The 218,085-nt window shown below is 68.6% G+C and carries 228 protein-coding genes, 1 tRNA gene and 6 pseudogenes; 94 read left to right on the forward strand and 141 right to left on the reverse strand.

The window, feature by feature from the left end; genetic code table 11:
- Positions 1-407: 407 nt before the first annotated feature.
- The gene (locus A37W_RS0112920) at positions 408-677 is read right to left on the reverse strand and encodes an FAD assembly factor SdhE (protein WP_018303452.1); all 270 of its coding nucleotides are present in this window, start codon (positions 675-677) and stop codon (positions 408-410) included.
- Positions 677-1,072 (reverse strand): helix-turn-helix domain-containing protein, encoded by a 396-nt coding sequence (locus A37W_RS0112925; protein ID WP_018303453.1) that lies wholly within the window; start codon positions 1,070-1,072, stop codon positions 677-679. Before A37W_RS0112925 ends, A37W_RS0112920 begins: the two co-directional genes overlap by 1 nt.
- Before the next feature lie 111 nt (positions 1,073-1,183).
- Here A37W_RS0112925 and A37W_RS0112930 point away from each other — a divergent pair, with 111 nt between their 5' ends.
- The 3 genes from A37W_RS0112930 to A37W_RS0112940 all read left to right on the forward strand — a co-directional run bounded on the left by A37W_RS0112930 (position 1,184) and on the right by A37W_RS0112940 (position 3,238).
- Positions 1,184-2,386 carry a pyridoxal phosphate-dependent aminotransferase gene (locus A37W_RS0112930; RefSeq protein ID WP_018303454.1) on the forward strand — a complete coding sequence of 401 codons (1,203 nt, stop codon included), beginning with the start codon at positions 1,184-1,186 and terminating at the stop codon, positions 2,384-2,386.
- Complete coding sequence (locus A37W_RS0112935; RefSeq protein WP_026198480.1) at positions 2,383-2,745, forward strand: bleomycin resistance protein; 363 nt, start codon at positions 2,383-2,385, stop codon at positions 2,743-2,745. Before A37W_RS0112930 ends, A37W_RS0112935 begins: the two co-directional genes overlap by 4 nt.
- Positions 2,746-2,821: 76 nt before the next feature.
- On the forward strand, positions 2,822-3,238 hold the full coding sequence (locus A37W_RS0112940; RefSeq protein WP_018303456.1) for a hypothetical protein: 417 nt from the start codon (positions 2,822-2,824) through the stop codon (positions 3,236-3,238).
- 377 nt (positions 3,239-3,615) lie between these two features.
- Here A37W_RS0112940 and A37W_RS0112945 read toward each other — a convergent pair whose 3' ends face one another.
- The 5 genes and pseudogenes from A37W_RS0112945 to A37W_RS0112965 form a co-directional block, all read right to left on the reverse strand.
- Positions 3,616-5,013 carry a carnitine 3-dehydrogenase gene (locus tag A37W_RS0112945; protein WP_018303457.1) on the reverse strand — a complete coding sequence of 466 codons (1,398 nt, stop codon included), beginning with the start codon at positions 5,011-5,013 and terminating at the stop codon, positions 3,616-3,618.
- A gap of 194 nt (positions 5,014-5,207) precedes the next feature.
- Positions 5,208-6,113, reverse strand: a pseudogene (locus tag A37W_RS0112950) (beta-keto acid cleavage family enzyme); the annotation flags it as partial.
- A 52-nt stretch (positions 6,114-6,165) separates the two neighbouring features.
- Positions 6,166-6,948 carry a carnitinyl-CoA dehydratase gene (locus A37W_RS0112955; protein WP_018303459.1) on the reverse strand — a complete coding sequence of 261 codons (783 nt, stop codon included), beginning with the start codon at positions 6,946-6,948 and terminating at the stop codon, positions 6,166-6,168.
- Positions 6,945-8,978 (reverse strand): acetate--CoA ligase family protein, encoded by a 2,034-nt coding sequence (locus tag A37W_RS0112960; protein ID WP_026198481.1) that lies wholly within the window; start codon positions 8,976-8,978, stop codon positions 6,945-6,947. Before A37W_RS0112960 ends, A37W_RS0112955 begins: the two co-directional genes overlap by 4 nt.
- 83 nt (positions 8,979-9,061) lie before the next feature.
- Positions 9,062-10,222, reverse strand: a complete 1,161-nt coding sequence (locus tag A37W_RS0112965) for an acyl-CoA dehydrogenase family protein (RefSeq protein ID WP_018303461.1) — start codon at positions 10,220-10,222, stop codon at positions 9,062-9,064.
- A gap of 45 nt (positions 10,223-10,267) precedes the next feature.
- Between A37W_RS0112965 and A37W_RS0112970 the strand changes: the two genes are divergently transcribed.
- Positions 10,268-11,227: a GlxA family transcriptional regulator gene (locus tag A37W_RS0112970; RefSeq protein ID WP_018303462.1), complete on the forward strand. Its 960-nt coding sequence runs from the start codon at positions 10,268-10,270 to the stop codon at positions 11,225-11,227.
- Positions 11,228-11,231: 4 nt separating this feature from the next.
- Here the strand turns inward: A37W_RS0112970 and acuI are convergent, their stop codons facing one another.
- Positions 11,232-12,227 (reverse strand): acrylyl-CoA reductase (NADPH), encoded by a 996-nt coding sequence (gene acuI / locus A37W_RS0112975; RefSeq protein WP_018303463.1) that lies wholly within the window; start codon positions 12,225-12,227, stop codon positions 11,232-11,234.
- Positions 12,228-12,365: 138 nt separating this feature from the next.
- Here acuI and A37W_RS0112980 point away from each other — a divergent pair, with 138 nt between their 5' ends.
- On the forward strand, positions 12,366-12,875 hold the full coding sequence (locus A37W_RS0112980) for a flavin reductase family protein (RefSeq protein WP_018303464.1): 510 nt from the start codon (positions 12,366-12,368) through the stop codon (positions 12,873-12,875).
- A gap of 100 nt (positions 12,876-12,975) precedes the next feature.
- Here the strand turns inward: A37W_RS0112980 and A37W_RS0112985 are convergent, their stop codons facing one another.
- The 4 genes from A37W_RS0112985 to purC all read right to left on the reverse strand — a co-directional run bounded on the left by A37W_RS0112985 (position 12,976) and on the right by purC (position 15,627).
- Positions 12,976-14,013, reverse strand: a complete 1,038-nt coding sequence (locus tag A37W_RS0112985) for a zinc-binding dehydrogenase (RefSeq protein WP_018303465.1) — start codon at positions 14,011-14,013, stop codon at positions 12,976-12,978.
- 240 nt (positions 14,014-14,253) lie between these two features.
- On the reverse strand, positions 14,254-14,490 hold the full coding sequence (purS, locus tag A37W_RS0112990) for a phosphoribosylformylglycinamidine synthase subunit PurS (RefSeq protein WP_026198483.1): 237 nt from the start codon (positions 14,488-14,490) through the stop codon (positions 14,254-14,256).
- A gap of 11 nt (positions 14,491-14,501) precedes the next feature.
- Positions 14,502-14,855 carry a cupin domain-containing protein gene (locus tag A37W_RS0112995; RefSeq protein ID WP_018303467.1) on the reverse strand — a complete coding sequence of 118 codons (354 nt, stop codon included), beginning with the start codon at positions 14,853-14,855 and terminating at the stop codon, positions 14,502-14,504.
- A 10-nt stretch (positions 14,856-14,865) separates the two neighbouring features.
- Positions 14,866-15,627, reverse strand: a complete 762-nt coding sequence (purC, locus tag A37W_RS0113000) for a phosphoribosylaminoimidazolesuccinocarboxamide synthase (protein WP_018303468.1) — start codon at positions 15,625-15,627, stop codon at positions 14,866-14,868.
- Between the two features lie 125 nt (positions 15,628-15,752).
- Between purC and A37W_RS0113005 the strand changes: the two genes are divergently transcribed.
- The 4 genes from A37W_RS0113005 to A37W_RS21900 all read left to right on the forward strand — a co-directional run bounded on the left by A37W_RS0113005 (position 15,753) and on the right by A37W_RS21900 (position 19,924).
- On the forward strand, positions 15,753-16,067 hold the full coding sequence (locus A37W_RS0113005; RefSeq protein ID WP_018303469.1) for a DUF1476 domain-containing protein: 315 nt from the start codon (positions 15,753-15,755) through the stop codon (positions 16,065-16,067).
- 74 nt (positions 16,068-16,141) lie between these two features.
- Complete coding sequence (locus A37W_RS0113010) at positions 16,142-18,019, forward strand: DUF2156 domain-containing protein (RefSeq protein WP_156169278.1); 1,878 nt, start codon at positions 16,142-16,144, stop codon at positions 18,017-18,019.
- 7 nt (positions 18,020-18,026) lie between these two features.
- A complete protein-coding gene (gene bmt, locus A37W_RS0113015) occupies positions 18,027-19,046 on the forward strand; it encodes a betaine--homocysteine S-methyltransferase (RefSeq protein WP_018303471.1) in 1,020 nt (339 codons plus the stop codon).
- A 182-nt stretch (positions 19,047-19,228) separates the two neighbouring features.
- Complete coding sequence (locus tag A37W_RS21900) at positions 19,229-19,924, forward strand: TspO-related membrane protein (protein ID WP_018303472.1); 696 nt, start codon at positions 19,229-19,231, stop codon at positions 19,922-19,924.
- Positions 19,925-20,157: 233 nt separating this feature from the next.
- Here A37W_RS21900 and der read toward each other — a convergent pair whose 3' ends face one another.
- From der to A37W_RS0113035, 3 genes are all read right to left on the reverse strand, one after another.
- Positions 20,158-21,600 carry a ribosome biogenesis GTPase Der gene (gene der, locus A37W_RS0113025; RefSeq protein WP_018303473.1) on the reverse strand — a complete coding sequence of 481 codons (1,443 nt, stop codon included), beginning with the start codon at positions 21,598-21,600 and terminating at the stop codon, positions 20,158-20,160.
- A 64-nt stretch (positions 21,601-21,664) separates the two neighbouring features.
- On the reverse strand, positions 21,665-22,957 hold the full coding sequence (locus tag A37W_RS0113030) for a PQQ-like beta-propeller repeat protein (protein ID WP_018303474.1): 1,293 nt from the start codon (positions 22,955-22,957) through the stop codon (positions 21,665-21,667).
- A gap of 51 nt (positions 22,958-23,008) precedes the next feature.
- Positions 23,009-23,716 carry a hypothetical protein gene (locus A37W_RS0113035; protein WP_040754032.1) on the reverse strand — a complete coding sequence of 236 codons (708 nt, stop codon included), beginning with the start codon at positions 23,714-23,716 and terminating at the stop codon, positions 23,009-23,011.
- A gap of 224 nt (positions 23,717-23,940) precedes the next feature.
- Here A37W_RS0113035 and A37W_RS0113040 point away from each other — a divergent pair, with 224 nt between their 5' ends.
- On the forward strand, positions 23,941-25,332 hold the full coding sequence (locus A37W_RS0113040) for an efflux RND transporter periplasmic adaptor subunit (RefSeq protein ID WP_018303476.1): 1,392 nt from the start codon (positions 23,941-23,943) through the stop codon (positions 25,330-25,332).
- Positions 25,329-28,991 (forward strand): efflux RND transporter permease subunit, encoded by a 3,663-nt coding sequence (locus A37W_RS0113045; RefSeq protein WP_018303477.1) that lies wholly within the window; start codon positions 25,329-25,331, stop codon positions 28,989-28,991. The genes A37W_RS0113040 and A37W_RS0113045 overlap by 4 nt, the downstream gene beginning before the upstream one ends.
- 321 nt (positions 28,992-29,312) lie before the next feature.
- On the opposite strand, the gene A37W_RS0113050 is transcribed toward A37W_RS0113045, so the two are convergent.
- The 4 genes from A37W_RS0113050 to A37W_RS24565 form a co-directional block, all read right to left on the reverse strand.
- Positions 29,313-30,500, reverse strand: coding sequence for a multidrug effflux MFS transporter (locus A37W_RS0113050; RefSeq protein ID WP_018303478.1), 1,188 nt, complete (start codon positions 30,498-30,500; stop codon positions 29,313-29,315).
- 61 nt (positions 30,501-30,561) lie between these two features.
- The gene (locus tag A37W_RS0113055) at positions 30,562-30,912 is read right to left on the reverse strand and encodes a hypothetical protein (RefSeq protein ID WP_018303479.1); all 351 of its coding nucleotides are present in this window, start codon (positions 30,910-30,912) and stop codon (positions 30,562-30,564) included.
- 235 nt (positions 30,913-31,147) lie between these two features.
- A complete protein-coding gene (locus A37W_RS0113060) occupies positions 31,148-32,995 on the reverse strand; it encodes an ABCB family ABC transporter ATP-binding protein/permease (RefSeq protein WP_018303480.1) in 1,848 nt (615 codons plus the stop codon).
- 194 nt (positions 32,996-33,189) lie between these two features.
- Positions 33,190-36,093 (reverse strand): LysM peptidoglycan-binding domain-containing protein, encoded by a 2,904-nt coding sequence (locus A37W_RS24565; protein WP_018303481.1) that lies wholly within the window; start codon positions 36,091-36,093, stop codon positions 33,190-33,192.
- Positions 36,094-36,247: 154 nt separating this feature from the next.
- Here A37W_RS24565 and A37W_RS0113070 point away from each other — a divergent pair, with 154 nt between their 5' ends.
- Complete coding sequence (locus A37W_RS0113070) at positions 36,248-36,802, forward strand: LOG family protein (RefSeq protein WP_018303482.1); 555 nt, start codon at positions 36,248-36,250, stop codon at positions 36,800-36,802.
- Between the two features lie 29 nt (positions 36,803-36,831).
- On the opposite strand, the gene A37W_RS0113075 is transcribed toward A37W_RS0113070, so the two are convergent.
- From A37W_RS0113075 to A37W_RS0113095, 5 genes are all read right to left on the reverse strand, one after another.
- Positions 36,832-37,083: a hypothetical protein gene (locus A37W_RS0113075; RefSeq protein ID WP_018303483.1), complete on the reverse strand. Its 252-nt coding sequence runs from the start codon at positions 37,081-37,083 to the stop codon at positions 36,832-36,834.
- Positions 37,084-37,247: 164 nt separating this feature from the next.
- Positions 37,248-37,706: a host attachment family protein gene (locus A37W_RS0113080; RefSeq protein ID WP_018303484.1), complete on the reverse strand. Its 459-nt coding sequence runs from the start codon at positions 37,704-37,706 to the stop codon at positions 37,248-37,250.
- A gap of 1 nt (position 37,707) precedes the next feature.
- A complete protein-coding gene (locus A37W_RS0113085; protein ID WP_018303485.1) occupies positions 37,708-37,944 on the reverse strand; it encodes a hypothetical protein in 237 nt (78 codons plus the stop codon).
- Positions 37,945-38,096: 152 nt separating this feature from the next.
- Positions 38,097-38,699 carry a superoxide dismutase gene (locus A37W_RS0113090; RefSeq protein ID WP_018303486.1) on the reverse strand — a complete coding sequence of 201 codons (603 nt, stop codon included), beginning with the start codon at positions 38,697-38,699 and terminating at the stop codon, positions 38,097-38,099.
- 332 nt (positions 38,700-39,031) lie between these two features.
- The gene (locus A37W_RS0113095) at positions 39,032-40,378 is read right to left on the reverse strand and encodes a GSCFA domain-containing protein (RefSeq protein WP_018303487.1); all 1,347 of its coding nucleotides are present in this window, start codon (positions 40,376-40,378) and stop codon (positions 39,032-39,034) included.
- A 209-nt stretch (positions 40,379-40,587) separates the two neighbouring features.
- Between A37W_RS0113095 and A37W_RS21910 the strand changes: the two genes are divergently transcribed.
- A complete protein-coding gene (locus A37W_RS21910; protein WP_018303488.1) occupies positions 40,588-41,742 on the forward strand; it encodes a glycosyltransferase family 61 protein in 1,155 nt (384 codons plus the stop codon).
- A gap of 339 nt (positions 41,743-42,081) precedes the next feature.
- On the opposite strand, the gene A37W_RS0113105 is transcribed toward A37W_RS21910, so the two are convergent.
- From A37W_RS0113105 to A37W_RS0113130, 6 genes are all read right to left on the reverse strand, one after another.
- The gene (locus A37W_RS0113105) at positions 42,082-42,648 is read right to left on the reverse strand and encodes a sarcosine oxidase subunit gamma (protein WP_018303489.1); all 567 of its coding nucleotides are present in this window, start codon (positions 42,646-42,648) and stop codon (positions 42,082-42,084) included.
- Positions 42,641-45,637: a sarcosine oxidase subunit alpha family protein gene (locus tag A37W_RS0113110; RefSeq protein ID WP_018303490.1), complete on the reverse strand. Its 2,997-nt coding sequence runs from the start codon at positions 45,635-45,637 to the stop codon at positions 42,641-42,643. The genes A37W_RS0113105 and A37W_RS0113110 overlap by 8 nt, the downstream gene beginning before the upstream one ends.
- The gene (locus A37W_RS0113115) at positions 45,634-45,963 is read right to left on the reverse strand and encodes a sarcosine oxidase subunit delta (protein WP_018303491.1); all 330 of its coding nucleotides are present in this window, start codon (positions 45,961-45,963) and stop codon (positions 45,634-45,636) included. Before A37W_RS0113115 ends, A37W_RS0113110 begins: the two co-directional genes overlap by 4 nt.
- Positions 45,964-46,095: 132 nt before the next feature.
- Positions 46,096-46,518, reverse strand: a complete 423-nt coding sequence (locus A37W_RS22900; protein WP_018303492.1) for a hypothetical protein — start codon at positions 46,516-46,518, stop codon at positions 46,096-46,098.
- A gap of 96 nt (positions 46,519-46,614) precedes the next feature.
- Entirely contained in the window at positions 46,615-46,800 is a 186-nt protein-coding gene (locus tag A37W_RS0113125) for a hypothetical protein (RefSeq protein ID WP_018303493.1), read from the reverse strand.
- A 193-nt stretch (positions 46,801-46,993) separates the two neighbouring features.
- The gene (locus tag A37W_RS0113130) at positions 46,994-48,256 is read right to left on the reverse strand and encodes a sarcosine oxidase subunit beta family protein (RefSeq protein WP_373286036.1); all 1,263 of its coding nucleotides are present in this window, start codon (positions 48,254-48,256) and stop codon (positions 46,994-46,996) included.
- Between the two features lie 482 nt (positions 48,257-48,738).
- Here A37W_RS0113130 and ccmI point away from each other — a divergent pair, with 482 nt between their 5' ends.
- The 3 genes from ccmI to A37W_RS0113145 are packed head-to-tail and all read left to right on the forward strand — an operon-like array spanning position 48,739 to position 50,686.
- Positions 48,739-49,959 (forward strand): c-type cytochrome biogenesis protein CcmI, encoded by a 1,221-nt coding sequence (ccmI, locus tag A37W_RS0113135; RefSeq protein ID WP_018303495.1) that lies wholly within the window; start codon positions 48,739-48,741, stop codon positions 49,957-49,959.
- Positions 49,956-50,432 (forward strand): Holliday junction resolvase RuvX, encoded by a 477-nt coding sequence (ruvX, locus tag A37W_RS0113140; protein WP_018303496.1) that lies wholly within the window; start codon positions 49,956-49,958, stop codon positions 50,430-50,432. Before ccmI ends, ruvX begins: the two co-directional genes overlap by 4 nt.
- A 29-nt stretch (positions 50,433-50,461) precedes the next feature.
- The gene (locus A37W_RS0113145) at positions 50,462-50,686 is read left to right on the forward strand and encodes a DUF1289 domain-containing protein (protein WP_018303497.1); all 225 of its coding nucleotides are present in this window, start codon (positions 50,462-50,464) and stop codon (positions 50,684-50,686) included.
- Positions 50,687-50,877: 191 nt separating this feature from the next.
- On the opposite strand, the gene A37W_RS0113150 is transcribed toward A37W_RS0113145, so the two are convergent.
- The 4 genes from A37W_RS0113150 to dusA all read right to left on the reverse strand — a co-directional run bounded on the left by A37W_RS0113150 (position 50,878) and on the right by dusA (position 53,884).
- Positions 50,878-51,636: a hypothetical protein gene (locus A37W_RS0113150; protein ID WP_018303498.1), complete on the reverse strand. Its 759-nt coding sequence runs from the start codon at positions 51,634-51,636 to the stop codon at positions 50,878-50,880.
- Positions 51,630-52,454 carry a sulfite exporter TauE/SafE family protein gene (locus tag A37W_RS0113155; RefSeq protein ID WP_018303499.1) on the reverse strand — a complete coding sequence of 275 codons (825 nt, stop codon included), beginning with the start codon at positions 52,452-52,454 and terminating at the stop codon, positions 51,630-51,632. Before A37W_RS0113155 ends, A37W_RS0113150 begins: the two co-directional genes overlap by 7 nt.
- A gap of 241 nt (positions 52,455-52,695) precedes the next feature.
- Positions 52,696-52,875 carry a glycine zipper domain-containing protein gene (locus A37W_RS0113160; protein WP_018303500.1) on the reverse strand — a complete coding sequence of 60 codons (180 nt, stop codon included), beginning with the start codon at positions 52,873-52,875 and terminating at the stop codon, positions 52,696-52,698.
- A 13-nt stretch (positions 52,876-52,888) separates the two neighbouring features.
- A complete protein-coding gene (dusA, locus tag A37W_RS0113165) occupies positions 52,889-53,884 on the reverse strand; it encodes a tRNA dihydrouridine(20/20a) synthase DusA (protein ID WP_026198486.1) in 996 nt (331 codons plus the stop codon).
- Positions 53,885-54,057: 173 nt separating this feature from the next.
- On the opposite strand from dusA, the gene A37W_RS0113170 reads away from it, so the two are divergent.
- Genes A37W_RS0113170 through A37W_RS0113180 form a run of 3 tightly spaced genes read left to right on the forward strand, consistent with a single transcriptional unit; the run spans position 54,058 to position 57,247 of the window.
- Entirely contained in the window at positions 54,058-55,035 is a 978-nt protein-coding gene (locus A37W_RS0113170) for a Bug family tripartite tricarboxylate transporter substrate binding protein (RefSeq protein ID WP_018303502.1), read from the forward strand.
- 20 nt (positions 55,036-55,055) lie between these two features.
- Positions 55,056-56,618 (forward strand): class I adenylate-forming enzyme family protein, encoded by a 1,563-nt coding sequence (locus tag A37W_RS0113175; protein WP_018303503.1) that lies wholly within the window; start codon positions 55,056-55,058, stop codon positions 56,616-56,618.
- A complete protein-coding gene (locus tag A37W_RS0113180; RefSeq protein WP_018303504.1) occupies positions 56,615-57,247 on the forward strand; it encodes a 2-hydroxychromene-2-carboxylate isomerase in 633 nt (210 codons plus the stop codon). The genes A37W_RS0113175 and A37W_RS0113180 overlap by 4 nt, the downstream gene beginning before the upstream one ends.
- A 192-nt stretch (positions 57,248-57,439) precedes the next feature.
- Here A37W_RS0113180 and A37W_RS0113185 read toward each other — a convergent pair whose 3' ends face one another.
- The 8 genes from A37W_RS0113185 to A37W_RS0113220 all read right to left on the reverse strand — a co-directional run bounded on the left by A37W_RS0113185 (position 57,440) and on the right by A37W_RS0113220 (position 64,032).
- On the reverse strand, positions 57,440-57,862 hold the full coding sequence (locus A37W_RS0113185; protein ID WP_018303505.1) for a VOC family protein: 423 nt from the start codon (positions 57,860-57,862) through the stop codon (positions 57,440-57,442).
- Between the two features lie 39 nt (positions 57,863-57,901).
- A complete protein-coding gene (locus A37W_RS0113190) occupies positions 57,902-58,450 on the reverse strand; it encodes a cupin domain-containing protein (RefSeq protein ID WP_018303506.1) in 549 nt (182 codons plus the stop codon).
- 13 nt (positions 58,451-58,463) lie between these two features.
- Positions 58,464-59,234: a sugar phosphate isomerase/epimerase family protein gene (locus A37W_RS0113195; protein WP_018303507.1), complete on the reverse strand. Its 771-nt coding sequence runs from the start codon at positions 59,232-59,234 to the stop codon at positions 58,464-58,466.
- A complete protein-coding gene (locus A37W_RS0113200; protein ID WP_026198487.1) occupies positions 59,231-59,722 on the reverse strand; it encodes a VOC family protein in 492 nt (163 codons plus the stop codon). The genes A37W_RS0113195 and A37W_RS0113200 overlap by 4 nt, the downstream gene beginning before the upstream one ends.
- Before the next feature lie 117 nt (positions 59,723-59,839).
- Positions 59,840-61,087, reverse strand: a complete 1,248-nt coding sequence (locus A37W_RS0113205) for an ABC transporter substrate-binding protein (protein ID WP_018303509.1) — start codon at positions 61,085-61,087, stop codon at positions 59,840-59,842.
- A 26-nt stretch (positions 61,088-61,113) separates the two neighbouring features.
- Positions 61,114-62,214 (reverse strand): ABC transporter ATP-binding protein, encoded by a 1,101-nt coding sequence (locus tag A37W_RS0113210; protein WP_018303510.1) that lies wholly within the window; start codon positions 62,212-62,214, stop codon positions 61,114-61,116.
- A gap of 4 nt (positions 62,215-62,218) precedes the next feature.
- A complete protein-coding gene (locus A37W_RS0113215; RefSeq protein ID WP_018303511.1) occupies positions 62,219-63,145 on the reverse strand; it encodes a carbohydrate ABC transporter permease in 927 nt (308 codons plus the stop codon).
- Positions 63,142-64,032 carry a carbohydrate ABC transporter permease gene (locus tag A37W_RS0113220; protein ID WP_018303512.1) on the reverse strand — a complete coding sequence of 297 codons (891 nt, stop codon included), beginning with the start codon at positions 64,030-64,032 and terminating at the stop codon, positions 63,142-63,144. Before A37W_RS0113220 ends, A37W_RS0113215 begins: the two co-directional genes overlap by 4 nt.
- A gap of 167 nt (positions 64,033-64,199) precedes the next feature.
- Here A37W_RS0113220 and A37W_RS0113225 point away from each other — a divergent pair, with 167 nt between their 5' ends.
- Positions 64,200-65,009, forward strand: coding sequence for an aldo/keto reductase (locus A37W_RS0113225; RefSeq protein ID WP_018303513.1), 810 nt, complete (start codon positions 64,200-64,202; stop codon positions 65,007-65,009).
- 30 nt (positions 65,010-65,039) lie between these two features.
- Entirely contained in the window at positions 65,040-66,053 is a 1,014-nt protein-coding gene (locus A37W_RS0113230) for a LacI family DNA-binding transcriptional regulator (protein ID WP_018303514.1), read from the forward strand.
- A 4-nt stretch (positions 66,054-66,057) separates the two neighbouring features.
- Here the strand turns inward: A37W_RS0113230 and uxuA are convergent, their stop codons facing one another.
- Both uxuA and kduD read right to left on the reverse strand, forming a co-directional pair.
- Complete coding sequence (gene uxuA / locus A37W_RS0113235) at positions 66,058-67,236, reverse strand: mannonate dehydratase (RefSeq protein ID WP_018303515.1); 1,179 nt, start codon at positions 67,234-67,236, stop codon at positions 66,058-66,060.
- Between the two features lie 75 nt (positions 67,237-67,311).
- Complete coding sequence (gene kduD, locus A37W_RS0113240) at positions 67,312-68,064, reverse strand: 2-dehydro-3-deoxy-D-gluconate 5-dehydrogenase KduD (protein ID WP_018303516.1); 753 nt, start codon at positions 68,062-68,064, stop codon at positions 67,312-67,314.
- A gap of 284 nt (positions 68,065-68,348) precedes the next feature.
- Here kduD and mntR point away from each other — a divergent pair, with 284 nt between their 5' ends.
- From mntR to A37W_RS0113265, 5 genes are all read left to right on the forward strand, one after another.
- Positions 68,349-68,783 carry a manganese-binding transcriptional regulator MntR gene (mntR, locus tag A37W_RS0113245; protein WP_018303517.1) on the forward strand — a complete coding sequence of 145 codons (435 nt, stop codon included), beginning with the start codon at positions 68,349-68,351 and terminating at the stop codon, positions 68,781-68,783.
- A 74-nt stretch (positions 68,784-68,857) separates the two neighbouring features.
- The gene (locus tag A37W_RS0113250) at positions 68,858-69,757 is read left to right on the forward strand and encodes a metal ABC transporter substrate-binding protein (protein ID WP_018303518.1); all 900 of its coding nucleotides are present in this window, start codon (positions 68,858-68,860) and stop codon (positions 69,755-69,757) included.
- Positions 69,754-70,662: a manganese/iron ABC transporter ATP-binding protein gene (locus tag A37W_RS0113255; protein WP_018303519.1), complete on the forward strand. Its 909-nt coding sequence runs from the start codon at positions 69,754-69,756 to the stop codon at positions 70,660-70,662. Before A37W_RS0113250 ends, A37W_RS0113255 begins: the two co-directional genes overlap by 4 nt.
- Positions 70,659-71,516, forward strand: coding sequence for a metal ABC transporter permease (locus A37W_RS0113260; protein ID WP_018303520.1), 858 nt, complete (start codon positions 70,659-70,661; stop codon positions 71,514-71,516). Before A37W_RS0113255 ends, A37W_RS0113260 begins: the two co-directional genes overlap by 4 nt.
- Complete coding sequence (locus A37W_RS0113265) at positions 71,513-72,355, forward strand: metal ABC transporter permease (RefSeq protein WP_018303521.1); 843 nt, start codon at positions 71,513-71,515, stop codon at positions 72,353-72,355. The genes A37W_RS0113260 and A37W_RS0113265 overlap by 4 nt, the downstream gene beginning before the upstream one ends.
- A gap of 1 nt (position 72,356) precedes the next feature.
- Here the strand turns inward: A37W_RS0113265 and A37W_RS0113270 are convergent, their stop codons facing one another.
- A complete protein-coding gene (locus tag A37W_RS0113270) occupies positions 72,357-72,662 on the reverse strand; it encodes an ArsR/SmtB family transcription factor (protein ID WP_018303522.1) in 306 nt (101 codons plus the stop codon).
- Between the two features lie 99 nt (positions 72,663-72,761).
- Between A37W_RS0113270 and A37W_RS0113275 the strand changes: the two genes are divergently transcribed.
- The 4 genes from A37W_RS0113275 to A37W_RS0113290 all read left to right on the forward strand — a co-directional run bounded on the left by A37W_RS0113275 (position 72,762) and on the right by A37W_RS0113290 (position 76,432).
- Positions 72,762-73,217, forward strand: coding sequence for a YeeE/YedE family protein (locus A37W_RS0113275; protein ID WP_018303523.1), 456 nt, complete (start codon positions 72,762-72,764; stop codon positions 73,215-73,217).
- A gap of 3 nt (positions 73,218-73,220) precedes the next feature.
- Complete coding sequence (locus tag A37W_RS0113280) at positions 73,221-73,661, forward strand: DUF6691 family protein (RefSeq protein ID WP_018303524.1); 441 nt, start codon at positions 73,221-73,223, stop codon at positions 73,659-73,661.
- A complete protein-coding gene (locus A37W_RS0113285) occupies positions 73,658-74,569 on the forward strand; it encodes an MBL fold metallo-hydrolase (RefSeq protein WP_018303525.1) in 912 nt (303 codons plus the stop codon). Before A37W_RS0113280 ends, A37W_RS0113285 begins: the two co-directional genes overlap by 4 nt.
- A 69-nt stretch (positions 74,570-74,638) precedes the next feature.
- Positions 74,639-76,432 carry a SulP family inorganic anion transporter gene (locus A37W_RS0113290; protein WP_018303526.1) on the forward strand — a complete coding sequence of 598 codons (1,794 nt, stop codon included), beginning with the start codon at positions 74,639-74,641 and terminating at the stop codon, positions 76,430-76,432.
- A gap of 52 nt (positions 76,433-76,484) precedes the next feature.
- Here A37W_RS0113290 and A37W_RS0113295 read toward each other — a convergent pair whose 3' ends face one another.
- Genes A37W_RS0113295 through A37W_RS0113340 form a run of 10 tightly spaced genes read right to left on the reverse strand, consistent with a single transcriptional unit; the run spans position 76,485 to position 86,524 of the window.
- Positions 76,485-77,366 (reverse strand): intradiol ring-cleavage dioxygenase, encoded by an 882-nt coding sequence (locus A37W_RS0113295; RefSeq protein ID WP_018303527.1) that lies wholly within the window; start codon positions 77,364-77,366, stop codon positions 76,485-76,487.
- Positions 77,367-77,377: 11 nt separating this feature from the next.
- Positions 77,378-79,138: an FAD-dependent oxidoreductase gene (locus tag A37W_RS0113300; protein WP_018303528.1), complete on the reverse strand. Its 1,761-nt coding sequence runs from the start codon at positions 79,136-79,138 to the stop codon at positions 77,378-77,380.
- A 24-nt stretch (positions 79,139-79,162) separates the two neighbouring features.
- Positions 79,163-80,206 carry a branched-chain amino acid ABC transporter permease gene (locus A37W_RS0113305; RefSeq protein WP_018303529.1) on the reverse strand — a complete coding sequence of 348 codons (1,044 nt, stop codon included), beginning with the start codon at positions 80,204-80,206 and terminating at the stop codon, positions 79,163-79,165.
- Positions 80,206-81,069 carry a branched-chain amino acid ABC transporter permease gene (locus A37W_RS0113310; RefSeq protein ID WP_018303530.1) on the reverse strand — a complete coding sequence of 288 codons (864 nt, stop codon included), beginning with the start codon at positions 81,067-81,069 and terminating at the stop codon, positions 80,206-80,208. Before A37W_RS0113310 ends, A37W_RS0113305 begins: the two co-directional genes overlap by 1 nt.
- A complete protein-coding gene (locus tag A37W_RS0113315; RefSeq protein WP_018303531.1) occupies positions 81,066-81,773 on the reverse strand; it encodes an ABC transporter ATP-binding protein in 708 nt (235 codons plus the stop codon). Before A37W_RS0113315 ends, A37W_RS0113310 begins: the two co-directional genes overlap by 4 nt.
- The gene (locus A37W_RS0113320) at positions 81,773-82,495 is read right to left on the reverse strand and encodes an ABC transporter ATP-binding protein (RefSeq protein ID WP_018303532.1); all 723 of its coding nucleotides are present in this window, start codon (positions 82,493-82,495) and stop codon (positions 81,773-81,775) included. The genes A37W_RS0113315 and A37W_RS0113320 overlap by 1 nt, the downstream gene beginning before the upstream one ends.
- 56 nt (positions 82,496-82,551) lie before the next feature.
- Positions 82,552-83,832 (reverse strand): ABC transporter substrate-binding protein, encoded by a 1,281-nt coding sequence (locus tag A37W_RS0113325; protein ID WP_018303533.1) that lies wholly within the window; start codon positions 83,830-83,832, stop codon positions 82,552-82,554.
- Positions 83,833-83,863: 31 nt separating this feature from the next.
- Positions 83,864-84,919: a maleylacetate reductase gene (locus A37W_RS0113330; protein WP_018303534.1), complete on the reverse strand. Its 1,056-nt coding sequence runs from the start codon at positions 84,917-84,919 to the stop codon at positions 83,864-83,866.
- Complete coding sequence (locus tag A37W_RS21920) at positions 84,916-85,566, reverse strand: alpha/beta hydrolase (RefSeq protein ID WP_018303535.1); 651 nt, start codon at positions 85,564-85,566, stop codon at positions 84,916-84,918. The genes A37W_RS0113330 and A37W_RS21920 overlap by 4 nt, the downstream gene beginning before the upstream one ends.
- On the reverse strand, positions 85,559-86,524 hold the full coding sequence (locus A37W_RS0113340; protein ID WP_018303536.1) for a VOC family protein: 966 nt from the start codon (positions 86,522-86,524) through the stop codon (positions 85,559-85,561). Before A37W_RS0113340 ends, A37W_RS21920 begins: the two co-directional genes overlap by 8 nt.
- Before the next feature lie 138 nt (positions 86,525-86,662).
- Here A37W_RS0113340 and A37W_RS0113345 point away from each other — a divergent pair, with 138 nt between their 5' ends.
- Together A37W_RS0113345 and A37W_RS0113350 are read left to right on the forward strand one after the other, a co-directional pair.
- Positions 86,663-87,610: a LysR family transcriptional regulator gene (locus A37W_RS0113345; RefSeq protein ID WP_018303537.1), complete on the forward strand. Its 948-nt coding sequence runs from the start codon at positions 86,663-86,665 to the stop codon at positions 87,608-87,610.
- Between the two features lie 285 nt (positions 87,611-87,895).
- Complete coding sequence (locus A37W_RS0113350; protein WP_018303538.1) at positions 87,896-89,101, forward strand: mandelate racemase/muconate lactonizing enzyme family protein; 1,206 nt, start codon at positions 87,896-87,898, stop codon at positions 89,099-89,101.
- Between the two features lie 59 nt (positions 89,102-89,160).
- Here A37W_RS0113350 and A37W_RS0113355 read toward each other — a convergent pair whose 3' ends face one another.
- Positions 89,161-89,451, reverse strand: a complete 291-nt coding sequence (locus A37W_RS0113355) for a DUF2218 domain-containing protein (protein WP_018303539.1) — start codon at positions 89,449-89,451, stop codon at positions 89,161-89,163.
- A gap of 84 nt (positions 89,452-89,535) precedes the next feature.
- Between A37W_RS0113355 and A37W_RS0113360 the strand changes: the two genes are divergently transcribed.
- The 4 genes from A37W_RS0113360 to A37W_RS0113375 are packed head-to-tail and all read left to right on the forward strand — an operon-like array spanning position 89,536 to position 93,086.
- Positions 89,536-90,444 (forward strand): siderophore ABC transporter substrate-binding protein, encoded by a 909-nt coding sequence (locus A37W_RS0113360; RefSeq protein WP_018303540.1) that lies wholly within the window; start codon positions 89,536-89,538, stop codon positions 90,442-90,444.
- Between the two features lie 2 nt (positions 90,445-90,446).
- The gene (locus A37W_RS0113365; RefSeq protein WP_018303541.1) at positions 90,447-91,388 is read left to right on the forward strand and encodes an iron chelate uptake ABC transporter family permease subunit; all 942 of its coding nucleotides are present in this window, start codon (positions 90,447-90,449) and stop codon (positions 91,386-91,388) included.
- Entirely contained in the window at positions 91,381-92,325 is a 945-nt protein-coding gene (locus A37W_RS0113370) for an iron chelate uptake ABC transporter family permease subunit (protein WP_018303542.1), read from the forward strand. Before A37W_RS0113365 ends, A37W_RS0113370 begins: the two co-directional genes overlap by 8 nt.
- Positions 92,322-93,086 carry an ATP-binding cassette domain-containing protein gene (locus tag A37W_RS0113375; protein ID WP_018303543.1) on the forward strand — a complete coding sequence of 255 codons (765 nt, stop codon included), beginning with the start codon at positions 92,322-92,324 and terminating at the stop codon, positions 93,084-93,086. Before A37W_RS0113370 ends, A37W_RS0113375 begins: the two co-directional genes overlap by 4 nt.
- A 321-nt stretch (positions 93,087-93,407) precedes the next feature.
- Here A37W_RS0113375 and A37W_RS0113380 read toward each other — a convergent pair whose 3' ends face one another.
- Positions 93,408-94,301, reverse strand: coding sequence for an SDR family oxidoreductase (locus A37W_RS0113380; protein ID WP_026198490.1), 894 nt, complete (start codon positions 94,299-94,301; stop codon positions 93,408-93,410).
- A 512-nt stretch (positions 94,302-94,813) separates the two neighbouring features.
- On the opposite strand from A37W_RS0113380, the gene A37W_RS0113385 reads away from it, so the two are divergent.
- Positions 94,814-95,374 carry a glutathione S-transferase family protein gene (locus tag A37W_RS0113385; protein ID WP_018303546.1) on the forward strand — a complete coding sequence of 187 codons (561 nt, stop codon included), beginning with the start codon at positions 94,814-94,816 and terminating at the stop codon, positions 95,372-95,374.
- A gap of 419 nt (positions 95,375-95,793) precedes the next feature.
- On the opposite strand, the pseudogene A37W_RS24570 reads toward A37W_RS0113385, so the two are convergent.
- Positions 95,794-95,919: pseudogene (locus A37W_RS24570) on the reverse strand (helix-turn-helix domain-containing protein); the annotation flags it as partial.
- A gap of 132 nt (positions 95,920-96,051) precedes the next feature.
- On the opposite strand from A37W_RS24570, the gene A37W_RS21925 reads away from it, so the two are divergent.
- The 19 genes and pseudogenes from A37W_RS21925 to A37W_RS21935 all read left to right on the forward strand — a co-directional run bounded on the left by A37W_RS21925 (position 96,052) and on the right by A37W_RS21935 (position 109,599).
- Positions 96,052-96,525 (forward strand): site-specific recombinase, encoded by a 474-nt coding sequence (locus tag A37W_RS21925; RefSeq protein WP_169337583.1) that lies wholly within the window; start codon positions 96,052-96,054, stop codon positions 96,523-96,525.
- A 140-nt stretch (positions 96,526-96,665) separates the two neighbouring features.
- On the forward strand, positions 96,666-97,094 hold the full coding sequence (locus tag A37W_RS0113400; RefSeq protein ID WP_018303549.1) for a hypothetical protein: 429 nt from the start codon (positions 96,666-96,668) through the stop codon (positions 97,092-97,094).
- A 277-nt stretch (positions 97,095-97,371) separates the two neighbouring features.
- Positions 97,372-97,542 carry a Flp family type IVb pilin gene (locus tag A37W_RS23575; RefSeq protein ID WP_018303550.1) on the forward strand — a complete coding sequence of 57 codons (171 nt, stop codon included), beginning with the start codon at positions 97,372-97,374 and terminating at the stop codon, positions 97,540-97,542.
- A gap of 66 nt (positions 97,543-97,608) precedes the next feature.
- Complete coding sequence (locus tag A37W_RS24575) at positions 97,609-97,743, forward strand: hypothetical protein (protein WP_018303551.1); 135 nt, start codon at positions 97,609-97,611, stop codon at positions 97,741-97,743.
- Between the two features lie 51 nt (positions 97,744-97,794).
- The gene (gene cpaB, locus A37W_RS0113415) at positions 97,795-98,598 is read left to right on the forward strand and encodes a Flp pilus assembly protein CpaB (protein ID WP_018303552.1); all 804 of its coding nucleotides are present in this window, start codon (positions 97,795-97,797) and stop codon (positions 98,596-98,598) included.
- A 27-nt stretch (positions 98,599-98,625) separates the two neighbouring features.
- Positions 98,626-100,125 carry a TadE/TadG family type IV pilus assembly protein gene (locus A37W_RS0113420; RefSeq protein WP_018303553.1) on the forward strand — a complete coding sequence of 500 codons (1,500 nt, stop codon included), beginning with the start codon at positions 98,626-98,628 and terminating at the stop codon, positions 100,123-100,125.
- A 4-nt stretch (positions 100,126-100,129) separates the two neighbouring features.
- The gene (locus A37W_RS0113425; protein ID WP_018303554.1) at positions 100,130-100,636 is read left to right on the forward strand and encodes a TadE/TadG family type IV pilus assembly protein; all 507 of its coding nucleotides are present in this window, start codon (positions 100,130-100,132) and stop codon (positions 100,634-100,636) included.
- The gene (locus A37W_RS0113430) at positions 100,633-101,283 is read left to right on the forward strand and encodes a TadE/TadG family type IV pilus assembly protein (protein WP_018303555.1); all 651 of its coding nucleotides are present in this window, start codon (positions 100,633-100,635) and stop codon (positions 101,281-101,283) included. The genes A37W_RS0113425 and A37W_RS0113430 overlap by 4 nt, the downstream gene beginning before the upstream one ends.
- Positions 101,284-101,298: 15 nt before the next feature.
- Positions 101,299-102,507 (forward strand): CpaE/TadZ family protein, encoded by a 1,209-nt coding sequence (locus tag A37W_RS0113435; protein ID WP_018303556.1) that lies wholly within the window; start codon positions 101,299-101,301, stop codon positions 102,505-102,507.
- A gap of 3 nt (positions 102,508-102,510) precedes the next feature.
- Complete coding sequence (locus A37W_RS0113440) at positions 102,511-103,902, forward strand: TadA family conjugal transfer-associated ATPase (protein ID WP_018303557.1); 1,392 nt, start codon at positions 102,511-102,513, stop codon at positions 103,900-103,902.
- Between the two features lies 1 nt (position 103,903).
- Positions 103,904-104,881 carry a type II secretion system F family protein gene (locus tag A37W_RS0113445; RefSeq protein WP_018303558.1) on the forward strand — a complete coding sequence of 326 codons (978 nt, stop codon included), beginning with the start codon at positions 103,904-103,906 and terminating at the stop codon, positions 104,879-104,881.
- A gap of 15 nt (positions 104,882-104,896) precedes the next feature.
- Positions 104,897-105,898 carry a type II secretion system F family protein gene (locus tag A37W_RS0113450; protein WP_018303559.1) on the forward strand — a complete coding sequence of 334 codons (1,002 nt, stop codon included), beginning with the start codon at positions 104,897-104,899 and terminating at the stop codon, positions 105,896-105,898.
- A 299-nt stretch (positions 105,899-106,197) separates the two neighbouring features.
- On the forward strand, positions 106,198-106,971 hold the full coding sequence (locus tag A37W_RS23780) for a helix-turn-helix transcriptional regulator (protein ID WP_018303560.1): 774 nt from the start codon (positions 106,198-106,200) through the stop codon (positions 106,969-106,971).
- On the forward strand, positions 106,968-107,444 hold the full coding sequence (locus A37W_RS22905) for a prepilin peptidase (protein WP_018303561.1): 477 nt from the start codon (positions 106,968-106,970) through the stop codon (positions 107,442-107,444). Before A37W_RS23780 ends, A37W_RS22905 begins: the two co-directional genes overlap by 4 nt.
- A 70-nt stretch (positions 107,445-107,514) precedes the next feature.
- A complete protein-coding gene (locus A37W_RS24365; protein ID WP_229665992.1) occupies positions 107,515-107,736 on the forward strand; it encodes a calcium-binding protein in 222 nt (73 codons plus the stop codon).
- A pseudogene (locus tag A37W_RS24370) lies at positions 107,733-107,885 on the forward strand (calcium-binding protein); the annotation flags it as partial. The gene A37W_RS24365 and the pseudogene A37W_RS24370, both read left to right, overlap by 4 nt.
- Before the next feature lie 16 nt (positions 107,886-107,901).
- Positions 107,902-108,120, forward strand: a pseudogene (locus tag A37W_RS24700) (transposase); the annotation flags it as partial.
- Complete coding sequence (locus tag A37W_RS23790; RefSeq protein ID WP_229666007.1) at positions 108,050-108,628, forward strand: hypothetical protein; 579 nt, start codon at positions 108,050-108,052, stop codon at positions 108,626-108,628. The pseudogene A37W_RS24700 and the gene A37W_RS23790, both read left to right, overlap by 71 nt.
- A gap of 185 nt (positions 108,629-108,813) precedes the next feature.
- Positions 108,814-109,599, forward strand: coding sequence for a recombinase family protein (locus tag A37W_RS21935; protein WP_018303564.1), 786 nt, complete (start codon positions 108,814-108,816; stop codon positions 109,597-109,599).
- 444 nt (positions 109,600-110,043) lie between these two features.
- Here the strand turns inward: A37W_RS21935 and A37W_RS23315 are convergent, their stop codons facing one another.
- The 6 genes from A37W_RS23315 to A37W_RS23795 form a co-directional block, all read right to left on the reverse strand.
- Positions 110,044-110,751: a DUF1353 domain-containing protein gene (locus tag A37W_RS23315; protein ID WP_081617127.1), complete on the reverse strand. Its 708-nt coding sequence runs from the start codon at positions 110,749-110,751 to the stop codon at positions 110,044-110,046.
- On the reverse strand, positions 110,748-111,371 hold the full coding sequence (locus tag A37W_RS0113485) for a GNAT family N-acetyltransferase (protein ID WP_018303566.1): 624 nt from the start codon (positions 111,369-111,371) through the stop codon (positions 110,748-110,750). Before A37W_RS0113485 ends, A37W_RS23315 begins: the two co-directional genes overlap by 4 nt.
- On the reverse strand, positions 111,368-112,534 hold the full coding sequence (locus A37W_RS22915) for a PhzF family phenazine biosynthesis isomerase (RefSeq protein WP_051081062.1): 1,167 nt from the start codon (positions 112,532-112,534) through the stop codon (positions 111,368-111,370). The genes A37W_RS0113485 and A37W_RS22915 overlap by 4 nt, the downstream gene beginning before the upstream one ends.
- A 63-nt stretch (positions 112,535-112,597) precedes the next feature.
- The gene (locus A37W_RS0113495; RefSeq protein ID WP_018303568.1) at positions 112,598-114,310 is read right to left on the reverse strand and encodes a tetratricopeptide repeat protein; all 1,713 of its coding nucleotides are present in this window, start codon (positions 114,308-114,310) and stop codon (positions 112,598-112,600) included.
- An 80-nt stretch (positions 114,311-114,390) separates the two neighbouring features.
- A complete protein-coding gene (locus A37W_RS0113500) occupies positions 114,391-115,344 on the reverse strand; it encodes a homocysteine S-methyltransferase family protein (RefSeq protein WP_018303569.1) in 954 nt (317 codons plus the stop codon).
- Entirely contained in the window at positions 115,344-115,496 is a 153-nt protein-coding gene (locus tag A37W_RS23795) for a hypothetical protein (RefSeq protein ID WP_156169287.1), read from the reverse strand. The genes A37W_RS0113500 and A37W_RS23795 overlap by 1 nt, the downstream gene beginning before the upstream one ends.
- A gap of 182 nt (positions 115,497-115,678) precedes the next feature.
- Here A37W_RS23795 and A37W_RS0113505 point away from each other — a divergent pair, with 182 nt between their 5' ends.
- The 3 genes from A37W_RS0113505 to A37W_RS21950 all read left to right on the forward strand — a co-directional run bounded on the left by A37W_RS0113505 (position 115,679) and on the right by A37W_RS21950 (position 120,604).
- Positions 115,679-119,278 (forward strand): ATP-binding protein, encoded by a 3,600-nt coding sequence (locus A37W_RS0113505; protein ID WP_018303570.1) that lies wholly within the window; start codon positions 115,679-115,681, stop codon positions 119,276-119,278.
- A gap of 130 nt (positions 119,279-119,408) precedes the next feature.
- On the forward strand, positions 119,409-119,834 hold the full coding sequence (locus tag A37W_RS23320) for a VOC family protein (protein ID WP_157236492.1): 426 nt from the start codon (positions 119,409-119,411) through the stop codon (positions 119,832-119,834).
- 326 nt (positions 119,835-120,160) lie between these two features.
- Positions 120,161-120,604 carry an alpha/beta fold hydrolase gene (locus tag A37W_RS21950; RefSeq protein ID WP_018303571.1) on the forward strand — a complete coding sequence of 148 codons (444 nt, stop codon included), beginning with the start codon at positions 120,161-120,163 and terminating at the stop codon, positions 120,602-120,604.
- Between the two features lie 359 nt (positions 120,605-120,963).
- Here A37W_RS21950 and A37W_RS21955 read toward each other — a convergent pair whose 3' ends face one another.
- Positions 120,964-121,713 carry a prephenate dehydrogenase gene (locus A37W_RS21955; RefSeq protein ID WP_229665994.1) on the reverse strand — a complete coding sequence of 250 codons (750 nt, stop codon included), beginning with the start codon at positions 121,711-121,713 and terminating at the stop codon, positions 120,964-120,966.
- Positions 121,714-122,003: 290 nt separating this feature from the next.
- On the opposite strand from A37W_RS21955, the gene A37W_RS0113530 reads away from it, so the two are divergent.
- The 3 genes from A37W_RS0113530 (at position 122,004) to A37W_RS23325 (ending at position 123,646) form a co-directional block, all read left to right on the forward strand.
- Positions 122,004-122,405: a hypothetical protein gene (locus A37W_RS0113530; protein ID WP_018303575.1), complete on the forward strand. Its 402-nt coding sequence runs from the start codon at positions 122,004-122,006 to the stop codon at positions 122,403-122,405.
- Between the two features lie 134 nt (positions 122,406-122,539).
- The gene (locus tag A37W_RS0113535) at positions 122,540-123,043 is read left to right on the forward strand and encodes an ASCH domain-containing protein (RefSeq protein WP_018303576.1); all 504 of its coding nucleotides are present in this window, start codon (positions 122,540-122,542) and stop codon (positions 123,041-123,043) included.
- 45 nt (positions 123,044-123,088) lie between these two features.
- Positions 123,089-123,646 (forward strand): sugar O-acetyltransferase, encoded by a 558-nt coding sequence (locus A37W_RS23325; RefSeq protein ID WP_081617131.1) that lies wholly within the window; start codon positions 123,089-123,091, stop codon positions 123,644-123,646.
- 172 nt (positions 123,647-123,818) lie between these two features.
- Here A37W_RS23325 and A37W_RS23330 read toward each other — a convergent pair whose 3' ends face one another.
- From A37W_RS23330 to A37W_RS23810, 18 genes and pseudogenes are all read right to left on the reverse strand, one after another.
- The gene (locus A37W_RS23330) at positions 123,819-124,034 is read right to left on the reverse strand and encodes a hypothetical protein (RefSeq protein ID WP_081617144.1); all 216 of its coding nucleotides are present in this window, start codon (positions 124,032-124,034) and stop codon (positions 123,819-123,821) included.
- A 38-nt stretch (positions 124,035-124,072) separates the two neighbouring features.
- Entirely contained in the window at positions 124,073-124,216 is a 144-nt protein-coding gene (locus A37W_RS24380) for a hypothetical protein (protein WP_229666008.1), read from the reverse strand.
- 199 nt (positions 124,217-124,415) lie between these two features.
- Positions 124,416-124,475, reverse strand: a pseudogene (locus A37W_RS24385) (hypothetical protein); the annotation flags it as partial.
- A 246-nt stretch (positions 124,476-124,721) separates the two neighbouring features.
- A complete protein-coding gene (locus tag A37W_RS21970) occupies positions 124,722-124,934 on the reverse strand; it encodes a DUF6127 family protein (RefSeq protein WP_229665995.1) in 213 nt (70 codons plus the stop codon).
- A 19-nt stretch (positions 124,935-124,953) separates the two neighbouring features.
- A complete protein-coding gene (locus tag A37W_RS21975) occupies positions 124,954-125,970 on the reverse strand; it encodes a DUF2793 domain-containing protein (protein ID WP_047772233.1) in 1,017 nt (338 codons plus the stop codon).
- The gene (locus tag A37W_RS0113560) at positions 125,963-126,637 is read right to left on the reverse strand and encodes a recombinase family protein (protein ID WP_018303580.1); all 675 of its coding nucleotides are present in this window, start codon (positions 126,635-126,637) and stop codon (positions 125,963-125,965) included. Before A37W_RS0113560 ends, A37W_RS21975 begins: the two co-directional genes overlap by 8 nt.
- Positions 126,638-126,765: 128 nt before the next feature.
- The gene (locus tag A37W_RS0113565) at positions 126,766-127,332 is read right to left on the reverse strand and encodes a phage terminase small subunit P27 family (protein WP_018303581.1); all 567 of its coding nucleotides are present in this window, start codon (positions 127,330-127,332) and stop codon (positions 126,766-126,768) included.
- The gene (locus tag A37W_RS0113570; protein WP_018303582.1) at positions 127,329-127,541 is read right to left on the reverse strand and encodes a DUF7220 family protein; all 213 of its coding nucleotides are present in this window, start codon (positions 127,539-127,541) and stop codon (positions 127,329-127,331) included. Before A37W_RS0113570 ends, A37W_RS0113565 begins: the two co-directional genes overlap by 4 nt.
- A 16-nt stretch (positions 127,542-127,557) precedes the next feature.
- A complete protein-coding gene (locus A37W_RS0113575; RefSeq protein ID WP_018303583.1) occupies positions 127,558-128,820 on the reverse strand; it encodes a site-specific DNA-methyltransferase in 1,263 nt (420 codons plus the stop codon).
- A gap of 122 nt (positions 128,821-128,942) precedes the next feature.
- Positions 128,943-129,176, reverse strand: coding sequence for a helix-turn-helix transcriptional regulator (locus A37W_RS21980; protein WP_040754035.1), 234 nt, complete (start codon positions 129,174-129,176; stop codon positions 128,943-128,945).
- 129 nt (positions 129,177-129,305) lie between these two features.
- Positions 129,306-129,767, reverse strand: coding sequence for a hypothetical protein (locus A37W_RS23335; RefSeq protein WP_229665996.1), 462 nt, complete (start codon positions 129,765-129,767; stop codon positions 129,306-129,308).
- 77 nt (positions 129,768-129,844) lie between these two features.
- Positions 129,845-130,717, reverse strand: a complete 873-nt coding sequence (locus tag A37W_RS0113580; RefSeq protein ID WP_040754036.1) for a hypothetical protein — start codon at positions 130,715-130,717, stop codon at positions 129,845-129,847.
- Positions 130,717-131,055 (reverse strand): hypothetical protein, encoded by a 339-nt coding sequence (locus A37W_RS0113585; RefSeq protein WP_018303585.1) that lies wholly within the window; start codon positions 131,053-131,055, stop codon positions 130,717-130,719. The genes A37W_RS0113580 and A37W_RS0113585 overlap by 1 nt, the downstream gene beginning before the upstream one ends.
- An 11-nt stretch (positions 131,056-131,066) precedes the next feature.
- On the reverse strand, positions 131,067-131,615 hold the full coding sequence (locus tag A37W_RS0113590) for a sigma factor (protein WP_018303586.1): 549 nt from the start codon (positions 131,613-131,615) through the stop codon (positions 131,067-131,069).
- A gap of 103 nt (positions 131,616-131,718) precedes the next feature.
- Positions 131,719-132,648 (reverse strand): winged helix-turn-helix domain-containing protein, encoded by a 930-nt coding sequence (locus A37W_RS23800; protein WP_156169290.1) that lies wholly within the window; start codon positions 132,646-132,648, stop codon positions 131,719-131,721.
- A complete protein-coding gene (locus A37W_RS23805; protein ID WP_156169293.1) occupies positions 132,608-132,841 on the reverse strand; it encodes a hypothetical protein in 234 nt (77 codons plus the stop codon). The genes A37W_RS23800 and A37W_RS23805 overlap by 41 nt, the downstream gene beginning before the upstream one ends.
- Positions 132,838-133,416: a hypothetical protein gene (locus A37W_RS0113605; RefSeq protein WP_156169296.1), complete on the reverse strand. Its 579-nt coding sequence runs from the start codon at positions 133,414-133,416 to the stop codon at positions 132,838-132,840. The genes A37W_RS23805 and A37W_RS0113605 overlap by 4 nt, the downstream gene beginning before the upstream one ends.
- Positions 133,417-133,430: 14 nt before the next feature.
- Positions 133,431-133,811, reverse strand: coding sequence for a hypothetical protein (locus A37W_RS23810; RefSeq protein ID WP_156169299.1), 381 nt, complete (start codon positions 133,809-133,811; stop codon positions 133,431-133,433).
- A gap of 453 nt (positions 133,812-134,264) precedes the next feature.
- Here A37W_RS23810 and A37W_RS0113610 point away from each other — a divergent pair, with 453 nt between their 5' ends.
- From A37W_RS0113610 to A37W_RS23345, 7 genes are all read left to right on the forward strand, one after another.
- Entirely contained in the window at positions 134,265-134,717 is a 453-nt protein-coding gene (locus A37W_RS0113610) for a DUF2924 domain-containing protein (protein WP_018303590.1), read from the forward strand.
- Complete coding sequence (locus A37W_RS0113615) at positions 134,714-136,024, forward strand: recombinase family protein (protein ID WP_018303591.1); 1,311 nt, start codon at positions 134,714-134,716, stop codon at positions 136,022-136,024. Before A37W_RS0113610 ends, A37W_RS0113615 begins: the two co-directional genes overlap by 4 nt.
- Positions 136,021-136,422, forward strand: coding sequence for a hypothetical protein (locus A37W_RS0113620; RefSeq protein WP_018303592.1), 402 nt, complete (start codon positions 136,021-136,023; stop codon positions 136,420-136,422). Before A37W_RS0113615 ends, A37W_RS0113620 begins: the two co-directional genes overlap by 4 nt.
- Positions 136,423-136,577: 155 nt before the next feature.
- Entirely contained in the window at positions 136,578-138,254 is a 1,677-nt protein-coding gene (locus A37W_RS24140; RefSeq protein WP_211206640.1) for a type I restriction-modification system subunit M, read from the forward strand.
- Between the two features lie 80 nt (positions 138,255-138,334).
- Positions 138,335-139,816, forward strand: coding sequence for a restriction endonuclease subunit S domain-containing protein (locus A37W_RS24145; protein WP_211206641.1), 1,482 nt, complete (start codon positions 138,335-138,337; stop codon positions 139,814-139,816).
- Positions 139,809-142,904 (forward strand): type I restriction endonuclease subunit R, encoded by a 3,096-nt coding sequence (locus A37W_RS0113635; RefSeq protein ID WP_018303593.1) that lies wholly within the window; start codon positions 139,809-139,811, stop codon positions 142,902-142,904. The genes A37W_RS24145 and A37W_RS0113635 overlap by 8 nt, the downstream gene beginning before the upstream one ends.
- Positions 142,904-143,617 (forward strand): M48 family metallopeptidase, encoded by a 714-nt coding sequence (locus A37W_RS23345; protein ID WP_081617134.1) that lies wholly within the window; start codon positions 142,904-142,906, stop codon positions 143,615-143,617. Before A37W_RS0113635 ends, A37W_RS23345 begins: the two co-directional genes overlap by 1 nt.
- Before the next feature lie 388 nt (positions 143,618-144,005).
- Here A37W_RS23345 and A37W_RS0113640 read toward each other — a convergent pair whose 3' ends face one another.
- The 6 genes and pseudogenes from A37W_RS0113640 to A37W_RS0113665 form a co-directional block, all read right to left on the reverse strand.
- Positions 144,006-144,368: a SpoIIAA family protein gene (locus A37W_RS0113640; protein ID WP_018303594.1), complete on the reverse strand. Its 363-nt coding sequence runs from the start codon at positions 144,366-144,368 to the stop codon at positions 144,006-144,008.
- Positions 144,340-145,305 (reverse strand): cation diffusion facilitator family transporter, encoded by a 966-nt coding sequence (locus A37W_RS0113645; protein ID WP_018303595.1) that lies wholly within the window; start codon positions 145,303-145,305, stop codon positions 144,340-144,342. Before A37W_RS0113645 ends, A37W_RS0113640 begins: the two co-directional genes overlap by 29 nt.
- Positions 145,295-146,098, reverse strand: coding sequence for a ZIP family metal transporter (locus A37W_RS0113650; protein WP_018303596.1), 804 nt, complete (start codon positions 146,096-146,098; stop codon positions 145,295-145,297). The genes A37W_RS0113645 and A37W_RS0113650 overlap by 11 nt, the downstream gene beginning before the upstream one ends.
- Positions 146,099-146,103: 5 nt before the next feature.
- Positions 146,104-146,905, reverse strand: a pseudogene (locus tag A37W_RS22000) (transglutaminase-like domain-containing protein).
- 78 nt (positions 146,906-146,983) lie between these two features.
- Complete coding sequence (locus A37W_RS0113660; protein ID WP_018303598.1) at positions 146,984-147,310, reverse strand: YnfA family protein; 327 nt, start codon at positions 147,308-147,310, stop codon at positions 146,984-146,986.
- Position 147,311: 1 nt separating this feature from the next.
- Complete coding sequence (locus tag A37W_RS0113665) at positions 147,312-147,740, reverse strand: MerR family transcriptional regulator (protein WP_018303599.1); 429 nt, start codon at positions 147,738-147,740, stop codon at positions 147,312-147,314.
- Between the two features lie 207 nt (positions 147,741-147,947).
- Between A37W_RS0113665 and A37W_RS0113670 the strand changes: the two genes are divergently transcribed.
- The 14 genes from A37W_RS0113670 to A37W_RS23820 all read left to right on the forward strand — a co-directional run bounded on the left by A37W_RS0113670 (position 147,948) and on the right by A37W_RS23820 (position 158,926).
- Complete coding sequence (locus A37W_RS0113670) at positions 147,948-148,514, forward strand: SCO family protein (RefSeq protein WP_040754068.1); 567 nt, start codon at positions 147,948-147,950, stop codon at positions 148,512-148,514.
- A 4-nt stretch (positions 148,515-148,518) separates the two neighbouring features.
- On the forward strand, positions 148,519-148,941 hold the full coding sequence (locus A37W_RS0113675) for a disulfide bond formation protein B (protein WP_018303601.1): 423 nt from the start codon (positions 148,519-148,521) through the stop codon (positions 148,939-148,941).
- Positions 148,938-149,597 (forward strand): DsbA family protein, encoded by a 660-nt coding sequence (locus tag A37W_RS0113680; protein WP_018303602.1) that lies wholly within the window; start codon positions 148,938-148,940, stop codon positions 149,595-149,597. Before A37W_RS0113675 ends, A37W_RS0113680 begins: the two co-directional genes overlap by 4 nt.
- Before the next feature lie 25 nt (positions 149,598-149,622).
- Positions 149,623-150,090, forward strand: a complete 468-nt coding sequence (locus tag A37W_RS0113685; RefSeq protein WP_026198494.1) for a copper chaperone PCu(A)C — start codon at positions 149,623-149,625, stop codon at positions 150,088-150,090.
- Complete coding sequence (locus tag A37W_RS0113690) at positions 150,090-150,716, forward strand: SCO family protein (RefSeq protein ID WP_026198495.1); 627 nt, start codon at positions 150,090-150,092, stop codon at positions 150,714-150,716. The genes A37W_RS0113685 and A37W_RS0113690 overlap by 1 nt, the downstream gene beginning before the upstream one ends.
- Positions 150,713-152,086 carry a M23 family metallopeptidase gene (locus A37W_RS0113695; RefSeq protein WP_026198496.1) on the forward strand — a complete coding sequence of 458 codons (1,374 nt, stop codon included), beginning with the start codon at positions 150,713-150,715 and terminating at the stop codon, positions 152,084-152,086. The genes A37W_RS0113690 and A37W_RS0113695 overlap by 4 nt, the downstream gene beginning before the upstream one ends.
- Positions 152,087-152,089: 3 nt before the next feature.
- Entirely contained in the window at positions 152,090-152,545 is a 456-nt protein-coding gene (locus A37W_RS0113700) for a DUF411 domain-containing protein (RefSeq protein WP_026198497.1), read from the forward strand.
- A 12-nt stretch (positions 152,546-152,557) separates the two neighbouring features.
- The gene (locus A37W_RS0113705; protein WP_018303607.1) at positions 152,558-153,340 is read left to right on the forward strand and encodes a ZIP family metal transporter; all 783 of its coding nucleotides are present in this window, start codon (positions 152,558-152,560) and stop codon (positions 153,338-153,340) included.
- A gap of 27 nt (positions 153,341-153,367) precedes the next feature.
- Complete coding sequence (lspA, locus tag A37W_RS0113710; protein WP_018303608.1) at positions 153,368-153,826, forward strand: signal peptidase II; 459 nt, start codon at positions 153,368-153,370, stop codon at positions 153,824-153,826.
- Positions 153,823-155,406: an apolipoprotein N-acyltransferase gene (lnt, locus tag A37W_RS0113715; RefSeq protein ID WP_018303609.1), complete on the forward strand. Its 1,584-nt coding sequence runs from the start codon at positions 153,823-153,825 to the stop codon at positions 155,404-155,406. The genes lspA and lnt overlap by 4 nt, the downstream gene beginning before the upstream one ends.
- Positions 155,397-155,564: a hypothetical protein gene (locus A37W_RS24035; protein ID WP_086017002.1), complete on the forward strand. Its 168-nt coding sequence runs from the start codon at positions 155,397-155,399 to the stop codon at positions 155,562-155,564. The genes lnt and A37W_RS24035 overlap by 10 nt, the downstream gene beginning before the upstream one ends.
- Positions 155,565-155,588: 24 nt before the next feature.
- Entirely contained in the window at positions 155,589-157,526 is a 1,938-nt protein-coding gene (locus A37W_RS23350) for a penicillin acylase family protein (protein ID WP_081617136.1), read from the forward strand.
- On the forward strand, positions 157,523-158,518 hold the full coding sequence (locus tag A37W_RS0113720) for a cytochrome c oxidase assembly protein (RefSeq protein ID WP_026198499.1): 996 nt from the start codon (positions 157,523-157,525) through the stop codon (positions 158,516-158,518). Before A37W_RS23350 ends, A37W_RS0113720 begins: the two co-directional genes overlap by 4 nt.
- A gap of 231 nt (positions 158,519-158,749) precedes the next feature.
- Positions 158,750-158,926 carry a hypothetical protein gene (locus A37W_RS23820; RefSeq protein WP_018303611.1) on the forward strand — a complete coding sequence of 59 codons (177 nt, stop codon included), beginning with the start codon at positions 158,750-158,752 and terminating at the stop codon, positions 158,924-158,926.
- A 35-nt stretch (positions 158,927-158,961) separates the two neighbouring features.
- Here A37W_RS23820 and A37W_RS0113730 read toward each other — a convergent pair whose 3' ends face one another.
- A complete protein-coding gene (locus tag A37W_RS0113730; RefSeq protein ID WP_040754070.1) occupies positions 158,962-159,465 on the reverse strand; it encodes a L,D-transpeptidase family protein in 504 nt (167 codons plus the stop codon).
- A gap of 72 nt (positions 159,466-159,537) precedes the next feature.
- Positions 159,538-161,934, reverse strand: coding sequence for a heavy metal translocating P-type ATPase (locus A37W_RS0113735; protein ID WP_437437305.1), 2,397 nt, complete (start codon positions 161,932-161,934; stop codon positions 159,538-159,540).
- 347 nt (positions 161,935-162,281) lie between these two features.
- Between A37W_RS0113735 and A37W_RS23585 the strand changes: the two genes are divergently transcribed.
- Positions 162,282-162,464, forward strand: a complete 183-nt coding sequence (locus A37W_RS23585; RefSeq protein ID WP_229665998.1) for a hypothetical protein — start codon at positions 162,282-162,284, stop codon at positions 162,462-162,464.
- A 25-nt stretch (positions 162,465-162,489) separates the two neighbouring features.
- Here the strand turns inward: A37W_RS23585 and A37W_RS0113750 are convergent, their stop codons facing one another.
- The 16 genes from A37W_RS0113750 to A37W_RS0113820 all read right to left on the reverse strand — a co-directional run bounded on the left by A37W_RS0113750 (position 162,490) and on the right by A37W_RS0113820 (position 176,677).
- Entirely contained in the window at positions 162,490-163,155 is a 666-nt protein-coding gene (locus A37W_RS0113750) for a L,D-transpeptidase (protein ID WP_026198501.1), read from the reverse strand.
- A gap of 171 nt (positions 163,156-163,326) precedes the next feature.
- The gene (locus A37W_RS24390; protein ID WP_229665999.1) at positions 163,327-163,482 is read right to left on the reverse strand and encodes a hypothetical protein; all 156 of its coding nucleotides are present in this window, start codon (positions 163,480-163,482) and stop codon (positions 163,327-163,329) included.
- A 31-nt stretch (positions 163,483-163,513) separates the two neighbouring features.
- Entirely contained in the window at positions 163,514-163,771 is a 258-nt protein-coding gene (locus A37W_RS23355; RefSeq protein ID WP_081617137.1) for a hypothetical protein, read from the reverse strand.
- Entirely contained in the window at positions 163,768-164,442 is a 675-nt protein-coding gene (locus tag A37W_RS0113760) for a YcbK family protein (RefSeq protein ID WP_018303618.1), read from the reverse strand. The genes A37W_RS23355 and A37W_RS0113760 overlap by 4 nt, the downstream gene beginning before the upstream one ends.
- 73 nt (positions 164,443-164,515) lie before the next feature.
- Positions 164,516-164,770, reverse strand: a complete 255-nt coding sequence (locus tag A37W_RS0113765) for a DUF6127 family protein (RefSeq protein WP_018303619.1) — start codon at positions 164,768-164,770, stop codon at positions 164,516-164,518.
- Between the two features lie 29 nt (positions 164,771-164,799).
- The gene (locus A37W_RS0113770) at positions 164,800-165,795 is read right to left on the reverse strand and encodes a hypothetical protein (protein WP_018303620.1); all 996 of its coding nucleotides are present in this window, start codon (positions 165,793-165,795) and stop codon (positions 164,800-164,802) included.
- Entirely contained in the window at positions 165,792-169,133 is a 3,342-nt protein-coding gene (locus tag A37W_RS0113775) for a VWA domain-containing protein (protein WP_018303621.1), read from the reverse strand. Before A37W_RS0113775 ends, A37W_RS0113770 begins: the two co-directional genes overlap by 4 nt.
- Position 169,134: 1 nt before the next feature.
- Positions 169,135-169,353 carry a hypothetical protein gene (locus A37W_RS0113780; protein ID WP_018303622.1) on the reverse strand — a complete coding sequence of 73 codons (219 nt, stop codon included), beginning with the start codon at positions 169,351-169,353 and terminating at the stop codon, positions 169,135-169,137.
- Positions 169,350-169,598: a membrane protein gene (locus tag A37W_RS0113785; protein WP_018303623.1), complete on the reverse strand. Its 249-nt coding sequence runs from the start codon at positions 169,596-169,598 to the stop codon at positions 169,350-169,352. Before A37W_RS0113785 ends, A37W_RS0113780 begins: the two co-directional genes overlap by 4 nt.
- 27 nt (positions 169,599-169,625) lie before the next feature.
- Positions 169,626-170,474: a phage BR0599 family protein gene (locus A37W_RS0113790; RefSeq protein WP_018303624.1), complete on the reverse strand. Its 849-nt coding sequence runs from the start codon at positions 170,472-170,474 to the stop codon at positions 169,626-169,628.
- On the reverse strand, positions 170,471-172,141 hold the full coding sequence (locus tag A37W_RS0113795; protein WP_018303625.1) for a vWA domain-containing protein: 1,671 nt from the start codon (positions 172,139-172,141) through the stop codon (positions 170,471-170,473). Before A37W_RS0113795 ends, A37W_RS0113790 begins: the two co-directional genes overlap by 4 nt.
- Positions 172,134-174,620 carry a phage tail tape measure protein gene (locus A37W_RS0113800; RefSeq protein ID WP_018303626.1) on the reverse strand — a complete coding sequence of 829 codons (2,487 nt, stop codon included), beginning with the start codon at positions 174,618-174,620 and terminating at the stop codon, positions 172,134-172,136. Before A37W_RS0113800 ends, A37W_RS0113795 begins: the two co-directional genes overlap by 8 nt.
- Positions 174,613-174,741 carry a DUF7697 family protein gene (locus tag A37W_RS24580; RefSeq protein WP_018303627.1) on the reverse strand — a complete coding sequence of 43 codons (129 nt, stop codon included), beginning with the start codon at positions 174,739-174,741 and terminating at the stop codon, positions 174,613-174,615. Before A37W_RS24580 ends, A37W_RS0113800 begins: the two co-directional genes overlap by 8 nt.
- 98 nt (positions 174,742-174,839) lie before the next feature.
- Positions 174,840-175,277 carry a phage-derived protein YdaY family protein gene (locus tag A37W_RS0113810; RefSeq protein WP_018303628.1) on the reverse strand — a complete coding sequence of 146 codons (438 nt, stop codon included), beginning with the start codon at positions 175,275-175,277 and terminating at the stop codon, positions 174,840-174,842.
- Between the two features lie 2 nt (positions 175,278-175,279).
- Positions 175,280-176,236 (reverse strand): phage tail tube protein, encoded by a 957-nt coding sequence (locus A37W_RS0113815; protein WP_026198503.1) that lies wholly within the window; start codon positions 176,234-176,236, stop codon positions 175,280-175,282.
- Between the two features lie 24 nt (positions 176,237-176,260).
- On the reverse strand, positions 176,261-176,677 hold the full coding sequence (locus A37W_RS0113820; RefSeq protein WP_018303630.1) for a hypothetical protein: 417 nt from the start codon (positions 176,675-176,677) through the stop codon (positions 176,261-176,263).
- A 327-nt stretch (positions 176,678-177,004) separates the two neighbouring features.
- Here A37W_RS0113820 and A37W_RS23830 point away from each other — a divergent pair, with 327 nt between their 5' ends.
- Entirely contained in the window at positions 177,005-177,328 is a 324-nt protein-coding gene (locus tag A37W_RS23830) for a hypothetical protein (protein WP_156169308.1), read from the forward strand.
- A gap of 2 nt (positions 177,329-177,330) precedes the next feature.
- Here A37W_RS23830 and A37W_RS0113825 read toward each other — a convergent pair whose 3' ends face one another.
- The 8 genes from A37W_RS0113825 to A37W_RS0113860 all read right to left on the reverse strand — a co-directional run bounded on the left by A37W_RS0113825 (position 177,331) and on the right by A37W_RS0113860 (position 185,139).
- Complete coding sequence (locus A37W_RS0113825) at positions 177,331-177,963, reverse strand: DUF6441 family protein (protein ID WP_018303631.1); 633 nt, start codon at positions 177,961-177,963, stop codon at positions 177,331-177,333.
- Entirely contained in the window at positions 177,960-178,271 is a 312-nt protein-coding gene (locus tag A37W_RS0113830; RefSeq protein ID WP_018303632.1) for a head-tail joining protein, read from the reverse strand. The genes A37W_RS0113825 and A37W_RS0113830 overlap by 4 nt, the downstream gene beginning before the upstream one ends.
- Positions 178,271-178,606 carry a DUF2190 family protein gene (locus A37W_RS0113835; RefSeq protein WP_018303633.1) on the reverse strand — a complete coding sequence of 112 codons (336 nt, stop codon included), beginning with the start codon at positions 178,604-178,606 and terminating at the stop codon, positions 178,271-178,273. Before A37W_RS0113835 ends, A37W_RS0113830 begins: the two co-directional genes overlap by 1 nt.
- A 77-nt stretch (positions 178,607-178,683) precedes the next feature.
- Positions 178,684-180,741, reverse strand: a complete 2,058-nt coding sequence (locus tag A37W_RS0113840; RefSeq protein WP_018303634.1) for a prohead protease/major capsid protein fusion protein — start codon at positions 180,739-180,741, stop codon at positions 178,684-178,686.
- Between the two features lie 5 nt (positions 180,742-180,746).
- Positions 180,747-182,303 carry a phage portal protein gene (locus A37W_RS0113845; RefSeq protein ID WP_018303635.1) on the reverse strand — a complete coding sequence of 519 codons (1,557 nt, stop codon included), beginning with the start codon at positions 182,301-182,303 and terminating at the stop codon, positions 180,747-180,749.
- Positions 182,303-182,509: a phage head-tail joining protein gene (locus A37W_RS0113850; protein ID WP_018303636.1), complete on the reverse strand. Its 207-nt coding sequence runs from the start codon at positions 182,507-182,509 to the stop codon at positions 182,303-182,305. Before A37W_RS0113850 ends, A37W_RS0113845 begins: the two co-directional genes overlap by 1 nt.
- 82 nt (positions 182,510-182,591) lie before the next feature.
- Complete coding sequence (locus A37W_RS0113855; RefSeq protein ID WP_018303637.1) at positions 182,592-184,595, reverse strand: phage terminase large subunit family protein; 2,004 nt, start codon at positions 184,593-184,595, stop codon at positions 182,592-182,594.
- The gene (locus tag A37W_RS0113860; RefSeq protein ID WP_018303638.1) at positions 184,543-185,139 is read right to left on the reverse strand and encodes a hypothetical protein; all 597 of its coding nucleotides are present in this window, start codon (positions 185,137-185,139) and stop codon (positions 184,543-184,545) included. The genes A37W_RS0113855 and A37W_RS0113860 overlap by 53 nt, the downstream gene beginning before the upstream one ends.
- 111 nt (positions 185,140-185,250) lie before the next feature.
- Between A37W_RS0113860 and A37W_RS0113865 the strand changes: the two genes are divergently transcribed.
- Together A37W_RS0113865 and A37W_RS0113870 are read left to right on the forward strand one after the other, a co-directional pair.
- Positions 185,251-185,523, forward strand: coding sequence for a hypothetical protein (locus A37W_RS0113865; protein WP_018303639.1), 273 nt, complete (start codon positions 185,251-185,253; stop codon positions 185,521-185,523).
- Positions 185,524-185,618: 95 nt separating this feature from the next.
- Complete coding sequence (locus A37W_RS0113870) at positions 185,619-186,206, forward strand: DUF3489 domain-containing protein (RefSeq protein WP_018303640.1); 588 nt, start codon at positions 185,619-185,621, stop codon at positions 186,204-186,206.
- Between the two features lie 60 nt (positions 186,207-186,266).
- Here A37W_RS0113870 and A37W_RS0113875 read toward each other — a convergent pair whose 3' ends face one another.
- The 17 genes from A37W_RS0113875 to A37W_RS0113960 form a co-directional block, all read right to left on the reverse strand.
- On the reverse strand, positions 186,267-187,052 hold the full coding sequence (locus tag A37W_RS0113875) for a hypothetical protein (protein ID WP_018303641.1): 786 nt from the start codon (positions 187,050-187,052) through the stop codon (positions 186,267-186,269).
- 98 nt (positions 187,053-187,150) lie between these two features.
- Entirely contained in the window at positions 187,151-187,387 is a 237-nt protein-coding gene (locus tag A37W_RS0113880) for a DUF7220 family protein (RefSeq protein ID WP_018303642.1), read from the reverse strand.
- Positions 187,384-188,760, reverse strand: coding sequence for a site-specific DNA-methyltransferase (locus tag A37W_RS0113885; protein ID WP_018303643.1), 1,377 nt, complete (start codon positions 188,758-188,760; stop codon positions 187,384-187,386). Before A37W_RS0113885 ends, A37W_RS0113880 begins: the two co-directional genes overlap by 4 nt.
- Before the next feature lie 415 nt (positions 188,761-189,175).
- Entirely contained in the window at positions 189,176-189,556 is a 381-nt protein-coding gene (locus tag A37W_RS0113890) for a DUF6362 family protein (protein WP_018303644.1), read from the reverse strand.
- Complete coding sequence (locus tag A37W_RS0113895) at positions 189,549-189,749, reverse strand: hypothetical protein (RefSeq protein ID WP_018303645.1); 201 nt, start codon at positions 189,747-189,749, stop codon at positions 189,549-189,551. Before A37W_RS0113895 ends, A37W_RS0113890 begins: the two co-directional genes overlap by 8 nt.
- On the reverse strand, positions 189,746-190,285 hold the full coding sequence (locus A37W_RS0113900; protein ID WP_018303646.1) for a crossover junction endodeoxyribonuclease RuvC: 540 nt from the start codon (positions 190,283-190,285) through the stop codon (positions 189,746-189,748). Before A37W_RS0113900 ends, A37W_RS0113895 begins: the two co-directional genes overlap by 4 nt.
- Positions 190,286-190,625: 340 nt before the next feature.
- Positions 190,626-192,947 carry an AAA family ATPase gene (locus A37W_RS0113905; RefSeq protein WP_156169311.1) on the reverse strand — a complete coding sequence of 774 codons (2,322 nt, stop codon included), beginning with the start codon at positions 192,945-192,947 and terminating at the stop codon, positions 190,626-190,628.
- Complete coding sequence (locus A37W_RS0113910) at positions 192,944-193,714, reverse strand: PD-(D/E)XK nuclease family protein (protein ID WP_018303648.1); 771 nt, start codon at positions 193,712-193,714, stop codon at positions 192,944-192,946. Before A37W_RS0113910 ends, A37W_RS0113905 begins: the two co-directional genes overlap by 4 nt.
- On the reverse strand, positions 193,711-193,917 hold the full coding sequence (locus A37W_RS0113915; RefSeq protein ID WP_018303649.1) for a DUF6511 domain-containing protein: 207 nt from the start codon (positions 193,915-193,917) through the stop codon (positions 193,711-193,713). The genes A37W_RS0113910 and A37W_RS0113915 overlap by 4 nt, the downstream gene beginning before the upstream one ends.
- A gap of 207 nt (positions 193,918-194,124) precedes the next feature.
- On the reverse strand, positions 194,125-195,813 hold the full coding sequence (locus A37W_RS0113925; protein WP_018303651.1) for a DEAD/DEAH box helicase: 1,689 nt from the start codon (positions 195,811-195,813) through the stop codon (positions 194,125-194,127).
- A gap of 13 nt (positions 195,814-195,826) precedes the next feature.
- Entirely contained in the window at positions 195,827-196,450 is a 624-nt protein-coding gene (locus A37W_RS0113930) for a hypothetical protein (protein ID WP_018303652.1), read from the reverse strand.
- Between the two features lie 101 nt (positions 196,451-196,551).
- Entirely contained in the window at positions 196,552-197,427 is an 876-nt protein-coding gene (locus tag A37W_RS0113935; RefSeq protein WP_018303653.1) for an ATP-binding protein, read from the reverse strand.
- Complete coding sequence (locus A37W_RS22005) at positions 197,427-197,723, reverse strand: hypothetical protein (protein WP_018303654.1); 297 nt, start codon at positions 197,721-197,723, stop codon at positions 197,427-197,429. The genes A37W_RS0113935 and A37W_RS22005 overlap by 1 nt, the downstream gene beginning before the upstream one ends.
- A gap of 38 nt (positions 197,724-197,761) precedes the next feature.
- Positions 197,762-197,956, reverse strand: coding sequence for a hypothetical protein (locus A37W_RS22010; protein ID WP_018303655.1), 195 nt, complete (start codon positions 197,954-197,956; stop codon positions 197,762-197,764).
- An 84-nt stretch (positions 197,957-198,040) separates the two neighbouring features.
- On the reverse strand, positions 198,041-198,763 hold the full coding sequence (locus A37W_RS0113950) for an RNA polymerase sigma factor (protein WP_018303656.1): 723 nt from the start codon (positions 198,761-198,763) through the stop codon (positions 198,041-198,043).
- A 99-nt stretch (positions 198,764-198,862) separates the two neighbouring features.
- Positions 198,863-199,108: a hypothetical protein gene (locus tag A37W_RS23835; protein WP_040754038.1), complete on the reverse strand. Its 246-nt coding sequence runs from the start codon at positions 199,106-199,108 to the stop codon at positions 198,863-198,865.
- Between the two features lie 83 nt (positions 199,109-199,191).
- Positions 199,192-201,387, reverse strand: coding sequence for a hypothetical protein (locus A37W_RS0113960; RefSeq protein ID WP_018303659.1), 2,196 nt, complete (start codon positions 201,385-201,387; stop codon positions 199,192-199,194).
- 391 nt (positions 201,388-201,778) lie between these two features.
- On the opposite strand from A37W_RS0113960, the gene A37W_RS0113965 reads away from it, so the two are divergent.
- From A37W_RS0113965 to A37W_RS23375, 6 genes are all read left to right on the forward strand, one after another.
- Entirely contained in the window at positions 201,779-202,234 is a 456-nt protein-coding gene (locus A37W_RS0113965) for a DUF2924 domain-containing protein (protein ID WP_018303660.1), read from the forward strand.
- Positions 202,231-203,556 carry a recombinase family protein gene (locus A37W_RS0113970; protein WP_026198504.1) on the forward strand — a complete coding sequence of 442 codons (1,326 nt, stop codon included), beginning with the start codon at positions 202,231-202,233 and terminating at the stop codon, positions 203,554-203,556. The genes A37W_RS0113965 and A37W_RS0113970 overlap by 4 nt, the downstream gene beginning before the upstream one ends.
- Positions 203,553-204,104, forward strand: coding sequence for a hypothetical protein (locus A37W_RS24705; RefSeq protein ID WP_018303662.1), 552 nt, complete (start codon positions 203,553-203,555; stop codon positions 204,102-204,104). Before A37W_RS0113970 ends, A37W_RS24705 begins: the two co-directional genes overlap by 4 nt.
- Before the next feature lie 98 nt (positions 204,105-204,202).
- Complete coding sequence (locus A37W_RS23365) at positions 204,203-205,498, forward strand: DNA cytosine methyltransferase (protein ID WP_026198505.1); 1,296 nt, start codon at positions 204,203-204,205, stop codon at positions 205,496-205,498.
- A 3-nt stretch (positions 205,499-205,501) separates the two neighbouring features.
- On the forward strand, positions 205,502-206,614 hold the full coding sequence (locus A37W_RS23370) for a hypothetical protein (RefSeq protein WP_081617140.1): 1,113 nt from the start codon (positions 205,502-205,504) through the stop codon (positions 206,612-206,614).
- An 18-nt stretch (positions 206,615-206,632) separates the two neighbouring features.
- A complete protein-coding gene (locus A37W_RS23375; RefSeq protein WP_018303664.1) occupies positions 206,633-207,073 on the forward strand; it encodes a very short patch repair endonuclease in 441 nt (146 codons plus the stop codon).
- Between the two features lie 275 nt (positions 207,074-207,348).
- Here A37W_RS23375 and A37W_RS0113990 read toward each other — a convergent pair.
- Positions 207,349-207,438 (reverse strand) — tRNA-Ser (locus A37W_RS0113990).
- A 154-nt stretch (positions 207,439-207,592) separates the two neighbouring features.
- Between A37W_RS0113990 and A37W_RS0113995 the strand changes: the two genes are divergently transcribed.
- Positions 207,593-208,750: an AI-2E family transporter gene (locus A37W_RS0113995; RefSeq protein ID WP_018303665.1), complete on the forward strand. Its 1,158-nt coding sequence runs from the start codon at positions 207,593-207,595 to the stop codon at positions 208,748-208,750.
- A gap of 4 nt (positions 208,751-208,754) precedes the next feature.
- Here the strand turns inward: A37W_RS0113995 and A37W_RS0114000 are convergent, their stop codons facing one another.
- The 8 genes from A37W_RS0114000 to A37W_RS0114035 form a co-directional block, all read right to left on the reverse strand.
- Complete coding sequence (locus A37W_RS0114000) at positions 208,755-209,408, reverse strand: M35 family metallo-endopeptidase (protein WP_018303666.1); 654 nt, start codon at positions 209,406-209,408, stop codon at positions 208,755-208,757.
- Between the two features lie 54 nt (positions 209,409-209,462).
- Complete coding sequence (locus A37W_RS0114005) at positions 209,463-210,179, reverse strand: alanyl-tRNA editing protein (protein WP_018303667.1); 717 nt, start codon at positions 210,177-210,179, stop codon at positions 209,463-209,465.
- Positions 210,176-212,524, reverse strand: a complete 2,349-nt coding sequence (locus A37W_RS0114010) for a mechanosensitive ion channel family protein (protein ID WP_018303668.1) — start codon at positions 212,522-212,524, stop codon at positions 210,176-210,178. The genes A37W_RS0114005 and A37W_RS0114010 overlap by 4 nt, the downstream gene beginning before the upstream one ends.
- Positions 212,521-213,555: a cysteine synthase A gene (locus A37W_RS0114015; RefSeq protein ID WP_018303669.1), complete on the reverse strand. Its 1,035-nt coding sequence runs from the start codon at positions 213,553-213,555 to the stop codon at positions 212,521-212,523. Before A37W_RS0114015 ends, A37W_RS0114010 begins: the two co-directional genes overlap by 4 nt.
- A 50-nt stretch (positions 213,556-213,605) precedes the next feature.
- The gene (locus A37W_RS0114020) at positions 213,606-214,724 is read right to left on the reverse strand and encodes an NUDIX domain-containing protein (RefSeq protein ID WP_018303670.1); all 1,119 of its coding nucleotides are present in this window, start codon (positions 214,722-214,724) and stop codon (positions 213,606-213,608) included.
- A 5-nt stretch (positions 214,725-214,729) separates the two neighbouring features.
- Positions 214,730-215,170, reverse strand: coding sequence for a TrgA family protein (locus A37W_RS0114025; RefSeq protein ID WP_018303671.1), 441 nt, complete (start codon positions 215,168-215,170; stop codon positions 214,730-214,732).
- 73 nt (positions 215,171-215,243) lie between these two features.
- Positions 215,244-216,458 carry an SAM-dependent methyltransferase gene (locus A37W_RS0114030; RefSeq protein WP_018303672.1) on the reverse strand — a complete coding sequence of 405 codons (1,215 nt, stop codon included), beginning with the start codon at positions 216,456-216,458 and terminating at the stop codon, positions 215,244-215,246.
- 95 nt (positions 216,459-216,553) lie between these two features.
- A complete protein-coding gene (locus A37W_RS0114035) occupies positions 216,554-217,975 on the reverse strand; it encodes a cryptochrome/photolyase family protein (protein WP_018303673.1) in 1,422 nt (473 codons plus the stop codon).
- Between the last annotated feature and the right edge of the window lie 110 nt (positions 217,976-218,085).

Below are 218,085 nucleotides of genomic sequence, written 5' to 3' on the forward strand. Positions count from 1 at the left end.
GCCAGACGGGCCGGTCCGGTCTGCGGATGATGCACGTCGATCCACCGCTTCGAAACGTCGACGCCGATGCACTCTTCTGTCATGATCTTCTCCTGTCCCTGTCGGTGCGGGGTCTGGTCACGCAGCCCCAAGCAACTGTTCAGGTTGACGATCCAAAGGCGGACGGCTCCCGCGCCGGCTCGCGGGCTCCAAGCCCTGGGACCTCACGGGATGCCGTCCGCCACCAGCACATTGACATGATTTCGTTAGACAGGGGCCTCGGTCGGTCGCGCACCAACTGCGCGGGCCCCCGGGTCAGGCCCGGGGCGGGGGAACCTGTGGGCGTGGCGGGGAAGCGCAGGATGGGGTTCCGACCATCCTGTGAGGCGCTCGCCGCGCCTGCGGGGCGCTCTTCGCCCCTGAGGGGCTTATCGCGGCCGCGACACCCCCTCGGCTCCCGCGGCGACGCGGGCGATGAGCCCGGCATAGTCCGCCGGCGGTGCCTCCGCGCCGGAGACCCAGCGGTAGAGGTCGTGGTCGCTCTCCTCGAGCAACCTTTCGTAGACATCCAGCTCCTCCGGCGCGAGACGCGCGAGGCCGGCGCCGGCGAAGGCGCCGAGGATCAGGTCCATCTCCTTGATCCCGCGCCTCCGCGAGCGCATGGACAGCCGCCGCAGCCGGATCTCGGCCGGCTCCATCAGGCGCTCTCGCGCAGGCGGCGGCGCAGCGCCTTCTCGGCCTGGCCGAGCCTGGCGGCGGCGCGGGTGATCTGCGTCTGCAGCTGGCGCACCTCGTCCAGCAGCTCGGCGATGCCCTCGTCCAGCGGCGCATCCGCAGGACCGTCCGGCCCCTCGCCGCGGCCGGTCAGCAGCCACGACAGCGACACGCCCAGCACGCCCGCCAGCATCTGGATCCGGTTCGCCCGCGGCTCGGAGCGGTCCTCCTCCCACTTTGCCAGCGTCTCGTTGTTGACGCCGAGGCGCCGGGCCAGCTCCTTCTGGCCGAGGCCCGCCGCCTCGCGCGCGCCGGCGATGCGGTCGCCCAGCGTCGCCGCCTCCTCGCTGTACCAGTCGCTCTCCTGCACGTCGCTCATCGCCGTCTCCTCGCCCGTCCTGAAAGCCGCACCCGGCGGAACGCGTGTTGAACGTCCCGGGGGCCGGTCTTATCACATGCCCTGCCCCGCTTTTCCACCCATGAGGCTCCCATGGCCGTCCTGTCCGCGACCCTCGGCCGCGTGAAGCCGTCACCCACCATCGCGATGACCACCCGCGCGCAGGAGCTTCGGGCCGAGGGGCGCGACGTGATCTCGCTGTCGGCGGGCGAGCCCGACTTCGACACGCCGGAGAACATCAAGGAGGCGGCGATCGCGGCGATCCGGGCGGGGCGGACGAAATACACCGCCGTCGACGGCATTCCCGAGCTGAAGAAGGCGATTGCGGCGAAGTTCGCGCGGGAGAACGGCCTGGACTACAGCCCGGCCGAGATCACGGTCGGCACGGGCGGCAAGCAGGTCCTCTACAACGCGCTGATGGCGACGCTGGACCCCGGCGACGAGGTGGTGATCCCGGCGCCCTACTGGGTGAGCTACCCGGACATGGTGCTGCTGGCCGGTGGCACGCCCGTTGTCGTGGAGGCGGGGCTGGACCAGGCGTTCAAGATGACGCCCGAGCAGCTTGACGCCGCGATCACGCCCAGGACCAAGTGGCTGATCTTCAATTCGCCGTCGAACCCGACCGGCGCGGGCTATTCGGCGGCGGAGCTCAAGGGCCTGACCGATGTGCTGATGCGGCACCCCCACGTCTGGGTTCTGACAGACGACATGTACGAGCACCTCGCCTTCGACGGCTTCACCTTCGCCACCCCGGTGCAGGTGGAGCCACGCCTCAAGGACCGCACGCTCACCGTCAACGGCGTGTCCAAGGCCTACGCGATGACCGGCTGGCGGATCGGCTATGCCGGCGGGCCGGAAGAGCTGATCCGCGGGATGCGCAAGGTGCAGTCGCAGTCGACGTCGAACCCCTCGTCGATCAGCCAGTGGGCGGCGGTGGAGGCGCTGACGGGGCCGCAGGATTTCCTGGAGCCGAACCGGCGGCTGTTCCAGTCGCGCCGCGACCTCGTGGTCTCGATGCTGAACCAGGCGCCGGGGGTGTCCTGCCCGGTGCCCGAGGGGGCGTTCTACGTCTTTCCCGACATCTCCGGCTGCCTCGGCAAGACCTCGGCCGGCGGGCGGCGGATCGACAGCGACACCGACTTCGCCGAGGCGCTGCTGGACGAGGAGAACGTCGCCGTCGTCATGGGCACGGCCTTCGGCCTCAGCCCCAACTTCCGCATCAGCTATGCCACCTCCGAGGCGGAGCTGGAGGAGGCGTGCGGCCGCATCCAGCGCTTCTGCGCGGGGCTGCGGTGAGCCTGCGGGCGACGCCGAACCTGCCGTCGCGGGACTTCGCGGCGACGGCGGACTTCTACGCGCGGCTGGGGTTCGAGACGCGCTTCCGCAGCGACGGCTGGATGATCCTCGGCCGCGGCGACGTGGAGGTGGAGTTCTTCCATCACCCGGGGCTCGATCCGAGGAGCAGCTGGTTCAGCGCGTGTCTGCGGACCCTCGACCTCGACGCGCTGTACGCCGAGTTCCGCACCGCGGGCCTGACCGACGATTCCCGCGCGATCCCGCGCCTGACCCCGCCGGTGGAGCAACCGCGCGTCCCGCGGTACTTCGCGCTGGTGGACCGGGACGGGAGCCTCTGGCGCTGCCTGCAGACGGCTTGAGGCTTGGCGCCCCGGCGGGGCGCGTGCTAGCGTCCGCCCGCATCCGGCCCCGCGCGGCCGCAGCCATGGCGGAGCGATGAGCGGCGAGCTTCCCCCCTTCTACTTCCGGATCAAGGAGAACGGCGCGGCCGTCTTCCGCGTCGATACCGAGAACCGGCAGCGGCGGATCGAGATGGAGCAGATCGCCACCGTCAACGTGAACAACGGCAACGTGCGCCCCCAGGGCGACCGGCCGCTGGCCGCGGACGAGCAGGCGGTGATCGACGACTGGCTCGCCCGCCGCCGCGAGATGCTGGCCCGGCGCGAGGTGGACGACATCCACCGCGCCATCGACCACCTGAACCTGACCGCCCAGTGGGTGCAGGCCCGCGCCAACGACGCGGATCTCGAGGAGGTGACCGACGCCCTCCTCCTCGCGATGCACGACCTGCGGACGGTGCTGGTCCGCAAGAAGGCCGAGCGGCTGACGAAGGGCCAGGACGCCGCGGAGTAGGTTATCGCGGCCGCGCCCCGGTGCCGGCGGCTGTCGAGGCCTGACGGCCCGGGTGTCGGTCCGGGGATGACCCCGCCACCACGGTACCTCAGATCCGAAGGGGGACCGGCGCTTCGTTTCCCGCTCCCCTCTCTCAGCCCGACCGACGACCGGTCCGGCCAACCCTCACGCACATCATCGGCACAGTCCGGACCTCGCGACCGATCCGTCCGACCCGTGCCGCATCTCTGGCGGCCGACAGCCTTCCGGTCCGGACGCGTCTGGAGGCGGCAAGGACCGGACGGCGCGATCCTGACCCCGTCGGGTCCGGGACCGGCCTTCCCGCGTCAGGGCCGAGAGGCCACCCCCCGGGGTGTACCCGACGATCCGATTACCCGTCAGATCGACGCGCCCTCCGGCCGTCCCAGCCCCGAATGACGAGTCACCCACGCCTCCGTCTCCGCCGCCACCGCCTCGGACGGCAGCGACGTGCGACGCGTCCCGAGGTCGACGTGCAGCAGCAGCGTCTCGACCGTCGCCACCTCGCCTCCGCCGCGGCGGAGCGTGTGGAACAGGTGCAGCTTCTTGCCCGCCCCGCCCAGGACCTGCGTCGTCACCTGCAGCCGCTCGCCCGCATTCACCTCGGCGAGGTAGCGGACGCGGTTCTCGACGGTGAAATAGCTCTGCCCTGCCGCGACGTAGGCCGCGTCGGCGCCGATCAGCGCCATGAAGCGGTCGGTCGCGCGGCTGGCGAGTTCCAAGTAGTGGGTCTCGTTCATGTGGCCGTTGTAGTCGGTCCAGCTCTGCGGGACCTGCTGCTCGGCCGTCACCGGCAGGTCCGCCGCCTGGGGCCGCGGCAGGCGCGCCTCGTGGTCGCGGATCACGCCGCCCGCGCCGCTGCCGGTGCGCTTGAGCGAGCGCAGGATGCCGACGAGGTTGTCGTCGCGCAGCCGCTCCAGCTCGCGGATGGAGCGGTGGCCGGACTGGGCGTCGGACTGCCCGGCGATCAGCTCCACCAGCTCGGGCGTGAAGGGCGGCACGTCGGTCAGCTTCGTCCAGGGCCATTCGAGGCACGGCCCGAACTGCGCCATGAAGTGCGCCATCCCCGCCTCGCCGCCGGCGATCCGGTAGGTCTCGAACAGGCCCATCTGCGCCCACCGCAGGCCGAAGCCCATCCGGATCGCCTCGTCGATCTCCTCGGTGGTGGCGATGCCGTCGGTGACGAGCCACAGGCTCTCGCGCCAGACCGCCTCCAGCAGGCGGTCGGCGATGTGGGCGTCGATTTCCTTGCGGATGTGCAGGGGGAACATGCCGATGGCGCGCAGGGTCTCGCCGGCCCGGACGCAGGTGTCCGCGTCGCCGACCAGCTCGATCAGCGGCAGCAGGTAGACCGGGTTGAACGGGTGCGCGACGATGGCGCGGGCGCCTTGTGCGTTCAGCTCCGAGGGCTTGAAGCCCGACGTGGAGGAGCCGATGATCGCGTCGACCGGGGCGGCCGCCTCGATCTGCGCCAGCACCCTGTGCTTGAGGTCCAGCCGCTCCGGCACGCTCTCCTGCACCCAGTCGGCCCCTGTCACCACCTCGGCGAGGTCGGCATGGAACGTGAGCCGTCCCTCGTCCGGCAGTGCCCCGTCGTAGAGCGCCGGCAGCGCCCGCCGGGCGCCCGCCAGCACCTCGCCGATCTTCCGCTGCGCCTCCGGGTCGGGGTCGAAGACCGCAACGTCCCAGCCGTTGAGCAGGAAGCGCGCGGCCCAGCCGCCGCCGATGACGCCGCCGCCGACGATGGCTGCCTTCATTTGTTTCGGTCTCATTCGTCCTTCCCCGCCGCGTACCGTCCACTTCTGAGCAGCGGCCAAGCGTCATCGTACGACATGATTCCCTCGTGTTTGCTTCGCCAATGCGCGTCGATCCCGTCCCAGCCGCTCCCTTGGAACACGTGCCCGCACTCGGGGCAGACCTTCCTTTCGGCGTCTGCAGCCCGCCGGTCGGCTGGCGCCCTCTTCACCAGTCCCAGCTTCTCGCGCACCTCGGCCGGCCCGATCACCCGCGCCCCCATCCGCTCCACGATGCCGACCGCCCGCTCCACCAGCTGCGCGTTGGTGGCCAGCTGACCCTTGCCAAGCCAGAGGTTGTCCTCGAGCCCGACCCGCACGTTGCCGCCCGCAAGCACCGCGGCGGCGACGAACGGCATCTGGTTGCGCCCCAGCGAGAAGGCGGACCAGTGCCAGTCCGCCGGCACGTTGTTGACCATCGCCATGTACGTATTCAGGTCGTCCGGCGCCCCCCACGGCACGCCCATGCACAGCTGCACCAGGGCGGGGGCGTGCAGCACCCCCTCCTCCACCAGCTGCTTCGCGAACCACAGGTGCCCAGTGTCGAACGCCTCGATCTCGGGCTTCACCCCCAGTTCGGTCATCATCGCGCCCATCGCCCGCAGCATGCCGGGCGTGTTGGTCATCACGTAATCGGCCTCGGCGAAGTTCATCGTACCGCAATCGAGCGTGCAGATCTCCGGCAGGCATTCGGCGACATGCTTCACCCGCTCCGCCGCGCCGGCCATGTCGGTGCCGGCCTCGTTCAGCGGCAGCGGCCGTTCCGTCGGGCCGAACACCATGTCCCCGCCCATCCCGGCGGTGAGGTTCAGCACCACGTCCACCTCCGCCTCGCGGATGCGCTCCGCCACCTCGCGGTAGAGTTCCACCCGGCGCGAGGGCTTGCCGCTCTCGGGATCGCGGACGTGGCAATGGACGATCGCCGCGCCGGCGCGGGCGGCGTCGATGGCGCTCGCCGCGATCTCGGCCGGCGAGCGGGGGACGTGGGGGCTGCGGTCCTGCGTCGCGCCCGAGCCGGTCACGGCGCAGGTGATGAAGACCTCGCGGTTCATGGTCAGCGGCATGTCGTCTCCTTTCGGGCGGTGATGTAGGGTGGGTGCAACCCCCCGCCGGCGTTCATCGCCCCTTCCACACGGGGTCGCGTTTCTCGGCGAATGCCCGCGCCCCCTCCTTCTGGTCCTCCGAGCGGTAGAGCCGCTCGACGGTCGGCAGCTGGCTCCGCGTGACGCGGTTCAGCGCGTCCTGGAACTTCATGTCCTCGGCCTCGCGCACGACCTCCTTGATCGCGGCCATGACGAGGGGCGGCCCCGCCGCGATGGCGTCCGCCATCTCGCGCGCCGCGTCCATCAGGGCGTCCGCCGGCAGGACCCGGTTCACCAGCCCCCATCGCGCCGCCTCCGCCGCATCGACCCACCGCCCGGTCAGCAGCATCTCCATCGCGACGTGATAGGGGATGCGCTTCGGCAGCTTGATCGAGGCGGCGTCGGCCACCGTGCCCGACCGGATCTCCGGCAGCGCGAAGGTCGCGTGCTCCGCCGCCAGCAGGATGTCGCAGCTCAGCGCCAGCTCCAGCCCGCCGCCGCAGCAGATGCCGTTGATGGCGCAGATCACCGGCTTGTTCATCTGCGGCAGCTCCTGCAGCCCGCCGAAGCCGCCGCGGCCGTAATCGCCGTCCACCGCGTCGCCTGCGGCGGCGGCCTTGAGATCCCAGCCGGGGCAGAAGAACTTCTCGCCCGTCCCCGTCAGGATCGCGACCCGCAGGTCGGGATCGTCGCGGAAGTCGGCGAAGAGGTCGCCCATCAGCCGCGAGGTGGCGAGGTCGATGGCGTTCGCCGGCGGCCGGTCGAGCCGCACCTCCAGGACATGGCCGCGGCGGGTGGTGTGCAGGGGTCCGGTCATGGCATGACCTTTCGGATCAGCGCGTCGGCGGCGACGGCGCGGGTGGGGGTGCAGATCAGCGGGTTGATCTCCACCTCTTCGATCGTCGCCGCGTTGGCGGCGACGTACGACTGGAGGGAGAGGAGCGCCGCGTGGATCGCGTCGCGGCGGGCGGCGGGCCGGCCGCGGTAGCCGCGCAGGAGCGGGCCGGTGCACAGGGAATCCAGCGCGGCGTCCATCTCCGCGACCGTGGCGGGCAGGAGGAGGGACGCGGTGTCCTGCAACAGCTCCGCCAGCGTCCCGCCCGCGCCGACCGTGAGGACGAAGCCGTGGGCGGGATCGCGCAGGACCCCGACCAGCAGTTCGGCGACGCCGCCGGAGATCATCTCCTCAACCAGATACCCGGGCGCGGCCATCTGGGTCGCAGCGTCCTCCACCCCGGCGGCGGAGGTGAGGCCGAGGGCGACGAGCCCCGCCTCGGTCTTGTGCGCGGCGCCCTCCCCCTTGAGGACCACGGGGAAGCCCAGCGCTGCGGCTGCCTCCGCCGCCTCGGCGGGGCTGACCGCGCGGCGGTATCTGGGCACGTCGAGACCGTGGGCGGCGAGCGCCGTCTTGGCGTCCGTCTCGGACAGCAGTTCCGCCTCGCCCTCCAGCGGCCCTGACGACAGGACCGGTTCGCCCGGCGCCCGAACCAACGCCGCCACCGCGATCGCCTCCAGCGCCTCCGGAATCCCCGCGAACGGCACGATCGCCCGCGCCATCGCGTCCTCCGCCAGCGCCTCGGTCAGGCACTCGGGCACCGAGGCGACCAGCCCCATCGGCACGCCCGAGGCGCGGCCCGCGGCCTCGACCGCGTCCACCACCATCGGCCACTCGGCCGGGCGGCAGCGGTCGTCACGGGGAAAGTCCAGCACCACGCACCCCATCGCCAGATGGGGCGCCATCGCGGCGGTGAAGGTGCGCCTCAGCGCGTCCGCGTCGCCCCAGATGTAGGTGTGGTAGTCGAGCGGGTTGGCGAGCGCCACCTTCGGCCCCAAAGCCCCCCGCAGGCCGGAGCGCTGGCCCTCCGTCAGGGGCGGGAACGTCACGCCCGTCCCTTCGGCGCTGTCCGCCATCAGGCTCGCCTCGCCGCCCGAGCAGGACAGCGAGACGATGCCGGCGTGCGGCAGGGGCCCGTGGACGTGCAAGAGCTTCAACGTCTCCATCAGCGCGGTCAGGCTGCCCACCTGCCCGAAGCCCAGCCGCCGCAGCAGCGCCCGCCCCCCGGCGTCCGACCCGGCGAGCGAGGCGGTGTGCGAGACGGTCGCCGCCCGCGCCTGCTCCGACGCGCCGATCTTCAGCGCGACGACAGGCTTGCCGACCTCGTGGGCGTACCGCGCCAGCGCCTCTAAGCCCGCCACGTCGCCGACCCCCTCGATGTGCAGGCCCAGCGCCGTAACCCTGTCGTCCGCCAGCAGCGCCCGCCCGACCTCGGGCAGCCCTGCCAGCGCCTGGTTGCCGACCGTCACCACGTAGGCCAGCGGCAGGCCGCGGCGCTGCATCGTCAGGTTCAGCGCGATGTTGGAGGATTGGGTGACGATGGCGACGCCCCGCTCTACCCGCACCAGCCCGTGCTGGTCGGGCCACAGCGCCGCCCCGTCGAGCGCGTTGAGATAGCCGTAGCAGTTGGGCCCCAGGATCGCCATCTCGCCCGCCGCCGCGACCAGCGCCGCCTGCAGGTCCGCGCCGTCCCCCGTCTCCGCCACCGACTCGGCGAAGCCCGAGGCGAAGCAGACCGCGCCGCCGGCCCCCCTCACGGCGAGGTCACGGACCACGCCCACCGTCGCCTCGCGGTTCACGCCCACGAACGCCGCGTCCGGCGCGCCGGGCAGCTCGGCGACCGAGGGCACCGCCGGCAGGCCGCCGACCTCGGCCTTCGACGGATGGACCGGCCATAGCTCTCCCGCGAAGCCGATCTTCCGGCATTCGCGGATCACGTTCAGCGCCCACGTCCCGCCGCCGATCACGGCGACGGAGCGGGGGCGGAGGAGGCGGGAAAGAGCGTCCGTCATGGCGCGGGCCGAAGCGCGAGGGTCGGCCGACATCGCGTTCCGTCGTGGCGGTGGGTTTCACCCACCCTACGGAGTCTCGTCATTCAGGCCCCTCGCGGCCGGAACAGCTCGCGCGCGATGATGTGGCGCTGGATCTCGGAGGTGCCGTCCCAGATCCGCTCCACCCGCGCGTCGCGCCAGAACCGCTCGACCGGCAGGTCGTCCATCAGGCCCATGCCGCCGTGGATCTGCAGCGTCGTGTCGGTGACGCGGGCGAGCATCTCGGTGGCGTAGAGCTTTGCGCTGCTGATCTCCCGGTTCGCCGGCAGCCCCTCGTCCAGCCGCCACGCCGCCGCCAGCGTCAGCCAGTCGGCGGCGTCGATCTCGGTCACCATGTCAGCGACCTGGAACGCCACCCCCTGGAACCTGGCGATCGGCTGGCCGAACTGCCGCCGCTGCGCCGCGTAGTCGACCGCGAGGTCGAAGCACCGCCGCGCCCGCCCCACGGCGAAGGCCGCGACGGTCAGGCGCGTCGCGTAGAGCCACGTGTTCATCACGTCGAACCCGCCGTCGACCTCGCCCAGCACTTGCGCATCTGGCAGACGGCACTCGTCGAACGTCAGGATGCAGTTGGCGTAGCCCCGGTGGCTGACCGAGCGGTAGCCGGGCCGCACCTCGAAGCCGGGCGTGCCGCGGTCGACGAGGAAGCAGGTGATCCGCTTCTTCGGCCCGTGGGACGTGTCGTCCACGCCGGTCGCGACGAAGACGATGAAGAAGTCCGCATGCTCGGCGCCCGAAATGAAGTGCTTGGTCCCGTTCAGCACCCAGTCGCCGCCGTCCCGCACGGCCGTCGCCTTCATCCCCCGGACATCCGACCCCGCGTCCGGCTCGGTCATCGCCAGCGCGTCCATCCGCTCGCCCCGGACGGCGGGGAGGAGGTAGCGCTCCCGCTGCTCCCCTTCGCAGGCCATGAGAATGTTCTGCGGCCGGCCGAAGAAGTGCGTCAGCGCCATCGAGCCGCGGCCGAGCTCTCGCTCCACCAGCGTGAAGTCGAGGTGACTGAGGCCGGCGCCGCCGACTTCCTCGGGGAAGTTGCAGGCGTAGAAGCCCAGGGCGATGACCTTGCACTTGATGTCCTCCGCCAGCTCCGCCGGCACGGCGCCCGTCCGCTCCACCTCCGCCTCGTGGGGATAGATCTCCGTCTCCACGAAACGGCGGACGGTGGAGACGATCATCTCCTGCTCGTCGGTCAGTCCGAACTGCATCGTGCCCCTCCTTGCCGCCTGCGCCTTGGCTAGCGTAAGCCCGGCGTGGCCATCGTGCAGAACTGGCGCCGGATCATGCCGAACGCGAAAAGTGTCGTCGTCCTCCTCTTCCCCGACTTCTCGAACCACTGCCTCGCCAACGCGATCGAGCCGCTGCGAGGGGCGAACACGCTCGCGCGGCGCACGGCGTGGATCTGGCAGTTCGTGTCGGTGGACGGCGCGCCGGTGCGGTCGTCCAGCGGCCTGCCGGTGCAACCGGAGGGGCGGCTCGCCGATCATCCCGGAGGCGACCTGCTGCTGGTCATGCCCTCCTACGGCTTCGAGGGACATGCGACGCCGGCCTGCCTCGCCGCCCTGCGGGGCGCCGCGCGGCGGTTCGACGCGCTCGCCGGGCTCGACACCGGCAGCTGGCTGCTGGCGGCGGCGGGCCTGCTGACCGGGCGGCGGGCGACGATCCACTGGGACGAGCTCGACCGCTTCGCCGAGGCGTTTCCGGAGGTGAGCGTGGTGGACGACCGCTTCGTCGTGGACGGCGACCGGCTGTCCTGCGGCGGCACCACGACGACGCTGGAGCTGATGCTGACGCTGGTGGAGCGCGAGGGCGGGCCGATGCTGGCGCTCGACGTCGCCGCCCTGTTCATGCACGGCGAGCGGGATCCGCGGCTGGACCCCTCGCTCCGGGTGCCGCCCGACCGTCTGGTGCGGGCTGCTGTGGCGCTGATGCGGCGCAACGTCGAAGCGCCGCTGCCGGTGGCGGAGCTGGCGCGGCGGCTGGGCCTGTCGCAGCGGGCGCTGGAGGCGCAGTTCGCGGCCGCGATGGGGCGCGGGCCGCGCAGCGTCTACGCCTCGGTCCGCCTCGGCACGGCGCGGCGGCTGGCGGAGCAGACGACGCTGTCGGTGGCCGAGATCGCGGCGCGGGTGGGCTACGCGAACGCCTCGGCGATGACGCGGGCGTTCCGGGCGGAGTTCGGCGCCCCGCCGCGGACGATGCGGCGGGGCGCCTGAGAGGTCAGTCGACGGCGATCAGCAGGCGGCCGCGGACCTTGCCGGCGAGGAGGTCGGGGGCGAGGTCCACGGCCTCGTCCAGCGACGCCTCGCGGGTGATCTCGGTCAGCTTCGCGCGGTCCATCCTGTCGGACAGCAGGCGCCAGGCGGCCTCGCGCTTCGGGATCGGCGCCATCACCGAGTCGACGCCGGCGAGGGTGACGCCCCGCAGGATGAACGGCGCGACCGAGGACGGCAGGTCCATCCCCCCGGCGAGGCCGCAGGCCGCCACCGCCCCGCCGTAGCGGGTCTGCGCCAGCGCGTTCGCCAGCGTGGTGGAGCCGACGGAATCGACGGCCCCCGCGAAGCGTTCCTTCATCAGCGGCTTGCCGGGCGCCGACAGCTCGGCCCGGTCGATGATCTCGGTGGCGCCGAGGCCGCGCAGGTACTCCGCCTCCTCGGCCTTGCCGGTGGAGGCCGCGACCTCGTGCCCGAGCGCCGAGAGCAGCGACACCGCGACCGACCCGACGCCGCCCGACGCGCCGGTGACGAGGACCGGGCCGGCCCCCGGCTCGAGCCCCAGCTCCTGCAGGCGCAGGACGCAGAGCGCGGCGGTGTAGCCGGCGGTGCCGAGGGCCATGCACTCCGCCCCGGTCAGGCCGTCCGGCCTTTTCAGCAGCCATTCCGCCCTAACCCGCGCGAGGCCGGCATAGCCGCCCATATGCACCTCGCCCACGCCCCAGCCGTTCAGGATCACCTCGTCGCCGGGGGCGAAGCCGGGATCGTCCGACTCCACGACCTCGCCGGCGAAGTCGATGCCCGGGATCATCGGGAAACGGCGCACGACCGGGCTCTTCCCGGTGATGGCGAGGGCGTCCTTGTAGTTCATCGTCGTGTGGCGGACGCGGACGGTGACGGCGCCCGGCATCAGGTCGTCCGCGCCCATGTCGCGCCATTCCACGGTCTGGGCCTTCTCGCCCTCCGCCCTGTCGATCACCAGCGCCCGGAACGTGTCGGCCATGTCCGCCTCCCTGTGTATGTCCTCGCTGCCCGTTCTAGCCGATTCCGCGCCGGGTTCGACCCGTTCCGGGGTGTGCAGGCCGGGCGGCGGTCCTATGTGGGGCCTGCGACCGCCGACCGACCGAAGGAGCCTGCCGCGATGGACGTCCTCGACCCCGCCAGCGATCCGCGCGGCTACCGCCGGGCGCTGGGCGCCTTCGCGACCGGCGTGACCGTGGTCACGACCGTGACGGACGAGGGGCCGGTCGGGATCACGGCGAACAGCTTCTCGTCCGTCTCGCTCGACCCGCCGCTGATCCTGTGGGCGCCGGACAAGGGCTCCCGCCGGTACGACGCGTTCGCGCGGGCCGGGCGGTTCGCGATCAACGTGCTGGCGGTGGATCAGCACGGCGTGTGCGACGCGTTCCGCAAGTCCAAGGACGCGTTCGACGCGGGGGAGTGGGAGACGGGCGCGGACGGCATCCCGGTGCTGGCCCGGGCGCTCGCGGTCTACGAGTGCGCGCAGGAGGCGCTGCACGACGCGGGCGACCACGCGCTGGTGATCGGCCGCGTGCTGAGCGTCCGGCTTCGGGGCGGGCTGCCGCTGGTGTTCCACGGGGGCGCCTACGGCGCGTTCGCGGGGCTGGAGGGCGGCGCGCCGCCGGAATGAACCCGCAGCGCCGGCACGAAGAAATTTCGAGAAATTTCTTCTGGCCCAGACGGAAATGAATTTCCTTCGCGCCTGGCTCCAGCTCTACCCCAACCCCGGCTCAGCGCGTGAAATCGGTGACCACCGCCACACCCGGCGGCGCCGGCCCGTCGAACGCCGCCAGCTCCGCCGACACGTCCGACAGCGCGATCCGGCGCCCGATCATCGGCGCGAAATCCACCGACCCGCTCTCGATCAGCGAGAACAGCTGCGGGTAGCGGTGCGGCGGCATCCCCTTGGAGCCGTAGAGGGCAAGGTTCTTCATGAACACGCCGTTGAGGTCGATCTGCATCCGTGCGGTGTGTCCGATCGGCATGCCGCACTGGACGTGCCGCCCCAGCGGCCGCAGCGTCGCGATGGACGCGTTGAGCGTCGGCTCGATCCCCGCCGCCTCGACGCTGACATGGGCACCGCCGCCGGTGATCTCGCGCACCTGCGCGACCGCGTCCGCATCGCGCGCGTCCACCACCGCCTCGGCGCCGTGGGCGCGGGCGAAGTCCAGCTTCTCCGGCACCACGTCCACCGCGACCACCCGCGCCCCCATCGCCCGCCCGACGATCACGGCGGCGAGGCCGACGCCCCCGGCCCCGTGGACCACCAGCCACTCGCCCGGCACCAGCGCCGCGCGGTCGGTCAGGCCGTGCCACGCGGTCATCACCCGGCAGCCGAGGCCGGCGGCGGTGACGGGGTCCAGGCTCTCCGGCAGTCGGTGCAGGTTGTGGCCGCGGGGGACCGCGACGTACTCGGCGAAGGCGCCGTCGGTGCCGAGGCCGGGATAGATCATGTCAGGACAGGTATGTTCGACGCCCGAGCGGCAGGCCGGACAATGTCCGCAGCCGAGGAGGAACGGCGCGACGAGGACGTCGCCGGTCGTCCAGCCGCTCTGCGGCCCCGCCTCCACCACCTCGCCGCAGAATTCGTGGCCGCCGACGCTGCCCGGCTTCACCCGCGGATGCTCTCCGGTCCAGCCGTGCCAGTCGCTGCGGCAGACGCCGCAGGCGAGGACGCGCAGGACGACGCCGTCCGGGGGACAGGCCGGCTCGGGGCGGTCCTCCAGGCTGAGCGGGGCGCGGTACTCGCGCAGGACGGCGGCTTTCATGGATGAGGTCCTCTCGGTCGGTCGGGGGCACGCTGCGAGGGGCGGGGCGGGTTGTCCAGAGGGAAGCGACGGCCGATGGCTGAGGGACCCGTTCGAGAGGCGGAGCGCCAGGTCCATCGAGACCCCGGATCAAGCCCGGGACGGGAAGCGCACGCGTAGCCCCGGGAAGACCCGCCCCGGGCCTGACCCGGGGCCTCGCGAACAGGGCGCTCCGACGCGGCGGGACGGGCGCCCCTGCCCTCAGCCGATCTCCACCCGGTAGCTCTCGATCACCGTGTTCGCGAGCAGCTTCTCGCACATGGCGCGCACCTCGGCCTCGGGGTCGGAGGTCCCATCCGCGAGGTCGAGCTCGATCACCTTGCCCTGCCGGACGCCGGTGACGCCCTCGAACCCGAGCGCGCCGAGGGCGTGGCGTACCGCTTCGCCCTGGGGGTCGAGGACGCCGTCCTTCAGCATCACAGTCACTCTGGCTTTCATGCTCGGCTCCGTCAGATGCTTGGTTTCGCCGCGGCGGTCGCGGGATCGCCCGTGTTCGGCACTCCGGTCGGCTCGATCAAGAGGATGTGCGCCTCCTGCGTCGCGCGGGGCCGGTGGGTCACGCCTTTCGGCACGACGCAGAGGTCCCCTGCGCGCAGGGTCTCGGACGGACGGTCGTGGTAGTCCATGACGACCTCGCCCGACAGGATCAGGAAGAAGTCGTCGGTCGTCTCGTGCAGGTGGAAGGGGAACTCTCCCCTCACCTTCACGACCATCACGTCGTTGTCGTTGTAGCGGGCGACGACGTGCGGGTCCCAGTGGGTGTCGAACCGCGTCAGCTTCTCCGCCAGGGTGATCTTGCCCACGCCGCGCCCGTCAGTTGATGAGCGTCGGCTTCGGCCGGTGCGTGACGTTGGACGGCAGCACGCCGAGGCGGCGGGCGACCTCGGTATAGGCGTCCGCGAGCGAGCCCAGGTCGCGGCGGAACACGTCCTTGTCCAGCTTCGCCCCGGTCTCGATGTCCCACAGGCGGCAGCTGTCGGGACTGATCTCGTCGGCCACGACGAGGCGGGCGTAGTCGCCGTCCCAGATCCGGCCGACCTCGATCTTGAAGTCCACCAGCTTGATCCCGACGCCGTGCATCACGCCCGAGAGGAAGTCGTTCACCCGCAGCGCCAGCGCGACGATGTCGTCGAGGTCCTGCTGCGTCGCCCAGCCGAAGGCGATGACGTATTCCTCGGGCACCAGCGGGTCGCCCAGCTTGTCGTCCTTGTAGCAGAACTCCACGATCGGCCGCGGCAGCGCGGTCCCTTCCTCGAGCCCCAGCCGCTTGGCCATGCTGCCCGCGGCGAAGTTGCGGCAGATCACCTCCAGCGGGATGATCTCGACCTGGCGGATCAGCTGCTCGCGCATGTTCAGGCGCTTGATGAAGTGGGTGGGCACGCCGATGTTGTTGAGGCCCGTCATGAAGAACTCGCTGAGGCGGTTGTTCAGCACGCCCTTGCCGTCGATCACGTCCTTCTTGGCCCCGTTGCCGGCGGTGGCGTCGTCCTTGAAGTACTGCACGAAGGTGCCCGGCTCGGGCCCTTCGTAGAGGATCTTCGCCTTGCCTTCGTAGACCTTCTTGCGGCGTGCCATGCGATGAACTCCCCGCCGCGCGGATATGGCGGCGTTTGGGCTGGTGCATACGGCAACGCCCCCTTGCGGGCAAGCGCCCCGGGGGGCATATCGAGGGCTGGCGACCGACCAGGAGGACGACGAGGATGGCCCAGTTCGACGATCGCGAGCGCGCTTTCGAGGCGAAGTATGCCCATGACGCCGAGATGGTGTTCCGGGCCGAGGCCCGCCGCAACAAGCTGCTCGCCAACTGGGCGGGCGAGATCCTCGGCAAGACGGGCGCCGAGCTCGACGCCTACGTGGTCGAGGTGATGAAGTCCGACTTCGAGGAGGCGGGCCACGAGGACGTGGTGCGCAAGGTCTCGGGCGATCTCGGCGACAAGGCGACCGACGACGAGGTGCGCCGAAAGATGGACGAGCTGCTGATCGAGGCCAAGGGCCAGATCGCCTCGGAATCCTGAGCCGGACGGCTTAACCCGGCCTTCACGCCTGCCCCCTATCTCCACCCCCGGTGGGGTCGGAAGCGGGGGGCGGAATGATCCGTTTCATGGGTCGTGGGCCGCGCGCATGGGCGCGCGGGATGCTGCCGGTCGGCGGACTGGCGGCGGGCCTATGGCTGCTTGCTCAGGCGGCGGCCGGGGTCGACCTGGCCGCTCTGCGGGCCGCGCTGGCGCAGGTCGGCGCCGGACAATGGGCCGTCGCCGCCGCGGCCACGGCGGTCAGCCTGTGGTCCATGGGCCATCTCGACCGCGTCGTGCACCGCTGGCTGGGCACCGGGGTCGCCGGCCCGCGGGCGCGGCGCGCCGGCATGGTCGGGGTCGCGATCGGCCAGACCGTGGGCTTCGGCCTCGTCTCGGGTACCCTCGCCCGGTGGCGGGCGCTGCCGGGCACCGACCTGGCGACCGCCGGTCTCGTCGCGCTCGGCGCCAGCCTCGCCTTCTTCGGCGCGACCGCTCTCCTGTTCGGCCTGTCCCGGGCGCTGACCGGCGGCGGCGCCCTCGCGCTGTCCGGCGCGCTCCTGCTGATCGCGGCGGCGATCCGGTCGGGCGCGGCGGCGGCGACCCTGTCGGCGCTCTGGACCTCGGGCCTCGACACCGCGATGGCGGCGCTGGCCCTGTGGGCGGTCTGGCACGGCAGCCCGGGGATGAGCTTCCCCGCCTTCTGGGGCGCCTACCTCGTCGCCCTCTGGGCCGGCCTCGTGAGCCAGAGCCCCGGCGGCGTCGGCGTGTTCGAGGCGACGCTCCTCGCCCTCGTCCCCGGCGGCGCCACGCCCGAGGCGCTGGCCGCCCTCGTCGCCTACCGCGCCGTCTATCACCTCGTCCCGGCCGCGCTCGCCCTCCTCGCCCTGATCCGGCCGGAGCCCGCCCCGGCGGAGGACGCGCTGCGACCGGCCGAGGCGACGGCCGAACCCGCGCTCCTCGCCGTTGCGCCGGACACCGACTGGGGCCTCGTCCGGCAAGGGGGCCGCCTCCTTGCCGGCGGCGGCTGCCGCTGGCACCGGCGCGAGATGGCGGGACAGTTCCTGACCCTCGGCCGGCCCCTCGGGCCGCCAGACCTGCCCGCCCTGAAGGACGCCGCGCGGCGCGAGGGACTGCCGCTGGCGCTGTACCGCCTCGACGCGCGGACGGCACACCGTGCGCGAGGGACCGGGTGGGCGGTGGTGCGGGTGGGCGCGGAGGCGCGGATCGACCCTACCGGATGGAGCGCTGACGGCCCCGCCCGCCGCCAGCTGCGCCGCAAGCTGTCCGCCGCCTCCCGCGCCGGCCTGGCCGTCACCGTCCGCGCGCCGGCCGACGGCCCCCTGCCCGCCCGCGAGATGGCCGAGGTCCACGCCGCCTGGCGCACCGTCCACGGAAGCGAGCGCGGCCTCGTCATGGGCCGCTTCGACCCCGCGTTGCTGGCCGGGCAGGCGGTGATCCTCGGCCATCTGGACGGACGGCTCGTCGCCTTCGCCAGCTTCCACGTGACCGGCGCCGGCTGGGGCCTCGACCTGATGCGCCAGCGCCCCGACGTACCGCAGGGCACGATGCAGGCGCTGATCGTCGCCGCCATCGCCGCGGCGGCGGCGGACGGCGCCCCCGTGCTGACGCTCGCCACCGTGCCGGACCCGCACCATCCGCTCGCCCGCCGCCTGACCGCACGGACGCGCGCCGGCCTGCACCAGTTCAAGGCGAGCTTCGCGCCGGACTGGCGCCCGGTCTACGCCGCCGCGCCAAACCGGGCCGAGCTGGCGCTCGGCCTCGCCCGGATCGCGCTCGCCACGCGCTTCCCGCGCCCGGTGCGGCCCCGCCGGCCGGACCAGGGGTCCCTCACCCTCCGCCTCGGCGAGTTTCGATTTGAATTCACTCCGCGTCCGTGCGATCCGGTGCCGCGCGCGGCGGCCGTCGCCGCCGGCCCCCGGACCGGAGGATGACCTGCGAATGACCGACGCCCTGAGCCGCCTCCTCCAGGATCGCGACTGGCTCCTCGCCGACGGCGCGACCGGCACCACCCTATTCAACATGGGTCTGGAATCCGGCGACGCGCCGGAGCTGTGGACGACAGAGCATCCCGACCGGATCCGCGCGCTCTACCAGGGCGCCGTCGACGCCGGCAGCGACCTGTTCCTCACCAACACCTTCGGCGGCAACGCCTCGCGGCTGAAGCTGCACCAGGCGCAGGATCGCGTGGGCGAGCTGAACCGCGCCGCCGCCGAGATCGGCCGCGAGGTCGCGGACAGGGCCGGCCACCCGATCGTCGTCGCCGGCTCGGTCGGCCCGACCGGCGAGATCATGGCGCCGATGGGCAGCCTCACCCACGAGAGCGCGGTCGAGATGTTCCACGAACAGGCCGAGGCGCTGAAGGCCGGCGGCGCCGACGTCCTGTGGCTCGAGACGATCAGCGCGCCCGAGGAGTACCGGGCCGCGGCCGAGGCGTTCGCGCTGGCGGACATGCCCTGGTGCGGCACGATGAGCTTCGACACCGCGGGCCGCACGATGATGGGCCTGACCTCGGCCGACATGGTCAAGATGGTCGGCAAGCTGCCGAACCCGCCCGTCGCATTCGGCGCCAACTGCGGCACCGGCGCGTCGGATCTGCTGCGCACCGTCCTCGGCTTCGCCGCCGCGGGGCCGGAGCAGCCGCTGATCGCCAAGGGCAACGCCGGCATCCCGAAATACAAGGACGGCCACATCCACTACGACGGCACGCCAGAACTGATGGCCGACTACGCCGTGATGGCCCGCGACTCCGGCGCCACGATCATCGGCGGCTGCTGCGGCACCACGCCCGAGCACCTGCGCCACATGCGCGAGGCGCTGGAGACGCGCCCCCGCGGCGACCGCCCGACGCTGGACGAGATCGTGGCACGGCTCGGCGCCTTCTCCTCCGCCTCGGACGGCACCGGCGACGAGGACGGCGCGCCGGCCCGGCGCACGAGCCGCCGCCGCGGCCGCGGCTGACGCAGCGGGCGCCGGCGCGGAGCCGGTCCGCCCCCTCCGGCGGACGACCCGCCGTCCGCAGGATCCTCCGCCCGCGGCGGCGCCCTGCGTCGCCGCCCCCTGCACCGCCGCGAAGGCGGGTTTTTCCCGCCCCGCCCGCCGCGCGGCCTGAACCGCCGCCGGCCCTCGCGCGTAGGACGAACATGCAGGCCGTTCTCACACTCCTCCTCGCCATCCTCTTCGCCGCCGCGCCGCTGGTGACGGACCCATTCTCCGGCTTCCGCGCCGACCAGCTGCCGGTGCCGCAGGTCGACCCGCCGGTGCAGCCCGCCGGCTGGGCGTTCTCGATCTGGGGCGTGATCTACGCCTGGCTGATCGTGTCCGCCGCCTTCGGCCTGTGGGCGCGGCGCGCCGACGCCGACTGGCAGGCAGCCCGGACGCCGCTGGTCCTCTCGCTGGCGATCGGAGTCCCCTGGCTCGCCATCGCGAACGCGAGCGCGATCTGGGCGACGGTCACGATCTTCCTCATGGCTGCCGCCGCGATCGCGGCACTGCTCCGGGCGCCGGTCCGAGACCGCTGGCTGCTGCGCGCGCCGGTCGGCCTCTACGCCGGCTGGCTGACGGCGGCGAGCTTCGTCTCGCTCGCCTCCACCGCTGCCGGCTACGGGTTCGGCGACCAGCTGCTCTGGGCCTACTTCTCGATCGCGCTCGCCGCCCTCGTGGCCTGGGCGGTGCAGAGCCGGACCGCGGAATGGACCTACGGCCTCGCCGTCGGCTGGGCGCTGCTCGGGATCGTTGTCGCGAACCTGCCCGCCCTGCCGCTCGTCGCCGCCGTCGCCGGCGCCGCGCTCCTCCTCATCGCCGCCCGCGCGACGACGCGATCCCGCGCCCTGCCGTGAGTCGGCGAAGGGTCAAGGACGCCGAAGGCGCCGGCGCAGCCGGGAATCCTTGAGGCTTCGCCGACTCACACCACACTGGACGAGGCGCGTTCAGGGGCACACCTGCCCCTGAACCGCTTCCCAAGCAGTGTCGCCGCCGTCCCCTCCCCGATCGACGCAAGCGGCAAGCGCCCCTCCAACGGGACGGCGGGCGGGGCGATGGCCGAAGGCCGAGCGCCGTCCGGCGTCCCCCGTCAGAGGTGCTTGCGCAACCGCGAGGGCGTGTGGCGCTTGGCCGCCTTCTCGCGCCAGGGGTTCTTGTCGCCCTGCCCGCGCAGGTGCAGGCGGATCGGCGTGCCCGGCATGTCGAAATCGGCGCGCAGGCCGTTCACGAGGTAGCGGACGTAGCTTTCCGGCACCGACTCCGGATGCGAGGTCATGACGACGAAGCCCGGCGGCCGGGTCTTCACCTGGGTCATGTAGCGCATGCGGATCCGCCGCCCGCCCGGGGCCGGCGGCGGGTGCGCCTCGAGCATGCCGCCCAGCCAGCGGTTCAGCTGCCCGGTGGAGATGCGGCGGTTCCAGACGTCGTAGGCCGACAGGATCGCGGCGTGCAGCCGGTCGAGGCCGCGGCCGGTCTTCGCCGACACCGTCACCAGCGGCGCGCCTCGCAGCTGCGGCAGCAGGCGCTCGAACCCGTCCTTCAGCGCCTTCAGCTTGTCCTGCTTCTCGTCCTCGAGGTCCCACTTGTTCACCGCGACGACCACCGCCCGCCCCTCGCGCTCGGCGAAGTCGGCGATGCGCAGATCCTGCTGCTCGAACGGGATCGCGGCGTCCAGCAGCACCACGACCACCTCGGCGAAGCGCACGGCGCGCAGGCCGTCCGAGACCGACAGCTTCTCCAGCTTGTCGTCGATCTTGGCCTTCTTGCGCATGCCGGCGGTGTCCCAGATGCGCACCGGCGTGCCGGCCCAGTCGAGCGACAGCGAGATCGCGTCGCGGGTGATGCCGGCCTCGGGGCCGGTCAGCAGCCGCTCCTCGCCGAGGATCTTGTTGATCAGGGTGGACTTGCCGGCGTTCGGCCGGCCGATGACGGCGATCTGCAGCGGCCGGTCGACGGTGGGGACGCGCGGGCCGTCCTCGTCCTCCTCGGCCACGTCGACGTCGGTCTCGGGCGCGTCGGCGGCCGCCCTGGCCTCGGCTGCCTCGACCAGCGGCGTCAGGACATCCAGCAGCTCGTCCAGCCCCTCGCCGTGCTCGGCCGACAGGGCGACCGGCTCGCCGAGGCCGAGGGCGTAGGCGTCGAGCAGGCCGCTCTCGCCCGCGCGGCCTTCGGCCTTGTTGGCGCCGAGGATGACGTGGGCGTTCCGGCGCCGCAGGATGTCGGCGCAGACCTCGTCGGCGGGCAGGACGCCGGCGCGGGCGTCGATCAGGAACAGGCAGGCGTCGGCCATGCCGACCGCGCGCTCGGTCAGGCGGCGCATGCGGCCTTGCAGGCTCTCGTCCGTCGCCTCCTCAAGCCCAGCGGTGTCGATGACGGTGAACCGCAGCGGCCCCAGGCGCGCGTCGCCCTCGCGCAGGTCGCGGGTCACGCCCGGCTGGTCGTCGACCAGCGCCAGCCGCTTGCCGACGAGGCGGTTGAACAACGTCGACTTGCCGACGTTGGGCCGGCCGACGATGGCGAGGGTGAACGACATGGGACCGGCCTTCCGGGATACGGGAAGCGCGCCCGATACACCAACTCGGCGCGGTCCGAAAGCCTCAGCGGTAGGCGAGGAGCTGGCCGGCCGAGCTGACGACGTACAGGACGCCGCCTGCGACCACCGGGTGCGACGCCGCGCCGCCGGGCAGCGGCACCGCGCCGACGAGGTTGCCGTTCACCGGGTCGAACTGGCGCAGCGTGCCGTCGGACGAGGCGACGATCAGGCGCCCGCCGGCGAGGATTGGGCCGAGATGGACCCAGCGGGTGTGCTGGCGGCGCGGGCGGTCCTCCTCGAACAGGGGCAAGGGCACGCGCCAGACCGACTCGCCCGTCGCGGCGTCGAGGCGCACCAGCTCGCCGATGTCGTTGACGAAGAACAGCGCCCCGCCCGCGACGACGGGAGTCGAGGTCGCGCCGTCCGTCGCGGTCCAGCGCCGCTCGCCATCCGACAGGCCGAGGGCGACGACGCGGCCCGAGACGTTGCCGAGATAGACGGTGTCGCCGACGATGACCGGATCCGTCGCGATGTCGCTGGCCGCGAGCGCGGCGGCGAAGCCGGGCCGGTCGCCGCCGATGTTGGTGGTCCAGCGGCGGGTGCCGCCCTCGGGGTAGAGGCCGACGATTTCGCCGCTGGAAAACGGCACGACCGCCGTGTCCCCCTCGACCGCGACGCCGGCGCCGCCGGCGAAGCTGGGGCCGGTGGTGGCCGAGCGCAGGATGTAGCGGACGCGGCCGGTTGACGTCTCGATCGCCCAGGCGCGGGCGTCGCGGGCGACGACGAAGACGAGGTCGCCCGCCACGGTGGGCGAGGCGCCGCCGGGCGCGTTCAGGTCCTGCACCCACGCCTCGCCGCCGGTCGCGGCGTCGAGCGCGCTCAGCCGGCCGAAGCCGGTGGTGACGTAGAGCCGCCCGCCGGCGAGGGCGAGGCCGCCGCCCGACCCCTCGCCCGGGCGGTCGCTGTAGGGCGAGACGTCCCGCTGCCACAGCAGCTGCCCGGTGGTGGCCGAGACCGCCGAGACGATGGCCGAGGCGTCGAGCGTGTAGACGACGCCGTTCGCGACGACCGGGTCGGCGGTGATCCGCGCGCCGCGGGTGTCGCCCTGGCCGATTCCGGTCGCGAAGGCGAGCGTCGGGGCCGGCGACAGGGCGAGGTTGCCGATCCGGTGCGCGGGCGAGCCGCCGCGTTGCGGCCAGGAGGCGTTCACCTGGGCCGCCGGCAGGGCGATGGGGCGCGCGACGTTGGACGTCGCCGCCTCGGGCCGGATGTCCTGCCGCGGGCCGGGCAGGACCACGTCGGGCGGGCCGAACCAGCCGCAGCCGCCCAGCAGGACCAGGGCCGCGAGGGCGCTCAAAGCTCTCGATGTCACGTCAGCCCCGTCCCTCGTTCATCCGTCCGCCGCGTCTCACTCCGCCGGCGCCGCCGCCTCGCCCTCCGGGGACGCCGCGTCCGCCGCGTCCTCGGGCGCGATCTCCCCGCCGAGCGCCACAATCAGGCCTTGGACCCGCTCGCGCAAGCCTTGGCCGGCCGCCGCGTCCTCGGCGATGGCTTGCAGCCGGGCCAGCGCGGCGTCCGTGTCGCCCTCGGCCAGGTCGAGAAGGGCCAACTGCTCGGCCGCGAGAAGGGCGAAGGCCGACCCGGGGGCCGCCAGCGCCTCGAGCCCGGCGCGGCGCTCCTCCGCGGGGATGATGTCGGCGCCGGCCATCAGCGCCTTGAGCGCCGCGAGGTCGCGGTACAGCGCCGGCACGTCGCCGTCGCTCGCCACCGACTGCAGGGCGGCGACGGCCGCCTCGGTCTCGCCCGCCTGCTGCGCTTCGGCGGCCTGCAGCATCACCGCGACCGCCCGCGCGCCGCCGTCCGCCTGCACGCCGTCCAGCGCGAGCGCCCGGTCGGCCGACTCGTTCGCCTGCAGGGCGGCCAGTATCTCGTCGCCCAGCGCCTCGGCCGCCGCCCGCTCGCGCGAGGCCTGCCATTCGGTCCAGGCGGCGCCGCCCACGAGCACCAGCACGACGAGGACGGCGATCCAGCCGTAGCGGCGCAGGTAGAAGTACAGCCGGTCGCGGCGGACCTCCTCGGTCACCTCGTCGATGAAGCTGTCGTTCTGGTTCGTCATGTCGTCCCCGCCGCCGGTCCGGCCCTCCTTATAGCGCGCGTCATTGGCTGCCAAGACCGCCACCGGCGCCGGAAATCCGTGCAGATGCTGCAACAGCGAAACGGATTTTCCGGCGCCGCCCCGGAATCGCCTTCCTGAACTGGAGAGTTCAGGACAGCCCCACTATATAGCGGCCAATCCCGCGCTGCCCCGGGGAAAGCCGCGGCCCGACGACGAGAGACGCCATGCGTATCCTGCCGATCCTCATCGCGATCCTCGTGAGCGGCTTTCTCTACCTTCTCGTGATCGAGCGCGACCGCCTGTGGGAGCTGGTGGGCCGACCGGGCGCAGCGGGCGGGGCCGAGACAGGCCCCGAGGCGCCCGCCGCGATGGCCGCCGCGGCGTCGGAGGCGCCGGAGGAGGACGGCGCCGAGGCCGGGGCGATCCGCGTCGTCGCGATCACCTCGCAGGCGCAACCGGTGGACAGCGCCGTCGTGCTGCGCGGCCGGACCGAGGCGGCGCGGCAGGTCGAGGTCCGCTCCGAGACGTCGGGACAGGTCGTGTCCGACCCGCTGCGCAAGGGCGCGTTCGTGGAGGCCGGCGAGACGCTGTGCGTTCTCGACCCCGGCACACGGGACAGCGCGCTGCTGGAGGCGCAGGCCCGACTGACCGAGGCGCAGGCCCGCCTGCCCGAGGCCGAGGCGCGCATCCCCGCCGCCCGCGCCGCACTGGCCGAGGCGACGGCCCGCCGCAGCGAGGGCGCGGCCCGCGTCGCCGAGGCGCAGGCGCGGCTGCGCGAGGCCGAGATCAACCTCAACGCCCAGCGGCGCCTGTCCGAGGGCGGCTATGCCGCCGACACCCAGGTCGCCAACGCCGAGGCCGCGTTCGAGAGCGCGCAGGCCGGCGTCACCGCCGCCGAGGCCGCGATCGACGGGATCGAGAGCCAGATCAGCTCGGCAGAGGCCGGGATCGAGGGCGCCATCGCCGCCGTCGAGGGCGTGCGCGCCGGCATCCAGTCCGCCGAGGCCGCACTCGCCTCGGCCGAGGCCGAGATCGACCGCCTGACGATCACCGCCCCCTTCTCGGGCCTGCTGGAGAGCGATACCGCGGAGCTGGGCGCCCTGCTGCAGCCCGGCGGCGCCTGCGCGACGATCATCCAGCTCGACCCGATCAAGCTCGTCGGCTTCGTCCCCGAGCTGGAGGTCGCGCGCATCGAGACCGGCGCCCGCGCCGGCGCGCGGCTCGCCTCGGGCCGCGAGGTGGCGGGCGAGGTCACGTTCCTGTCCCGATCGTCCGACGAGACGACGCGCACCTTCCGCCTCGAAGTGACCGTGCCGAACGCGGACATGTCCATCCGCGACGGCGAGACGGCGGAGATCCTGGTGGAAGCGGAGGGGCGCGAGGCGCACCTGCTGCCGCAGTCGGCGCTGACGCTGGACGACGAGGGCCAGCTCGGCATCCGGGCGGTGGGCGCGGACAGCCGGGTGCAGTTCCTGCCGGTGACGCTGATCCGTGATACGGTGGACGGCGTATGGGTCGGTGACCTGCCGGAGCAAGTGGACGTGATCGTCGTCGGTCAGGAATACGTCGTCGAAGGCGTGGCGGTCGACCCGACCTGGCGGGAGGCGGCCGAGTGACCGGCGTCGTCGACTGGGCCGCGTCCCGGGCGCGGATGATCCTCGCCTTCATCGCGCTGTCCCTGCTCGCCGGCGGCTACGCCTACGTCTCGCTCCCCAAGGAGGGGGAGCCGGACATCGAGATCCCCGCCCTCTTCGTCTCGGTCCCCTTCCCCGGCATCTCGGCCGAGGACGCCGAGCAGCTGCTGGTCCGCCCGATGGAGACCGAGCTCGCCGACCTGGACAACCTCAAGACGATGACCGCCACCGCGGCCGAGGGCTATGCCGGCGTCGCGCTGGAGTTCGAGTTCGGCTGGGACGAGGCGCAGGTCATGGCCGACGTCCGCGACGCGATGAACGCGGCCGAGGCGCAGTTCCCGTCGGGCGCCGACCAGTACACGATCAACGAGATCAACTTCAGCGAATTCCCGATCATCATCGTCAACCTGACCGGCCAGCTGCCCGAGCGGACGCTGATCCAGGTGGCGCAGGACCTGCAGGACCGGCTGGAGGGCATCGATTCCGTCCTCAAGGCGCAGCTGACCGGCCAGCGGGACGAGATGCTCGAGGTGGTGATCGACCCCCTGAAGCTGGAATCCTACAACGTCACCGCGGGCGAGCTGATCAACGTCGTCACCCAGAACAACCTGCTGATCGCCGCCGGCACGGTCGAGACAGAACAGGGCGCCTTCGCGATCAAGATCCCCTCGTCCTTCGACGATCCGCGCGACGTGTACGGCCTGCCGGTCAAGACCGACGGCGACCGGGTGATCACGCTGGGCGACCTCTCCACCATCAACCTCACCTTCCAGGACCGCGACTCCACCGCCCGCTACAACGGCGAGACGACGGTCGCGCTGCAGGTGGTGAAGCGGCGCGGCTTCAACGTGATCGACACCGCCGCCGAGATCCGCGCGGCGGTGGACGAGGAGGTGGCGGGCTGGCCGCCCGAGTTGCGCGACGCGATCACCGTCGGCACCTCGAACGACCAGAGCCGCAACGTCGCCTCGATGGTCAGCCAGCTGGAGGGCGCGGTGCTGACCGCCATCGCGCTGGTGATGATCGTGGTCCTCGCCGCGCTCGGCATCCGGCCGGCGCTGCTGGTCGGGTTCGCGATCCCGACCTCATTCCTGCTGTGCTTCGCGCTGCTGGCGGTGATGGACATCACGATCAGCAACATCGTGATGTTCGGCCTGATCCTCGCCGTGGGGATGCTGGTCGACGGGGCCATCGTGGTCGTGGAATACGCCGACACCCGCATCGCCGAGGGCGTGGGGCCGATGTCCGCCTATACCGAGGCGGCCAAGCGGATGTTCTGGCCCGTGGTGTCGTCCACCGCGACGACGCTGTGCGCGTTCCTGCCGATGCTGTTCTGGCCCGGCGTCGCGGGCGAGTTCATGGGGATGCTGCCGGTCACGCTGATCTTCGTGCTGTGCGCCTCGCTCATCGTGGCGCTGATCTACCTGCCTGTCATGGGCGGCGTCACCGGCCGGATGAGCCGCTCTCTCGGGCGGATGTCCGAGGCGCTGAAGCGGGCGCTGCCGTGGTGGGTGCGGGCGCTGCTGGTGCTGCCGGCCGGTGCGGTCACGTGGATCGGCGCCATGCTGGCGCTGAACCCGGGCTACCTGTCGGGGGTGGCGGTGCAGACGACGGGTTTGTCGGACTCGCTGCCCGGGATCGCGCTGTTCCTGCTCGGCTGTGCGCTCCTCTCCGTCACCGTCGGCGCGGCGAAGATCGAGCGGCGGGCCCGGCGGATCCGCGCCGGCTATCGCCGGACGCTCTTCGGGCGCTTCATCCACCTGATCGCCGGCAACCCGGTCATGCCGCTGGTCACCATCGGCGCCGTGGGCTTCTTCGTCGTGTCGGTGTTCGGCTATTACGGCCAGCACAATAACGGGGTGGAGTTCTTCGCCCCGACCGAGCCCGAGCAGGCGATCGTCTACGTGCAGGCGCGCGGCAACCTCAGCCTCGCCGAGAAGGACGCGCTGGTGGCGCAGGCCGAGGCGATCGTCCTCGCGACGCCCGGCGTGCAGTCGGTCTTCGCCTTCGCTGGCGAGGGCGGGCTGAACGCCAACACCGCCGGCGCCTCGTCCCCCCGCGATTCCGTCGGCCAGCTGCAGATCGAGCTGGTGCCGTGGGACGACCGGCCGGAGTTCGCGGCGGCGAACGACATCGACCCCGCGCTGATGGACGGCGACCTGATCCTCGCCGACATCCAGGCGCGTCTGGACGAGCTGCCGGGCATCCGGACCGAGATCCTGAACCTCGCGATGGGTCCCGGCGCGGCCAAGCCGATCCACCTGCGCCTCAGCGGCGACGACTGGGACACGCTGGTCGCGGCGACCGCCGCCGCGCGGGCCGAGTTCGAGGCGACGCCCGGCCTGACGCTGGTCGAGGACAGCCGCCCCCTGCCCGGCATCGACTGGCAGATCGACGTCGACGTCGAAGCCGCCGGCCGCTACGGCGCCGACGTGGCGACGGTGGGCGCGATGGTGCAGCTCGTCACCCGCGGCATCCTGCTCGACACCATGCGCGTCCCCTCCTCGGACGAGGAGATCGAGATCCGCGTCCGCCTGCCGGAAGAGGACCGGGTCCTGTCGACGCTAGACACGCTGAAGGTGCGCACGGCGCAGGGCCTGATCCCGCTGTCCAACTTCATCACCCGCCAACCGGTGCCGCGCCTCGCCCAGATCGACCGGATCGGGCAGGAGCGGTACTTCGACGTGAAGGCGGACGTCTTTCCCGACCTGCTGCGCTTCGACGATCCGGCGACGGGCGAGAGCAGGATCCTGACCGCCGCCGAGGCCGACGCCGATCCCGCCATCGCCGAGGCGGTCGCGGCCGGCGATCTCGTCCGCGTCCCCGTCACCGCGAACGAGCGGATCGAGGTGCTGACCGAATGGCTGGAGTCCGGCGCCCTGCCCGATGGGGTCAGCTACCAGTGGACCGGCGATTTCGCCGACCAGGCCGAGAGCCAGGCCTTCCTCGTCTCGGCCTTCGCGGGCGCGCTGGGGCTGATGTTCATCATCCTGCTGGCGCAGTTCAACTCGTTCTACAACGCGGTGCTGGTGCTGCTCGCCGTGATCCTCTCCACGGCCGGCGTGCTCATCGGGATGCTGGTGATGGACCAGTCGTTCGGCATCATCATGACCGGGACCGGGATCGTCGCGCTCGCCGGGATCGTGGTGAACAACAACATCGTGCTGATCGACACCTATCAGGAATACGCCCAGTACATGCCGCGGACCGAGGCGGTGACCCGCACCGCCGAGGCGCGCATCCGTCCGGTGATCCTGACCACGATCACGACCATCGCGGGCCTTACCCCGATGATGCTGGGCCTCAGCCTCGACTTCTTCGCCGGCGGCTACTCCATCGACAGCCCCACGGCGGCGTTCTGGAAGCAGCTGGCGACGGCCGTTGTCTTCGGCCTCGGCGTGGCGACGGTGCTGACGCTGGTCTTCACGCCGGCGATGCTGGCGCTGCGCATCTGGGTGACGACATACGTCCGCTGGATCGGCCGCCTGCTGGCGCGCCTGTCGTTCGGCCGCGGCAGCACGGCCGCCCGCGACTGGGCGCTGAACCGCGAGGCGCGGCGGGCGAAGATCGGCGACGTGGTGTGGACGGAAGAGGCGCCGCCGGCGCCCGTGCGCCCGGCGCGGCCGCTGGCGGCGGAGTAGCCGGGGGCGGCCGAGGCGGCGCGTTTACATGGACGAAAGCCTGGCATGACGGAAGGGCGGCGTCGGGCCGCGGTCAGACGCTCCGACGCCTCCGGACCTGCGCTTTATCCCGCCGCCCCGGACGCCCCCCGAAACGACGACCAGGTGGCGAGGAAGCGTCTGGCCGGGGGGCGGCCAGACGCTGCCCGGGCCGCTTGCGCGGCTGAGTCCGGGCGGGGTCTTGGGTCCTGAAGTTCACCCGTCCCGGGCTTGACCCGGGACCCCGCGCTATCTTGCCGGAGGCCCCGGGTCAGGCCCGGGGCGGGCATCCGAAGGAAGCTTTCACACCGCCGGGGCCGTCTCCACCACCCGCGGCAGCGTCAGCAGCGACAGCGCCAGCGCCCCCAGCCCGCAGACCGCGATCGCGGCGACCATCGGCAGCGCGGTGCCGTCGAAGAACGGCCCCGTCGCCACGATCATCGCGCCGCCCGCCACCATCTGCAGCGTACCACCGAGGGACGAGGCGAGGCCCGCGATCTGCCCGTGTGGGTCCAGCGCCATCACCATCGTCGTCGGGATCACGAGGCCGAGGCAGGCGTTGCCGAGGAACAGCATCGCGATGATCACCGGCAGCGTGCCGAAGCCCGCCAGCACCAGCAGGAACAGCGCCGAGGTGAAGAAGGCGAAGCCGACCACCGCCAGCCGCATCACCGGCACCATGCCGAACCGCGCCCCCAGCGGCCCCGCCGCCTGGCTCGCCCCGAAGAAACCGACGGCGTTCACCGCGAAGGCCAGCGAGAAGCCGGTCGGCGACAGGCCGAACTGCTCGACATAGACGAAACTGGCCGAGGCGAGGAAGACGAAGAAGCTCGCCATGCCGAAGCCGCCGATCAGGGTCAGCCCCATGAACGTCCGGTCGGTCAGCAGCACCCGGAAGCCCCGCCCCATGGAGCGCAGGTTCACCCGCACCCGCCGCTCGGGCGGCAGCGTTTCGGGCTGCGCCACCTTGGCGATGACCAGGCAGACCAGCGCCGCCGCCAGCAGCACCCAGAAGATCAGCCGCCAGTCGCCGAGCGTCAGCAGCCCCGCCCCCGCCAGCGGCGCCAGCATCGGCGAGACCGAGATGACGAGCATCACCATCGCCATCATCTTCGTCGCCTGCGCGCCGGTGTGCATGTCGCGGATGATCGCCCGCGGCACCACCATGATCGCGGCGCCGCCCAGCCCCTGCACGAACCGCGCCGCCGACAGCCAGCCCGCCGTCGGCGCCATCGCGGCCGCGAACGAGCCGACGGCAAAGATCGCGAGGCCGATATAGATCGGCGGCTTGCGTCCCAGCTGGTCGGCCAGCGGCCCGTAGACCAGCTGCGCCACCCCGAAGGCCAGGAAATAGGCCGTCAGCGTGCCCTGGATCGCCGCGACGTCGGCGCCCAACCCCTCGGCGATGGCCGGCAGGGCGGGCAGGTAGAGGTCGATCGCGAACGGGCCGACGGCGGACAGGAGGGCGAGGACGAGCGCGGTGCGAAGCATGAAGATACCGTCTGGCTGGCGGGGGTGGAGGGCGCGGCCCGACGGGTCGCCGGCCCGGCACCTAGTCCCGCGGGCGCCCCTTGTCCATGCCGGGCGCGCGGCCCGCCTCTCCCAGCGTGTCCCACCAGTCGGCGTAGGATGAATTCTTCGGCGCCCTGCCGCCTTCGTCGGCGGCGCCGTCGCTCCACCAGACCGGCCCCCGCTCGCCCAGCCGCCGCTTCGCCGCGTCGACCCGGGCGCGGGCGGCTTTCGTCTCGGCCTCGCTCTTCGCGTCCCGCACCGCCCGCCGCGCGCTCATCAGCTCGCGCACCGCCGCCTGCCGCTCATCCTCCGGCAGGGACGGATCGGTGCACCGCCAGAGCCGCCCGCGGGCGACGAAGTAGCGGCCGTCGGGGGTGACGGGGTAGTCCATCGGGATCCTTCTGTTTCGGAGAGCCGCGGACGCGAGCTTTTGCCGCGCGGGGCCCCGGATCAGGTCCGGGGCGGGCATTGCACAACCCTGCGGGCCATGGTCGATCGAGCGGAGTTCCGTGGCGGGCCAGCTTCCAAACTAGTTGTGAGCCGCTGGTGCGAGGACCACCCGCCCCGGACCTGATCCGGGGCCTCGCGCGATCGAGCGCCGAAGCCTCATCCCCGCTGCAAAAGCCCTACTCCGCCGCCACCGCCGCGTCGTCGCCGTCCTCCTCCGCCTCCTGCCGGTGCCACAGCTGCGCATACCGCCCCGCATGCGCCAGCAGCTCGTCGTGCGTCCCGCTCTCGACGATCTCGCCCTTCTCCAGCACCACGATCCGGTCGGCGTCCGCGATTGTCGACAGCCGGTGCGCGATGGTGATGACCGTGCGGCCGCGCCCCATCGCCTTCAGCTCGGCCTGGATCTCGCGCTCGGTGTCGGTGTCGAGCGCGCTCGTCGCCTCGTCCAGCAGCAGGATCGGCGGGTCCTTCACCAGCGTGCGGGCGATGCCGACGCGCTGCTTCTCTCCCCCCGACAGCTTCAGCCCGCGCTCGCCGACCTGGGTGTCGTAGCCCTGCGGCAGCTGGCTGACGAAGTCGTGGATCGACGCCGCCTTCGCCGCCGCCACAATCTCGTCCTCGCTCGCGCCCTCGCGGCCGTAGCCGATGTTGTAGCGGATCGTGTCGTTGAACAGGACGGTGTCCTGCGGCACCACGCCGATCGCCTCGTGCAGCGAATCCTGCGTCACGTCCCGCACGTCCTGCCCGTCGATCCGGAGGGCTCCGCCGGTCACGTCGTAGAACCGGAACAACAACCGGCCGATGGTCGACTTGCCGGACCCCGAGGAGCCGACGATGGCCACCGTCTTCCCCGCCGGCACGGTCAGCGACACGCCCGCCAGGATCGGCCGCTCGGGGTCGTAGCCGAACTCCACCCGGTCGAGCACGATCTCGCCCCCCGACACGACCAGCGGCTTCGCCCCCGGCCGGTCCTGAACCTCCGCCGGCTGCTCCAGCAGGTCGAACATGTCGCCCATGTCGATCAGCGCCTGCCGGATCTCGCGGTAGACGGTGCCGAGGAAGTTCAGCGGCATGGTGATCTGGATCATGTAGGCGTTGACCATGACGAAGTCGCCGACGGTCAGCGCGCCGGACTGCACGCCCATCGCGGCCATCACCATGACGACGACGAGGCCGGCGGTGATGATCAGGGACTGCCCGAAGTTCAGGAAGGCGAGCGAGTAGGACGTGCGCACCGCCGCCTCCTCGTAGTTCGCCATCGCCCGGTCGTAGCGACCCGCCTCCCGCGCCTCGGCGCCGAAGTACTTCACCGTCTCGAAGTTCAGCAGGCTGTCGATCGCCTTCTGGTTCGCGTCGGTGTCCTGGTCGTTCATCACCTTGCGGATCTTCACCCGCCACTCGGTGACCTTGAACGTGAAGCCGACATAAAGCGCGATCGTCGCCATCACGACAACGAGGTACCAGACGTCGAACAGGAAGAAGAGCACCGCCATGATGAGCAGCAGCTCGAGGGCCAGCGGCCCGATGGAGAACAGCAGGAACCGCAGCAGGAAGTCGACGCCCTTCACACCCCGTTCGATGATGCGGCTGAGGCCCCCGGTCTTGCGGGTGATGTGGTAGCGCAGGGACAGGCGGTGGATGTGCTCGAACGTCTGGCGCGCGATGGTCCGCAGCGCCCGCTGCCCGACGCGCGTGAAGACCGCGTCGCGCAGCTGCTGGAAGCCGACGTTCATCAGCCGCGCCATGCCGTAGGCGACGGTCAGCCCGATCGCGCCGATGGCCAGCGCCATCGCCTCGGTCTCGTCCGTCGGCGCCAGCGTGTCGACCGCCCACTTGTAGAGGAGCGGGGTCGCCACCGCGATCAGCTTGGCGAGGAGCAGCATGGCGAGGGCGATCACCACCCGCCGCTTCACCCACCCCTCGCCCGGCGGCCACAGGTAGGGCGCGACCTTGCGGATCACCCGCGCCCCTTGCGTGGGCTGGCCGGAGAGGTTGGCCTCGGTCTTGGTCAGGCGGCGCGGCATCGCATCCGAGATAGGCGCATCGGGACCGCCTGACCAGAGCCGGGCGCGCCGAAGCCGGCGGCGCGCCCCGCCCTCCCTCTCACCGAGCCGCAAATATCCTCAGGGGGAGTCCGGCCCCGCGGGGCCGGACGGGGGCGGAACGCCCCCTCAAGAAAAGGAATGCGCCGCAAGGCGCTCCGCCGGATCCCGGCCGCCTACTCGCCCGCCGGTTCGGGAATGCGGAATACCTGGCCGGGATAGATCAGGTTCGGGTTCCGGATCCGGTCGCGGTTCGCCTCGAACACGGCGACGTACATGAAGCCGTCGCCGTAGCGCTCCTCGGCGATGCCCCAGAGCGTGTTGCCTGGCTGGATCGTCCGCACCGCGACGCCGCCGGCGGCGACCTGGAGGGCGGCGGCGATGGTCTGCCGCTCTTCCCGCAGGAACGGGCTCTCGATCCGGCTGACGACCTCGCCGTCGGCGCCGATCTGGTCCACACGCATCGTGTAGGTGCCGGCGGGCAGTTCGGGGTCGACCCGGCCGGCCCAGTCCCCGCCCGCGCCGACCGGCGCCTCGAGGACGAGCGCGTTGTCCACGTAGACCCGCACCGCGCCGCCGCCGACCGCCCGGCCCGAGACGAGGACCTCGCCGCCGTCGTCGTAGGTGATCGTGTCGAGGGCGACCGTGTCGAGGACATCCGGCCCGGCCCCCGGCGCGAGCGCCGGCTGCAGCAGGCGGACCCCTTCCTCGCCGGCCATCAGCAGCGGCGCCTGGGCGGGCGCGCCGCCGTCCTCCGGGACCGCCGGCGGAGCGGGCGCGTCGGCGAGGGCGGCGGGAGGCGTTCCGGACGCCGCCGGGTCCGGCCGATCGGCCACGGCCGGTGCGGGCGTATCCAGGTCGCCGGGCGGGGCGGTCGCCGCCGCGGCTTCTGCGGTCGTGGCGACGGTCGGTGCGCTGCCACCCTCCGGCGGCGGCGCGGCCGAGGCGATCTCGACCGAGACCGCGGGAGGCTCGGGATCCGGCGGCGCCGCCGGCTCGGTCCCCGCCTCCGCCAGATCGGGCTCGGGCACGGAGGCGGGTTCGGTCAGGGCCTGCGGCACCGGCCCGGGATCCGCCGTCTCCGCCGGCTCGGCGAGAGCGAGCGCTGGCGCGTCCGCCGGCTGCGGCTCCGTCGCGTCCGCCAGCTCGGGCGCGACCGGCTCCGCGCCGCCGTCCCCGGCAGCGTCCTCTCCCGGTTCGGGCAGCACCGCGACGTCATCCCCGGACAGCATGCCGCCGGACGGGGCTTCGGACGTCGTTGGCGCGACCTCCTGCCCCAGCCGTACCAGCGCATCGCCGGGCGCCTCGCCCTCCGCCTCCGCCTCCGCAGAAGCGTTGTCCGCATCGGCCGGAACGGTTTCCGGCGCCGACGCGGTCTCCGGGTCCGCGCCGTTTCCGCCCTCGCCCGCGGCCGGCTCGCCGTCCGCGGCGGCGCCATCGTCCGCGCGGGCGGCAATATCGCCGGTGGCCGCAAGCTGGTCCGGCGCCTGCGCGGCCCCGCCCTCCTCGCCTGCAGCGGGTCCACCCTCCACCGCAGCCACGGCCGATGCCGGCGGGTCTTCCTCCGGTCCATCGAGGCCGAGGGCGCCGGTTCCCGCGTCGTCGGGCCCGGCTCCGGCGGTCGCGACGTCGGCGCCGTCCGCCACCTCCGGCGGCTCCACGCCCGTCTCGGCAACATCGGGCGCGGGTCCGGCCGTCGCGGCCATCTCCGTATCGCCCGCTTCCACATCGGGATCCGCGCCGGTCCCTGCATCCTCGGGTCCGGTTGCCCCCGCCGTGGCCACCTCCGGATCGTCGCCCGCCGCGGCCGGTTCCACGCCCGTCCCGGCATCGACCGCGACCGCGCTGGCGATCTCGTCCCCGTCCGGCTGCGCCGGCTCCGCCGGGCCGCTATCAGCCGTGGCCGTCTCCAGCTCGTCCGTCGCCGGGTCCGGCGCGCCCTCCGCGGTCTCGACCGCCACCTCCGCAGTCTCTCCCGCGGCGTCCGGCAAGGTCCCGGTCTCCGCCGGACCGCTCGCCACGACATCATCGGTCGGATTGCCCCCGCCGTCGGTATCGGTCCCGGCACCGGCACCGGCGTTGGCCTCCTCGTCAATGCCGGGCCCGGCCGCGGTTCCTGTACCGGCCGGGTCGGCGAGGGCGAGTTCGGAGGGAGCATCGGTGCCGTCGCCCGGGCCGGTCGGTTCCACCTGCGCGGCGTCCGTCTGCTCCCCGGCGCTCTCGGTCGGCAATTCCGTCGGGTCGGACTCCAATGCCGCGACCGCATCCGGCGCCGCATCGTCGATCGGCAGGGCATCGGCCGCGGGTTCTTCCGGTCCGGCGCCTGCCTCCGCGGTCGCGGCCGGAGGCGTGTCGTCGGGAGCCGGTCCGACGGGTGCCGTCTCCTCGGGGGCAGTGCCCGCGTCGGCGAGATCCGTCACCGCCACCTCTTCCCCGGCCGGGTCGTCTCCCTCGTCCCCGGCATGTTCGGCGATCCCGTCTTCGGATGGCCCGGCCGGTGAGCCTGGCGCGTCCGCCAGGGCGATGCTGTCGGCTCCCGTCACCGGACCGAGCGCGTCCGCGGAATTGTCGTCCGCGAGCGCGAGGTCGAGGGGGGGCGGGGCGACGGTGGGGGCGACGAGGATCGAGTCGGGCGAGGCGACGGCCGCGCCGTCGGGGTCGGCGACGAGGCTCAGCCGGCGGGCGATCTCGGACGGCGCGATGTCCACGTATTCGATGAACATTCCGGTCTCGCCCACGTCGACCTCGGCCAGCGCGATATCGTCGAGCAGCACGCGGACCTGCGTCCCCGGCGCCGCGAGGCCCGAGACCAGGGACACGCCGCCCGGCTCGATCCGCACGTCCGAGAAGCGCGGCGCGGGCACGACGGCGGCAGCGTCGGCGTCGGTCGCCGCCACTTCGTCCGCATCAGCCGCCCGGGCGTCCGCCGCGGGATCCCCCGCCGACGCGTCGCCCGCCGGTACGGCGGCCAGCGTCTCCGCGTCCGCGTCGACGGGCTCCGGCTCCGGCGCCGGGATCAATGTCAGTACCGCGACCATCAGCGCGATGGCCGCGCCTCCGCCCAGGAGCAGGCGCGGCACGCTCGTCGAAGCCAAGTTCCATCCCCCTGGGATCAGTCAGCAGACCCCGCGGACCGTCCCCCGATGGACCGCGGTTGAGCGACCATATCAACAGGGCTATGGACGGTCAAAAGGCCCGTGAAACGGGGCGGTTGCCGGACGGAGGAAACGTGCAGTGACGACACGGTCGGTCTGCGTCTATTGCGGCTCGCGCGACGGCGGGCGGCCGGCCTATGCCGCGGCGGCCGAGGCGACGGGCCGGATGCTGGCCCGCAACGGCTGGCGCCTCGTCTACGGCGCCGGCGACGTCGGCCTGATGGGCCGCGTCGCGCGGGCGGCGCAGGAGGGCGGCGGCGCGACCTTCGGCGTGATCCCGACGCACCTTCTGTCGCTGGAGGTCGGCAAGCGCGACCTCGACACGTTCGTGGTCACCGAAACGATGCACGAGCGCAAGAAGGTGATGTTCATGAACGCCGACGCGGTCGTGGTCCTGCCCGGCGGCGCCGGCAGCCTGGACGAGTTCTTCGAGGTCCTGACCTGGGCGCAGCTGGGGCTGCACGCCAAGCCGATCCTGCTGCTGGATACCGAAGGATACTGGGCGCCGCTCGTGACGCTGCTGGAGCATGTCGTGGCGGAAGGGTTCGCGGCGGAGAGCCTGAAGGACCTGGTGCGGTCGGTGCCGGACGTGGAGGCGCTGGAGCGCGCGCTGGCGGAGGCGTTCGCGCGCTGAGCGCGGCCGCCCTGTCCGTGGACGCGGTGTCAAGTGATACCCGCCCCGGCCTTGAGCCGGGGCCTCTCCCCGGTCAGGGCGCCGAGCCCATCGGGGCCCCGGCTCGAGGCCGGGGCGGTCATCTGCGGGGGCGCCAGAAGAAAGGCCGCCACCGGTTCGCCCGGCGGCGGCCTTCCATGCCACGCCGCGTCGGCGCGCGTGTCCTTCACGATCTTCTCGATCTCGCGCACCGGGTAGTTCGTCAACACCTTGTACACCTCGCCCACGATCGGGTCGGACATCCCCTGTCCGTGTACGCGGTATTCGATCCGCCCCGGCCTTGAGCCGGGGCCTCTCGCCGGTCAGGGCGCCGAGCCCGTCGAGGCTCCGGCTCGAGGCCGGAGCGGTCATCTGCGGGGGCGCCAGAAAAGGCCGCCGCCGGTTCGCCCGGCGGCAGCCTTCCATGTCACGCCGCGTCGGCGAGCGTGTCCTTCACGATCTTCTCGATCTCGCGCACCGGGTGGTTGGTCAGCACCTTGTGCACCTCGCCCACGATCCGGTCCGACACCTCCTTGTGAAGCGCGGGGCGGATGTTGCCGAGGACCTGCGGTCCCGCCACCAGCACCATCCGGTCGAACCGCCCGCGGTGGGCGTAGCGGTAGAGGATGTCGGCCAGATCGTCGGCGAACCTCTCCTTCTGCAGTTCGTGGAAGTCCGCCTCGTCCATCCCCGAACGCTGGTTCGGCCCGGTGTCGTGGCCGCGGCCCGGGCGGTCGGTCTTCTGCTCGCGGTCGGGCGGGTTCTCCTCGTGCTCCTTGCGGATCACCTCGAGGAACGGGTCCTCGCCGTCGGTGCGGTTCTCCAGGATCAGGGCCTTCTCGCCGTCGGCGACGACGACCCAGTCGCCATTGCGGATGTTCGTCATCTCAGCTGCTCCCCTCGCCGGTGCCGTGGTGACCGCCGAGGTTGCCCTCGCCTTCCTCGTCCTCCTTGGTGACGCGGGTGGCGCCGCCGCCCTTCTGCGACTGCTTCTGCTCGTCGCGGGTGCCGACGTCGGTCTCGAGGTTGCCCTGCCCGCGGCCCTGGTGGTGGGGCTGGTCGAGGTCGGTGGTGAACTCGTCCGTCTCCTTCACCCCGTCCTTGGATTTCACGCGTTCGGCCATGAGTGCCTCCTTCGCTGCGTTCAGGGAGGAAACCCGCCGGAAATGACGCCGGTTCCGCTGGCTGACCGGGCGGCAGCGCATCCTCGCCCGGAATCGGAAAGGGGCTCCCGGGCGATCTGCCCGGGAGCCCCCCGATCCGTCGGGCGAGGCGCTTACATGCGGCTGGCGACGTTCTCCCAGTTCACCAAGTTGTCGAGGAAGTTCGACAGGTAGGCCGGGCGCTTGTTGCGGAAGTCGATGTAGTAGGAATGCTCCCACACGTCGCAGCCCAGCAGAGCGGTCTGGCCGAAGCACACCGGGTTCACGCCGTTCTCGGTCTTGGTGACCTTCAGCGAGCCGTCCGTGTCCTTGACCAGCCAGGCCCAGCCCGAGCCGAACTGCCCGGCGCCGGCGGCGGAGAAGTCGTCCTTGAACTTCTGCACCGAGCCGAAGCTGTCGGTGATCGCGCTCTCCAGCTCGGACGGCATGGCGCCGCCGCCGTTCGGACCCATCATCTCCCAGAACTGGTTGTGGTTCCACAGCTGGCTGATGTTGTTGAAGATCCCGTTCTGCGCGACCGCGTTCGGGTCGTAGGTGCCCTTGATGATCTCCTCGAGCGACTTGTTCTCCCACTCGGTCCCGGCAATCGCCTTGTTGCCGTTGTCGACATAGGCCTTGTGGTGGAGGTCGTGGTGATACTCGAGCGTCTCCTTCGACATGCCCTTCGAGGCGAGCGCGTCGTGGGCGTACGGAAGGTCGGGAAGTTCGAAAGCCATGGGGTCCTCGCTTGACTTGAATGAGGTTGGGGCCGCGCACACCAAACGGGGCGCGGGCGGAAAGGTCAATGGCGCGACGGGGCAACGGGCGCGGGGGGACGGCGGTTCCGCAGGTGGGGGGGCAAGTGGGGAGCCGTCGGGCGCCCGCGCACAGTTGACGGCTCAGCCCACCGGATACCCGTCCCGGCCTCGAGCCGGGACCCCGAGAGGATGAAGAGCTCCGGCCCGCGAGGCCCCGGGTCAAGCCCGGGGCGGGACGCCCATGTCACGGTCGCCGATGCCGTAGGGTGGACGAAACCCACCTCTCCCGGGCCGTGGTGGGGATCACCCACCTACACCCAGGTCACCTTGTCGCGGAACTCCGACCGGCCCGGGAACGCCGTCTCGTGCCGCTGCAGCAGCGACCGCGCCTCCTGCCGCATCCGCATCGGGCGGCACAGCATGATCATCCGTTCCAGCGCGTCGTGGCGGCCCGGCGCGATCTCCGCCGCCTTGGTCAGGGCGTCGAAGCTCTGCTGCAGCTGCTCCAGCCGGCGCGCGGCCGTCGCCTCGACCATCAGCACCTCCACGTCGGCGTCCGCCAGCTCGCGGTTGGCGGCGCACAGATCCACGATTTCCTGAAAATGGTTGAGCTTCATCAGCATCTTCAGCGACGCCCGCAGCCCCTCGGAGGTGAGCAGGCCCGGCGCCTCGGCCGCCTCGGCCCCGTCGACGTAGGAGACCAGCACGTTCGACATGATCCGGTTCACCACGTCGGGCGAGACATGGCGGTAGTCGTTCCGCGCCCAGGCGACGGTGGGGTTCGACAGGGTCACGAACTCGTAGCTGGGGAAGTAGTCGACGCCCTCCTTGCCGAGCACGAACTCGTCCAGCGCGGCGCGCTGCACCGACTTGGAGTAGGCGTTGGCGACCAGCACGTCCATGTCGCGGAAGGTCGCCAGCAGCGGCACCGGCGACACCGTCACCAGCATCTTGAGCGGCTTCGTGCGGTGCTTCACCAGCAGGGCGTACAGCTCCTCCAGCCCGCCGAGGACGTCGCTGTAGCTGAGGACCCGGAACTCGAACCGGTCCGGCTCGGCCTTGATGAGCTGAACGGGCGGCACGACGTTGAGGTAGAGGCCGAGCCTGCGGTCGTACCACGTCTCGACGTAGCCGAGCGTCAGGATGATGACGTCCGCGTCCTTCACCGCCGCCATCGCGTCGAGGTAGCGGTGACGGAAGGCGAGGATCGTCTCGAGGTCGAAGTCGAGCCGCGCCATGCCGAGCTGCGGGTCGCAGTAGCGGCCCTTGCCGATCTCGTAGATCACGTCGGCGCCGGGGAAGGTCTCGCGCTCCAGCGCCCAGCGGATCTCGTTGGTGACCGAGTGGATCGAGTACTTGTTGAAGAAGTTCGCGGCGTCGCCGAGGCTCTCGCCGACGTCGCCCAGTTCGAACTCGCGGCTGAGGACGCGCTTTCCGGCCCCTTCCAGCGCCTTCTCGACGTTGCGGGCGAAGCAGCTGCCGATGGCGAAGACCGTGTCGCCCTCGGCGATCCGGAACGATGGCGTCACCGTCGGCGAGGCCAGCGGATACAGACGCTCGCCGTCGCGCTCGGGCGCGGGAAAGCGGCGCAGCGCGTTGCCCTTGGCCCGGACGAACGCCTCTTCGGCGGTGATCCTCTCGATGTTCTCTACGCCCATGGCGGACACGCCCTCTGCTCCGGCCCGGCCGGTCCCTCGTGCGTGGAGACCGTTCTGTCCCGCGGGCGAGCCTACGCCGCGGCGGACAGGGCATTCAATAGCAGCAATTCTGGCGTTTTTCGGGGCGGGATCGCCACATCTATGGACAAGGTGCGACCCGTCCACCTAGTGCTGGCGCGGGCATCCAGCGAACCGACGAGGGCCGAAAGATGGGCACCGGCACCGCATCCGCACCGACCGTCCCCGACCTCTCGGGCTCCATCGCGGACCGGATCGACCTGATCGAGGGCGCGTTCGTCGTGCCGCCGGCAAAGGGCCTCGGCAACCGGTCGGTGCAGCGCTCGGGCGTGCTGACGCCGGACGGCGCGCTGGTGGAGAACTCGGTGACGTGGCGCGGAATGGCCCAGGTGACGATGGCGCCCGCGATGCCGGAAGGCGACATCGCGGACCTGCCAGGCACCTGGATGTTCCTCGGGCCGCTCTTCGGCCATTTCGGCCATTTCCTGGTGGAGAGCATCAGCCGGATCTGGGCCTACGGCGCCCTGAAGGACCGGATCGACGGCGTCCTCTACGTGCCGAAGTTCCAGAACCGGCCCGGGCACGTGATGAACGTCTATCGCCCGTTCCTGCAGGCCCTCGGCGTCGACTGCGAGATGCGCAACATCGAGGATCCGACGCGGGTGGAGCGGCTCTACGTGCCCGGCCAGGGCTTCGGCATGTTCCAGATGATCGAAGGGGCGCCCGAGTTCCGCGACTTCGTCCGCGCCCATGCCGGCAAGGGCATCGCGCCCCAAGGCGCGGAGAAGATCTACGTCTCGCGCTCCGCTCTGCCCCCGGTCCGCGGCTCGATCCTCGGCGAGGCGCTGCTGGAAGAGCGGCTGAAGGCCGAGGGCTACGAGGTCTTCCATCCGCAGAAGCACTCCCATGCCGAGCAGATCGCGGCCTATCGCGCCGCCCGGCAGGTCATCGCGGTGGATTGCTCGCCGCTGCATCTGCTCGCGCTCGTGGGCCACGCCGACCAGAAGGTGGCCGTGATCGCGCGCCGGGATGGACATCTCGACGACATCTTCGCGCGGCAGATCCGGGCGTTCCAGGGCGCGGAGGCGACGGCGATCGACCTTCTGCGCCGGAACTGGATCGAGGAGCACGCAAGCGGTCCCTCGCGCACCAGCTGGGGCGAGATCGACTTCGCCGAGCTGGGGCGGCGGCTGAATGCGGCGGGGCTGATCGCGGGCGGACTGGACTGGCCGGACCTGACCGACGCGCAGATCGCGGCGGAGGTCGCGCGGATCTCCGACGGCGTCGGCGTGCCGTTCAGGCCCTGGGCCGGACCGCCGGGGACGGCGCCGGTGGAGGAGGAGTGAGGGGGTCTGGGGGGCCCGTGCGCGCCGCTCGGGGTGCGCGCGAGCTCGGGCGGTTCCGGATCACGGAAAACCCGCCCCGGCCTTGAGCCGGGGCCTCGCCGGACCTGGCGGGTCACCTGAATTGCGCGAGGTCCCGGGTCGGGCCCGGGACGGGCCATTCTCGACCGGACGGACCCGCCCCGGCCCCGAGCCGGGGCCTCGCCGGACCTGGCGGGTCACCCGAATTGCGCGAGGTCCCGGGTCGGGCCCGGGACGGGGCTCTTTGCTGTACGGCCCGCCCCGGCCCCGAGCCGGGGCCTGATCGACAGAGCGCAGCGGCCGTCCCATTCCCCGGCCGCCTCAGCCGTAGAACCCCACCTCGCCATCCTTCGCCGATGCGGCCAGCAGGCCGAACACGTACTCCGCCACCGAGCGGAAGCAGATCACCTGGGCGCGCTCGTCCGTCTCCAGCCAGAAGGCGGCGGCGACCTGCCCGAGGCGGGTCCGGCGGAAGGCGCCGACCGGGAAGGCGCCCCGCGACAGGTCCACCGGCGCCAGCTTGGCGAGGACGTCGCGCACGCCCGGGCCCTCGACCTCGATCACCGCGCGGGCGTCCGAGACGTCGGCGGCGAGGTGATGCACGCCTTCCAGCTTCTCGCCCAGCGCCGACACCAGCCCGCCCCCCGCGCCGTAGGGCGCGACCAGCAGCAGCTCGTCCGGCGACATCCACAGGAGCGCGCGCTCGCCCTTCATCGACGCCCTGCCCCGCTCCGGCAGGTGGACGCCCGCGACCTCGCCGACCGTGCGCTGCACCGCCTCGTCCGAGAGGTCGGCGCGGATCGTGACCATGCCGCGCAGGCCGCCGTCGCGGACCTGCACCCGCGCGCCGTCCTCGCGGCCCCAAAGGGCGCTCACCGCCTCAGCCATGCAGCTTCTCCCCGTCCTTGTCGTAGAGCACCGGATCGACGATGCGCGCCTTCACCGGCGCGCCGTCCACGCGGTTGAACTCGATCACCTCGCCCATCCGCTCGGGCCCCCGCCGGACGAGGCCCATCGCGATGCCGCGCCCGAAGGTCGGCGAATGGTAGGTCGAGGTGACCCGCCCCTGCACGTTCCGCTGGCCGTTCGCGTTGGTGCCGTCCGCGACCGCGTAGGCCCCTTCCGGCAGGACCGAGCCGTCCAGCGTCTCGAGCCCCACCAGCTTCCACCGCTCGGGGTCCGCCATGTGGGTCCGCTGCTGGCCGCGCTTGCCGATGAAGTCGTCCTTCTTCTTCGAGATCGCCCAGTCGAGGTTCAGGTCCTGCGGGATCACCGTGCCGTCGGTCTCGTCGCCGATCATGATGAAGCCCTTCTCGGCGCGCAGGATGTGGAGCGCCTCGGTCCCGTAGGGCATGGCGCCGAACTCGGCGCCTTCAGCGACCAGCCGCTCCCAGAACTCCAGCCCGCGGCTGGCGGGGACGGCGATCTCGTAGGAGAGCTCGCCGGAAAAGGAGATGCGGAAGACGCGCGCGGGAAAGCCGCCGATCTCGCCCTCGGCCCAGGCCATGAAGGGCAGCGCCTCCTTGCTGACGTCCATGCCGCCGAGCTTTTCCAGCACCTTGCGGGCGTTCGGGCCGACGACGGCAACCTGGGCGTACTGCTCGGTGACGTTCGCGACGTAGACGCGCCAGTCCCACCATTCGGTCTGGAGCCATTCCTCCATGTGGGTATGGATGCGGTCGGCCCCGCCGGTGGTGGTGTGGCAGAGCCAGGTATCGTCCGACAGGCGGGCGACGACGCCGTCGTCGATGAGGAACCCGTTTTCGGAGCACATGAGGCCGTAGCGGCACTTGCCGACAGGCAGCGAAGACATGACGTTGGTATAGAGCATGTCGAGGAAGCGGCCGGCGTCCGGCCCCTTGACGACGATCTTGCCCAAGGTCGAAGCATCAAGCAGGCCAAGGGCTTGCCGGGCGTTCTTCACCTCGCGGTTCACCGCCTCGTGCCGGTCTTCGGTACCCCTGCGGTAGCAGAAGGGCCGCCGCCACTGGCCGACCGGCTCCCAGTCGGCGCCGTGCGCCTCGTGCCAGCCGTACATCGGCGTGCGGCGGACCGGCTGGAACAGCTCGCCCCGCGCGACGCCGGCGATCGAGCCCATCGAGATCGGCGTGTAGGGCGGGCGGAAGGTCGTCGTGCCGACCTGCGGGATCGGCGCGTTCAGCGATTGAGACAGGATCGCCAGGCCGTTGATGTTGCTCAGCTTCCCCTGGTCGGTCGCCATGCCGAGCGTGGTGTAGCGCTTGGCGTGCTCGACGCTCTCGTAGCCCTCGCGCGCGGCAAGGGCGACGTCCGAGACCTTCACGTCGTTCTGGTAGTCGAGGAACATCTTGGACCGCAGCGCCTGGCCGGCGCCCTGCGGCATGGTCCAGACCTGCATCAGCGGCTCTTCCGCCGGTTCGGAGACGGCCGGCGTCTCGTCCGCCTCGCCGCCGCTGGAGGCTGCGCCGGCCCGGGCAGCGTCGGCGAGGACCGCGGAGGTGGCGAACTCGCCGTTGGCGGCGCCGGCGGGGATGACGAAGCCCGAGCCGTCCTGGTCGGTCGGCGGGCGGGACGTGTCGGGGCGGAACATCGCCGCGGCGTCGTCCCAGGTCAGCTTGCCGCCGCAGTGCGACCACAGGTGCACGACCGGCGACCAGCCGCCGGACATGGCGACCGCGTCGCAGGCGATCTCCTCCAGCACCGAGCCCTCGCCCGCCTGCAGGCAGACCGCGACGCCGGTGACGCGACCGCGGCCCTTCACCTTGGCGATGCCGCGGCCGGTCTCGACCCGAAGCCCCATCGCGCGGGCGCGCTTCGGCAGCTCGCCGTCCGCGGAGGGCCGGGCGTCGAGGATCGCGGGCACCATCAGCCCCGCCTCGGCGAGCGCGATGGCGGTGCGGTAGGCGTCGTCGTTGTTGGTGACGATCACGGTCCGGTCGCCGGGGCTGACGCCCCAGTTCACGACATAGTCGCGCACGGCAGAGGCGAGCATCACGCCGGGGATGTCGTTGCCGGCGAAGGAGAGCGGACGCTCGATCGCGCCGGTGGCGGTGATCGTGCGGGCGGCGCGGATGCGCCACAGGCGGTGCCGCGCGCCCGCGGGGTCGGCGAGGTGATCGCCCAGCCGCTCGTATGCGAGGACGTAGCCGTGGTCGTAGACGCCCGCGCCCATCGTCCGCAGGCGCAGGTCGACGTTCTCCATCCCTTCAAGCGCCTGTACGGCGTTCCTCACCCAGATCGCGGCCGGCAGGCCGTCGATTTCGGCCCCGTCCACCGGCGCGCGGCCGCCCCAGTGGGCGGTCTGCTCGACCAGCAGCACCCGCTTGCCGGACCGGCCGGCGGTCAGCGCGGCCTGCAGGCCGGCGATGCCGCCGCCGACGACAAGCACGTCGACGTAGGCGTGGAAATGCTCGTAGGTCGATCCGTCCCGCCCCCGCGGCGCCTTGCCGAGGCCGGCGGAGCGGCGGATGAAGGGCTCGTAGACGTGCTTCCAGAAGGCGCGCGGCTGCTTGAACATCTTGTAGTAGAAGCCGGCCGGCAGGAACCGCGACAGGCGGACGTTGATCGCGCCGACGTCGTAGTCGAGCGACGGCCAGTGGTTCTGGCTCTCCGATTCCAGCCCGGCGAACAGCTCCTGCGTCGTCACCCGCTGGTTCGGCTCGAACGTCGCGCCCTGCCCCAGCCCGACGAGGGCGTTCGGCTCTTCCGCGCCGGAAGCCACGATGCCGCGGGGGCGGTGGTACTTGAACGAGCGGCCGACGAGCATCTGGTCGTTCGCCAGCAGCGCCGAGGCGAGCGTGTCGCCGACATAGCCGGTCATCCGGCGGCCGTTGAAGCTGAAGGGAACGGCGCGGCTGCGGTCGATCAGCCGGCCGCCGCGGGCGAGGCGCGTGCTCATGCGAACTCCCTCCAGGACCAGCCGGGACGCCTTTCGAAGATCACCGCCCGAATATCGTCCGGCGGCGCGGAAACCTGCGCGGAATAGGTGCCGAACACCTCCAGCGTGGCGGTGTCGCGGGCGACGTGGAACCACTTGCCGCAGCCATAGGCGTGGCGCCATCGCTCGAAATGCACGCCCTTGGGGTTCTCGCGCAGGAACAGGTATTGCTCGAACGCCCTGTCGTCCGACCCCGGCCCCTGCCGCTTCAGGTGGGCCTCGCCGCCGCCGACGAGTTCGGTCTCCTCGGCGGCGACGCCGCAACAGGGACAGGTGAGGGTCAGCATGGGCGGCCTCCAGCGCACGCGGAAAGGGCGGACGCCGCGCGGCGCCCGCCCTCGATGACAGGACATGGCGTAGCGGACGCCGTCGGGCGCCCGCTCGCGATCAGGACGGCGCGGGAGTGTCCCGCGGCCGGATCAGTTGCCGGTGGTCTCTTCTTCCACCTCGGCCTCGACCTCGTCGGCCGCGCCTTCGACGGCGTCGCCAGTGTCCTCCACGGCGTCGGCCGTGTCGTTGGCAGCGTCCTCGGCAGCTTCTTCGGTCGCAGCGGCGGCGTCGTCGACGGTCTCCTCGGTCGCGGCGGCGGCGTCGTCGACCTCGACCGCGACGTCGTCGGCAGCCTCCTCGACGTCGGTGCCGACGTCTGCGGCCGCATCCTCGGCCGCGGCCTCGGTCGGCGTGTCGGCGTCACCGGTGAACAGCCAGAACAGCACGATGACCACGATGACCACAGCCGCGAGGATGAAGGCGATCGAGCCGCCCCCGGACTTCTTCGTGGTGGTCGTGGTGGTGCTGCTGGACGACGTGGTCCGCGGATCGTTCGGGCGCGGATCGGCCATGATGTCTTCTCCTTTGAGCGGTCGATTGGCCGCTCAACGGATCGTGAAGCCGAACGGTTCCCGAGGCCCGGAACCGGTCGGCGGGAGCCCGCCGGGTCAGCCCCCCGCGGCTGCCAGCGCAGGCGGCTCCGGCAGGTGATCGGGCGACGGAACGGACCCTGCCCCGCGACTGTCGAAGAAGGCGAGCACGAGGATGACGATGGCGATGAAGCTGACGACGAAGAGGGCGACGCCGCCGCCGGACGCGGGACGGCCGCCGGGGCGCGAAGTGTAGTCGACCATGGGCGAATCTCCGATTTGCGCCCCTTCTGTCGCGCCGCATTGCGGCACGGAAAAGATGGGCCGGAGATATCCACAGGACATGGGCGGCGGCCGGCCGATCGACCCCCCAAGGGTGCGCCGCAGGACGCCGATGCGTGGCTTGGGCGCAACAGGCCGGCAGCCCGCGGCGGGGGATCGGCGGCGATCCGCATGGTCAGTGCGCCACCCCGGCGGCCACGCTCTCATCGATGAAGCGACCTTCGCGGAAGCGATCCATCGAGAACGGCGCCGCCAGCGCCCCCGGCTCTCCCTTGGCGACCAGCTCGGCCATCGCCCAGCCGGAGCCGGGGATCGCCTTGAAGCCCCCCGTCCCCCAGCCGCAATTGACGAAGATGTTCCGCACCGGCGTCTTCGACAGGATCGGCGAGCGGTCGCCGGTCATGTCGACGATCCCGCCCCATTGCCGCAGCATCTTGAGCCGGCTGATGATCGGAAAGGTCTCGATCAGCGCGCGCACCGTTTCCTCGATGTGGTGGAAGCTGCCGCGCTGGGTGAAGGCGTTGTAGCCGTCGGTGCCGCCGCCGATCACCATCTCGCCCTTGTCGGACTGGCTCATGTAGCCGTGGACGGTGTTGGCCATGACGACCACGTCCATGCACGGCTTGATCGGCTCGGAGACGAGGGCCTGCAGCGGCATCGCCTCTATCGGCATGCGGAAGCCGGCGAGGCCGCAGACCTGCCCGGTGTGGCCGGCGACGACGATGGAGAGCTTGTCGCAGGCGATCTCGCCCTTGGTGGTGCTGACGCCGGACACCGCACCGTCCGCGCCGCTGCGGTGGATCGCCGTCACCTCGCATTGCTGGATGATGTCCATGCCCATCTCGCTGCAGGCGCGGGCATAGCCCCAGGCGACCGCGTCGTGCCGGGCGGTGCCGCCGCGCGGCTGCCACAGGGCGCCGAGGACCGGGTAGCGGGGGCCCTCGATATGGATGATCGGGCACAGCTCCTTCACCCGCTCGGGGCCGATGAACTGGGTCTCGACGCCCTGCAGCGCGTTCGCGTGGGCGGTGCGCCTGTAGCCGCGGACCTCGTGCTCGGTCTGGGCGAGCATCATGACGCCCCGGGGGGAGAACATGACGTTGTAGTTCAGGTCCTGGCTCATCGTCTCGTAGAGCGAGCGCGACTTCTCGTAGATCGCGGCCGAGGGGTCCTGCAGGTAGTTGGAGCGGATGATCGTGGTGTTGCGGCCGGTATTGCCGCCGCCGAGCCAGCCCTTCTCGAGGATGGCGACGTTGGTGATGCCGAAGTTCTTCCCGAGGTAGTAGGCGGTGGCGAGGCCGTGGCCGCCCGCGCCGACGATGACGACGTCGTATTTCGCCTTCGGCGCTGGCGAACGCCACGCCCGCTCCCACCCCTGGTGGTGGCGCATCGCCTCGCGGGCGATGGCGAAGACGGAATAGCGTTTCGTCACGGCGATTCCCCTGCCCCGTGGACCCCTGGCGTTCCTCGCGACTGATAGGGCGGATGGCAAGGTTCGGCGCGGCCCGGAGGCGTCACGATATCGGGTGAAACCGACATTGCGGCGGGGTGTCGCGGGCGGAGCGACGGGTCGGGCCGTGCGCCGGATCGGGGCGGCGTTCCATCGCGCCCGGAACACCCGCCCCGGGTCTGACCCGGGGGGCCCCGCGGGGTGGAGCGCATGGGCGCGTCGAGGTCCCGGGGCGGGCCCGGGACGGGGGCCTCCGTGGGGCAATCGTCGAACTCAAGGCCCCGACCCGGACTCAGCTGCGAAGAAACCCGGACAGCGTCTGGCCTCCGCTGACGCTGCCCTCCCTCGCGCTTTGACTCGTCCAGCGACCGCCGCATCGCCGTCGCGCCCATCCGGCGCACCCCGGCCCCCTTCCCGCGGCGGCGGGGCGCCGCTAGACAGGGCGGACCCGACAGGAGCCGCCCGCCCGCATGCTGTTCTGGATCGTCATCGTCCTTCTCGCGTTCGCCGTGTCCGGCTTCGCGGTCTGGCCGCTGCTGCGCCGCCCCGCCGGCCCCGCGGAGGAAAGCGACGTCGCGCTCTACCGCGAGCAGCTGGCCGAGGTGGACCGCGACCTCGCCCGCGGCACGATCGGCACGGAGGAGGCCGAACGGGCGCGGACCGAGATCGCCCGCCGCCTGCTCGCCGCCGACCGGGCCGGCCCCGCCCCGCTGGCCGAGGCGCCGCGCGGCGCGACCCGCGCGCTCGCCGTCGCCGCCCTCGTCGTCGTCGGCGGCGGCAGCCTCGCGCTCTACGCGACGCTGGGCCGGCCCGACCTGCCCGACTGGCCGCTGCAGGACCGCCTCGCCCGGGCCGAGGAGCTGCGGGCGACCCGCATCCCGCAGGAGGAAGCCGAGGCGATCGTCGCGGCCCGCGCCGCCGAGGCGCCGGACCCGGCGGAGGAGTTCCCCGAGGACTACATGGCGATGGTCGAGCAGCTGCGCGAGATCGTCCCGACCCGCCCTGACGACCTCGGCGGTTGGGAGCTGCTGGCGCGGCACGAGGCGCTGACCGGGCGGTTTCCGCAAGCCGCGCGGGCGCAGGCGCACGTGCTGGAGCTGAAGGGCGACGCGGCGACGGCCGAGGACCACGCCCGGCTCGCCGATCTTCTCGTCGCGGCGGCGGGGGGCTTCGTCTCCGCCGAGGCCGAGGCGCAGGCGCGGATCGCTCTGGAGACGGACCCGACCAATTCCAGCGCCCGCTACACGCTGGGGCTTCTCTACGTGCAGACCGACCGGCCCGACCTCGCCTTCCGTCTGTGGCGGCCGGTGGCCGAGGGCGGCGCGCCGAACGCGGTGCAGACCCGCCTGGCCCGCAGCCAGATCGAGTCGGTCGCGGCGGCGGCCGGCATCGACTACCGGCTCGAGACGCCCCGCGGCCCGTCCGCAGCGGACATGGCAGCGGCGGAGGAGATGGACCCGGAGGCCCGCGCGGCGATGGTCGAGGGGATGGTGCAGCAGCTATCGGACCGGCTCGCCTCCGAGGGCGGACCGGCCTCGGACTGGGCCCGCCTCATCGCCTCTCTCGCCGTCCTCGGCGACATGGAACGGGCGCAGGCGATCCTCGCCGAGGCGCGCGAGGTATTCGCGGACTCGCCCGACGCGATCGCTGAGATCGAGGCGGCGGCGGACGCGGCGGGGCTGACGCCATGATCTGCGACGACGCGACACGCTTCGCCGCCGCCCTGCCCCGCACCGGCGCGCTGGCCGGGCTCGACCTCGGCACCAAGACGATCGGCGTCGCGGTGTCGGACGGCCTGCGCTCGATGGCGAGTCCGCTGGAGACGATCCGGCGGACGAAGTTCGGCGCCGACGCGGCGGCGATCCTGAAGATCGCGCAGGGCCGCGGGCTGGCCGGGATCGTCCTCGGCCTGCCACTCAACATGGATGGGTCGGAGGGGCCGCGGGTGCAATCGACCCGCGCCTTCGCCCTGAACCTTTCGCGCCTGACCGACCTGCCCATCGCCTTCTGGGACGAGCGGCTGTCGACCGTCGCGGCCGAACGGGCGCTGCTGGAGGCGGATACGTCCCGAAAACGTCGCGCCGAGGTGATCGACCATGTCGCGGCCTCTGTCATCCTGCAGGGGATGCTGGACCGCCTGCGGCACCTCGGGGGGCTTTCGTGACGAAACCTGAATCCACGGATCGCATCTGGATGCGCGCCGAGATCGAGAGCCCCTGCGTCAGGACCTGCGTCGTGCATCCCGAGGCGCGGATCTGCGTCGGCTGCCACCGCACGATCGACGAGATCGGCCGCTGGACCCGGATGACGCCGGAAGAGCGGCGGGCGGTGATGGAGGAGTTGCCGGAGCGGGCCGGCCTCCTGAGGCGCCGCCGGGGCGGGCGTGCCGGGCGGATGGAGCGGAGCGGCGAGGAGTAGCGAGTGGGGGGTGAATCCCCGGCCGCGCGCGTGGTCAGCGGCTGTCCGCAGCCATGCTGCCCGCGATACCCGCCCCGGCCTCGAGCCGGGGCCTCGCGCGGACTTGGGCGACTGCCGCTCTGAAGCGGCGCGGGGTCCCGGGTCAGGCCCGGGACGGGGTCACGGATGGATCAATGGCCGCCTATCGCCGCTCAGGGCTCCCGCAGCCAGGCGCGGACATCCCCCAGGACCGGGCGGAAGTAAGCCACCAGCCGCCCCTCCGGCGGCGTGACAACGGCGTCCTTCCACGGCGCGACCCCGTGGATCAGCAGCCGGTGCATCAGGACCGACTCCCCCGGCTGCATCGGCAGCTCCACCCGCTCGCAGGTGTCGAACACCTCGGCCCGCGCCTCGCGGTAGATCTGCGTCACGTCCGTCTCCGGCCACAGCGCGGGCGGCAGGCCGGCGAAGGCGGCGAGGAAGGCCTCGCGGATGACCTCGTGGCTGCCGGGCCAGACGACGAGGGGGCTGGCGGCGGTCGCGGTCAGCGGAAGGCCGAGGACGAAGGCGTGGGGCTCGCGCAGGTGGCGCCGCCCGTCCTCGGCCAGAAGGCCGTCGAGATGGGCGGAGTCCCGGCGCAGGCGGAAGCGGTGGGCGGCGTCGGTGTCGTTCGGGTCGCGGCCGGGATAGCCCGGGAACACCGCGGACAGCTGCGCCCGGTGCAACGGCCGGGGCAGCGTCACCGCGTCCTCCCAGGGACCGGCGAGGGGCACGTCGCCGATCGACCCGTCCTCGCCCGTCGGCAGGGAATCGACGCCCACGAACCAGGTCCCGTCGTGGCGCAGCCACCGCGCCCGCTCGTCGGGGTCCGCCAGCACCCCCGCCGCCGCCGCCTTCGCCGCCGCGGCCCAGGCGGCGACGCGCCGGTCCGGGCGGTAGTGGATCAGGCCGTCGTCCGCGAGGCTCACCATCCCAGCGCCTTGCGCAGCATGTTGAGCGCGACGAGCGTGAGGAACACGCCGAAGATCCGCTTCAGCCGGGCGGCGTCGGTGCGGTGCGCCAGCTCCGCCCCCCAGGGCGCGGTGATCAGCGTCATCGCGATGACGAGGCCGAAGGCGACGAGGTTCACGGCGCCGATCGTCAGCGGCGGCCGCCCGCCGGGCGGCATCTCCACCAGCAGGAACCCGGCCACCGACGGCACGGCGATCAGGAGGCCGAAGCCCGCCGCGGTCGCCACCGCGCGGTGGATGGGCATCCCGTAGAGCGTCATCGTCGGCACCCCGAACGAGCCGCCGCCGATGCCCATGAGGACCGACAGGAAGCCGATCGACGGCGACAGAGCCCAGCGGGCGGGGCCGGTCGGCATCCGCTCTCCCAGGCGCCAGTGCGACCGGCCGAAGATCATGTACAGCGCGACGACCAGCGCCAGGATGCCGAAGATCGCCTGCAGTTCGCGCGAGCGGAGCGACGCGGCGACCCAGACGCCGAACAGGGCGCCGACCGCGATCCCCGCCGCCCAGCCCCGCAGCACCGACCAGTCCACCGCGCCCTTGCGGTTGTGCGACAGGACGGAGCGGATCGAGGTCACGATGATCGTCGCCAGCGAGGTGGCGAGGCACATCTGCATCAGCTGCGGGCTGTCGTAGCCCAGCGCCGAGAAGGCGTAGAAGAACGCCGGCACCAGGATGATCCCGCCCCCGACGCCCAGAAGCCCGGCCAGCACGCCGGCGAACGCGCCGATGGCGAGGAGCATCAGCCCCATCTGGATCAGGAGGGAGGTGTCGGGCATCGAAAGGCTCCTGCGCGGCGCCCGCCCTTGGTGGCGGGAAACCGCGCCGGCCTCAAGGCGCGTCGTACGCCTCCCGACGGCCCCGGTCGGCCGGCCAGGGTTGGATCAGGGTCAGTTCGGCCGCTATGCCCGGGTCGAGCCGATCAGAGCAAGCTCCCGCCAGCGAGATGACCGTCGCGCGCGAAGCAGAGCCGATGAAACGAAGCTCCAGTCGGCATCGCGCCCGCCGGGCGGGCCGGCATCAGGATGCGTCGTCATCGCCTTTCGACTTGCGCAGATCCTCGCCGGCCTCGCGGAAGGCGAGGCCGAAGGCGACCCCGATCCCGATGCCGATGGCGATGCCCGCGCCGATACTGTCCATCGCGACGCCCAGCGCCACGCCGATCCCGATGCCGATCGCTATTCCCGCGCCCATCGTCATGCCGGCCCTCCGGTCACGCCGCCTCGGCGGCCTCCGTCACGAAGGACAGCGCGCGCTCCACCACGTCGGTTCCCGCGCCGTCGCGCGTGCCCTCCTCGGACAGGGTCCGCCGCCAGCCGCGGGCGCCCGGGCGGCCGAGGAACAGGCCCAGCATGTGCCGCGTCACCTGGTGCAGCCGGCCCCCGGCGGCGAGGTGCGCCTCGATGTAGGGCAGCATCGCGGCGACCGCCTCCTCGGCGGACGTCGCGGCGCTTTCGCCCCAGATTGCGGCATCGGCCGCAGCGAGAATACCTGCCGGATCATGGTACGCCGCCCGCCCGACCATCACGCCGTCCATCCCCGCGGCGAGATGGGCCTTCGCCTCGTCCAGCGAGCCGACGCCGCCGTTCACCGACAGGTGCAGGTCGGGGAACTCCGCCTTCATCCGGTGGACCAGCGGGTAGTCGAGGGGCGGGACGTCGCGGTTCTCCTTCGGCGACAGTCCCTGCAGCCACGCCTTGCGGGCGTGGATCGCCACACGCCGCACGCCTGCATCGCGGATCGTCGACAGGAAGGCCGGCAGCACCTCCTCCGGCTCCTGGTCGTCGACTCCGATGCGGCACTTGACCGTGACCTCGACCGGAGAGGCCGCGATCATCGCCGCGACGCACTCCGCGACGAGGTCGGGCGACTTCATCAGGACCGCGCCGAACGCGCCCGACTGCACCCGGTCGGACGGGCAGCCGCAATTGAGGTTGATCTCGTCGTAACCCCAGTCCGCGCCGATCCGCGTCGCCTGCGCCAGTTCGCCGGGGTTCGACCCGCCCAGCTGCAGGGCGACGGGATGCTCGACCGGGTCGAACCCCAGCAGCCGTGCGCGGTCGCCGTGGAGCACCGCGGGCGCGGTGACCATCTCGGTATAGAGCAGCGCGTGCCGGCTGAGCTGCCGGTGCAGGACGCGGCAGTGACGGTCGGTCCAGTCCATCATCGGCGCGACGGAAAGGCGGGCGGAGGTCGGGTCGGGGCGCATGGGGCGGAGGTAGGCAAAGCGAAGGTGCGGGGCAAGTGTGGAGCGCCGGTGCCGGGGGGCGCCGGGGGTCGAAGTTCGAGGGGGGGGGGCCGACGGAGCGCAGACGATGCGCGTTGCGCGATATAAGTACTCCTGATACCCTTGCGGCAGGCATCTGCTTTGGGAGGAGCATCATGGGCTTTCTGCATGGGTTTTCGCGCCGCGCGCTCGGTGCCGGCATTGCGCTGGGACTGGCGGCCTCGGCCGCCGCCGCGCAGGATTATCCGAGCGAGGACATCACGCTGCTGACCGGCTTTCCGCCCGGGTCGGGCGCCGACGTGCTGGTCCGCTACTTCGCCGACAAGCTGGACGACCTCGCCGGCGTCAACGTGGTGGTCGAGAACAAGGCCGGGGCGGCCGGGAACATCGGCGCCGAGGCGCTCGTGAATTCCGACCCCGACGGCTACACGATGTACATCCACGCCGCGAGCTCGATCGCCGCGAACATGCACCTGTTCAAGGATCCGCCGGTCGACGTCGCCAACGAGATCCAGATCGCGGCGACGCTCAACAATCAGGCCTTCATGCTGATCGTGCCCGCCTCCAGCCCCTTCCAGACGGTCGAGGAGCTGATCGCCGGGATGCAGGAGGCCGGGGACGCCGGCACCTACGGGCGGTCGAACACGACCGGGCAGGTCATGTCGCGCATCTTCGCCGAGGCGGCCGATCTGCAGACGGTCGAGGTCGCCTACGGCACCGACACCGACATGATCGTCGACCTGGAATCGGGCATCGTCGACTTCGCGATGATGAACCCGGTCTTCTCGCTGGCGCAGGCGGCCGAGGGGCGGGTGCGGATCCTCGCCGTCTCCACCCCCGAGCGGCTGCAGGCGGCGCCCGAGTACCCGACCTTCGCCGAGGCGGGCGTGCCCGAGCTGGTGATGCTCAGCTGGTTCGCGGTGATGGTGCCGAAGGAGACGCCGGAGGACGTGGTCGACACGATCAACGGCTGGTTCAACGAGATCCTCGCGATGGACGAGACGGTGGAGTTCCTGAACCGCAACGGCGGCGATCCCTTCATCTCGACCCCCGAAGAGGGGCAGGCCCTGCTGGAGCAGCAGATCGAGGACTGGGAAGGCTTCGTCGCCGTCGCCGGCATCGACCCGGTCTGACCCGGACGGACGGCCCCGCGATGAGACCAGACGACCTCGCCGGGCTGTCGCCCTTTGCCGGAACGGACGCCGCGCGCTGGATCGACCAGCGCGCGGCGGTGCATCCGGACCGGCCGATGCTGGTCTGGGCCCCGCCCGAGGGGCCGGGGCGGATCTGGAGCTACGCCGAGGCCGCGGACGCGGTCGCGCGGCTGGCGGGGGGCATGGCGGCGCGCGGCATCCGGCCGGGCGACCGGGTGCTGCTGCATCTGGAGAACGGGCCCGAGACCCTGCTCGCCCGCTTCGCCTGCGCCCGCCTCGGCGCGGTCGCGGTGCTGTCCAACGCGATGGCGACCGGGCCGGAGCTGGCGGCGAAGATGGAGATCACGGGACCACGCGCCGCCGTCACGAGTTCCACGATGGCGCCGGTGATCGCCGCCCACGCGCCGCGCCCGCTCGACTGGATCGCCGCGACCGGCGACGCGCCGGAGGGCGCCCTGCCCGTCGACGCGCTTTACGGCGATCCCCAGCCGGCCCGCGACCCCGATCCGGCGGCGCCGGCGCTCATCCTCTTCACCACCGGCACCACCTCGCGCCCCAAGGCGGTGCTGTGGACGCACGAGAACCTCCTCTGGGCGGCCAGCCTCGGCGCCCGGCAGCAGGGGTTCCTGCCCGCCGACGTGGCGCTGGCCTTCCTGCCGCTGTTCCACGTCGTCGGCTTCTCGTGGCTGGTGCTGCCGACGCTGTGGGTCGGCGGGACCGTGGTCCTGCAGCCCCGCTTCTCGGCCTCGCGCTTCTGGCCGCTGGCGGTGGAGCACAAGGCGACGGTCGCCGCGCAGGTGCCGTTCACCCTGAACGCGCTGGCGGCACAGCCGGCGCCCGAAACCCACGACTTCCGCCTGTGGATCGTCAACCGGCAGGTGCCGGAGGCGCAGGCCCGCTACGGCATCCCACGCGTCTCGTCGGCCTGGGGCATGACCGAGATGGTGTCGCAGCCGATCCTCGGCGACAGCGACGGCACGACGGGCGACGGCGCGATCGGCCGCCCCTCGCAGGGCTACCGGGTGCGGATCGTGGACGAGGACGGCGGGGACGTGGCCCCTGGAGAGATCGGCGAGCTGGCGGTGGGCGGCGTGCCCGGCCGCTCGATCTTCGCCGAGTATGTCGGTCGGCCGGAGACGACGGCGGAGGCGTTCGACGGCAGCGGCTTCTTCCGCACCGGCGACCGGGTGCGGCAGGATCCGGATGGCGCGATCCGCTTTGTCGACCGCATCAAGGACGTCATCAAGGTCGGCGGCGAGGGCGTCTCCGCCGCCGAGATCGAGGCGGTCATCGCCGCCGTGCCGGGCGTGGCCGAGGTCGCCGTCGTCCCCCGCCCCGATCCGATGCGGGGCGAGGTGCCGGTCGCCTTCGTCGTGGCGACGGACGGATCCGATCCGGACGCGGTCTGCGCCACGATCCGCGCGGCCTGCGCCGAGCGGCTGGCGCGCTTCAAGCAGCCAGCCGAGCTGCGCCTGCTGGACGCGATCCCCCGCGTCGGCTTCGGCAAGATAGCCAAGGGGGAGCTGGGGCGGCTGGCAGCGGAAGGGGCCGAGGTACCGTGACCGAGGTCGAGTTCTGGTTCGATCCGATCTCTCCCTATTCCTACCTCGCGACGACGCAGATCGACGCGCTGGCCGCGCGCCACGGGGCGACCGTGCGCTGGCGGCCGGTGCTGACCGGGATCACCGTGACCAGGGTGATGGGGCTGAAGCCGATCCCGCAGGTGCCGCTGAAGTCCGACTACTCCCGCTTCGACCTCGCGCGGCTGGCGGCGATGTTCGGCGTGCCGCTGAACCGGCATGGCCTGGCGCAGGTCAGCCCGCTGCCGGCCGCCCGGGCCTTCCTGTGGCTGGACGCGCGCGACGAGGCGCAGGCGCGGGCGCTGATCCGAACGCTGTCCGCCCGCCTGTGGGTCGACGGCGTGGACATCGGCGCGCCGCAGGCCGTGGTGGCCGAAGCCGCTGCGCTGGGGGCCGATGGCGATGCCCTCGCCGCGGCGCTGCAGGGGCCGGAGCTGAAGCGGCGCCTCTCGGAGGCGGTCGACGCCGCCATCGCCCGCGGCGTCTTCGGCGTGCCCTTCTTCATCGTCGGGAGCGAGCCGCTCTGGGGTGCCGATCGTCTCGGCATGCTGGAGTTCCGCCTGCGCGAGGGCCGCTGGCCCGGCCCGGGCGAGTGGGGGCTGGGCGGCTGAGGCGGCGCCACGGGCGGCCCTGCAGGTCGCCCGCCCTCGGCCGCCCGGCCGGCGCGTCGCCCGGTCCCGGCGGCCCGCCCGGAGCGTCGCCCGGCGCGGCGCGACGCGCGATCCGGCGGAGGCGCCGGGTTAGGCCCGGCAGGGTCCGGCGATGCCGCGCACGGATGGCCGGGCACCGGGTCGCCGGCGCTCCTACCAGTCGGCCTCGCGGGTGCCGCCGGTGAACTGGGCGCTCGCGTCCGTATACTGGAAGATCTCGATCTTCACTCCATTGGGGTCGTCGACCCAGGCCTGCCAGGTCTCGTCCACGCCCTTCTTGGGCTCGGTCGGCTCGATCCCCTGCCCGCGCAGATGCTCGACCGCGGCGGCAAGATCCTCGACCTCGAGGCACATGTGGTTGATCTGGTTCCTGCCGCTGTACTCGGCCGAGGCGTTCTCGAACACCTCGACGAAGGTCCGGTTGCCGGCGTCGAGGTAGAAGCCGAAGATCCGCCCCTCGCGGGTGAAGTCGAAGACAGTCTTCATGCCGAGCGCGTCCTCGTAGAAGCGGCGCGTCTCCTCCACGTCGCGGGCGAAGATGCAGACGTGGGCGAGCTGTTTCAGTCCGATGGTCATGGGGTGTCCCTGAAGCATGAGAGGGCGCGGGCCGGGCGGTCAGCCCAGCCCGTCGCGGAAGTCGTTGAGGCCGGCGTCGACGCTGGACGGCGCGTCGATCCAGTCCTGCATGGCGGCGCCGGTGACCGGGTCCGTCGCCGGGATCGGCAGCATCATGATCCGCTTGGCCGCCTCGCGCGCGGCGACGTCGTCCAGCCGGTCGCCGCGCATGTTGTCCCAGTCGCGACCCTCGGGATAGCCGCCGACGACGAGCACGTCCTCGGACCCGCCCGTCATCTCGTGCGACACGCCCGCGGGCATCACCACGGCGTCGCCCGCCTCCAGCCGGACCTTCACGCCGCCGGAGACGGAGAGGTGCAGCTCCATCCAGCCGCGCGCGACGCCGAGGACCTCGTGGGTGGTCGAGTGGTAGTGCGCGTAGTCGTAGATGCCCGGATACTCCCAGTTGTTCGTCCATCCGTTGCCGCGGAAGACGTCGCGGACCGTCTCGGCCCCGCCGCCGGGGATGGCGCCGCGGTGGATCAGCAGGGGAAAGCGGCTGTTGGGGACGTGTCTTTCGGGGCGCGAGGTGTGGCGTTCTGTCTGCATGTCTGTCCTCTCCTCAGGCGCCGCCGGCGAGGCCGAGGCGGCGCATCTCCGTGGCCGAGCGGGCGGCGAAGTCGCGCCAGTCGGCGGGGTTGTCGTGTTCCGCGACCACGTGGGTCGCGGCGGTGGCGCGCATCAGCGGCACCAGCCCGTCCCAATCTATGATCCCGTCGCCGGTGGCGCGCCAGCCGTCCTCGGTCCCCCTGCCCTCCGGGCCGGCGGTGTCCTTCAGCTGGATCGCGACGATGCGGTCCGCGTAGCGGCGCAGCTCCTCGGCCGGGTCGGCGCCGCCGCGGACGATCCAGCCGATGTCGATCTCGAACTTCACCGCGTCGCTGACGCCGAGGATGTGGTCGATGGGCCGCGTGCCGTCGGGCAGCGCCGCGTATTCGAAATCGTGGTTGTGCCAGGCAACCGTCAGGCCCCGCTTCGCCGCCTCGTCGGCGCCGCGGGCCAGCGTCTCGCCGACGCCGCGCCAGAAGTCCGGCGTGTCCTGCCGCTGCTCGGCCGGGACGAAGGGCGGGATCAGCACCTCGGCGCCTATCTCCTCGGCGATGTCGCACCAGCGGGCCGGGTCGGCGGCGAGGCCGTCCAGCGGCATGTGAAAGCCGATGATCCGCATCCCTGCCGCCTCGACCGCGCGGCGGAAGGCGGCGGGGCCCGACTCGTAGGCGGGCAGCCACGGCTCGATCGCGTCGTAGCCCATCGCCGCCAGCTCGGGCAGCTGCGCCTCCAGCGGGGGGAAGTTGCGGGACGAGTAGATTTGATAGGCGAGGGGATAGGTCATTCGGCCGCCTGCCCCTGCGGTTCCTTGTCCTTGTCGAACTCCAGGAGCTCGATCATCACGCCGAGGTCGGGAACGGTGTCGTAGTAGGCGTAGCGGCCGTGGCCGCCGTCGAACTCGCCCCGCTGCAGCAGGCGGTGGCCCTTGCCCTCGAGATACTCGTTCCGCTTCGTCAGGTTGCGGGTGCGGAAGGCGATGTGGTGGCAGCCGGGGCCCTTCTCCTCCAGCAGGTCCCGCCAGGCGCTCTTCTCGGGGCCGGGTTGCAGGAACTCCACGTCGATGTTGCCGAAGGCGAACATGCGGATGGTGCAGCCGACGCGGGCGGGCTGGCCGTCGTAGATCGCCTGCGCCTCGTCGGGATCGGCCGCCCTGCCCTCGGGGGGCATCTCCTTGCCGGTGAGGTCGGCGAACCAGCGGGCGGATTTCTCGGCGTCGTGGGTGACGAAGCAGATCTGCATCACCTCGTCCCGGTCGAGCAGTCGTGAGTCCATGTCGGTGTCCATCATCGGGGCGCACGCCGCCCGGGCGTCCGGGGGCGCGGCGGGTGTCGGTGATCTGGTGGCCGGGCGGCCGAGGGAGAAAGCGGCCGCCCGGTCCGTGGCCGATCCTCAGCCGAGGATCAGGTCGTAGTTGCTCTTCATCTGCTCGATGGCCTCGTCGGCGGTCATCGAGGGGTCGGACCAGTAGTTGAAGAGGACGTCCCACAGCGAGGACTGCCAGTCTGCGTCGACCATCGTGTGCGGGTTCGCTACCTGATGCTCCGGATCCTCGAGGTAGCCGAGGACGGCCTGGCTACAGGCGTCGATCTCGCCCGCCGCGTCGAGGCGGACGGGGGTGGAGCCCTTCTCGGCCGCGAACTGCGCCTGCACCTCGGGGTCGAGGACGACCGAGGCAAAGTCGAGCTCGGCCGCGTCCATCGCCTCGGACTGGTCGCCGAGGACGCCCCAGGCGTCGACGGTCACCGGCACGGCGATGGCGCCGGGGATCTGCATGCAGCCGAAATCTTCCCCCGCGACCTTGCCGGCGGCGGTCCATTCGCCCTTCATCCAGTCGCCGTGGATCTGCATCAGCGCGTCGCCGGTGATGACCATGTTGGTGGTCACGTTCCAGTCACGGTTGACCGAGCCCTCGTCCGCGGCCTCCTGGAAGCGGCGCAGCCAGTCGAGCGTGAGGCGCATCTCCTCGCTGTCGATCATGTCCGGGTTCACCTCGCCGCCGTAGATGGCGTTGTAGAACTCCGGCCCCGCGACCGAGGCGGCGATGGCGTGGGTCAGGTAGCCGATCTGCCATTGCTGCGCGCCGATGGCGATCGGCACGACGCCCGCCTCGCGGATCGTGTCGAAGTCGGCGAACATGGCGTCGAGGCTGTCCCAGGCGGCCGGGTCGATGCCCAGCTCCTCGGCCACGTCCATGTTGTAGTAGACCATGCCGTCGATGTGGATCGCGGTCGGGATCTTCATGATCTCGCCGTCGACGGTGATGCTGTCGATGACAGACGAGGGCAGATGCTCGAGGTAGCCGCCCGCCTCGTACCAGTCGGTCAGCGGCCGGGCGAGCCCCATGTCGGCCAGGTCGCGGTAGAAGCCGGGGCTGGATTCCAGGAACACGTTCGGCGGGTTGCCCCCGGTCACGAGGTTCAGCAGGCTGACGTTGGAACCGGTGTCGTGCGGGATCGCGATGTCGGTCCAGGTGTGGCCCATCGCCTCGAAGTTGTCCTTCAGCACGTTGAGCGCCGCCACCTCCGGCCCCGAGGACCAGTTGTGGAAGATAATCACCTCCTCGGCCATGGCGGCCGGGGCGATCGCGGTGCCGCACAGCAGCGCCGCGGCGAAGCGGGTCAGTCGGGTCGTCGTCATGTCGGGTCTCCTCCCTCTGGGTGCAGTCACAGCCGCTCTCCCGAAGCGGCGTCGAACAGGTTCGCCTTCCCGCGCGGAAAGGCGACGCTGATGGTCTGGCCGGGGCGCAGGCGGGCCGCGTCGCCGGGCTCCACCCGGTGCGACAGCAGGCCCTCGCCCCAGTGCAGGTAGCCGGTCGCGTCCGAGCCGGTGCGCTCGGTGTGCTGCAGCGGCAGCACGAACCGCCCGGCGGCGCCGTCGAGCGTTGCGTTCGGAGCGCCGAAATGCTCGGGCCGCATGCCGACGACGATCGGCGCGCCCTCCTGCGGCGCGCGGGCGAAGGCGTAGTCGTCGAGCGCGATCCGCGCGCCGGTGGCGAACACGCCCTCCACCCCGCCATCCGCCTTGGCGATGCGCGCCTCCTTGAGGTTCATGGCGGGCGCGCCGATGAAGCCGGCGACGAAGAGGTTGGCGGGCGTCTCGTAGACCTCGTCGGGCGTGCCGAACTGCTGGATCACGCCGCCGTTCATCACGGCGATCTTGGTCGCCATCGTCATCGCCTCGATCTGGTCGTGGGTGACGTAGACCACCGTCGGGTTCAGCTCGTCGTGAAGCCGCATGATCTCGAGCCGCATCTCGGTGCGCAGCTTGGCATCGAGGTTCGACAAGGGCTCGTCGAACAGCAGCACGTCCGCGTGCTTGACCAGCGCCCGGCCGATGGCGACCCGCTGGCGCTGCCCGCCCGAGAGCTGCGACGGGCGACGGTCCATCAGCGGCTCGATCTGCAGCAGCTTGGCCGCCCAGTCGACGCGGCGGGCGATCTCCTCGCGCGGCAGCTTGGCCGCTGAGAGGCCGAACTTCAGGTTCCCGCGCACCGACTTCGTCGGGTACAGCGCGTAGGACTGGAACACCATCGCCAGCCCCCGGTCCTTGGGGTCGAGATCGGTCACGTCGCGCTCGCCGATGACGATCCGTCCGTCCGTCACGTCGGCGAGGCCGGCGAGCAGGTTCAGCAGCGTGGTCTTGCCGCAGCCCGAAGGCCCCAGCAGGACGAGGAACTCGCCATGCTCGACGCTGAGGTTGAGGTCGTCGAGGACGGTCAGGCCGCCGTAGGATTTCACGATGTTCTCGAAGCTGACGCGGGGCATGGCGCTATCCCTTGATGGCGCCGGCCGTGATGCCGGCGACGAAGAACTTGCCCACCAGGAAGTAGATGACGAGCGGCGGGATCGCGGTAAGGAGCGCGGCCGCCATGTCGACGTTGTAGGTGGCGGTGCCGGTGGACACGGTGACCATGTTGGCGAGGTTCACGGTCATCGGCTGGGTGTTGAAGCCGCCGAAGGTGACGCCGACGAGGTAGTCGTTCCACACGTTGGTGATCTGCAGGATCAGCACGACGATCAGGATGTTGCCGGACATCGGCAGGATGATGTGGGCGAAGATCTTCCAGAACGACCCGCTGTCCATGATCGCGGCGTTCATGATCTCGCGCGGGATGTCCTTGTAGAAGTTGCGGAAGATCAGCGTCAGCACCGGCATCGCCATGACCGAATGGACGACCGCCACGCCCATGATCGTGCCGTAGACGCCCATCGTCCGGGTGATGGCGATCAGCGGGAACATGATGATCTGCAGCGGCACGAAGGCGCAGAGGAAGAGCAGGAACAGGAACGTGCCCGCCCATTTCACCTCCCACAGCGCCAGCGCGTAGCCGGTCACCATCGCGAGGCTGATCGACAGGATCAGGGACGGGACGAGGATGCGGACCGAGTTCCAGAACCCGACCTTCAGCCCCTCGCAGGTGATGCCCGAGCAGGCCTCGTTCCAGGCGAAGCTCCACGCCTCCAGCGTCCAGGTCTCCGGCAGCGCGAAGATCTGGCCCTGGCGGATCTCCTCCATCGTCTTCAGCGAGGTCGTCAGCACCACGTAGAGCGGCACGCAGAAGAACAGCGCGCACATCGTGAGGAACACGAGGACGGCGATGGACCGGCCGTTGAGGCCCCGGCGGCGCCGGACGCGCGGATGGCGGCGGACCACGGTCGCCCCGGCGGCGGCCTCGGTGACGGACAGGTCGGTCATGCCGCAGCCCTCCGGCGGTTCTGCCACGCGGTCAGCAGGACCAGCGGCAGGAAGACGAGGAGCGTGATGCCCAGCATCATCACCGCCGCGGCGCTGGCATAGCCGAGGTTCTGCTTCTGGCTCAGCGCGTTGATGACGAAGTAGGCCGGCACCCAGGTCGACTGGCCGGGGCCGCCGTTCGTCATGGCGAGCACGATGTCGTAGGCCTTGATGACCCCGAGCGAGAGCAGGATCGCGCAGGTCAGGAAGGTGAACTTCATCATCGGGATGATGATCTCGATGTAGAGCCGCCACAGGCTGACGCCGTCGAGGCGGGCGGCGGACCAGATCTCGGTGTTGATCGACTTCAGGCCCGCGATCATCAGCGCCATGTAGAAGCCGGACGACTGCCAGATCGAGGCGAGGATGATCGCGTACATCGCGGTGTCGCCCTGGGCGAGCCAGTTGAAGTCGACGCCCGTCCAGCCCCAGCGATGCAGCGTCGCCTCCAGCCCCATCGTGGGGTTGAGGATCCAGCGCCACGCCACGCCGGTGACGATCAGCGACACCGCCAGCGGATAGAGGAACACGGTGCGGAAGAACGCCTCGCCCCGCTTCTCGCGGTCGATCATCGCGGCGAGGACGAAGCCGAAGACGATGGCCAGCGCCGAGCCGAGGCCGAGCGTGATGAGGTTCCACAGCGCGGTGGACCAGCCGGCGTCCTGGAACAGGCGGTCGTACTGCCGCGTCCATTCGGTCCAGTCGATGGCGTAGTCCGGCACCCGGCGGGACCGGGTGAAGGACAGGTAGATCGTCCACAGGATCGACCCGATGAACGCCACCGCCGTCACCGCCAGGGCGGGCGTCAGCGCGATCTGCGGGGCGATCCGCGTCCAGCGGATCGTCATGGCTCCTCCCTCATGCCGGGCCCTCCTCGGCCCCGCACCGCGGCACTTGCGCCGCTGTCCAAGCGGCATGTCCACCGCGTTGTATTAACGTTAATACTGAGATAGGATTCGGAATGCGTCAACAGAAAATCGAAGGGCCGCGGCGAGTGGCCCGAGAGGGAGGAGAGATGACGATGCAAGCCATGCCGCAACTGGGCTTCGGCACCTACGGACGAACCGGCGAGGCGGGGATCGAGGCGATCTCGTGCGCACTCCAGACCGGATACCGCCACCTCGACACCGCGCAGGACTACGACACCGAGGCCGAGGTGGGCGCGGCGCTGCGGGCTGCCGGACTGCCGCGGGAGGACGTCTTCGTCACCACCAAGGTCAGGCCGGCCAACTTCGCCCCCGGCGCCCTCGTCCCGTCGCTGGAGAAGAGCTGCGAGACGCTGGGCCTGGGCCACGTGGACCTCGCCCTCATCCACTGGCCCGCGCCGAACGGAGAGCGGCCGCTGTCGGACTACATCCCGCAGCTGGTCGAAGCGAAGGAGCGGGGGCTGACGCGGCATATCGGTGTGTCGAACTTCACCATCGCCCTGCTGGACGAGACGCTGGCCATGCTGGACGGCGTGCCGCTGCTGACCAACCAGGTCGAGCTGAACCCCTGGTTCCGCAACCGCAAGCTGGCGGACCACTGCACGTCCCGGGGCGTCACAGTCACCTGCTACCAGCCGATCGCGAAGGGGCGGCTGGGCAGCGACCCGGTGATGAAGGAGATCGCGGACGCCCACGACGCGACGCCCGAGCAGATCGCCCTCGCCTTCGAGATGTCCCGCGGCTATGCCGCGATCCCCACCTCCGGCAAGGCGGAGCGCATCCGGTCCAACTTCGGCGCGCTGGACATCCGCCTGACGGAAGGTGACATAAACCGGATCGAAGGGCTGGACCGGGGCCAGCGGGCCATCGACCCGGACTGGGGGCCCGACTGGGACTAGGTCCCCGTCGGGATGGTCTGGGGGACAGGTGTGGCGACTCTGAAGGACATCGCGCTGCGCACGGGCGTGTCGGTCAACACCGTCTCGCTGGCGCTGCGCGGATCCCCCCGGGTGGGCGAGCGGACGCGGGAGAAGATCCTCGAGTTCGCCCGCGCCCTCGACTACACGCCGAACCACGCCGCGCAGGCGCTGGTCACCCGGCGCAACATGACGGTGGGCCTGCTGCTCACCGACATGACGAACCCGGTCCTGACGCAGGTCGCCCAGAAGCTCGAGATCGAGCTGAAGGCGAAGGGCTACGTCACCCTTCTCGCCGCGTCGAACGGCGACGGCGAGGAGCAGGAGCGCGCGCTGGCGACGTTCCGGTCGCGGCAGCTGGACGGCGTTTTCGTCTATCCCAACCACCGGCGCGAGCTTGACGGCATCCGCCGCCTCGCAGCGTCGGGCATGCCCGTCGTCCTCCTGGCGGGCAAGGAGGTGGAGGGGCTGGACGTCGTCACCATCGACGAGCAGCACGGGTCCGCGCTGGCGGCGCGGCACCTGATCGCGCTCGGCCACCGTCGCATCGGGCTGATCGACAGTGACCGCGCCACCGGCAACTCCGAGAAGATCGACGGCTACCGCCAGGCCCTCCTCGAGGCGGGGATCGAGGTCGATCCGGCGCTGATCGTGGGCCCCGGCGGGCACTCGGTCGCGCAGGGCTACGGCGCGATGGGCCAGCTTCTGCGACTGGCCGATCCGCCGACCGCGGTCCTGTCGTCGACCGACCGGATCGCGATGGGCGCGCTGCGCTGGTGCGAGGACAACGGCGTGGACGTGCCGGGCGACGTGTCCGTCTTCGGCTACGACAACGTCGAGTACGCCGAGGCCGCCTCGACCCCGCTCTCCAGCGTGGACTACCCGGCGGAGGAGATCGCGCGCGCCGCGGCGGGCCTGATCCTGCGGCGGATCGAGGGCGAGCCCGGCGAGGGGGACGGGGCGCCGGAGCGGATCATCCTGAAGCCCGAGTTGGCTCTGCGCGCCAGTACCGGCGCGCGGGGATAGCCCCCTACCGGCCGCCCGCGTAACGCAGGCCGGCGATCACGCCCCGCAGCTCGGCGAGGCCGCGAAGACGGCCGATCAGCGGATAGCCCGGGTGCGTGCCCCGGCCGATGTCCGTCAGCAGTTCGTGCCCGTGGTCGGGGCGGAACGGGATGGAATGGTCGTCGCGGCCCGCCTCCCGGCGGCGCGCCTCCTCGTCCAGCAGCACCGAGATCACCGCCGGCATGTCGGTGTCCCCGCCGAGATGCGGCGCCTCCTGGAACGAGCCGTCCGGCTCCCTGGCGACGTTGCGCAGGTGGGCGAAGTGGATGCGCGGCGCGACGGCGCGGGCGATGGTGGGCACGTCGTTCGACGGGTGCGCGCCCAGCGAGCCCGAGCAGAGCGTGACGCCGTTCGCGGGGCTGTCCTGCATCGCCAGGACCGCCGCGAGGTCGTCGCCGGTGGAGACCACGCGCGGCAGCCCGAGGAGCGGCCGCGGCGGGTCGTCGGGGTGGATGCACAGGCGCATGCCCAGATCCTCGGCCGCCGGCACCACCTCGGCCAGGAACCGGGCGAGCGCGGCGCGCAGGTCGTCCGCGGTGACGCCGGCCCAAGGGCGCAGCACCTCGCGCAGGCCCGCCACGTCGTAGCGGGCGTAGGCGCCGGGCAGGCCGGACATGATGGCGCCCAGCAGGCGGCTACGGTCGGCCTCGGTCGCGGCGTCGGTCCAGGCGGACGCGGCGGCGGCCACGTCCGGCCAGTCCGCCTCTGCGCCCGCACGGCCGAGAAGGTGGATGTCGAACGCTGCCATCTCCACCGCGTCGAAGCGCAGCGCGCGCCCGCCGCCGGGCGCGGGCGCGTCGAGACGGGTTCGCGTCCAGTCCAGCAGCGGCATGAAATTGTAGCAGACCGTGCGCACGCCCTCGGCCGCGAGGTTGGCGAGGGACTGGCGGTAGTTGGCGAAGAGGGTCGCGAGATCCCCCTGCCCCAGCTTGATCGCCTCGCTGACCGGCAGGCTCTCGACCACCTCCCAGGTCAGGCCCGCCGCCTCGATTTCGCGGCGGCGCTCGGCGACGGCCTCCCGGACCCAGACCTCGCCGTACGGCACCTCGTGCAGGGCCGTGACGATGCCGGTCGCGCCGGTCTGCACGATCTCCGGCAGGGTGATGCGGTCGAGGGGGCCGAACCAGCGCCAGCTTTCGATCATCGGGTCCGCCCCGGTTCCGCCGCCCGCGCGTCCGTCGCGGCGACCGCTGCCCGGGCGGGGAACGGGGACGTCCACCTAGCGGGCAAGCCAGCCTCCGTCGACCGACAGGACCGTTCCGGTCACGTAGCCCGCGGCCGGCAGGCACAGGAAGGCGACCGCGCCGCCGATGTCCGACGGCTCTCCCCACCGGCCGGCGGGGATGCGCTCCAGGATCTCGGCCGACCGTTGCGGATCGTCGCGCAGCGCGGCCGTGTTGTTCGTGACGACGTAGCCCGGCGCCACGGCGTTCACCGTGATCCCGTCCTTCGCCCACTCGTTGGCGAGCGCCTTCGTCAGCCCCGCGACGCCGTGCTTGGAGGCGGTGTAGGCGGGCACGCGGATGCCCCCCTGGAAGGTCAGCACCGAGGCGATGTTGACGATCCGCCCCCCGGCGCCGCGGGCCAGCGCCGCGCGGGCGAAGGCCTGGCTCAGCAGGAACACCGCCTTGAGATTGACGTCGAGGACGGCGTCCCAGTCCTCCTCGCCGTGGTCCACCGCGTCGGCCCGGCGGATGATGCCGGCATTGTTCACGAGGATGTCGAGCATGCCGAAGCCGGCCAGCCGCGCCGCGGCGGCCGCGGGATCGGCGAGGTCGAGGTGGACCGCCTCGGCGCTGCCGCCCGCGGCCTCGATGCGACGCACCGTCTCGTCGCAGGACGAGCGGCCGGCGGCGACGACGTGGGCGCCCCGCTCGGCCAGGGACAGGGCGCAGGCCTGGCCGATGCCGGTATTGGCGCCGGTGACGAGGGCGCGGCGGCCGTCGATCCGGAACGGCTCGTCCACGCTCATCCCGCCACCGGGCTCTGCGACGTGGCTGCCATCCGGGCGGATGACCGGGCCGGCAGGGGGCGGCCGGGTCGCGGGCAGGAACAGGTCTCGGGCATCGGCGTCTCCGGGGCGGCGGGTGCAGAAAACGTCAGGGGCCGGGATACAGGCCGCACGGAGCAGCGTGAAGCCCGTCCATCGCGGATCGACGCCTCCTGCACCGCCGCCACCGCGATCGGGCGGCACGCTTTTCCTGTCCGCGTCCCGCCTGACCGTGTATCCGGGGCGGAACCGTGAGGGAGGGGCCCGTGGCCAGAGCGAGGCGGCTGCACAGTGCGGAACGGCAGGCCAGCAACTTCAGCCGGGTGCGCGAGGCGCACCAGACCGAGGTGGCCGAGGATTACGTCGAGCTGATCTCCGACCTGATCGACGTGCACGGCGAGGCGCGGGCCGCGGATCTCGCCAGCCGGCTCGGCGTGGCCGCGCCCACGGTGGCCAAGACGATCCGCCGGCTCAGCGAACTCGGCCTCGTCGAGAGCCAGCCCTACCGCGCGATCTTCCTGACCGAGGAGGGGCGTCGCCTGGCCGAGGTGGTGCGCCGCAGGCACGTGCTGGTGCGCGACTTCCTGCTGTGGCTGGGCGTGGACGCCGAGACGGCGGAGGGCGACGCCGAAGGGATCGAGCACCACGTCAGCGAGGCGACGCTGCGGGCCTTTGCGCGCAAGCTCGGCCGCGACGGCTGAGGCCGGACCTTGACGCGGCGGCGCGGCACTGCATATTTCGTTTTTAGCACCGGCTAACTTTGTGAGACCGCCCTATGATCCGCCCCCTCGTCATCGCGACCGCTGTCGCCGCGCTCTCCGCGGGACCGCTCGCGGCCCAGGAGGACGATGCGTTCAGGGTCGTCACCACCTTCACCGTCCTCGCCGACATGGCGCGGAACGTGGCGGGCGACGCGGCCGAGGTGGTGTCGATCACCAAGCCGGGGGCCGAGATCCACGGCTACGAGCCGACGCCGCGCGACCTCGTCGGCGCCCAGGACGCGGACCTGATCCTGTGGAACGGCCTCAACCTGGAGCGCTGGTTCGAGCAGTTCCTGTCGAACCTCGGCGACGTCCCCTCCGCCACCCTCACCGACGGCATCGACCCGATCCCGATCGCCGAGGGTTCCTACGAGGGCCAGTCGAACCCGCACGCCTGGATGGGGCTGGAGAACGCGATGGTCTACGTGGACAACATCGCGGCCGCCCTGTCGGAGCACGACCCGGAGAACGCCGCGACCTACGCCGCCAACGCCGAGTCCTACAAGCAGGAGATCCGCGACACGATCCAGCCGCTCCGGGACGAGATCGCGGCGCTGCCGGAAGAGCGGCGCTGGCTGGTGACCTGCGAAGGCGCGTTCTCGTACCTCGCCCGGGATTTCGGCCTGAACGAGCTGTATCTCTGGCCGATCAACGCCGACCAGACCGGCACGCCGCAGCAGGTCCGCGCCGTGATCGACGGCGTGCGCGAGCACGACGTGCCGGCGGTGTTCTGCGAGAGCACGGTCTCCTCCGCCCCGGCCGAGCAGATCGCGCGAGAGACCGGCGCGGCGTTCGGCGGCGTCCTCTACGTCGACAGCCTGTCCGAGGCGGACGGCCCGGTGCCGACCTACCTCGATCTGCTCCGCGTCACCTCGGACACCGTCGTCCGGGGCCTGACGGGGACGGAAGGATGACGCCCGACGGCTCCACCTCGCCGGATACACTGGCGACGACGGGCGAGGCCGCCTTCGACGGCATCGTCGCGCGCGACGTGACGGTGACCTACCGCAACGGCCACACCGCGCTGCGCCGGGCCAACTTCGCCATCCCCCGCGGCACGATCGCCGCGCTCGTCGGCGTGAACGGCGCCGGCAAGTCGACGCTGTTCAAGGCCATCATGGGGTTCGTCCCCGCCTCGGGCGGAGAGATCACGCTGCTGGGCCGCACCGTGCGCGAGGCGCTGCGGGCCAACATCGTCTCGTACGTGCCGCAGGCCGAGGAGGTGGACTGGACCTTCCCCGTCCTCGTCGAGGACGTGGTGATGATGGGCCGCTACGGGCACATGGGTTTCCTGCGCCGGCCGGGAGACGCGGACCGCGCGGCCGTGGCGGCGGCGCTGGAGCGGGTGGGCATGGCCGACTTCCGCCGCCGGCAGATCGGCGAGCTGTCGGGCGGCCAGCGCAAGCGCGTCTTCCTCGCCCGGGCGCTGGCGCAGGACGGCCGGGTGATCCTGCTGGACGAGCCGTTCACCGGCGTCGACGTGCAGACCGAGGAAAGGATCATCGGCCTCCTGCGCGAGCTTCGGGACGAGGGGCGGGTGATGCTGGTCTCGACCCACAACCTCGGCTCGGTGCCCGAGTTCTGCGACCGCGCCATCCTGGTCAAGGGCACAATCCTCGCCCACGGCCCGACCGGGACGACCTTCACCCGCGCCAACCTCGAACGCGCCTTCGGCGGCGTGCTGCGGCAGTTCACCCTGGGCGGGGCCGACCTGCACGACGACCACGATGCCGACGCGCGGCGGATCGACATCTTCACCGACGACGAGCGCCCGCTGATCCATTACGGCGAGCGGACGCAGACCACGGGCCGCGAATGACCGCGCTGGAGCCGTTCGCCTACGGCTACATGACCAACGCGATGTGGGTCTCGGCCCTCGTCGGCGGGGTCTGCGCGTTCCTGTCGGCCTACCTGATGCTGAAGGGGTGGAGCCTGATCGGCGACGCACTGTCCCACTCGGTCGTGCCGGGCGTGGCCGGGGCCTACATCCTCGGCCTGCCCTTCGCGCTGGGTGCGTTCCTCTCCGGCGGGCTCGCGGCGGCGGCGATGCTGCTCCTGTCCGAGAGGTCGGGCCTGAAGGTCGACGTCATCATCGGGCTGATCTTCACCGCCTTCTTCGGCCTCGGCCTGTTCATGGTGTCGATCAACCCGACGTCGGTGTCGATCCAGACGATCACCATGGGCAACATCCTCGCCATCACGCCGGGCGACACGCTGCAGCTGGTGCTGATCGGGGGCGTCTCGCTGGCGGTGCTGCTGGCGAAGTGGAAGGACCTGATGGTCGTCTTCTTCGACGAGACGCACGCCCGGACGGTCGGCCTGAATCCCCGGCTCCTCAAGGCGGTGTTCTTCACGCTCCTGTCGGCGAGCGTCGTCGCGGCGATGATGACCGTAGGCGCGTTCCTGGTGATCGCGATGGTGGTGACGCCGGGGGCGACGGCGTACCTGCTGTGCGACCGCTTTCCGCGGCTGATCGCCGTGTCGGTGGCCATCGGCGCCGTCACCGGCTTCGCCGGGGCGTATGCCAGCTACTTCCTCAACGGCGCGACGGGCGGCGTCATCGTGACGCTGCAGACGGCGATCTTCCTCCTCGCCTTTTTCTTCGCGCCGAAGCACGGGCTTTTCGCAGCGCGGGCCCGGGCGTCGGCCGCGCTGGCGGAGGCACCGGAATGATCGAGGCGCTGCTCCTGCCGTTCCAGTTCCCGTTCATGCGGGACGCGTTCCTGATCGCGCTGATCGTCTCGGTTCCCACCGCGCTCCTGTCCTGCTTCCTCGTCCTCAAGGGCTGGGCGCTGATGGGCGACGCGGTGAGCCACGCGGTGCTGCCGGGGATCGTGCTGGCCTGGATCGCGGGCCTGCCGCTGATCGTCGGCGCCTTCGCCGCCGGCATGGGGTGCGCGCTGCTGACAGGATACCTGAGCGACAACAGCCGGGTGAAGCAGGACACGGTGATGGGGGTCGTCTTCTCGGGCATGTTCGGGATCGGGCTGATCCTCTACGTCTCGATCCCCACGAACGAACACCTCGACCACGTCCTCTTCGGCAACATGCTGGGCGTCGGGCCGCAGGATCTGTGGACGGCGGGGATCGTCTCGCTGGTCGTGACCGCCGCGCTGGGCCTGAAGTGGCGCGACTTCCTGCTGCATGCCTTCGACCCCGCGCAGGCGAGGGCGAGCGGGCTGGCGGTCGGCGCACTGCATTACGGGCTGCTGGCGCTGCTGTCGCTGACAATCGTCGCGACGCTGTCGGCGACCGGCCTGATCCTGGCCGTGAGCCTGCTGATCGCGCCCGGGGCCATCGCGTTCCTGCTCGTGCGCAGCTTCGGCGCGATGCTGGGCGTGGCGGTCGCGGTGAACGCGGCGGCGCTGACAGGCGGCGTCTGGGCGAGCTTCCACCTCGACAGCGCGCCCGCCCCGACCGTGGTGCTGGTGCTGACGGCGATCTTCTGCGCCGCCCTCACCCGGCGGCTGTGGCGCACCCGGGCGGCCTCGCGCCGGGCGCCGGCGCCGTAGCTCAGACGTCCCTGCAGAACGTGTCGTAGAGCGCGGCCATCAGCGTCTCCACGTCGGGATCGGAGATCCGGTAGTGGATCGTCTGGCTCTCGCGGCGGGTGTCAACCATCCGCGCCTCGCGCAGTTTCGCGAGGTGCTGGCTCAGCGCCGACTGGCTGAGACCCACCGACGCCTGCAGCGCCCCGACCGACCGCTCGCCCTTGGCCAGCTCGCACAGGATCAGCAGGCGCTTGGCATTCGCCAGCAGCGCCAGACGCTCCGCCACGTAGTCCGCCCGGCCCTCCAGCGCGGTGACGGTGGCGTCCACATCAGAAATCTTTACATTAGCATTGACTGATTTAGACATGTCTCATAAATAGCGGATCGACCCGGCCGATGCAAGGCCGCCGCCAAGTGGAGACGACGAGTGGAGACGCTGACGACAACCCCTTTCACGCCGTGGGCCTCGCTGTTCGGAGGGGTGCTCATCGGGCTCAGCGCCGTGATGGTGATGGGCCTGTTCGGCCGGATCGCCGGGATCGCGGGCATCACCAACGGCTTCATCGGCGCGGTCCTGCCCACGCCCGGCGCCCCGGGCGACCGCGACTGGCGGGTCGCCTTCCTGGTCGGGCTCGTGGCGGCGCCGCTGGCGCTGATGCTGGCGGGCGGCACGGTGCAGCAGACGGTGCCAGTGAGCCTCGGCGGCATGGCCGTCGCGGGGTTGCTGGTCGGCCTCGGCACCGCGCTCGGCGGGGGATGCACCTCCGGCCACGGCGTCTGCGGGCTGGCGCGCCTGTCGCCCCGCTCCGCCGTGGCCGTCGGCACCTTCATGGCAGCGGGAATCGCCACCGTCTTCGTCCTGCGGCACGTTCTGGGAGCCTGAGCCATGCGCATCGCCTTCGGTTTTCTCGCCGGCCTCGTCTTCGGCCTCGGCCTCGTCATCTCGGGCATGTCGGACCCCGCGAAGGTCCTGAACTTCCTCGATATCGCCGGGACCTGGGACCCGAGCCTCGCCTTCGTCATGGGCGGCGCGACCGTGACTGCCTTCCTCGGCTACCGCCTGGTCTGGCGACGGCCGGCCCCGGCCATCGACGCCCGGTTCGACCTGCCGACGAACCGCCGGATCGACGGCCGGCTCGTCGGCGGCGCCGCCCTCTTCGGCATCGGCTGGGGCATCGGCGGCTTCTGCCCCGGCCCCGCCTGGACGGCGCTGCCGCTCTTCGCGCCCGGAACCCTCGTCTTCCTGCCGGCGATGCTGGCCGGGCTGTGGCTCGGCGCGCACGGCAGGTCCCTCTCCCTCCCGACCCTGAAAGGATCCGTCCGATGAGCAGCCTCAAGGAGCGCGTCGTCCGTCACTCGCCGTCCCGAGGGCCCGGAAGCCCCGACGTCTGGGGCATCTACGAGCCCGATACCGGCTCGATCCAATATGTCTGCGCCGACCCGGCCACCCGGAAGGCCGCGCTGATCGACGTCGCCTGGAACTTCGACCCGAAGAACTACCGCTTCTCGACCGGCAGCATGGACCAGGTGCTGGACCTGGTGCGCCAGAACGGGCTGACCGTGGAGTGGGTCCTCGACACCCACCCCCACGCCGACCACGTCATGGCCTCGGCCCACCTGAAGGAGCGGACCGGCGCGCCGAACGCGATCGGCGCCAAGGTCCACGAGATCGCGGCACTGTGGGAAGAGATCTACAACATGCCCGGCGCCTTCGACCCGGCGCGGGACTTCGACCGGCTGTTCGAGGAAGGCGAGACCTTCCGCATCGGCGATCTCGAGGTGCAGGTGATGCTGTCGCCGGGCCATACGCTCGGCTCCATCACCTATGTCTGCGGCGACGCGGCCTTCACCCACGACACGCTGATGCAGCCCGATGTCGGAACCTCGCGCGCCGACTTCCCGGGCGGCAGCGCCGCGCAGCTGTGGGACTCGATCCAGGCGATCCTCGCCCTGCCGCCGCAGACGCGCCTGTTCGTCGGCCACGATTACGGCACCGCCACGCGCGACACGCCGGAATGGGAGGCGACGGTGGCCGAGCACCGCGCCGGCAACCAGCACGTGAAGGACGGTACCGCCCGCGAGGAGTGGATCGCCCGCCGCGAGGCACGGGACGCGACCCTGCCCCTGCCCGACCGGATCCTCGCGGCGCTGCAGGTGAACCTGCGCGGCGGCCGCCTGCCCCCGGCCGAGGCGGACGGACGGGCCTACCTCAAGCTGCCCGTCAACCGGTTCTGAGGCGGCCGATGATCCCCGCCCCCCGCCGGCGCCCCCGGAGCGCCGCCTGTCCCGAAGGAGTGTGAGCGGATGGACCGGCTCGCCCGATACCTGCCCGTCCTCGACTGGGGGCGGCGCTACGACCGGCAGGCGTTCCTCGGAGACGCGCTGGCGGCGGCGATCGTGACGGTGATGCTGATCCCGCAATCGCTCGCCTACGCGATGCTGGCGGGCCTGCCGCCGGTGGTCGGGCTCTACGCCTCGATCCTGCCGCTCGTCGCCTACGCGCTGTTCGGCACCAGCCGCACGCTGGCGGTCGGCCCGGTGGCGGTGGTCTCGCTGCTGACGGCGACCGCGGCCGGCACGGTCGCGGCGCCCGGCAGCGCGGAGTACGTTGCGGCCGCGCTGGCGCTGGCGCTGCTGTCGGGCGTCATGCTGGTGGCGATGGGGGTCCTCCGACTGGGCTTCGTCGCCAACCTGCTGTCGCATCCCGTCATCTCGGGCTTCATCACCGCCTCGGGCCTGCTGATCGCGGCAAGCCAGCTGCAGCACATCCTCGGGGTCCGGGCCGGCGGGCATACGCTGGTCGACCTCGGCGGCTCGCTGGTCCGGGCGCTGCCGGACGCCAACGTCCCCACGCTCGTCGTCGGACTGGCCGCGACCGCCTTCCTGGCGTGGGCGCGCAAGGGCCTGCGGCCGGCGCTGCAGCGCCTTGGCCTGTCCGCCGGGACGGCCGCGCTGCTGTCGCGTACCGGGCCGGTGGTGGCGGTCGCGGTGTCGATCCTCGCGGTCGTCGCGCTGGGCCTCGAGGCACGGGGCGTCGCCGTCGTTGGCGACGTGCCGCAGGGCCTGCCCCCGCTGGCGCTGCCGCCGTTCGACCCGGCGCTCTGGGCGGCGCTGGTGCCGGCGGCGTTCCTGATCTCGATCATCGGCTTCGCCGAATCCGTCTCGGTCGCGCAGACGCTCGCCGCCAAGCGCCGCCAGTCGATCAAGCCCGACCAGGAGCTGATCGGCCTCGGCGCCGCCAACCTCGCCGCGGCGATCTCGGGCGGCTACCCGGTGACCGGCGGCTTCGCCCGGTCGGTCGTCAATTTCGACGCGGGCGCCGAGACGCCGGCCGCGGGCGCCTACACCGCCGGCGGCATCGCGCTCGCCTCGCTGGTGCTGACGCCCCTGCTCGCCCACCTGCCGACCGCGGTCCTGGCCGCCACGATCATCGTCGCGGTCCTCAGCCTCGTCGATCTCGGCGCGCTGCGCCGGACCTGGGCCTTCTCGCGCTTCGACTTCGCCGCGATGGCCGGCACCATCCTCGTCACGCTGGGCTTCGGGGTCGAGGCGGGCATCGTCACCGGCGTCGCGCTGTCGGTCCTGCTGCACCTGTGGCGCACCTCGCGGCCCCATGTCGCTGTGATCGGCCAGATCCCCGGCACCCATCACTTCCGCAACGTCCGGCGGCATGACGTCGTCTGTTCGCCCGAGGTGCTGGGCCTGCGGATCGACGAGAGCCTCTACTTCGCCAACGCCCGTGCCATCGAGGCGGTGGTGCAGGAGGCGGTGGCCGAGCGGCCCGAGGTCCGGCACGTCGTCCTCAACTGCGCCGCGGTGAACGGCATCGACGCCAGCGCGCTGGAGAGCCTCGAGCTGATCATGCACCGCCTGCACGACGCCGGCATCCGCCTGCACCTGTCCGAGGTGAAGGGCCCGGTGATGGACCGCCTCGCCCGCAGCGACTTCGTCGACGCGCTGACCGGGCGCATCTTCCTGTCCCACCACGAGGCGCTGGCCGAGCTGGCGCCCGAGACGACCCGGGACTGCGACGCGGCGGTGCGCCCGCCCATCGACGCCGGCCGGACCTTTCCGGAGCGGACGCAGCGCGGCAGGTGACGGGACTGCGCGGCCGTCGACCGCCGCCGCCGCGGCCGGACCGGCGACCGCGTCAGCGCCGCGCCAGCACGAAGTCGTGCTCGACCTCGAAGAACGGTCGGTCGAAGCCGGCCTCCTGCATCCGCGCCGGGTCGTCCACCGGGGCGAAGGTGGCCATCAGGCTCTCCTTCACGCCGAACACCGCGTCGGAGTGGATGTAGGGATCGTCCGGGTCGAAGATGTGGGTCACCAGCGTCTCGAAGCCCTCCGCCTCGATGATGTAGTGCAGGTGCGCGGGCCGGTAGGGGTGGCGGCCGAGGGCGCCGAGCAGTTTTCCGACGGGGCCGTCGTCGGGGATCGGGTAGAACTTGGGCTTCACCCCCTTGAACCAGTACTCTCCCCTCTCGTTCGACCGGAACACGCCGCGCAGGTTGAAGTCGGGCTGCAGCCCCTTCTGCTGCACGTCGTAGAAGCCCTCGTCGTTGGCCTGCCAGACGTCGATCCGGGCGTTCGCGATCGGCTTCCCGTCGATGTCGAGGATGCGGCCCCTCACCAGCATCGGCTCGCCCTTCTGGTCGAGGCAGATGTCGTCGCCCAGCGCCCGCTCCGGCGCGCCGGAGACGTGGAACGGGCCGAGGACGGTCGATTCCGACGCGCCCGAGGGTTTGCGGTTGTTGATCGCGTCGACCAGCATCGACACGCCGAGGACGTCGGAGAGCAGGATGTATTCCTGCCGCCAGTCGTTGGAGGTGTGGCCGGTCTCGGTGAGGAAGAGGATCGCCTTCATCCACTCCTCCTGCGTCGGCTCGATCTCCTTCACCGCGGCGTGGAGGTGCCGGACGATGACCTCCATGACCTCCTTGAGGCGCGCATCCTGCGCCTTGGCGTTGCGCGAGATGACGACGTCGGCGGAGCTGTCCTCGGTGAAGTAGCCCTGTTCGGCGGGGTCGGTCATGGGCGGGCTCCTCAGGCGGCGGGTTGCAGGATGGCGCGCAGCACGCGGCGCAGCTCGGCGGCGGGGTCGTCGACCATCGCGGAAGCGCGGTAGCAGACGTGCTGGTCGGGGCGGGTCATCACGGCGCCCGCGTCGGACGTCTCGCGCAGGCGGGCCCAGTCGCCGAGATGGTCCTCGATCGCGCGGCGCGGGCCGATGACGTGGACGTCGATCGTCACGCCCGTCTCGGCCGCGACGGTCTTCGCCGCCTCCGCCCAGGCCTCGCCGCCGATCCCGGTGAGGATCGTCCAGCGGCCCTTGCCGCACAGGTCCAGCGTCGAGACCCTGGACCCGTCGGCACGGTAGAGCCAGCAATGCGGCAGCCGCGCGCCGGGCCATGTCGTCGGCTGGTAGTGCAACTCGGCGTCGCGGGCGAAGCCGGGGTCGCGCTGGCCGTCCTTCACCACGGCGCCGCTGCCGTAGCGCTGGTTCATCTCGACGCCGTGGCAATCGAACTCGTACTTCTTGAACTCGATGGCCTTGCGCAGCGCCTCCCGCTGCGCCTCCGCCTCCGGCCCCTGCTCGTCGCGCCTGTCCATGTTGGCCTGCATCACCTCGGGATCGGTGCTGTCGGTCAGGCCCAGCGCCTCGAAGATCGGGCCGAACTCGGCGATGGACTGGTTGGCGCGGGTGACGATCTGCCTGGCGATGGGCGCGCGCTCCGCCGAGTAGCTGTCCAGCAGCCCCGGCCCGGCCTGACCCTTCACCACGTGCGCCAGCTTCCAGGCGAGGTTGAAGGCGTCCTGGATCGAGGTGTTGGAGCCGAGGCCGTTCGACGGCGGATGCCGGTGCGCCGCGTCGCCCATGATGAAGACCCGCTCCGTCTGCATGTGCGTCGCGTACATGTTGTTGACGGTCCAGGTGTTGGCGGAGAGCAGCTCGATCTCCAGCTCCGGATCGCCGACCAGCTGGCGGGCCACCTCGGTCGCCATCGCCTCGTCCACGTCGGGCGCCGGCTGCTTGATGTCGTAGCCCCAGACGATCAGCCACTCGTTCCAGGGCCGCACCATCCGCACCAGCCCCATGCCGATGCCACCGACATTCGCGCCCGGCTGCATGACCCAGTAGAGGACCGAGGGCCGGTGCGCGACGTAGCGGGAGAGGTCGGCGCGGAAGAGGATGTTCATCGACCCGCCGACGCCCATCTGCCCCTCGAACGGCAGGCCGCAGGTCTCGGCCACCGCCGAATTGCCGCCGTCGGCGCCGACGAGGTACTTCGAGCGGATCTCGAACTCGCGCCCCGTCAGGCGGTCGCGGCAGCGGGTGGTGACGCCGTCCGCATCCTCGGTGTGCGTCAGGTACTCCGTCTGCATCCGCGCCTGCGTCCCGCGGGAGCAGGCGGTCTTGAACAGCAGCGGCTCCATGAAGGTCTGCGGCAGGTCGTTCATGCGGGTGGGGGAGGAGCGGATGTGCTCCGCCCGGCTCTCGGGCGAGTTGCCCCAGGACAGCATGCGCCCCAGCTCCTCTCCCGCGAGGCTCTCGCAGAAGACGTTGTTGCCCATGAGGTCGCCCGGGGTGGCGTGCATGTAGGCCTCGGCCTCGACCTCCGGGCCGAGGTCGCGCAGCACCTCCATCGTGCGCTGGTTGGTGATGTGCGCGCGCGGCGTGTTGGCGAGCCAGCGGTAGCGGTTGATCGCCACGTTCTCCACGCCGTAGCTCGACAGCAGCCCGGCGGTGGCGCTGCCGGCGGGGCCGGTGCCCACGATGAGGACGTCGGTTTCGATCTCGGCCATCAATGGTCCCTCCCGGTCGTTCGGTCAGTCATGTCGGTTGAGGCGCCTCTGGATCGGGAACAGCTGCACGCCCGTCCGCCCGGACAGGAGCCCCCACAGCCCCCCAGGCGCGAACAGCATCACCGCGATGCCGAGTGCGCCGAGGACCATGAGGTACCAGGCGCCGTAATCCGCCAGCAGCGTCTGCAGCGCGAAGAAGACGAGGACGCCGAGGATCGGCCCCTCGATCGTGCCGATGCCGCCGATCACCACGATGAAGATCACGAACGCGGTCCAGTCGATGACCGAGAAGGCGCTGTCGGGGCTGATGCGGCCGTTCTGCAGGAAGATGAGACCCCCCGCGATGCCGGTGCCGAAGGCGGCGACGAGGAAGACCACCCACTTCATCCGCTCGCTGTCGACGCCGACCGAGCGCGCCGCGCCGACATTGTCGCGCAGCGCCGCGAGGGCGAGGCCGCGCTTCGTGCGCAGGAACCAGTAGATGCCGCCGATGGTCGCCACCGCCAGCGCGAGCGCCAGCCAGTAGGTCAGGATGTCCCGCGCCTCGGAGGCGCGGACGTCGAACGCGCCCTCGATCCAGCCCGCGCCCCACATCGCGTCCCGCGCGTCGCGGGGCAGCGAGGTGCCGGTGCCGCCGCCGACCGCCTTCCACTGGGCGACGGACAGGCGCACCACCTCGGCCACGACCCAGGTGCCGATGGCGAAGTAGGCGCCCTGCAGGCGGAACGCGAAGAACGCTGTCGGGATGGCGAGGACCAGCGCGGCGACGCCCGCCAACAGCAGCCCCGCGACGGGGTTCACGCCCCAGAGGATCGCGCCGCCGAACAGCATGTAGGCGCCGAAGCCGACGAACGCCTGCTGGCCCACGCTGACGAGGCCGCCGTACCCGGCGAGCAGGTTCCAGAACTGCGCCAGCGTCAGCATCGTCAGGATGAAGAACAGGTCCTGGATCAGCGAGCGCGAGGCGATGAACGGAACCGCGACGGCGACGGCCAGCAGCACCAGCGCCGCGGCCGCCGCGATCTGCGACGCCGTCGTCCGGGTGGTTACGGTGTAGTGCGCGGCCATCAGTCGAACGCCCTCGGGAACAGGCCCCGCGGCCGGACCAGCAGCACGGCGAGAAAGGCGACGTGTCCGGCGAGGATCTGCCATTCGGGGTTGATCTGCGCCCCCACGGTCTGCGCCACGCCGATGATCACGCCACCCGCCAGCGTCCCCCAGAGCGAGCCCAGCCCGCCGATGATGACCGCCTCGAACGCGTAGATCAGCCGCGCCGGCCCGGTGGTGGGGTCGAAGTTCGCCCGCGTGCCGAGGTAGAGCGCGGCGATGGTCACCACGACCATCGCGATCCCCGTCGCCTGCGCGAAGACCGACGCCGGCTTCACGCCCATCAGGCTCGCCGTCACCGGATCGTCCGACGTCGCGCGGAACGCGCGTCCCAGCGACGTCCGGTAGAAGATGAACTGCAGTGCCAGCGTGACGCCGATGGCCGAGAGGAACGTCAGCAGCGGCATCACGCCGAGCGAGATCGGCCCCACCGGCAGCGACGCCGTCTCCAGCCAGCCGGCCGGGATGCGGCGGCTGTCGGCGGAGAAGCCCTCCAGCAGCGCGTTCTGCAGGACGACGGACAGGCCGAACGTCACCAGGAGCGGCGGCAGGATGTCGGTCCCCAGCACCCGGTTCAGCACCACCCGCTGCAGCGCCCAGCCGAGGCCGAACATGATCGGCAGAGCGATCAGCGCCGCGACGAACGGACCGAGGCCGAGCAGCGTCACCAGCATCAGGATCAGGTACGCGGCGAATACGATGAGGTCGCCGTGGGCGAGGTTCACCAGCCGCATGATCCCGAAGACGAGGCTGAGGCCCAGCGCGAAGAGCGCGTAGAGCCCGCCGAGCAGCACCCCCTGCAGCACGGTATCGACCCAGATCATGCCGCCGCCCCGAAATAGGCGTCGTGGATCGCCTCGCGGCTGAGCTCCTCCGGCCGGCCCGACAGCGTGACCCGGCCCTCCATCATGCAGTGCACTCTGTCCGCGACCTTCAGGGCCTGGCCGATGTCCTGCTCAACCACCACGATGCTGGCCCCCGTCTCGCGGATGCGCGGGAAGGCGGCGTAGATGTCGCGGATCACGACCGGCGCGAGGCCGAGGCTGATCTCGTCGCAGAGCAGGACGCGGGGGTTCGACATGAGCGCCCGGCCGATGGACACCATCTGCTGCTGCCCGCCCGACAGGGCGGTGCCGGGCTGGCCCCGCCGCTCCTTGAGGATCGGAAAGAGGTCGTAGACCGTCTCCAGCCGCCAGGGGCCGGCCACCTTGCGGCGGTGGGCGCCCATCAGCAGGTTCTCCTCCACCGACAGCGAGGGGAACAGCTTGCGCCCCTCGGGCACCATCGCGATGCCGAGCGCCATGATCTCGTCCGGCGCCATCGCGCCGATCTCCCGCCCGTCGAAGCGGACCATGCCAAGCGCCTGCCGGATCACCCCGGCGATGGAGCGCATGAGAGTGGTCTTGCCCGCGCCGTTCGCGCCGATCACGGCGACGGTCTCGCCCTCGGCGAGGGTGAGGTCCACGCCGAACAGGGCCTGGAAGTCGCCGTAGAAGGCGGTCAGGCCACGTGTTTCCAGGAGCGCCATCAGACCTCGATCCCCAGGTAGATCTCGCGCACCTCCTTCGAGGCCATGATCTCGGCGGGTTCGCCGATGCCGATGACCCTGCCGAAGTCGAGCACCAGCAGCCGCTCGACCACGCTGTTCAGCGCGTGCAGGACATGCTCGATCCAGACGATGGTGACGCCCTCGGCGTGGACGCGGCGGATCGTGTCCACCAGCGCCACGCACTCGCCCTCGGTCAGCCCGCCCGCAATCTCGTCCAGCAGCAGCAGCTTCGGCCGCGTCGCCATGGCGCGGGCCAGCTCCAGCCGCTTGCGCTGGAGCAGGGTCAGCCCGCCGGCGGGGCGGTTGGCGACGTGGATCAGTTCCGTCCGCTCCAGCACCTCGGCGCAGTCCGCTTCCACCGCGCGCTCGGGCAGGCCGCGGCCGTGGGTGGCGGCGACGAGGAGGTTCTCGAACACGGTCAGGCGGTCGAAGGGCTGGGGGATCTGGAACGAGCGGCCGATGCCGGACAGGCACCGCTGCATCGGCGGCACCCGCGTGACGTCGCGGCCGTCATATTCGATCCGGCCGGCGTCCGGCGACAGGCCGCCGGTGATGAGGTTGAACAAGGTCGACTTGCCCGCGCCGTTCGGCCCGATGATCCCCAGCGCCTGTCCCTCCGGCACGTCGAACGTCACCCCGTCGGTCACCGTGAGGGCGCCGAAGCTCTTGGACACGTCATGGAGCGACAGGATCGGGGACATGGGGCTCGCGCAGATGGAGGTCCCCGCCCGGACCTCGGCCCGGGCGGGGACTGGGATCACGACAGGGGCTGCATTTCGCCCTGGGTCGGGATGTCCGGCGCGGTGGAGTTCTCCACCGTCACCAGCGTGAACGTGCCGTCGTCGTTCCGCCGCCACTGGCCGCCGACAAGCGGCGTCTTGCAGACGTTCTGCGCGGCGAAGTCGGGGACGCCCGCCCCGTTCCACTCCACATGCCCGACGATGGTGTCGAGGTTGGTCGCCGCGATCGCCTCGGCCATCGCGTCGGGGTCGGTCGGGTCCTCGGTCCGCTTGATGACGTCGGCCGCCGTCTCGAAGAGCGAGTGGATGAAGCCGATGGGCTGCGTCCAGGGCCGCCCGGTCGCGTCGGTGAAGGCCCGCGCCAGCTCGGCGCAGCTCTGCCCCGTCAGCGACGAGGTGAAGGGGTGGTTCGCCGACCACCACACCTCGGACGACAGGTTGTGCCCGGCCTCGCCCAGCGTCTCGACCGATTGCGGGAACAGGATCGCCTTGGCGACCGTGATCGCCTTGGGGTTGAAGCCCTGCTGGCTCGCCTGATTGCGGAACGTCGTGAAGTCGGGCGGGATCACCACGCCGGTGACGATGTCGGCGTTCGCGGCCTTGAAGGCGTTGATCTGCGCGGTGAAGTCGTCGGTGAGGTTCTGGTAGCGGCCGGGATCGACCGTCTCGTACCCCGCCGCGGCAAAGCCCGGCGCGACGCCCGTGTTCGGATCGCCCCAGGCGTTGCCGTCGGCATCGTTCGGGAAGAGGCCGCCGACGACCTTGTTGGTGTCCAGCTGGTCCCACATGGCGGTGAAGACGGCGATCACGTCCTCCAGCCCCCAGAAATAGTGGAAGGCGTAGTCGAACGGCCGCCAGCTGCCGGGATCGCCCGGGTTGCCCTGCTGGCCGATGAACCAGGGCTGCCACGGCGCCATGGTCGAGATGGTGGGGATGCCCTCGCTCTCGGCCACCGTCGTGACGGGGTTCGTCGTCTCGGGGGTCGAGGCGACGAGCATCAGGTGGATCCCGTCGTCGATGATGAGTTCCTGCGCCACGTCGGCGGCGCGGTTGGGGTTGGACTGGCTGTCCTTGACGATCACTTCGACGTTCAGCCCCTGCTCGGCCGCGATGCGGTTGAACGCCTCGATGGTGAAGGCGTCCGCCTCGGCGAAGCCGGCGAGCGGACCGGTCTGCGGGCTGACATAGCCGATGCGGACCGGCGACCCTTGCGCGAGGGCGGGGGCGAACAGGCCGCCGGCAGAGGTGACGAGGCCGCCGGCGGCGGCGGATTTCAGCAGGCGTCTTCTGGTCAGCATGGTCTTCTCCTCCCTGAGAAAATGAGCGCAGTCAGGCCGCGGGCCGCGTTCCCTCCCACGCGGCCTGCAGCAGTCGGCGGATGTCCTCCCGGTCGAACGGCCGGGGGTTCTCGTAGCGGTTCTTCAGCGCGATGTCGGCGGCGCGGTCGAGGTCGGCCTCGCTCAACCCGAGGTCGGCCAGCCGCGTCGGCGCTCCGGACGCCTGCGCGAGATCCCACAGGCCGCCGCCGACCGAGCCGCCGAACATCTCGGCCACCGGGCCCAGCAGGTCGGTGCCCTTCGCATTGAAGCCGGCGGTGTGCGGCAGCAGGATCGCGTGGGTGTCCGCGTGCGGCATGTCGAACGAACCGCCGACGACGTGCGCCAGCTTGTGGTGCAGCGACATCGCCACGTAGCCGAGCGCGGTGGAGCAGAGCCACGCGCCGTAGAGCAGGCGGCCGCGGATCGCCTTGTCCTCCGGCGCCTCGCGCAGCTTCGGCAGGGTATCGCGGATCGCGCGCAGCGCTTCCAGCGACATGAGACTTGTCACCGGGTTGCCGTCGGGCGCGTACAGCGCCTCCACCGCGTGGGCGGCGGCGTTCAGGGCGGACTTCACCGACAGGTCCACCGGCAGGCCGAGCGTGAGGTCCACGTCGTAGATCACCGTTTCGGGCCGGATCGAGGGGTCGCGGCGGGTCGTCTTCTCGCCGTCCGTCGTCTCGCCGAGGATGTCGGTCATCTCGGAGCCGGCATAGGTGGTCGGGATCGCCACATGGTCGCAGCCGGTGCGGGTGGCGATCGCCTTGCCGAGCCCGATGGTGGAGCCACCGCCGAGGGAGACGACGCAGTCGGCCCCCGCGCCCTGGTAGGCCCGGATCGCGCGATCCGTGACCTCGACCGGCGTGTGCATCGCCGCGTCACCGAAGGTGCCGACGACCGTCTCGCCCATCCGGTCCGCCAGCGCCGCGCCCGCCTCGGCCTGCGACCGGGTGGTCAGCAGCAGCGCCCGCGACCGGCCCAGCCGAGCGACCTCGTCGCCGGTCCGCGCCAGGGTTCCGTGTCCGAAGACCACGCGCGTGGCGATGCCGGGAAAGACGAACGGGCTCATGCCGCGTCTCCGAAAGGGGCCGTGCCGTCGGCCATCGCGGCGCAGAGCGCGTCGAGAGCTGCGATCTCCGCCTGCGAGACTTCGTGCGGACGCCCCGGAAAGACGTCGCTGCGCACCCGCGCGCCGCTCTCGATCAGGTGGCCGACCGCCGCCTGGAAGGCCCGGGTCGGGATCCACGGATCGTCGTCGCCGTTGCTGCAGTAGACCGGCAGCCCCGCCAGATCGGCCCGCGGCAGATCGTCCTGCACCGCGCCGACGCGGCAGCCGGTCAGCATCGCCGCCGCGTCCGCGCGGCCGCCGTGCATCAGGTGCTCGATCACCATGCAGGCGCCCTGCGAGAACCCGACGAGCACGAGCGGCCGGTCCGGCACGGACTGGCGCGCCGCCGCCTCCGCCTCGGCCACGAGCGCGAGAGACGCCGCCAGCTGCGCCCCGGTCCGGTCGGTCATCGGCTCCACCGCCTTGGCGTCGTACCACGATCCCCCGGGCGCCGCCGGCAGGACGACATGCAAGCCGGGCACCGACAGGCGCGAGACCACGGCGTCCAGCATGACCTCCGGCGACTGGCCGCGGCCGTGAAGGAGCACCAGGGCGCCGCGCGCCGCCCCGGGGTCCGCGCCGGCCGTGACGAGGCCGTTCTCAGGCATCCTGGAAGCTGGCAGGCTCGAGCCCCTCGATCAGCTCGGACTTGCGGTCCTCGAACCAGGGCGGGAAGACCAGCGTCTTGCCGATGGCGTCGGCCGGCTCGTCCCGCGCCCAGCCCTCGGGCACGGTCCACGCGAGCTCGAACAGCGCGCCGCCGGGGCTGCGCACGTAGCACGACTTGAAGTACATCCGGTCCTTCTGTTCCGAGATGTCGGTGAACCCCAGCCCCTCGATATGGGCGCGCAGGTTCATCTGGTTCTCCTCGTCGCCGGTATTCAGCGCGAAGTGGTGGATGGTGCCGCCCGACAGCGTCCAGGTGCCCTGCGCCTCGTCGCGGATCTCCATCACCTCGACGACGCTGGTCGGCCCGCCCGCGTTCGGCACCTCGTAGGCCATGCCGTTCTCGTCGTCGGCCATCTTCTTCAGCGGCAGCGCGATGGTCAGGAAGTCGTCCATCGCGGTCTTGTCCATCACCGCGACGACGCCGCCGTAGATGCCCTTGATCCCGTGCTCGGCGGTGACGCCGGCCTCCTCGCTGACGATGGAGGGGCGGTTGTCGCCCGGGTTCTCGACCAGCTGCATCTCGATGCCGCTGGGATGGCGGAAGTCCACGCGGTCGATGCCGAAGCGATTGCTCTTGGTCGCCTCGATGCCGTGCTCGCCGAGGCGGTTCACCCAGTAGTCGGACGCGCCGACCGGGATCGCCTGCTGCACGATCTTGGACTGGTTGGTGCCGCGGCGGCCGTAGACGCCGGGCTTGCGGAACGGGAAGGTCGTGATGATCGTCGACTCATCGCCGTTCTTCGAGCCGTAATACAGGTGGTAGACGGGGATCTGCCCGTCGAACAGGACCGTGCGCTTGACCGAATGCAGGCCCAGCGTCTTGGTGAAGAAGTTGAAATCCTCCTGAGCGCCGTCGGTGCTCATGGTCAGATGGTGATATCCCTTGATCTGGCTCACGCGGCCGTCCTCCCTGACGTCGGTCTGATGGTCCCCCGGGGCGGCGATGTCGCGCCGCCGCCCGTCCTCGCCAGAAAGAGTTACGCCGGCGGTTCGGGGGGAATATGCAAATGCGACCGGACCGCATAACGATACGTTATGAAGTTCGAGGAGAAGCATCTCGTCCATCTGGCGGCCGTCGTCGAGTACGGCGGCGTCTCGGCCGCGGCCGAGCAGCTGGGCCTGTCGCAGCCCGCGGTCTCGCGCACGCTGTCGGCCCTGGAGAAACGGGTCGGAGAGCCCCTGTTCCAGCCGGGCCGCCGCCCCTTGCGCCCGACGAGCATCGGGGCCGAGCTGGCGCGTCACGGCCTCGTCATCCTCAACGCCTCGCGCGAGGCGGCCGAGACGATCACGAGCTTCCGCACCGGATCGGCCGGGACGGTGCGGATCGCCGGCGTGCCGTTCTTCATGGACGCCTTCATCAGCGGCATGATCGGCGGCTTCCAGCGGCTCGCGCCCGACATCCTGGTCGAGCAGAGCTACGGCAATCTGCAGGACCTCGAGAACGGCATCGCGGCCAAGCGGCTGGATCTGGCGATCTGCCCGCTGGGGTCGATCAAGTCCAAGCCGGAGTTCCGCTTCACTCCGATCATCAAGGCGCGCAACGTCGTCGCCTGCCGGGTCGGCCACCCGCTGACACGGCGCAAGACGCTCAGCCGCACCGACGTCGCGGACTTCCCGTGGATCGCCCCCCTGCCCGGCTCGCCTCTCCTGGCCGATCTGCACACGATCCTGCTGAACCTCGGCCTGCCCGAGGTCTGCATCCGCTATTCCGGCGGCTCGCTGCTGTCGGTGCTGAACTACCTCGAAGAGACCGACGCGCTGGCGATCCTGCCGCACTCGGTGACCTTCGCGCACCGCAAGGACCGCAAGGTGACCGTGCTGCCGCTGGACATCCCGCAGCCGCCCCGTTCGCTGGGCATCCTGCGCGCCCGCGAGGCGCGCCTGCCGGCGGCCGAGCAGCTGGCCAGCCACATCCTCAAGCGGTTCGACGCCCTGCGCGCGGCGATCGAGCGGCACCAGACCTCGATCGTCTGGGGGCCGTGAGGCTTCGCCGGCGCTGCTCCACCGGCGCGGCGCTCTCAAGCTCCTCCCCCGCCGCGCCGGGGATGCTCCAACATCCCGGATCATGCATCAGGGAGTACGGTCGTACGCGATTTGACGCGGACCGCGTGGGGGATCAGAAAGGCCGCGACGGAGACGGACCCTGGGGAAGGCCGGTGGGCGGAAACGACGGATTCAGGGCGACGCCGCCTCCGGGAATCGACCAGTTGGAGGGATCGGTCGCCCGTCTCATCCGCGACTTCCTCGAAGACAACCGGACCGAATGCCATGAGAATCGTCGACCTGCGCTGCGCCCTGATCGGGCGCCATCCCATCGTCCGCATCGTGACGGACGAGAACATCCACGGCCTCGGCGAGGTGGAGTTCACCAAGCCCTACATCAAGCCGTGGGTCCTGCACTTCCGCGAGGCGCTGATCGGCGAGGACCCCACGGACGTCGAGCGCTGCATGCTGAAGATCCGCCAGCGCGGCAGCTTCAAGCCGCACGGCGCGGCGGTCAGCGCCATCGAGCACGCGCTCTGGGACATCGCCGGCAAGGCGGCGAACGTCCCGGTCTACAAGCTGCTCGGCGGCAAGGTCCGTGATCGCGTGCGCTGCTACAACGGCAACCGCAGGCAGAAGCGCACCGGCGACCGGCCGGAGGATTACGCGGCGGACGTGAAGTGGATGATGGAGCAGCCCGAGGGCTTCTTCATGGTGAAGCAGGGCATCGGCTTCCACTCGGGCATGAAGGACAGCGTCGAGGGCTTCCATTACGGCGTCACGCAGACCGGGGCCGGCTATCACGGCGCCATGGACCAGGGGCAGATCTCCGAGCGCGGCATGGCCCACATGATCGACTGCGTGGCGGCGATGAAGGAGGTGCTGGGCGACCGGGTGTCGCTGGCGCTCGATTGCGGGCCGGGCTGGTTCCTGAACGACGCGATCCGCTTCGCCCGGACGGTGGAGCCCTACAATCTGATGTGGGTCGAGGATATGCTGACCGGCGACTACGTGCCGTGGGTCAACCCGCAGGCGTATCGCGAACTCACGATGTCGACGTCGACGCCGATCCATACCGGCGAGCAGATCTACCTGCGCCACAACTTCAAGGAGCTGATCGAGACGCAGGCGGTGCGCGTCATCGGCCCCGACCCGGCCGACATCGGCGGCATCGCCGAGCTGAAATGGGTGACCGAGCACGCCTACATGCACTCGATCATGATGGCGCCCCACGGCACCGCGAACGGCCTCCTCGGCCTCGGCGCGCTGGTCAACGTCTGCGCCACGCTGCCGGCGAACTTCATCGCCTTCGAGTACCCGACGGCGTCCGAGCCCTGGTGGCCCGACATCATCACCGGCCTGCCGGAGCGGATCGTCACCGATTCGATGGTCGACCTGCTCCCGGCCCCGGGCCTCGGCCTCGACATCGACCCGGGCGCCGCCCGCCCCTACCTGGCCGAGGAGGATGAGGGCTTCTTCGATCGCGTCTAGCGCAGACCGGCCGCCTCCCCCGCAAGGTCGAGGTCAGACGGCCGTCGCTCCGCCGATCCCTATTCCCACTCCATGCCGCCGAAGTCCTCGCGGAAGGCGAACCGCTCCAGGTGGCTGTCGATGACGCCGCGTGCCCGGGCGAGGCCGTCCGCGTCGTCGGCGGTCACGCGCACGATCAGCTCCGCCTCCGTCGCCTCCAGCCGCGCCGGGCCGGCGGGCAAGGCCACGGTACCGTGGTGGGCGTCGTATGCCACGTCCACCTTGTGGGCGAAGTGCTTGCACAGCTGCTGCAGGTAGCGGCTGCCGTTGCCGGTGCGGAACCGGCCCTCCTGTGAAATCGCCTCTTGCATCCCGTTATCTCCCGAGTCTTTTTGTCGGAAGATATCTGACTGAAATCGTCTGGCATGTCCAGAAGCGCACCCCAGGAGTTCCCGATGCTCAGAAACCTGCTCGCCACCGTCGCCCTCGCCGGCCTGCCCGGCCTCGCCGCTGCGCAGGAGGTCGAGATCGAGACCTATGCCGGTCCCGTCTCTGTCCCCGCCTCCCCGGAGACGGTCGTCGCCCTCGACCTCGCGGCGATCGACACGCTGGACGCGCTCGGCGTCTCCATCGCCGGCGTGCCGGACATCACGCCCCCGGCCTACCTGGCCGACGCGATGGCGGACGTGCCCACGGTCGGCACCCTCTTCGAGCCGGACTTCGAGGCGCTCGCCGTGATGGCGCCCGACCTCATCGTCGCCGGCGGCCGCTCGCAGACGCAGGTGGAGCCGCTGTCGGCCATCGCGCCGACCGTCGACATGACGATCTGGGGCGGCGACCTCGTGGCGCAGGCCGAGGCGCGGGTCGCGGCCTACGGCACCCTGTTCGGGCTGGAGGACGAGGCGGCCGCGCTGACCGCCGACCTCGATGCCGCCATCGAGGAGGCGCGGAGCGCGGTCGAGGGCAAGGGCGACGCGCTGATCCTGCTGACCAACGGCGGCACCGTCTCGGCCTACGGCGACGACAGCCGCTTCGGCTGGATCCACACCGCCCTCGACCTGCCCGAGGCCTATCCCGAGCTGACCGCCGAGACCCACGGCGAGGCGGTGTCGTTCGAGTTCATCGCCGAGGTCGATCCCGACTGGATCCTCGTCATCGACCGCGGCGCGGCCATCGGCCAGGAGGGCGAGGCCGCGGCGGCGACGCTGGACAACCCGCTGGTGGCGGGGACCAAGGCGGGCCAGGCCGGGCAGATCGTCTACCTCGACCCCGCGCCGCTGTACCTGTCGGGCGGCGGCATCCAGGCGCTGACGATCACGCTGGGCGAGATCGCGGACGCGATGGCCGGCGCCGCCGACAGCTGACGATGACGCGAACGGCGCTCGTCGCCGGTGTGACGCTCGCCCTCCTCGCGGGGGCGAGCGTTCTCGTCGGCGCGGCCTCCCTCTCGGGCGATCTTGACGCCGGGCTGCTGCTCGCGGTCAGCCGGCTGCCGCGCACCGCCGCCGCGCTGCTCGCCGGGGCGGGACTGGCGCTGGCCGGCGCGGTGGTGCAGCTGTCGGTGCAGAACCGGCTGGTGGAGCCCGGCCTCGTCGGCACGCCGGAATCGGCGATGCTGGGGCTGATGGCCGTGACGCTCGCCGCGCCGGGGGCGTCGCTGATCGTCAAGATGGCGGTGGCGGCCGCGGCGGCGCTGGTGGGGACGCTGGGCTTTCTCGCCCTGTCGCGCCGGGTGCCGCGGCAGGATCCGATCCTGCTGCCGCTGGTCGGGCTGATCTACGGCGGCATCCTCGGCTCCGCCGCGCTGTGGATCGCCTGGACGACGGACCTGGTGCAGTATCTCGGGATCTGGACGTCGGGAGAGTTCTCGGGCGTGCTGCGCGGCCGGTACGAGCTGCTCTGGATCGTCGCCGCCGTCACGGTCGCGCTCTACGCGGTGGCGGACCGGATCACCCTTCTCGGCCTCGGCGAGGACGCGGCGCGCAGCCTCGGCCTCGACTACCGACAGACGCTGCTCGCGGGGCTGGTGCTGGTGGCGGTCACGGTCGCGGTGGTGGTGGTCAGCGTCGGCGCGATCCCGTTCGTCGGCCTCGTCGTGCCGAACCTCGTCTCGCGCTGGCGCGGCGACGACCTGCGGCGGAACCTGCCGCTGATCGCCTGGGCGGGGGCGGCGTCGGTGCTGGCCTGCGACATCGCGGGGCGGCTGATCCGCTGGCCCTACGAAATCCCGGCCGGGACGATCTTCGCCGTCGCCGGGGCCGGCCTGTTCCTGTGGCTGCTGCACGCGCGGGTGCGCGGCGATGCCTGAGCGCCGCCTCGCCCTCCTCGCCCTCGGCCTCGCGCTGCTGGCCGCGCTGTTCCTTTGCTGGAACCTGCGCCAGCCCATGGGCCTGATCCTGTCCTTGCGCGGGACCAAGCTCGCCGCGCTGGTCGTCGTCGGCGCCGCCATCGGCGCGGCGACGGCCCTGTTCCAGACCGTCGCGCAGAACCGGCTGCTGACGCCCGGCATCGTCGGCTTCGACGCGCTGTTCGTCTTCATCCAGACCGGTCTCGTCCTGACCCTCGGCGGCGCCGGCTTCGCCGGCCTGCCGCCGCTGGCGAAGTTCGGGGCCGAGGCGGCGATCCTCGTCCTCGCCGCGATGGGGCTGTTCGGCCTCGTGCTGCGCCGCGACGCCGAGGACGTGCTGCGCATGGTGCTGACCGGGGTGATCCTCGGCGTGTTCCTGCGCGGCCTCTCCGGCCTCGCCGCGCGGCTGCTGGAGCCGTCGGAATACGCCGTCGTGCAGCAAGCAAGCGTCGCCACCTTCGGCGCGGTCGATGCCACGCAGCTGGCCATCGCATCCGCGGTGCTGCTGCCGACGCTGGTCGCCGCGCATCTCATGGCCGCGCGGCTGGACGTCGCGTCGCTCGGCCGGACCACGGCGCGGGCGGTGGGGCTGGAACATGACCGGGTGGTGCGCCTGACACTCGCCCTCGTCGCGCTGCTCGTCGCCGTGTCGACCGCGCTCGTCGGGCCGATCACCTTCCTCGGCCTGCTCGCCGCCAGCCTCGCCCATGCCGTCTGCGGCACCTACCGCCACGCGATCCTCGTCCCCGCGGCAGCACTGATCGGCGCCGCGATCCTCGTCGGCGGGCAGTTCGTGTTCGAACGGCTGCTCGGCTTCCAGTCGACGCTCGCGGTGATCGTGGAGTTCGCGGGCGGCCTTCTCTTCCTCGTCCTCGTCCTGCGGAGGCCCGCCCGATGATCGACCTCGCCAACGTCACCGTCCGCCGGGGCAGCGTGCCCGCCCTCGACGACGTGTCGCTGTCCTTCGGGCGGGGCGGCATCACCGCGCTGATCGGGCCGAACGGGGCGGGCAAGTCGACGCTGCTGCACGCGATGTCGGGCCTGCTGCCGCCGACCTCCGGCCGCGTGCGGGTCGAGGGCCGCGACCTCGCCGCCGTCCCGGCGACCGAGCGCGCCCGCACCGTCGCCGTCCTCACCCAGACCGAACGCGTCACCGCCCGCCTGACGGTGCGCGAGCTGGTGAGCTTCGGCCGCTGGCCGCACCATCGCGGCCGGCCGAAGGCCGCGGACCGCGAGACGGTCGAGGAGGCGCTGGAACTGTTCGACCTGTCGGACCTCGCCGGGCGGCGGATCGACACGCTGTCCGGCGGCCAGCGCCAGCGCGCCTTCGTCACCATGGCCTACGCGCAGGAAACGCCGTGGATGCTGCTGGACGAGCCTCTCGCCGCTCTCGACCCGCGGCACGCGCGGGACCTCATGGACCGGCTGCATGCGCTGACCCGCCCCGGCGCCCCCGGCCAGCGCAGCGTCGTCGTCGTCCTGCACGACCTCGGCGCCGCCGCACGGTATGCCGACCGCATCGTGGCGCTGCGGCGGGGTCGGCTCGTCACGTCGGGCGCGCGGCTGCTGACCCTGACCGGGCCCATGCTCACCGACCTCTTCGAGACGTCGCTCACGGTGCGGCGGCTCGACGGGCGGGACGTTGTGGTGCCAGGCTGAAGCGGTGCCCGACTCCGTCTCAGCGGTTCGGGCCCGGGAGGCAACCCTGTTCGAGACGAGCAGAGCCCGGCGGCATCGCGGGCGATCCGTACGGAGTGGATAGGGCGATGGTGGCGGAGGGAATGGGCCCGATTCCGACCCTTCTCCGCCTCGCAGCCTGCTCGATGACTCTGGCCGATGCGGCTCGTCCTGATCGAGTACCGTCTGAGCGGACGCCGTCCGGGGGAACATCGCGCGGCACCCCGCCGGCCATGAGCGGGCATGAACCAGAAGCAGTGCCGTCGCTGCCGCGAAAGCGGCCGAAGCGCTCTCCGCTGCCTGTCAGGCGATGCCCGCGCCGCCTGTGACGCCGTAGACCTCTCCGGTGATGTAGCTCCCCTCCTGCGAGGCCAGAAGCACGTAGACCGGAGCGATCTCGACCGGCTGGCCCGGACGGCCGAACGTGCTTCCGCCGCCGAACTTCTCCACCTTCTCCTGCGGCGCACCGCCGCTCGGGTTGAGGGGCGACCAGAAGGGCCCGGGCGCGACCGCGTTGGCGCGGATGCCCTTCCCGATCAGCTCCGAGGCCAGCGCCTTCGTGAAGGCGACGATGCCGGCCTTGGTGGTGGCGTAGTGCATGATGCCGGTCGAGGGATCGTACGCCTGCACGGAGGCGGTCGTGACGATGGACGCGCCCGGCGGCATGATCCTCGCCGCCTCCTGCGTCGTCCAGAAGAGCGCGTAGAGGTTCGTCCGCAGGGTCGTGTCGAAATCGTCGCTGGTCAGATCGTCGAAGGAGCCGAAGAACTTCTGGTGGCCCGCGTTCACCACCAGGATATCGAGCCCGCCGAGCTCCTCGGCCGCCCGCTTCGGCAGTTCCCGCGCATACCTCTCCTCCGTCACGTCACCGGGTAGAGCGACCGCAGTGCGCCCCGCCTGCTCGATGAGGGCGAGAACCTCGTCGGCGTCGGGCTGCTCCTCGGGGAGAAACGAGATCGCCACATCCGCGCCTTCGCGCGCATAGGCGATCGCGACGGCGCGCCCGATCCCGGAGTCGCCGCCGGTGATCAATGCCTTGCGTCCCTCGAGCTTGCCCGACCCCTTGTAGCTTTCCTCACCATGGTCGGCTGGCGGCTCCAGCCGCCGGGCAAGGCCGGGGGCTGGCTGGGGCTGCTTCGGGAAGGGTGGCGCAGGGTACTGATCGCGGGGATCCTGCATTTTCAGACGGTCGGCCATGTGATCCTCCTGGAATCGCTGTAGCGGCTGTCCACCAACGATTCCGGACGACCTCCTGTTCATTCGCATGCGAAGGTCGTGGAGGAACGGCACCGGTCCTCCGACGCCGTCTTCGCCCCCGCCTCCTGCTCCCGGAAGATGCCGTGGTCCGCTTCATCATCCGTTCCTCTGCTCGGGCCGGACTCTCGCATCGGGGGTCGGCAGCCAGGCCATTGCGCCGGGCGACGACGAAGATGCTGGCTCCGTCGTCCCGGGGTCCCCGACGATCCGCAGCGTCTCGCGGGCAGAGCAGCGGCGGCGGCGACCACGATGAGCTCTACGTCGGGCATGAGCACGTGCTCCGGCATATGCCCGAGCCTCCATGGCTCTGCCCGGGTGTCCGGTCGGAACGGGGGCCGGTTCGAGGCGGCCCCGCCCCAGCGGCGACGACGAGTGCCACGACCGCCGCAATTCCCGCCTCTACCTCGGCGCTTGATCCGACCTAGGTTGCGCCCGAGGAAACTACCAGGGCGATGACGATGCTTACCCTCTGGCACGCCCCGCTTTCCCGCTCGACGCGCGTCCGCTGGCTGCTGGAGGAGATCGGCTGCCCCTACCGACTGATCGTCCTGGACGAACCCGAAACCCTCGACGCCGCCCTCCATCCTCCACGGCCGCCCGCCCTCCGCGACGGAGAGGTGACGATGCACGAAACCGGCGCAATGACCGAGTGGCTCTGCGAGACCCGCGCACGCCACCTCTGGCGGGCTCCGGGCGCGCCTGGACGGATCGGTTGGCTGGACTGGCTGCATTTCGCCGAAACCCTCGTCCAGCATGTCGCAAGGCGCGCGGAGTCGGGAGCAACCGAACGCCTGACGGCGGCGCTCGGCATTCTGTCCGAGTGGCTGGACGGCACGGACTGGCTGCTGAGCGAGTTCTCCGGTGCCGACTGCCAGCTGGGCTACTCGGTGTGGATCGCGGGTCAGGTGACGTGTCTGGACGACTACCCGGTGCTGACGTCCTACCTCGCTCGCTGCATGGAGCGACCTTCGTTTCAGTCCGCGTGGGGCGAAAGCGGCATCAGGTTGGGCTGAGCGCGTTGCCAAGAGGACTGCCCGGATTTCTTCATCCAGTTCCTCCGTCCTTCGACCCGATCCTGAGCTGGAAACTACCGGCCTGATGCTGTTTAGGAAGCGGAAAGCAGGTCAGGGTCCGTGCGCCAGAGCCTTCTTCAGAACGCGAAGTTCGAATCCTGGTCGATCTGCGCCAGCGTGATCCCGACCAGCAGGACGTCGGTCCCGTCATAGGCGACGTGCGTGCCGTTCGTGCTCCGGCCTGCGCGATCCACGCGGCGAGCCCCACCTCGTCGAGCTCCGGCCCATTCGCGCCGTGCAGCGGCACGACCTCGGCCTCGGTGATGGGCGACGGGCGTCCCATCAGGCCGCTCCCGCGCACGGCTGGGTGTCCGGGTGTCCATGGTGTGCTGGAGCTGGTCGCGCTCGAAGGCGACGATGTCCTCGAGCCGGTAGACCACCCGTCCACCTGATTTCATGTAGGCCGGGCCTTCACCCGCCCACCGCCAGCGCTCCAGCGTGCGATGTGAGATCCTCCAGCGCCGGGCGAGTTCCTTCTGGTTCAGGCAATGCTACTGCTGCATCGGCTCTCTCCGTTTGCGTGTGCTTCGGAGAGAGATCGCGAAATCCCGCCATGGGATGTCGTCAGGATCGCCGGGGGATCCAGAGGGGGATGAATATGGCCTTGCAGGACAGGCTTGGACGGCTCGCTGGGGGATCGCCATCCCCCTCCATCCCCCAAGGATGAAACCTATCCCGGCATGCACGAACCCATCGTCGACCTGGAGCTTTGGGACGCCGCACACGCCGTGCTGTCGGGCAACCGGAACCAGCGCGCCGGGCGCACCCGGAGCAACGAACCGGCGCTGCTGCGCGGCCTGATCTTAACCGGGACCGGCGCCGCGATGACCCCGCACCACACTAAGAAGGGCAACAGGCGGTACTGCTACTACGTCTCGATGGACGTGATCCAGAAGCGGCCGACGGCCAAACTGCGCGGGCCCCAGCGGCGTCCCGCGGCCATGGTGGAGGAAGCTGTCATCGGCGAGATCCGGCGGCTGCTGCGCGCGCCCGACGTTATCGCGCGCACCGCCCGCGCCTTGAAGAAGGAGCGCTCCGACCTCGACGAAGGCACTGTGACCGCGACGTTTACGCAGTTCGAGGATCTCTGAAAGGCGCTGATCCCCGCCGAGCAGGCCCGCGTTGTCCAGCTGTCGTGGCGCGCGTATCTGTGGGCGAGGATGGGCTTGCGCCGCGACGGGCTCGGCGCGCTGGCGAGCCTGATGACGCCCGCAAGGGGGGACGCCGCCTGATGCTCGCGAACGACACGATCCGAGTCCACATCCCACTCACGGTGCGGAAGCGCGGCGGGCGCCCGCGCATCCTGCCGCCGAAGGAAATTGAGACAACGGACCCGGCGCCGGGTCAGGATCCCCGCGCGCTGCGCGCCATCGGCTGCGCATGGGCGTGGCGGAAGCGGATGGAGCGCGGCGAGGTCACCACCATCGCCGATCTCGCCGCCGAGGAGGGCCTCTCCGACCGCTATGTCAGCCGACTTCTGCGCTTGGCATGGCTGGCGCCGGACGTTCTCGAGCGGACCGTGGTACGCCGCGAGCCCTGCGCTATCAGCCTCTATGACCTATGCTTCGTTGCCTCGAGAGGGGCGCCCGTCCGTGTTCGCAACAGGGATGATGGCGGAGGGACGGGCCTGAAAGACAACCTTCTCCGGACGTATTCTTGATCGCTTACGAGAGCTGTTTCCCCGCTTGCTAGTCGGTCCGAATCAATATCGGCGAAGAGCGCCTCCGGCCTGACCTGCACGCGGCCAGAAATGGGCGGCGGAGATCCTTGTTCACGCGGGTCGCTCGAAAACACAACCGTAGGTGGCGCTGCATCGCCGGTTGGGATGATGAGGGTAGGGTTTCTTAACGGCTATCCTGAGGACAGCCGGACCAGCTGGGTACGGCGACCTGGAGAACCGCGCCCCTGTCCGGCGCAATAGTTAGGGAATGAATGAAATGATGAAGCTGATCTCTAAATTCCGCCGCGACGAGAAGGGCGTAACCCTCGTTGAGTACGGCATCGCCCTGATCCTCGCGATCATGGTCGGCGGAACGCTGCTGGCAACTCTCGCGGGCCAAGTGGGAACCAACCTGACGCAAGCCACCACGGCTGCCGCGCAGCGCTAGGTCCCGGCTGACCACTTCAACCCGCAGCGTCTCGGCGCTGCGGGACCCTTCGCCCATACCCAATCCATGACCCGACCCACGATCTCCATCGCGCTGATGCTCCTGCTCGCCTGCGGCACGCTGGTCGCGATGGGCGCCGGCCTCCATCTGCAGCTCGGCACCGTCCGGATCTCCGTGACGGGCTGGGCCCTCTCCAGCTGACCGGCGCCGCCCCTGGCGTCGCTCCCCACCCGAACCGACAGGACCAGACCCATGCGCCTCACCTCCATCCTCATCGTCCTGACGGGCTTCGGAGTTGCGGGCGCGTCCGCCTATGCGGCCCGGGACTACCTCAACGCCCAGGTCGAGGCGCGCACCACCGCGGAGGACGCGGCGACGATCGGCGTGCTCGTGGCGGCGCGGGACATCGACTTCGGCCAGCCGCTCGAGTCGCAGAACCTCACCTTCATCCAGTGGCCGCGCGAGGCCGCGCCGGCGGGCGTCTTCACCGACATCTCGCTCCTGCTGCCGCAGAACGGGCAGGAGCCGCGGCGCGCCCGGCGTGCCATCGCGCAGGGCGAGCTGATCCTGGCCTCCCGCGTCTCCGAATTCGGCGAAAAGGTCACCATCGTGCAGAGCCTCTCCGCGAACCACCGCGCCATGGCGATCCGCGTCGATGCCGAGACCGCCGTGGGCGGCTTCGTCACGCCCGGCGACTACGTCGACGTCATCCTGACCCAGGGGCGCGACGACGGTTTGCGCACCGTCACCATCCTGCAGAACGTCCGGGTCATCGGCGTCGATCAGGACGCGAACGAACTGAACGACGACGCGCAGATCGCCAAGACGGTCACGCTCGAGGTGACGCCGGCCGACGGCCAGCGCCTCGCGCTCGCCCAGCAGGCCGGGACGCTCAGCCTGACCCTGCGCAACACGACGGAGGAGATCGCGGACAGCCCGCTCGAGCTGACCCGTCTCAGCGACATCCTGCAGGAGCTGTCCCCGACCCCCGAGAGCGCCTCGTCTCCGTCGATCACGGTTCGCCGCGCGAATGTCGTGACCGAAGAAGACCTCTAGGTCGCGGATCGGGAGAGGGTGGTCGCCATGTCGCGGTCCTTCCGGAGCGAGGAGCGGGGGTCGACCCTGGTCTTCGTCGGCATCGCGCTCGCCCTGTTCCTCGGCCTCGTCGCCATGTCCTTCGACCTGGGCCGGGTCGCGGTCACCCAGACCGACCTCGCCAGCTACGCCGACAGCGTGGCGCTCGCCGCGGCGGCCGAGCTGGACGGCGGCACCGACGCGATCGCGCGGGCGACCGCCGCGGCGGACGGCATGATTTCCGACCGCCAGACGTTCGGAGACGGGGACGCCATGCTGGCCGGATCCGGCGACTACACGCTGCGCTTCCTCAGCGAGCTGCCGGCGGACGATACCGCGGCGCCGACGGCCGTGACCACCGACCCGCGCGAGGCCCGCTATGCGTGGGTCACGGTGAACGACTTCACGGTCGGCAGCGGCTTCACCCGTGCCTTCCGCGTCCTCAGGGGCGTGGCCCACACCGACCCGTCGGTGTCCGCCGAGGCGATTGCTGGCATGACGCAGATGGCGTGCGACATCACCCCGCTGATGTTCTGCGTGCCGACCGGCTGGGAGGCCGAGGATCATATCGGCTCCACCATCCTGCTGCGGTCGGGGGGGCAAGGCGCTGCCTGGGGGCCGGGAGATTTCGGCTTCGTCGATCCGAACGGCGCGCTCATCGACCCCGCGGGTCCCTGCGCCGGGCTGAACGGGGCGCAGCAGTACCGCTGCCTGATCGGCGCGACGTCCGGGCTCACCGGCTGCGTCGCCCAGCGCGGCATCGACATCCAGCCCGGCCAGCGCGAGGGCCTCGCCCGCGCCTTCAACACCCGCTTCGACATCTACACTGGCTCGATGCAAAGCATGCGGACCGATCCCTACTACGCGCCCGCGCCCAACGTGGTGAAGGCGATCCGGCGGTCGAGCGGCGGCAGTGGCAATGGCAATGGCAATGGCAATGGCAACCAGTGCATCCAGAGCGAAGCGAACGTCGAGGCGACGGGCGCAATGCGGCTGCCCCCGGACATCTGCGTCACCAACGGAACCTGCGGGCGCTTCGGCAACGGGTCCTGGGATCGGGCCGGTTATCTCGCCGCCAACCACGGCGGAAGCGATCCGGCAGTCGGCCGGAGCTACGAAAACGCGCAGGCCGGCAGCCGTTGGGAACTGTATCTCGCCGAGATCGACGCGGCCAACGCGGCGGGTCCGGATGCGCCCATCCTGACCGGCGCGGGTCTGACCGAGACGGGCCGGCCTGTCTGCTCGACGCAAGCACCCGCTCCGCCCGAGCGCCGCTTGCTGATCGCTGCGGCGGTGGACTGCACGCGCAATCCGATCGGGGGCGCCGCCTCCGGCGTGCCGGCCGCGGAATTCGTCGTCGTCTTCCTGACCGAGCCCGTGGGCGACCGCTCCACGAGCCCGCCCGTGGTCGATATCTACGGCGAGGTCGTGGACGTCGCCGGAGCGGACGGCACGGGCACGGGCGGCTACGGCGGCGTCTTCCGTGACGTCGTCCAGCTGTACCGGTAGCGCCATGAGCCGCTTTTCCCGCCTGCTGCGCCGCGTCGCCGGGTTCTTCGGAAACGACTCCGGGGCCGCGCTGGTCGAGTTCGCCCTCGCGCTGCCGTTGTTCCTGATCCTATTCGCCGCGACCGTCGACGGCGCCCGGATGATGTGGTCCTACCAGAAGGCAGCGGCCGGCGTCCGCGACGCGACGCGTTATCTGGGGCGGACCACGCCCCTCAGCATCTGCGGCGGCGCCGGAGGCTCGGTCGCCGGGCGCCAGGCGCAGCTCGAAGGCATTGTCCGCAACGCCATCGGCGGCGGTTCGATCGTGCCGGCCGGCGTCACCGTCACCTCGGTCGTGCCGAGCCACGTCTGCCTTGCCGGTACCTGGCGGAACGGACCTGTCCCGATCGCGACCGTGACCGCCAGCCTCGAGATCACGATGCCCTTCTCGGGCGTGTTCCAGCTGGTCGGCGGCTCGGTCGGCACCTTCACCGCAACGATCACCGACCAGACGCGGGTGTTCGGATCGTGACCCGCCTTTCCGCCCACCTTAGGCGCTTCGCCCGGGACGAAGACGGCACCACGCTGGTGGAATATGCCTTCGTGATCGCGCTGTTCCTGCTACTGTTCTTCGCGCTGATCGATTTCGGACGGCTGTCCTACCACTGGGTCGCCGCCGAGAAGGCGAACCATATCGCGGCGCGGATCGCGGCGGTGCGGCCGGCGATCTGCCCCGGGGTGCCGCTGGTCAACCTGCGCGGCGACCTGACGACCGCACGCTTCGGCGCCAACTGCGGCGCGCAGGCGGGCGTCTGCGCGACGGTCGCGACGGTCTCGTGCCGCGGCGTGGCGGGCCAGCCGACGGTGAACGAGATCTGGGCGCGGGTCGGGCCGCTGCTGCCGAATACGGCGACGCCCGGAAACCTCCTCTTCACCTACAGCTATGATGCGACGCTAGGTTTCCTCGGGGGACCCTACGTGCCGATGGTCACGGTCGAACTGGCCGACGACGCCCAGGGAGTGCCGTTGCAGTTCCAGTTCGCCACGCCGCTGGCGGGTCTGGGAGCGCTCGCCGCAGGACAGGCCCCGACCACGACCGGAGCGCCGTCCCCGATCCGCTTTCCGTCCATGAGCGTGTCGATGCCGGGCGAGGACCTCGCCCTTGGGGACAACGGATAGCAGGGAGAACGAGACATGGCCGACGACCACCTAACCGTCATCGCCTCCGACGCGGACGAGGCGCGCGCGCTGAGCGAGGGGGCCGGAGCGGTTCCCGGCCTGCGGGTCCGGCAGGGCGCGGGAACGCTGACCCAGATGAACGGAACCGCGGTCGCGATGGCGAACGCGCCGGGCATCCTGCTCGTCCGGCTGGGACGCGACGACCGAGCCGAGGTCGACACCGCCTGCCGTCTGGCGAGCGCGCCGACGACCCGGGCGAGCATCCTGGTGGTGGGCGAAGCGGATCTGCCCCTGTCGATCACCCGGCAGCTGCTGGGGGCAGGCGTCGCCGACGTCCTGCCGAGTCCCGTCGATCCCGAGGATCTCCGCAAGGCGATCCAGCGGGCACAGAAGCCGGCGAACCTGCCGGCCGTGTACACCAATCGTCCGCTCGGCCGGATCATCACGGTCGCCCGCGCCAGGGGCGGCATCGGGGCAAGCACGGTGGCGGTGAATCTCGCCGATGCGCTGCGCCGTCCCGCCGCCCGCCGCATGTCGGCGCGCACGGTAGCCCTGGTCGACCTCGACCTTCAATTCGGCACTCTTGCCAGCTTCCTCGACGTCGAGCCGCGGGACACGCTGTGGGACATCGCCGCGGGCGGCGCGGTGCCGGACGAGGACACGCTGGATGCGGAGATGACCACCGCCGCCAACGGCGTCCGGGTGCTGTCCGCCCCGTCGCGCTTCGCCCCACTCGACGCGCTGCGGCCCGAGGCGGTCGGCGCCCTCCTCGACACGCTGGTCAAGCGCCACGACTTCGTCATCGTCGACCTGCCCCACAGCCTGGTCGACTGGGTGCAGGCGGTGATCGAGCGCACGGACCGCATGATCATGGTGAGCGATTCCTCGGTGCCGTCGATCCGCCAGTCCAAGCGGCTGATCGACTTCTTCACCGAGGAGAATCCGACCCTGCAGATCGAGGTCGTGATCAACCAGGAAGCCAAGCCGCTCATTCGCGGCGCTCATCACCGGCAGGCGGCGAAGCTGCTCGAGCGGTCGTTCGAGAACTGGCTTCCGCCCGACGCCCGTGTCGCCCGCGAAGCGCTGGACCGGGGCGTTCCGCTCTCGGTCGTCGCCCGGCGGTCTGCGCTGACCCGCTCGATCGGCCGCCTCGCGGCGGCCACCGCCGCCCACCTGTCACAGGCCGGCGCCGCCGACCGCTCCCGCTCGCCTGCCAAGAGGTAAGTCATGTTCCGTACCTTCAGCCGCCCCTCCGGAGCCTCGCCTCTCGGCGATCCGGCGGTCGAGGCGCCGGCCGCCGCCAATGCTGCCCGCTCCGTCCAGGTTGTGCCGACCCCCGAGGAGGAGTCGCTGGTGCGCCTCCTCGAGCTCAAGAGCCGCCTGCACGAGGCGCTGCTCGACCGTCTCAATTTCTCGGTCATCGACAAGGTCGAGCCCGAGGAGCTGCGCCGCGAGGTCAGCGCGCTGGTCCTTCAGGTGCTGTCCGAGGAGGGCGCGGTCGTCCGGGGAGAGGAGCACAAGAAGATCGTCGAGGAGCTGATGGACGAGGTGCTCGGCTACGGGCCGCTCGAGCCCCTGCTCGCCGATCCGACGATCAACGACATCCTCGTGAACGGCCACCGCCACGTCTATGTCGAGCGTCACGGCGTGCTGGAGCGGGTGCCGACGCGGTTCCGGGACGAGAAGCACCTGCTGCGGATCATCGACAAGATCGTCAGCCGCGTCGGCCGCCGCGTGGACGAGAGTCAGCCTTGGGTCGACGCCCGCCTCGACGACGGCAGCCGCGTCAACGCGATCATCCGCCCGTGCTCCATCGACGGTCCGTCGATGTCGATCCGCAAGTTCTCGAAGAAACCCTACACGATGGATCGGCTGGTCGAGGCGGGGTCGCTGTCGCAGCAGGCGGCGGCGTTCCTGCAGGGCCTCGTCGAGGCGCGGATGAACATCCTGATCTCGGGCGGCACCGGCTCAGGCAAGACGACGATGCTGAACGCGCTGTCGTCCTTCATCGACCACCGCGAGCGGATCGTGACCATCGAGGACGCGGCCGAGCTGCAGCTCCAGCAGGATCATATCGTCCGGCTCGAGACGCGGCCGCCCAACCCGTCCGGCGGTGGGGCGGTGCACCAGCGCGATCTTGTCAAGAATGCGCTGCGGATGCGGCCCGACCGGATCATCGTGGGCGAGGTCCGCGGCGCCGAGACGTTCGACATGCTTCAGGCGATGAACACCGGCCACGACGGGTCGATGACCACCGTCCACGCCAACACCGCCCGCGACGCCCTCGGCCGGATCGAGCAGATGGTGACGATGACCGGCATTGATTTTCCGATGTCCGCCGTCCGGGCGCAGATTGCGTCGGGCTTGCACTTCATCCTCCAGCTCAACCGGCTGGCCGACGGTCGTCGGCGCACGATGTCGATCTCGGAGATCACCGGGATGGAGGGCAACGTGATCTCGATGCAGGACATCTTCGTCTTCCGCAAACGCGGCCGCGGCGAGGACGGCGAGGTCCTAGGTGACTTCGTCCCGACCGGCATCCGCCCCCGCTGTGCCGATCAGCTGCTCGCCGCTGGGGTCTCGCTCGACCTCACCGCGTTCCAGCACCGGGCGGTGTAAGATGGGACTCGATGGCCTGCTGAACCAGCCCGACGCGGAGCTGATGATCTATGCCGGTACGGCGCTGGCCGTGTTCCTCGTCATCACCGGGATCTCGCAGCTGCTCAGCCGGCGCGAGAACCGCGCGGAGGCGCGGACGCGCCGGCTGAAGATGATCGAGAAGGGCGCGAGTACGGAGGAGATCCTCGCCGTGCTGAAGCCGACCCCGCGCCGAAGCGGGATCGAGCGTCTGCCGTTCGTCGGCGGAGTGCCCAGGGCGATGCGCCAGGCCGGGCTTGCGGCTTCGCCGATGCGATTTCTCCTCCTGTGCGCCACGCTGGCGGTCGTGGTCGCCAGCGCCGCCGCGGCCGTGCTGCCGTGGCTCGCAGCCCTGATCGCCGGGCTGAATGTCGGACTTTTCATGCCCCTCATGGTCCTCAACGCCATCCGCAGCCGGCGCCTCGACAGGATGACCGCCCTGCTTCCCGACGCGCTCGACCTGATGGCGCGCGGACTGCGCGTGGGCCATCCGCTCAGCACCTCGATCCTCGCCGTCGCGCAGGAGATGCCCGACCCGGTCGGCACCGAATTCGGCCTGATCGCGGATCAGATCTCGTACGGTGACGACCTCGTCGATGCCTTCGGCGAGTTCGCCGAGAGACTGGACCTCGAGGACGTCAACTACCTGGCGGCATCGATCGCCATCCAGCACGGCACCGGGGGCGACCTCGCCGCCATCGTCGACACCCTGTCCAAGACCATCCGGGCCCGGATCATCCTGCGCCGCAGGGTGAAGGCGATCTCGGCCGAGGGCCGCCTGACGGGGTACTTCCTGACCGCGGTCCCGTTCTTCATCTTCGGCATGAACATGATCGTGAACCCCGACTACTACATGGGCGTCCGGGACGATCCCCTGTTCACGCCCATGATGGTCTTCATCGTCCTGTTCGTCGTCCTGAACGGGGTCGTCCTCAACCGGCTCGTCAAGATCCGCTACTGATCGCAGGGAAGCACTATGCTCGACCTCATCGAGACCTTCGCCCAACGCTCCGGCCTCCCCGAACAATCGATCCTGATCGCGGGGCTGGGTCTAGGTGTCCTGATGGTCATCCTCGGGATCGGTGCCCTCGCGGGCGAGCGGAGCCCGGCCGCCGACCGGATCGCCGCCATCCGGACAGAGCGGCATGTCAGTCGCGCGAACCGGGGCCTGCTGCACGTCCAGGCGAGCGATCCTGCAGGGATCTGGAAGGCGGTCCTGCCCACCAACCTCAAGGAGCGCGCGGACCTGACCCGCAAGCTCGCCCGCGCGGGACTGACCGGGCCGCATACGCTGCTGCGCTTCACGATGGTGCGGATCGCTCTCGGCCTGGTGCTGCCGGCGGCGCTGGCCGGCCTGGTCATCCTGTCGCGTCAGCCAGGCGTCGCCCTGCCGTTCGGCCTGTCCGACCGTCTGGCCGGACTCAGCAACCTTCGTCTGTTCCAGCTCGTCGTGATCCTCGTCGCCGTCGGCTACTGGGCGCCCGCCAAGTGGCTGAACGACCGCGCCGGCGCGCGGCAGCGGCAGATCGAGGAGGCGTTTCCGAACGCACTCGACCTGATGCAGGTGTCGGTCGAGGCCGGGCTGGGCTTCGACGCCGCGATGACCCGCGTCGGCAACGAGCTGATTGGGATCTCTCCCGCCATTGCGTTCGAGTTCCTCACCGTCCAGCGGCAGGTGCAGGCCGGTCGGCCGCGCGATCAGGCGATGCACGACATGGCCCTGAGAAGCGGCGTCGACACGGTCAGGTCGTTCGCCAACGTCGTGTCGCAGTCCATGCAGTTCGGCACCTCGATGTCGGAGGCCCTCAGAGCCTATGCGAAGGAGATGCGGGAGGTGCGCGAGCTGCGGGCCCAGGAGGCGGCGAACAAGCTGCCGGTCAAGATGTCTGGCGTCCTGGCGACGCTGATGCTGCCCGCGCTGATCGGACTGACCGTCGGGCCGGTGGTGATCCGCTACATCCGATTCTTCGGAAGCTGAGCGACAATAAGGAACGTCTTAGCGTACTGATGACACCGCGCGCCCCATTTCCGGAGGAAATTTCAACCTCCAGATGTTTTCATCATCCCACGGCATGTCGAATGAAGCAAAATCTTGACGGAAGTCGCTGTGGCTTAATACTGGCGGACGAGAGTTAAAAGGACGATCAACAGTCCCGTTTTCTAAGGCACTTCGAGCAGTGCTGGGGTTAGGAAGCGGAAGGTATTATTGTGGTTGCGTCGGCATTGAGCCGGGCCTCTGTAGGGTCCGGACCAGAGATCGTAAGTCTTGTTCAAGGCATGTCCACTTGGACGCTTTCACTGCAGGGTCAGGTACCGTTGCGGACCGGCCTTCAGGCACTTGCGGAGGCCTTCGGGGCCGAAGCCGCGGTGCTGTCCCGATTGACTCCGCGCGAACCAAGTGCGGCGAAAAGCCTATGCTACGACGGCGGCGCCGGCGCGCGGGTGCCGATCGCTCGCTCATATGCCCATTGTCTGCTGGGACAGTACGTGCATTCCCCGCGCTCCGGCTCGATCTGGTATTCCAGCCTGATCGACTGCGACGCAGGCACGGAGCTGCGACAGCTGCAGAGGGCTCGCTGTCTCGCCGATCTTGTCGTCATCGTCCTGAGCGTCGAGTCCAAGGCTATCCAGTTCCTGGAGCTGCATTTCCCGCACCGCCTGACGAACGACTCGCACGGCCTGATGAATGCCCTGACCGGACCGCTTCTCTCCGTCTGGGCTAATCGCTCGCCGGGCCGATTTTCCGAAGCGCTGTTGACCGGCTCGGGGAATTCCGCAGCGCTCGCGGTGTCGTCGGCATCCATTCTCTCGCCGGCCAATCCAGCGGGATTGAGCCGCGCCGAATTTCGGATATGCACCCTCCTCGGCAGCGGACTCTCGGCGGCCCGCGTACGTGACGAACTGAGGATTTCGCAATCGACGCTGCGCAGCCACCTGCGCCAAATCTATGCCAAAACCGAGACCAGCGGGATCGCGGACCTGTTGTACCGCCTCCTGGCGAGCGGGACAGTGGCGGACACGCGCGCCCTTGCCCTTCGGCACGCCTCGTGACGGCGGCGGAGGTCCTGCCTCTAACCCTGTACCTTCCGGTCCTCGCCTTCGCCGCGGCGTCCGACGTGCGCAAGTTGCGGATACCGAACTGGACCGCCCTCGCAGGGATAGCCTTCTTCGGTCTCACGCTCCCGCTGGTGGGGTGGCCGGAGGCCGGGTGGCGCCTGCTCGACGCCGGCACTATCTTCGCGTTGGGTTTCGGCCTCTGGGTGCTGGGGCTGCTGGGAGCGGGCGACGTGAAGCTGCTGTCTGCCCTGCTCCTTTTGGTTCCGTCGACCCAGGCGGCCGCGTTCGCCTTCACCTTCGCGGGCGCCATGATGCTCTGTCTGACGGTCATGGTCACGCTGCAGTGGAGCAGAGCCCTGCAGTCCACGGGGTGGGTGTCGATGCGGGCGCACGGGCATTTCCCCATGGCAACCGCAATCGCGCTCGCAGCTCCCGTTCATCTGCTAGCGATGCTCGCGATCGCTTGACGCGGCGAACAAATAGCGAGGCACGCAGGCGATATGGGGCGAATGACGCGCGCACCCGAGGGCCGATCCGGTGCCGAGTTTCGGCGTCCATGTCGTCGGAACTCCCAACCTGGACACGCTGACGGGCTCCCCTGCAAGCAACACGATCCATGGTCTTGCGGAGGCCGATCGACTTGTCGGCGGCGGCGGGGCGGACACGATCTACGGGGGTCTTGGGACTGATACAATCAAGGGGGCGACGGCGACGACCGGCTGTTCGGCGGCGACAGCACTGCCGACCTGCGTGACGTGATCGTCGGGGGAGACGGCGAAGACCGGATAGATGGGGGCCATGGCAACGACCAGCTGCATGGCGGCAATGGCGCCGACATGATCGAGGGCGGGTTCGGGGCTGACACGGTCATCGGGAACGCGGGTGCCGACGTGTTGACCGGCTCGGCCTATTCCGACCTGATCTTCGGCAACGAGGGGTGCGCGGACAACCAACAACATCGAGCGGCTCAACGAGGAATTCCGACGCCGCATCAAGACCCAGACCGTCCTGCCCTGCACCGGAGACCGTGCCCATGCTGCTCTGGGCGCTCCTCGCCTCCGGCCAGATCTGAATGCGCAAGTCGACGGGTGGGAGACCCTGTCTCAGCCCATCGAACCCTTCGCCACTGACCAAGCCGCCTGAACAGGCCGAAGTCACCACGCTCGGAGAACGACGGTCGAGAATTTCAACCAGTTCCCAGACACGACCGTCTTGGATAGGAAAGAAAAGTGAATCCGGTGCATACACAGACCCTCGCGTGCAAGGGTTGCGTGTGCGCGTTCGGAACATTCAAATCGATGGTGCGGACATATTCCGTGGGATCTTCCACGAGCAAGCCAAGTCATATGCACGATTCCAAGACTATTTCCTTGGTGAGATCTTTATCAGTCCGACAGCACTAATACCGATCGCCCGGCGTGATGGCTTTGAAGAGGATAAGAATTGGCGGAGCGCGCGCAAGGAGTTGGGGATGATCGCCAAGGCGCTTGGGAGGGAGGCTTATGAACTGTCCAATGCCGGAAAGCTATTCCTTGACGCACAGAAAGAGGCGCCCAAAAAAGCGAAAGAAGACTTTCGAAAGCTGAAAAAATCGGACTTCGCTCATGCCTACGAGCGCAGCTCTTGCCGCGTTTGGCTCAGCATACGTTGATATGAAGGTCGAAGCGCTGCGAAATGTTGGTCAAGCCGCTGCGACAGAGGATCAGGAGAAGGTAGAAAACGACGTTCGGGACGAACTTGTCACCGAGATCATGGCGATCCTTGAAGAGCAGCTCTCTCCCAAGTGTATGGCGGAGGTCCGCCACCTTTTGTCCGGCTATTTGCAAGGGGCTGTGGATGGGCGGCAGCCTGCCGCTCGGCTACGACCGCCACTCGGTCCCCGAGCGGCGGGAGCTCGTCGTGAACGAAACCGAAGCCGAGACCGTCCGCACGCTGTTCCGGCTCTACGACAAGTTCGGCTCACTGCGCGAGCTGGAGTTCGAGGCAGCCCGGCTGGGCCCCAGGCCCAAGATGGTCGTCTACGCCTCCGGCCGGCGCCGCGGCGACGGGCCGTTCCGGCGGGGGCAGCTGCATTACCTGCTGGCCAACCCGATCTGTCTCGGCCAGATCCGGCATCGCGACCGGACCTGGCCCGGCCAGCATCCGGCAATCATCGACGCGGACCTATTGGCCCAGGTGCAGGAGAAGCTGCAGGCAGCGGCCGGCAAGAGGCGCGGCGGAACGCGGCGGAGAGCCAGCCCGGCCGCATGGTTGGTCGGACGCCTCGTCGACGAGACCGGCGATCGCCTCACCCCCACCCACACGACCAAGGGCGGGCGGCGCTACCGCTACTACGTCTCTAACCGGCTCGTCGGCGGCGGCCCCGATCCCGCCGGCTGGCGTCTGCCCGCGCCAACACTAGAGCGCGCCGTCGCCGGCGCGATCGGCCGCCACCTCGTGGCGGCTGCGGAGCGGCAGGCCGTGGTCACGGGCATCCCCGCCACCCTACTGGCCGGAATCGGCGAACGGACGATCGCGCTCGGCCGCCGCCCGGACCTGCCTTCCGACTGGTCCGAGCAGGCCCGTCTCCTCGGCATTCCAGCCTGCCACCCCGTTCGCTGTTCTTCGCCGTGCCCTCCCTAATCCGCTCGCTGATCGTCCCTGTTCGGCCGGAATGAATTTCCTGTTCAGCGCGAGCAGGGAATTGCCACTCAACCAGCTGATCCGGCGGAAGGATCCGGGGGCGAGGTGGCCGGAATCGTCCGCGCAGAGAAATTCTCCGCTGATCTTTCACTGTTTCTTGGTAAACAGCACCGACGAACGGGGCCGGCGGAGACGATTGGACAATCCTGGCGCCGGGGAGCGGAAAGGACGGGGCTCCGCGGCCCGGACGAAGCCGCTAAGGCCCGGGAAGGCGGGACAAAATCCGGCAAACGACGGAATCAGGGACGGGAGCAGGACTGGCTGGCGGAGGGGACGGGACTGGGTTCGGACGTTCTCCATTACCTTCGGTGCCCTACTACACTCAAATGTTGGCGCGAGCGATCGTGCGGACAATCTGCGCATAGTACTTCAATGCTGGGCTCATCAATCCACATTGCTGCCGACTCCGAGCAAGATCGCCTCGCGCTCTCGCATCCAAGTTTCGATTTCGGACAGGCTCGGGTCTGTCTCTTCGATGAAGCGAATGCAGCGCGCCATTTCCGCTCGCAGCTCACTCTCCGGAACCCCCTGGAGCGACCGCGCCGGATCGTCCCAACGAGGCCCGCCGAGATATACCGCGGCGAACATGATCTTGGCTCTCATGGGCGGGACGCCGGCGGCGCGCAGGGCATCGTAGAACATCCGATGTGTTTCCTCCCAGCCGCGCGCGCGGAACACCGCAAGACCTTCGTTGGCGCGCCCGCAATACGCGTCGTGTAGCGCGGCCGCGGCGAGGAACTCACGGCTGCGCGGCGCTCCAATCAGAGGAACGAATATTGGCGGTATCGATGCGCCGTCGGTCAGGATCGCCGGAGGTGCGGTCCAGACGGTCCCGGACGGGTCGGTGAACTGCAACGGCGCGAGTAGCTGGGCATAGGGATGCGCGTGACCGGGCAAATGGATATGCGCCGGCCCGACTTGAACCGGTGCGTCGTCGAAGACGCAGAGCGGAGGCGTCGGGCGATCGCCGCATTCGTCGAGTGCAGCTGCAGGCGTCTCAGCTGAGATCAACGCAAGCGGGATGGCGATAATCCCGGCGCGAGCAATCGCGCTGTACAGCCACGCGGATCGTGTCGGATAAGTCAGAATCATCGCAAGGTTTCCTTCACATCGGGATCTTGCTGGTCTCCGATCTCACGCTGGAGAAGCCGGATGGTCCGTGCTCCAGTCGGGTGTTCCGGCGCCAGCGGATGGGCATGAGTCTCAACGAAACCGCGTCGGGCGTAGAGCGCTGCCGCCGCACGGTTGTTGTCGTAGACGAGGAGCGACTGCGTGGTGCAACCGGCACGCCGCGCCATCCCGTCGGCGGCACGGAGGAGCGACAGGCCTGCGCCGCTGCGGCGGTAGCCCTCCAGAACGGCGAGCGAGTCGATGTACCAACTGTCGAGTGCGTGCGCCTTGAGGCGCGCGTAGGGCTGGTCCGTGCCCGTCTTTGCCGGTGTCATCCTGTAGGCGAGGATCGCACCCACGATTCTTGCTTTGTCTTCGGCGACCCAAGCATCGCGCAGCGCTTGCCGTGTCCGGTTCGAGGCGATCTCGGCGGCGCCGACCGCGAAAGGGTTCTGGCCGGGCGATGCCGCTGCTGCCCAGCGGCGACGAGAAAGCCCGCCATCGGCCTCGTCGAACAGACGCGCCAGCAATTCCACGTCCGCCTCGGCAGCGGGCCGTATGCAGAGCGATCGCTGGGATCCGATATCGACCTGGAAGCTCATCGCGAAGCCCCCCCTCCGAATGCCACGTCCTGCGCAGGAACGTCGCCGGTCCTCGCCCCGGCACGGGAAAGCGGCTTCATTAGAAGAAGCCACTGGTCGGTCGCAGTGTCCCATCCGTCCTTGACGCAGGCCTTCCGCTCGACCTGCTTGAACCCGTGTCTTTCATAAAGCCGACGAGCGCCGGCATTGTCGCTGGCCACGATCACGCTGAGATGGCCGAGCCCTTCTGAAATGGCGATCTCCTCCGCCAAGCGCAGGAGCCGCCCGACTTTCCTGCGCGCCTTCGGCGGCGTGGCGCCGCACTTTGGGTCGCACCCGGATCGGAGCCAGACGAGGAAGCCTATCTCCCGGTGATGGGAGTTGTGCCGGAGCGGCAGGGTCAGGGCATTGGGTCCGCAATGATGCGCCCTGTGCATATCGTCGCCTTGTGCGATCTCGATCTGGTTGCCGTGGGGCCACCCCAGATCGCGCAGATACCCGGCAAGGGCGGCCGCAGCGGCGCCTGTCGCCGGATCCTCGGACACCCCGCCCAAAGCAAAGGCATTGCGAACCGCGAAGGCCCGTTCTGCGGTGGCGGTGACGAGGCAGATCGTGCCGAGCCCCCATTTCTCCATCAAGGCGCGTCCGCGCTCGAGATCGTACGGAATGGCGCGTGAAAGTGCGTTCCTGGACGCGAGGCCGAGGATGAGATGCGTGGCACCGGCACAAGCGATCGCCGGAGGGATGCGGGCGTCCATGTTGCTCGCGTTCAGCGCAAAAAGCTCCTGTGCCTCCTGCACGCAGGTCTCATCGGCCGGCCGGCTCGTGGTCTTGGGGGACTGTAATGCCGCACGGACGAGACCGTTGCTGACGCGCGCTTCCACGGTGATTTCGCCTTGGTTCAGCCGAAGATTATAACTCGCGGGTGCGACGGTCTCCGCCAATGCGGCGCCAAGCGCGAGGGTGGCGTGGCCGCAGAAGGGCACCTCGGCGTCCGGAGCGAAGTAGCGCGTTCGCCAGTAGCCATCCGCCTCGCGTGCAGCGAATACGGTTTCGGAGTAGCCAATTTCGGCGGCAATGCATTGCATTTCGTCGGCTTGCAGCAGCGCATCTGCAAGCAGGACCCCGGCTGGATTGCCGCCCGATGGCCCGTCGGTGAAGGCTGCATATCTCAGGATATTCATTCTCAACCCTTTGCTGTGAGATTGGTGTAGTCCGGGGCGCCGGATGACGGCGCCCCCCATTTTTCAGAGCCTGTCGAGAGACGGCGCGCCTTCGCCCAGCCAGGCCCGCTCGAACGCACGACGCGCGGCGATGACGTTCCCTGCGTCGCCCTGGTCCACGGCTAGCGCCTCCTCGGCCTGCCAGACGCCCCAGAGCGCCCAGGCGTTGTTCGGATGAGTCTCCAGCGCAGCTTCGAAAGCCTGAAGCGCGCCAAGCTCGTCGCCCGCCTGGAGCCGCACGGCCGCAAGTGTCTGGCGGACCGGATACGACCAGTAGGGCGGCTCCATGTAGCCGATCGTGTCCTCGAGCCGGATCGCCTCCTCGAGGTGATGTTCGGCGGCGTGCCAGTTGCCCTGCGCCTGTTCGATACGGGCCTCCACGAGGTGCTTGGCGATTTCGAGGACGTCGCGGGCGGGCAGATACTGCTCCTCGAGCCCGGACAGGTCGGCGTCGGCGATAATCGCCTCGATGGCGTGCTGCTCGGCCAGGGCGGCGTCGAGATCGCCCTGCAACGCGAAGGCCGTGCCCCGCGCCCAGTGCCAATGCCCCCTGACGAAGGGAAACCTTTCGCCCGGATCGGGCAGCGCGAGGATCGCCTCCGGCTCAGCCAGCTGCGCGTGGGCGGCGTAGGGCGCGGTGTCGATCGCCTGCACCCAGGCGAGGTCGTCCGACACTTCCTCCGATGTCACGCCGGCCAGCAGGTCCGCAGCCTCGAGTGCGTCGTCCCTGAGTCCTGCCATCTGCGCGCCCACCAGCAGGAAGTGGATGTTGTGCGGGTAGTAGCCGTAGCGATAGAGCGGGCTCGCCGCGTCGCCGGCCGCCGCGAGATAGGCCTGATCGGCCGCGATGGCCTCCTTGTTGACGGCGATGGAGTCGGCGTAGCGCCCGACCCGGTTGTAGATGTGGGCCGGCATATGCAGCAGATGGCCGGCCACCGGAACCGCGCCGCGAAGTGCGTCCGCTGCCGCCTCGGCGCGTGACGGATCGGACGAGGCCTCGACCGCGTGAATGTAGAGGTGCAGCGCGCCGGGATGCTGCGGCGAGAGCGCGATTGCCCGTTCCAGCGTCGCGAGGATGGTTTCACCTTCGCCCTTCGGCGTTGCGCCGTCGGCCTCCCAGTAGTCCCATGGCTGCAGGTTCATCAGCGCGTCGGCGTAGATGACCTGCACGTTGGCGTTCTCAGGCATGCGCTCCGCCGCGACGGCCATGCGGTCGGCAAAGGCACGGTCCTGGGCGGCACGGTCGCCGAGGGTTTCGTCGTAACGGTCGACCACCGCCGCCGCGAGCATCCGGTCCCGCGGGGTGGCGGACAGGCCGAAGGCGCGCGCCGCGGCTTCGGCTGCCCGCGCCCGGTTTTCCGGATGCATCCCGTCGTTCAGGTTCGGCCCGAGCGCATACGCCTCGCCCCAGAAGCAAGCGGAGCAGCCCGGATCCGCCTCCTGCGCCGCTCGGAAGGCGACGACCGCAGCGGAATGGTTGAAGCCCCAGAGAAGCGCCACGCCCCGGGCAAAGGCCTCGCGAGCTTCGGGATTGTCGGTCCCGGAGTCGAAGCCGAAATCGCCGTAGCCCGCGAGCGCCATCGCGGCGTTCGCATCGGCGTCGGGCATTGTCGTCTCGGCATGGGTCACGCCCGGGCGGAACAGCTCGGTGCGGCGCTCGGTCTCGTGTGCCTGAACGCTCGGGGTGAGCATGGTGGACGCGATCAAGGCCGCGCCAAGGGTTCGGTGGAAGGTCATGGGTGTATCTCCGGGTTCAATGGGAAGGGCGAGCGACCCGCTGTGCCGCGGATCGCCGGGTGTTTTTTTGAGGGTGGTCGTCAGGCCGCCTGACACTGGCAGCAGCAGTCGGCCATTGCCTCGATGTGGCGATGGTCGGTGCCGCAGCAGCCGCCGTAGACGCGCAGGTTCGGCAGGATCCGCTTTAGCTGGGCGTAGTCGCGCCCCAGTTCCGCCGGGTTTCCCGGGTCGAGCTCTTCGGCCTCGTCGAGCTCGGCATGGCTGAGACGCGAGGCGTTCGCCCGCACGCCCCAGATGCGGCGCAGCCAGGCGGCGTCGGACTCGAGCGCCGACCGAAAGTGATCGGGATGGGCGCAATTGACCATGAAGTAGGCCGCGGCACCGCCGGTCAGCATGTCCGTCCGCTGGAAGGCCTCGCCGAGCGGCGTGCCGTCCGGCAAGCGGCCGTCCGTTTCCGTCGTGTAGGACAAAACCACCGGCATCCCGACTTCGGCCGCCGCGCGCACGATGCCGACGCCTTCGTTCACGGTCGAGATCGTGAAGGCGCTGACCATGTCGGCCTCCGTGTCCAGAAACCAGCCGATCTGCTCGGCGTGGAAGGCCTGCGCCTCGTCCGCGCTCATCGCCGTGTCAGGCTGATAGCCATCGCCGCGCGGGCCGATATTGCCCGAGATCACGAGGGGCGAAACACTCGCCGCCTCGCGCCGAACCTCGGCGAGCAGCTCGATCGCGCGCTTATTGAACCGCGCGAGATCGTCCGGCGAATGACCGAGTTGCGCGCCCCAGTCCCGGCTGGCGCGCCAGGTCGGCGCCTCCAGCAGGAACCCGGTGCCGTAATCGGCCGCGATGGCGAGATGCCGCTCGAAGTAGCTCTTGAGCGTCTGGCGCCCGTCGCTGTTTCCCAGAAGCGGGTAGGATGCGAAGCACGGCAGATCGAGCTCTTCGAGAAAGATGAGCGTCGTCTCGAGGCCGGCGTCGGTCAGGAGTTGCGTACCGTCGATCTGCGGCAACCGGTTCCGATGGAGCGCACGCATCACACCCACCCCCCGAGATTGGGGTTGTTCCGGGCGAGGAACGTGTCACGGGAATCGGCCTGCTCAATGCCAAGATCGCGGCGCAGATGCGCGCTGCTTGGCAGGTCGGGAAGCAGCCTGCGGCGGAATGGTTTGAAGATACGTCTGAACATGGTGGGTGCCTTTCGTTATGACACCCGTTGTTTGTACCCTGGCCGTTCCACACGGCGGCGGCCGCCCGTTACAGCGTCGTTAAAAGGTCAAACCCGGTCACCAAGACCGTTTACCCAGAGGCCATTCAACGCCCAAATGGGTCATGTCCATAGAATCGCTGAATGCGTAGACGTTTGGAGCCATGGAGTATCAGGTCGGGATCAATCTGTTCGGACAGTTCGAGGCGCGTCTCGACGGCGTTCCCGTCCGTATGCCGACGCGGAAGGTCGAACTGATCCTCGCGCTTCTTGCGATCGAGCCGGATGTCGCGCTCAGCCGTTCCACGCTCGCGGGAATGCTGTGGCCGGGTCAGCCCGACGCGCAGGCGCGGGCCTCGCTCAGGCAGGCGATTTTCCGGCTCAAGACCACCCTTGAGCCTTCGGATGCCCTAGAAGTGACCTCTGGCTGGATCAAGCTTCGGAGCAACCGGATAGCGCGGGACCTGGATGCCCTCGACCACCGTGTCGCGGCGTCGGCGCTCCCGATCGGCACTCCGCTTGAGGGCATGAGCGGATTCGAGCCCGAGGTAGAGGACCGGCTCGACGCGGCGCGCGCAGAACTGCGGGCGCATCTCATGAACTGGTTGGAAGAAGCAGAGTCCGAGGCCCTTGCCGCACGCCGATTTGCCGATCTCGAGAGCCTCGCGCGGCGGCATCTCGTGCTCGATGGCTACGACGAAAGCGCACTGCGGATGCTGATGACAGCCCTCTGGCGGCAGGGCCGAAGGAATGCGGCACTGGATGTCTTCCGCGAGACGAGCCAGCGAATACGTGCCGACCTGTCGGTGTCCGTCGATCCATCCACGACAGCCCTCTATCAGGAGATCAGGGCACAGCCCGCCGCCTCTAAGGACCAGAAGCAAACGGCCGTCACCGCCGAGAGGATCGAGCCGCCCGCCTCGCCGACAGGGCCGCCCGCGGAGGCGACCCTGCCCCACCTTCGGCATGTTGCGGTCATGCATGTTGTCTCGGACCGCCTTCTGGCCGCGCTGCGCAACCGCGATCCCGAGGACGCGGAGGCGGCCAGCCGCGCAGCCTCCGACGCCATCGAGCGGGCTGTGCGGCGTGAGGGTGGCTTGATCGCGGGCCGGGCCGGACACCGGCTGTCCTGCGTCTTCGGTGTCGACCGTCCGGACGAGAGCCCGGCGCTTTCAGCGACTTTCGCCGCGTACGAGATCGCGCGTCTCGACTGCGCCGTGGGCATCGACACTTCTCGCGCCCTGATTGGCGGCGAGAGCGACAGCTATCCCGCCGCCCACCTCGCACAGATCCTGGCCGAGGCGGCGGCTCCGGGAGACGCACTTTGCACCGAAAGAGTGGCAGCATCGTGCTGCGGCGCATTCTCCTTCACGGCGGCGGACCCCGCGCAGACGGGTGAAACGGAACCAGTTCCCGTCTGGCGGCTGACCGGAGAGATACTTTCCCGAGGCAGCTTCGACATCCGCAAAGCGCGCGGGCTGACACCCTTTGTGGCGCGAGAGTCCGAAATCGAGGAGGTTTCCACGATTGCCGCACAGCCAGGACCAAGGGCCGTGGCCATCACGGGCGAGGCCGGGATCGGAAAATCCCGGTTTGTCCACGAAACGCTCATGCGGCTCGGCCCGGTCAATTTGCTACGAGTTCAGTTCCATCCCAATGAAATTGGTGGGGGTATCGCCCGGTTCGCGTCCGTGCTGGCCTCGCTTCTCGGGGATAGGTTTGCAGACGATCCGGTTGCCGCCCTCGACGCCGCGATCCCGGATGCGTCCCTGCGCCGCCGGATCGCACCGGCGGAGGCTGTTTTCGCCTCGCGTGGCGCTGCTCCGGAAAGCGTGGAAATGCCGAGGGGCGTCCGCATGCAGGCGATTGCCGATGCGCTGCTTGTCGCGATCCGCGTGCTGGCTGGACGGGACTCGGTCCTGCTGATCGAAGATGCGCACTGGGCGGACGATGACGGCGCGCTGCTTCTCGAACGAATCCTGCGCTCACTCGACCGCGACGGCCCATTGGTGATCGTCACGATGCGGCCGGGCAGCGGCTTGAATTTGTCCGGCATCGCCGGTCTGCGCTCTATGACACTGGCACCATTATCGGAAGCCGCGTCCGTCCGCCTCCTGGCCCTGCTAGGACGTGATGTCACCAGCGATATCACCGCCAGATCAGGCGGCGTGCCGCTGTTTCTGGAGGAGATCGCCCGGCTCGGGACGATGCCAAGTGACGGATCTCAACCCGTCCCCGAAACACTTGCCGGCCTTCTTACACGCCGCATCGACGCGCTGCCACCGCATCTGCGCCGGACAATCGAGGCTGCCGCTGTTCTGGGGGCCGAGCCAGCGGACGACCTGCTGCAGCCCTTGTCCGGTCTGCGCGCCGACGCCTACGAGGCTGCCATTGCCGAGCTTGCGGATGGCGACCTCCTGTTCCGCATCCGATCGATGCCGCAGCGTGTCTACGGATTCAAACACGCGCTGGTGCAAGAGGCGGCCTACCAGGCGATCCCGACCAAGCGGCGCAAAGAGCTTCATACGAAGGTCGTCGAGCTGCGTGAGAACGACTGGCGCGCGGGCGACAGGAGCTTGGGCGCTATGCTGGCCGAACACGCCGCTCAGGCGAACATGCCTCGAGCGGCAGTTGATTTCGCCCTTGCCTCCGCCAGCGACGCTTCGGGGGCGGGAAAATACGCTCTTGCGCTGCGCACTTTAGAGATCGCTCGGACGTCGCTCGCCAGCCTTCAGCGGCACGCGGACGTGAAAGGCCTCGAACTCCAGATGCTACAATTGCGGCTGCCGATCATGATTGCCTACGCAGATCCTTCGGAGTTCCGCGCGAGCCTGAACGACGCCTTGGCCCTTGCCCGTGACCTAGGCGAGAGTCAACTCGATATGCGCCTCTCGCTTCACGCCGCTTTCATCTACCAGCACTTCGATCCGGCTAAGGCACTCGACTATGCAGACAGCGCCATTAAGGTAGCAAAGTGTCTTTCGGATACTTCTTTCGTTCGTGAAGGGCACGTTGCGCGCTGCCAAATATTGTCCTTTCAAAGCAAGATGCGCGCGGCTCTCCAGGCGATCCGTCCTCATATCAATGCCTGGCAGGACGAATGGACCGAACGCGACGAATATCTCGTGTCTCGCTATGTGATGAACCAGTTTCTCATATCTCGATCGCTCGCGGCGCTCGGAGAAAACCAGAACGCCTTGATGCACGTGCGCAATGCCCTTGAGGCGGCAGAGCGTAACGATCATCCCATCGACCGCTATATCGCACGATTGTCCGTCGGCGATCTTCTAACGGCCGCCACTCGACATGGCGAAGCAGGAGCGGCCTATCGGGCGGCGGTGGACTTGGCCAAAGCGCAAGAGCACACTTATTTCCAGGTCTATGCTGAATCGCATCTGGGAATGACCGAGCTTTGTACTGCCGATGGAGACAGGGGCGCGGAGCGGCTAGGGGAATTGCTCGCTTTGGGTGACGCCGGTTTGCATCCGGTTTCTCGTCTGGAGGCCGAGGCTGCGCTCCTGTGTCACCGGCTCGACCGCGAGGGCGGCAACGATCTATCTCAAATCGAGCATCTGCTCGAGCGGGTTCGAGGAGTCGATCTTCCCGCCGTGGAACTGCGAATCCTGGAAACGTTGGCGCGATGCGATCCGAACGGACCGCAGGAGTGGGCAACCGCCGCGAAGACTATCCTCGCCGAAGAGGGATACGCTCCGTGCAAACTGTCTGATGACGAGGTGAACGCGCTGATGGAGGTAATGGCGTGACCAAGGTGGCCGAAGGCGCCAATGCCGTCGCCGGTGTGCATTCGCGGTGGAAGCCGATGGTCGCAGGCAGCTTCCCCCTCCTTCCGACCCTGGTCTGCACATGGTGGATCGAGGCTCACGGATCAAATCCATGACAGAGATCGACCATATCTTCGTTTTCCCCTCAGATATTGAAAGGCTGCGGCATCGCCTCGATACCGCTGGGCTCGTGCGCTCCTTCGAGCGGGAACATCCCGGCCAAGGCACGGCCAACGTCTGCTATTGCTTCGACAACATGTATCTCGAACTCCTATGGGTCGCGGATGCAGCTGCACGGCTTAATCCTGCGGTGGCCCGCACGGCGCTCATCGAGCGAGGCACCGGGGAGACGTCAGCCTGCCCTGTCGGCATCGCATGGCGCGACGGACCGGGCAGACCTCTCGACCTGGACCTGGAACTATACGGCACCCTTCCTCCCCGCCGGGACCTCAATAGCCGTGGCAATCGAAAGCGAGAGTCCGCAGGCGCCGTTTCTTTTTCGCTCGCCCGGGACATCCCCGCCATTGCAGTGGAGTGACGGCCGTCAGGGCAATCTGCAACGCGCAGCCGGGATCACGACCGTCGAAGAGGTCGTGCTCGAATACCCGATGGACCGTCGACCACTCACGAAATTGACCAAACACACCATTCTGTCACTAAAGCCGGCGCGAAGGTGGTAATTTTCGCTTCGACTAAAGAGAAGCGACCATGGAGACCCAATGCTCCTGGACAATATTTACCGAAATGCATAAATCCTTCGTGGACTGCGACTTGGACCTATCGAACTCAATCCGAGCGACATACGGCGTAATTCCTGTCTGCGGCACCCATTTGAAGTGGCGCGCCGTCGGCTGAGGGCAGCCGGTGCTCCTCCTTCACGGTGTACCTGGCGACTGTGAAACCCTTGCGCCGGTCGCAGACCTGCTGGCGGAAACGGGCCGCGCCTCGACCGTTTCGTTGCGTTACGGCGGGCATGGCCCGCACGGCGCGCGGCCCTTCGGAACACAGCAGCAGTACCAGGACCTCATCCAGATCGTCGAGACGATCGGGGGCCCGATCGACATAGCGGCGTGGTCCTACTCGGCGCATGCGGGGCTGGCACTTGCCATAAACCGCTCTGACATGGTGCGCAGCCTCTACCTGTTCGAGCCCGAGTTTCCCACCTTCGACTCCGACCCGGACCATCTTGCCCGGATCGAGGCCGATACAATGGCGGCATTCGGGCCGGTCTTTGACGCCCTGTCGGCGGGCGATCTCGGAACGGCGCTGCGACAGGCCCTCGATGGCGCGGCGGGCCATGCGGGATGATTCGATGCACAGCCGGAAGCCATTCGCGAGATCCATCGCCGCAATGCGGGCATGCTGCCTCTCCTCTTGCAACAGACGCCGGTCTTGCAGATAGACGAAACGGACCTGGGGCGGATCAGTCGGCCCGTGACTGTCGCCTTCGGCACGGGCACGCGTTTATGCTATCGGCTCGTCTCGGAGGCCGCCGCGGGGATCATTCTGGGCGCCCACTCCTCGCGGCTATCTGGGAATCACATGCTTCCCGAAACGGCACCCGAAATGCTCTCCATGGATATCAGCGCCCATCTGGCTCGCGTAGCCTCAGAGGCGCCGTGATCACTACATCAGGTTCGGCACGTGATTCGGTACGGTTTCGGGCATCAGCCGGCGACATCGCGGCGGGACCGATGCGACGGGTTCTGCAGCTTCTCGTTCGCGTGCCGAACCGCATCGAGAAAGGACTGCCGGACGCCTTCTGCATACGGGTTGGCCGCCTCGATCGCCTCGAAAACCTCCGGCGCGTCGTCTTTTACCATCGAGATCGCCTCCACCAGAAGATCGAAGCTTCGCGTGGTCATCCGGGTGGGCAGAGGACCCATTTCCAGAAGGACCTTCGCGATCAGATGGGTGAGGCCCTGCACCACGGCCGCCTCCCGGTCGTGCTCCTCGGGCGTGGTCAGGATGACCTCGAGGCCGAGGCGACGCGCGAGAAATCGAACGAGGGGACGATGATCCGCACCCCGAAGCGGGCAGACGGCGATCTTCAACCCGCACAGCCCCCCACGCGCGCTTTGCGGCCCGAAGAGAGGATGCGTTGCCATGATGTGAACCGTCTGCGGCAGCAGCCTCAGCATTATCCGGGCGGGTATGACCTTGACAGAACCGACATCCACGATGAGTGCGCCAGGCTTGCAGGCCCTGCCTATGTCACGGAGGACGTGTTCAAAGCTCGACACGGGCGTTGCGATGACGACCACGTCGCAACTTGCGACCCGTTCGAGGCTGGTCGACAGGACGCCTCGTAGCTCTGTTCCGATCGGTAGTTTCGGGTCATATGCGCAGGTTATGAAATCGCCGGAGATATGTCTTGCGATCAATTCGCCAAACGCACCCATGCCGACAATTCCCACGGATACAGCGGATTTCCGAGAAGGGGCCTGCATCGAGTGTGGCCTTGCTTCGAATGACTGATGCGGGCCGGCCAAGCGGCGAAATCCTGCGCTGCCTCATCGGCCCATGGGACCGATTAACCTCCGCAGGCCGAGCCCGTATATCCTTCTTTTCCCATCAGCCCCTCTTTTAACGCCTAGGTAACGCTCCCAAGGGGTCCACTGTCACGAACTCCCTCCATGGATCTTGGTTGAGGACATTCTCAACAAGTGAATGTTGGTGTCGTAAACTCAATAGCGGGACTGCCAAGATGACTGCACGCAAACTACAAACGGGCCTTGCCCTGATCTTCCTGATTCTCGGCGCCTGGTGCCTGATCGCGCCGGCGATGGTGGTCCGCTTCACCTTCCAGCCAGAGTTCAACGAGGCGACTCGACAGGCTCGATTCTTGGTGGGCTGCTTCGGCGCTCAGGCCGTACTCAACGGAACCATCCTCCTGACCGCCCGATTCACGCCAACGACCTTCCTCGTCTTCGGCCTCGTAGGCTCGGTCCCGTTCTTCGCGTTCAACATCTGGTTCTGGTTGGTCGAACCGGTCCTCAATGCCTGGATGCTGCTCGATCTGGCGGGCAATGTGGGTATTCTGGCCTGCGGCCTTTGGGGATGGGCGCTCGCGCGGCGCGAAGCGAGCAGCGAAGCCGTTCTGGACTGAGCTCGAACATGCCATTCGCTAAGCGGCGATTGTTGCGGCGAATTTTTGCGATGCCTGGACAGAACCGAGATCTCCGCAGCCATCGCGAGCGTGTTCAAGGCACTGGCAAACATAGCTCAGGTCGAACGATCTGAATGAAGCAGGAAGAAATCGTCATGATCGATTTGTTCAAGAAAACCGAGGCCACCGATGCCATGTGGCTGGAATTCAGTCGCGCTCGGGGGGTAGTTTCGGATTATGCTGTCGTCGCTTTCGGTGACTCGCCTGAAATGGCCACCGAGCTTGCCGACCTGGTCGCGTCCGGCATCAAGCGCGCAACGACATGCTCAAGGCATGAAGCCGAGACATCGCCCATCCCGCCGACGATCGGAGGATACGTGGTCCTTGTCGATGGCGAAGGATCGCCACGCTGCATCTGGCAGACGACCGAGCTGCGCGAAGGGCCGCTCTCGTCGGTCGACGACGCATTTGCCTGGGACGAAGGTGAAGGCACCCGTTTGCGTGATGACTGGCGCGAAGGTCATATCGCCTACTACCGGCGCGAGCGTGGATCTCAGGACCCGAAAATCGACGACTCGTTTGTGGTGATTTTTGAGCGTTTCAAGGTCGTTTGGCCCGAAGTATTGTCTGATCGATGAGTGAGGCTGGCGCGTGGCTGGGTCGGGCATCGAGGAGGTGCTGCAATGCTCAGAACGGAACTGGAGAAGATGCAAGCCGGTGAGTGGTATTCCTGCCTCGATCCGGAACTAGAGGCGCTCCGCATGGTCGCGCGGCGGGCGGTGCACGAACATCGCGTTCTCGACCCCGACAAGCGCGGGGCCATTGCCCCTCGTCTCGCCGCGCTGTTCGGTAGCGTTGGTAATGACGTCTACATCGAAGCGCCGTTCCATTGCGCATACGGCTTCAACATCGCGATTGGCGACGGCGCGTACTTCAATGCTGGATGTACGATCCTGGACAGCGGTTCCGTCACAATCGGCGAACGCACACTGATGGGTCCCAATGTCCAAATCTACTGTGCCGAGCACAACAAGGAAGCGGATCTGCGTGCGGCCGGGCAGGAAATCGCGCGGCCGGTGAGCATCGGGTCAGACGTCTGGATTGGCGGGGGCGCCGTGGTCCTTCCGGGCGTCACTATTGGAGACCGATCTGTCATTGGAGCGGGAAGCGTCATCACGCGCGACGTGGACTCCGGCGCCGTCGTTGTTGGAAATCCGGGACGCCCAGTTCGACACGACTGAATTCATCCACCCGCGCGCGCACATCCTTATCTGGGCCCGCATGACGCTGTAGTCGGCGAGCATATCGACGATAACCGACCCCTCCGGCAGCAGGGCCAGCTCCTTTGCCGCTCGTGTCTGGAACATGCGGCTGAACTCGACGACCGGCGGACATGCACCGAGGCTTACAACGTCAGAAGCGCCCGTCGCGCAGCCGCTCAGCCAGATCGTCGCGAGAATGAGGGCGACGCGCCGCCGCTTCGAGCATCCGTCGTTGTGCATCATGGCTTCTCTCTGTGGTCTCGAGGCGTTCGGCCAGCCGGCCGGCGCGCTCGCCGGAGCGGCGCAGGGCGAGCAGAAACAGAGGGATCGCAAGTGCGGTGACGCCATAGCGGAGCGCCGTGCGCATCCATGGGCTCGTTGCGAACCTGGCGAAGAACCAACCGATCACCGCCACCCCCGGCGCCAGTCATCAAGGCGGGCGTAGATCGTGACCGCGATGCCGCCGAGGGCGACCACGATGAACACCGAGCGCAGCGTGTCGAGATACGGGACAAGCGGCAGGATCGCGGCCGGGGCCTCCGTCAGCACCTGCTGCGCCACCTCGACGCCGGCCGCACCCAGCGTCGCGACGCCAGCCGCCTTTCATGGTGTGGCTCTGCGCCAAGACCTCGCGCGTCGGCGGGATCTCGGCCGCGAACGGCACCGCACGGGCAGCGAACCGCTCGCCCCACTGACGCGCCGGGCCGAGGTCGATGTGCATGAACCCCGAGCGCGGATAGAAGCCGAAGCCGAGGAACCCGACCTCCCGCGCCGCGGCCTCGAACGCCACCGGGTCGTGGTTCGTCATGGCGATGTCGAAGGCGGCGCCATCGAGGTGCTTGGAGCGGGCCAGCGCCAGCCGCTCTCGGGTACGTCGCGCCAATGGCGGTGGAAGGTCGTCGTCATGGGGGTCCTCCGAAAACGAGAAACCCGCCTCGAGGGCGGGTCATGGCGGGCTGATGAATGGGGACGGGGCGCGGCTACGGGCCGCCGCCGAAGATCTTCAGCTTGATGGCTATGCCCGCGAGCAGCGCCAGCATGACGCCGGTGGTGATCACGCGGACCGCGGTTTGCATTGCGGTACGGCGCACCAGGCGGATGCTGTCCGCAGGGAGCGCAGATCGCGGATGTCGAGCGCGGCCTCGTCACCGTCGAGGCCGACATCGGCGAGCGCGCGCTTCGCGCCTTCCTCGGCCGCCCGCGTCAGGATCGCCCCGAACCCGGCGTCGGGCATGCAGACGTAGCCCTCGGATCGGGGTGGGTTCATCGGTTCCCCCTTCCGCCGCTCAGCCGACCTTGCAGCCCCAGAACGAGGTGTGATCGGCGGCGAGGTAGCCATCCGCGACCCGGAAGTACCCCTGCAGCTCGACGGTGTCGCCTGCAGTCAGCGGCACCATAGTCTGCAGCCAGATCGCGGTGGCGAGCGAGACGTGGGTGGCGGAGATTTCGCCGAGGGAGCCGCGGATTTCGGTGGTGCCGTTCAGCACCAGCCGCCCGCGCATGCGGGCCGTGGTGCTGGCATTGACCTTGTACATGAGCGTCGCGCCGAAGAGGTAGGTGCCGTCCACGGGCGCCACGAAATGGTTGTTCGCAGCGTCGAACGCGCCCTGATCGTTGTAGTCGGTGTTGTTGAGGCCAATCTTCGTCCAGGTGCCGACGCCGACATAGTTGTCGTAGTTCGTGTACGCCTTGAAACGGGGCAGCCGGGGCTGATCGACGATGCCGGTGACGTTGTCGACGCTCAGCCCGTCGAAGAAGGTGCTGCCGTCGGCGGAGACCGCGAGCCGGAAGCGGTCCGAGCCGAACAGGCCGACCAGCGCCTTGGTCACAAAGCCAGTCTGAAGGGTCAGCCCGAGATCGTCGCCCGCCCCCTCCTTGTTCATGGTGTAGAAGAGACCGCCGGTGCCGCCTTCGGCGATGGTCTTGGCGGTCCAGAGCGCGGCGTTCAGCTTGGCTGAGAACGGGTTCGACGCATCCGCCGTTGTGCCGAGCCCAAGCAACGCGAGGTTCTGCAGCGCGGCTGGCGTGGTCCCGACCCAGCCCGTGTCGTCGTAGACCAAGAGCAGGCCCTCGTCCTCGACCCAGGCCCGCCAGCCGGTCCGGGGCGGCAGGCGCAGCCAGGCCCCGTCGGTCCATAGCGCGACGTTCAGGTCCCAGCCCGCCCAGTCGCCCGTGGCGCCCGAACCGACGATATAGCGGTCGCCGTCGTCGGGGCTGGCGGGCGGCGCTGTCAGGTCCCTGTCGAGCACCGAGAGCTGCACGAGCCCGTCGAGGATCCGCAGCGCCTCGTAATGCCTACCCAGCTTCGCGCCTCAGCCTCATCATCAGGTTGCGGACGTTCGAGACCTGCCAGCGCCCGCCCCTCCTTGTCCGGATGCCGCGGCGGTTCAGCTCAGCAGCCACCTCGCGCAGAGACGTGTGGCCGTCGCCGGTGACGTCGGACAGGACCGCACCGAGCGACTGCGCGAACTCCGCCGCATTCCGCTGCACCACCTCCCTAAGCGCCTCGCCGCCCCTTCCAGTGCGCCTGAGGGCCGCAGCGCCGTTCGGGTTGCCCAGCGTCACCCCGCGCGCCTTTGCCGCCGCCAGCGCCTCCTTCGTGCGCCGGGAGATCGCTTCCCGCTCCTGCTGTGCCACCAGCGCCATGATGCCCACCGTCAGGTCGTTGGCCTCCGGCATGTCACAGGCGACGAAGCGGACGCCGCTGTCGCGAAGCGTCAGCAGGAAGGCGGCGTTGCGGCTCAGCCGGTCGAGCTTCGCGATGACCAGCGTCGCGCCTGTGAGCCGTGCCAGATCCTGCGCCCGGAGCAGTTCCGGCCGGTCGTTCTTGCGCCCGCTCTCCACCTCGGTGAACCGGCCGAGGATGGTCGCCCCCTGCCCCGCGGCGTAGTCGTCGATCGCCTTACGCTGCGCTTCCAGCCCGAGCCCCGAGCGGCCCTGCCGTGCGGTCGAGACTCGCTCGTAGGCCACGAGTTTCGCTTTCTGGATAAGCTCTTTCGCGGATGGGACAGTCTCGCTGACCATGTACACACCTGCCAAACGTTGGTTGCGCAGGTCTGTACAGCCATCGGACGGCCGGGAAGTGTAGCGGGCCGAAGCTATTCCTCGCCCTTCGCCGCGACGCCGCTCTTGTCGCCGACAGGCTCGAACGGCTGCTCCACGAACTTGCCGGTCTCGTCCCTGCTGACGATCGAGTACTCGACGCGCGGCACGCCCGTGTCGATCAGGTACTTCGACCCGGGGGGCGGGTTCGCCACGACTCGGCTGCGCGAGGCCGGCGTCATTCCCATCTCGACCGCGAAGCGCCCCATCAGCTCCAGCTGCTTGTTAGCGACGCCGATCCAGGGGTTCTGCTGCACGTAGCCCGACGGCGTCTTCACCATCGCCGGCAGCGCGGCCAGTCTCTCTTCCGCTTCCACCCAGCGGCCGTAGGCCTGGCAGTAGGCGGCGAGCGCCGCGCGGTCGACGAGCGTCAGCACGCCCATCTCGTGCAAGTGAGGCGCGAGCCTGTGCCACTCGTCCCGCGCCGGCTCGTTCAGGTGCGGCGGGCAGCCAGGGCACCCTTCGGGCGGGACGGGTTCGTCCTGGTTGTAGCCGCGCTTGCCCGGGTTGCCTTCGAGGCGCCGGATCGCCGTCGGCTTCGGGCGTCGTCCCCGGGCGGTCACCGCCCCAGCCTCTCGAACAGCCGTCGCAGCGCGAAGCTGCGCAGGAGAGAGGACAGGGTGAACAGCAGCGCGATCGTGACCTGCTGCCCTCCCGTCGAGCGGATCGCGAACAGCGTGTGCAGCCCCGCCTGCAGGGCAACCGCCACGACAAAGCCGGCCACGACGTTCGTCACGACCTCCAGCGCCGAGTTCCGGACCGACTGGCTCATCGGCGCACCTGTCGCATCAGGCGGCCTCCTCCGCCCGCTCCCGCGCAACTTGCTCGAAGGCGGGGCCGGACGGTCCCAGCCGGGCATGCTCGCCGGTGAACGCCTGCCACCGGGTCACCGCCACGTCCACGTACGCCGGGTCGAGTTCGATCGCATGGCAGACGCGCCCCGTCGTCTCGGCGGCGATGATCGCCGTCCCCGATCCGCTGAACGGCTCGTACACCGCCTGTCCTGGCGCCGAGTTGTTCAGGATCGGGCGGCGCATGCACTCGACGGGCTTCTGCGTGCCGTGGACGGTCTCGGCATCCTGGTCCCGGCTCGGTATCGACCAGAGCGTCGTCTGCTTGCGATCCCCCGACCAGTGGCCCCTGCCCTTCTGCCGCACGGCGTACCAGCACGGTTCGTGCTGCCAGTGATAGTCGCCGCAGGAGAGGACCAGGCGCTCCTTCGCCCAGACGATCTGCGCCCGGAGGCCGAAGCCGCAGGCGGTGAGGCTCTCGGCGACCGTGGTGGCGTGCAGGGCCCCGTGCCAGATGTAGGCCACCTCCCCCGGGAACAACGCCCACGCCTCGCGCCAGTCCGCGCGGTGATCGTTCTTCACCTTGCCGGTCCGCTTCGTCTTCGCCGTCCCGACCTCGTTGCGCCAGCCGGGGTCGTAGTTCACGCCATAGGGAGGATCGGACACGCAGAGATGCGGCCGTACGCCCGCCAGCACGCGCTCGACGGTCCCGGGGTCGGTCGCGTCGCCGCAGATCAGCCGGTGCGGTCCGAGATGCCAGAGGTCTCCCGGCCGCGATACCGGGACGACGGGCGGCTCGGGAACCTCATCCTCCCGCGGGTCCGCCTCCCCTGACCTCAGAAGCGCGTCGATCTCGGCCGCATCGAAGCCGAGGTCGCCGAGGTCCACGCCGAGCTCCGCCAGCTCGCCCAGCTCGAGCGCCAGGAGGTCCCGGTCCCATCCCGCCTGCTCGGCCAAGCGGTTGTCGGCCAAAACCAGGGCCCGCTTCTGCGCCTCCGTCAGGTGGCCGAGCTCGATGACCGGCACCTGCCGCATCCCCAGTTGCCGCGCCGCCATCAGCCGGCCGTGCCCGGCGATCACGCCACCATCGCCGTCGACCAGCACCGGGTTCGTCCAGCCGAACTCGCGGATGCTGCCGGCGATTAGCGCGACCTGCGCTTCGGAATGCAGGCGTGAGTTTCGAGCGTAGGGGGTCAGCGCCTCGACGGGGCGGTATTCCACCGCCAGCGTCCTGTCCTCGGGACCGATTCGAATGGGCATCCTGCTCTCCTTGCCCCGACCCGCCATTTGCGGCGAGTACTCTGCCTTGATAGCCCAAATCTCCGGCCGATAGAATCCCGGCAAAATAGAGTTGCATGGCGCAAAATGGCTGTTCTCGGTGCCTATCCCCAGTTGGCGTATTGCGTCAGCCATTCGTCGAGCTCCGACCGAAGGGCAAAATACCGCCCCGTCCCTGCCGGCTTGTAGATTGGCACGCCAGGCTTGTTGGCCCATCGCTTCACGCTGTCGCGCGACACGCCGAGGGCTGCGGCAATTTCGTTCAATCCCCACAGGCGTTCAGGGCCAGCGTCGATTGCCTTGTAGGGCCGCAGGTCGGCCGGGCGGAAGTCGATCATGGTCGCTCTCCTCGGGGTCTCGAGGCCATGCTTCGCCCCCTACCCCCTGGTAGATTAAGGATGTCCCGATTTCGATGACGAACGGATGCGCCGAATTCGCCAAACCGTCATCCTTTTCGGGACAGGGCGTCATCGTTTTGATGACAGGGTCGAGGTTTTCGTCATCGTTTTCGGGACAGGTCCGTCACGATTTCGATGACGGGATTTTCCATTTCGTCCGGTCGGATTGTTTGCAGGTGAGCGGACGACGGTGAAATCGTTGCCGGTACTCCAGGTCCGATAGAGGCGCCGAGGTCCGGTGTTCCCCGCATGGGGCAGCGCGATCTCCGTCAGCTCGTAGGCAGGTGCCCTGGCCTCGCCCTCCACCCCGAGACTCGCCGGCTCGACGACGACGATCCAGCCCTTGGCCTGCAGGTCGTGAAACGCTCTTGCAGCAGCAGCCCGTCCCACGCCCAGACGATCGGCGGCCTGCCTGACGCTCAGCCGGATGCTGCCGTTGTTGTTGTACTCCGCCCCGTGCCACTCCAGCCGGAGCCACGGATAGAGCGCCTGCGCCGCCGTCGAGAGCGCCCTCCACGCCGGCAGCTCCATTTCGGACCGAAGGAGTTGAGCGAAGTGGGCTCCCCGTGGTCTGCGACCCGTCCGGTCAGGCTTCCGGCCCCGCCCCATCACGCGGCCCTGCCGATGAAGTCCATCAGCGTCCGACGCTCCTCCGCCTCGATCTCCTTGAGCGTCTCGAGTTCATCGACAGGCAGGTGGCGCTCGATCGCTCCCTGCACCATTTCCCGCAGATCGTCCGGCGGAATGGCGTCGAGCTCTGCGGCCACGTCATGTGGCCAGCGCTGGTCCGCCACGGACGTTCGTTTCGGCGGCCGGGTGGGCAAAGCCATGTCCCGGACCTGGTCGTCCGTCAGCGCCAGGCGATTGAACACGATGTCGACGTCGTACATCTCGCCGAACCGGTGCAGCTTGTCCTGGAGGGAGAACGCAGCGTCCTGCCCGGAGCGGTCGAAGTCGTAGAGCGCGTAGACCACCAGCGTCTGGCAAGTGTCCCTGAGGCGCTCCACCGCCTCGTAGGCGAAGGTCTCGGACGTGAACCCCCCGGTCGGCATCAGCGGGACGTCGTAGTCCGCCGTCACGGGATAGATCACTCCCGCGAGGGCCGACTTCTCGATCCAGATCTCCACTTCGATGTCGAGGTCCCGCCAGAGGTTCTTGCGGTAGAGGCGGGCCGTGTCCTGCAACGCCTCTTCCCAGCCGTCGAAGGAGCGCGGCTTGCGCATGTATCGAGTGGCGTCCGCGATGGCGCTGTAGGGCAGTCTCCCCTCCTGCCGAAGCTTCAGGACCTGGGCCTGGACCTTGGCGTAGCCGCCCTCGGTCTTGTCGATGCCGGGAAGTCCCGCCACCTCTGCCTGGTAGTAGAGCCCCCGCACCGTGATCGGTCCGTGCCGCGCGGCGTAGTCGATCAGGAACTCCGCCCGCTCCTCCATCTCGGCCTGCGTGGCCCGGCGACGTCTTATCCGGCTGGCCTGATAAACCATCACGCGGCCTCCCGACCTGAGAGCAACGCCGCAAGCTCGATCCGGCGGGAGAGCGGCTTCGGCCGCGCGATCGCGATATACACGAACTGGTCAGGACCGAGGCGGCGCTGGACGAGGTGTACCAGCCGGTGGTCGCTGGCCCAGCGGGCACACTCGGACAAGGCGGCCAGCCCCCTCCACCTGTCGGAAGCGAGCGGAGACATCTCGGGAGCCGCGTCGATCGCGAGAAACCCGCGGTGGTATTCGAGCCACTCGCCCGGCAGGGCATCTCCCACCCACTGGCAGAAGTCGAGCTCGGTCCGGGGCGGAGGACGGCGGCTGAAGCGATTGCTGATCATCCGTGCCTCCCTCACGTCGCGGACGGGCGCAGGCCATAGGCCGCGAAGACGCGGCGCAGGCGTGCGAGATGGCGGTAGAGGTGAGAGCGGCTGCTCTGTCTCGATCGGACGATCTCGGTCACGCTCAGCTGCGCCAGGGCAGCGCAGAGGCGCCGATCGGACTCGTCCAGACGACCGAGGGTCGCCGCGACCGCCAGACGCCGCCCGACGAACGAGGCATCAGCCATCTCACTGTCCGACCAGAGGCCGTCAGTCGTGGCGATCGTGCGCCCGTAGAGATCGCCGGCGGCCTCCATGGAGAGCGGCCCTCCGTTCTGCACCTCAAGGCAGCGGATCCTGCTGGCGGTGAGACGGGCGGAGCGGTTGCGGATCACCAATCCGGCAAAGGCGCCGATCGAGCCCCGCTTGGCGTCGTAGGCCGGCAGCCGGCAGAGCAGGTCGAGGAGGAAGTCCTGCATGAGATCTTCCCGGTCCGCAGGTGGCAGGCCGAGGCGGCGTTGCAGGCGGCGCGCGGCGGCCCTCGCTTCCGCGAGCATGGTGGGCAGGAAATCAGGGGTCATGGTCTTCGTTGCCTCAGGTTGGTTGACGACACCGACAACCTGACGCCGACGGGCTCGGCGAACCTGTCGCCGACCTGTCCGAGCCTGTCCCGAACCTGTCCCTCTAGAACACCTCCACTTCGGCGGCTGACAGCTGCAGAGAATAGCCGCTCCGGCGATGAGTTCGGATCAGGTCCGGATCACCTAGACGGCTCCGCAGCCGGCTCATCACCGTATCGATTTGTTCCTCGTGCTGCCGCTCGCGCGAGCCCGTTGCGTCCTCGATTGCCTTCGCCAGCCGATCCCGGGAGACGACGCCGGCCTCGCTCACGGCTTCGCGCGCCAGAGCAGCGAGAACTGCCGCTTCGCGCGACGGCAGCACCTGCTTGTCGCCGTCCAGCGTTACCGTCCGCCCCTCCTCATCGACCGACATGCGGGGGCCGCTCAGTCGGAACGCAGGGAGCGTGATCGTGTCCCTCGCCCCGTCCACCAGACCCTCGAGGGCAAGAACGCGGGTTTGGAAATGCTCGAGATGCATGAGGACATTTGCCGCGGGAGCCCAGTCGGTAGGGGTGAGCAGCGTCCATCTCGGGGCCGGCTCGTGGACACGGGCCACACCCAGAAGGTCGAGGAGGTCGCCCGCAGCTCGTCCGCGAGCCAGGCAGACCCCTTCCCGATCCGCGCCCGTCGAACGTGACCCGAGCCAGTACAGAAAGGGCGTAAGTTCGCGGACCGGTGGACCTTGTAGATCGAAGGCGTTTCTGAACAGACAAGCGAGAACTCGGAAGTCGATCTCGAAGGGGTGAAGGCTCTCAGGCTCCACCTCCTCGACCTCCTCCCACGGATCAGCCGGGACGAGGAAGCATCGGCCTTCCTGGAATACGACCAGGGCATCGTTGACGAGACTGGGCGGTGGCCGCTGCTGAAGCAGCCCGGAGATCAGGAGCGATCGAAACTCGGCTTCGGACGCGACGCCGAGTTCCTGTCTGTCGTGCCATCCCGGCGGATAATGTTCACTCAGCCGCAAGAGCGGTCGGATCAGGGCGAGATGCACGGCGCAGTCCGTTGAGCTCCAGGTGGCTGTAGATCACCTCTTCGAAGGTGTGATCCCGGAAGCTGGCCACATCAGGCGGCTGGAGCCTCACCGGCACCGTCATCTCGGCCGCGCCGTTCTTGAGATGGAAGTCGATCAGGGCAGACGCGATGCCGAGGCGGCTCTTCTTCAGGTCCAGCCCGAGCGCTCTCAAACGCGGCAGGGCGTTATCGTCGGCGCGAAGAATGAGCCGGAAGGGCGACCGCCGCCGCCGCCCGATCGTGCCACCGCCATCGAGGCACCCTCGCGCACGACGACATCGGTGACCGCGGGATCCCACCCGAAGCGGAAGGCGAACTCCTCCGCCGCCTCCTCGATCGGTGCCAGCGTGTAGAGGTCGTCCGCCAGCGGCCCGGCGAAGAACATCTCATCGCCGATGAGGAACGTCGCGAACAGCTCCACGAGCATCTTCGCGTCCCCGACCGACGCCGCCCCGACCTTGATCCATCCGTCCCGCGCGGAATAGCGGATTGTATCGCCAGTGATTTCGCGGAGGGGGAGCGCACGCTCCTCTCCGTGCTCCTCGACGTTCGCGGTCCGGACGTTCTTGCCGTGCAGAACAAGGATTCCGATCTGCTCGCCTTCCGGGTACCAGCGCACGTCGCAGTATCGCCCGCAGTACTTGCGCTGGAAATAGGCTGAAACCGCCGCCCTGAACTCCTCTTTCCACACCAGATGGCGGCTCGGAATTCCTGGCTTCGCGGCGGTACGTTCGATCGGTCGCGGCACCGACCAGATGCGGGTCAGGTCGACGGCGCGGTCGAAGATCGGGCGGTGGTGGATGTAGGCGTGAAGCGCGATCGAGCGCGTGTCCAGCTTCGCGCTATTTTCAAGGCCTCGGCGGGCGGGACGAGATCGACGCCGAATTTTTCGGCCAGTTCAAGAAGCTTCGACGCGCCTGCGGCTCCCGCGAGATACTTCGCACAGTGCAGCGAATCCTGAAGGTCGTCAGTCAAGTCCTCGGATCGCTGAAAGATCTCGAACAAAGCCTCCCGCTTTTCCTTTTCGTCTTCGGGAAGTCGGCTCCAGGCAATTCCGCCTGAGCCGGGAAATGTTTCGAGGAATGTTCGAAACAGGTCGAGATCGACAGTCTTGATGAATTCACGGCACACGAATTTACGCACCCTCGGGGGCATCGAGTTGTTTCCTTCGCTGAAATGATGAAAACGAAGTCGGGAGAACGCGCCGTCTCTTCAAGAACCCCGCGTCAATTTTTGCACTGCAGCATTCGCGAACCCATTGCTGCTGCTCGGAATCTTTTTTTCTGGGGCGAAAGTCGGCAGATGAAGCGTGCAACGGATAAGGGCCGATAGCCCGAACACGCCGGCAGCGGGATGGGACAGTTCTCGAACTCGATGAGTAGAGACTGTCATGATCGACAGAACGCCCAACCCCCTCTCGCCGACCCTGCTGACCCCCGCGGAGCGTCGCGCCCAGCTCTGCCGCCTCCTCGCACTCGGCCTGGTTCGCCTCATGGCCCGGCAGTCAAGCGAACTAGTCGCTTCCGGCGGAGAGAGTTCGCTACACATCCCGCCCGCCCGGAGCGGTCATGCAACCGCACTTAGGCGGAGAGACGCATGACCACCCACGATCCGATCCCGGCCCGCCTGGCGGCCCTGAAGACGGCGCCGACACCGGAGCTGAAGGCGCAGTGGCGGGAGCTGTTCGAGAGCGAGCCGCCGCCGTTCAACCGCCGGTACCTGGAGAGCCGGCTCGCCTACCGGATCCAGGAGCTCGCCTACGGCGGGCTGAAACCTGAGACGGTCCGGCGGCTGGAACGGCTCGGCGAGGAACTGGACGGTGGTGACCGGACTAAGCGCTCGGCTCGAGCAGACATGATGCCCATCGCAGGCACACGCCTGATCCGTGAGTGGCGAGGCTGTGAGCACATCGTCACGGTCACTGCAGACGGTTTTACATGGCAGGGGCGGCCCTACAAGTCGCTGTCCGGCATCGCCCGCGCCATCACCGGCACGCGCTGGAACGGGTGGGTCTTCTTCGGCCTCAAAAACCACAGGAGGGGCGGATGAAGGACACCGTCGTCCGCAAGCTCCGCTGCGCCGTCTACACGCTCAAGTCCAACGCCGAGGGGCTGGAGCAGGATTTCAACTCGCTCCACGCCCAGCGGGAGGCCTGCGAGGCGTTCATCGCCAGCCAGCGGTCCGAGGGCTGGGTGCTGGTCCGCGATCAGTACGACGATGGCGGCATCTCGGGCGGCACGCTGGAGCGCCCCGGCCTCAAGCGGCTGCTAGAGTACATCGAGGACGGGTTGGTGGATGTGGTGGTGGTCTACAAGATCGACCGTCTCAGCCGCTCGCTCGCCGACTTCGCCAAGCTGGTCGAGGTGTTCGACCGCAACGACGTGACCTTCGTATCGGTCACGCAGTCCTTCAACACCACCACATCGATGGGGCGGCTGACGCTGAACATTCTGCTCTCGTTCGCCCAGTTCGAGCGCGAGGTGACGGCCGAGCGGATCAGGGACAAGTTCGCCGCCAGCCGCAAGAAGGGCATGTGGATGGGCGGCGTGCCGCCCCACGGATACCGGGTCAAGAACCGCAAGCTGGTAGTAGACGAAGACCGGGCGGCTGAGGTCCGCTGGCTTTTCGCCCGATTCCTGGAGATCGGGTCGGCCACGCTGCTGGCGCGCGAGATGGGCGAGCGAGGGATCGTCAACCGCAACGGCAATCCGATCGACAAGAAGACGCTGTACCGGATGCTGAACAACCGCGCATACATCGGCGAAGCGGTCCACAAGGGCGAGAGCTATCCCGGCGAGCACGACGCCATCATCGACCGCGAGACGTGGGACCGCGTCCACGCCATCCTGCAGGAGAGCCCCCGCAAGAGAGCGATGCGGACCCGCGCCGAGACGCCCGCGCTGCTGAAGGGGCTGCTCTTCGGCCCCGATGGCGCGGCCTTCTCGCCGACGCACACGCGCAAAGGGGACAAGCTCTACCGCTACTACGTCAGCCAGACGGTGCTGAAGCACGGCGCCGGTTCGTGCCCAATCGGCCGCGTGCCAGCGGGGGAGATCGAGGCCGCGGTAATCGACCAACTTCGCGCCGTGTTCCGCCAGCCGGAGATCGTGGCAGGCACGTGGAAGGCGGCGCGCGCCCACATCGACGACATCACCGAGGCCGACGCCCGCGCGGCCCTGCAGCAGCTCGATCCGCTGTGGGACGAACTGTTTCCCGTCGAGCAGGCCCGCATCGTCACGCTGCTGCTTGAACGGGTCGAAATCGGCACGGAGGGGCTGAACGTCCGCCTGCGCATCGACGGGCTGGGCGGCCTCGCCCGCGAGTTGCTGGCCGGTGGAATCGAGGCTGCCGCATGACCCGCGGTGCTCCGATCCCCGACACGGTGACGGTGCACGTCCCATTCCGCATCGTGAAGCGCGGCGGGCGGAAGGAGATGCAGCTGCCAGAAGGCGCCACGCAACCGCGCCGGACTGACAACACGCTGGTGAAAGCGCTGGCCCGCGCGTGCCGCTGGAAGCGCATGCTGGAGTCGGGCGAGTTCGCGTCGATTTCCGAACTGGCTGAGAAGGAAGGGATTGCCTTCACTTACATGGCTCGCGTCCTGCGCCTGACACTGCTGGCTCCAGACATCGTTGAGGCCATCCTGGACGGGAAGCAGGGGCCGGAGGTGACGCTGGCGCGGGTGTTGGAGCCGTTCCCGGTCGAGTGGATGAGCCAAGGCGCTGCCTTCGAGGCGTACCACGAACACTCATAGCCGCCACACCGTTCTCGCAACGTAAGCCACTGGCACTCCATCGCAGTTGGCTCTGGAAGGTAGCCCACTCGATCGCTACTCTGGCCCCGAAAATCACAAACACCCCGAAGAGCCCTTAACGGCCTTCTTCGACGACATCGGGCTGAAAAGACGCAATGGCAGTTAAGAAATCCGATCTGTATTCCTCGCTCTGGGCATCATGCGACGAGCTGCGTGGGGGAATGGACGCAAGCCAGTACAAGGATTACGTCCTTTTCATGCTCTTCATCAAATACGTTTCCGACAAGTATGGAAACAGTGATGATCTAGAGCCACCAATCATAATCCCTGAGGGCGCCAGCTTCGAAGACATGGTGGCGCTGAAGGGAAACCCGAACATTGGCGATCTGATCAACACGCAAGTCATCCAGCCGCTCGTTGAAGCCAACGAGATGCTGGCGCGGACGGACTTTCCCGACTTCAACGATCCCAACAAGCTCGGTGAAGGCAATGACCGGGTGCAGCGCCTCACGAATCTCATCGCGATCTTTGAGCGCCAGGACCTGAACTTCGCGAAAAACCGCGCTGACCACGATGACATTCTGGGCGATGCCTATGAGTATCTGATGCGCCACTTCGCGAGTGAAAGCGGGAAGAGCAAAGGGCAGTTCTACACCCCATCTGAGGTCAGCCGCATTATCGCGAAAGTAATCGGAATTTCGGCAAAGAATACGGTCGCCGGGACGACTGCCTATGACCCGACCTGCGGATCTGGCTCGTTGCTGCTCAAGGTCGCTGCCGAAGCTGGCAAGCGGATCACTCTCGAAGGTCAGGAAAAGGACGTGACCACGGCCGGTCTCGCCCGCATGAACATGATCCTGCACGACTTTCCCACTGCCAAGATCATTGCAGGCAATACATTGACGAATCCCAAGTTCCTCGAAGGGCAGCGCCTGCGCACATACGACTACGTCGTCGCCAATCCGCCATTCTCGGACAAGGCCTGGAGCACCGGCTTCAGCTACGATGACGATGGTGCGATCACGGACAGGCACAACCGGTTTGAATGGGGGGCGCCGCCGAAAAAGCAAGGCGACTATGCCTACCTCCTCCACATCATCCGCTCGATAAAGAGCACCGGAAAGGCCGCGTGCATTCTGCCCCACGGCGTGCTCTTCCGCGGCAATGCCGAGGCGGACCTTCGCGAGGCGCTGATCAAGTCGGGCTATCTCAAGGCGATCATCGGTCTGCCGCCGAACCTATTCTACGGCACCGGTATTCCGGCTTGCATCGTCGTGCTTGACAAGGAAAACGCCACTGCCCGGCGCGGGATCTTCATGATCGACGCCTCCAAGGGTTTTCGGAAGGATGGTGCGAAGAATCGTCTTCGCGAGCAGGATATCCACCGCATCGTGGACACCTTCCGCAAGGGGTCGGACGTCGCTGGTTACGCGCGCATGGTGCCGTTCGACGAGATCGCCGACCCGCGAAACGCCTTCAACCTGAACCTTGCCAGGTACATCGACACGTCTGAACCCGAGGACATCCACGAGATCGACGCGCATTTGCAGGGCGGCATCCCGAAGAGGGATATCGACGCTCTGGCAGGCTGGTGGGAGGTCATGCCAGGGCTTCGAGGGGAGCTCTTCTCCGACCTCCGGCCCAACTACCTCTCGCTGACGCGACCGACCGGCGAGGTGAAGGCCGCAATCGAGGAACACGCTGAGTTTCAGGCCTTCACGACCGCGGCGTCAGGCACCTTTGCGGCTTGTCAGGCACCTTTGCGGCTTGGCGTACCAGGGCGGATGCGGCTTGTCGGGCCTTCGGGCCCGGAGATCAGCCGAAAGAGCTGATCGAAGCCATCTCGGAGGACCTGCTCGAAGCATTCCGCAAAGTACCCCTGGTCGACCCGTATGACGTGTACCAGCACCTGATGGACTACTGGGCCGAGGCGCTGCAGGACGATTCCTATGTCATCGCTGCGACCGGCTGGGTGGCTGGCTCGCAACCGCGGGAGATCGTCAAGCGCAAGGGCAAGAGCGGCAAGCTCGAGTGGCCAGAGCCTGGCGACTACATGCTCGGGCGGCGGAGGTTCACCTCGGACCTTATCCCAGCGCGCCTGATGGTCGCGCGATACTTCGCGGCCGAGCAGGCCGAGATCGATGCCTTCGACGTGCGGATCGCGGAACTGGAGCAGGACCTAGCCGAGAAGCTCGAAGAAGGCGCAGGCGAGGACGGGCTGCTGGTCGAGGTGATCGAGGGCGAAGGCGACAAGCAGAAGATCACCGCAAAGGCGCTGAAGGCCCGGCTGAAGGAGATTGGCCGCGACCCGGACATGGCGGATGAACGAAAGGCACTCGAAGCTTACCAGAAGGTGATGACCACGCTTGACGCCACTAAGAAGAAGCGCAAGACGGCGGACGAGGCCATGTGGAAGAAGGTGCACGACCGCTATGGCACGCTGACCGAGGACGAGGCCACGACGCTGGTAGTGGCGGACAAGTGGCTCGACACCGTCGAGGCCCGCGTGACCGATGAGGTGGCGCATGTGGCGCAAGCCCTGTCCACCCGGGTCAAGGGGCTGGCCGAGCGGTATGCCATGCCTCTGCCTGAGCTGGAAAAAGAAGTACAAGCTCTATCCGCCCGAGTGGCCAAGCATCTGGCTGCAATTGGCGCAACCACTGGCCAGGCAAGGCAGCAAGCGGTTATTGGCCTGCTCTCTGGAAAAGTCAGGCTTCCCGGCTTCTCTGCACCGTGGCGGAAGGTGAAACTCGGTGATCATGTTACATTCATTCGTAATGGTGTTCATTCTCGCGCCCAGCTGACAGTGAATGATGCAGTGCGGAACCTCCACTATGGGGACATTCACGTAGCCTCATCCATTCGGCTTGACTTGAGAAATGCGAGTATGCCGCGACTACCGTCGGCGGAAGCATCTCGTCTCGCAAAGCTTCAAGACGGCGATCTTGTATTTGTGGATGCCTCAGAAGACCTTGCGGGTGTAGGAAAGTCTCTGGAAATTACTGGCGCTGAAGAAATCGAGGTCGTTGCCGGCCAGCACACAATCGCAGCACGCTTCGACAAAGACGTAATTGTCGATGGCTTTAAGGGCTACTTGCAGTACATCCCTGATTTTTCGTCCCACCTTCGCAGATTGGCGGCGGGCACAAAGGTCTATGCAACCAATAGGAAACACATCGCTAGCGCTGAAATCGAACTTCCCGAACCAGACGAGCAAATTGCAATAGCAAGTGTGTTGTCCGACATGGACGCCGAAATTGCAGCTCTCGAGGCTCGGCTCGACAAGAGCCGGATGCTAAAGCAAGCGATGATGCAGGCGCTGCTCACTGGCGGTGCTGGTGCCGAGAGTGAATCCGAAAACGCTCAGATGCAACTGGTTGCCGCCCATGCCTGAACGTCCCCGCAGCGAGCGCGTCACGCAGGACCGCCTGGCGGGCCACATCACCGCGCCGGAGGACGAGGGCGGTCTCGGCTACCGGAACCTTGGCGACTGGTCGGGCCGCCCGAACAACCGTTGTGTCGAGCCCGATCTACTGCGCGCCAACCTCTCCGCCCGCGGCTATTCCGATGACGAGATCAATGCCGCCCTGACGCGCCTGATGCAGGCGATCGAGGTGACCGGCACCACGCTCTATCAGGCCAACCTGCGCACCTACACGCTGCTGCGCTATGGCGTTGACGTGCAGACCTCGGTCGCCGCCCCGCACAAGACGGTGCACCTGATAGACTGGGAGAACCCCCCCGCCAACGACTTCGCCCTCGCCGAGGAAGTGACGCTAAAGGGCGGGCATGAACGGCGCCCCGATCTCGTCGTCTACCTCAACGGTCTCGCCGTCGCGGTGATTGAGCTGAAACGCTCGTCGGTCGAAATCGGCGACGGGATCCGGCAGCTGATTTCCAACCAGGACGAGATTTTCAACGCCCCGTTCTTCGCCACCGCGCAGCTCTTGCTGGCGGGCAGCGATGCGCAGGGTCTGCGCTACGGCACGGTCGGCACGCCTGAAACGCTGTTCGTCGAGTGGCGGGATGAAGACCCGCCCGCCGGAGACCTGCCCGCTGGCGCGCATCTCGACCGTCCGGTCGGGCAGATGCTGCGCAAGGACCGGTTGCTCGACCTGATCCGGAACTTCGTGATCTTCGACGCGGGCATCAAGAAGGTCCCGCGGCAACACCAGTTCGTCGGCGTGAAGCTGGCGCAGGAGCGGCTGGCCAAGCGCGAGGGCGGCGTCATTTGGCACACCCAGGGGTCCGGCAAGAGCATCCTGATGGTGCTGCTTGCCAAGTGGATCCTCGAACGCGAGCCTGATGCCCGCGTGCTGGTCATCACCGACCGCGACGAGCTCGACAAACAGATCGAGGGCGTGATGCGGAACGCGGGCGTGGTCGCTGCCGATGCTCCATCGCCTCGAGTGACGCGCCGCGATGAGTTCGTAAGCTGGTTGGGCGCGCCGTCGCCTCGCCTGATCTGCGCGCTGATCCACAAGTTTGACACGACGGAGCTGACAGGGCCGCCGCCGCGCGTCGCCGGCCGCTTCTACGTGTTCGTCGACGAGTGCCACCGCACCCAGGGCGGCGACATGAACAAGCAGATGAAGCGGTGGCTCGAGGGCGCCATCTTCGTCGGCTTCACCGGAACCCCCTTGCTGCGGAAGAATCGGCAGACCACGCGTGAAGTCTTCGGCACCTACATTCACACCTACAAGTTCCAGGAAGCGGTCCGGGACAAGGTCGTGCTCGATCTGAAATACGAAGCGCGCGACGTCCCGCAGCGCATGACGAGCCCGGCCGCCATTGACGCCTGGTTCGAAAAGAAGACTAAGAACCTCAACAACTTCCAGAAGGCTGTTCTGCGGAAGCGCTGGGCCAACATGGAGGAACTGCTCAGCGCGACCGAACGGAAACGCCGGATCGTCGCCGAGATCGTGCAGGATTTCGATCTGAAGCCGCGGCTGAGCGACGATAGAGGCACCGCGATCCTGGTAGCGGCCTCGATCCGCGACGCCTGCGAGTTCTACCGTGAGTTTCAGAGCACCCGGCTCGGGCCGCATGTGGGCATCGTCACGTCCTTCGAGCCGAACCACAACGCGATTTCGCGGGAGCCCGCCAACAGCGACGAGCGCTACAAGTACGACACGTATACGAAATTCGTGCTGAAAGGCGGCCAGAGCACGACCGCCTATGAGACCGAGGTCAAACGTCGCTTCATCGAAGAGCCGGCGAACATGAAGCTGCTGATCGTGGTGTCCAAGCTGCTTACCGGCTTCGACGCGCCGAGCTGCAGCTACATCTATCTCGACGACAAGTTGCGCGACCACACGCTGTTTCAGGCGATCTGTCGGACCAACCGGCTCGATGGCGACGACAAGGATTACGGTCATATCGTCGACTTCAAGGAGCTGTTCGGCGACGTCCAGCACGCGATTGCGGTCTACAGTTCGGATGAGCTGGATGTTGATGAAGGAAGCGGCGGCGAAAACAACGTCGAGATCAAGAACTGGCTCGAGGAAGGTAAGGCGCGCCTGGACGCGGCGCGGGAGGCGCTTCACTACCTGTGTGCGCCCGTGGCTCCTCCGAGGGAGATCGAGCAATTCTTGCGATATTTCTGTGGCGATGCCGGAGACCCGAACGCCTTGAACGAGACTGAGGCGCTCAGGGTCTCATTCTACAAGACCGTCGCCTCCTTTGTCCGCGCTTATGCGGCGATTGCGCAGAATCTCGATGACGCCGGGTATACCCCGCCTGAGCAGACGGACATCCAGCGGGAAATTGACTTCTACACCGACCTCCGCGCCGCAATAAAAAGGCACTCCGGAGAAGAACTCGACATCAAGCCGTATGAAGCGGACATGCGGCACCTGCTGAACACCTATATTCAAGCGGACCCAGCGCAGACGCTTGGAGCACTGTCAAACGTTTCGCTCACGCAAGCCATCATCGAAACTGGCATCCACGACGCCATTGCCAAACAACTCAACGAGAAGGGCAAGCTGTCAAAGAAGGCTGTCGCAGAGGGCATCATAAACAATATCCGAAAGACTATTATTCGTGATCAGCTCACGGACCCGCGCTTCTACGATGAGATGTCCAAACTCCTTGAGGATTTGATCAAACAGAGCCGCGATAGTGCGGAAGCCTACGAGGCGTTTCTGAAAAAAGCGGAAGAGCTGGTTCGAAAGCTGGCAGCGCGCGAAGCAGGTCCAGACTTGCCAGCCGGGCTCCACGGAAATCGTGAGGCTACGGTGGTGTTCAACAACCTGCAAAGTCTGCCTGCTCACAAGTTCACCTGTCCTGCCGATGAGGAACAAAGGGCGGAGCTCGCCCTTGAAATCGACCGGGCCATCCGGGAACACGCCCCTGCCGGCTGGAAGGGTGATCCAGTTCGCGAGCGGGAGGTCAAGAACGTGCTCTTCCCGCTCTTCAACCGAGATCGAGAAGCAACCCTCGCGATGTTCGAGATCATCAAGAACCAACAGGGGTATTGATGGGAGAGTCCATCGAGATTGGAGACATCACAATCAGCGTGACCCGGAAGGACGTGAAGAACGTCCACCTGTCGGTCCACCCGCCGGACGGACGCGTCACGCTTGTAACCCCTGCGTCGACCAGGATTGATGTTGCGCGTGCATACGCGATCACAAGAATTGGATGGATCCGGCAGCAGCAAGAGCAACTTCGGTCGCAGGCGAGGGAAGCCCCACATGCATTCGTCGGTCGCGAGACCCACTACCTTTGGGGACGGCGCCATCTTCTCCGTGTGACGGAGCTCGACGCGAAGCCTGAGGTAAGACTAGACCACCGCACAATCCATCTCCAGGTCCGCCCCGGAACTTCCCGCGACGGACGCGCCAAGGTGATTCACGCTTGGCATCTGAAGCTACTCCATGGCGCAGTCCCGCCCATTATCGACAAATGGGAAAGCCGCCTCGGCGTAAAGGTCCACCGCCACTTCTTGCAGCGGATGACAACCAAGTGGGGAAGCTGCAACTCGAAGGCAGGCACCATTCGGCTAAACACCGAACTCGTGAAGAAACCGCGCGACTTGCTGGAGTATGTAATCGTTCACGAGATGGTCCATATTTCCGAGCCGACGCACAGCCCCCGGTTCTTTGCTTTGCTTTCTGAGCACTATCCGAGTTGGCCTGAGGCCCGGCGGGAGCTGAACGAACTGCCAGTACCTCAACTCACTGGGAGCTGAGGTGACGACGGTTCCCTCGGAGCTGGGGCTGGTTCGATTTCCGTTCCGTCTTGCAAAAGGTCCTGTCATCGAAGTGCCTAGCTGCTAGCGAAGAATATCCCATGCAACTCATGCACTTAAAGGCTCTACACCGAATCCGCGAAGTCGAGAGGTCCGGAGAATATCGCCCCTGAGAGACCGCTTCCGGGCCGCCCGGCGCAGGGGGCAGTGCTCAGCCCCACCCGCATAACCCTCGAAAACAACGGAAAAATCCGGCCATAGCCGGATCGGGAGAACGCTTTCGCGGGGGCAAGTGGCGGAGGGAATGGGCCTGACGTCCAACCTTCTCCACCATCCAAGCCATTGTTTTCACGCGCTTGACGCTTTTCCAACTCGACGATGGGCGAGATCATCTATGGCGCGCCCACTCCTTCGCCGCTTCCGCCTCGCCGGCGTCGAACCATTGCATCTCGGATCGGGCCAGTGCGTTGGCGAGCGACGTACCCCATTCCATCCACTTCCTGTCGCCGACAACCGCGATGCGGGAGAAGTCGTTGCGATGCGCGGTGTCCATCTGCATGTCTTCGCGGAGCGCCGATAGATCCTCATAGCCATCGAAGCCTGTCAGGTCGACGACCAGGCCTGGCTTGTCGACCAACGCCAGTCTTTCGTGCAGCAGAGCGTGCATGCGCTCCATGTCGTCCTCGGTGAGCTTGCCCTCGCAGACAATTCCGATGACGTCGTCATGATCTTTCAGCGTCTCCGTGAACATGGTTTTCCTCCTCTTGCGCCGAGTTCCCGTGCCCGTAGAGGTCGACGTTCTGATGTGCGTTGTCTTTGTTTTCGAACTCAAGACTGGAATGGGCAATGCCGAAGCGCTCGTTCAACCGGCGCTTGATGTCACCCTTGATGGCTTCGATCCGCGTCCAACCATCCGCGGTCAGGACCACGTGGCAGTCGAGTGCCGCCTCGTGCTCCTGCATCTGCCAGAGGTGCACGTGATGGACGTCGATCACTCCTTCGACGCTGCGCATCGCCTCGATGACCGCCGCGTTGTCGATGTCGGGCGGGCTGCCCAGCATCAGCGTCCGCACCGGCCCGCCGATTTCGGTTATGGCGAGATATAGGATGTAGAGCGCGATGCCGATGGTGATCGCCGGATCGACCCAGCGCAGGTCGTAGAGCAGTATGAGCGTGCCGCCGATGATGACAGCGACCGAGGCGAGCGCGTCGGACAGGTTGTGCAGGAAGAGCGCGCGGATGTTAACGCTGCCCTTCTGCATCGAGTAGGTCAGGACCGCCGTCAGCGTGTCGATGAAAAGGGCCACGCCGCCGAGGATCACCACGGTCCAGCCCTGCACCTCGGGCGGGTCGATCATTCGCATGCCGCCCTCGTAGATCAGGTAGACTCCGACGAGGATCAGGGTGGTGTAGTTGATCAACGCGGCGACGATTTCGATCCGGCCGTAGCCGAAAGTCATCCGCTCGTCCGCAGGCCGGCGCGCGATCTTGCGCGCCCCGAAGGCGATCACGAGTGATGCCATGTCCGAGAAGTTGTGCAGCGCGTCGGCGATCAGCGCGAGACTTCCCGCGAGGATCCCGCCGACGATCTGCGCGACCGTTAGCAGACCGTTCGCCCAGATTGCGATCGAAACGCGCCGGTCGCCCGACTTGGCATCGATGTGCGCGTGGCCATGATCATGCGGCATGAATCATATCCTCCCGGACCGGCTGATCGACCAAACCGGCCCCCTTTGCAGTGTTCTCCCCGAGAGCCGTCTCGAGACCGGCGGAGACGAGCGCGAAGAGTGCGAAGCCACCAACGAAGGCGAGGGTCGAGCTGCGTGTGTCCGCCGTCGCGTTATGCGCCTCCTCGAGCATGTCCTCGACGGCGGCGACGGTGAGAAGGCCGGCGACGAAGCTCAGGGCGACATACTTTGCGGTGTCCGGCGCATCCCGCAGCAGGAACCACGCGATGAGCGCCATGCCGAGGCAGTAGAGCGGGAAGGAAAGTGACGCAGCAATGCGCCGGCCGCGCGGCACGTTCTTCTGCCGCAGGTTTGCGACCACAGAATACCCTTCAGGGAAATCGGCCAAGGTCTGCCCGGCGGCCAGAACGATGGCGAGCGACGTGGCGACCGCCGAGCCGGTCCCGATCATCAGCCCGTCACCGGTGAGATCGACGGCGACCGCGACATAGATCATCCACATCGAACTGCCGCCGCTCCCCGACGGGGACGCACGCTCGATCACCATTTCGGTCGCGATGTAGGCTGCGCCACCGGCCGCAAACGACGCTGCGATCCACCAACCGGCAAGGTTGTCGAGCGCTTTCGGCATCAGTTCGATCGCGACCACGCCGATGACGATCCCCGAAGCGGCGTGCAATGCGATGTTCAGAAGCCGCGGCGTCGTGCGCACGGACTCGGCCACCATGCCTCCGGCCAGGTTTCCGAGGCCCGGAAGAAGCGCAAGTCCAATGACCAGCCAAAAATTGTCCATATACGCTATTCTCCGTAGAGGAGGCAAAGGTGCGCCCGTACCTTCAAGACAACGCGGGAGATGCCGGGCCTGTTTTCGGGGGCACCATCGATCGGGAGAAGGCTGCCTCCACGGATCGCGCGGACGCGGGCGTTCTTCCAGTGGCGGATGGCGTGGCGGAAGAGCCAGTCCCGTAGCGCCCCGAGATCCTGCGCGTATATCGCGAAGAAATTGTCAGGCGCATCGAATGTTCCAGGATCCCGGCTAATGCCGGTCTTCTGGATATAGGTGTCGCCCCCGCTCCAGTTGATGGGCGGCGCGCGCAGACAATCGGTGCCCACGCCGTAGCCGCAAAGGCTGTCCCGGCCCGCGAACGCGCTCTGAAGGCTGGCGAGGAACGGCTTGTCGAGGATGAACCCTTCCAAGACGATCCAGCGGGCCTCGAGTTCGACCTCGACCCAGGAGTGCAGGATTCTCTGCCGGAGCGATCGTGTAGACCGCTTTAGGCACGATCCCGCGTTGAAGCGCCTTGTGGATGGTGAAGCCGTGCAGACGGCAGCGCATGTTCAGCGCGCGGAACAGCGCCATCAACAGCGTGCCCTTGCTGTTGCACTGGCCATAGCCGTCGGTCAGCACGGCCGAGGCCGGAATGGCGTCGCCGCTGTTGTAGCCGAACGCGATTTCATCCCTGACGAAGTCGTAGGCCGCCTTGGCGCGCGCCTCTTCCTCCAGGTCGGCCCATCCGCGCGAGGCGATCAGGTCTGCAATGACCGGCGCGTTGAAATCGAGAAGCCGCGTCTCGGTGAGGAGAGGTTCGGGAGCAGACATGGCACGCCTTTCGTCGAATCGATCTCGGAAAGACGTAATTCCTCCAGTCGCTGTAGTTTCAAGCCCCTTTTTCTCGGGTCACGCCCCGCGATGTGCGCGCAAGATTATCGCCGCGCCCGCAAGGCAGATCGCGGCGCCGACGAGATCCCAGCAGTCCCGCCGTTCGCCCTCCGCCAGCCACATCCAGAGGACGGAGGCGGCAATGTAGGCCCCGCCATAGGCCGCGTAGGCGCGACCGGCCGCGGCGGTCTCGACCTGCGCGAGCAGCCAGCCGAAGGCAATCAGTGAGGCGACGCCGGGCGCAAGCCAGAGCGCAGACACTCCCAGCCGCCACCAGGCCCAGATGGCGAAGCAACCGGCGATCTCGGCCAGCGCCGCCGTCGCGTAGATCAGGGCCGTTGGCATGTCAGGCTCCGATCTCGTCGTGCTCGGTCAGGCATTCGGAATGATCGCGCAGCACGGTCAGCACCTGGCAATCCGCCGTTCGTCCGCCGCTGCATTCATGGATCATCCGTTCCAGCTCAGTCTTCAGCGCCTCCAGTCGCGCCATGCGCTGCTCGACTTGGCGCAGCTGACGACGCGCGATGGCGTCGGCTTCTTCGCAGGGGCGGTCGGGGTGGTCGCTGAGATCAAGCAACTCGCGGATCGCATCGAGGCCGAACCCGAGCTGACGCGCATGCCGGATGAAAGCCAGTCGGTCGAGTTCGGTATCGCCGTAGCGCCGCTGTCCGCCCTCGGTGCGTCCCGGCTCAGGCATCAAGCCAACCTGCTCGTAATAGCGGATGGTCTGCACCTTCGTGCCGGTCTTCTTCGCAAGCGTGCCGATCGTAAGCATGGAAAGCCCCTTGAATCCTACATGAGGTGTAGGTTTCAGGCGCGAGAATGACAAGCCGGAACCGATTTTCACGAAGCGGTGAGCTGCCAGGGGCGAAGGCAAACAGGCTTGAACCTCCAGTAGCTAGAGGATGTAAGCGCAGGTAATCAAGAATCAATCGGGCGGGCCGAGGTGCGACTGACTTCATTTAAAACGCTATTGTGGAGTCTGACCGGTGTTGCAGGATTGGGACTGGTGCTTGGCCTGCTCTGGTTGGATTACCATGCCGATCAGGCACGGGTCGCGGAGGAGCCTGCCTTCGCGGCTGCTTTCGAACTCACCGACCACCGGGGAGTGGTCCGGACCGAGGACGATTTCGCCGGCCGCTGGATGCTGATCTTCTTCGGCTTCGCGAACTGTCCCGACGTCTGCCCGACAACTCTTGCCGAGGTCGCCGCCGTCATGGACGGGCTCGGCGATGATGCAGAAGAGGTCCAGCCGATCTTCATCTCGATCGACCCGGAGCGCGACACGCCGCAGGCGCTGGCCGACTTCGTGCCGCTGTTTAACGAGCGCATCATCGGGCTGACCGGCACGCCCGGACAGATCGCCGAGACAGCCGAAATCTTCCCGATCTATTTCGAGCGGATCGAGGAGGCGAGCGCCCCCGACGGCTACACGATGGGCCACACGTCGCACCTGCTTCTGTTCGGACCGGACGCTGGCTTTGTCGACTCTTGGCCGTATGGCACTCCGGCCGAGGAGATCATCGCCGATCTTCGGGAAAGGATCTGACGGCATGGCAAGGCTCTCCGGCGAGACGGCCCTCGGGCTGGCCTGGATGGTGGCCTTCGCCGCCTCGCTGGCCGTCCTCTTCATCGGCGAGGTTCTGAGCCAGATGCCCTGTCTCCTGTGCTGGTATCAGCGCGCCTTCATGTTTCCGCTGGCGATCGTCCTCGGCCTCGGCCTGTGGTGGCGGGACCCTGGTGTTGGCCGCTACGGGATCGCGCTGGCCACGGGAGGCGCGGCCGTCGCGCTTTGGCATGTCCTTCTCTACCTCGGTTGGATCCCCGAGCCGATCCAGCCCTGCACCGCAACGGGCCCGTCCTGCACCGGCGAGAACCAGGTGATCCTCGGCCTCCCGATCCCGGCGCTGTCGCTCGTTGCCTTCGCGCTCGTCGCCCTGTTTTCAACCCTCTCGCTCAAGGAGGCCGCCGAATGAACCGCCGCGCCCTGATCCTCTCCGTCCTTGCCGTTGGCGCCGTCGGATTCGGCGGTGCGACCTGGTATGCCACCCGGCCCGCCCCGACGGCCGAGGCAGAAGCTGCGCCGCCCGCACAGGCCGAAGCGCTCATCCGGCCGCATTCGCCTGCGCTGGGTCCCGAGGATGCGCCTGTCACCGTCGTCGAGTTCTTCGATCCCGCCTGCGAGGCCTGCCGCGCCTTCCATCCCATCGTGAAGGACATCATGGCCGAGCATGGCAGCGCCGTCCGCGTTGTGATCCGCTACACGCCTTTCCACGGCGAGGCATCGGAACAGGCGATCCGGGTGCTTGAGGCCGCGCGGATGCAAGGGGTGTTCGAGCCGGTGCTGGAGGCGCTTCTACGCGACCAGCCAAGATGGGCATCGCACGGCGCCCCCGAACCGGGCCTGCTTCTGGACATCGCGGCTTCGGCCGGTTTCGACGTCGATGAGGGGCAAGGCCAGTTGCTGTTCCCCGGTACGACGGCTGTGCTCAACCAGGACCGCGCGGATGTCGAAACAGTCGGCGTCCGCCAGACCCCCACCTTCTTCGTCAACGGTCGGTCGCTCGATCCGTTCGGGGAAGCAGAGTTGCGCCGGCTGGTGGCCGCCGAGGTCACCGCGACACGAAGCTGAAAATGAACGGAGTTCGACGGACATGATAAGGAAAGGGACGATTCTGGGGGGATGTGCCGCCCTGCTTTTGGCCGCGGTACTGAGCGGCGCCGCTCTCGCGGGTTCCGAGGACGTTGTGGTCGAAGACGCATGGGCGCGTGCGTCGATCGGCACCAGCCGCCCCGGCGCGGCGTACATGACGATCCGCAATACCGGCGAGGAAGCGCTCACGCTCTCCGGCATATCGACCGATCTGGCGATGCAGCCGGAGGTCCACTTGAGCGCAACCGACGCCCGGGGCGTGAACTCCATGGCTCCGGCGGGCGAGATCGAGATCGCTCCGGGAGAGGCGGTCGCGCTCGAACCAGGCGGGCTGCATGCGATGCTGATGATGCTCCAGCGTCCGATGGTCGAGGGCGAGACGTTCGATTTGACGCTGATCTTCTCCGACGGCGGTGAAGTGCGCGTTGAGGTTCCGATCCTCGGGATCGCCGCGCGCGGTCTGAACGACTGATGCAGCAACGGACGATCCTTGGATACGGCGCAGCGGGTGTCGGGGCACTACTCTTCGCGCTCTTTGTCGGCTGGTGGCAAGTGGACGGGCCTGGTGCGCCCGAGCCGGAGGGCCAGCGGCCGCTGGCTCTGTCCGCCATGGACTTCAGCCTGACGGACCACGAGGGAAACGTGGTCGGGCCGGAAACGCTGATCGGGCGCCCTGCGATGGTGTTCTTCGGCTTTACCTACTGTCCGGACGTCTGCCCGACCACGCTCTCGGACATTTCGGGATGGCTCGACGATTTGGGGGACGAGGCAGACGAGATGTTCGTGGTTTTCATCACTGTCGATCCCGAGCGCGACACCGTCGATGCGATGTCGGACTATGTCGGCTATTTCCATCCGGCCATCCGCGGCTGGACCGGCGAAGATGAGGAAATCGCGAAAGCCGCGCGCGGCTTCCGCGCGAGCTACAAGCGGGTGCCGACCGAGAGTGGCGGTTACACGATGAACCACACCGCCAGCGTTTTCCTGTTCGACGCTGCGGGGCGGTTCGTCACCATGATCGACTATCACGAACCGAGGGAATTCGCGGTGCCGAAGATTCGCCGCGCACTCGAAGAAGAAACGGAGGGGGCAACATGAGGCTCAGAGCAATCGCGGCAGGTATCGGAATTGTCGCCGCGCTATCAGGTGGTGGCTTTGTTCTTTCGGGGGTCTGGTCGAAGGACCCCGTTCCTCCAGGTCTCGCGGCAGCAAGCATATGGTCGCCGGACCGTCTCCAGCCTCCCCCGTTTGTGGTGTCGGAACCGCCACGATTTGCGCAGGCAGGAGCCGAGCCCACGACGTTGCTTAGCCCCATACCTCTTCTGCAGGTCTCCGTCGCTGATACTTCCTTGCCGACGATCGAACCTCCCCTTTCCGCTTGGTCGCGCGACATAGAAAGCGGTGAGACGCTCGATATAGTTCTCGCGGAGGCCGGTCTCTCGGCGACCGACCGTGCGGAAGTCACCCTCGCTCTTGGCGCGGAATATGATTTGAGGCGGCTGCGGCCTGGACATTCCGTCACCGTCGTATCGACGATGGACAACAGCCCGCGCAGCGTCGCGCTCGCCATCGAGGACGGTGTGCGCATCGAGGTGATCTTCGGCGATGAGCTTGCCACGCAGATCGTTACCCCGAAGTCCGAGACGGTGACGCTTGCCGGGGAAGCAGTGATCGAAAGCTCGCTTTTCGCTGCGCTCGATGAGGCCGGTATCCCGGCCCGGTTTGCGGTGGACCTGGCGCAGATGCTCGGCGGAACGGTGGATTTTCGCCGTGAGATGGCAGGCGGCGAAACCCTCCGGCTTCTCTGGCGCGAGGCGCGCGTCGGAGACGACAGGATCGGCCAGCCTGACCTTGCCTTCGCCGCGCTGGAGGTCGGCGGCGCGCTCTACGAGGTCGTTTGGCCGGACAACGGCAGCGGACAGGCGACGATCTTCGTCGACGGCGAAGTCCTCCGCGTCTTCGCGCAGCCCGTCGAAGGTGCACGCCTGAGCTCCGTTTTCGGCCGCCGCACGCATCCAGTCTATGGGAACGTGCGAATGCACACCGGCGTCGATTTCGCTGCGGCAAGTGGGACGCCGGTTCACGCCACGGCACCCGGGCGCGTCAGCTTCATCGGCTGGCGGGGCGGGTACGGCCGCGTGGTCGAAATCTCGCATGGCTCGGACACCACGACGCGCTACGCGCATCTCAGCGCCGTCCCGGATGGCCTCGCGCAAGGCCAGCGCGTGGCCGCCGGAGACGTGATCGGTCGTGTGGGCGCCACCGGCACCGCGACCGGTCCTAACCTGCACTACGAGGTTCTGGTGGACGGTCGTCCGACCGATCCTCTCTCCGACGAGCGGCTCGCCGAAGCTGCCGAGCGCGAAGCGGATGACACTGCCGCGCTGTCGCGATTGGCCGAAGCCCGCGCGCTTCTCGCTGAAAGTCTCGACCGCGAGATCGCCCTGACAGCAACCGAAAGGCTCTGACCCATGAAACGTCTGACACAAGCCCTGAGCATCGCAATCGCACTCTTTCCGGCGGCGCAGGCTCTCGCGGAGGCAACTGCCATCGATGTTCGAAAGACCAATGGATGCGGCTGCTGCCTGTCCTGGATGAACCATCTCCAGGAGAACGGCTTCGCACCGACAGGCCAGGACATGTTCGGCGGCCTCCTCGTGCGTTTCAAGCTCGACAACGGGGTGCCGCAGCGCATGGTCTCCTGCCACACGGCGCTCGTCGACGGCTACGTGATCGAGGGCCACGTGCCGGCCGCCGACATCCGCCGCCTTCTAGACGAACGGTCCGACGCGGTCGGTCTCGCGGTTCCGGGCATGCCCTACGGTTCGCCCGGCATGGGGCCCGAGGAGGACCGCGAAGCCTACGACGTGTTTCTGATTCTGAAGGACGGCTCGACCGAAGTCTATTCAAGCTACCCCGAAGGGTAAGCCACCTGACGAATGGATCAATTGTCCCCGATCATGCTCGGCTTTCTCGGAAGCCTGGCCGCCGGCACGTTGACAGCCGTCGGGGCCGTCCCCGTGCTGTTCGGGCGGATCCCCTCACGCGCCACACGCGACTTGTCGCTCGGCTTTGCGGCGGGCGTGATGCTCGCAGCTTCCTTCTTCTCGCTGATCATTCCAGCGCTGGACGCGGCTGAGCCGCAGTTCGACAACGGGGCGGTACCCGCGGCCATCGTCTGCATCGCAATCCTTCTAGGCATGGGTGCCGTTGCCCTGATGAACGAGAAGCTGCCGCACGAACACTTCAGAACGGGCCGCGAAGGTCCGGGCGCCGCGTCGCTTCGGCGGGTCTGGCTCTTCATCATCGCAATCACGATCCACAATTTCCCGGAGGGCCTCGCCGTTGGCGTTGGGTTCGGATCCGGTGGCGTGGAAGGCGGCCTCCCACTCGCCATCGGAATCGGCTTGCAGAACGCGCCCGAGGGTCTCGCTGTGGCGGTGTCGCTGTTGGGTGAGGGATACTCGAAGCTGCGCGCCTGGGGCATTGCGGCCCTCACCGGCATGATCGAACCGATCGGCGGGTTGCTCGGGGCGGGTATCATCACGCTGTCGGAGCCGCTGCTGCCATGGGGGTTGGCGTTCGCCGCCGGTGCGATGCTGTATGTCATCAGCCACGAAATCATCCCAGAAACCCATCGCAGCGGACATCAGAACAAGGCGACGCTCGGACTGTCGGTCGGCCTTGTCCTGATGCTGTTTCTCGACGTCTGGCTGGGGTGACAGATGTTGAGAGCCGAAAGAACGCGCGTGATCGGCATGTTGGCCGCCGTTGCGGCTTTCGCGATCGATCAGGTCACAAAGGCCATCGTCGTCACGAATGCGAGCTTCTTGAGCGCTGGTGTTCCCGTGTTTCCCGGTTTCAACCTCACGTTCCATCGCAACGATGGCGTGACCTTCGGACTTCTGGGCGGCGCGCCGTGGTGGAGCCTTGTGGTGCTCGCTCTTGCCGTCTGCGCCTGGCTCGCGATCATGGTGCTCCGCGCCGGGAACGGCATCGAGGCGCTTGCCTACGGGGCGATCATCGGTGGTGCACTCGGCAACGTGCTGGACCGCCTCAGATTTCGGGCCGTGACGGATTTCCTCGATTTCTACGTCGGCTCCGCCCACTGGCCCGCCTTCAACATGGCCGATGTGTTCGTGGTCGGCGGCGTCGGATTGCTTCTGCTCGCGCCGATTTTCAAGCAACGACCTCGGTCTGGTCCATGAACCTGATTTGGACGCTGCCCGCGGCGCGGGTGATTTCCCTGCCGTCGCGCATGACCGTGGCCTGTGCAGCCGGCGGCCTGGCGGTCCTGACCCTCCCTCCGTTCTCGATCCTCCTGCTTGTCCCGGTTGCTTACGCTACCCTCCTTGTACTCCTTCGGCATCTCTCCGTCGCCAAGGCCGCACTCGTCGGCTGGGCGTTCGGTCTTGGGCAGTTCGGTTTCGGACTCTCGTGGATCGCGGAGAGTTTCTACGTGGATGCCGAGCGGTTCGCTGCGCTGGCGATCCCCGCCGTCGCAGTGCTGTCCGCCGGCCTCGCCATCTTTCCGGCCATCGCGGCGGCGCTCTTCGCCGGCGTCGCACAACGCCGTGCGATCGGAGGCGTGCTGGCATGTCTTCTGTTCGCGACCTGCTGGACGACGGCAGAGTGGCTGCGCGGGCACCTGCTCACGGGATTTCCGTGGAACCTCGCGGGCTACGCGCTTGTCGAATACGCGGCCTTGCGGCAGCCGGCTGCATGGGTCGGAAGCTACGGGTTGAGCTTTCTTGTGGTCCTTGCCGGCACCCTTCCGGCGGCAGCTTTTTTGGCGAGAGGGCGGCACCGTTGGGACATCCCCCTGCTCGGCGTTGGGATCGTTGTGGTTGCCTGGAACGCAGGCACAGCACGGCTCCAACTTGAGACGCCAGGACCATCGGGAGTCGACCTGCGCATCGTGCAAGGCAATGTCCCCCAGCAGGAAAAGTGGGCGCCCGAAAATCGGGAGGCGACCCTCACGCGCTATCTCGAACTCTCGACACGTCCCGGCCCCGTCGACATCCTGCTCTGGCCGGAAACAGCCTTCCCGGGCTTTCTCGATGAGGACGTTGAGGCGCGGTCGCGCATCGCCGCAGCCATTCCGGCTGGGGCCCTGCTTCTGACCGGCGTGCCTGATCGTGTATCAATGGATGGAGGCACGAGTTACTTCAACTCGGTCCAGGCCTATGACCAGTCCGGCGAATTCCTGACCGGCTACGCCAAGCACCACCTCGTTCCCTTCGGCGAATACATGCCGTTCAGGGGCTGGCTGCCGATCGACCGTCTCACGCAAGGCTTGGGGGACTTCACGCCGGGACCAGGGCCGCGCACGCTGGCATTACCGGGGGTACCGCTGGTTGCCGTGGCCATCTGCTACGAGATCATTTTTCCGGGCCATGTCGTTGACGACCTGTTCCGGCCGGACTGGATCTTCAACGCGACCAACGATGCCTGGTTCGGAACCAGCATCGGGCCGGAGCAGCACCTCGCCTCTGCACGCATGCGCGCCGTCGAGGAAGGGCTTCCCATCGTCCGGGCCGCGAATACCGGAATCTCCGCGGTCATCGACGCAAACGGTGATCTCGCCGCGCGGCTCGGCACCGGAGAAACCGGTGTCATCGGTGCGGCTCTGCCCTTCGCTCATCCGCCAACGCTTTATGCGCGCTTCGGCGACTGGACACTGCTGGCTCTCATCTTCGCAACTTGGGCCGTGGGACTGGCTGCAGGTCTGGTCGGCACACACCGGGGCAACAAGAAAACAAGAACGGAGACAAAGTCATGCTGGTAATCGCGGGCATTGTCGCGGGTGCAATCTGGGGTGGTTATCTGGCGCGACGCCGAAAAGGAAACCGGCTGGATATCCTCCAGTATGCGACGAGTTCGGCTATCATCTTCGGTCTTCTCACCTATTTCGTTTCGGTGGTCCTTTTGCGCATCTTTTCATGAGAAGGGTTTCGAAACGGCACCGACGTGAGACGTCTTTTCAACATATTGCTGTACGGGTTCCTGGCGATCTGCATCACGGCATCGGTTGGTTCCGGGTTGGTCTATTTTCTGCTGAGCCGATCCGTTCCCGACTACGACGAGGACTTCACGGTCGCAGGGCTAGACGGACCGGTCGACATTCTGCGGGATTCTTCGGCAGTCCCGCACATCTCCGCAACTTCTGCCGCAGACGTCTACTTCGCAATAGGCTTCGTTCATGCGCAAGACCGGCTCGGTCAGCTGTTAAGGGCAAGGCGAAGAGCGGAAGCTTCGTGGCCATCCGATGAGATCTTGGACCTTGCGCCAGCGGTCTCAGACGCGCTCGCGTCCTATGCCGCCGGAGTCAATGCGTGGCTCGAACTGGTGTCGGCAGGCGGGCGCGGCAGAGGCTCTCCGGAGCTGCTGATCGCAGACGAACGGTCGATCGCGGCCTGGACACCCGGCGATAGCCTGAGGATTGCCCGGTCTTTCCTGAATGGCCTGCTACCGGGAAGCGCACGGGAAGGAATGCCGAGCATATCAAGTGCCATTATACCGGCGGATCGCCAGAGAGTGCCCGAGCTGTTTGCGACTGATCCGGAGCAGCGCCTTGATGCATGGGCGATGGACGGCGACCGAACAGCGACCGGAACGCCAATTCTAGCCGCCGATATCAGCGGTTCCCTGTCGCTTCCCTCGGAATGGTATCTCGCAGATCTTCAATTTTCGACAGGGCCGGTCATAGGGGCCACAATGCCGGGCGTACCTTTCGTTATTGTCGGTCGCAATGCGCGCGTCGCCTGGGCCTTCCGGACATTTCCCGTGCCAGACGAGGAGGCACCAAGGGGGCCGTCAACCGTGCAGGCGGCAGGTTTCCTGACGATGCTGGAGCTGTTCGCGCGTTCGGCCGACGCGACCGATGCCATCGGAGTTGCCGCAGACATGTTGCCGAAGGGCATGGAGGCATTGGCCATTGACCGAGAAACCGTTGCCCGATGGCCAAGAGCGGAGGCCGTACGGGCGTCGTCTTTTCGCGACATTCGGCTGGCGGAGCTTGAAGCGCGGCAATCGATCTTCTCGACGGAAGGCGCCATCGGTGTTCAAAGGGACACCGTAAGTTCCGTGGCGCGAACCCTCCTGCCCCTGATGGCGAAAGAGCTTTGGTTCGTGCAGTCCAGAGACAGCATCGAAGGCACCGATGCGGACGTCCTTCGTCGTGAGCTACTGGACAGGCTTGCGTCGTGGAATGGCAATATGGATCGCTATTCACCGGAACCTCTGCTGTTCTGGACCTGGGTCCGGGCTTTGCAGCAGCGCATTTTGAAGGACGAGTTTCCGACAGCGGAGCAAATCTGGACCCGTCCGAACCCGGACTTTCTTTATGCGGTACTCAGCAATCGTCGCGGTAGCGCGATCTGGTGCGACATCCGCCTATCCTCACCTCGCGAGACATGTGAGGAGCAGGTTCGCGCGGCCCTGGATGATGCCCTTGGCTGGCTGGTCGATCGATATGGGCGCGATCCCTCGACGTGGACCTGGGGGGAGGAGCATACATTGGACATGCAGTGGTCGCCGATCAGTTCACGTGGGTTGCTGACTGACCTGCTGTCCCTTCAAACGCCGATTTCGGGCGATCCCTTTACGCAATTCTTGACGTCATTTGGTTTGGAAGAAGGCCGTCCATTCCTCGTGGGGGCCGGAAGCAATTTTCAGGCGGTCATGTCGATATCGGAAGAAGCGGGATCATACTACATCGCGCCCGCCGGGCAGTCGGGACATCCGCTATCTCGTTTTTACGACAATCTCTTTCCCTCGTGGATACAAGGCGAATACCTCGCCATGTCGACCGATCTGTCACTGGCCCGTGGCGGGGCTTCCGGGCTCTCGCGGCTGACACCGGCTACCTCCGACAACCCTCGGATGAGCGAGGGCCGAAGCGAATGATCACGAGCTCCATCCTTTACGACCCTTTCGGCTACGCGCTGTCACCGGTGTCGCTCATTGTCGTCGGCCTTACAGCATGGCTGTATTTGCGTGGGCTCAAAATACACGCTCGCTGTCTCGGAAGGTTTTCTGGCTGGCGTCGAACCGTCCTCTTTGTCGGCCTCGCGGCCGTCCTCGTCGCGACGAATGGGCCGCTCGCGCCATTGGGGCACAGTCTGTTTTGGGTACACCAGGTCGAGCATCTTCTTCTGCGACTGGCAGGACCACTGCTCATCGCGGTTTCTCAGCCTTGGCTTGTCCTTCAAGCCGGGTTGAAAAGGGAATGGCGCCGACGCCTTGCCTTGATTGGGCGTGCGCGCATCCCGCGATTCTTGGCGCCTCCAGCATTTGCCACCTCCCTGTTGTTTGGCGCGCTTTTCGTCTGGCAGATCCCGGCGATCTACTCCCTTGCACAACGTATTGCGGCGATGGAGGCGCTGGCACATCTGTCAATGGTGCTGGCTGGGCTTTGGTACTTTGCTATGCTGTTCGATCCGCGTGATCCGCCTGAAGGAGCGCGGCGCGGAGCTCGGCTGATTTCAGGGTTCGTGGTGATCGTTTCCAACATCTTTCTGGGCTCCCTGACGACGCTCAAGGAGGTGTCCCTCTATGGATCAGAAACAATCGCAGCAAACGGTGTTCGACTTCGCGCCCTGGCCGACGAAACAATCGGCGGCTACGTAATCTGGGTCCCGTCGTCGATGGTTCTCATCGTGGCAATCATTCTGGTGCTGAACGGATGGAACGCGGCGGAGGAACGGCGTTGGACTTCCCGCTACGACCTGGTGCGCAAATCGAATGCGGCGTCGCTCGAGTTTCCGGAAACCGCGGAGGAACTGCGTCTGAAAGTGGAGAAGCCGAACCGGGACATGGGCCGCACCCTCGCCCTCGGCGCATTCGCCATGTTCATGGTTGTGATGATCACCTTAGTGACGATCGTCTACGCGCTCTGAATATCGGATCGATTTCCGAGTACTAACGCTCGCCCATGAATGCAGCGGGAAGCATTGGGGCATTCGCAATAATCACTAGCGCCCGAAGCGTCGGTGTGGTCGCGACCCTTCTGCCCTCACTTTCTTGATTGCGCCCAACTGGCTGTTGTCCTCGCGTAGATGGAGCCTATTCCTCACTGCGATTGTTCCGCAATGCACGTTCGAATGCGTCCAAGGAATTTTTACTCATTGATGCTCGATCCCCTCAGCATCGCGTTCCGCGGTTTCCTCATCGACCCCAAGGCTAGAAAGGAACGCTATGTGCACTCGTTTCAGTACGACAAGGCAACAAGCGTCACACTGGCCGTGATCGCCATGGTGATCGCGATCGAGGCCATCAACTTGGCTCTTCGCCGCCGGTTTGCCTGAAGCGATCGACCGACGCGCAGACGCCTCCCAGCCCGTCAGGCGTAGATGTCTATTGGTGTTCCGTTGCTAACCATGGCGTAGATTTCCTCGATCTCGGGATCCGTCACCGAAATGCAACCTGCCGTCCAGTCGCGGACATTGGTCGGGTCGATACCACGCCGCGGTCCGCCGTGAATGAAGATGTCCTTGCCGGGGGAACGCCCTAGGGATTCCGCGAAAGCGATGTCGGCCTCGTTCGGGTAGGAGATGCCGATGGACAGATGGAAGAGGCTGTCGGGGTTCCGCCGGTCGATCACGTAGGAGCCTTCCGGTGTGCGGCCATCGCCTTCGAACTGCTTGTGACCGACAGGCGCGAAGCCCAGTCCGATCGGGTAGGTCCGCAAGACGCGATCGGCGCCGTCGAGAACCAGCAGGCGCTGCGCCTTGTAGAGGCGCAGCCGGGTGACCTTGGGTCCAGAATAGGTTCGGAACTTGCCGGCGCAGCCGGACAGGAAGGCGACAAGCCCACCGAACAAGACGCCGCGGCGTGGAATATGGATTATCGTCACTGCTCTATGCCTCGTGAGCGAGGTCTCGTATGGGTCAAACGCTACCCTGGAGGCCGTGGCGGTTCAATGCCCGTGTGCAAGAGCGCCTCTTGCCATCTGCTCACCAATCTGTTCACCGCCGGATGGCGGCACACCTGCCTCGTGGCCGTTGAGCAGGCGCAATGCATTGGCGACCACGAGAAGAGAGACGCCGACATCCGCCGCGATGGCGCCCCACATCGACGCCATCCCGAATGCCGTCGCAACGACGAAACCGGCCTTCGTCGCCAGTGAAACGCCGATGTTCTGGTGGATGATCGACATGGTCCGCCGGGAATGACCGATGAGCCACGGCACCTTGCCAATGTCGTCCGTCATCAGGGCGATGTCCGCTGTCTCGATGGCCGCGTCGGACCCGACGGCGCCCATGGCGATGGCGTAGTGCGCGCGCGCCATGGCTGGGGCGTCATTCACCCCGTCGCCGATCATCGCCACCATGTCGTGGCTTTCGACCAGTTCCTCGATGGCCGTCACCTTGTCCTCGGGCAGGAGTTCGGCACGAACCTCGTCGATCCCCACCTCGGAGGCGACCGCCCGCGCGGTGCGCGCATTGTCGCCGGTCAGCATGACGATCGTCGTCACCCCCTGCGCATGAAGCTGCGCAACGATGTCCTTCGCGTCCGGGCGGATGCGGTCGCGCAGTTCCAGTAGACCGGTGACGCCCGTGTCGTCGCCCACCGCCACCGACGTCGCACCGGCTATCTCGATCCGATCGCGCAGATCGGTAGGGATTGCCTCGCCCCAGCCGCGCTCGGCCGCAAACCGGTCGGAGCCCAGCCAGACGGCGCTACCGCCGACGCGACCTTCCAGCCCGCGGCCCGGCACCGTGCGCGTGTCCTCGGCCGGCGTCACGGTCAGCCCCTCGCGCTCGGCCCGCGCCAGGATCGCGCGCGCCAGCGGGTGCGAGGACCGCGCCTCGAGTGCCGCGGCCCGCGTCAGCAGATCGCGCGCGGAGGCGCCATTCAGGGGGTGGATCGCCGCAACCTCGGGCTCGCCCATCGTGATGGTTCCGGTCTTGTCCATCGCCAGCGCAGTGGTGCGGCCCGGCGCCTCGACATAGGCGCCACCCTTGATCAGCACGCCTGCCCGCGCGGAGGAGGTGAGGGCCGCGACGATGGAAACCGGCGTCGAGATCACCAGCGCGCAGGGACAGGCGATGACCAGAAGCACCAGAGCATTGTAGAACCAGAAATCCCACGCGCCCCCCGTCAGCAGCGGCGGCAGGATCGCGATGGCCACGGCCAGCGCCATCACCGCGGGCGTATAGACGCGGGCGAACTTCGCCACCCATTGCTCCACCTCGGCGCGGCGGGAATGGGCGTCGCCCACCATGCGGATGATCTTTGCAAGAACTGTGTCCGAGGCCGCCCTGGTTGCGCGTATCATCAGCGTCCCTTCGCCGTTGATGGTGCCAGCATAGACGTCGTCGCCCAGTTCCTTGGCCACCAGCGCGCTCTCGCCGGTGATCGGCGCCTGATCCACCGCGCCCGCACCTTCGATCACCTCACCGTCCAGTGGAATGCGGTCGCCACCTCGCACGATGAAGCGGTCACCGATGGCCACCTCTCCGGCCGGCAAGGTTTCCTCCCGGCCGCCCTCGCGGATCACCCGCGCGGTCGGCGGTGCGAGGTCCAGCAGCGCCGAGACCGCATTGCGCGCCCGTCCGACGCTCCAGCTTTCGAGGTAGAGCGAGAGCGAGAAGAAGAAGGCCACCGTCGCCGCCTCAAAGAACTCGCCGAGGCCGATGGCGCCCGCCACGGCTACCACCATAAGAAGGTTCATATCCGGGCTCAGTCGGCGCGCCGAGGACCAGGCCTTGGGCGCCACCAGCCAGACGCCGAACACGATGGCAAGCGCGAACAGGCCCGCCTCGGCCAGCGGCATCGGCGCCTCGCCGTGTCCTGCAAATAGGGCAATAGCGCCAGATGCTCCGGTCTCGACGAGATGCCAGAGGAAGCCGGCGGCCCAGAACCCGCCGCTGGCGGCCGTTAACAGGCGCTGGCGCTTCTGGTGCGCCGCCCGGTCCACCTCAGCCCTGTCCGCGTCCCAGGGGAGAGCGGACATGCCGGTGCCGGCGATGAGCTTGACAATCCGGTCGTCGGTCACCGGCTGCGCGCTGTCGAGCACCGTCATGCGGCCATTGATGACATCGAAGGCCAGATGCGCTTCGCCGCCGACCTCCGGGCCGACGGCCCGGTTCAGGATCGCCACCTCCTCGGCACAGTCGAGGCCGCTCACCTGGAAGCTGCGTCCGCGCGGGAGCGGTCCGCAGGGCGCTGGACCGCCGGCGAATCCGCCGTTGCCACAACAGGCAGCACTTGCGCCACGCGCGTGGTCATGACCATGCGGATGGCCGTGATCATGCGCGTGGTCGTTCCTGCAGGCACTGTTGTCTCGGTGGGAATTGCGGTGAACGGACATGACGCGACCCTCGGATTCGGACGTGTCCGTCCTATTTAGGGTCTACAGCAACTAGAGCTTCAAGAGGAAAATCGCCGGTCGGGTTGGCGGGCGATCATATGGCGGTCAACTGGCCTCCCGGTCGCCTCAACCCTGCGCGGGGCCTGACGGGCTGGTCACCGAATGGGCGATCAATGCATTGTTCTTCCGGGCCCCTCCGGATACCAATCCGAGTGAAATCTGTAATGGTGGCTTCCGGAGGCGGCGCGATGAACACGCGATGGGCGGGGACAATCATGACGACTCTTCTTCTCGGGGCATGCAGCGCGAACCTGACCGGTACGACCGAGAGCCCGGAGGCGTTGCCCGTGCCAGGCTCGGTAATCGCACTCGCCGACCCGAGCCAGAACCTGCAGACCGCGCGCCTGCGTCCTGAAGACGGCTGCTACTGGTATCTTCATTCGGGCCCCGTCGAGACGACGCTCCTTCCGCTCCGTACCTCGGAGGGGCGGTCGATCTGCACCGCCACCGGCACCTCCTCGGCATCCTGAGCACGCTACTCCTGCAACCGGATTGTCAGCTTCTTGCGCCGAGCGCTCTCTCGGCAGGGTAGAGCCTCGCCATCACCCCGATCTCAACCTCGTCGTAGAGCCCGTTGATGTGGGCCATGACCATGCGGACGCAACCGGAACTCGCCCGGCTTCCGATCGAGCGGGGATAGGGAGTGCCGTGGATCCGAAGATACGTGTCGCGCTCCCCGACGTAGAGGTAGAGCGCGCGCGAGCCGAGCGCATTCTGCGGACCCGGTTCCATCCCGTCCTCGTACTGCGAATAAAGGTCCGGCTCCCGCTCGATCATGCTCTGCGTGGGGGTCCAGTGCGGCCATTCGACCTTGCGCCGGATTGTATAGGTGCCAGGCTCGTAGAGGTCCCCCCGGCCGATAGCGACCCCGTACCGCATTGCGGTTCCCCCGGCTTCGATGTGGTAAAGGTAGCGTGCGACGGCATCCACATGGATGTCGCCAGGCGTCAGGCCGTCGTTCGCAATCACGCGTTGTGGAAGAAATCGCGGGTGGAGCCCCCAGGGGTTCGACGTGGCAGGATTGTAATTCGGCGGCGTCACCTGCGCGTCCCAAGCCGCCTTTTCTGACTCTGTCGGCCAGTTGCTCGCCGAGAGCGGTCCGGCAAAAGGCGGCGAGAACAATGCGGCAGTGGTCGTGATGAAGTGGCGTCTGGTCAGCATGCTTGTCTCTCAGTCGTTTTAGGCATGAATGATCTCAGCGGCCGTAGGGTGGATTTTTCGCTGCGTCATCTTGGGAAGTTGACGCTTCATGATGCTCGCCGGCTTCATGCATTTCCGGTGTGGTCATGACGCTAGCACCTGAAGCGGCTGTAGGTTCAAGGACCGACCGCCTCACGAGTCCGCGATGTCGCCCGTGTGCGGACGACACGCTCGCGCCTGATCCCGCATAACACTGTAGTCGGCGAGCATTTCGGCGATAGCCGACCCCTCCGGCAACAGATCGAGCTCGTCGGCTGCGCGGGCCTGGAGCTCGCGGGTGTACTCCACCACGGGCGGACAGGCGGTCGCGATGCCGGGCTCAGAACCTACCGTCGCGCAGCCGCTCAGCGAGCTCGTCGCGATCGCGAGGACGACGAGCCGCCGCCTCCAGCATCTGGCGTTGGACATCATTGGCCTTCTCTGTTGTCTTGAGGCGTTCAGCGAGGCGTCCCGCTCGCTCGCCAGTGCGCCGAAGCGCAAGCAGAAACAGGAGCACGGCGAGGACGATGGCGCCGTAGCGCAGCGCCGCCCGCATCCACGGGGTCGTGGCGATCCCGCCGAGCAAGGTGCTGATCACCGCCGCCCCCGGCGCCAGTCATCGAGGCGGGCGTAGATCGTGACCGCGATGCCGCCGAGGGCGACCACGATGAACACCCAGCGCAGGGTATCGAGATACGGGACCAGCGGCAGGACGGCGCTTTGCGTCTCCGCCAGCACCTGCTGAGCCACTTCCACCCCGGCCGCGCCGAGCGTCGCGACACCCGCCGCCCCGCCGCCCTTCATCGTACGGCTGTCGGCCAGCACCTCCCGCGCGGGCGGCGTCTCAGCTGCAAATGCGGTCGCCCGGACCGGGAACCGCTCGCCCCACTGCCGAGCGGGCCCGAGATCGACATGGATGAACCCCGATCGCGGGTAGAAGCCGAAGCCGAGGAATCCGACCTCGCGCGCCGCGGCCTCGAAGGCCACCGGGTCGTGGTTCGCCATGGCGATGTCGAAGGCGGCGCCGTCCATGTGCTTCGACCGGGTCGCGCCGCCGACGGTACGGTTGTGCTCGGGGCTGCGATAGGCGGAGCGGACGATCAGCGGCTTGCCCAGCTGGTCGCGCAGCGCCTGCAGCTTGTCGAGCGCGGGCTCGTTGATCAGCAGCTTGCCGGTGCCCCGGCAGGCGATCTCCGCCGGGCTGAAGTTCGGCCAGCGCCATGCTGCCTTCGGCGCCTCTCGCCAGTGGTCGTAGAAAGTTGTGGTCATGGGGTCCTCCAAAACGAAGAAACCCGCCTCGAGGGCGGGTGCGGTTGGGCTGATGGATGAGGATGGGGCGCGGCTACGGGCCGCTGCCGAAAATTTTCAGCTTGATGGCGATGCCCGCGAGCAGCGCCAGCATGACGCCGGTGGTGATCATGCGGACGGCAGTCTGCATGGCGGTGCGGCGCACCAGCCGGATGCAATCCACCAGCGATCGCAGATCGCGGATGTCGAGCGCGGCCTCGTCGCCATCGAGCCCGACATCGGCCAGCGCGCGTTTCGCCCCTTCCTCGGCGGCTCGCGTAAGGATCGCCTCGAACTCGGCGTCGGGCATGCGCACGAAGCCCTCGGATCTGGGTGGGGTCATGACGAGATAATCCCCGCTTCCGCCGGCAGCGTGGCCGCCGTCCAGGGGCTGCTGTCGGCAGGGTTCAGGTCCCAGCTGGAATAGACCGGCGATGGCAGGTCCGCCGAGGGCGTTCCGGGCGCCGCGTCGTAATCCACCCCGTCCAAGCGCAGGAAGCCCGCGATGCTGGTCGGACCGGCGGTGCCGAGCTGGGCCAGCTGCTTGACGTGGACGCCCGCGATGGTCGTGGCCCCAGCCGGGCCGGTCGGGCCCGCAAGCGAGAACGAGAGCCGCTGGCCCGCGATGTCGCTGGCGGCCCGCGTGGCTATGTCGCCGTCCTTGATCGCGTCGATCCCACCCGAGAAGGCGTCGTAGGTGCCCACCAGGTCCGGTGCGCGCCGAGCGAAGCGCCGTCCGATGGTCGAGACCCCGTCGAGCACGGCGATGTGGGCGTAGTACCATGTGGCCGGGTTGTAGAAGTCGAAGAGGTGGAGATTGCGCCAGACGCAGCGGACGGGGCGGCCCTTGCCGCCGGTGTTGGCGGCGGTGGCGCTGCTGTGAAGCACGCCATCGATATGGAACTCGATGGTGATGTCGGCGCCGACGGCGATCTTGACGTCGACCCAGTAGGCCTGGTTGGTGGCGGCGACAAACGAAGAGGCCCCGTCGACGCTGGTATCGCCAACGGCCATAGCACGGTACTTCTCGTCGTCTCGTTCGGTCCGGACGAGCCCGACTTGCCGGTTCGCCGCGTCGTAGAACTCGAGAAAGATGCCGTCCTGCGCGATGATGTGCGCATTCACCGATGGCGCCCGGTAGCGGAACCCGATCCAGACGTCGCCGGTGGGCTCCGCCCATGTCGCCGTGAATGGCACGGATGAACCGTTGTTCGCGGTGATCTTGACGGCGTTCACGTCGTAGGCAGGGTCGAAGCCCGTGGCGTCGGTGCTGATCAGCCCGGTCGCTCCGGAGAGATCCGTGACCTGGTGGCCGAGATGGAGGATGTAACTCATGGGATCACCTCGATGTAGAGAGCGCTTGCGGCGGCGGTGAGACGCGCGTCCCCGCCGCGTTCGTGGAAGAGATCGGCCCGCGCCACGCTCAGCCGGGCGTCTGCCCCGAAGCCGATCCAGAGCGCGGCATCGGCCGCCGTAAGCTGGACCGCGCCGCCGAGCTCGAGGAAGACGACGGTCTCAGGAACCGTCAGCCGGGTCTCCGCCCCGAACTCGTTCCAGAGGCTGGCCTCGGCGACCTTGATGCCGTCGGGCATGAAGAGCCGGATCGAGCGCGCGGCCCGAGCCTCATAGGTCGCGCTGCCGGCGACGCGCCGCGCCTGCACCCGCGCCTCGAAATGCTTCGTTCCCGTCGGCGCCGAGAGGATCGGCACGTCCTCCTTCGTGAGCGTGAAGCTGGTGGCGCTGCCGACATCGATTACCGCCGCCGGCGGTTCGACCACCGCATCGGTGTCCGGATCGATCCAGCGGATCTCGAGCGCGTAGGTCACACCCGGCTCGGGTCCGATGTCGCCCGCGTCATAGGCATCGAACACGCTGCTGGTCTGGGTGAGCCGGTCGCGATGCGCCCAAGTCAGCAGCACGGGACCGAGGTTCAGGATGTTGGGGTTCACGACCGAAACACCATTGCCACGGAGATCCCCCGGCGGCAGCGGCCGAATGGCGCGGGAGGCGAGCGTCACTTGGTCCTCGGGCGCCTGAGAGAGCGGCAGCGTCCCGAGTCCCGTCTCGGGCAGCATCCGGACGGCGACGGTCTCGCCGGCCGCGAAGCGCGCCTCGCTCGCGTTCGCGAGGAGCTGCCAGCAGATCACCGGCGTGCCCGCAGGATGGACCTGCGGCACGGTGTCGAGACAGCCCCGACCGACCGTCAGGGTCGTGGTACTGACACCGTCAATCCGGACGAGTTCGTCGCCGATCGCGGCGAGCGTGCCGATGGTCACATCCGTGAGCCCCGTCCAGCTGCCGACCGGCAGCACCCGCTCGGCCGGATCGTCTGTCACATCCGCTGTGAGCAGCGCCGTCGGGACGAACTCGACGCCCGCCTCGAGCGCGTAGCCGGCGCCGCTGTCGGTCCAGACCTGAACTGACAACGCATCGGCCGAAGGGCGCTCGCCGGCGGCAACCAGCGCGCCCACGTCGGGGTCCTCGTCGAGGAGCGCGTCGGCTTGCGCGTGACCCAGCTCCTGGACGAGCAGCCAGTAAGGGGCTTCCGTCACCCAGCGGCGTGTCAGCGGCTTAGGCGGCAGGATGAGCCGGCCCGGATCGCCGCTCTCGCCACCAACAAGGGCCGTGTCGCCAAGTCCGAAAACATCCTCTGCAATGCGGAGCCGGACGCCGTTCGCGCGCCCGTCGCCGTGGTCGATCTCGACGATGCGGACCGCGACACCCTCGAGCCCGCGGCGCGGGCTCACGAGCCGGATCACGTCGCCCGGATCGAGATCGGCGCCGACGCGGGTAACGGTGATCTCGCCCGACAGGATCGGCGACGAGAGCGCGCGGAGATCCCGCTCGGCCACGCGCACGGCGAGCGACTCGTAGCGGATCCCCGGATAATCGACCGTCGCGCTGACCACCTGGCCGAGGTCCTGGACGAGCGCGGTGTCGGTGACGCTGACCGATCCGGTCTGATCGGTCCTTGCGTCCGAGAACTTCACGGTGACCGAGTTCACCAGATCGGCGGCCTCGCGGCGGCCAAGCTCGCCCCAGTCGACGACAGTCATGTCGTCGAAGATCGGCAGCGTCTCGGGATCGTAGTCGGCGCGAATGAGCTTCAGTTCCCAGCGGCCCGAGCGGCGGTCGACGTAGAGATAGGCGTCGATGTGCTTCAGCACGTCGGCGATGAAGTCCTCGATCGTCGATTCCTGCTGCCAGAGCAGCGAGAGCCCGAAGCCTTCGGCGAAGAGCGCATCGGCCGCCGTCGCGAAGCTCAGGCCGATGTCGGTGAAGGCGTGCCCGAGGCCCCAGTCGCGGTTCGTCAGGCACTCCCGGATGATGTGGGCTGGGTTCATGTCCGGGCCCTCGCCGAAGGCCGCGCGGAGCGAGGCGACGAGCACGTCGGGATCGCCGGCGGGGACGACCGGCACGCCATCGACGGGCGTGTTGTCGATCTGGCCGGTGGCGCTCGTGTCCGAGAGCGCGATGTTGAAGGCGAAGACGTCGACCTCGGAGAGGCCCGCGAGCGTCGCCTTGGCGCTCTCGAGGCTCGAGGCCGGGCTCGGCTCGCCGTCGGTCACGAAGATCAGGATGCGCCGCTTGCCGCCCGCGCCATTGAAGAAGGCGCCTGACTGGCTCACCGCCGCCCCGAAATCCGTGCCGCCGCTCACGGTGGTCGGCAGCGCGTCGACCCAGTCCTTGAGCTCGCCATAGTCTGCGGCATCGGCATTGCGCCGGATGATTGTCGACGAGACGGTCGAGTTCCAGGTGACAAACTGGATGTCGTTGGGCTCCATCGCATTCGCACCGATCTCGGCGATGAGCCGCGAGACGGCCGTCCGCTGCGCCGCCATGCGGCTGCCGGACATGGAGCCCGAGGTGTCCATGGCGATGTAGATCGCGGCGTCCCCGATCCGGACCTCGGGCACGATCTGCGCCTTCTCGGGATACCACTGCCGATTGCCGTCTTCGGCACGCAGGATGCGGGTGAGCCGGACGGCCCATGGCTTCAGGTAGGGATTGAGACCGAGATAGACCTGCCGCAGGACGAGCGAGCAGATGCCGCGATAGCCCGGCACGTTGGAACCCGCCTGCGCGGCGAGATAGTCGTTCTGGCCCTGTGTGGTCCCGCCCATCAGGACGTCGATGTCGCCGACGATGCCACCCTCGCGGCTCTCGCCGCCGAAGAGGTTCGGCTTGTTGATCCGGATGCGACCGCCCGCAGCGCCGCCGCTGAGGTTCGGCAGGCTCGCGGCATCGGAGACCGTGACGGACTGCGCGGCGAAGGCAGTGGCGGCGGGCTCGACAAGCCAGGTCGTGGTGCCGGTCCCGCCATCGTAGCTCACGGCCTGGACGGTGACCGTGCGGGTCGTGTTGTCGGTGCCGAGCTTCAGGTCGTAGTTGGCCCCGAGACGGATCCCGGCGAGCGTGCCCGGAAAGGTCACCTCGGCCACGCTGTCGCCGGCGGCCGCGGCGGCGGCCGACATGCCCGCGACGGTACCGTAGCTCGCGAGCGCGCCGACGCCGGTACCGGCAGAACTGCTCTGGCCAGCGCCGATCGACCAAGCCGTACGGTCGTCGACCCGGATCTCGCGGATCGCATCGATTGGTCCATGGCAGAGCGCCAGATGCGCCCCGAGGGTGTACTTGTAGCCAACCGTCTGGGACTTTGAGCGACCGCCCATGTCAGGCCTCGCCCCCGGTCCGCGCGGCGCGTTTGTCGGCCTCGGCGATCACGCGAAGCGCCAGCGCATCTCCTGTGGCCGCCAGCACCTCGGCGGGCAGTCCTTCGGCAAGGAAAGCCTGCCAGTCGAGCCCGTGGCGGCGGAACCACGGCCGTGCCCCCTGAAAGCAGAGCCGGGCGGCGCGGATGTCCTCGGCGCGGACGATGAGGGTCTCGCTCACTTCTTGCCCCCCTTCTTGCGGATCGGGTCGACCTTGAGATCGCCGGCCCAGACGACGTTCGGGCCGCGCAGAAGCACGGTGCCGAAGACGACCGGGATCGGCCGGCCTTCCTCGGCGGTCGGCAGGTCGAAGTCGTCGAGCCCCGCCGCTTTCGGCACCTCGGTCTTCGGCTTCGGCGAGAGCGCATAGGAGATCGCCGTCAGCACGAGGCTGGCGACGATCTGGACGACGAAGTTCCAGACCATGGGCGGGGCTCGGGATGTTGGGGCGGATCAGACGATGCTGGTGCCGCCGAAGGGATTGCGGCCGGGGATGTCGGGGAAGCCCCCGAAGTTCAGGAGATTGCCGAACTTGGCGGCGCAGGTGTCGCGGCGGAGATCGCAGCCGGGGGCCATGTCGATGACGGCGACCGTCTCCAGATCGTCGATCGCGGTCTCTAGTTCCGGCATGCGCCCCGCGAGCGTCAGCCTGTCTCCGACATGGCCGGTGATGAAACCGAGCAGCCCCGTGTGGCGCAGGACGCCGCCGCGGAACCAGCCGTCCGGCAGGAGCGCGGCTTCGGGCACGGTGATCTCGAGGCCCGATCGCGCGATCGCAGTACCGCCCACGAAGAAGGTCTCGATGTCGAGGCGGCAGCCGCGGGAATAGAGCGCGTGGCGGCAGAGCCGCTGGTACTTCGCCCGCACGCCTTCGCGGCGCATCGAGGTGAAGAGTGATTCCGCCCGGAGCGTAATCCGCCGCCCCTCGACCCGGGCCGAGACGATGCGGCCCTTCCAGTGCGCGACCACCTCGGCCGGGACCTGTTCGTGGCCGCGGAAGATGGTGAGCGTCGTCACCGATCGGCCCCGGGGTCCGAGATAGCTGCGCGCGAAGGGATCGGAGAGCGGGAAGGTCACCGACAGGTCCACGCGCCTGGGGTCGCTGCTCTGGACGACGGAGCTGTGGCTCACAGCCGAGGGCTCCCAGACAAGATCCTCGGTCTCGTCGCCGATGGCGCCCGCGGGCGAGATCCAGGCGCTCGCGCGGCTGGTGAAGCGCCAGACGCTGGCTCCTTCCGCGAAGAGGTAGAGGAAGTACGGCCGCCCCTCGGCGGTCGAGGTCTCGGCAAGATCGTAGGTCATGAGGGGGTCTCGATTAGTGGCAGCGCCAGTTCAGTGCGGTTCGGCCCGTGCTTGAGTTCGATCCGGTCGGCATCCGAGCGGACCTTCACGAGCAGGTGGATGGGTGTGCCGAGGGGAATGCTCTTGCCGGGAGCGGTGATGGAGAGCCCGATCCCCAGTGCGTCCCAGGTGGCGGCGGTGATCTCGCGGAATATCGGTCCGGTCGGGTGATCGATCATAAGGTGGCGGCCGATCCAGACGGAGGGATCGGCGAGCGGCGCGACGACAATGGAGGTCGCATCGGAGGTGATCGCCGCCTGTAGAACCAGTTCCCGGCCCCAGGTCGGCAGCCAAAAGGCGCGCTGGCGGCCGCGCAAGGAAAGCAGCCAGCGGCGGCGGGTCAGGCGCGCGGGCCCGCGGTCGATCAGCGTGATCGTCGACCGGCGCTGGACATGGGTCAGCAGGGTCTCGAGCACGATGGTGCCGAAGCCGTTGTCGATGGCCTCGACGGTCTGGCCAAGCGTCTCGGCCAGAGGCTGGCGCAGGACGGCCGGGTCGGTCAGGACGTCGAGCCCCTGATATTGCGGGAGCGCTCCGCCGAAGGCGGCACGGATCGAACTCACGAGGACGTCCGGATCGCCCGCAGGCACGACGGGCACGCCGTCGACGGGCGTGGTGTCGATCTGCGCGGTGGCGCCCGTGTCCGAAAGCGCGATGTTGAAGGCGAAGACCTCCACATCTGGGAGGGTCGCGAGCGTCGCCTTCGCGGCCGCGAGGCTCGATGCGGGGCTCGGCTCCCCATCTGTGACGAAGATCAGGATCCGCCGCTTGTCAGTGGCGCCGGCGAAGAAGTCGGGTGCCTCGCTCACCGCCGCCCCGAAATCCGTGCCACCGCTCGTCGCGTCGGACAGAGCCTCGATCCAGGTCGTGACTTCGGCGTAGGCCGCGGCATCGGCATTGCGCCGCAGGAGCGATCCGGTGACGCTCGCGTTCCAGGTGACGACAATGATGTCGTTGGTCGGGAAAGCCTCTTCGCTGATCCAATGGACGAGGCGAGCGAGCGCAGCTTTCTGTGCGGCCATCCGGCTACCGGACATCGACCCCGAAGTATCCATGGCGATATAGATCGCGGTCCTTCCGATCCACGCCGCCGGTACGAGCGAGCGCAGTGTGAAGCTCGCCCTAACGGTGCCAAGCCCCTGACGGCCGCGGTCGATCTCGAGGGGCCGTGCGAAGAAGGCGGTGCCGACTGGTGCGACGACGGCGTGGACAAGGCTGACGCCCGCCCGAGTGGCGAGCTCCAGTCGGTCGGGCAACACGGCTGCAACCTCGACCAGGTGCGCCGCGACGCCATCAGCGGCGACAACCGCCTGCCCCGCCCCGCCAAAGGCGCCGTCGGTGGTGTCGACCAGGATCACCGGGTCGGCGGGATCGATCGGCGCCGTCGCCGAACGCGCGAGATGCCAGAGCGGCAAGGTCCAGTCGTCGAGCGATGCGGCCCGGCCGAGTTCTGCGGCCCCTGCCAGCCCGATGGCATCGATGAGATGCGGGAAGGTCAGCGTGGAGCGCGGCGCCGTACGGAGTGCGATGCGCTGCTCTGCCGCTTCCGTGACCAGGACGTCAGTCGACCACTCCAGCACTTCCGTGACCGGCCTCTGCGCCGCGAAGGGCCAGAGCCGATCAGGCATCGAGACCTCCCCGGTTGCGTCGGATCACGTTGACGATGAGCCGCTCGCCCGCGGGCGTGGCCAGATAGTCCCCGACGATCGCGGGATCGAGCACGTTGACGATACGTGTGGCGGGCTGCGGCGCAGGTCCTCCCGCGTTGGCCTCCACTCCGAGCCGACCGCCCGGCCCACGCCGCAGGGGCAAGATCGCTTCCGGTCCAGCCTCGCCCATGAGGCCCGCGCCTCGGGCGAAGGGAAAGACCGTCGGCCGGGAAACCACGCCGCCGCGGGCGAACGCGGTGATCTCGCCTGCCTGCGCGAAGGCGCCGCCCCTGGCATAGGCGCCACCAAGGCCGAAAAGCCCGCCGACGGCGCTCGTGATCCAGCCGAACAGGCCACCGCCTCCGCCGGTACCCGCGCCGGAGAAGGCGCGGAAGAGCGCGTCCTCGATCGGCTTGAAGGCCTGGTCGATGAGGCGGTTCGCGAGATTGCGCGCAATCCCGGCCACAGCTCCTGCAAAGGTCTGCCAACTGAGCTCGCCCGACTTCAGCGCCTCCTTGATCGGGCCCGTGATGTCTTCTGCCAGCCCCTTCGCGATCTCCTGCGTGCGTTCCACGGCGGCGCGGGCCGCGTCCCAAGATTGGCGCGCGACATCGGCCGCCGTCTGCATGGCGCCGCCTGCGCGCCCCGCGGCCTGGGCGGTCTCGTCGAGCGCGGCGGCCGGTCCCGCCCCGTCCTCTCCGGAAAGTGCGGCAGCGAAGCGCTCGGCAGCGACCGTCGCGCCATCGAGCGCCGACTCGGCCTCCGTGCCGGCGCCGCTCACCGCAGCACGGAGGGCATCGAGTGCGGCGAGTGGCTGAAGCGCCCCGTCGGCCAGAGTGGCGGCCGTCTGACGCCAGGCCTCGGCCGAAGCCGCGGCTTCGGTCGCGGCTGCCGTCAGTCCGAGATCAGGCACGGCGAGCGGGTTGTCGGCGAAGGCCGAGGCGAAGGCATCGCGTGCTGCCGTTGCGGCCTCTGTGGCGGCGCCGGCGAAACGGTTCTCGAGACGACCGAGATCGAGCCCGGCGATGACGCCGATCCGGCGGTCCACCCCGAGCGCTTCCAGCCCGGCATTCACGCCCTCGATGAAGCCGTTGATCCGGGTGACGACGCCATTCAGCATCGCCTCGACACCCTCGATCAAGCTGTTCGCCGCCTGGAACGCCAGATCGCCGATGGCGGCCGGGAGCAGCCCCCAGACGGCCTTGATTGCCTCGAACGCGCCCTCGAAGCTGTTCACAGCAGCATTTGCGAAGCTGACCACGGCCTCGAGCGCGCCCTGCATCGCGGACGCCGCAGAGGCCTGGATGTCGGCGAAGGCCGCCATTGCCGAAGCTCCAACACTTGCAGCCCCCATGCCGATCCGGTCCCAGACCCCGCTGGCGAGATCGTCGAGAAGCGACATCGCCTCGCCGAACCCGCCCGCGCCAGACACGAGGCGGGTGAACTGGTAGATGAGTTCGCCCGCGCCGACGATGAGCGCGCCGATCCCCGTCCGGATTACGGCACCGCGGAGGACGACGAGCGCTGTGGCGAGCCCACGCACCGAGAGCGCTGCGGCGGCCATGCCGGCGACCCAGCGGCCCGCGAGGAAGGCCGCGAAGGTCGCGGTATAGGTGGTCAGGCGGCCGATGTTGTCGAAGAGGCCGCGGATCGCGATCCCAAGCGGGCCGGTGCGGCTCGCGACCGCCGCCATGACGTCGGCGACGGCTTCGAGCGCAGGCGCCGCGGCAACGGCCAGCTGGTGCGACAACCCGCGCCAGATCAGCCCGAGCCGGGAAATCGCGTCGTTGGTCCGCTCGATCTGGTCGGCATCCTGCTCGGAGACGACGACCCCGAAGGCGAGCACGTCCTCGGTCGCCTGACGCAGCGTCGCGGTGTCGATCCGCGACATGGCGATGGAGCCTTCCTCGCCGAAGAGCTGCCCCGCGACTGCGGCGCGCTCGGCGGCGGGCACGAAGTTCTCGATGGCGGCGTTGATCGCGCCGACGCGCTCGTCGAGCGGCAGGGCGATCAGCTCGTTGGCCGAGAGTTCGAGCCGGTCGAGCGCATCGGCGGCCGGGCCGGTCCCGGCTGCCGCCTGGCTGAGGCGACGCGTCAGATCCTTGGTGGCCTGCTCGATGCCGGACATGGAAACGCCCGCCAGCTCGCCCGCGCGCTCGAGCGTCTGGATCGAGGCGACGGTGGTGCCGAGCGACTGCGCGAGCTTGGCCTGCGCATCGACGGTCTGCAGGCCGGACCGGATCATCGCCACGCCCGCGGCTGCAGCGGCTGCCACGGCGGCGGCGGCCGCGACCCGGACCCGCCGCGAGAAGGCTGCGAGCCTCGCGTTGGCCGCTTCCATCTCGCGGCTCAGCCGTCCGAAGCCGCGCGATCCGGCTTCGCCGACACCTTCCAGCTCGGCGCGAACCTGCCGTCCGCCCACGGCCGCGAGGCGGACGCTGACCCTCTTCTCAGCCATGGGAGTGATCCATCTGTTCGTTGAGCTTCGCGACCATCACCGCTTCGATGACCGGCAGCAGTTCGGCCATGGCGGGCGGCGAGACCCCGAGCGCGTCGCCGAGTGCGAACGCCGCCGACATGTCCCAGCCGATTACCGCGCCGGGCAGGACACGCAGCTGGCCGCCGAGGCGGCCGACGAGGTCCCAGACCTGCCAGCCTTCAGGCGTTTCCGGACGGTTCAGCCGCGCCGGGCAGTCCGCGCACGTCGTTTGGCAAGCGTCGCAGTAGCGTTCGCCCCCGCCGAAGGACCATTCGGCGAGAGCGCGGAGGCGTTTTTTTCCTGCTCCAGCAGCAGACCCTTCGAGACGTAGGTCAGCTGGAACGCCTCGAAGATCGGCCAGACGTCGAGCAGCGCATCAATGGCCTCGGGGCTCGGATCGATGGGGTTGCCGTCCGCGTCGCCGATGCCCTCCCAGGCGAGCAGCGCGCGGCGGGCCAGTGCCTTGGCGAAGGCGACCGCGCGTTCCTCGTCCGAGGCCTCCTCGGGGACCGCCTCGACGGCCGGATCGCTGCGCGTCGCCACCATCAGGGCGGTGGTCAGCGGGCGCAGCTGCACACAGACACCGGGCGCGAGATCATGCCAGCGCGGTGCATTGGTCAGGTCGAGCGTCAGCATCGTCAATACACCTCGATGTCGTTGATCAGGGTCGCGGTGCACATCCGGCCGACCACGCTCTCGCGCGCCGCCTGCCAGTCGAAGGTCGCCTGCACGCCCTGCGGCCCGGATATCTCGATGCGCGGGCGCGGCAGGTAGACGGCGTGTACGGTGAAGGTGAAGCTCTCGCCCGAGGGCAGGACGTACGCGAATTCCATCTCGCAGGCCTCGCCGTTCAGCGCCTGCGTCACCAGCGTGCTGTCGGCGAACCGCACCTCGATGGAACCGGTCAGCGCGGCGATCGACGGGTCCGCCCCGTCGATGCGGCCGTCGCTCCGGATGGTCTCGATCCGGTCGAGATTGTTGGCATAGGTGATGTCGGCCGCGACGACGTTGCCGAGCGGGGAGCCGTTTCGCATGATGGACCCGTTGAAATGGCCGAACCGCTTCAGCTCCAGCGCGGCGGGGGGTGAGGCACCCGTGCCGAACGCGCTGGTCGTCGTGCCCACCGTCTCACCCTGCGCCACCAGCCGCGCCGTCGCGCTGAGCTGGCCGGACCGCTGCATCTGCCAGCTGAGCTGGTCCAGCATGCAGCCGAAGTACATGGCATGGCGCGGCACCTCGGGCATCGCCGTTTCGATCGACATGCTGGGCAGCGTCCAGGACCCGGACTGGAACTCGTGGCTGTATGGCGCTTCCGCACCCGTGGTCGTGGGGGCGCCGAACGCCGCCTTCAGCCAGAAGCCGAGGGCCTCGGCGTCGAGCGGCACCACGACATCGCCGTCCGCCGTCACCGCGTCCTTTATCGGAGCCAACGGATCGCGGCCGTAGCCCAAGAGCTCCGAGTTCAGCAGCGGCTGCTCGGCGCCGAGCGAGGTGCTGGCGAAGGGCATGCGGGTGAAGCCGCTGGCGGGCGGCGTTCCATAGGTCGTTTCGAACGCAAGCGCCATCAGCGCTCGCGCCCCCTGGGCTCGTGCCATGGTGTTCTCCTCGGGTTGTCGGGGTCAGGCCAGTGCGTCGGCCGTGGAATAGTGCAGCACGACCGGGATCACGGCCGCCTTCAGGCTCGCCGCCCCCTCGACCGGCAGATCGACCGGACGCGGCGCTTCGGCCTCGACCCAGTCGCAGAGCCCGCCCAGCGTGCGGTCGGCGGCGAGTACTGCGCCGATGCTGGCGATCAGCGTGTCGAAGGCGGCGTCTCGGGTTGCGCCCTGTACTACCGCCTCGATCTCGGCCCGGTGCTGGTAGTGGTAGGCGAGCGGCGACAGCGTGACCTCAGGCTCACCCGGCTCTCCGTCTCGCAGGATCAGCAGGCCGTCGGACGGGACGCGCTCGGGCAGCACCTCACCGCGCAGGGCGGTGGCAGGCAGCGCCGAGAGCCGCGCATGCAGCGCGTTGAGGATGGTTTCGCGGGGTGACATCGGTAGTGAGACTGCCTATTGGCGCATTTCGGGAGGCATTGCGAAGCCGCGTGCAGTTGATTGTTCGTGCCTCCTCGTTGAAGCTCTCGGCAAACGAGGTGAGGTGGAGGGAACTGATTGCCGTTATCGCTCATACTGGTTGACGAGCTACTTGCCGCGCGAAGGAACTTGCATGGAGGGAACGCTGGCGCTCCACGCCGACTGGTTGACGGTCAGCATGAAGGTTCAGCTCTCAATCGCGCATGTGTAGTGATGCTCTCGTCAGCGCTCCAAGCGTTCGTTGGGGACGTATTTTTGGCGTGTTCGCAAAAAGCTTTTGGACGGGCAATGACGGCTGCTGAGGTCAAATCGTACTCTGCGACTTGGAACAGATGGGGAAATCCAAGCGACCAAAACATTGTCGCGCTTTTTCTTCGCCTTGGCGTGACTGATGTTTTCGACGGTCTGTCTTGGCAGGGGCAATCCACCGCGGCGCTGAAAAAGAACCTCGATATAGTCAATCAGGTGCGAAACCGGATCGCACATGGTCAGGCCATCCAGGTTGATGGAAATCCTTATGCCCTTCGGCTGTCGGGCATAACTCGTTGGCGCAACATCGCGGAGCAATTTGGGAACCGTTTTGAAGCACACGCGATGGCTAAAATCCGCTGAGGTTACGGAAGGCGCACCTCCACCCAATTCGCCACGATCAGCCCCGGCACGCTGTCCAATGCCCGGTCTGCATCCCGCGCGAGGTCCAGCCGCTTCGGCAACTTGACCTGCGGCACCAGCAGGAAGATCGGCGCGGTGACCTTGCCGCGCCCGGTCTTCGAGCGCGACACCACCGCCTGGCCTTTGGTGTTCAGCCGTCCCTCCGCCACCAGCAGGCTCGGGCCGGTGCGGCGATAGACGAAGCGCAGGCGCAGCCCGCGTCGCCGCTCCCATTCGCCGGGGGTGATCCTGCCACCGCGCAGGGATTTGCCCGCGGCCGGCAGCGGGATCGCCAACCAGAACCCATCCTTCGAGCGGATCAGCGGGCCGGTGTCATGCGCGCCGACGATCACCGGCGCCTTCGACCAGACGAGCGCCGCGGCGTCCAGGCTCTCGCCCGACCTCGGGAAGTTCTGGCTCCGGATCGAGTTGGCGAGCCGGTGCCCGAGCCCCGCGCCGGTGATCTGCAGCCGCCATGCCGCCTTCAGCCCAGTCCCGGCCTCGCGCATGGCGGCGGTAACGGCGCGCTCGCCCGCAGCCACCTCAGCCGCCATCATCGCGACGATGTCGGGATCGATGTCGAGCTTCAGTTTCACGCGGGCCTCAGATCGACGGTCCAGACCAGCCGCTCGCGGTCGCGGACGGGTTCGCCCTGAATGAGGAAGGCGTCCCCGTCGATTTCCAAACGATCACCGGGACGCGGGTTCGCCACCTCGGTCACCAGCAGATCCACACGGGTGGTCTCGGACCAGAGCCGCGCGTTGCCGAAGTCGGAGACGGCATCCGCGCGCCGGGCGACGACGCGCACCAGCACGGGCGCGCCGCCGTCGGCGATGTAGACCGCGTCCCGGCCGACGTTCGGATCGCCGAAAAGCGCGCCCACGGCGGCGGCGAAGGCGCTCATCAGAACGCCGCGTTCAGGCGCACCCGGCCGACGGTGTCGCCCGCGCCGCTCGCCACCGCCTCGACGGCCACGCCGATGAGGGTGTTGTCGGTCGCGACCGTCGTGCAGCGCTTGTTGGTGTCATCCCAATAGACCTTGGCGCCGACGGTCCATGCCTGGGAGCCGACCTTGGTGATGTCGAACACGCCGACGAGCGCGGTCTCGACGGGCTCGCCGAGGGCGGCCGCTCCGGCCACGATGCCGAAGAGGGAGCCGACGAGCAGGCCATCGCCGGAGGCGACGGCATAGGGCGCGGTCAGGGTGATGGTGTTGCCGGGCTGGACGAAGTTTTTCATGACGGGGATCCTCGTGGAAAGACGAAGGGCGGCCCGTCAGGACCGCCCGCATGTCGGGGTTCAGCATTGGAAGCGGCTTACGCGCCCGGGTTCTTGTAGAGGCCGCGCCAGTCGATGGCCTTGGCGCCGAAGTCGAGGCGGCACTTGATCTCGACGCCGTCGACGTCGAAGCCGTTGCGCGTTTCGATGTAGGCGCCCTGCTGGCCCTCGAGATAGGCGTACTCGATGGTGTCGATCTGGTTGGGCGAGGCCGCCAGATACCAGGCGGTCTCGCTGGCGGCGTCGAGCCGGGGCTCGCTGATCGGCGCGAGCGTGCGGATCGACTGCGGCACCACGCTGGACGTCGCGGCGGGCACGAGGTTCTGCGCGACCAGCTGCTCGGCCTTCAGTTCCAGCGAGGCGGGCACGATCAGGAAGGCGGGCCGGACGTTCAGCACTGTCTTCTTGTCGAGCCCCGTCTGCTTGGCCATCGCCGCGCGGGCCGCACCGACGCTGCTCACATCGAGCGCCGCGCCGGTGCCCGCGAGGTTCTTGTGGGTGGTGTGGAACAGCGCGTTGCCGTCGGCCATCGCCGGGTTGGCGGTGATGATGCCCCAGACCACGTCAGACTCCAGCTGGGCGATGGAGTTGCCGTACATCGCCGGGATCCGTGTGAAGGCGTCGAGATCGTCGTTGATCAGCGTCTGGCGGGTGATGGCGACCACCCGGCCATAGGTCTTGACCTTGTAGCTCTCCTTCGACTCCCCGAGCGTCCCGCGCTTGAACTCGCCGCTCTCGCCCACTTCCAGCAGCTGGGGCGCTTCGCCGAGCTGGACGCGGTGCATCGCCTTGAAGTCGGTGGCGAGCACCTGGCGGCAGAACAGCATGAAGGTGCGGGGATAGGCCTCGTAGGCCTGCCGCAGGGTCTTGTTGGTGACCGCCGACAGGATCTCGGGGAAGTCAGAGGTCGAATGCAACGCCCGCGTCGCCACCTCGTCGCGCGACAGGCCCCGTGTGTTCACCCCGGCATTGCCGAGGCTTTCGCGGGCCAGTTCCAGCAGCGTCATGCCGCGGTACTGGCGCGCGGCGTCTTCCAGCTGGAAGAGCGTCGGGCTGTAGCGGTGCAGCAGCGCATTCGCCACGGCATCGCGGCGGGTGATCCGCTCGTCCCGACCGCCGAGGGGGACGGAGACATGGGGGAAGGTCCGGGTCTCGTCGGACTTCGCCGCGACCTGATCGAGGATCAGACGGCGGGACTCGTCCACGCTGACGCCGCGCTTGACCAGATCCTCGGCAAAGCCGCGCTCGAGGTTCAGGCGGCCTGCCAGATCGTAGATGGTGGAGACGCGGTCGCGCTCCGCCTCGCGGGCGCGCGTCGCGACCGCCTCGGTGTCGGGCGCAGGAGTTGCCTGCGTCTTCGGCTGCGCGCGCGTCTCACTGGCCACGACCTTAGGCTCGGGCGCAGCCGCTTTCGGCTCGGTCATGGCGGTTTCCTCGGTTTCGGCCGGCTCGGTCGGCTGGGTGGCGGCGGGGGTTGCGGCGTCGCTCGCCGGGGTTTCGGTCTCGTCCGTCATCGGGATCGGTCCTTTCGTGATTGAAGGGGCGTCCCTGCGGTGGAGGACGCAGTCGTGAAGGGGATGCTGGGCTCGGAAGCCCGCGGCGGGATCGGCGCCGACCGCGACGGCGGACACCTCGAACGGCGTCCAGTCCACCGCGCGCCAAAGCTCGCGGGCGGCCTCGGGCTTCGAGACCTCGAAGCGGTGGACCTGGTAGCCGATCGAGACCGCTCGGATGTGCCCGGCCTGGATGTCGCGCCAGATCGGCTCGACGTCGGCGCGCTCGCTGATCCGCACCAGCGCGATGCCGCGGCCGTTCTCGATCCGGGCGGAACCGGGGACGACCGAGCCGATCACCGCGTCGAGCGTGTCGAGTTCGTGCACTTTCAGGAAGGGCGCGCCCGCGTTCAGCCGGTCGAGCCGGACATGGGCGGGGTCGAGGCTGAGTTCCTCGTCATAGGGTTCGCCGAAGAAGGAGGCGCGCCGGACACGCGCACCGGCCGACCAGACCACCTCGACGGTGCGGCTGTCGGCATCGGCCGTGTTCGGCGCAAGCTCCGCCGACCGGCGCATGGCCGGCAGTTCGATCATTGTGTCCATGAAGGTCAGTCCTGTTGGTCGGCCTGCGCCGGGTCATTGTCCGCGTCGGCGGCCGGGGCGTCGGTGTCCGGTTCGTCGTCGGCCGGATCGGTCGCCGGATCGCTCGTCTGCGCGCTGCCGGTCTTGGTGACGCGGCGCGGATCGCTGTCGAGCACCAGCCCCAGCGCATCAAGCTTGGCGTTGGTCGCGGCGATCTCGGCCAGCACGGCGTCGGGGTTGCGGCCCTGTCGGGCGATCACCTCGGCCAGCGTCATGGTGCCCGAGCGGATCGACAGCAGGTTCGCCATCGCGTCCTTCTGCGGATCGACCGCCTCGAACTTCGGCGGCGACCATTCGACCGGCACGGTCGGCGACGGGATCTGGCCCGCCGCCCACGCGGCTTCCGTGAACCAGCGCCAGACCGGCGCGCAGAGCATCGGAATGAACAGCTGCCATTGCACCGCGTCGATCTGGCGGCGGAACTCCACGAGCCCGGCCCGGATCGAGGAATAGTTGACCTGGCTGAGATCGCCGGTCAGCAACTCATAGGGCACCCGGAACCCGGCCGAGATCGTGTGCAGGCTGGCCCGCTTGTATTCGCCATAGCCGCCGGTGGCGGACGGCTGGTTGAACCGGATGTCCTTGCCGCCGCGGGCATAGGCGATCAGCCCCGGTTCGAACTGCTCGACCCGGTTGCCGTCGGCATCGACCACGGAGGGCGCGATGCCCTGTTGCGCCTCGTCGTCGCCGAAGACGATGGCGGTGACGCAGGCCTCGGTCTTCTTGCGGACCAGTTCGGCCACCTCGTAATCGTCGAGATCGCGCAAGCTGCGGATCACCGGCGCACCCCAGGGAACGCCACGCGCCTGCGTGCGCTGCTTCTCGTAGACATGAGCGATCTCGGTCGCGGGGACCGGGCGGCTCTGCAGGCCGTTCTGCAAGGCCCCGTAGGCGTCGCCCGGGTGCTCGGCATGGAGCCAATAGGCCCGGCGCTTGCCGACCGGGTCGAACTCGATCCCTTGGACCAGCCGCCCCGCGCCGAGGACGCCGGACTTGGTCGCGTCCAGGAAGTCGGCCTCCAGCACCTGCAGCTGCAGCGGGACCGGCAGACCGTCGCTGGCGCGCCGCAGCCTTCGACGGACCAGGACCTCACCCGCCTCGACCATCTCGCGGCAGATCAGCGTCTGCAGCCCGTAGAAGTCGAGCTGGCCGTCGGCGTCGCAGTCCGCCGTCCAGCGCTCGAACAGCGTATCCACCTTCCGGTCCAGCGTGTCGTCGCCGCTGGCGGCGCGGGGCATGATGCCCGCGCCGATGATGTTGTTGACCAGCACCGCCACGGCCTTGGCCGCATGCGGGTTGTTGCGCACCAGATCGCGCATCCGGTCGCGAAGCAGCGCCCCGGCGACGCCGATCTCGGTGTCGGCTGAGGATCCCGGCGCGCGCCAGCCCTCCGTGCGCCGCCCGCGCGCGGCACCGTCATAGCCCCGCGTCAGGGTCTCGAAGGCCTGACGCGCCATCACACGGCGCGCCGCCATGCGCGGCGCCACCGATGCGATGGCATGGTCGAACCAGTTCGCCGACATCAGCGATCCCCGCGCGAGAAGCCAGCCAGCCCGGCCACCGGCAGTGGTCGTGTGGTCCCCACGATGGAGCGCTCGATGGTGCGGATGCGGGCCAGCAGATCCTCGGCCGAGCCGTAGTCCACCGACTTGCCGTCATAGCTGACCCGGGTCGTGCCGCTGGCATAGGCCCGGCGCAGCGCCGAGAGCTCGGTTTCCGTCCAGTCCATGCCCTTCGCTCCCGCTCAGTGCGTTCGTTCCCTTGCGACGCTCCACTGGAGCCTCGCATCCGCTGCGCGGACCGGTCCTCACTCAGAACCATCCTCCGCGCCGCCCGAGCCAGTCGGAGCGGCGCTTGCCCTGCGGGGCCTGTCCCGGCCGGTTGATCTGCCCGGCAGGATCGGGGTCGGTGGGGGCCGCCCCGAGCTGATCCTCGAGGTCGCGCCATTTCTCGTCGGGCCAGCGGTCCGCGCCGGCGATCCAGGCGGCGGCGCGGGCATAGACCCGGCAATCCAGCGCCTCGTTGCGTTCCCGCAGCTTCTGCCATTCCAGCCGGGCGAAGCCGCGCTTCGTGCGCACCGTCACCAGCTGTTCGGCCACGAACTGCTTCAGCCATTCATTCTCGACCCAATGCGGCAGATGGACCGAGCCGGGCGGGAACGCCGCCCCGTCGGCCATCTCCTCCTCGGTCGGCCGCGCCAGCCTCAGGAAGCGGTAGGTCTCGGCCTTGAAGGTCGAGACCGCCACGGTCCAGAGCCGAGCACCGCGACGCAGGCGTTTCCCGCCCTCGGTCGCGTCGACAAACGTCGGCCCCGAGACCGGGCTCGAGCGGTTGAACCCCTCGACGCCTTTCACCGGCGACACTTGCCCAAACCCCTGCGCCCGCGACCAGGAATAGACCGCCGGGGCCTCGTAGCCGGTGTCGATGGCGAGCCGCGCGATCCTGAGATGCGCGCCGCGTTCATGCGGCCAGGACCGGTCCAGCAGCGCTGTCAGTTCCGACCATGCGTCGTGCCGGTCGGGGCCGCCCTCGATGACGACGTGATCGACGAGCCACGACTCAAGTCCGCGGCCCCAGGCCCAGACATCGACCTCGATCCGGTCCTTCTGGACGTCGGCCCCGGCGGTCAGGAACAGCCCGCCCGCAGGCACCGTGCCGGATGTCCAGCGCTCGCGCCGGTCGTAAAGCCGCTGCCAGTCCGGGGCTTCGCCGGTCTCGACCCAGGTCTCGCCGAGGATCGTGTTGCGGAACGCCTTGATCGCCTCGTCCGACCCCTGCGCCGCGCCCCATGCCCGTACGATCCGCTCCCAGCTCAGCCAGCCGATCGGCGAGTAGAGCGCCGAGAGGTGATACCCGACCGTGGTCGGATCGGCGGCCGTGGCGGTCGCCCGCCATTCGCCGCCCTCCAGCATCGCCGTCTTGTGGTGCTCCGCGATGGGCGTCTCGCAGCCCTCGCAGTGATACTCCGCCGTCTCCGGGCGGCCCTTCTGCCAGCGCAGCCGGTCGAACTTCAGCCACTGCATCGCACCGCAATGCGGGCACGGCACGAAGAACCGGCGCTGGTCGCTGGCCTCGTATTCCCGCTCGATGCGCGACATCCCCCGGATCGTCGGGGTCGAGACGAGCAGCACCTTGCGGCGGTGAGCGAAGGTCAGAGACCGCGCCTCCGCCAGCGTGACCGGGTCGCCTTCCTCTTCGGCCGAGGCGGGATAGGCGTCGACCTCGTCGAGGAAGATGTAGCGTGCCGGGGTCGAGCGCAGGCCGACCGCCGAGTTCGCCCCGGTCATGATCAGGATGCCCCCCGCGAATTCCTTGGACAGCATGGTGTTGCCCGCGTCACGCGAGCGCGCCGGTTTGACCCGCTCCCGCAGCTCGGGGCTTTCGTCGATCAGCGGGTCGATCCGCTGGCGCGAGTTGCGCTTGGCCAGTTCCACTGTCGGCTGGACCGCCAGCATGGGGCCCGGCGCCTGGTGGATCGCGAACCCGATCCAGTTGTTGCCGGCCTCGGTCGCCCCGACCTGCGCCGCCTTCATGAACACGATCCGCTGCGTGGGGTCGCCGGGCGACAGCCGGTCCATGATCTCGCGCATGTAGGGCGTGCGCACCGTGCGGTATCGCCCGGGCTCGGCCGAGGCGCGGCCAGAAAGCATCCGGTGCCGGTCCGCCCATTCTGACACGGTCAGGTCCGGGTCGGGTCGCAGCCCGTTGCCCCAGGCGCGCAGTATCTCGCCCGCGCCGTCGAAGTCCGTCAGCGCGTCATGATCACCGGAAGTCGGGCCGGACCTCGGCGAGTTCGTCGAGGTGGGCGCGTACATGTTTCTCCAGGACCTTCTGCATCGCGGCTGGCTCCACGGTGATATGCTGACCCGTCGCCTCGCTGCACGAGGCCGAGAGCTCGGCCGCCATCAGCGCCGCCCCGCGCGCGGGCCAGGTCACCCATGCGTCCCGTTCCTCCCGCGCCAGCCGGAACACCAGCGCCAGCGCGCGGGCCCGCTCGATCAGCTCCCCCTTCAGCTTCTGGAGCCGGATGCGCCGCTCCTGCGCCTTCAGCACCTCATTCGCGGTCTTCGCCTGCAGGAAGGTCGTGCCGCCGCCGACGGCGGGAACTGCCAGCCCCTGTTCGCGGAGCGTGTCGCCCACGGCGGCGACGGCGGCCTCGGGCACCGGCTTCAGCTTCGGCGCGGGCGGCTTTCGGGTCTTGGACGGGTCCGTCGTCTCGGCACGTCGCGCATCGCTGGCCGCCGCGTTGATGCTGCCGTCGGGATAGAGAACCAGCCGCTCGGCCGTCTTCGCCTTCTGGATCGCGCCGCGCGACAGCCCGACATGCGCGGCATACTGGCGCTCGCTCATGCCCCGCATCGATGGCTCCGATTATCACTCTAAATCATGTGCTTATCGAGTTGATAAGCGCTGCGGACAGAGGGAACGTGTCTCCAGAAGGACGAGGCAACTCACCACGGAGCCACCACGATGACCACCCGCCTGAACCCGATCACCACCCCGCGCTTTGAGCTCCGCGCCGAGAAGGCGCGTCGGAACAAGGAAGCCGCGCTCGCCGCCTTCATCGGCAAGAAGGCCGAGATCGACGAGATGCTCGCCCGCCTGCAGGCGCTCAGCGACGACCATTTCAACTGCCACCCCGACGAGGCGGGCTGGGCCATGGTCGGCACCCTCGAACACTACGCCAGCCTCCTGAAGCGCATCACCGACAGCGCTTTCGGCGAGGGCGAGCACGCCCGCTGATCTCTGGCGACGCCGGATCTCCCGCCGCGCGCCCTGCGCGGCTCGGGGTCGTAGAAGGCGCCGCATGACGCGGGCCCGAATACGGAGACGACCCCATGACCAAGCTTTCCGATACCCAAGCCATCATCCTCAGCGCCGCCGCACAGCGCGAGGACCGCAACGTCCTGCCGCTCCCCGGCTCGCTCCGCGGCGGCGCCGCCGCCAAGGTGGTCGGCGCGCTCCTTTCACGCGGGCTCATCGCCGATACGACGACCGACAGCCAGACCAAGGCCGACGCGGCGCTGAACCGCATCTGGCGCAACGACGAGGACGGCCGCGCCATCATCCTGCACATCACCGATGCGGGGCTCGCCGCCATCGGCATCGAGCCTGAAGGCGACCACAGCGCTCCCACGGGCGCCAATGAGGCGCCGAGTGCGGAGGCCCCGCAGGACGCTCCGGCCAAAGCCGACCCCGCGCCCATGGCGCGCACGCCGCGCACGGGCACTAAGCAGGCGAAGCTGATCGAGATGCTCCGCGCCGAGGGCGGTGCGACCATCGACGAGATCGTCGAAGCCACAGGCTGGCAGCCACATACGGTCCGGGGCGCCTTCGCAGGCGCGCTCAAGAAGAAGCTCGGGCTCGAAGTCACCTCCGAGAAGGTCGAAGGTCGCGGGCGGGTCTACAGCCTGCCGCGCGACTGACGCCGCTCAACAAGCAGGTCTGAATGCCGCCGTCCCACATGGGGCGGCGGCTTCCGCGTCTCAGAGCGAGATGCTCCAGTAGTCGAGCACCTTGCGGACATCATCCCGAGGATAGTGTGGGCCAGCCGATGCCAGATCATTGCGAATGGCGGCCTTCCTGCGGTCGGCCGCATCCTTAATCCGCGTTGAGAACTTGGCCGTGCCGAGCGGGAGCGAGGTCCGGTCGGGCTTCGGCCAGCTCTTCGGATACGCGTCCCAGTTCTCCCATTCGGCAACCTGACCAGCGATGCCCGCGACATCTTCATGATCGCAGGACCAGCCGTAAAGGTGGAGCGCACAGACGCGAAGCATCATCTTCACGTCGGCCATCACGTCCGTGAACGCCTTCAGCGGCGTAGGCAGCAGGACCATGTTCGCGACGCAGGAGAAGAAGCGCCTATCCTGAACCACAGCGTTGCTGACCTGGAAGAGAGCATCATCAACGCCCCAGATGTGGCAGCACGACCAGTTCGGTCGTTCTCCCGCCCGCAGGCCGAGAGCCAGCGTCAGCGCCTTGTTCGCGTGCACGTTTCCTTCGGGTTTGTGGATGCTGACGCCTGTCTGGCGGTTGCGGTTCATCTGCGGCTCGGACCAGTTGGATTTGTAGAACAAGCCACGCCGCGCATGCTCAGGATACCAGAGCGGCAGATAATTGAATGTTTTGGGGTCGACCCATCGCGCTGTCCGCTCGATCAGTCTCATCACATCCGACAGGCTGAGTTCCCGCCGCAGTGCCTCAAGGCCATCCGGAAGCGTATCCGCGCTGGTCGTTTGCTCGCTGGCGTCCTTCAATATTTCGATCCCCATCCATACGCTTGGACGGGAAGCATTTCAGGCCCATCCCCAACTTCGGGAAACCATAGGATCTGAACAGTATCCCGGCAATGCTGAGCCCATGCATGTGGTCAGCTGAATCGGCTCTGATTTGACGCGATCCTGACCGCCTCGAACAGCCGTCGCAGGGCTAAGGACCGCGCGATGCTCACCACGGTGAAGACCGCGCCCATCTGCAGATTCTGCTCCAGCGTTGTGTGCAAGCCGAAGATCGGAAAGATCAGGATCTGCGTGACGACGGCGACGCCGTAGCCGATGATGACGTTGGCAACGGACTCGACCAGCGACATGAGGCGCGATTGCTTCATGCTGTAGTCTTTCGCTTTCGCGCGGGTTCGGGGGCGGCGTCCGGGTCCGGCATATCCGCGCGGGCTTCGGCATCGTCGCCAAGCCGCTCGGTCCTCACCTCAGCCAAGGTCCGACCATCGCCATCGAGGATCGCGTCGCGGCCGGTCTCGGCCTGCCAGCGTTGGACGGCGACATCGACGTAAGCCGGGCTGATTTCCATCGCGAACACGCGGCGGCCGTTGGCCTCGCCCGCCATGATCTGCGAGCCGGAGCCAGAGAACGGCTCGTAGCAAAGCCCACCGCGGGCGACGTGCTGGCGCATGGGGATGCCGAAGGCGTCGAGAGGCTTCGGGGTTGGGTGGTCGGGGCGCTCGTCCTTGGCGAAGGACGGCATCTCCCACGTTGAGGGCAACGTCTGCTCGGCGACCTTCGGTGGGCGGTTCGGGCGGCGCCAGCCCATGAAGCAGGGCTCATGCTTCCAGAGGTAATGCGACCGGGTCAGGACACCGCGATCCTTCACCCAGATGATCTGCTGATGGACGAAGGCGCCCGCTTTCTCCCAGCAGGCCTCCAGCATCGCCTGGCGGCGCGAGGCGTGCCAGCAGTACCAGGCCGCATCTTCGGCGATGGCTTCCGCCACGGCCGCCGCGATGAAACCGTCGTAGAGTTCGGCCCCCTGCGAACTGTCGTCCCAGGTTGTGCCGTAGGATGCCGACCAGTCCTTGTTGCGGGTCGGGTGGTTCGAGCCGTCGTAGTCCACGAGATACGGTGGGTCGGTCGCGAACAGGATCGCCCGCTCGCCATTCATGAGACGGCGCACGTCGGCAGCGCTGGTGCTGTCGCCGCAGAGCAGCCGATGATCGCCGAGGATCCAGAGATCGCCCGTGCGCGATGCAGGATTGCGCGGCGGTTCGGGGATGGTCACCGGCGGCACGGAGCCCCCGGCGCCACCTTCTTCACCGTCGTCTTCCGCGACGTAGGCCAGCAGCTTGTCGAGTTCGCCATCGGAGAAGCCGACCAGCGACAGGTCGAAATCTTCGGCCAGCAGATCGTTCAGCTCCGCCGAGAGCAGCGCCTCGTCCCAGGTGCCGAGTTCGGTCAGCTTGTTGTCCGCGATCCGGTAGGCCCGGCGCTGCGCCTTGGTCAGGTGGCCCAGCACGATCACCGGTGCCTCGGTGAGCCCGAGCTGCGTTGCGGCCAGCACACGCCCATGCCCGGCGATCAGCTCGCCGTCCTCGCCGACGAGGCACGGCACGGTCCAGCCGAACTCGGCCATGCTGGCGGCGATCTTCGCGACCTGGTCCGGCCCGTGCGCCTTCGCATTCTTCGCATAGGGCTGGAGGCGCGACAGCGGCCACGTCTCGATCGCGTCCGGGGCGAAGCTCAGCGTCATGGTGGGCAAGGTTCCTCTGTCGGGTGGATGCCGGCGGCTTGCCGACTCCGGATGCCGGGCTGGACCCCTCACGGGGTCCAGCGGCTACCAGCGGTGTCCGGTCGGAAGGCCAGCGTTCATTGGTGTTCGCGCGGGGCGCGCGTGGCTCCGGCTTCCGGGTGGCTTCCCAAAAATCCGGCCCTGTCGCTGGCGATTTCCCGCGCTTCGCCCGCCAGCATACGAATGTCGCCAGGAAGGAACCGGAAACTGCCGCGGGATGGCCCCCGGCCGGACCTCGCTGGATAGTGGGGTCCAGAAGGCCCCCGTCAACGCAAAGGGGAGAGCGAGCTTTCCAGCGCACTCTCCCCATCTTGCCTTCGGAATAGCATGATCATGTTGCAGATGTCGAAGGAAAAAGTGTTGCAACACATTGGAGTCACTGCGCATTCAGGCGCGCAGCGATCTTGGTCAGCGCCAGTTGCCAGCGTCGCCATGCGGTCGTGCGGTCGCAGCCAAGTTCCCCGCTGATCTGCTTCCACGGCACGCGGGCGGCACGAGACCAGACCAGCTTGCGCTCCGCCTCCTCGATCCAGAGCACCCAGTCGAAGGTCTGCTCGAGCCGGGTGATCGCGGCGGCCGAGGGCCAGACCCGCATCGGCTGCGGTTCCATCGCCGCGATCTCGCGGCTGGTCCGCACGATGTCGGGCCAGGTGTTGAAGTAGCCCTGCGCCTTCACGGGCGGCAGCTTGCGCAGGGTGCGGAACGCCTCCTCGAAATGGTCGGCGACGCAGTCGGCGGTCCATTCGCGATCAGCCATGGCGCGCCTCCCTGTCGGAAGGGCGCGGACCGTAGAGCTTCTCGCCGAGCTGGCGGACCAGTTCACGCTCGGGCCAGGTGAGGCGGTCGTCATCGGCAGAGACCGCGAGGACGCCCTGTTCGTGCCAGCCCTCGCGCTTGACCTGCTCGGGATCCCGGCGCCGACCGCCGTAGCCGTGGGGATGCCATCTCATGCGACACCTCCGTTCGTCTCGATCGCCCAGAGCAGGAGCGCGATGGCGTCGGCCTCGTTGTCGTCGGCGGGGCTGAAGCCGCGGGCACGGACGGCGGCGATCATCGCGGCCTTGTCGGCGTTGCCCTTGCCGGCGGCGTGACGCTTGATGGTGCCGACCGGGACGCCCTCGTAGGGCACGCCGCGCAGTTCGGCCCATGCGGTCAGCGTAGCCATGAGCCCGCCGTAGATGTGGCTCGCGTCGGTACCCGCGTGGCGGCGGACTTCCTCGAACCAGATGGCGGCGACGGGCCCGGACAGCCGGTCGATCTCGGTCAGCCAGTTGGTGAAGCGCAGGTAGCGCATGCCGCCGCCATCGAAGCGGCCCGGGCGCAGCGAGACGGTCCCGCTGGTGATCAGACCGTCGTGGCCGCGGATCGCCCAGCCGCTCGAGGTGCCGAGGTCGAGCGCGAGGATGCAGCGGTTGCGGGGGGTGTCGAGCGGCAGCGATTCAAACCTTGCGCCGTCGCAATTCGGGATCAGAGTCGGCTGAGCCATGATGGGTCTCCTTTGCCGGTGGCCTGTGGTGGTGGAAGACGACGGCGGTCTGGTGCTTGGCGGTACGGGGCCGCCGTCGTCGGATCGGGAAGCACAACAGACCGTCACGGCGGCGCGCGCGGCTGGCCCGGACGTATGGGAGGAGTGGCCAACCCTGTGGGGTGGCCCTCCCATACGTAGTATGGGGGTTTGACACCTAACTGTTCCGGGGAGGACAAGTGGCTGAAATCATTGCGGAATAAGACTTCATGAAGTCTTCGGGCATGAGTTAGGGACCTGACTCTTGTTGGCCCGTAACCCGTTGATTTCATTGAGTGCACAGTTGGCGCTGTCATATGAGTCAGGCCTCACTCATATGAGTTAGGTCGTCCTCGAGCCCCTCCGGGTAGACCCAGACAGCGGGGTTTTCGACCTGCAGGCAGAGCCCGGACTGGGGGCATTTGAAGTGGCTGGGCAGGACCGGACGGGCCTCGATGGTGACCTCGCCGGTGTCCGGATCGACCTCCTCGACAGGCGCGCCGAACTGCATGCCTTCTACGCAGAGATAGCCGAACCGAGACCGGGTGACGGGGAAGCCGAACCCCGAGGGGTCGCGCAGGAACTTCACGAAGCCCTTGGTCGCCAGCACGCTGAGGCGCTCGCGGATGGTGTGCTTGCTGCCCAGACCGCCCCGGTTCTCGAAGGTCTCGGCGAACTGCATCGCGGTGTAGAGGCGCTCGCTCGCCGCCTCATCCAGCAGCATGCCGAGGATGACATCGTGCTTGCGCAGCCGCTCGGCATCGAGCTTTGCGCCGACCTCCTTGCGCACCAGGCGCTCGTTCAGCGGGTTCAGCTCGACCCACTCGCCCTTCACCTTGTCGATCAGCTTGCCCGGCAGCGCTGGTCCGTTCCGCAGCTCGATCTCCAGCCTGCGGACGGTGCTGTCCTCGTCGGGCCGGTGCATGAGCAGCCCTGAGGTGTAGAAGCCGCGCAGCGCGCTGGCGCCGGAGAGGGCGAGGAAGGGATCGTCCTTGACCTGATGCTTGCTGGCCTTGCGGGTGTGGTGGGCGAGGATGACGCCCGCGTCCGGATTGACCGCCTCGCGCAGGAGCTCGACCCGGTCCTTCAGGAAGAACATCATGGCGGTGTTGTCATTCTCGCCACCGCCCTCGGGGCCGCCATCGAAGAGATTGCGGATCGGGTCGATGACGATGATGTCGGGCGGCGCGTCGGGGAATGCGGCCCGGATCGCCTCGGTGACGCGGGCGACGCCCTCCGCGTCGAGCAGCAGCTTCAGCTTGGGCGTGGCGATGAAGGTGTCGCGCGCGGCGGCGATCACGGCGGCGGGCAGCGCGATCTGCTGCATGCGCTCGCGCAGATAGTGATACTGGATCTCGGCCTGCAGATAGAACACGCGCAGCGCCCGGGGCGGCATGAAGCCGAGGAACGGCACGCCCGCCGCCATGTGCACCAGCCAGGAGATCAGTAAGTCGCTCTTGCCGACCTTGGGCGCGCCGCCAAGCACGAGGAGTCCGCCCGGCGTCAGCACGCGCGGCCCGATGACGTCCTCGGGCATCGGGCTCGTGTCGTCGAGGAGAGCGCCGAGGCTGAAGGTCGGCAGCGGGCTGGCCGGGGCATCGGCGTGGGCTGCGCGCAGGAGCGGCGGGCCGTTGCGCTTCACATGCAGCGCCCAGAGACGTTCGGACTCGGCCTGCAGCCGTTCGAGCGGCCAGGAAGGGCGCAGCATGGCGGCGTTGTAGCCGCAGATCGCCTCCCAACCCGCGAAGGGGTCGAGGCGGCCCTCGTGCACCAGGCGGACGTAATGGCCGATGGCGGCGCTGGCCCCCTGGAACCGGGACCAGTCGTCGACCGCGCCTTCGCGCACCGGGGTGGTGAGTACCGCGTCGATGCCGGGCTTGGCCTGCGGGGCCGAGACGTCGCTGGCGAAGCCCACGCCGGGCAGCGGCGGCATCTCGGCGACCTTTTCGGCCAAATCCGCCAGGTCGACCTCGACGTCGCGATGCTCGCGGATCTGCACGAGGCGCTGGTGGCCGTGCTTGTGATAGACCGTGCCCGGCACCCGGATCGGCTGGTGCGCCGAGCGGAAATGCGTGTCACCGCCGACCTTCACCGCGATCTCGCCGCGCAGGCGGCAGAGGGTGGCCAAATCCTCGCCCTCTGCGGGTTCGGTCAGTTTCCACCAGACATGCAGCTTCGCCGCCCCCTCGGGCGTGCGCCCGCCGCTTTCGATGATCAGCGTGGGCGGGCCGAGGTGGCGGGTGACATGTCCCAGCTTCGCCGGGATGTCGCCTGCGTCGAGATCGACGACGATGGCCTGCATCTGCAGCACGTCGGCGGCGCGGGCCTGGCCCTGTTCCTCGACCGTGCCGGGGATGACATAGACTGCCGCCCCCTCGCGGTTCGCCCACGCGGCGAAGGTCGCGAGCTTTCCCGGCGCGGTGTCGTCGGCCGGGATCCAGATGTTGTGCGGCTTGCCGTCCCGGCCCTGACCCTTGTCGACGAAGCCGCGCAGCGGGATCAGCCCCTCGCACCAGCTGAACACGGTGTCGAGGAACACGGCGATCTGCTCGGGGTCGGGGTCGCAGCCGAAGGGGTTCTCGGACGGCGGCCCGTCGTTGAAGTCCATCCACGGGTTGAAATGCAGGATGCTGTCGTCGCTCATGCCGGCAGCCCCCAGCAGCGCTCGGCCCACGGGCAGAAGCGACATTCGAAGAAGTCGGGCGTGGTCGCGACGCGCGGCAGCAACTCGCCCGCATCGGTCGCCTGCAGGATCCGCACGCCCCGGTCGGACATGCGCTGCGCGAGATCGGCGTCGAACGCGACCAGTTCATGGTGCATCTCGGCCGTGTCCTTGTTGATAGCGGTGAAGAGCGCGGGCGCTGCCGAGATGCCGGGGACCGTTCCTTCCATGTAGGCCTGATAGAGTGCGATCTGAGCGGCGTAGACCGGCTTCGACTTCGTGACACCGTCCTTCACGCAGGCGCGCCAGTTCTTTGCGTTCATCGTCTTGCATTCCCAGAGAGCGGGAACGGCCAGCTCGAAGCCTTCGGGCCCCGCGGCGATGATGCCGTCGACATGGCCGCGGATGCGCCCGCCCGCGACCGAGAAGCCGAACTGGCCGCCATCGGGCCGGTTGCCTTTCCGCGTGTAGAGGTCGAAGCCCGCGCCGCGCAGCCAGGCGACCGCCAAGTCCTCGAGCGCGTGGCCGATGGCGAAGATGCGCAGCGACTGGCCGCTGAAGTCCTGGCCCTCGTCCTTCGGCGTCGCCGTGAACTCGAACTGCAGGGCCCGCTCGCAGGCATGGCCGAGGCGCGAGCCGCCGAGATAGTCGCGGGGCGGCCGCATGGCCTGATCGGCGGTGAGCGCATGATCGACGGCGGTGTTCACCCGATCGGCGAAGCTGGGGCGATGATTGTAATCGAGGGTCAAAACGGCACCTCCGGCGTCTGCGCCCGGACGATGTCGGACATGGCCTCGCGGAAGCCCTCGACGGCTTCCTCGATCAGCGCGCGAACCTGCGGCTCGGTCAGATCGGCGAGCGGGGTGGCCCAGCCGATCTCGTCCATCAGCAACGCCACGCGCTTCATGGTGGCGGTGATCGCGGCGCGCTCCTCCTCGGTCAGGTCAACCATGGCGAAACGCTCCCGCGCCCAACGCGTCCAGAAGGACTGGCAGGACATCGAGCAGAACCAGACCGAGGGCCGGGGCCGCTTCGACCGGTGAGGATCGAACCAGCCAAAACCACGGGTGGGTTGCCGGCAGACAGCACAGAGCGTCCCACGCGGATGCCAGAGCCGCCGCCGGTCCTCGGCGGTGATGGGGGTGGATGTGGACATGGGTCATGCCGCCCTCCGTTCGGGAGAGGCCGCCGTGTCTATCAGCTGGCGGATGGCGCGCTTGTTGAAGCCGAAGGTCATCAGCGCCGAGGCGCGGTAGCGCGTCAGGCCGAAGTCATGGCGGCACTCGGGCGGCAGGTACTGGAGCTGCTTTTCGGTCGGCGGCTGGCGCAGCCAGGAGCGGGTCTTGAAGGCACTTTCGTCGGTCTCATGGGTGTTCAGCCAGTCGTCTGCTTGCGCGAGGCAGACGGTGCGCTCGCCGACGCCCAGCAGATGCGGGCGTTCGCCCTTCGCGCCGCCGATCGCGTACCAGACTCCGTCCAGCCAGAAGATGCCGCCCCAGGCCGCGAAGCCCGTGGCCATCAGCGCGTCGTCCGTGCCGTAGAGGTCGACCCAGGCGAAGCTGGACCGCTTCAGCAGGTCGATTTCGGTCATCATGAAGCCCGACAGCGGCGCGGCACCGCCGCCTTCACCGGCCTCTTCGTCATCCCGCGGGAACGCCTCCCCGCAGAGCGGGCATTCGGTGGCGGCGAGCGGGATCTCCGCCTCGCAAGCAGGACACGTCTTCGTCGGCGCCTCGCCGGTTTCGGTCTTGCCGTCGAGATCGACATCCTGTTCCAGCGTGCCGTGGATCAGGCTGGAGGTGCCGAAATCCAGCACGACGCAGTCGGTCTTGACGATGCCGGGATATTCCTCGGGATCGACGGTCCGCAGGCCGCGCCCGACCATCTGGATCATCGTGGACTTAAAGGAGCTGGGCCGCAGCAGCACGACGCAGGAGGTGGGCGGATGGTCCCATCCCTCGGTCAGCACCGCCACGTTGACGACGACGCGGATGTCCCCCGCGGCGTAGTCGGCGAGGATCGCCTTGCGGATCTCGGCCGCCAGATCGCCGTGGATCAGGGCGGCGGAAACGTCCGCCGCCCTGAAGGCGTCGGTGACGTGTTCGGCGTGCGCGACGGTGGAGCAGAACACTACGGTCTGCCGGTCGCCTGCCTTCTCCTTCCAGTGCCGGATCACCTCGTCGGTGACGGGAGCGCGGTCCATGATGCCCGCCACCTCCGCCATGTCGAAATCCGACATGGTCTTGCGGACCGAGCGCAACTCGTCCTGCACGCCCACGTCGATGACGAAGGTGCGGGGCGGCACCAGGTGGCCCGAGGCGATCAGTTCGCCCAGACGGACCTGGTCGGCGACATTGTCGAAGACCTCGCGCAGGCCCTTCCCGTCGCCCCGGTTCGGCGTCGCCGTGACCCCGAAGATGCGGGCGTCGGGATTGGCTTCGCGCACGCGGTCGATGATGCGGCGATAGCTGTCGGCGACGGCATGGTGCGCCTCGTCAACGACCAGCAGGTCGAGACGCGGCATGTCGGCAAGGTTCGAAGCCCGCGCCAGCGTCGGCACCATGGCGAAGGCGACCTGGCCGTTCCAGGATTTCTCCGTGGCGTCGATGACCGAGGTGGCGACGCCCGGCACCACGCGCTGGAACTTGGCGCGGTTCTGCGCCGTCAGCTCGTCACGATGAGCCAGCACGCAGGCCTTCGCGCCGTCGCTGATCATCTCGCCGGTGACCGCCGAGAGCATGATGGTCTTGCCCGCACCGGTGGGCGCCACGCCCAGCGTGTTGCCGCGGGAGGCGAGCGCAGCCACGCTGCGCTCGACGAAGGTCTTCTGGCGGGGGCGCAGGCGCATGGCCGAGCCCCCCTTACTGCGCCCAGCTCGGCCGACCGGCGGCGCCGGGGGCGGACGCGGGCTGGCCGGGCTGGGTGGTCGTGGTGGGCTGCTGCGCCGCGTGCCCCTGCGCCGGGGCGGCGGCGACCTGCGGCGCGACGGTGCCCATCAGCGCGGCATAGTCGCGATGATCGGGGGTGACCGCGGCACGGATCTCGTTCTTGTCCTCGCCGTTCGTGTCGGTGCCGATGTCGATGCGGGCGACGAACTCGACGCCGTCGAGATCGCCGAAGCCGTTGATGCGGCGGCGCGCCTGCGCCTCGGGGGAGTTGTCCTTGTCGGACACGCCGCGCGCCGAGTTGAGGATACCGCGGATCAGGCCGCGCCCCATGTTCGCCCAGTCCGGGCCCTTCGGGCTGTAGAGGCCGATCAGCGACCAGACCTTGCGGCGGGCATAGGGCCCCTCGAGCACTGTGTATTCGGCGTCGAGATAGACGGCGCCGGTGGCGGCGCGGCGCGCCCAGCCGCCGGTCCAGCCCTGCGAGGGGTCGTCGAAACCGCCGGGGCGGATGGTGAGGCGCACCTTGGCGAGCGTGCCCTTCGGGATGACGTTGGTGTTGGATTGGGCGGAGTTGAAGTCGTTCCAGGGTCCGGACATTGCGCGGCTCCTTTCAGTTGGAGGATGGGACGCGCAGCGGCGTCAGAAGGGAAAAGCCACCCCGGCGACCGGATCGGGACACCGGGCGTGGCGAGAGGCGCTCAGCCATGGCCGGGCTCCTGCGCGGGCGCGGGATCGGCCGGGGTCACCGGCGGCCAGGTCAGGCGTTCGGAGGCTGGCGCCGCGGGGCACTGGATCTTGTCCATCAGCCGGCCGAGATGCGGGGCCTCGACCCTGTCGAGGCGACCGGAGCGGTCCTTGGCCGGATAGCCCCAGGGGTTCAGCGTCTGGCAGACGAAGGCGCGCTGCGGCTGGCCGTTGGCATCGGCGATGTCGGCCATGGTGATGACCTGATCTACGATGCCCGGCAGCTCGAGCCCGGTCTTCGAGCCGTCGATCTGCGGCTGGAAGACCTTGCGATTGAAGTCGTCGAGCCGCTCGTCGAGGATGCCCACGAACCAGACATGCTTGCCGCGCGTGTGCTGCAGGTGGGTCAGCCAGCCGATCATCTCGCGGCCGTGCAGACCGTAGGCGCCACGGATGTCGGGCTTGCCGGTCTTCTCCGAGAACGCCTCGGGCTGCCCGCGGCACCACTGGAAGCAGAGCCGCCCGGCCACGGTGATCGAGTCGATGAAGACGGTCTCGTACTTCCCGATCACCGCCGGGTCGCCGTAGCGCCCGCAGACCTCGTCGAAATGCGCCTGGCTGTAGGGCTGGTCCTCGCGCAGCGCCGGGTTCGGCCCGCCGATGAACACCGCGAAATCGCGGCATTCCTTCCAGGTGCGGGGCCGGAGCGTATCGATCTCCAGCCCCTCGACCGCCAGATCCCCGGCCTCGAGGTCGAGGAAGAGCGTGGTGGACGCGTTCAGCGTCCAGAGCAGGCTGGTCTTGCCGATGCCGGATCGGCCAAAGATGACGCCCTTGATCCCCTTGCGCTGCGCGAGCCGTTCGTCGGCGCCGATGATGGGGAGGGACATCACTGGCCCTCCTTCTTCATCACTGCCGCGGCGGCGCGATCTGCGCCGATGCACCCGGCCTCGCGGGCCAGCTTGTAGAGGCGCTTCAGCGCATCGGCGCGGCGGTAGGCGACTGTGCTCTCCCGCTCAGCCTCCATGATCGCGAAGGCGATCTCGTCCACGGTCGCCTCGACGACCGGCAGCGGCTCGCGCGGCTCGTCACCGGCGCGCTGCGGGAGGGCGATGGCTTCAGGGAGGTCTTCGAGGGCGTAGCTCGCGGCGCGAAGACGGGTGATGTCGTCCAACTGGTCCGGCATGGCTTTTCTCCGTGGGATGAGGTGATCGAGGAGGCGCATCACGCGGCCTCGCGGACGTCGGGCGCGGGCTCGGCGACGTAGATCGCCAGCAGCGGCGTCCCGTCGGCATGGGCGCCGGCGTCCTCGATCTGATAGTTGCGGTTGGGCTCGCAGACCTCGGTCAGCTCCCAGCGGCGATAGAGCCCCGGAAGACGCCTGAAATCCTCGAGCGACAGATCGGCAGTGCGGTTCATGCGTGTCTGCTTTCGGTTGGAGGGAAGGCGCTCGGGGCACTCGAATGGGAAAAGCCACCGGCGGGACCGCATCGGGACATCGGCTCAGGGGATTTCCTGAAGGGCGTCGTGCAGCCGGCGCATGGCGCGCTGGTAGCGCTTGCGAGCGGCGGCCTCGGTCAGACCCAGTTCGGCTCCCGCCTCGGCTTGCGAGAAGCCCTCGATCGCCACGCGGATCACCAGCAGGGCGTCATCGCCCAGCAACTTTCGCACCGCGCCGTTCAGCCGTGCGTACCCGGCCGCGCCGATCCCGCTGTCACCGCTGTCCGCGACCTCGTCGGGATCGGCGCCGCTGGCGAGATGTTCGCGGGTCTGGTCACGCTGGTGCACGCGGATCATGTCGCGTTCGACGTTGCGCAGGACCGTGGCCGCGATCCAGTTGACGCGCCCGAGGTCGAGCCCGCTGACCGCCTCGGTGGTGCGCGCCAGAACATCGGACGCAACCTCGTCGGCGGTGCCGAGCCTGCGCCAGAGCGACCGGCGGCGGATGGCGTCGAGGCCGGGCCAGAGCGCCAGCAGCAGCAACGTCAGCGCACAGTCGGACGCGGGCCCGTCGCCCTGCGCCGCTCTGACGAGCGCGGAGAGGATCACGTTCTTCTGGCCCTGATCGCCGGTCGTGCCGTGCAGCCCGTCCAGCAGGGCCGCCGGATCCCGGAACGATGCGAGGGCGGCATTCGCATGCCGGACGCCGTCGAAACTGCGCTGAAAGTGAAGGTTGGAGGATGAATGCATGAGGTGATCACGGATCTCGTGCCACGCGAAGGACATCGGACGCCTGCCTTGCGGCCAGGCGTCCGGCGCCTTCTCGTGGCCAGGTCAGGACGTCGCGCGTCTCTGCGATTTCAGGGGGTTGGGTGAATGCGCGCGTCAGCGCGCGGGTGCGGTCGCGTTGTTCAGCGTGCCGCAGCCGCGGCAGGTCGCCTGAACCGGGAAGCCCACGAGATACTCGTGCCCCCGCGCGAAGCGCAGGTGCATGCGGCCGTCCCGGCAGACGCCGAGCAGCTTGTCACAGCGCGTGCAGCGCCATTCCGAGTTGAGGGTGGTGGGCTTGGTCGTCGCGGCGCCGGACCAGCTCGTCTGGGCTGCCTGGCGCGAGGGGAAGGGAGTCGGCATGAAAGAGCTCCTCTATATGGAGCCCTTCCAATAATCAGCGGTTTGTTAGACCGTCCCGCCCGAAACCCTAGATGAACTCTAGATCACGCGGGGTCGGTCGCCTCGCCGAGACGCCAATAGCGATTGCTCGAACCGTGCCGGATGTAGGTCGGATGAGCCTTCGCCCATGCGCCGGAAGAGAACAGCTGTCTGGGATTGTCAGACCCCATCCCGTCCATCAGGACCTTGGTCAGCCGCTGGCCTGTGCCATCGGTCGCCGCTTCAACAAGGCTTTCGAAGAGTTGGATCTGGCCCGCGCCGTCGAGCGTGAGCGGCTCGAGCCCAGGGATGATGAGCGTCGCAGAGCGAGGCGTGTGTCGCACAACCTGAGCGACTTGCGCAGAGGTCGCCAGCGTTCGGTTTGCCTCGAAGCGCCGGGCCATTTCCTCTCGGTCCAGATCGCCGAAGCTTCCGTCGTTCAGCAGCAGGTCGCGCAGCGCGATAACGACGTTCGGCCCGAGGAATTGCGGCGGCTCATCGGAAACGGCGAGTACGAGGCCGGGGCCCGCTGTATGCCGCGACCGAAGCGCAGTTTCCACACTCTCGCGGGCTTTCAGATCGGCAAGGCGGCGCGCCAGGTAAAGCGGGACCTTTCGCTCACCCAGTGCCATCGGCCCAAGCGAGACGACAAACTCGTTGATGGTTTCGATGTTTCTGATGCCGAGAGAGCCAGCTATCGCCTTGAGGATGGTTTCGGCGAGCCATGCTCGATCGATCCCGTACTCGATCGCATTGGTGTCGAGACGCAATCCGTCCGCCTCCCCAAAGGAACCGGTTTGTCGAACCGTCCCTGGCTCCGGACCCGCTTGCTGCTCAACTTCGACAACCTCATCGTCATCCTCGGCGAGCCCAATCACCTGCCGCCCTTTGCGGGCAATCAATCTCGCACTCACCAGACGGGCTGGATCGACCCCCGCGGAGCTGAAGAACGCACCTGCAACAGTGTCGCCGGGCAGCTCGTACAGCGACAGAAGAAAGCCGAACCACTGAGCCCGTTCCTGATCGGTGAGCGTCCGCAGGTTCTGCGTAATACCCCAGTGTTCGAGCAGTCGGAACCCGAGGTCCCGAAGGAACGGATCGCGCATGCTCTGCACGTCCGAACTGCTGCCATCCGAGATCGAGACCCGGAAGGTTCCCTCCTTTCCGTCCGATCGACGGGTGTAACCAATTGCGATGGCGATTTTTGTGAAGCCGAAACTCCGGATCAGGTTGGCTGAATTGGAGACGTATTTCTGGACAACTTCCTCCATCTTGTCCTTTATGGTCACCTTGATGTTCAGCCTTCGGCCCCACGAGCCGAGGCGGACCTCGGCCTCGACTACCGCCGCCATCGTGATCTCGACGTCCTCGAGATCCGGACAATCCAGATCGAAGGAAGACCTGAAGCGTTCGAGGTTGAATTCCCGGCGGGTCAGCGGTTTGGCCGAAGGCGGGCGCCCTAGAACGACCTCCGCGAAGACCTTAGAGGTCTTTTCGCGAACGTCGCTGCTGGCAGACGCGACCTCGATTTTCTTCAGCTGGGGTGTGTAGATCAGGACAGCCTCATGCGAGGGCCTGTAGTAATGGACGGTCCAGCCCCCTTCCTCGCGATGATTGTCGATACTCGACAGGGGCCCGGGATGGCGCAGGGCGACCATGAAGGACGGCGGATAGTTGGCGGTCTCGGGCAATTCGAGGACGGACGCGGTGACCTTGCCCTTCAGTCCCAGAGCATCCTGAACAGCGTCACAGAGCTTCTCGTCAGGAATTGCGTCTGTGTCGGCAACAGAAGCGTGGTCGAAGTCCACTTCGCAGCATGTGTAGTACGTCCGCCGTTCTCGATAGCGCCGCGCGGCATAGAAGCTCTGGGCGTCGTGGAAGTGAATCGGGAAGACCGTGCGCATCCAGATGCTCTTGCACAGCAGGTCAGGCTGGGACTCATACTGGTCGTAGTCGACATTCTGCAGCCGTTGGCCCGCAACCGTTTCGAGTGAGGTCGCTCCCTTGTCCTGGCCCATGTCGAGCAGAGCGCCAGCGATGCCTTCAAGTAGCCCGATGATTTCCTTGTCCTCCGAACGCAGGTACGCACTCAGCGCTGCCTTGCCTTGATCATCGGGCGTGCCCTCAGTGATTTCCGGCGGAGCGAGAAGAGTGTCGTCGGGCCGTTTGAAGCTGGCGAGAAATTGCCGGACCAGCGCCGCCGGGGCGCCCTGAAGGATACTTCCGAGGTTCGGTCCGAATTCGCTCTTCTTACGCGCCATGAACTCACCTCAATGAACTACTGCTGTCGATTGATTCAACCTGCGATAATCATGGACAAATCCCTGATCGGCAAGCCTTGATGTTCTCTTCCTGTTCGCATTTCCGCATCCCGTTCCGCTGAGATGTCCCGTCCCGGGCGGCTGGGTGGCTTTTGATCGGTAACAGCACCACCGATCACGGCTACCAAGACATGAAACGACCCAATCCGCTCCCGCCCGACCAGATGACGCCCGCAGAACGCCGCGCCGAGCTGTGCGGCCTGCTGGCGCTCGGCCTCGTTCGATTGCGGATTCGGGACGGGGGCGAAGTATCTGACGACACCGGAGAAAGTTGCCTACACTATCCGCCCGACCAATGCCGTCATGCAACTCCAACTCACCGGAGAAATGCATGAACAAGCCCGATCCCATCCCCGCGCGCCTGGCCGCGCTGAAGACCACGGCGACGCCCGACCTGAAGCAACAGTGGCGCGACCTGTTCGACAGCGAGCCGCCGCCGTTCAACCGGCGCTACCTTGAATCCCGCCTGGCCTACCGCATCCAGGAGCTCGCCTATGGCGGGCTGAAGCCCGAGACCATCCGGCGGCTGGAACGGCTGGGCGAGGAACTGGACGGCGGCGACAAGAAGAAGCGCGGAATACGCCGCGACCGCGACCGCCCCATCACGGGCACCCGCCTCCTGCGCGAATGGCAGGGCGTCGAACAGGTCGTCACCGTCACCGCCGACGGCTTCGAATGGCAAGGGCGGCCTTACAAATCGCTGTCCGCCATCGCGCGCGCCATCACCGGCACGCGCTGGAATGGCTGGACCTTCTTCGGCCTCAAGAACCACAGGTGGCGGAGATGACGAAGCCGCCCGAGAAATCGAAGGTCGTCCGCAAGCTGCGGTGCGCGGTCTACACCCGGAAATCCTCCGAGGAAGGGTTGGAGCAGGAGTTCAACAGCCTCCACGCCCAGCGGGAGGCCTGCGAGGCGTACATCGCCAGCCAGCGCTCCGAGGGCTGGGTGCTGGTTCGCGATCAGTACGACGACGGCGGCATCTCCGGCGGGACGCTGGAGCGCCCCGGCTTGAAGCGGCTGCTGGAGGATATCGAGGACGGTCTGGTCGACGTTGTCGTGGTCTACAAGATCGACCGCCTCAGCCGCTCGCTCGCCGACTTCGCCAAGCTGGTCGAGGTGTTCGACCGGAACGGCGTGACATTCGTCTCGGTGACGCAGAGCTTCAACACGACGACCTCCATGGGCCGGCTGACGCTGAACATCCTGCTCTCCTTCGCCCAGTTCGAGCGCGAGGTGACGGCCGAGCGCATCCGCGACAAGTTTGCCGCCAGCCGCAAGAAGGGGATGTGGATGGGTGGGGTGCCGCCCTACGGATACCGCGTCGAGAACCGCAAGCTGGTGGTCGACGAAGACGCCGCCGAGCAGGTGCGCTGGATCTTCGCCCGCTTCCTCGAGATCGGCTCCGGCACGATCCTGGCCCGGGAGGTCGAGGCGCGACGCATCACAACGCGGGCCGGCAACCGGATCGACAAGAAGTACCTCTACCGGATGCTTAGCAACCGCGCCTACATCGGCGAGGCGGTCCACAAGGGCGAAAGCTATGCCGGCGAGCACGACGCGATAATTGACGGAGCGACATGGGACCGCGTCCACGCCATCCTGCAGGAAAGTCCCCGCAAGCGCGCCGCCCGGACACGCGCCGACACGCCCGCGCTACTGAAGGGACTGCTCTTCGGTCCGGACAGCGCGGCCTTCTCTCCGACGCATACCCGCAAGGGCGACAGGCTCTACCGCTACTACGTGAGCCAGACGGTGCTGAAGCACGGCGCCGGTTCATGTCCGGTCGGCCGAGTGCCTGCGGGGGAGATTGAGGCCACCGTCATTAACCAGCTGCGCGCCGTGTTTCGCCAGCCTGAGATCGTGGCAGGAACGTGGAAGGCGGCGCGCTCTCATATGGCCGGCATCACCGAGGCCGACGCCCGCGCAGCCTTGCAGCAGCTCGATCCGCTGTGGGACGACCTATTCCCCGCCGAGCAGGCGCGCATCGCGATGCTGCTGGTCGAGCGCGTGGACATCGGCACGGATGGGCTCAACGTCCGGCTCCGGATGGACGGCCTCGGAGGGCTCGCGCGCGAGATGCTGTCTGGCAGCATCGGAGCAGCGGCATGACCCGCGCGACGGCGGTCCCCGAGACGGTCACCATCCACGTGCCATTCCGCGTCGTGAAGCGCGGAGGGCGTAAGGAGATGCAGATGCCAGACCGCGTTCGACCGGAGCGCATGCCGGACAACACGTTGGTCAAGGCGCTGGCACGCGCCTTCCGGTGGAAGCGCATGGTGGATAGCGGGAAGTTTGCCACCATCGCCGAACTGGCCGAGCGCGAGGGCATCGCGCCGTCTTACATGACACGCGTCCTGCGCCTCACGCTGCTTGCACCCTGCATTGTGGAGGCGATCCTGAACGGGCGGCAGGACCCTGCGGTGACGCTGGCGCGGCTTATGGAGGGGGTTCCGGCGGACTGGTGCGACCAGCACCATCGTTTCGGCTCGCAACCACCTGGGCGGTGGAAGGACGGAGCAAAGGGTGCGCCGGGCATTGATTCTCTAAACGCGGGCAGAGAACATTCCGGCTTGCTCACGTCAGCAACGCCACAGATGCCGCTCGCTAGTCAATCTGCTTGGCAGCGAGATAGGAACGGACTAAGAACAGACGAGTAGCGAACGCCGAGGCAGGGAACATGCGAATGAGTTTAGGAGCTGATACCGTCAGAGATCGGCACGGGCTCGAAGCGTCCGACCAGCCGAATGGATTCACGGTGGTCGATCTCTTTTGCGGTGCTGGCGGAATGTCGGAGGGGTTTCGTCAGGCAGGATTCGCGGTTTTGGCTGGAAGTGACAACGACCCGGATGCGCTGGCAACCTTCTCAGCGAATTTCCCTGAGTCTCAAGCGATCTTGGGCGACATCCGCATCGACGCGGTTAAGGAGCAAATTCTCGACGCAGCACGCCGCGCGACCGTCCTCGTAGGAGGGCCCCCATGCCAAGCGTTCTCGCAAGTGCGCAATTACAGTCGGATGATCGATGATCCGCGCAACGCCCTCTATCGTGAATTCGTGACTGCACTTCGAACTGCCCTTCCTCCCGCGTTTGTTATGGAAAACGTGACGGGCATGGATCAAATGGGGGCGCGAGAACAAATCCTCACGGATCTCTCACTCAGTGGTAGGTACGATGTCCGCGCACAAGTAGTCGATGCCGCGAATTTCGGCGTACCGCAAACACGCAAGCGTCTCCTATTTATCGGAACCCGACGCGGAACCGGGATGTCAGCTCCAGTTCTAAATGGATCAGGGGCAACTGAATCTGTTGTGCTGGCCCGCTTTACTGGCGACCGCAGGCCGCGCTACCAACTAGTGGTTCAGCAAAATCTCTTGAGTATGCGACTAGCGGAAGCTCTTCATGATAGCGAAGATCTGACCGCGGTCACTGCGGCCCAAGCAATTTCTGACCTCACCGAACTCCCGGTTGGCAACCGACACGATGAGATCGATTGGAATCAATTGCCAGCGCCCAGCAGCGCCTATCAGCGATTGATGCGAACCCAGACATCTGGAATGGCGGTGAATCTTCAGGTGCCGCGATTGAACAAGGACACCGAACTGCGGCTGCGAGGCATTCCACAAGGTGGGAACTATAGGGATCTACAGGAGGAGCTCCTGGGCCGATACCTAACGGGTCAACGTTGGGGACAGTCCAACGGAAGCGGGCGGCTTTCCAGAAAGCACTTCTATGCCTATCGAAGGCTTCATCCTGCGCTTTGGGCATGGACACTGAACACAAAGGCCGACTCCGTCTATCACTACGAGGTCCCGCGCGCCTTGTCGGTGCGCGAGATGGCCCGACTGCAGTCGTTTCCTGACCGCTTTCTGTTCACCACTGACCCGCGGCGCGGGCCGCTTGAAGGGCGCCATGATGGCGGCCCCGCACATTCGCGATATCGGCAAGTCGGCAACGCGGTCCCTCCGCTCCTAGCTGAACGGGTAGCGCAAAGTCTGTTGATTGAGTTAACTGCCTCTCGTGCCCAAGAAGGGATTCGCACGAAGGCGGGGTGATGGATGGATGAGGAGGGCCTCCTCAAGTCAGAAGCGAGCGCGACAGCAGACAAGAGGGCGATCGATCGGGCCTTCGGGGCGGAAAACCGAAACAGGCTGATTGACGAGTACTTCGAGTCTTCGGCCGCACGAGGGGTGAACCCGGGAAATGCGTGGGAGCACGTCTACCGCTTGCTCCTTTGGTCAGATCCGACCACCGGTCTCGCACACTGCTACGAGAGCGACAAATCGCAGCCAGGAAAACCTTGGTATGCTCGGTCTTTGGCCTTTCATGACTGGCTGTGTCGAGCGTTGAGCATCGAACCGGATGAGTTGTCGCACGAGATCGACTGGCTCTTTCTAAAGGCTTGCTCAGACTTGGCCGACGTCCTCTTGCGCAGAGAGGCGAAGCTCGCCGAAGTCGCTGCGCAACAGCGCGAACCTTATGGCGACCGCAGCTTCCCGGAACCCGGAGCAGATCCTGAACTGGCTGCAATAATAGAAGAGACGTTGAGGCCGTATCTGGCGCGAGATGTGCAGGAAGAGGTTTGGAACGCCCTCACTCAGAAAGTGCGCCAATTCCTAGCTGTGCAGAATAAGCGTAAGAACCTAGTTGGTGAGGGCTTCGAGGACGTACTTGCCCAAGTAGTGCGTCGCGCTTGCGATGTCCCAGCCGACGCGATCCTCACGCGGAGTCTTCTTTACGAGATCCCCGGGTTCAACCGGGCTCGGCAAGGCGCAAAGGAAAACAAGGTCGACCTCGCAATTGTTCGGCCGACGATGCGTACCTTAGTGACAGCGAAGTGGAGTGTCCGAGCAGATCGTGAGAAGCAGTTCACCACTGAGTACGACGAATACATCAATGCCGAGTCAGAGAACAACAAGTTCCAGTACGTCTTTGTGACAAACGAGTTTGATCCAGCCCGGCTAATGCGAGCGTGCGAAAATCTGCATCGAAACAGCTTGATGTTCGACTACGTGGTGCACATTAGCCCTGAAGCCGTTCGGGCTGCCTACGGGGAAGGGCAAGCGAATGGCGGGCGCATGACCGGAACTCAACGCCGAGTCATCAAGAACATGGAAAGTGGGCGCCTCATCAGTCTGGAACAGTGGCTTCAAAATCTCTCGGGTCAGTAATCGAGCGGCTGCCTGTCCATGGATAGAATAACGTCGACACGCCGAAGCGCAAACATGCGTGCGATCCGGTCGAAGCATACGAAGCCCGAGTTGACCGTTCGCAGTGCTCTACGAGCGGCAGGCCTTACGGGCTACCGCTTGCATCGACGTGATCTGCCCGGTCGTCCCGACATTGCGTTTGTGGGCCGGAAGAAGGCCATCTTCGTTCACGGGTGTTTCTGGCACGGACACGATTGCCGGGAGGGAAGCAGACGCCCTCGTTCGCGCCAAGAGTACTGGCTCCCTAAGATTTCGGCGAACCAGACGAGAGACGCCCTTCATCATCATCAACTAGCGGCGGCGGGATGGGAGATCCTGGTCATCTGGGAGTGCGAGACACAGGAAGCGGCTTTGATCGACAGGTTAAAGGCGTTCGTCAGCGAAGCTCCGGTGATGGAGGGGACTGTACGCGGCTGCTGAAATAAACCCGCAGTTCGATTTCGGTCCCAAGCAAACCAGAGGGTACTCCAGTCGAACTTCATACCTGCTGCGGGGCATTTGCCAACGAAAGCAGGATCTTACCGGTTCTTCACCAAATTGGCGCAGGCAACAGGTCCGGAGACTATCGGCCCCGAGAGAACGCTTCCCGGCCTCCCGACGCAGAGGCGAGTGAACAGCCCTTCCCGCATAACCTTCGAAAACAACGGAAAAATCCGGCCGCAGCCGGATCGGGAGAACGCTTTCGCTGGGGCAAATGGCGGAGCGAGAGGGATTCGAACCCTCGAGACGGTTTCCCGCCTACACACTTTCCAGGCGTGCGCCTTCGACCACTCGGCCACCGCTCCAGCGCCGCCCTCATGCCCAAAGGGCGGGCGGAATGCAAGGGCGGGCGGGCCGGCGGAATGCGGGCGGCCGCGGGCACGGGGGCGTGCATTGCACCCGGCCCGGCGCGGTATCATAGTCGGAGCCCGTGACCGCCCTGCCCGCTTCCGAGGCCCGATGGACGACCGACGCCTGCAGCGACCCGACACGGCCGTGCCGCTGAGCCCGCCCGGCCCGGCCGCGCCCGAACCGGCGCGGCTGGCGGCCGGTGCGCTCATCGTCATCGCCTTCGCGGTCGTGCTGTTCCTGCTGGTGCAGGCGCGGTTCCTGCTGATCTCGCTCGCGGTCGCGATCATCCTGTTCTCGCTGACCTCGGACGCGATCAGCTTCATCGCGCGGCAGCGCGTGGGTCCCCTGCGGATCCCGAACTGGCTGGCGAGCCTGGCGGCGGTGGCGTTCCTCGCGGCGCTGATCCTCAGCCTGACCTCGATCATCATCGCGCAGATCAACACCGTGCTCGTCACGACCCTCGCCTACCTGGAGCAGGCGCCGCAGGCGGTGGCCGGGATGGTGCGCTGGCTCGGCGACGACGCCGAGGCGGCGGTGCTGAACTCGCTGCAGACGATCGAGATCGGCGGCTACATCCGCACCATCGCAGGCTCGGCCAGCGACCTGATGCAGGGCAGCGTCCTCGTCATCCTGTTCGTCGGCTTCCTGTTCGCCGAACGGGTCTGGTTCAACGCCAAGCTGATGAACTTCGTCGGCGATCCGGCGCAGGCGGACCGGGTGGGCCGGATCATCGGCAGCATCATCCACCGGGTGAACCGGTACCTGCTGGTCAAGACCGGCGTCAGCCTCGTCACCGGGGCGATGGTCTATGGCGTCGCCCGCGCCTTCGGGCTGGAGCTGGCGATGGCCTTGGGCATCCTCACCTTCATCCTGAACTACCTACCCAACATCGGCTCCATCGTCGCGACGGTGCTGATCGCGCTGGTCGCGCACGTGCAGCTGGGCTCGGCCGGGACGACGGCGTCGATCTTCGTGATCTGCACGCTGATCCAGTTCGTGAACGGCTCGATCATCGATCCGATGCTGATGGGCCGGGCGCTGCGCCTGTCGCCGTTCGTGATCATCTTCGCGCTCGCCTTCTGGGGCGCGGTCTGGGGTGTGCCGGGGATGTTCCTGTCGGTGCCGATCATGGTGGCGATCATGATCGTGTGTTCGGAGATCCCCGCCCTGCGCGGCGTCGCGATCCTGCTGTCCCGCGAAGGGCTACCCGAGCCCGAGACGCGGCCCGACCCGGGCCTGCTGGCGCGGCAAGAGGCCGCGGAATAGCGGCCTAGCGGCGCAGGCGTCCGGTGCGGATCAGGATCGCGCCTCCCGGGACCGGCAGCACCGCGATGTCCTCGGCGTAGTACTGGAAGCTGTCGGCGTTGCGGATCACCAGACCCGGCTGGCGGCGTGCCTCGCTGGAACAGACCGAGCGGGCGTAGCAGTTGTCGTCGGTCCCCGCCACCGCCTCGAAGTGGCTGAGCTCGTGGATGATCGTGCCCTCGCGGGTGCCGTTCTCCATCTCGTCGGCAGTGTTGTCGTACTCGAACATGCCGGGCAGGAAGTGGAAGGACGGGCACAGGTAGATGCGGTAGGGCTCGTCCCGGTAGACGTAGGCGTAGGTGCCGTCCTTGCACCCGTCGAAGCCGTCGTTCATGCAGATCAAGTACAGCTCGTCCCGCAGGAGAGCGTCGTGCACCGCCTTCAGCGAATTGCGGACCTCCTCGGCGTTGCGGGCCGAGTAGCGGCCGAACCAGCGGCCGTAGGTCTCGTCGTCGCCCACCGCGGCGGCGGCGGCGGCCGACATGGTGAGCGCGCCGTCGACGGCGGCGTGGATCCGCTCCATCTCGACCTTGGTGCAGGTCTCGAAATCGAGGGCGCGGGCCGGGGCGGCGGGGAGGAGTGTCGCGAGAACCGCGACGCAGGCGAGAACGAAGCGCATGTCGAATGACCAGCAAGAACGTTGGCCGACGCTAGCACTCGCCCGGTCGCCGCATCAACTGGCGAGGTGGAGGGCCACGCGCCGGTTCTGCTTGCCCTTGTTCTCGACCTTGCCGATGCGGAGGGGGCCGATTTCGCCGGTGCGGGCGACGTGAGTGCCGCCGCAGGGCTGGAGATCGACCGTGGCGTCCCCCTCGCCGATCCGCACCAGGCGGACCCGGCCGGCGCCGCGGGGCGGCTGGACCGACATCGTCTTGACGAGGCCGGGGTTGGAGTCCAGCTCGGCGTCGGTGATCCACTCCGTCGTCACCGGCAGGTCGCGGGCGGCCAGTTCGTTCAGCGCCTCCTCCAGCGCGGCGACGTCCTCCGGCGGCTCGGGCATCGCGAAGTCGAGGCGGCCCTTGTCCGCGCCGATGGCGCCGCCGGTGACGGGCAGCGGGATGACCACGGACAGCAGGTGCAGCGCGGTGTGAACGCGCATGTGGCCGTGGCGCCGGTCCCAGTCGATGCGCTGGGTGACGCACGCGCCGACGGGCGGCAGGTCCGCGCCCTCCTCCGGCACCAGCGCGATGCCGCCGTCCGCCTTCACCGCCGTCGCGATCCGCGCCGTGCCGCCGTCCCAGGCGATCGCGCCGCTGTCGCCGGGCTGGCCGCCGCCGGTGGCGTAGAACAGGCTGCGGTCGAGGATCAGCCCGCCCTCGGCGGTCAACGCGGTCACGGTGCCCTCCGCCTCGCGGGCGTAGGGGTCGGTCAGGAACAGCGTCTCGGTCATGTCTCGCCTCTCAGCGTCTGAGGGTTGCGCAGCCACAGGTCCCGCTGCGGGAACGGCACCTCGATCCCCGCCTCGGCGAAGCGGCGGGCGATCTCGTGGTTCATCTCGGACTGCACGTTCAGGACGAAGTTCACGTCGCGCAGGATGGCCCGGATCTCGAAGTTCAGGCTGCTGTCGCCGAAGGTGCGGAACAGGATCGTCGGCGGCGGCGTGAGCACCACCATCGGATGCGCCTCGGCCACCTCGCGCAGGATCGCCGTGACCTTCTCGGTATCGCTGCCGTAGGCGACGCCGACCGGCACGATCACCCGGCCGACGAGGTTGCCGCGGGTCCAGTTCGTCACCTGCCCCGAAATCAGGTCGGCGTTCGGCACGATCACGTCGGTCCGGTCGAACGTCTCGATCCGGGTGGACCGGACCGAGATGTCGCGGACGTAGCCCATCTGGCCGTTCACCTCGATCCAATCGCCCTCCGAGATCGGCCGCTCGATCAGCAGGATGATGCCCGAAACGAAGTTCGAGACGATGTTCTGCAGGCCGAAGCCGATGCCGACCGACAGCGCGCCGAAGATCACGACGAGCGAGGAGAGGTCGAACCCGGCCGAGATGACGGCCAGCAGCGCGGCGGCGAAGATGCCTAGATAGCCGGCCCCGGCCACCAGCGCGTTGCGCGCGCCGATGTCCATGCGCGTCCGCGGCAGGAGGACCGAGCGCAGGCTGCTCTGGATCAGGCGGGTGATGCCGTAGCCGAGGGCGAAGACGATGACGAAGGTCAGGAACTCGGTCGGCGACAGGCGGGTCTCGCCGATCTGGAAGCCGGCGCGGAAGCGCGACCACAACTCGGCCAGCTCCTCGGGGCGGACGCCCCACAGGATGGCGATCATCGGCACCGCGAGGATCACGAGGACGCCGCCCAGGATCACCGGGATCAGCGAACTCTGCCCCGCCTCGGGGCCGGCGACCGCGACGTACAGGTCGAAGACCAGCTTCTCGATCAGGATCAGGATCGCGAGCAGCAGCAGCGTGTTCGTCGTGTCCGAGATGACCGCACTGCCGGCGGCGGCGTAGCCGACGAGCAGCAGGAGGCTGCCGACGACGGCCGCGACCATCGCCACCCGCGCGACGAGGGACAGCAGCGCCCTGCGGAACGCCGTCTCGGCCAGCTCCTCCTCGCCGCCCGACTGGGCGCCGTCGAGGAAGTCGCGGGCGACGAGGAACAGCAAGGCGGCGATGGCGAGCCGCGGCCACATCAGGATGAGTGCGGCCGCCGCCGGGTCCGCCTCGCCGATCCGGCCGATGGACGCCAGAAGGACGACGATGGCACTCAGAAGCCCGATCCAGACGATGCGCCGCCGCACCCGGCGCCGCCGCTCGGGCTTGAAGTCGAGCGGGACCGGCGCGTCCGCCTCGGGCGCGAACAGGCTGTCGGCGACCCACAGCGCGGCGAAGTAGTTGAGGACCGCCCAAGGCACGTCCTGCAGCACCTCGGACAGGAGCGGCCCCGGCAGGCGGCTCACGATGATTCCGCCGATCAGCAGCGAGGCGCCGGCCGTCGGCAGCAGCAGGTAGCCGAGGGAGGCGACGATCCGCGCCACGTCCCCGGCCCAGGCGGTGCGCGCCGTGCTCCACCCCACCGCGCGGCGGGTGAGGCGCAGTCCGAATGTCAGCAGGACCAGCCCCGCGACCGCCAGCAAAAGCGCGCCCGGCACGGCGCCGTCGGGCGGCGTGACGCCCCCGGCGAAGCGGGCCGCGGTCTCTGTCGCCAGCGTGTCCACGCGCGATACGACAAGCGCGCCCGCCGCGCCCCAGGCCGCGAGGTCGAGGACGGTCGGCAGGCGGTCGAACAGCCGCCCCATCGCCTCGCGCCGCAGCTGGGCGTCGATCTCGGAGATCAGGCCGCTCGCCTCGGCCGCCGCCTCGGCGGCCAGCAGGCGCGGCGCACGCAGGTCGGCCAGCCGGCCCTGCAGGGCGGCGCGGCGCTCGGCGATGCGTTCCGGCTCCTCCCCCTCCTCGGGGGGCGCGCCGAGGGCGTCGAGCTGCGAGGCGACGGTCTCGATCCGTCCGGCATTGGCGTCGCGCCCGGCGAGGAACTGGTCGCGCCAGCTCACCAGCTCGGCCCGCAGGCGCTCCAGCCCGAAGGACGAGCCCTCGCCCTGCTCGAGGATGGCGGTCGTGCGCTCCACCACCTGCCGCCACTCGGCCCGCTCGGGCGCCAGCGCTGTCTGGCCGGCGGGGCCGACGACCTCGCCCGGGGGAACGTCCGGCGGCACGTCCTGCGCGGCGACCGCCCCGGCGAGCGCCAGCAGCAGCGCCGCGACCAGCGCGGCGAGGCGGGCCCGGATCATTGGTCCTCGAACACTCCCGGGATCGACTGCGGCGCGCGGTCGAGCCACGAGGGTGTCGGCAGGCCCTTGGACTTGAGGAAGTCGATGTTGAACAGCTTGGACTGGTAGCGGGTGCCGTAGTCGCACAGGATCGTCACGATCGTGTGCCCCGGCCCCAGCTCGCGCGCCATGCGGATCGCGCCCGCGACGTTGATGCCGGACGAGCCGCCGAGGCAGAGCCCCTCTTCCGCCAGGAGGTCGAAGACGATGGGCAGCGCCTCGTCGTCGGGGATCTTGTAGGCCATGTCGGGCCTGAAGCCTTCGAGGTTGGCGGTGATCCGCCCCTGCCCGATGCCTTCGGTGATCGAGTCGCCCTCGGCCTTCGCCTCGCCCTCGGTGTAGATCGAGAAGATCGCCGAGCCGCCCGGATCGGCGAGGCCGATCTTCACGCCCTTGGGCTGCAGCGCCATGCCGACGCCGGCGAGCGTCCCGCCGGTGCCGACGGCGCAGACGAAGCCGTCCACCTTGCCATCGGTCTGCGCCCAGATCTCCGGCCCCGTCCCGTCGATATGCGCCTGCCGGTTCGCGGTGTTGTCGAACTGGTTCGCCCAGATCGCGCCATTGGGGGCGGATTTCGCCAGCTCCTCGGCCAGACGGCCGGAGTAGCGGACGTAGTTGTTGGGGTTCTTGTAGGGCGCGGCCGGCACCTGGATCAGCTCCGCCCCGGCGAGGCGGATCATGTCCTTCTTCTCCTGGCTCTGCGTCTCGGGGATCACGATCACCGTCTTGAAGCCCAGCGAGTTGCCGACGAGGGCGAGGCCGATGCCGGTATTGCCGGCCGTGCCCTCGACGATGGTCCCGCCGGGGCGAAGCTCGCCCTTCACGATGGCGGCGCGGATGATGCCGAGGGCGGCGCGGTCCTTCACCGACTGGCCGGGGTTCAGGAACTCGCACTTGCCGAGGATGGTGCAGCCGGTCTCTTCCGAGGCGCGGCGCAGCTTGATCAGGGGCGTTTTGCCGATCGCGTCGGCGAGGTCGGACTTGAACTGCATGGGGCGCCCTCCGGGTTGTCCGCTCTTAGTAGGAGCGGCCCCGGCCGAACTCAACCCGGGCCGGCCAGCGCGGCCCTGTGACGATCCGTCCAGAGGAGCATCATGACGAGCGGCCCGACGTTGATCTCGCCGGTGTCGATCAGCGCGAGCGCAGCGTCCAGCGGCAGGACATGGGTGCGCAGATCCTCGTTCTCCACGGCGAGGCCGCCGGCGCGGGTGCCGATGCCGGACAGGTCGGCGAGCCCGGCGAAGCAGTGGAAGACGTCGGTGGTGGAGCCGGGCGAGGCGTAGACGGTGAACATCCGCCGCAGCTCCACCTCGGCGAGGCCCGTCTCCTCCCAGGTCTCGCGCCGCGCCGCCTCTTCCGGCGTCTCGCCCGCATCCACGATGCCGGCCGGCGGCTCCAGCATCCAGGGGTTCGCGGCGCCCCGCAGGATCGGCCCGGTGCGGACCTGCTCGATCAGCAGGACCTCGCCGGTCGCGGCGTCGTAGGGCAGGACGAGCGCGGCGTCGGCGCCCAGCAGAGCCTCGCGGTCGAGGTCGGGGCTGGTGCCGCCCGAAAAGGTCCGGTGCCGCATGCGGAAAGCGGCGTGGCGGAAGAACCGGCCCGACAGGCGCGGCGGCCCGATCCGCTCCACCTCGCCAGGCCGCGCGGCGTGGCGCAGGGTCGCCGGCTGCGTCTCGCCCGCGGCGCGGAGGCGCGCCGAGGCGCGGTGCCGGACCATGTGCCAGTTCCGCGCCAGCGCCTCCGGGCCGATCTCGTCCACCGTCAGGTCGAACTCCTCGGCAGCCAGCAGCGTCAGCGCCCCGTCCTCGACCTCCCACTCGTCCAGCCGCCAGGGCCGGTCCGATGCCTGCCCCTCGGGGCCGGGCAGATAGACGCCTGCCGGATGCGGGACGCCGTCCACCTCAGCCGTGACGGGCGCCAGGCGATAGCCGAAGGGCAGTTCGTAGGCGTCCAGGCGGGCGCGTACGGCGGGCGACGGATCGGCAATGAGCAGACCCGCCGCGATCTCGCCCGGCGCCTCGACCAGGAAGGGAAGCGTCCCGCCCGCCTCGCGGACGACGCGGTACCCGGGCAGGGTGGCGGCCCGTGTCTCGACCCTCCCTCCGGCGACGCGTTCCAGCAGCTGCGGCAGGCGCAGCGTGCCGTAGAGAAAGAGGTCCAAGAAACCTACCTGTAGTTCCGTGCGAAATGCTCGGTCACGAGCCCCGCGACGATGCTTCCCGCGATCATCACCATGAGGACCTCGGGGGTGAGAAGCATCCCGCCCAGCCTGGCCATCATCTCGAAGATCGCGGCGATCGCCTCCATGGGGCCGTCATAGGCCTTCCGGAACGCCTCCTTCAACATCATCCCGAAGCCGTGGAGGAAGAACATCCAGAACCCGAACACCGCGACGCCGGTGAGACCGACCCCGAAGGCGGCGACCATGCCGCGACCGGCGCGGCTTCCGACGGTGGTCCATCCCGCCATCATCGCGGCGACCACGTTGATCTGCATGAAGTGCCGGGGGACCGTCCCCTCCGGGAACAGCGGCACCATCAGAAGGGTGAGTATGAAGGCGAGCGCCATGAAGGTCAGCGCTCCGGCAAGGCGGCCGGCGGTGGGCATGGGAACTCTCCTGCTCCCTCGTTGGGTCTGACCCCCGGATTTCCCACGCCTTTATGGCAATCGAATGGCCGCCTCAGGCCCGCGCGAGGGTGATCTGGGTCACGTCGCAGTTGCCTGACCGGAAGGTCGCGGCGCAGGAGGTGAGGTAGAAGTTCCACATCCGCCGGAACCGGTCGTCGAAGCCGAGCTCGGCGATCTCGTCCCAGCGGAAGTTGAACACCTCGTGCCAGCGGCGCAGCGTCTGGCTGTAGCTCTCGCCGAACTCGATCGACCGCAGGGTCGTCAGGCTGGCCTTCGCCACCTCGTCGCGCAGCGCACGGGGCGAGGGCAGCATGCCGCCCGGGAAGATGTACTTCTGGATGAAGTCGACGCCGCGGCGGTAGGCCTCCCACCGCCTGTCGGCGACGGTGATGATCTGCAGCGTCGCGTTGGCGCCGGGGCGCAGGCGGTTGCGGACGGTGTCGAAGTAGACCGGCCAGTACCGTTCGCCCACCGCCTCGAACATCTCGATCGAGGCGATGCCGTCATAGGTGCCGCGCTCGTCGCGGTAATCCTGCAGCTTCAGCTCCACCCGGTCGGACAGGCCCGCCGCCGCGATCCGCTTCTGCGCGAAGGCCAGCTGCTCCTTGCTGATCGTGAGGCCGGTGACCTTGAGCCCCCGCTCCTTCGCCGCGTACTCGGCGAAGCCGCCCCAGCCGCAGCCGATCTCGAGAACGTGGTCGCCGGGCTTCGCCCCCATCTGGTCGACCATGCTGGCATATTTCGCCGTCTGCGCGGCCTCGAGACTCTCCTGCCCCGTCGAGAACAGCGCCGAGGAGTAGGTCATCGTCTCGTCCAGCCACAGCCGGTAGAAGTCGTTGCCGAGGTCGTAGTGGTACGAGATGTTCTTGCGGGCCTGCCGCTTGGAGTTCGACTGCAGCCAGAAGCGCAGCATCTCGTACCAGCGGACGAGGAACTGCCCCGGAAAGCCGTCATAGACCTCGTCCGCCTCGTCGTGGACGAGGTCCATGAAGGCCTGCAGGTCCGGCGTCGACCAGCCGCCGTCGAGATAGCTGTCGGAAAAGCCGAGGTCGCCCTCGCGCAGCAGGCGGGCGAAGAGATCGGGATCGTGCACGTCGACGCGGGCGACATAGCCGGGCGCCCTGCCCTCGGCGCGGAAGACGCGCCCGTCCGGCAGCGAGATGTCGACGCGGCCGCGCGGCATCGAGCGCAGCGTCTGGAACACGGGCGCGAAGTAGCGCGGAAGGTCCGCCTGCCCCTCGGTCGACGTCAGAACGGTCTCGGACACACGCGCCTCTCCCACGAACCCCGCGTCAAGCTAGGGGAACCGTGCGGATTGTCACGATTTTCCGCGGCGTCACCGATGCGTGAAGTCGGGCACTCTCAGAACGACCGGCCCTCGTAGGCGTCCAGCGCCCGCCTGCGCCCCTCGTCGAGGCCGACGACTGGCTCTGGATAGGCGTCGTCGGGCGCCATCTTCCATGCGCGCGGGATCGCGTCGAAATACGCCAGCGCGGTGTCCGGCGGATCCTCCGACAGCTCGGCGAGCCAGCGCTTGCGGTACTCTCCCTTCAGGTCGAACTTCTCGGCCTGCGTGTCGGGGTTGAAGACGCGGAAGAAGGGCGTCGCGTCGGGGCCGGAGCCGGCCGACCATTGCCAGCCCAGCGCGTTGTTCGCCGGATCCCAGTCCACCAGGCACTCCTCGAACCAGTTGAGCCCCACCTTCCAGTGCGTCATCAGGTGCTTGGTCAGGAAGCTGGCGACGATCATCCGCGCCCGGTTGTGCATCCGGCCGGTCACGAACAGCTCGCGCATCGCCGCGTCCACCACCTCGATCCCCGTGCGGCCCCGCTTCCAGGCGTGTATCTCGGACGCCCCCTCGTCGTCCTTCCACGGAAAGGCATCCCACTCCTCGCGCCAGTTGGCGGAGGTGAGGCGCGGCGTGTGGAAGCACAGGTGATAGGCGAAGTCGCGCCACACCAGTTCCTTGAGGAACGTCTCGGCCCCCGCCTTGCCCTCCTCCCGCGCCCGCTGGCCGGAATGCCAGACCGTGCGGATCGAGATCTCGCCGTAGGTCAGGTTCTCGGACAGGCCCGACGTGCCCTGGTCGGCGAGGTCGTTGCGGGCGTCGGCGTAGTCCGCGATCCGGTGCGCCGCGAAGTCGCCGAGGCGGTGCGAGGCCGCGCTCTCGCCGACGACGAGGTGCGGCGCGACGATCCCGGCGCCGCGGTTCATCGGCGCGGCGAGTCGCCAGTCGGCGAGGTCGTCGCTCTTCGGCCAGTCGGAGGGCGCGGGAATCGTACCGGGCGCCGGGTACGGGCTGCCGGGATCGCGGCCCCGCACCGCGCGCCAGAACGGCGTGTAGACCTTGTACGGGCCGCCGGTCTTGGTCTCGACCGTCCACGGCTCGAACAGGACGTGCCCCGGAAAGCTCTTCGCCTCCACGCCATCGTCGCGCAGGCCCGCCTTCACCGCCTCGTCGCGGGCGATCGACTGCGGCTCGTAGTGCCTTGTCCACCAGACGGCGCCGGCCCCGATCTCGCGCGCGAGCGCCCGCAGGGTCGGCAGCGCCTCGCCCCGCCGCAGGATCAGGCGGCTGCCCCTGTCGGCGAGCGCCCTGCCGTGCGCCTCGACCGACAGGCCGAGGCGCCAGAGCGGCGCGGCCCGGCGCGCGCCCTCGACCTCGTCGAGGATGAAGACGGGGATGACAGGGCGATCCGCCTTGCAGGCCTCGGCGAGGGCGGGATGGTCGCCGAGCCGCAGGTCGCGGCGGAACCACAGGATCAGGGGGGAGCGGTCGGACATGGCGGCAAAGCTAGTCCGCGGCCCCGAGGGTCAACATCGTGGACCCGGAACGCACGCAGCCCCGCCTTTCGGCGGGGCTGCGGATGACACGGCGCAGGGGCGCCGCCGCC

Source organism: Wenxinia marina DSM 24838, from assembly GCF_000379485.1.
Lineage (GTDB): Bacteria > Pseudomonadota > Alphaproteobacteria > Rhodobacterales > Rhodobacteraceae > Wenxinia > Wenxinia marina.

Bases quoted from the DNA above. Each gene is read 5' to 3' on its own strand.
- A37W_RS0112920 (WP_018303452.1), bottom strand. From the start codon at position 677: ATGGAGCCGGCCGAGATCCGGCTGCGGCGGCTGTCCATGCGCTCGCGG.
- A37W_RS0112925 (WP_018303453.1), bottom strand. From the start codon at position 1,072: ATGAGCGACGTGCAGGAGAGCGACTGGTACAGCGAGGAGGCGGCGACG.
- A37W_RS0112930 (WP_018303454.1), top strand. From the start codon at position 1,184: ATGGCCGTCCTGTCCGCGACCCTCGGCCGCGTGAAGCCGTCACCCACC.
- A37W_RS0112940 (WP_018303456.1), top strand. From the start codon at position 2,822: ATGAGCGGCGAGCTTCCCCCCTTCTACTTCCGGATCAAGGAGAACGGC.
- A37W_RS0112945 (WP_018303457.1), bottom strand. From the start codon at position 5,013: ATGAAGGCAGCCATCGTCGGCGGCGGCGTCATCGGCGGCGGCTGGGCC.
- A37W_RS0112955 (WP_018303459.1), bottom strand. From the start codon at position 6,948: ATGACCGGACCCCTGCACACCACCCGCCGCGGCCATGTCCTGGAGGTG.
- A37W_RS0112960 (WP_026198481.1), bottom strand. From the start codon at position 8,978: ATGACGGACGCTCTTTCCCGCCTCCTCCGCCCCCGCTCCGTCGCCGTG.
- A37W_RS0112965 (WP_018303461.1), bottom strand. From the start codon at position 10,222: ATGCAGTTCGGACTGACCGACGAGCAGGAGATGATCGTCTCCACCGTC.
- acuI (WP_018303463.1), bottom strand. From the start codon at position 12,227: ATGGCCGACACGTTCCGGGCGCTGGTGATCGACAGGGCGGAGGGCGAG.
- A37W_RS0112980 (WP_018303464.1), top strand. From the start codon at position 12,366: ATGGACGTCCTCGACCCCGCCAGCGATCCGCGCGGCTACCGCCGGGCG.
- A37W_RS0112985 (WP_018303465.1), bottom strand. From the start codon at position 14,013: ATGAAAGCCGCCGTCCTGCGCGAGTACCGCGCCCCGCTCAGCCTGGAG.
- purS (WP_026198483.1), bottom strand. From the start codon at position 14,490: ATGAAAGCCAGAGTGACTGTGATGCTGAAGGACGGCGTCCTCGACCCC.
- purC (WP_018303468.1), bottom strand. From the start codon at position 15,627: ATGGCACGCCGCAAGAAGGTCTACGAAGGCAAGGCGAAGATCCTCTAC.
- A37W_RS0113005 (WP_018303469.1), top strand. From the start codon at position 15,753: ATGGCCCAGTTCGACGATCGCGAGCGCGCTTTCGAGGCGAAGTATGCC.
- A37W_RS0113010 (WP_156169278.1), top strand. From the start codon at position 16,142: ATGATCCGTTTCATGGGTCGTGGGCCGCGCGCATGGGCGCGCGGGATG.
- bmt (WP_018303471.1), top strand. From the start codon at position 18,027: ATGACCGACGCCCTGAGCCGCCTCCTCCAGGATCGCGACTGGCTCCTC.
- A37W_RS21900 (WP_018303472.1), top strand. From the start codon at position 19,229: ATGCAGGCCGTTCTCACACTCCTCCTCGCCATCCTCTTCGCCGCCGCG.
- der (WP_018303473.1), bottom strand. From the start codon at position 21,600: ATGTCGTTCACCCTCGCCATCGTCGGCCGGCCCAACGTCGGCAAGTCG.
- A37W_RS0113035 (WP_040754032.1), bottom strand. From the start codon at position 23,716: ATGACGAACCAGAACGACAGCTTCATCGACGAGGTGACCGAGGAGGTC.
- A37W_RS0113040 (WP_018303476.1), top strand. From the start codon at position 23,941: ATGCGTATCCTGCCGATCCTCATCGCGATCCTCGTGAGCGGCTTTCTC.
- A37W_RS0113050 (WP_018303478.1), bottom strand. From the start codon at position 30,500: ATGCTTCGCACCGCGCTCGTCCTCGCCCTCCTGTCCGCCGTCGGCCCG.
- A37W_RS0113055 (WP_018303479.1), bottom strand. From the start codon at position 30,912: ATGGACTACCCCGTCACCCCCGACGGCCGCTACTTCGTCGCCCGCGGG.
- A37W_RS0113060 (WP_018303480.1), bottom strand. From the start codon at position 32,995: ATGCCGCGCCGCCTGACCAAGACCGAGGCCAACCTCTCCGGCCAGCCC.
- A37W_RS0113075 (WP_018303483.1), bottom strand. From the start codon at position 37,083: ATGTCCGACCCGATCGTGGGCGAGGTGTACAAGGTGTTGACGAACTAC.
- A37W_RS0113080 (WP_018303484.1), bottom strand. From the start codon at position 37,706: ATGACGAACATCCGCAATGGCGACTGGGTCGTCGTCGCCGACGGCGAG.
- A37W_RS0113085 (WP_018303485.1), bottom strand. From the start codon at position 37,944: ATGGCCGAACGCGTGAAATCCAAGGACGGGGTGAAGGAGACGGACGAG.
- A37W_RS0113090 (WP_018303486.1), bottom strand. From the start codon at position 38,699: ATGGCTTTCGAACTTCCCGACCTTCCGTACGCCCACGACGCGCTCGCC.
- A37W_RS0113095 (WP_018303487.1), bottom strand. From the start codon at position 40,378: ATGGGCGTAGAGAACATCGAGAGGATCACCGCCGAAGAGGCGTTCGTC.
- A37W_RS21910 (WP_018303488.1), top strand. From the start codon at position 40,588: ATGGGCACCGGCACCGCATCCGCACCGACCGTCCCCGACCTCTCGGGC.
- A37W_RS0113105 (WP_018303489.1), bottom strand. From the start codon at position 42,648: ATGGCTGAGGCGGTGAGCGCCCTTTGGGGCCGCGAGGACGGCGCGCGG.
- A37W_RS0113110 (WP_018303490.1), bottom strand. From the start codon at position 45,637: ATGAGCACGCGCCTCGCCCGCGGCGGCCGGCTGATCGACCGCAGCCGC.
- A37W_RS0113115 (WP_018303491.1), bottom strand. From the start codon at position 45,963: ATGCTGACCCTCACCTGTCCCTGTTGCGGCGTCGCCGCCGAGGAGACC.
- A37W_RS22900 (WP_018303492.1), bottom strand. From the start codon at position 46,518: ATGGCCGATCCGCGCCCGAACGATCCGCGGACCACGTCGTCCAGCAGC.
- A37W_RS0113125 (WP_018303493.1), bottom strand. From the start codon at position 46,800: ATGGTCGACTACACTTCGCGCCCCGGCGGCCGTCCCGCGTCCGGCGGC.
- ccmI (WP_018303495.1), top strand. From the start codon at position 48,739: ATGCTGTTCTGGATCGTCATCGTCCTTCTCGCGTTCGCCGTGTCCGGC.
- ruvX (WP_018303496.1), top strand. From the start codon at position 49,956: ATGATCTGCGACGACGCGACACGCTTCGCCGCCGCCCTGCCCCGCACC.
- A37W_RS0113145 (WP_018303497.1), top strand. From the start codon at position 50,462: ATGCGCGCCGAGATCGAGAGCCCCTGCGTCAGGACCTGCGTCGTGCAT.
- A37W_RS0113150 (WP_018303498.1), bottom strand. From the start codon at position 51,636: ATGGTGAGCCTCGCGGACGACGGCCTGATCCACTACCGCCCGGACCGG.
- A37W_RS0113155 (WP_018303499.1), bottom strand. From the start codon at position 52,454: ATGCCCGACACCTCCCTCCTGATCCAGATGGGGCTGATGCTCCTCGCC.
- A37W_RS0113160 (WP_018303500.1), bottom strand. From the start codon at position 52,875: ATGACGATGGGCGCGGGAATAGCGATCGGCATCGGGATCGGCGTGGCG.
- dusA (WP_026198486.1), bottom strand. From the start codon at position 53,884: ATGCGCCCCGACCCGACCTCCGCCCGCCTTTCCGTCGCGCCGATGATG.
- A37W_RS0113170 (WP_018303502.1), top strand. From the start codon at position 54,058: ATGGGCTTTCTGCATGGGTTTTCGCGCCGCGCGCTCGGTGCCGGCATT.
- A37W_RS0113175 (WP_018303503.1), top strand. From the start codon at position 55,056: ATGAGACCAGACGACCTCGCCGGGCTGTCGCCCTTTGCCGGAACGGAC.
- A37W_RS0113185 (WP_018303505.1), bottom strand. From the start codon at position 57,862: ATGACCATCGGACTGAAACAGCTCGCCCACGTCTGCATCTTCGCCCGC.
- A37W_RS0113190 (WP_018303506.1), bottom strand. From the start codon at position 58,450: ATGCAGACAGAACGCCACACCTCGCGCCCCGAAAGACACGTCCCCAAC.
- A37W_RS0113195 (WP_018303507.1), bottom strand. From the start codon at position 59,234: ATGACCTATCCCCTCGCCTATCAAATCTACTCGTCCCGCAACTTCCCC.
- A37W_RS0113200 (WP_026198487.1), bottom strand. From the start codon at position 59,722: ATGGACTCACGACTGCTCGACCGGGACGAGGTGATGCAGATCTGCTTC.
- A37W_RS0113205 (WP_018303509.1), bottom strand. From the start codon at position 61,087: ATGACGACGACCCGACTGACCCGCTTCGCCGCGGCGCTGCTGTGCGGC.
- A37W_RS0113210 (WP_018303510.1), bottom strand. From the start codon at position 62,214: ATGCCCCGCGTCAGCTTCGAGAACATCGTGAAATCCTACGGCGGCCTG.
- A37W_RS0113215 (WP_018303511.1), bottom strand. From the start codon at position 63,145: ATGACCGACCTGTCCGTCACCGAGGCCGCCGCCGGGGCGACCGTGGTC.
- A37W_RS0113220 (WP_018303512.1), bottom strand. From the start codon at position 64,032: ATGACGATCCGCTGGACGCGGATCGCCCCGCAGATCGCGCTGACGCCC.
- A37W_RS0113225 (WP_018303513.1), top strand. From the start codon at position 64,200: ATGACGATGCAAGCCATGCCGCAACTGGGCTTCGGCACCTACGGACGA.
- uxuA (WP_018303515.1), bottom strand. From the start codon at position 67,236: ATGATCGAAAGCTGGCGCTGGTTCGGCCCCCTCGACCGCATCACCCTG.
- kduD (WP_018303516.1), bottom strand. From the start codon at position 68,064: ATGAGCGTGGACGAGCCGTTCCGGATCGACGGCCGCCGCGCCCTCGTC.
- A37W_RS0113250 (WP_018303518.1), top strand. From the start codon at position 68,858: ATGATCCGCCCCCTCGTCATCGCGACCGCTGTCGCCGCGCTCTCCGCG.
- A37W_RS0113255 (WP_018303519.1), top strand. From the start codon at position 69,754: ATGACGCCCGACGGCTCCACCTCGCCGGATACACTGGCGACGACGGGC.
- A37W_RS0113260 (WP_018303520.1), top strand. From the start codon at position 70,659: ATGACCGCGCTGGAGCCGTTCGCCTACGGCTACATGACCAACGCGATG.
- A37W_RS0113265 (WP_018303521.1), top strand. From the start codon at position 71,513: ATGATCGAGGCGCTGCTCCTGCCGTTCCAGTTCCCGTTCATGCGGGAC.
- A37W_RS0113280 (WP_018303524.1), top strand. From the start codon at position 73,221: ATGCGCATCGCCTTCGGTTTTCTCGCCGGCCTCGTCTTCGGCCTCGGC.
- A37W_RS0113285 (WP_018303525.1), top strand. From the start codon at position 73,658: ATGAGCAGCCTCAAGGAGCGCGTCGTCCGTCACTCGCCGTCCCGAGGG.
- A37W_RS0113290 (WP_018303526.1), top strand. From the start codon at position 74,639: ATGGACCGGCTCGCCCGATACCTGCCCGTCCTCGACTGGGGGCGGCGC.
- A37W_RS0113295 (WP_018303527.1), bottom strand. From the start codon at position 77,366: ATGACCGACCCCGCCGAACAGGGCTACTTCACCGAGGACAGCTCCGCC.
- A37W_RS0113300 (WP_018303528.1), bottom strand. From the start codon at position 79,138: ATGGCCGAGATCGAAACCGACGTCCTCATCGTGGGCACCGGCCCCGCC.
- A37W_RS0113305 (WP_018303529.1), bottom strand. From the start codon at position 80,206: ATGGCCGCGCACTACACCGTAACCACCCGGACGACGGCGTCGCAGATC.
- A37W_RS0113310 (WP_018303530.1), bottom strand. From the start codon at position 81,069: ATGATCTGGGTCGATACCGTGCTGCAGGGGGTGCTGCTCGGCGGGCTC.
- A37W_RS0113315 (WP_018303531.1), bottom strand. From the start codon at position 81,773: ATGGCGCTCCTGGAAACACGTGGCCTGACCGCCTTCTACGGCGACTTC.
- A37W_RS0113320 (WP_018303532.1), bottom strand. From the start codon at position 82,495: ATGTCCCCGATCCTGTCGCTCCATGACGTGTCCAAGAGCTTCGGCGCC.
- A37W_RS0113325 (WP_018303533.1), bottom strand. From the start codon at position 83,832: ATGCTGACCAGAAGACGCCTGCTGAAATCCGCCGCCGCCGGCGGCCTC.
- A37W_RS0113330 (WP_018303534.1), bottom strand. From the start codon at position 84,919: ATGAGCCCGTTCGTCTTTCCCGGCATCGCCACGCGCGTGGTCTTCGGA.
- A37W_RS21920 (WP_018303535.1), bottom strand. From the start codon at position 85,566: ATGCCTGAGAACGGCCTCGTCACGGCCGGCGCGGACCCCGGGGCGGCG.
- A37W_RS0113345 (WP_018303537.1), top strand. From the start codon at position 86,663: ATGAAGTTCGAGGAGAAGCATCTCGTCCATCTGGCGGCCGTCGTCGAG.
- A37W_RS0113350 (WP_018303538.1), top strand. From the start codon at position 87,896: ATGAGAATCGTCGACCTGCGCTGCGCCCTGATCGGGCGCCATCCCATC.
- A37W_RS0113355 (WP_018303539.1), bottom strand. From the start codon at position 89,451: ATGCAAGAGGCGATTTCACAGGAGGGCCGGTTCCGCACCGGCAACGGC.
- A37W_RS0113360 (WP_018303540.1), top strand. From the start codon at position 89,536: ATGCTCAGAAACCTGCTCGCCACCGTCGCCCTCGCCGGCCTGCCCGGC.
- A37W_RS0113365 (WP_018303541.1), top strand. From the start codon at position 90,447: ATGACGCGAACGGCGCTCGTCGCCGGTGTGACGCTCGCCCTCCTCGCG.
- A37W_RS0113370 (WP_018303542.1), top strand. From the start codon at position 91,381: ATGCCTGAGCGCCGCCTCGCCCTCCTCGCCCTCGGCCTCGCGCTGCTG.
- A37W_RS0113375 (WP_018303543.1), top strand. From the start codon at position 92,322: ATGATCGACCTCGCCAACGTCACCGTCCGCCGGGGCAGCGTGCCCGCC.
- A37W_RS0113380 (WP_026198490.1), bottom strand. From the start codon at position 94,301: ATGGCCGACCGTCTGAAAATGCAGGATCCCCGCGATCAGTACCCTGCG.
- A37W_RS0113385 (WP_018303546.1), top strand. From the start codon at position 94,814: ATGACGATGCTTACCCTCTGGCACGCCCCGCTTTCCCGCTCGACGCGC.
- A37W_RS0113400 (WP_018303549.1), top strand. From the start codon at position 96,666: ATGCTCGCGAACGACACGATCCGAGTCCACATCCCACTCACGGTGCGG.
- A37W_RS23575 (WP_018303550.1), top strand. From the start codon at position 97,372: ATGATGAAGCTGATCTCTAAATTCCGCCGCGACGAGAAGGGCGTAACC.
- A37W_RS24575 (WP_018303551.1), top strand. From the start codon at position 97,609: ATGACCCGACCCACGATCTCCATCGCGCTGATGCTCCTGCTCGCCTGC.
- cpaB (WP_018303552.1), top strand. From the start codon at position 97,795: ATGCGCCTCACCTCCATCCTCATCGTCCTGACGGGCTTCGGAGTTGCG.
- A37W_RS0113420 (WP_018303553.1), top strand. From the start codon at position 98,626: ATGTCGCGGTCCTTCCGGAGCGAGGAGCGGGGGTCGACCCTGGTCTTC.
- A37W_RS0113425 (WP_018303554.1), top strand. From the start codon at position 100,130: ATGAGCCGCTTTTCCCGCCTGCTGCGCCGCGTCGCCGGGTTCTTCGGA.
- A37W_RS0113435 (WP_018303556.1), top strand. From the start codon at position 101,299: ATGGCCGACGACCACCTAACCGTCATCGCCTCCGACGCGGACGAGGCG.
- A37W_RS0113440 (WP_018303557.1), top strand. From the start codon at position 102,511: ATGTTCCGTACCTTCAGCCGCCCCTCCGGAGCCTCGCCTCTCGGCGAT.
- A37W_RS0113445 (WP_018303558.1), top strand. From the start codon at position 103,904: ATGGGACTCGATGGCCTGCTGAACCAGCCCGACGCGGAGCTGATGATC.
- A37W_RS0113450 (WP_018303559.1), top strand. From the start codon at position 104,897: ATGCTCGACCTCATCGAGACCTTCGCCCAACGCTCCGGCCTCCCCGAA.
- A37W_RS23780 (WP_018303560.1), top strand. From the start codon at position 106,198: ATGTCCACTTGGACGCTTTCACTGCAGGGTCAGGTACCGTTGCGGACC.
- A37W_RS23790 (WP_229666007.1), top strand. From the start codon at position 108,050: ATGCGCAAGTCGACGGGTGGGAGACCCTGTCTCAGCCCATCGAACCCT.
- A37W_RS21935 (WP_018303564.1), top strand. From the start codon at position 108,814: ATGGGCGGCAGCCTGCCGCTCGGCTACGACCGCCACTCGGTCCCCGAG.
- A37W_RS23315 (WP_081617127.1), bottom strand. From the start codon at position 110,751: ATGATTCTGACTTATCCGACACGATCCGCGTGGCTGTACAGCGCGATT.
- A37W_RS0113485 (WP_018303566.1), bottom strand. From the start codon at position 111,371: ATGAGCTTCCAGGTCGATATCGGATCCCAGCGATCGCTCTGCATACGG.
- A37W_RS22915 (WP_051081062.1), bottom strand. From the start codon at position 112,534: ATGAATATCCTGAGATATGCAGCCTTCACCGACGGGCCATCGGGCGGC.
- A37W_RS0113495 (WP_018303568.1), bottom strand. From the start codon at position 114,310: ATGACCTTCCACCGAACCCTTGGCGCGGCCTTGATCGCGTCCACCATG.
- A37W_RS0113500 (WP_018303569.1), bottom strand. From the start codon at position 115,344: ATGCGTGCGCTCCATCGGAACCGGTTGCCGCAGATCGACGGTACGCAA.
- A37W_RS23795 (WP_156169287.1), bottom strand. From the start codon at position 115,496: ATGTTCAGACGTATCTTCAAACCATTCCGCCGCAGGCTGCTTCCCGAC.
- A37W_RS0113505 (WP_018303570.1), top strand. From the start codon at position 115,679: ATGGAGTATCAGGTCGGGATCAATCTGTTCGGACAGTTCGAGGCGCGT.
- A37W_RS23320 (WP_157236492.1), top strand. From the start codon at position 119,409: ATGACAGAGATCGACCATATCTTCGTTTTCCCCTCAGATATTGAAAGG.
- A37W_RS0113530 (WP_018303575.1), top strand. From the start codon at position 122,004: ATGACTGCACGCAAACTACAAACGGGCCTTGCCCTGATCTTCCTGATT.
- A37W_RS0113535 (WP_018303576.1), top strand. From the start codon at position 122,540: ATGAAGCAGGAAGAAATCGTCATGATCGATTTGTTCAAGAAAACCGAG.
- A37W_RS23325 (WP_081617131.1), top strand. From the start codon at position 123,089: ATGCTCAGAACGGAACTGGAGAAGATGCAAGCCGGTGAGTGGTATTCC.
- A37W_RS23330 (WP_081617144.1), bottom strand. From the start codon at position 124,034: ATGCGCACGGCGCTCCGCTATGGCGTCACCGCACTTGCGATCCCTCTG.
- A37W_RS21970 (WP_229665995.1), bottom strand. From the start codon at position 124,934: ATGAACCCACCCCGATCCGAGGGCTACGTCTGCATGCCCGACGCCGGG.
- A37W_RS0113570 (WP_018303582.1), bottom strand. From the start codon at position 127,541: ATGAGCCAGTCGGTCCGGAACTCGGCGCTGGAGGTCGTGACGAACGTC.
- A37W_RS0113575 (WP_018303583.1), bottom strand. From the start codon at position 128,820: ATGCCCATTCGAATCGGTCCCGAGGACAGGACGCTGGCGGTGGAATAC.
- A37W_RS21980 (WP_040754035.1), bottom strand. From the start codon at position 129,176: ATGATCGACTTCCGCCCGGCCGACCTGCGGCCCTACAAGGCAATCGAC.
- A37W_RS23335 (WP_229665996.1), bottom strand. From the start codon at position 129,767: ATGGAGCTGCCGGCGTGGAGGGCGCTCTCGACGGCGGCGCAGGCGCTC.
- A37W_RS0113580 (WP_040754036.1), bottom strand. From the start codon at position 130,717: ATGGTTTATCAGGCCAGCCGGATAAGACGTCGCCGGGCCACGCAGGCC.
- A37W_RS0113585 (WP_018303585.1), bottom strand. From the start codon at position 131,055: ATGATCAGCAATCGCTTCAGCCGCCGTCCTCCGCCCCGGACCGAGCTC.
- A37W_RS0113590 (WP_018303586.1), bottom strand. From the start codon at position 131,615: ATGACCCCTGATTTCCTGCCCACCATGCTCGCGGAAGCGAGGGCCGCC.
- A37W_RS0113610 (WP_018303590.1), top strand. From the start codon at position 134,265: ATGACCACCCACGATCCGATCCCGGCCCGCCTGGCGGCCCTGAAGACG.
- A37W_RS0113615 (WP_018303591.1), top strand. From the start codon at position 134,714: ATGAAGGACACCGTCGTCCGCAAGCTCCGCTGCGCCGTCTACACGCTC.
- A37W_RS0113620 (WP_018303592.1), top strand. From the start codon at position 136,021: ATGACCCGCGGTGCTCCGATCCCCGACACGGTGACGGTGCACGTCCCA.
- A37W_RS24140 (WP_211206640.1), top strand. From the start codon at position 136,578: ATGGCAGTTAAGAAATCCGATCTGTATTCCTCGCTCTGGGCATCATGC.
- A37W_RS24145 (WP_211206641.1), top strand. From the start codon at position 138,335: ATGGACTACTGGGCCGAGGCGCTGCAGGACGATTCCTATGTCATCGCT.
- A37W_RS0113635 (WP_018303593.1), top strand. From the start codon at position 139,809: ATGCCTGAACGTCCCCGCAGCGAGCGCGTCACGCAGGACCGCCTGGCG.
- A37W_RS23345 (WP_081617134.1), top strand. From the start codon at position 142,904: ATGGGAGAGTCCATCGAGATTGGAGACATCACAATCAGCGTGACCCGG.
- A37W_RS0113640 (WP_018303594.1), bottom strand. From the start codon at position 144,368: ATGTTCACGGAGACGCTGAAAGATCATGACGACGTCATCGGAATTGTC.
- A37W_RS0113645 (WP_018303595.1), bottom strand. From the start codon at position 145,305: ATGCCGCATGATCATGGCCACGCGCACATCGATGCCAAGTCGGGCGAC.
- A37W_RS0113650 (WP_018303596.1), bottom strand. From the start codon at position 146,098: ATGGACAATTTTTGGCTGGTCATTGGACTTGCGCTTCTTCCGGGCCTC.
- A37W_RS0113660 (WP_018303598.1), bottom strand. From the start codon at position 147,310: ATGCCAACGGCCCTGATCTACGCGACGGCGGCGCTGGCCGAGATCGCC.
- A37W_RS0113665 (WP_018303599.1), bottom strand. From the start codon at position 147,740: ATGCTTACGATCGGCACGCTTGCGAAGAAGACCGGCACGAAGGTGCAG.
- A37W_RS0113675 (WP_018303601.1), top strand. From the start codon at position 148,519: ATGGCAAGGCTCTCCGGCGAGACGGCCCTCGGGCTGGCCTGGATGGTG.
- A37W_RS0113680 (WP_018303602.1), top strand. From the start codon at position 148,938: ATGAACCGCCGCGCCCTGATCCTCTCCGTCCTTGCCGTTGGCGCCGTC.
- A37W_RS0113690 (WP_026198495.1), top strand. From the start codon at position 150,090: ATGCAGCAACGGACGATCCTTGGATACGGCGCAGCGGGTGTCGGGGCA.
- A37W_RS0113695 (WP_026198496.1), top strand. From the start codon at position 150,713: ATGAGGCTCAGAGCAATCGCGGCAGGTATCGGAATTGTCGCCGCGCTA.
- A37W_RS0113700 (WP_026198497.1), top strand. From the start codon at position 152,090: ATGAAACGTCTGACACAAGCCCTGAGCATCGCAATCGCACTCTTTCCG.
- A37W_RS0113705 (WP_018303607.1), top strand. From the start codon at position 152,558: ATGGATCAATTGTCCCCGATCATGCTCGGCTTTCTCGGAAGCCTGGCC.
- lnt (WP_018303609.1), top strand. From the start codon at position 153,823: ATGAACCTGATTTGGACGCTGCCCGCGGCGCGGGTGATTTCCCTGCCG.
- A37W_RS24035 (WP_086017002.1), top strand. From the start codon at position 155,397: ATGCTGGTAATCGCGGGCATTGTCGCGGGTGCAATCTGGGGTGGTTAT.
- A37W_RS0113720 (WP_026198499.1), top strand. From the start codon at position 157,523: ATGATCACGAGCTCCATCCTTTACGACCCTTTCGGCTACGCGCTGTCA.
- A37W_RS23820 (WP_018303611.1), top strand. From the start codon at position 158,750: ATGCTCGATCCCCTCAGCATCGCGTTCCGCGGTTTCCTCATCGACCCC.
- A37W_RS0113735 (WP_437437305.1), bottom strand. From the start codon at position 161,934: ATGTCCGTTCACCGCAATTCCCACCGAGACAACAGTGCCTGCAGGAAC.
- A37W_RS0113750 (WP_026198501.1), bottom strand. From the start codon at position 163,155: ATGCTGACCAGACGCCACTTCATCACGACCACTGCCGCATTGTTCTCG.
- A37W_RS0113760 (WP_018303618.1), bottom strand. From the start codon at position 164,442: ATGACCACAACTTTCTACGACCACTGGCGAGAGGCGCCGAAGGCAGCA.
- A37W_RS0113765 (WP_018303619.1), bottom strand. From the start codon at position 164,770: ATGCCCGACGCCGAGTTCGAGGCGATCCTTACGCGAGCCGCCGAGGAA.
- A37W_RS0113770 (WP_018303620.1), bottom strand. From the start codon at position 165,795: ATGAGTTACATCCTCCATCTCGGCCACCAGGTCACGGATCTCTCCGGA.
- A37W_RS0113775 (WP_018303621.1), bottom strand. From the start codon at position 169,133: ATGGGCGGTCGCTCAAAGTCCCAGACGGTTGGCTACAAGTACACCCTC.
- A37W_RS0113785 (WP_018303623.1), bottom strand. From the start codon at position 169,598: ATGGTCTGGAACTTCGTCGTCCAGATCGTCGCCAGCCTCGTGCTGACG.
- A37W_RS0113790 (WP_018303624.1), bottom strand. From the start codon at position 170,474: ATGACCTACGATCTTGCCGAGACCTCGACCGCCGAGGGGCGGCCGTAC.
- A37W_RS0113795 (WP_018303625.1), bottom strand. From the start codon at position 172,141: ATGCCTGATCGGCTCTGGCCCTTCGCGGCGCAGAGGCCGGTCACGGAA.
- A37W_RS0113800 (WP_018303626.1), bottom strand. From the start codon at position 174,620: ATGGCTGAGAAGAGGGTCAGCGTCCGCCTCGCGGCCGTGGGCGGACGG.
- A37W_RS24580 (WP_018303627.1), bottom strand. From the start codon at position 174,741: ATGTCGGCGGCGTTCGCACTCGGCGACGCGCTCGGGGTCTCGCCGCCC.
- A37W_RS0113810 (WP_018303628.1), bottom strand. From the start codon at position 175,277: ATGCTGACGCTCGACCTGACCAATGCACCGCGCTGGCATGATCTCGCG.
- A37W_RS0113815 (WP_026198503.1), bottom strand. From the start codon at position 176,236: ATGGCACGAGCCCAGGGGGCGCGAGCGCTGATGGCGCTTGCGTTCGAA.
- A37W_RS0113820 (WP_018303630.1), bottom strand. From the start codon at position 176,677: ATGTCACCCCGCGAAACCATCCTCAACGCGCTGCATGCGCGGCTCTCG.
- A37W_RS23830 (WP_156169308.1), top strand. From the start codon at position 177,005: ATGACGGCTGCTGAGGTCAAATCGTACTCTGCGACTTGGAACAGATGG.
- A37W_RS0113830 (WP_018303632.1), bottom strand. From the start codon at position 178,271: ATGAGCGCCTTCGCCGCCGCCGTGGGCGCGCTTTTCGGCGATCCGAAC.
- A37W_RS0113835 (WP_018303633.1), bottom strand. From the start codon at position 178,606: ATGAAAAACTTCGTCCAGCCCGGCAACACCATCACCCTGACCGCGCCC.
- A37W_RS0113840 (WP_018303634.1), bottom strand. From the start codon at position 180,741: ATGGACACAATGATCGAACTGCCGGCCATGCGCCGGTCGGCGGAGCTT.
- A37W_RS0113845 (WP_018303635.1), bottom strand. From the start codon at position 182,303: ATGTCGGCGAACTGGTTCGACCATGCCATCGCATCGGTGGCGCCGCGC.
- A37W_RS0113850 (WP_018303636.1), bottom strand. From the start codon at position 182,509: ATGGACTGGACGGAAACCGAGCTCTCGGCGCTGCGCCGGGCCTATGCC.
- A37W_RS0113855 (WP_018303637.1), bottom strand. From the start codon at position 184,595: ATGTACGCGCCCACCTCGACGAACTCGCCGAGGTCCGGCCCGACTTCC.
- A37W_RS0113860 (WP_018303638.1), bottom strand. From the start codon at position 185,139: ATGCGGGGCATGAGCGAGCGCCAGTATGCCGCGCATGTCGGGCTGTCG.
- A37W_RS0113865 (WP_018303639.1), top strand. From the start codon at position 185,251: ATGACCACCCGCCTGAACCCGATCACCACCCCGCGCTTTGAGCTCCGC.
- A37W_RS0113870 (WP_018303640.1), top strand. From the start codon at position 185,619: ATGACCAAGCTTTCCGATACCCAAGCCATCATCCTCAGCGCCGCCGCA.
- A37W_RS0113875 (WP_018303641.1), bottom strand. From the start codon at position 187,052: ATGGGGATCGAAATATTGAAGGACGCCAGCGAGCAAACGACCAGCGCG.
- A37W_RS0113880 (WP_018303642.1), bottom strand. From the start codon at position 187,387: ATGAAGCAATCGCGCCTCATGTCGCTGGTCGAGTCCGTTGCCAACGTC.
- A37W_RS0113885 (WP_018303643.1), bottom strand. From the start codon at position 188,760: ATGACGCTGAGCTTCGCCCCGGACGCGATCGAGACGTGGCCGCTGTCG.
- A37W_RS0113890 (WP_018303644.1), bottom strand. From the start codon at position 189,556: ATGGCTGATCGCGAATGGACCGCCGACTGCGTCGCCGACCATTTCGAG.
- A37W_RS0113895 (WP_018303645.1), bottom strand. From the start codon at position 189,749: ATGAGATGGCATCCCCACGGCTACGGCGGTCGGCGCCGGGATCCCGAG.
- A37W_RS0113900 (WP_018303646.1), bottom strand. From the start codon at position 190,285: ATGGCTCAGCCGACTCTGATCCCGAATTGCGACGGCGCAAGGTTTGAA.
- A37W_RS0113905 (WP_156169311.1), bottom strand. From the start codon at position 192,947: ATGAGCGACGACAGCATCCTGCATTTCAACCCGTGGATGGACTTCAAC.
- A37W_RS0113915 (WP_018303649.1), bottom strand. From the start codon at position 193,917: ATGGTTGACCTGACCGAGGAGGAGCGCGCCGCGATCACCGCCACCATG.
- A37W_RS0113925 (WP_018303651.1), bottom strand. From the start codon at position 195,813: ATGCGCCTGCGCCCCCGCCAGAAGACCTTCGTCGAGCGCAGCGTGGCT.
- A37W_RS0113930 (WP_018303652.1), bottom strand. From the start codon at position 196,450: ATGTCCGGACCCTGGAACGACTTCAACTCCGCCCAATCCAACACCAAC.
- A37W_RS0113935 (WP_018303653.1), bottom strand. From the start codon at position 197,427: ATGTCCCTCCCCATCATCGGCGCCGACGAACGGCTCGCGCAGCGCAAG.
- A37W_RS22005 (WP_018303654.1), bottom strand. From the start codon at position 197,723: ATGCCGGACCAGTTGGACGACATCACCCGTCTTCGCGCCGCGAGCTAC.
- A37W_RS22010 (WP_018303655.1), bottom strand. From the start codon at position 197,956: ATGAACCGCACTGCCGATCTGTCGCTCGAGGATTTCAGGCGTCTTCCG.
- A37W_RS0113950 (WP_018303656.1), bottom strand. From the start codon at position 198,763: ATGTCCTTCGCGTGGCACGAGATCCGTGATCACCTCATGCATTCATCC.
- A37W_RS23835 (WP_040754038.1), bottom strand. From the start codon at position 199,108: ATGCCGACTCCCTTCCCCTCGCGCCAGGCAGCCCAGACGAGCTGGTCC.
- A37W_RS0113960 (WP_018303659.1), bottom strand. From the start codon at position 201,387: ATGGCGCGTAAGAAGAGCGAATTCGGACCGAACCTCGGAAGTATCCTT.
- A37W_RS0113965 (WP_018303660.1), top strand. From the start codon at position 201,779: ATGAACAAGCCCGATCCCATCCCCGCGCGCCTGGCCGCGCTGAAGACC.
- A37W_RS0113970 (WP_026198504.1), top strand. From the start codon at position 202,231: ATGACGAAGCCGCCCGAGAAATCGAAGGTCGTCCGCAAGCTGCGGTGC.
- A37W_RS24705 (WP_018303662.1), top strand. From the start codon at position 203,553: ATGACCCGCGCGACGGCGGTCCCCGAGACGGTCACCATCCACGTGCCA.
- A37W_RS23370 (WP_081617140.1), top strand. From the start codon at position 205,502: ATGGATGAGGAGGGCCTCCTCAAGTCAGAAGCGAGCGCGACAGCAGAC.
- A37W_RS23375 (WP_018303664.1), top strand. From the start codon at position 206,633: ATGGATAGAATAACGTCGACACGCCGAAGCGCAAACATGCGTGCGATC.
- A37W_RS0113995 (WP_018303665.1), top strand. From the start codon at position 207,593: ATGGACGACCGACGCCTGCAGCGACCCGACACGGCCGTGCCGCTGAGC.
- A37W_RS0114000 (WP_018303666.1), bottom strand. From the start codon at position 209,408: ATGCGCTTCGTTCTCGCCTGCGTCGCGGTTCTCGCGACACTCCTCCCC.
- A37W_RS0114005 (WP_018303667.1), bottom strand. From the start codon at position 210,179: ATGACCGAGACGCTGTTCCTGACCGACCCCTACGCCCGCGAGGCGGAG.
- A37W_RS0114010 (WP_018303668.1), bottom strand. From the start codon at position 212,524: ATGATCCGGGCCCGCCTCGCCGCGCTGGTCGCGGCGCTGCTGCTGGCG.
- A37W_RS0114015 (WP_018303669.1), bottom strand. From the start codon at position 213,555: ATGCAGTTCAAGTCCGACCTCGCCGACGCGATCGGCAAAACGCCCCTG.
- A37W_RS0114025 (WP_018303671.1), bottom strand. From the start codon at position 215,170: ATGCCCACCGCCGGCCGCCTTGCCGGAGCGCTGACCTTCATGGCGCTC.
- A37W_RS0114035 (WP_018303673.1), bottom strand. From the start codon at position 217,975: ATGTCCGACCGCTCCCCCCTGATCCTGTGGTTCCGCCGCGACCTGCGG.